233 protein-coding genes, 1 other RNA gene, 2 riboswitches and 2 other annotated features (1 of these 238 cut by a window edge) are annotated in these 230686 nt (G+C 54.7%); of the genes, 42 read left to right on the forward strand and 192 right to left on the reverse strand.

What is annotated here, in order from left to right; translation table 11 throughout:
- The first annotated feature begins 98 nt into the window (after window positions 1–98).
- The 6 genes from DZC51_RS10255 to DZC51_RS10280 all read left to right on the forward strand — a co-directional run bounded on the left by DZC51_RS10255 (window position 99) and on the right by DZC51_RS10280 (window position 8946).
- Window positions 99–1184 carry an undecaprenyldiphospho-muramoylpentapeptide beta-N-acetylglucosaminyltransferase gene (locus tag DZC51_RS10255; RefSeq protein WP_157295440.1) on the forward strand — a complete coding sequence of 362 codons (1086 nt, stop codon included), beginning with the start codon at window positions 99–101 and terminating at the stop codon, window positions 1182–1184.
- A gap of 256 nt (window positions 1185–1440) precedes the next feature.
- Complete coding sequence (locus DZC51_RS10260; RefSeq protein WP_157295442.1) at window positions 1441–4257, forward strand: 2-oxoglutarate dehydrogenase E1 component; 2817 nt, start codon at window positions 1441–1443, stop codon at window positions 4255–4257.
- Between the two features lie 30 nt (window positions 4258–4287).
- Window positions 4288–5547 (forward strand): 2-oxoglutarate dehydrogenase complex dihydrolipoyllysine-residue succinyltransferase, encoded by a 1260-nt coding sequence (gene odhB / locus DZC51_RS10265; protein ID WP_157295444.1) that lies wholly within the window; start codon window positions 4288–4290, stop codon window positions 5545–5547.
- Between the two features lie 378 nt (window positions 5548–5925).
- Entirely contained in the window at window positions 5926–6123 is a 198-nt protein-coding gene (locus DZC51_RS10270) for a DUF6501 family protein (protein WP_157295446.1), read from the forward strand.
- A 54-nt stretch (window positions 6124–6177) separates the two neighbouring features.
- A complete protein-coding gene (locus tag DZC51_RS10275) occupies window positions 6178–7041 on the forward strand; it encodes an ATP-binding protein (RefSeq protein WP_157295448.1) in 864 nt (287 codons plus the stop codon).
- 6 nt (window positions 7042–7047) lie between these two features.
- Window positions 7048–8946 (forward strand): vWA domain-containing protein, encoded by a 1899-nt coding sequence (locus DZC51_RS10280; protein WP_157295450.1) that lies wholly within the window; start codon window positions 7048–7050, stop codon window positions 8944–8946.
- 23 nt (window positions 8947–8969) lie between these two features.
- Here DZC51_RS10280 and DZC51_RS10285 read toward each other — a convergent pair whose 3' ends face one another.
- Both DZC51_RS10285 and DZC51_RS10290 read right to left on the reverse strand, forming a co-directional pair.
- Window positions 8970–10172 carry a toxic anion resistance protein gene (locus DZC51_RS10285; RefSeq protein ID WP_157295452.1) on the reverse strand — a complete coding sequence of 401 codons (1203 nt, stop codon included), beginning with the start codon at window positions 10170–10172 and terminating at the stop codon, window positions 8970–8972.
- Window positions 10159–10863, reverse strand: a complete 705-nt coding sequence (locus tag DZC51_RS10290) for a 5-bromo-4-chloroindolyl phosphate hydrolysis family protein (protein WP_157295454.1) — start codon at window positions 10861–10863, stop codon at window positions 10159–10161. Before DZC51_RS10290 ends, DZC51_RS10285 begins: the two co-directional genes overlap by 14 nt.
- Window positions 10864–11077: 214 nt before the next feature.
- Between DZC51_RS10290 and DZC51_RS10295 the strand changes: the two genes are divergently transcribed.
- From DZC51_RS10295 to DZC51_RS10305, 3 genes are all read left to right on the forward strand, one after another.
- Window positions 11078–11380: a DUF1033 family protein gene (locus DZC51_RS10295; protein ID WP_157295456.1), complete on the forward strand. Its 303-nt coding sequence runs from the start codon at window positions 11078–11080 to the stop codon at window positions 11378–11380.
- Window positions 11381–11585: 205 nt separating this feature from the next.
- On the forward strand, window positions 11586–11786 hold the full coding sequence (locus tag DZC51_RS10300; RefSeq protein ID WP_040228597.1) for a cold-shock protein: 201 nt from the start codon (window positions 11586–11588) through the stop codon (window positions 11784–11786).
- Between the two features lie 248 nt (window positions 11787–12034).
- Window positions 12035–12514 (forward strand): YkvA family protein, encoded by a 480-nt coding sequence (locus tag DZC51_RS10305; protein WP_157295457.1) that lies wholly within the window; start codon window positions 12035–12037, stop codon window positions 12512–12514.
- A 53-nt stretch (window positions 12515–12567) separates the two neighbouring features.
- Here the strand turns inward: DZC51_RS10305 and DZC51_RS10310 are convergent, their stop codons facing one another.
- From DZC51_RS10310 to msrA, 3 genes are all read right to left on the reverse strand, one after another.
- Window positions 12568–14178, reverse strand: a complete 1611-nt coding sequence (locus DZC51_RS10310; protein WP_157295459.1) for an ABC-F family ATP-binding cassette domain-containing protein — start codon at window positions 14176–14178, stop codon at window positions 12568–12570.
- 87 nt (window positions 14179–14265) lie between these two features.
- A complete protein-coding gene (locus DZC51_RS10315) occupies window positions 14266–14520 on the reverse strand; it encodes a hypothetical protein (RefSeq protein WP_157295460.1) in 255 nt (84 codons plus the stop codon).
- 142 nt (window positions 14521–14662) lie between these two features.
- Window positions 14663–15196: a peptide-methionine (S)-S-oxide reductase MsrA gene (msrA, locus tag DZC51_RS10320; RefSeq protein WP_157295461.1), complete on the reverse strand. Its 534-nt coding sequence runs from the start codon at window positions 15194–15196 to the stop codon at window positions 14663–14665.
- A gap of 125 nt (window positions 15197–15321) precedes the next feature.
- Here msrA and DZC51_RS10325 point away from each other — a divergent pair, with 125 nt between their 5' ends.
- From DZC51_RS10325 to dapB, 6 genes are all read left to right on the forward strand, one after another.
- Window positions 15322–16308, forward strand: a complete 987-nt coding sequence (locus DZC51_RS10325) for an LCP family protein (protein WP_198304101.1) — start codon at window positions 15322–15324, stop codon at window positions 16306–16308.
- Between the two features lie 21 nt (window positions 16309–16329).
- Window positions 16330–17541 carry an AI-2E family transporter gene (locus DZC51_RS10330; RefSeq protein WP_157295465.1) on the forward strand — a complete coding sequence of 404 codons (1212 nt, stop codon included), beginning with the start codon at window positions 16330–16332 and terminating at the stop codon, window positions 17539–17541.
- Window position 17542: 1 nt separating this feature from the next.
- Window positions 17543–17947, forward strand: coding sequence for a sporulation protein (locus DZC51_RS10335; RefSeq protein WP_157295467.1), 405 nt, complete (start codon window positions 17543–17545; stop codon window positions 17945–17947).
- Window positions 17948–18030: 83 nt separating this feature from the next.
- Window positions 18031–18447 carry a MarR family winged helix-turn-helix transcriptional regulator gene (locus tag DZC51_RS10340; RefSeq protein WP_157295469.1) on the forward strand — a complete coding sequence of 139 codons (417 nt, stop codon included), beginning with the start codon at window positions 18031–18033 and terminating at the stop codon, window positions 18445–18447.
- Between the two features lie 991 nt (window positions 18448–19438).
- A riboswitch (Lysine riboswitch) is annotated at window positions 19439–19617 on the forward strand.
- A gap of 160 nt (window positions 19618–19777) precedes the next feature.
- A complete protein-coding gene (gene dapA, locus DZC51_RS10345; RefSeq protein ID WP_157295471.1) occupies window positions 19778–20659 on the forward strand; it encodes a 4-hydroxy-tetrahydrodipicolinate synthase in 882 nt (293 codons plus the stop codon).
- Window position 20660: 1 nt separating this feature from the next.
- The gene (dapB, locus tag DZC51_RS10350; RefSeq protein ID WP_157295473.1) at window positions 20661–21398 is read left to right on the forward strand and encodes a 4-hydroxy-tetrahydrodipicolinate reductase; all 738 of its coding nucleotides are present in this window, start codon (window positions 20661–20663) and stop codon (window positions 21396–21398) included.
- A 278-nt stretch (window positions 21399–21676) separates the two neighbouring features.
- Here the strand turns inward: dapB and parC are convergent, their stop codons facing one another.
- Together parC and parE are read right to left on the reverse strand one after the other, a co-directional pair.
- A complete protein-coding gene (gene parC, locus DZC51_RS10355; protein WP_157295476.1) occupies window positions 21677–24127 on the reverse strand; it encodes a DNA topoisomerase IV subunit A in 2451 nt (816 codons plus the stop codon).
- Entirely contained in the window at window positions 24124–26085 is a 1962-nt protein-coding gene (gene parE, locus DZC51_RS10360; protein ID WP_157296056.1) for a DNA topoisomerase IV subunit B, read from the reverse strand. Before parE ends, parC begins: the two co-directional genes overlap by 4 nt.
- 264 nt (window positions 26086–26349) lie before the next feature.
- Here parE and plsY point away from each other — a divergent pair, with 264 nt between their 5' ends.
- Together plsY and DZC51_RS10370 are read left to right on the forward strand one after the other, a co-directional pair.
- Window positions 26350–26952 (forward strand): glycerol-3-phosphate 1-O-acyltransferase PlsY, encoded by a 603-nt coding sequence (plsY, locus tag DZC51_RS10365; protein WP_157295478.1) that lies wholly within the window; start codon window positions 26350–26352, stop codon window positions 26950–26952.
- Window positions 26953–26988: 36 nt separating this feature from the next.
- Entirely contained in the window at window positions 26989–27285 is a 297-nt protein-coding gene (locus tag DZC51_RS10370) for a HesB/YadR/YfhF family protein (RefSeq protein ID WP_157295480.1), read from the forward strand.
- 14 nt (window positions 27286–27299) lie between these two features.
- On the opposite strand, the gene DZC51_RS10375 is transcribed toward DZC51_RS10370, so the two are convergent.
- The 3 genes from DZC51_RS10375 to acnA form a co-directional block, all read right to left on the reverse strand.
- Window positions 27300–27617: a hypothetical protein gene (locus DZC51_RS10375; protein ID WP_157295483.1), complete on the reverse strand. Its 318-nt coding sequence runs from the start codon at window positions 27615–27617 to the stop codon at window positions 27300–27302.
- Window positions 27617–28042 (reverse strand): acyl-CoA thioesterase, encoded by a 426-nt coding sequence (locus DZC51_RS10380; RefSeq protein ID WP_063178543.1) that lies wholly within the window; start codon window positions 28040–28042, stop codon window positions 27617–27619. The genes DZC51_RS10375 and DZC51_RS10380 overlap by 1 nt, the downstream gene beginning before the upstream one ends.
- 147 nt (window positions 28043–28189) lie before the next feature.
- Window positions 28190–30922: an aconitate hydratase AcnA gene (acnA, locus tag DZC51_RS10385; protein ID WP_157295485.1), complete on the reverse strand. Its 2733-nt coding sequence runs from the start codon at window positions 30920–30922 to the stop codon at window positions 28190–28192.
- A gap of 567 nt (window positions 30923–31489) precedes the next feature.
- Between acnA and DZC51_RS10390 the strand changes: the two genes are divergently transcribed.
- Complete coding sequence (locus tag DZC51_RS10390) at window positions 31490–31741, forward strand: GlsB/YeaQ/YmgE family stress response membrane protein (protein WP_157295487.1); 252 nt, start codon at window positions 31490–31492, stop codon at window positions 31739–31741.
- Between the two features lie 49 nt (window positions 31742–31790).
- On the opposite strand, the gene DZC51_RS10395 is transcribed toward DZC51_RS10390, so the two are convergent.
- The 5 genes from DZC51_RS10395 to DZC51_RS10415 all read right to left on the reverse strand — a co-directional run bounded on the left by DZC51_RS10395 (window position 31791) and on the right by DZC51_RS10415 (window position 33916).
- Window positions 31791–32477: a lytic transglycosylase domain-containing protein gene (locus DZC51_RS10395; RefSeq protein ID WP_157295489.1), complete on the reverse strand. Its 687-nt coding sequence runs from the start codon at window positions 32475–32477 to the stop codon at window positions 31791–31793.
- Window positions 32478–32526: 49 nt separating this feature from the next.
- The gene (locus DZC51_RS10400; protein WP_157295491.1) at window positions 32527–33126 is read right to left on the reverse strand and encodes an SCO family protein; all 600 of its coding nucleotides are present in this window, start codon (window positions 33124–33126) and stop codon (window positions 32527–32529) included.
- A 100-nt stretch (window positions 33127–33226) separates the two neighbouring features.
- Window positions 33227–33355 (reverse strand): YvrJ family protein, encoded by a 129-nt coding sequence (locus DZC51_RS10405; RefSeq protein WP_157295493.1) that lies wholly within the window; start codon window positions 33353–33355, stop codon window positions 33227–33229.
- Window positions 33356–33436: 81 nt separating this feature from the next.
- A complete protein-coding gene (locus DZC51_RS10410; protein ID WP_157295495.1) occupies window positions 33437–33655 on the reverse strand; it encodes a DUF2922 domain-containing protein in 219 nt (72 codons plus the stop codon).
- Between the two features lie 39 nt (window positions 33656–33694).
- Window positions 33695–33916 (reverse strand): DUF1659 domain-containing protein, encoded by a 222-nt coding sequence (locus tag DZC51_RS10415; RefSeq protein WP_157295497.1) that lies wholly within the window; start codon window positions 33914–33916, stop codon window positions 33695–33697.
- Window positions 33917–34033: 117 nt separating this feature from the next.
- On the opposite strand from DZC51_RS10415, the gene DZC51_RS10420 reads away from it, so the two are divergent.
- A complete protein-coding gene (locus DZC51_RS10420) occupies window positions 34034–34474 on the forward strand; it encodes a DUF2621 domain-containing protein (RefSeq protein ID WP_198304111.1) in 441 nt (146 codons plus the stop codon).
- 226 nt (window positions 34475–34700) lie between these two features.
- Here the strand turns inward: DZC51_RS10420 and DZC51_RS10425 are convergent, their stop codons facing one another.
- The 6 genes from DZC51_RS10425 to DZC51_RS10450 all read right to left on the reverse strand — a co-directional run bounded on the left by DZC51_RS10425 (window position 34701) and on the right by DZC51_RS10450 (window position 40473).
- Complete coding sequence (locus DZC51_RS10425; RefSeq protein WP_232524121.1) at window positions 34701–35216, reverse strand: CcdC family protein; 516 nt, start codon at window positions 35214–35216, stop codon at window positions 34701–34703.
- A complete protein-coding gene (locus tag DZC51_RS10430) occupies window positions 35209–35538 on the reverse strand; it encodes a thioredoxin family protein (protein ID WP_157295499.1) in 330 nt (109 codons plus the stop codon). Before DZC51_RS10430 ends, DZC51_RS10425 begins: the two co-directional genes overlap by 8 nt.
- 46 nt (window positions 35539–35584) lie before the next feature.
- Window positions 35585–36295 carry a cytochrome c biogenesis CcdA family protein gene (locus DZC51_RS10435; protein ID WP_157295501.1) on the reverse strand — a complete coding sequence of 237 codons (711 nt, stop codon included), beginning with the start codon at window positions 36293–36295 and terminating at the stop codon, window positions 35585–35587.
- A gap of 217 nt (window positions 36296–36512) precedes the next feature.
- Complete coding sequence (locus DZC51_RS10440; protein ID WP_157295503.1) at window positions 36513–38306, reverse strand: ABC transporter ATP-binding protein; 1794 nt, start codon at window positions 38304–38306, stop codon at window positions 36513–36515.
- Window positions 38306–40060: an ABC transporter transmembrane domain-containing protein gene (locus DZC51_RS10445; protein ID WP_157295505.1), complete on the reverse strand. Its 1755-nt coding sequence runs from the start codon at window positions 40058–40060 to the stop codon at window positions 38306–38308. Before DZC51_RS10445 ends, DZC51_RS10440 begins: the two co-directional genes overlap by 1 nt.
- 80 nt (window positions 40061–40140) lie before the next feature.
- Window positions 40141–40473, reverse strand: coding sequence for a YolD-like family protein (locus tag DZC51_RS10450; RefSeq protein WP_157295507.1), 333 nt, complete (start codon window positions 40471–40473; stop codon window positions 40141–40143).
- 112 nt (window positions 40474–40585) lie between these two features.
- On the opposite strand from DZC51_RS10450, the gene DZC51_RS10455 reads away from it, so the two are divergent.
- Window positions 40586–41995: a vWA domain-containing protein gene (locus DZC51_RS10455; protein ID WP_157295510.1), complete on the forward strand. Its 1410-nt coding sequence runs from the start codon at window positions 40586–40588 to the stop codon at window positions 41993–41995.
- A gap of 258 nt (window positions 41996–42253) precedes the next feature.
- Here the strand turns inward: DZC51_RS10455 and DZC51_RS10460 are convergent, their stop codons facing one another.
- The 6 genes from DZC51_RS10460 to DZC51_RS10485 all read right to left on the reverse strand — a co-directional run bounded on the left by DZC51_RS10460 (window position 42254) and on the right by DZC51_RS10485 (window position 48719).
- A complete protein-coding gene (locus DZC51_RS10460; protein ID WP_157295512.1) occupies window positions 42254–43507 on the reverse strand; it encodes a Y-family DNA polymerase in 1254 nt (417 codons plus the stop codon).
- Window positions 43508–43752: 245 nt separating this feature from the next.
- A complete protein-coding gene (argH, locus tag DZC51_RS10465) occupies window positions 43753–45141 on the reverse strand; it encodes an argininosuccinate lyase (protein WP_157295515.1) in 1389 nt (462 codons plus the stop codon).
- Window positions 45138–46364, reverse strand: coding sequence for an argininosuccinate synthase (locus tag DZC51_RS10470; protein ID WP_157295519.1), 1227 nt, complete (start codon window positions 46362–46364; stop codon window positions 45138–45140). Before DZC51_RS10470 ends, argH begins: the two co-directional genes overlap by 4 nt.
- Before the next feature lie 180 nt (window positions 46365–46544).
- Window positions 46545–46925 (reverse strand): hypothetical protein, encoded by a 381-nt coding sequence (locus DZC51_RS10475; RefSeq protein ID WP_157295521.1) that lies wholly within the window; start codon window positions 46923–46925, stop codon window positions 46545–46547.
- Between the two features lie 107 nt (window positions 46926–47032).
- Window positions 47033–47785, reverse strand: a complete 753-nt coding sequence (locus DZC51_RS10480; RefSeq protein ID WP_157295524.1) for an SDR family NAD(P)-dependent oxidoreductase — start codon at window positions 47783–47785, stop codon at window positions 47033–47035.
- A complete protein-coding gene (locus DZC51_RS10485; protein ID WP_157295527.1) occupies window positions 47772–48719 on the reverse strand; it encodes an MBL fold metallo-hydrolase in 948 nt (315 codons plus the stop codon). Before DZC51_RS10485 ends, DZC51_RS10480 begins: the two co-directional genes overlap by 14 nt.
- 390 nt (window positions 48720–49109) lie before the next feature.
- On the opposite strand from DZC51_RS10485, the gene proC reads away from it, so the two are divergent.
- Both proC and namA read left to right on the forward strand, forming a co-directional pair.
- Window positions 49110–49919: a pyrroline-5-carboxylate reductase gene (gene proC, locus DZC51_RS10490; RefSeq protein WP_157295530.1), complete on the forward strand. Its 810-nt coding sequence runs from the start codon at window positions 49110–49112 to the stop codon at window positions 49917–49919.
- A 52-nt stretch (window positions 49920–49971) separates the two neighbouring features.
- The gene (gene namA, locus DZC51_RS10495) at window positions 49972–50988 is read left to right on the forward strand and encodes an NADPH dehydrogenase NamA (RefSeq protein WP_157295533.1); all 1017 of its coding nucleotides are present in this window, start codon (window positions 49972–49974) and stop codon (window positions 50986–50988) included.
- A gap of 104 nt (window positions 50989–51092) precedes the next feature.
- Here namA and helD read toward each other — a convergent pair whose 3' ends face one another.
- The 6 genes from helD to mce all read right to left on the reverse strand — a co-directional run bounded on the left by helD (window position 51093) and on the right by mce (window position 59492).
- The gene (gene helD / locus DZC51_RS10500; protein WP_157295536.1) at window positions 51093–53429 is read right to left on the reverse strand and encodes an RNA polymerase recycling motor HelD; all 2337 of its coding nucleotides are present in this window, start codon (window positions 53427–53429) and stop codon (window positions 51093–51095) included.
- Between the two features lie 210 nt (window positions 53430–53639).
- The gene (gene rnz / locus DZC51_RS10505) at window positions 53640–54590 is read right to left on the reverse strand and encodes a ribonuclease Z (RefSeq protein ID WP_157295539.1); all 951 of its coding nucleotides are present in this window, start codon (window positions 54588–54590) and stop codon (window positions 53640–53642) included.
- A gap of 1 nt (window position 54591) precedes the next feature.
- Entirely contained in the window at window positions 54592–55803 is a 1212-nt protein-coding gene (locus tag DZC51_RS10510; protein ID WP_157295541.1) for a DNA polymerase IV, read from the reverse strand.
- A gap of 537 nt (window positions 55804–56340) precedes the next feature.
- The gene (locus DZC51_RS10515) at window positions 56341–57462 is read right to left on the reverse strand and encodes a M20/M25/M40 family metallo-hydrolase (protein ID WP_157295544.1); all 1122 of its coding nucleotides are present in this window, start codon (window positions 57460–57462) and stop codon (window positions 56341–56343) included.
- Window positions 57463–57525: 63 nt separating this feature from the next.
- Window positions 57526–59073: an acyl-CoA carboxylase subunit beta gene (locus tag DZC51_RS10520; protein WP_157295547.1), complete on the reverse strand. Its 1548-nt coding sequence runs from the start codon at window positions 59071–59073 to the stop codon at window positions 57526–57528.
- Between the two features lie 8 nt (window positions 59074–59081).
- Window positions 59082–59492, reverse strand: coding sequence for a methylmalonyl-CoA epimerase (gene mce, locus DZC51_RS10525; protein ID WP_157295550.1), 411 nt, complete (start codon window positions 59490–59492; stop codon window positions 59082–59084).
- Between the two features lie 128 nt (window positions 59493–59620).
- Between mce and prli42 the strand changes: the two genes are divergently transcribed.
- The gene (gene prli42 / locus DZC51_RS10530) at window positions 59621–59716 is read left to right on the forward strand and encodes a stressosome-associated protein Prli42 (RefSeq protein ID WP_157295552.1); all 96 of its coding nucleotides are present in this window, start codon (window positions 59621–59623) and stop codon (window positions 59714–59716) included.
- 249 nt (window positions 59717–59965) lie between these two features.
- Here prli42 and DZC51_RS10535 read toward each other — a convergent pair whose 3' ends face one another.
- The 10 genes from DZC51_RS10535 to DZC51_RS10580 all read right to left on the reverse strand — a co-directional run bounded on the left by DZC51_RS10535 (window position 59966) and on the right by DZC51_RS10580 (window position 73578).
- Entirely contained in the window at window positions 59966–60406 is a 441-nt protein-coding gene (locus DZC51_RS10535) for a BrxA/BrxB family bacilliredoxin (protein ID WP_157295554.1), read from the reverse strand.
- A 70-nt stretch (window positions 60407–60476) separates the two neighbouring features.
- Window positions 60477–61520 carry a methylmalonyl Co-A mutase-associated GTPase MeaB gene (gene meaB / locus DZC51_RS10540; protein WP_198304112.1) on the reverse strand — a complete coding sequence of 348 codons (1044 nt, stop codon included), beginning with the start codon at window positions 61518–61520 and terminating at the stop codon, window positions 60477–60479.
- A gap of 23 nt (window positions 61521–61543) precedes the next feature.
- Window positions 61544–63700 (reverse strand): methylmalonyl-CoA mutase, encoded by a 2157-nt coding sequence (gene scpA, locus DZC51_RS10545; protein WP_157295559.1) that lies wholly within the window; start codon window positions 63698–63700, stop codon window positions 61544–61546.
- The gene (locus DZC51_RS10550; RefSeq protein ID WP_157295562.1) at window positions 63697–65388 is read right to left on the reverse strand and encodes a methylmalonyl-CoA mutase family protein; all 1692 of its coding nucleotides are present in this window, start codon (window positions 65386–65388) and stop codon (window positions 63697–63699) included. The genes scpA and DZC51_RS10550 overlap by 4 nt, the downstream gene beginning before the upstream one ends.
- Before the next feature lie 195 nt (window positions 65389–65583).
- A complete protein-coding gene (locus tag DZC51_RS10555) occupies window positions 65584–66924 on the reverse strand; it encodes a dihydrolipoamide acetyltransferase family protein (RefSeq protein WP_157295564.1) in 1341 nt (446 codons plus the stop codon).
- A 20-nt stretch (window positions 66925–66944) separates the two neighbouring features.
- A complete protein-coding gene (locus DZC51_RS10560; protein WP_157295567.1) occupies window positions 66945–67928 on the reverse strand; it encodes an alpha-ketoacid dehydrogenase subunit beta in 984 nt (327 codons plus the stop codon).
- A complete protein-coding gene (locus tag DZC51_RS10565; protein ID WP_157295570.1) occupies window positions 67928–68935 on the reverse strand; it encodes a thiamine pyrophosphate-dependent dehydrogenase E1 component subunit alpha in 1008 nt (335 codons plus the stop codon). Before DZC51_RS10565 ends, DZC51_RS10560 begins: the two co-directional genes overlap by 1 nt.
- A 20-nt stretch (window positions 68936–68955) precedes the next feature.
- The gene (gene lpdA / locus DZC51_RS10570) at window positions 68956–70383 is read right to left on the reverse strand and encodes a dihydrolipoyl dehydrogenase (RefSeq protein WP_157295587.1); all 1428 of its coding nucleotides are present in this window, start codon (window positions 70381–70383) and stop codon (window positions 68956–68958) included.
- A 45-nt stretch (window positions 70384–70428) separates the two neighbouring features.
- Window positions 70429–71532 (reverse strand): branched-chain amino acid dehydrogenase, encoded by a 1104-nt coding sequence (bcd, locus tag DZC51_RS10575; protein ID WP_157295590.1) that lies wholly within the window; start codon window positions 71530–71532, stop codon window positions 70429–70431.
- A 30-nt stretch (window positions 71533–71562) separates the two neighbouring features.
- Window positions 71563–73578, reverse strand: coding sequence for a sigma 54-interacting transcriptional regulator (locus tag DZC51_RS10580; RefSeq protein ID WP_157295593.1), 2016 nt, complete (start codon window positions 73576–73578; stop codon window positions 71563–71565).
- Window positions 73579–73708: 130 nt separating this feature from the next.
- On the opposite strand from DZC51_RS10580, the gene DZC51_RS10585 reads away from it, so the two are divergent.
- Window positions 73709–73948: a DUF2627 family protein gene (locus DZC51_RS10585; protein ID WP_157295595.1), complete on the forward strand. Its 240-nt coding sequence runs from the start codon at window positions 73709–73711 to the stop codon at window positions 73946–73948.
- A 17-nt stretch (window positions 73949–73965) separates the two neighbouring features.
- Here DZC51_RS10585 and DZC51_RS10590 read toward each other — a convergent pair whose 3' ends face one another.
- From DZC51_RS10590 to DZC51_RS10720, 27 genes are all read right to left on the reverse strand, one after another.
- A complete protein-coding gene (locus DZC51_RS10590) occupies window positions 73966–74682 on the reverse strand; it encodes a glycerophosphodiester phosphodiesterase (RefSeq protein WP_157295598.1) in 717 nt (238 codons plus the stop codon).
- A 177-nt stretch (window positions 74683–74859) separates the two neighbouring features.
- On the reverse strand, window positions 74860–75648 hold the full coding sequence (spo0A, locus tag DZC51_RS10595) for a sporulation transcription factor Spo0A (RefSeq protein WP_157295600.1): 789 nt from the start codon (window positions 75646–75648) through the stop codon (window positions 74860–74862).
- 225 nt (window positions 75649–75873) lie between these two features.
- Window positions 75874–76836 (reverse strand): SpoIVB peptidase S55 domain-containing protein, encoded by a 963-nt coding sequence (locus DZC51_RS10600; protein WP_157295602.1) that lies wholly within the window; start codon window positions 76834–76836, stop codon window positions 75874–75876.
- A gap of 426 nt (window positions 76837–77262) precedes the next feature.
- Entirely contained in the window at window positions 77263–78954 is a 1692-nt protein-coding gene (recN, locus tag DZC51_RS10605; RefSeq protein ID WP_157295604.1) for a DNA repair protein RecN, read from the reverse strand.
- Between the two features lie 19 nt (window positions 78955–78973).
- The gene (gene ahrC / locus DZC51_RS10610) at window positions 78974–79423 is read right to left on the reverse strand and encodes a transcriptional regulator AhrC/ArgR (protein ID WP_157295606.1); all 450 of its coding nucleotides are present in this window, start codon (window positions 79421–79423) and stop codon (window positions 78974–78976) included.
- Window positions 79424–79512: 89 nt separating this feature from the next.
- Complete coding sequence (locus tag DZC51_RS10615; RefSeq protein ID WP_157295607.1) at window positions 79513–80334, reverse strand: TlyA family RNA methyltransferase; 822 nt, start codon at window positions 80332–80334, stop codon at window positions 79513–79515.
- Window positions 80331–82235, reverse strand: a complete 1905-nt coding sequence (gene dxs / locus DZC51_RS10620) for a 1-deoxy-D-xylulose-5-phosphate synthase (protein WP_157295609.1) — start codon at window positions 82233–82235, stop codon at window positions 80331–80333. Before dxs ends, DZC51_RS10615 begins: the two co-directional genes overlap by 4 nt.
- A 91-nt stretch (window positions 82236–82326) precedes the next feature.
- On the reverse strand, window positions 82327–83211 hold the full coding sequence (locus DZC51_RS10625; RefSeq protein ID WP_157295610.1) for a polyprenyl synthetase family protein: 885 nt from the start codon (window positions 83209–83211) through the stop codon (window positions 82327–82329).
- A complete protein-coding gene (gene xseB / locus DZC51_RS10630; RefSeq protein WP_157295611.1) occupies window positions 83204–83461 on the reverse strand; it encodes an exodeoxyribonuclease VII small subunit in 258 nt (85 codons plus the stop codon). The genes DZC51_RS10625 and xseB overlap by 8 nt, the downstream gene beginning before the upstream one ends.
- Window positions 83462–84814, reverse strand: coding sequence for an exodeoxyribonuclease VII large subunit (gene xseA / locus DZC51_RS10635; RefSeq protein ID WP_157295613.1), 1353 nt, complete (start codon window positions 84812–84814; stop codon window positions 83462–83464).
- A 118-nt stretch (window positions 84815–84932) separates the two neighbouring features.
- Complete coding sequence (gene folD / locus DZC51_RS10640; RefSeq protein ID WP_157295614.1) at window positions 84933–85793, reverse strand: bifunctional methylenetetrahydrofolate dehydrogenase/methenyltetrahydrofolate cyclohydrolase FolD; 861 nt, start codon at window positions 85791–85793, stop codon at window positions 84933–84935.
- Window positions 85794–85819: 26 nt separating this feature from the next.
- Window positions 85820–86203 (reverse strand): transcription antitermination factor NusB, encoded by a 384-nt coding sequence (gene nusB / locus DZC51_RS10645; protein WP_157295616.1) that lies wholly within the window; start codon window positions 86201–86203, stop codon window positions 85820–85822.
- Between the two features lie 106 nt (window positions 86204–86309).
- Complete coding sequence (locus DZC51_RS10650; RefSeq protein ID WP_157295619.1) at window positions 86310–86711, reverse strand: Asp23/Gls24 family envelope stress response protein; 402 nt, start codon at window positions 86709–86711, stop codon at window positions 86310–86312.
- 16 nt (window positions 86712–86727) lie between these two features.
- On the reverse strand, window positions 86728–88104 hold the full coding sequence (accC, locus tag DZC51_RS10655) for an acetyl-CoA carboxylase biotin carboxylase subunit (RefSeq protein WP_157295621.1): 1377 nt from the start codon (window positions 88102–88104) through the stop codon (window positions 86728–86730).
- A 10-nt stretch (window positions 88105–88114) separates the two neighbouring features.
- A complete protein-coding gene (gene accB, locus DZC51_RS10660) occupies window positions 88115–88624 on the reverse strand; it encodes an acetyl-CoA carboxylase biotin carboxyl carrier protein (protein WP_157295624.1) in 510 nt (169 codons plus the stop codon).
- 170 nt (window positions 88625–88794) lie between these two features.
- Entirely contained in the window at window positions 88795–89331 is a 537-nt protein-coding gene (locus DZC51_RS10665) for a SpoIIIAH-like family protein (RefSeq protein ID WP_157295626.1), read from the reverse strand.
- Complete coding sequence (locus DZC51_RS10670; protein WP_157295628.1) at window positions 89328–89750, reverse strand: hypothetical protein; 423 nt, start codon at window positions 89748–89750, stop codon at window positions 89328–89330. The genes DZC51_RS10665 and DZC51_RS10670 overlap by 4 nt, the downstream gene beginning before the upstream one ends.
- A 164-nt stretch (window positions 89751–89914) precedes the next feature.
- Entirely contained in the window at window positions 89915–90067 is a 153-nt protein-coding gene (locus DZC51_RS10675; RefSeq protein ID WP_157295631.1) for a hypothetical protein, read from the reverse strand.
- A gap of 4 nt (window positions 90068–90071) precedes the next feature.
- Window positions 90072–90971, reverse strand: coding sequence for a stage III sporulation protein AE (locus tag DZC51_RS10680; protein ID WP_157295633.1), 900 nt, complete (start codon window positions 90969–90971; stop codon window positions 90072–90074).
- Between the two features lie 19 nt (window positions 90972–90990).
- The gene (locus tag DZC51_RS10685; protein WP_157295635.1) at window positions 90991–91365 is read right to left on the reverse strand and encodes a hypothetical protein; all 375 of its coding nucleotides are present in this window, start codon (window positions 91363–91365) and stop codon (window positions 90991–90993) included.
- Between the two features lie 9 nt (window positions 91366–91374).
- Window positions 91375–91578, reverse strand: coding sequence for a SpoIIIAC/SpoIIIAD family protein (locus DZC51_RS10690; RefSeq protein WP_008298205.1), 204 nt, complete (start codon window positions 91576–91578; stop codon window positions 91375–91377).
- Between the two features lie 588 nt (window positions 91579–92166).
- Window positions 92167–92724, reverse strand: coding sequence for an elongation factor P (gene efp / locus DZC51_RS10695; protein WP_157295638.1), 558 nt, complete (start codon window positions 92722–92724; stop codon window positions 92167–92169).
- Window positions 92725–92745: 21 nt separating this feature from the next.
- Window positions 92746–93807: a M24 family metallopeptidase gene (locus tag DZC51_RS10700; protein ID WP_157295641.1), complete on the reverse strand. Its 1062-nt coding sequence runs from the start codon at window positions 93805–93807 to the stop codon at window positions 92746–92748.
- Between the two features lie 2 nt (window positions 93808–93809).
- The gene (gene aroQ, locus DZC51_RS10705) at window positions 93810–94250 is read right to left on the reverse strand and encodes a type II 3-dehydroquinate dehydratase (protein ID WP_157296062.1); all 441 of its coding nucleotides are present in this window, start codon (window positions 94248–94250) and stop codon (window positions 93810–93812) included.
- A 65-nt stretch (window positions 94251–94315) separates the two neighbouring features.
- Window positions 94316–94738, reverse strand: coding sequence for a hypothetical protein (locus tag DZC51_RS10710; RefSeq protein WP_157295644.1), 423 nt, complete (start codon window positions 94736–94738; stop codon window positions 94316–94318).
- A 138-nt stretch (window positions 94739–94876) separates the two neighbouring features.
- A complete protein-coding gene (locus DZC51_RS10715) occupies window positions 94877–97438 on the reverse strand; it encodes a vitamin B12-dependent ribonucleotide reductase (RefSeq protein WP_370513688.1) in 2562 nt (853 codons plus the stop codon).
- A 206-nt stretch (window positions 97439–97644) separates the two neighbouring features.
- Window positions 97645–98478 (reverse strand): lipoate--protein ligase family protein, encoded by an 834-nt coding sequence (locus DZC51_RS10720; protein WP_157295650.1) that lies wholly within the window; start codon window positions 98476–98478, stop codon window positions 97645–97647.
- A 151-nt stretch (window positions 98479–98629) separates the two neighbouring features.
- Here DZC51_RS10720 and DZC51_RS10725 point away from each other — a divergent pair, with 151 nt between their 5' ends.
- Complete coding sequence (locus DZC51_RS10725) at window positions 98630–99013, forward strand: rhodanese-like domain-containing protein (RefSeq protein WP_157295653.1); 384 nt, start codon at window positions 98630–98632, stop codon at window positions 99011–99013.
- Between the two features lie 198 nt (window positions 99014–99211).
- On the opposite strand, the gene gcvPB is transcribed toward DZC51_RS10725, so the two are convergent.
- The 10 genes from gcvPB to comGA form a co-directional block, all read right to left on the reverse strand.
- Window positions 99212–100699, reverse strand: coding sequence for an aminomethyl-transferring glycine dehydrogenase subunit GcvPB (gene gcvPB / locus DZC51_RS10730; RefSeq protein ID WP_157295656.1), 1488 nt, complete (start codon window positions 100697–100699; stop codon window positions 99212–99214).
- Window positions 100692–102038 carry an aminomethyl-transferring glycine dehydrogenase subunit GcvPA gene (gcvPA, locus tag DZC51_RS10735; protein ID WP_157295659.1) on the reverse strand — a complete coding sequence of 449 codons (1347 nt, stop codon included), beginning with the start codon at window positions 102036–102038 and terminating at the stop codon, window positions 100692–100694. The genes gcvPB and gcvPA overlap by 8 nt, the downstream gene beginning before the upstream one ends.
- Before the next feature lie 21 nt (window positions 102039–102059).
- Entirely contained in the window at window positions 102060–103169 is a 1110-nt protein-coding gene (gcvT, locus tag DZC51_RS10740) for a glycine cleavage system aminomethyltransferase GcvT (protein ID WP_157295661.1), read from the reverse strand.
- 140 nt (window positions 103170–103309) lie between these two features.
- Window positions 103310–103403: riboswitch (glycine riboswitch) on the reverse strand.
- 167 nt (window positions 103404–103570) lie between these two features.
- Window positions 103571–104092, reverse strand: a complete 522-nt coding sequence (locus DZC51_RS10745; RefSeq protein ID WP_157295664.1) for a shikimate kinase — start codon at window positions 104090–104092, stop codon at window positions 103571–103573.
- A gap of 191 nt (window positions 104093–104283) precedes the next feature.
- A complete protein-coding gene (gene comGF / locus DZC51_RS10750; RefSeq protein WP_198304103.1) occupies window positions 104284–104769 on the reverse strand; it encodes a competence type IV pilus minor pilin ComGF in 486 nt (161 codons plus the stop codon).
- Window positions 104711–105019 carry a type II secretion system protein gene (locus DZC51_RS10755; protein ID WP_157295669.1) on the reverse strand — a complete coding sequence of 103 codons (309 nt, stop codon included), beginning with the start codon at window positions 105017–105019 and terminating at the stop codon, window positions 104711–104713. The genes comGF and DZC51_RS10755 overlap by 59 nt, the downstream gene beginning before the upstream one ends.
- Window positions 105009–105464 carry a hypothetical protein gene (locus tag DZC51_RS10760; RefSeq protein ID WP_157295672.1) on the reverse strand — a complete coding sequence of 152 codons (456 nt, stop codon included), beginning with the start codon at window positions 105462–105464 and terminating at the stop codon, window positions 105009–105011. Before DZC51_RS10760 ends, DZC51_RS10755 begins: the two co-directional genes overlap by 11 nt.
- A complete protein-coding gene (comGC, locus tag DZC51_RS10765; RefSeq protein WP_157295675.1) occupies window positions 105436–105753 on the reverse strand; it encodes a competence type IV pilus major pilin ComGC in 318 nt (105 codons plus the stop codon). The genes DZC51_RS10760 and comGC overlap by 29 nt, the downstream gene beginning before the upstream one ends.
- Window positions 105754–105764: 11 nt before the next feature.
- Window positions 105765–106727, reverse strand: coding sequence for a competence type IV pilus assembly protein ComGB (gene comGB, locus DZC51_RS10770; protein WP_198304104.1), 963 nt, complete (start codon window positions 106725–106727; stop codon window positions 105765–105767).
- Window positions 106720–107808, reverse strand: coding sequence for a competence type IV pilus ATPase ComGA (gene comGA, locus DZC51_RS10775; RefSeq protein WP_232524122.1), 1089 nt, complete (start codon window positions 107806–107808; stop codon window positions 106720–106722). Before comGA ends, comGB begins: the two co-directional genes overlap by 8 nt.
- 275 nt (window positions 107809–108083) lie before the next feature.
- On the opposite strand from comGA, the gene DZC51_RS10780 reads away from it, so the two are divergent.
- Window positions 108084–108317 (forward strand): DUF2626 family protein, encoded by a 234-nt coding sequence (locus DZC51_RS10780; protein ID WP_370513689.1) that lies wholly within the window; start codon window positions 108084–108086, stop codon window positions 108315–108317.
- A gap of 68 nt (window positions 108318–108385) precedes the next feature.
- On the opposite strand, the gene DZC51_RS10785 is transcribed toward DZC51_RS10780, so the two are convergent.
- Window positions 108386–109024: an MBL fold metallo-hydrolase gene (locus DZC51_RS10785; RefSeq protein WP_198304105.1), complete on the reverse strand. Its 639-nt coding sequence runs from the start codon at window positions 109022–109024 to the stop codon at window positions 108386–108388.
- Window positions 109025–109190: 166 nt separating this feature from the next.
- Between DZC51_RS10785 and DZC51_RS10790 the strand changes: the two genes are divergently transcribed.
- Window positions 109191–109370: a DUF2759 domain-containing protein gene (locus tag DZC51_RS10790; protein ID WP_157295682.1), complete on the forward strand. Its 180-nt coding sequence runs from the start codon at window positions 109191–109193 to the stop codon at window positions 109368–109370.
- Window positions 109371–109431: 61 nt separating this feature from the next.
- On the opposite strand, the gene DZC51_RS10795 is transcribed toward DZC51_RS10790, so the two are convergent.
- The 9 genes from DZC51_RS10795 to DZC51_RS10835 form a co-directional block, all read right to left on the reverse strand.
- Window positions 109432–110511, reverse strand: coding sequence for a YqgU-like beta propeller domain-containing protein (locus tag DZC51_RS10795; RefSeq protein WP_157295684.1), 1080 nt, complete (start codon window positions 110509–110511; stop codon window positions 109432–109434).
- 68 nt (window positions 110512–110579) lie between these two features.
- Window positions 110580–112487 carry an LTA synthase family protein gene (locus DZC51_RS10800; RefSeq protein ID WP_157295687.1) on the reverse strand — a complete coding sequence of 636 codons (1908 nt, stop codon included), beginning with the start codon at window positions 112485–112487 and terminating at the stop codon, window positions 110580–110582.
- A 185-nt stretch (window positions 112488–112672) separates the two neighbouring features.
- Window positions 112673–112852: a YqgQ family protein gene (locus DZC51_RS10805; RefSeq protein ID WP_157295690.1), complete on the reverse strand. Its 180-nt coding sequence runs from the start codon at window positions 112850–112852 to the stop codon at window positions 112673–112675.
- A complete protein-coding gene (locus DZC51_RS10810; protein ID WP_157295691.1) occupies window positions 112836–113426 on the reverse strand; it encodes a 5-formyltetrahydrofolate cyclo-ligase in 591 nt (196 codons plus the stop codon). The genes DZC51_RS10805 and DZC51_RS10810 overlap by 17 nt, the downstream gene beginning before the upstream one ends.
- Window positions 113427–113484: 58 nt before the next feature.
- On the reverse strand, window positions 113485–113634 hold the full coding sequence (gene rpmG, locus DZC51_RS10815; protein WP_008299952.1) for a 50S ribosomal protein L33: 150 nt from the start codon (window positions 113632–113634) through the stop codon (window positions 113485–113487).
- A gap of 184 nt (window positions 113635–113818) precedes the next feature.
- Entirely contained in the window at window positions 113819–116032 is a 2214-nt protein-coding gene (locus DZC51_RS10820) for a peptidoglycan D,D-transpeptidase FtsI family protein (RefSeq protein WP_157295695.1), read from the reverse strand.
- 131 nt (window positions 116033–116163) lie between these two features.
- Window positions 116164–116769 (reverse strand): superoxide dismutase, encoded by a 606-nt coding sequence (locus DZC51_RS10825; protein ID WP_092051193.1) that lies wholly within the window; start codon window positions 116767–116769, stop codon window positions 116164–116166.
- Between the two features lie 111 nt (window positions 116770–116880).
- A complete protein-coding gene (locus DZC51_RS10830; RefSeq protein WP_157295697.1) occupies window positions 116881–117363 on the reverse strand; it encodes a DUF456 domain-containing protein in 483 nt (160 codons plus the stop codon).
- Window positions 117364–117390: 27 nt separating this feature from the next.
- Window positions 117391–119022: a Na/Pi cotransporter family protein gene (locus tag DZC51_RS10835; protein WP_157296068.1), complete on the reverse strand. Its 1632-nt coding sequence runs from the start codon at window positions 119020–119022 to the stop codon at window positions 117391–117393.
- Between the two features lie 287 nt (window positions 119023–119309).
- Between DZC51_RS10835 and DZC51_RS10840 the strand changes: the two genes are divergently transcribed.
- The 4 genes from DZC51_RS10840 (at window position 119310) to DZC51_RS10855 (ending at window position 121935) form a co-directional block, all read left to right on the forward strand.
- Entirely contained in the window at window positions 119310–119768 is a 459-nt protein-coding gene (locus DZC51_RS10840) for a DUF1189 family protein (protein ID WP_157295700.1), read from the forward strand.
- A 23-nt stretch (window positions 119769–119791) separates the two neighbouring features.
- Window positions 119792–120124, forward strand: coding sequence for a hypothetical protein (locus DZC51_RS10845; protein ID WP_157295703.1), 333 nt, complete (start codon window positions 119792–119794; stop codon window positions 120122–120124).
- A gap of 105 nt (window positions 120125–120229) precedes the next feature.
- On the forward strand, window positions 120230–121357 hold the full coding sequence (gene ispG / locus DZC51_RS10850; RefSeq protein WP_157295705.1) for a flavodoxin-dependent (E)-4-hydroxy-3-methylbut-2-enyl-diphosphate synthase: 1128 nt from the start codon (window positions 120230–120232) through the stop codon (window positions 121355–121357).
- Window positions 121354–121935, forward strand: coding sequence for a hypothetical protein (locus tag DZC51_RS10855; RefSeq protein ID WP_157295708.1), 582 nt, complete (start codon window positions 121354–121356; stop codon window positions 121933–121935). Before ispG ends, DZC51_RS10855 begins: the two co-directional genes overlap by 4 nt.
- A gap of 40 nt (window positions 121936–121975) precedes the next feature.
- Here DZC51_RS10855 and DZC51_RS10860 read toward each other — a convergent pair whose 3' ends face one another.
- Genes DZC51_RS10860 through DZC51_RS10870 form a run of 3 tightly spaced genes read right to left on the reverse strand, consistent with a single transcriptional unit; the run spans window position 121976 to window position 124027 of the window.
- A complete protein-coding gene (locus DZC51_RS10860) occupies window positions 121976–122395 on the reverse strand; it encodes a Fur family transcriptional regulator (RefSeq protein WP_157295711.1) in 420 nt (139 codons plus the stop codon).
- Complete coding sequence (locus tag DZC51_RS10865; protein ID WP_157295713.1) at window positions 122385–123260, reverse strand: metal ABC transporter permease; 876 nt, start codon at window positions 123258–123260, stop codon at window positions 122385–122387. The genes DZC51_RS10860 and DZC51_RS10865 overlap by 11 nt, the downstream gene beginning before the upstream one ends.
- On the reverse strand, window positions 123257–124027 hold the full coding sequence (locus DZC51_RS10870; RefSeq protein ID WP_157295716.1) for a metal ABC transporter ATP-binding protein: 771 nt from the start codon (window positions 124025–124027) through the stop codon (window positions 123257–123259). The genes DZC51_RS10865 and DZC51_RS10870 overlap by 4 nt, the downstream gene beginning before the upstream one ends.
- A 100-nt stretch (window positions 124028–124127) precedes the next feature.
- On the opposite strand from DZC51_RS10870, the gene DZC51_RS10875 reads away from it, so the two are divergent.
- Window positions 124128–124364, forward strand: coding sequence for a hypothetical protein (locus tag DZC51_RS10875; protein ID WP_157295719.1), 237 nt, complete (start codon window positions 124128–124130; stop codon window positions 124362–124364).
- A 66-nt stretch (window positions 124365–124430) separates the two neighbouring features.
- Here the strand turns inward: DZC51_RS10875 and DZC51_RS10880 are convergent, their stop codons facing one another.
- Together DZC51_RS10880 and DZC51_RS10885 are read right to left on the reverse strand one after the other, a co-directional pair.
- Complete coding sequence (locus tag DZC51_RS10880) at window positions 124431–125318, reverse strand: deoxyribonuclease IV (protein ID WP_157295721.1); 888 nt, start codon at window positions 125316–125318, stop codon at window positions 124431–124433.
- 1 nt (window position 125319) lies between these two features.
- Entirely contained in the window at window positions 125320–126627 is a 1308-nt protein-coding gene (locus DZC51_RS10885) for a DEAD/DEAH box helicase (protein ID WP_157295723.1), read from the reverse strand.
- 223 nt (window positions 126628–126850) lie between these two features.
- Between DZC51_RS10885 and vrrA the strand changes: the two genes are divergently transcribed.
- Entirely contained in the window at window positions 126851–127273 is a 423-nt protein-coding gene (vrrA, locus tag DZC51_RS16395) for a VrrA/YqfQ family protein (protein ID WP_370513690.1), read from the forward strand.
- Window positions 127274–127335: 62 nt separating this feature from the next.
- Complete coding sequence (locus tag DZC51_RS10895; RefSeq protein WP_157295730.1) at window positions 127336–128310, forward strand: 4-hydroxy-3-methylbut-2-enyl diphosphate reductase; 975 nt, start codon at window positions 127336–127338, stop codon at window positions 128308–128310.
- A 167-nt stretch (window positions 128311–128477) separates the two neighbouring features.
- Here DZC51_RS10895 and DZC51_RS10900 read toward each other — a convergent pair whose 3' ends face one another.
- The 8 genes from DZC51_RS10900 to ccpN form a co-directional block, all read right to left on the reverse strand.
- The gene (locus DZC51_RS10900; protein WP_157295733.1) at window positions 128478–129599 is read right to left on the reverse strand and encodes a Nif3-like dinuclear metal center hexameric protein; all 1122 of its coding nucleotides are present in this window, start codon (window positions 129597–129599) and stop codon (window positions 128478–128480) included.
- Window positions 129574–130293, reverse strand: a complete 720-nt coding sequence (locus tag DZC51_RS10905; RefSeq protein WP_157295735.1) for a tRNA (adenine(22)-N(1))-methyltransferase — start codon at window positions 130291–130293, stop codon at window positions 129574–129576. Before DZC51_RS10905 ends, DZC51_RS10900 begins: the two co-directional genes overlap by 26 nt.
- 95 nt (window positions 130294–130388) lie before the next feature.
- Entirely contained in the window at window positions 130389–130790 is a 402-nt protein-coding gene (locus DZC51_RS10910) for a c-type cytochrome (RefSeq protein WP_157295737.1), read from the reverse strand.
- A 154-nt stretch (window positions 130791–130944) separates the two neighbouring features.
- Window positions 130945–132084: an acyl-CoA dehydrogenase family protein gene (locus DZC51_RS10915; protein WP_157295739.1), complete on the reverse strand. Its 1140-nt coding sequence runs from the start codon at window positions 132082–132084 to the stop codon at window positions 130945–130947.
- A gap of 182 nt (window positions 132085–132266) precedes the next feature.
- Complete coding sequence (gene rpoD / locus DZC51_RS10920) at window positions 132267–133379, reverse strand: RNA polymerase sigma factor RpoD (RefSeq protein WP_157295742.1); 1113 nt, start codon at window positions 133377–133379, stop codon at window positions 132267–132269.
- A 31-nt stretch (window positions 133380–133410) separates the two neighbouring features.
- Entirely contained in the window at window positions 133411–135231 is a 1821-nt protein-coding gene (dnaG, locus tag DZC51_RS10925; RefSeq protein WP_157295745.1) for a DNA primase, read from the reverse strand.
- A 256-nt stretch (window positions 135232–135487) separates the two neighbouring features.
- Window positions 135488–136303, reverse strand: coding sequence for a pyruvate, water dikinase regulatory protein (locus tag DZC51_RS10930; RefSeq protein ID WP_157295747.1), 816 nt, complete (start codon window positions 136301–136303; stop codon window positions 135488–135490).
- A 10-nt stretch (window positions 136304–136313) separates the two neighbouring features.
- Window positions 136314–136952: a transcriptional regulator CcpN gene (gene ccpN, locus DZC51_RS10935; RefSeq protein ID WP_157295750.1), complete on the reverse strand. Its 639-nt coding sequence runs from the start codon at window positions 136950–136952 to the stop codon at window positions 136314–136316.
- 376 nt (window positions 136953–137328) lie between these two features.
- Between ccpN and DZC51_RS10940 the strand changes: the two genes are divergently transcribed.
- Entirely contained in the window at window positions 137329–138699 is a 1371-nt protein-coding gene (locus DZC51_RS10940) for a glycine--tRNA ligase (protein WP_304504515.1), read from the forward strand.
- A 114-nt stretch (window positions 138700–138813) separates the two neighbouring features.
- On the opposite strand, the gene recO is transcribed toward DZC51_RS10940, so the two are convergent.
- The 25 genes from recO to gpr form a co-directional block, all read right to left on the reverse strand.
- Window positions 138814–139647, reverse strand: a complete 834-nt coding sequence (gene recO / locus DZC51_RS10945; protein WP_157295756.1) for a DNA repair protein RecO — start codon at window positions 139645–139647, stop codon at window positions 138814–138816.
- A gap of 57 nt (window positions 139648–139704) precedes the next feature.
- The gene (era, locus tag DZC51_RS10950; protein WP_157295758.1) at window positions 139705–140619 is read right to left on the reverse strand and encodes a GTPase Era; all 915 of its coding nucleotides are present in this window, start codon (window positions 140617–140619) and stop codon (window positions 139705–139707) included.
- A complete protein-coding gene (locus DZC51_RS10955; RefSeq protein ID WP_157295761.1) occupies window positions 140609–141013 on the reverse strand; it encodes a cytidine deaminase in 405 nt (134 codons plus the stop codon). Before DZC51_RS10955 ends, era begins: the two co-directional genes overlap by 11 nt.
- 13 nt (window positions 141014–141026) lie before the next feature.
- On the reverse strand, window positions 141027–141392 hold the full coding sequence (locus DZC51_RS10960) for a diacylglycerol kinase family protein (RefSeq protein ID WP_157295764.1): 366 nt from the start codon (window positions 141390–141392) through the stop codon (window positions 141027–141029).
- Window positions 141379–141867, reverse strand: coding sequence for an rRNA maturation RNase YbeY (ybeY, locus tag DZC51_RS10965; protein ID WP_157295768.1), 489 nt, complete (start codon window positions 141865–141867; stop codon window positions 141379–141381). Before ybeY ends, DZC51_RS10960 begins: the two co-directional genes overlap by 14 nt.
- A gap of 18 nt (window positions 141868–141885) precedes the next feature.
- Window positions 141886–144000, reverse strand: coding sequence for an HD family phosphohydrolase (locus tag DZC51_RS10970; protein ID WP_157295770.1), 2115 nt, complete (start codon window positions 143998–144000; stop codon window positions 141886–141888).
- Window positions 144001–144131: 131 nt separating this feature from the next.
- Window positions 144132–145043, reverse strand: a complete 912-nt coding sequence (locus DZC51_RS10975; RefSeq protein WP_157296070.1) for a PhoH family protein — start codon at window positions 145041–145043, stop codon at window positions 144132–144134.
- A gap of 55 nt (window positions 145044–145098) precedes the next feature.
- Window positions 145099–146223, reverse strand: a complete 1125-nt coding sequence (locus DZC51_RS10980; RefSeq protein WP_157295773.1) for a sporulation protein YqfD — start codon at window positions 146221–146223, stop codon at window positions 145099–145101.
- Window positions 146210–146458 (reverse strand): hypothetical protein, encoded by a 249-nt coding sequence (locus DZC51_RS10985; protein WP_157295775.1) that lies wholly within the window; start codon window positions 146456–146458, stop codon window positions 146210–146212. Before DZC51_RS10985 ends, DZC51_RS10980 begins: the two co-directional genes overlap by 14 nt.
- A 68-nt stretch (window positions 146459–146526) precedes the next feature.
- The gene (locus DZC51_RS10990) at window positions 146527–147045 is read right to left on the reverse strand and encodes a hypothetical protein (protein WP_157295778.1); all 519 of its coding nucleotides are present in this window, start codon (window positions 147043–147045) and stop codon (window positions 146527–146529) included.
- Between the two features lie 29 nt (window positions 147046–147074).
- Window positions 147075–148076 carry a flotillin-like protein FloA gene (floA, locus tag DZC51_RS10995; protein WP_157295780.1) on the reverse strand — a complete coding sequence of 334 codons (1002 nt, stop codon included), beginning with the start codon at window positions 148074–148076 and terminating at the stop codon, window positions 147075–147077.
- 12 nt (window positions 148077–148088) lie between these two features.
- The gene (locus tag DZC51_RS11000) at window positions 148089–149411 is read right to left on the reverse strand and encodes an NfeD family protein (RefSeq protein ID WP_157295783.1); all 1323 of its coding nucleotides are present in this window, start codon (window positions 149409–149411) and stop codon (window positions 148089–148091) included.
- 171 nt (window positions 149412–149582) lie between these two features.
- Window positions 149583–149756: a 30S ribosomal protein S21 gene (rpsU, locus tag DZC51_RS11005; protein WP_157295785.1), complete on the reverse strand. Its 174-nt coding sequence runs from the start codon at window positions 149754–149756 to the stop codon at window positions 149583–149585.
- Window positions 149757–149887: 131 nt separating this feature from the next.
- Window positions 149888–150559, reverse strand: coding sequence for a deoxyribose-phosphate aldolase (gene deoC / locus DZC51_RS11010; protein ID WP_157295787.1), 672 nt, complete (start codon window positions 150557–150559; stop codon window positions 149888–149890).
- 110 nt (window positions 150560–150669) lie between these two features.
- A complete protein-coding gene (mtaB, locus tag DZC51_RS11015) occupies window positions 150670–152013 on the reverse strand; it encodes a tRNA (N(6)-L-threonylcarbamoyladenosine(37)-C(2))-methylthiotransferase MtaB (protein ID WP_157295789.1) in 1344 nt (447 codons plus the stop codon).
- 5 nt (window positions 152014–152018) lie between these two features.
- Window positions 152019–152768, reverse strand: a complete 750-nt coding sequence (locus DZC51_RS11020) for a 16S rRNA (uracil(1498)-N(3))-methyltransferase (RefSeq protein WP_157295791.1) — start codon at window positions 152766–152768, stop codon at window positions 152019–152021.
- Window positions 152749–153720 carry a 50S ribosomal protein L11 methyltransferase gene (gene prmA / locus DZC51_RS11025; RefSeq protein ID WP_157295792.1) on the reverse strand — a complete coding sequence of 324 codons (972 nt, stop codon included), beginning with the start codon at window positions 153718–153720 and terminating at the stop codon, window positions 152749–152751. The genes DZC51_RS11020 and prmA overlap by 20 nt, the downstream gene beginning before the upstream one ends.
- Before the next feature lie 16 nt (window positions 153721–153736).
- Window positions 153737–154888, reverse strand: coding sequence for a molecular chaperone DnaJ (dnaJ, locus tag DZC51_RS11030; protein ID WP_157295794.1), 1152 nt, complete (start codon window positions 154886–154888; stop codon window positions 153737–153739).
- 176 nt (window positions 154889–155064) lie between these two features.
- A complete protein-coding gene (dnaK, locus tag DZC51_RS11035; RefSeq protein WP_157295796.1) occupies window positions 155065–156894 on the reverse strand; it encodes a molecular chaperone DnaK in 1830 nt (609 codons plus the stop codon).
- 49 nt (window positions 156895–156943) lie between these two features.
- On the reverse strand, window positions 156944–157564 hold the full coding sequence (gene grpE, locus DZC51_RS11040) for a nucleotide exchange factor GrpE (protein ID WP_157295798.1): 621 nt from the start codon (window positions 157562–157564) through the stop codon (window positions 156944–156946).
- Window positions 157565–157653: 89 nt separating this feature from the next.
- Window positions 157654–158679 (reverse strand): heat-inducible transcriptional repressor HrcA, encoded by a 1026-nt coding sequence (gene hrcA, locus DZC51_RS11045; protein ID WP_157295800.1) that lies wholly within the window; start codon window positions 158677–158679, stop codon window positions 157654–157656.
- A gap of 93 nt (window positions 158680–158772) precedes the next feature.
- A complete protein-coding gene (gene hemW / locus DZC51_RS11050; protein ID WP_157295803.1) occupies window positions 158773–159912 on the reverse strand; it encodes a radical SAM family heme chaperone HemW in 1140 nt (379 codons plus the stop codon).
- Between the two features lie 55 nt (window positions 159913–159967).
- Window positions 159968–161797 (reverse strand): translation elongation factor 4, encoded by a 1830-nt coding sequence (gene lepA, locus DZC51_RS11055; protein WP_157295867.1) that lies wholly within the window; start codon window positions 161795–161797, stop codon window positions 159968–159970.
- Between the two features lie 97 nt (window positions 161798–161894).
- Entirely contained in the window at window positions 161895–162713 is an 819-nt protein-coding gene (spoIIP, locus tag DZC51_RS11060) for a stage II sporulation protein P (RefSeq protein WP_157295870.1), read from the reverse strand.
- Between the two features lie 22 nt (window positions 162714–162735).
- The gene (gene gpr / locus DZC51_RS11065; protein ID WP_157295872.1) at window positions 162736–163791 is read right to left on the reverse strand and encodes a GPR endopeptidase; all 1056 of its coding nucleotides are present in this window, start codon (window positions 163789–163791) and stop codon (window positions 162736–162738) included.
- A gap of 163 nt (window positions 163792–163954) precedes the next feature.
- On the opposite strand from gpr, the gene rpsT reads away from it, so the two are divergent.
- On the forward strand, window positions 163955–164206 hold the full coding sequence (gene rpsT / locus DZC51_RS11070) for a 30S ribosomal protein S20 (protein ID WP_157295874.1): 252 nt from the start codon (window positions 163955–163957) through the stop codon (window positions 164204–164206).
- A 332-nt stretch (window positions 164207–164538) separates the two neighbouring features.
- On the opposite strand, the gene DZC51_RS11075 is transcribed toward rpsT, so the two are convergent.
- The gene (locus tag DZC51_RS11075; protein WP_157295876.1) at window positions 164539–164874 is read right to left on the reverse strand and encodes a hypothetical protein; all 336 of its coding nucleotides are present in this window, start codon (window positions 164872–164874) and stop codon (window positions 164539–164541) included.
- A 268-nt stretch (window positions 164875–165142) separates the two neighbouring features.
- The gene (gene holA / locus DZC51_RS11080; protein ID WP_157295878.1) at window positions 165143–166165 is read right to left on the reverse strand and encodes a DNA polymerase III subunit delta; all 1023 of its coding nucleotides are present in this window, start codon (window positions 166163–166165) and stop codon (window positions 165143–165145) included.
- Between the two features lie 174 nt (window positions 166166–166339).
- Between holA and DZC51_RS11085 the strand changes: the two genes are divergently transcribed.
- The gene (locus tag DZC51_RS11085; protein ID WP_008299875.1) at window positions 166340–166474 is read left to right on the forward strand and encodes a YqzM family protein; all 135 of its coding nucleotides are present in this window, start codon (window positions 166340–166342) and stop codon (window positions 166472–166474) included.
- Window positions 166475–166513: 39 nt separating this feature from the next.
- Here DZC51_RS11085 and DZC51_RS11090 read toward each other — a convergent pair whose 3' ends face one another.
- The 11 genes from DZC51_RS11090 to DZC51_RS11140 form a co-directional block, all read right to left on the reverse strand.
- Complete coding sequence (locus tag DZC51_RS11090; RefSeq protein ID WP_157295880.1) at window positions 166514–168784, reverse strand: DNA internalization-related competence protein ComEC/Rec2; 2271 nt, start codon at window positions 168782–168784, stop codon at window positions 166514–166516.
- A gap of 20 nt (window positions 168785–168804) precedes the next feature.
- Window positions 168805–169365 (reverse strand): ComE operon protein 2, encoded by a 561-nt coding sequence (locus DZC51_RS11095; RefSeq protein WP_157295882.1) that lies wholly within the window; start codon window positions 169363–169365, stop codon window positions 168805–168807.
- A gap of 70 nt (window positions 169366–169435) precedes the next feature.
- Window positions 169436–170053 (reverse strand): helix-hairpin-helix domain-containing protein, encoded by a 618-nt coding sequence (locus DZC51_RS11100; protein WP_157295884.1) that lies wholly within the window; start codon window positions 170051–170053, stop codon window positions 169436–169438.
- Window positions 170054–170129: 76 nt separating this feature from the next.
- A complete protein-coding gene (locus DZC51_RS11105) occupies window positions 170130–170873 on the reverse strand; it encodes a class I SAM-dependent DNA methyltransferase (protein WP_157295886.1) in 744 nt (247 codons plus the stop codon).
- Entirely contained in the window at window positions 170870–171217 is a 348-nt protein-coding gene (rsfS, locus tag DZC51_RS11110) for a ribosome silencing factor (RefSeq protein ID WP_157295888.1), read from the reverse strand. The genes DZC51_RS11105 and rsfS overlap by 4 nt, the downstream gene beginning before the upstream one ends.
- A 5-nt stretch (window positions 171218–171222) precedes the next feature.
- Window positions 171223–171792: a bis(5'-nucleosyl)-tetraphosphatase (symmetrical) YqeK gene (gene yqeK / locus DZC51_RS11115; RefSeq protein ID WP_157295890.1), complete on the reverse strand. Its 570-nt coding sequence runs from the start codon at window positions 171790–171792 to the stop codon at window positions 171223–171225.
- Window positions 171773–172360, reverse strand: a complete 588-nt coding sequence (locus DZC51_RS11120) for a nicotinate-nucleotide adenylyltransferase (protein WP_157295891.1) — start codon at window positions 172358–172360, stop codon at window positions 171773–171775. Before DZC51_RS11120 ends, yqeK begins: the two co-directional genes overlap by 20 nt.
- Entirely contained in the window at window positions 172353–172649 is a 297-nt protein-coding gene (yhbY, locus tag DZC51_RS11125; RefSeq protein ID WP_157295893.1) for a ribosome assembly RNA-binding protein YhbY, read from the reverse strand. Before yhbY ends, DZC51_RS11120 begins: the two co-directional genes overlap by 8 nt.
- A complete protein-coding gene (aroE, locus tag DZC51_RS11130; protein WP_157295896.1) occupies window positions 172643–173476 on the reverse strand; it encodes a shikimate dehydrogenase in 834 nt (277 codons plus the stop codon). The genes yhbY and aroE overlap by 7 nt, the downstream gene beginning before the upstream one ends.
- A 12-nt stretch (window positions 173477–173488) precedes the next feature.
- Complete coding sequence (gene yqeH / locus DZC51_RS11135) at window positions 173489–174589, reverse strand: ribosome biogenesis GTPase YqeH (RefSeq protein ID WP_157295898.1); 1101 nt, start codon at window positions 174587–174589, stop codon at window positions 173489–173491.
- Complete coding sequence (locus DZC51_RS11140; protein WP_157295900.1) at window positions 174586–175107, reverse strand: YqeG family HAD IIIA-type phosphatase; 522 nt, start codon at window positions 175105–175107, stop codon at window positions 174586–174588. Before DZC51_RS11140 ends, yqeH begins: the two co-directional genes overlap by 4 nt.
- 137 nt (window positions 175108–175244) lie before the next feature.
- Here DZC51_RS11140 and sigK point away from each other — a divergent pair, with 137 nt between their 5' ends.
- On the forward strand, window positions 175245–175976 hold the full coding sequence (gene sigK / locus DZC51_RS11145; protein ID WP_157295901.1) for an RNA polymerase sporulation sigma factor SigK: 732 nt from the start codon (window positions 175245–175247) through the stop codon (window positions 175974–175976).
- A gap of 138 nt (window positions 175977–176114) precedes the next feature.
- On the opposite strand, the gene mtnN is transcribed toward sigK, so the two are convergent.
- The 15 genes from mtnN to cymR all read right to left on the reverse strand — a co-directional run bounded on the left by mtnN (window position 176115) and on the right by cymR (window position 191113).
- Entirely contained in the window at window positions 176115–176810 is a 696-nt protein-coding gene (gene mtnN, locus DZC51_RS11150; RefSeq protein ID WP_157295903.1) for a 5'-methylthioadenosine/S-adenosylhomocysteine nucleosidase, read from the reverse strand.
- 25 nt (window positions 176811–176835) lie between these two features.
- Window positions 176836–177525 (reverse strand): YrrS family protein, encoded by a 690-nt coding sequence (locus tag DZC51_RS11155; RefSeq protein WP_157295905.1) that lies wholly within the window; start codon window positions 177523–177525, stop codon window positions 176836–176838.
- A gap of 297 nt (window positions 177526–177822) precedes the next feature.
- Complete coding sequence (gene greA / locus DZC51_RS11160) at window positions 177823–178293, reverse strand: transcription elongation factor GreA (RefSeq protein ID WP_157295907.1); 471 nt, start codon at window positions 178291–178293, stop codon at window positions 177823–177825.
- 108 nt (window positions 178294–178401) lie between these two features.
- The gene (udk, locus tag DZC51_RS11165) at window positions 178402–179040 is read right to left on the reverse strand and encodes a uridine kinase (RefSeq protein WP_157295909.1); all 639 of its coding nucleotides are present in this window, start codon (window positions 179038–179040) and stop codon (window positions 178402–178404) included.
- Window positions 179037–179702: an O-methyltransferase gene (locus DZC51_RS11170; protein WP_157295911.1), complete on the reverse strand. Its 666-nt coding sequence runs from the start codon at window positions 179700–179702 to the stop codon at window positions 179037–179039. The genes udk and DZC51_RS11170 overlap by 4 nt, the downstream gene beginning before the upstream one ends.
- Before the next feature lie 89 nt (window positions 179703–179791).
- A complete protein-coding gene (gene mltG / locus DZC51_RS11175; protein ID WP_157295913.1) occupies window positions 179792–180919 on the reverse strand; it encodes an endolytic transglycosylase MltG in 1128 nt (375 codons plus the stop codon).
- Window positions 180920–181120: 201 nt separating this feature from the next.
- Entirely contained in the window at window positions 181121–181420 is a 300-nt protein-coding gene (locus tag DZC51_RS11180) for a DUF1292 domain-containing protein (protein WP_157295915.1), read from the reverse strand.
- A 10-nt stretch (window positions 181421–181430) separates the two neighbouring features.
- On the reverse strand, window positions 181431–181850 hold the full coding sequence (ruvX, locus tag DZC51_RS11185; RefSeq protein WP_157295917.1) for a Holliday junction resolvase RuvX: 420 nt from the start codon (window positions 181848–181850) through the stop codon (window positions 181431–181433).
- Window positions 181847–182119, reverse strand: a complete 273-nt coding sequence (locus DZC51_RS11190; protein ID WP_157295919.1) for an IreB family regulatory phosphoprotein — start codon at window positions 182117–182119, stop codon at window positions 181847–181849. The genes ruvX and DZC51_RS11190 overlap by 4 nt, the downstream gene beginning before the upstream one ends.
- A gap of 69 nt (window positions 182120–182188) precedes the next feature.
- Window positions 182189–184822, reverse strand: coding sequence for an alanine--tRNA ligase (alaS, locus tag DZC51_RS11195; protein WP_157295921.1), 2634 nt, complete (start codon window positions 184820–184822; stop codon window positions 182189–182191).
- Window positions 184823–185125: 303 nt separating this feature from the next.
- On the reverse strand, window positions 185126–187642 hold the full coding sequence (gene recD2 / locus DZC51_RS11200; protein WP_157295923.1) for an SF1B family DNA helicase RecD2: 2517 nt from the start codon (window positions 187640–187642) through the stop codon (window positions 185126–185128).
- Window positions 187643–187661: 19 nt separating this feature from the next.
- Window positions 187662–188330, reverse strand: a complete 669-nt coding sequence (locus DZC51_RS11205) for a tetratricopeptide repeat protein (RefSeq protein ID WP_157295925.1) — start codon at window positions 188328–188330, stop codon at window positions 187662–187664.
- A 12-nt stretch (window positions 188331–188342) separates the two neighbouring features.
- On the reverse strand, window positions 188343–189458 hold the full coding sequence (mnmA, locus tag DZC51_RS11210) for a tRNA 2-thiouridine(34) synthase MnmA (protein ID WP_157296071.1): 1116 nt from the start codon (window positions 189456–189458) through the stop codon (window positions 188343–188345).
- A 20-nt stretch (window positions 189459–189478) separates the two neighbouring features.
- Entirely contained in the window at window positions 189479–190624 is a 1146-nt protein-coding gene (locus DZC51_RS11215; RefSeq protein WP_157295927.1) for a cysteine desulfurase family protein, read from the reverse strand.
- 69 nt (window positions 190625–190693) lie between these two features.
- Entirely contained in the window at window positions 190694–191113 is a 420-nt protein-coding gene (gene cymR / locus DZC51_RS11220) for a cysteine metabolism transcriptional regulator CymR (RefSeq protein WP_157295929.1), read from the reverse strand.
- Window positions 191114–191237: 124 nt separating this feature from the next.
- Between cymR and DZC51_RS11225 the strand changes: the two genes are divergently transcribed.
- Window positions 191238–192524 (forward strand): replication-associated recombination protein A, encoded by a 1287-nt coding sequence (locus DZC51_RS11225; protein WP_157295931.1) that lies wholly within the window; start codon window positions 191238–191240, stop codon window positions 192522–192524.
- Between the two features lie 288 nt (window positions 192525–192812).
- Here DZC51_RS11225 and DZC51_RS11230 read toward each other — a convergent pair whose 3' ends face one another.
- The 5 genes from DZC51_RS11230 to hisS all read right to left on the reverse strand — a co-directional run bounded on the left by DZC51_RS11230 (window position 192813) and on the right by hisS (window position 197905).
- Window positions 192813–193253 carry a cell wall hydrolase gene (locus tag DZC51_RS11230; RefSeq protein WP_157295933.1) on the reverse strand — a complete coding sequence of 147 codons (441 nt, stop codon included), beginning with the start codon at window positions 193251–193253 and terminating at the stop codon, window positions 192813–192815.
- 512 nt (window positions 193254–193765) lie between these two features.
- Entirely contained in the window at window positions 193766–194530 is a 765-nt protein-coding gene (locus DZC51_RS11235) for a tRNA threonylcarbamoyladenosine dehydratase (protein WP_157295935.1), read from the reverse strand.
- Window positions 194531–194601: 71 nt separating this feature from the next.
- Window positions 194602–194784, reverse strand: a non-coding RNA gene (gene ssrS / locus DZC51_RS11240) — 6S RNA.
- A 70-nt stretch (window positions 194785–194854) separates the two neighbouring features.
- Window positions 194855–196615, reverse strand: a complete 1761-nt coding sequence (aspS, locus tag DZC51_RS11245; RefSeq protein ID WP_157295937.1) for an aspartate--tRNA ligase — start codon at window positions 196613–196615, stop codon at window positions 194855–194857.
- 21 nt (window positions 196616–196636) lie between these two features.
- The gene (gene hisS / locus DZC51_RS11250; RefSeq protein WP_157295939.1) at window positions 196637–197905 is read right to left on the reverse strand and encodes a histidine--tRNA ligase; all 1269 of its coding nucleotides are present in this window, start codon (window positions 197903–197905) and stop codon (window positions 196637–196639) included.
- A 53-nt stretch (window positions 197906–197958) separates the two neighbouring features.
- Window positions 197959–198202, reverse strand: a binding site (T-box leader).
- Window positions 198203–198319: 117 nt separating this feature from the next.
- On the opposite strand from hisS, the gene DZC51_RS11255 reads away from it, so the two are divergent.
- Window positions 198320–199876: an N-acetylmuramoyl-L-alanine amidase family protein gene (locus tag DZC51_RS11255; protein WP_157295941.1), complete on the forward strand. Its 1557-nt coding sequence runs from the start codon at window positions 198320–198322 to the stop codon at window positions 199874–199876.
- Window positions 199877–200562: 686 nt separating this feature from the next.
- Here DZC51_RS11255 and dtd read toward each other — a convergent pair.
- From dtd to DZC51_RS11290, 7 genes are all read right to left on the reverse strand, one after another.
- Window positions 200563–201006 carry a D-aminoacyl-tRNA deacylase gene (gene dtd, locus DZC51_RS11260; protein ID WP_157295942.1) on the reverse strand — a complete coding sequence of 148 codons (444 nt, stop codon included), beginning with the start codon at window positions 201004–201006 and terminating at the stop codon, window positions 200563–200565.
- A gap of 18 nt (window positions 201007–201024) precedes the next feature.
- Window positions 201025–203220, reverse strand: a complete 2196-nt coding sequence (locus DZC51_RS11265; protein ID WP_157295943.1) for a RelA/SpoT family protein — start codon at window positions 203218–203220, stop codon at window positions 201025–201027.
- Window positions 203221–203339: 119 nt separating this feature from the next.
- Window positions 203340–203858, reverse strand: coding sequence for an adenine phosphoribosyltransferase (locus DZC51_RS11270; RefSeq protein ID WP_157295945.1), 519 nt, complete (start codon window positions 203856–203858; stop codon window positions 203340–203342).
- Window positions 203849–206197, reverse strand: a complete 2349-nt coding sequence (gene recJ, locus DZC51_RS11275) for a single-stranded-DNA-specific exonuclease RecJ (protein WP_157295947.1) — start codon at window positions 206195–206197, stop codon at window positions 203849–203851. The genes DZC51_RS11270 and recJ overlap by 10 nt, the downstream gene beginning before the upstream one ends.
- Before the next feature lie 126 nt (window positions 206198–206323).
- Window positions 206324–206686 (reverse strand): LapA family protein, encoded by a 363-nt coding sequence (locus DZC51_RS11280; RefSeq protein ID WP_157295949.1) that lies wholly within the window; start codon window positions 206684–206686, stop codon window positions 206324–206326.
- Between the two features lie 75 nt (window positions 206687–206761).
- Window positions 206762–209029 (reverse strand): protein translocase subunit SecDF, encoded by a 2268-nt coding sequence (secDF, locus tag DZC51_RS11285; protein ID WP_157295951.1) that lies wholly within the window; start codon window positions 209027–209029, stop codon window positions 206762–206764.
- Between the two features lie 150 nt (window positions 209030–209179).
- On the reverse strand, window positions 209180–209497 hold the full coding sequence (locus DZC51_RS11290) for a post-transcriptional regulator (protein WP_157295953.1): 318 nt from the start codon (window positions 209495–209497) through the stop codon (window positions 209180–209182).
- Between the two features lie 93 nt (window positions 209498–209590).
- Here DZC51_RS11290 and DZC51_RS11295 point away from each other — a divergent pair, with 93 nt between their 5' ends.
- Complete coding sequence (locus DZC51_RS11295) at window positions 209591–211102, forward strand: putative polysaccharide biosynthesis protein (RefSeq protein ID WP_157295955.1); 1512 nt, start codon at window positions 209591–209593, stop codon at window positions 211100–211102.
- Between the two features lie 3 nt (window positions 211103–211105).
- Here DZC51_RS11295 and DZC51_RS11300 read toward each other — a convergent pair whose 3' ends face one another.
- From DZC51_RS11300 to DZC51_RS16380, 8 genes are all read right to left on the reverse strand, one after another.
- Complete coding sequence (locus DZC51_RS11300; protein ID WP_157295957.1) at window positions 211106–211747, reverse strand: DUF421 domain-containing protein; 642 nt, start codon at window positions 211745–211747, stop codon at window positions 211106–211108.
- Window positions 211748–211888: 141 nt separating this feature from the next.
- Window positions 211889–212149: a preprotein translocase subunit YajC gene (gene yajC / locus DZC51_RS11305; protein WP_157295960.1), complete on the reverse strand. Its 261-nt coding sequence runs from the start codon at window positions 212147–212149 to the stop codon at window positions 211889–211891.
- Between the two features lie 39 nt (window positions 212150–212188).
- Window positions 212189–213331, reverse strand: a complete 1143-nt coding sequence (tgt, locus tag DZC51_RS11310) for a tRNA guanosine(34) transglycosylase Tgt (RefSeq protein WP_157295961.1) — start codon at window positions 213329–213331, stop codon at window positions 212189–212191.
- On the reverse strand, window positions 213328–214380 hold the full coding sequence (gene queA / locus DZC51_RS11315; protein ID WP_157295963.1) for a tRNA preQ1(34) S-adenosylmethionine ribosyltransferase-isomerase QueA: 1053 nt from the start codon (window positions 214378–214380) through the stop codon (window positions 213328–213330). Before queA ends, tgt begins: the two co-directional genes overlap by 4 nt.
- Window positions 214377–215396, reverse strand: a complete 1020-nt coding sequence (ruvB, locus tag DZC51_RS11320) for a Holliday junction branch migration DNA helicase RuvB (protein ID WP_157295965.1) — start codon at window positions 215394–215396, stop codon at window positions 214377–214379. The genes queA and ruvB overlap by 4 nt, the downstream gene beginning before the upstream one ends.
- Before the next feature lie 43 nt (window positions 215397–215439).
- A complete protein-coding gene (gene ruvA / locus DZC51_RS11325) occupies window positions 215440–216045 on the reverse strand; it encodes a Holliday junction branch migration protein RuvA (RefSeq protein ID WP_157295967.1) in 606 nt (201 codons plus the stop codon).
- A 173-nt stretch (window positions 216046–216218) separates the two neighbouring features.
- Window positions 216219–217091, reverse strand: a complete 873-nt coding sequence (locus DZC51_RS11330; RefSeq protein WP_157295969.1) for a phosphotransferase — start codon at window positions 217089–217091, stop codon at window positions 216219–216221.
- Window positions 217092–217097: 6 nt separating this feature from the next.
- On the reverse strand, window positions 217098–218255 hold the full coding sequence (locus tag DZC51_RS16380; protein WP_157295971.1) for a LysM peptidoglycan-binding domain-containing protein: 1158 nt from the start codon (window positions 218253–218255) through the stop codon (window positions 217098–217100).
- A gap of 139 nt (window positions 218256–218394) precedes the next feature.
- Here DZC51_RS16380 and DZC51_RS11340 point away from each other — a divergent pair, with 139 nt between their 5' ends.
- Window positions 218395–218934 (forward strand): transcription repressor NadR, encoded by a 540-nt coding sequence (locus DZC51_RS11340; RefSeq protein WP_157295973.1) that lies wholly within the window; start codon window positions 218395–218397, stop codon window positions 218932–218934.
- Between the two features lie 131 nt (window positions 218935–219065).
- On the opposite strand, the gene pheA is transcribed toward DZC51_RS11340, so the two are convergent.
- The 16 genes from pheA to radC all read right to left on the reverse strand — a co-directional run.
- Complete coding sequence (gene pheA / locus DZC51_RS11345; protein ID WP_157295975.1) at window positions 219066–219950, reverse strand: prephenate dehydratase; 885 nt, start codon at window positions 219948–219950, stop codon at window positions 219066–219068.
- Between the two features lie 14 nt (window positions 219951–219964).
- Window positions 219965–220420 (reverse strand): ACT domain-containing protein, encoded by a 456-nt coding sequence (locus DZC51_RS11350; RefSeq protein WP_157295977.1) that lies wholly within the window; start codon window positions 220418–220420, stop codon window positions 219965–219967.
- Between the two features lie 62 nt (window positions 220421–220482).
- The gene (gene obgE, locus DZC51_RS11355) at window positions 220483–221775 is read right to left on the reverse strand and encodes a GTPase ObgE (RefSeq protein ID WP_157295979.1); all 1293 of its coding nucleotides are present in this window, start codon (window positions 221773–221775) and stop codon (window positions 220483–220485) included.
- Window positions 221775–222308 (reverse strand): Spo0B domain-containing protein, encoded by a 534-nt coding sequence (locus tag DZC51_RS11360; protein WP_232524128.1) that lies wholly within the window; start codon window positions 222306–222308, stop codon window positions 221775–221777. The genes obgE and DZC51_RS11360 overlap by 1 nt, the downstream gene beginning before the upstream one ends.
- Before the next feature lie 169 nt (window positions 222309–222477).
- Window positions 222478–222762, reverse strand: coding sequence for a 50S ribosomal protein L27 (rpmA, locus tag DZC51_RS11365; RefSeq protein WP_092051364.1), 285 nt, complete (start codon window positions 222760–222762; stop codon window positions 222478–222480).
- Window positions 222763–222774: 12 nt separating this feature from the next.
- Window positions 222775–223098, reverse strand: coding sequence for a ribosomal-processing cysteine protease Prp (locus tag DZC51_RS11370; protein WP_157295983.1), 324 nt, complete (start codon window positions 223096–223098; stop codon window positions 222775–222777).
- Between the two features lie 3 nt (window positions 223099–223101).
- Window positions 223102–223410 (reverse strand): 50S ribosomal protein L21, encoded by a 309-nt coding sequence (gene rplU / locus DZC51_RS11375; protein WP_008299799.1) that lies wholly within the window; start codon window positions 223408–223410, stop codon window positions 223102–223104.
- 12 nt (window positions 223411–223422) lie between these two features.
- Window positions 223423–223495, reverse strand: a sequence feature (ribosomal protein L21 leader region).
- A 31-nt stretch (window positions 223496–223526) separates the two neighbouring features.
- Window positions 223527–224150 (reverse strand): site-2 protease family protein, encoded by a 624-nt coding sequence (locus DZC51_RS11380; protein ID WP_157295985.1) that lies wholly within the window; start codon window positions 224148–224150, stop codon window positions 223527–223529.
- A 19-nt stretch (window positions 224151–224169) separates the two neighbouring features.
- Entirely contained in the window at window positions 224170–224730 is a 561-nt protein-coding gene (locus DZC51_RS11385; protein WP_157295987.1) for a peptidoglycan DD-metalloendopeptidase family protein, read from the reverse strand.
- Between the two features lie 359 nt (window positions 224731–225089).
- Window positions 225090–226154, reverse strand: a complete 1065-nt coding sequence (locus tag DZC51_RS11390; RefSeq protein WP_157295989.1) for a nuclease-related domain-containing protein — start codon at window positions 226152–226154, stop codon at window positions 225090–225092.
- A gap of 43 nt (window positions 226155–226197) precedes the next feature.
- A complete protein-coding gene (minD, locus tag DZC51_RS11395; protein ID WP_157295991.1) occupies window positions 226198–226998 on the reverse strand; it encodes a septum site-determining protein MinD in 801 nt (266 codons plus the stop codon).
- 1 nt (window position 226999) lies between these two features.
- Entirely contained in the window at window positions 227000–227671 is a 672-nt protein-coding gene (minC, locus tag DZC51_RS11400; protein WP_157296073.1) for a septum site-determining protein MinC, read from the reverse strand.
- A 27-nt stretch (window positions 227672–227698) separates the two neighbouring features.
- The gene (gene mreD, locus DZC51_RS11405; RefSeq protein WP_157295993.1) at window positions 227699–228223 is read right to left on the reverse strand and encodes a rod shape-determining protein MreD; all 525 of its coding nucleotides are present in this window, start codon (window positions 228221–228223) and stop codon (window positions 227699–227701) included.
- Complete coding sequence (gene mreC / locus DZC51_RS11410; RefSeq protein WP_157295995.1) at window positions 228220–229137, reverse strand: rod shape-determining protein MreC; 918 nt, start codon at window positions 229135–229137, stop codon at window positions 228220–228222. The genes mreD and mreC overlap by 4 nt, the downstream gene beginning before the upstream one ends.
- Window positions 229138–229155: 18 nt before the next feature.
- Window positions 229156–230172, reverse strand: coding sequence for a rod shape-determining protein (locus tag DZC51_RS11415; RefSeq protein ID WP_157295997.1), 1017 nt, complete (start codon window positions 230170–230172; stop codon window positions 229156–229158).
- Between the two features lie 338 nt (window positions 230173–230510).
- Window positions 230511–230686: the 3' end of a RadC family protein gene (gene radC, locus DZC51_RS11420; protein WP_157295999.1), read on the reverse strand. The gene runs 520 nt beyond the window's last position; 176 of the gene's 696 nt are visible here — the last part of the coding sequence; its start codon lies beyond the right edge, outside the window; its stop codon occupies window positions 230511–230513.

Genomic DNA, 230686 nt, shown 5'->3' on the forward strand with positions numbered 1-230686 from the left:
CTGTATACCTCCAGTCTGTAAGTACTTGCATTCTGCTGTGTTAGAATGGATAATGCGTTCATATGTATGAAACATTGTAAATGAATTGAGGGAATAGTATGACACGACCGAACATCATCCTCACAGGAGGCGGTACGGCCGGGCACGTCTCTTTGAATCAGGCAATCATCCCGTCGCTGGCTGAACAAGGCTACGATGTCCATTATATCGGGTCCCGCGACGGAATAGAAAAAAATCTGATCACTGAATCATTTCCGTCAGTCCCTTATTATGAAATCTCCAGCGGAAAGTTGCGGCGGTACTTCTCGATGAAGAACTTCTCCGATCCGTTTAAGGTCGGAGCGGGTGTGCTGCAGGCCTATAAGATCATCCGGAAGCTGAAGCCGTCGCTGATCTTCTCCAAAGGAGGATTCGTCTCGGTGCCGGTTATCCTGGCCGGACGTATGGCGGGGGTCCCGGTAGTCATCCATGAATCAGACGTCACACCCGGACTTGCCAACAAGCTGGCGATGCCGTTTGCCGATCATGTGTTCACGGTCTTCCCGGAAACAGTGCCGCATGTCCGGAAAGCGGAAGCGACCTGTACGGGACCGGTCATCCGTCAGGAACTGTTCAAAGGTTCCAAAGGCGAAGGGCTCCGCATCGCCGGCTTATCGGGACGGAAGCCGGTCCTTCTCGTCATGGGCGGCAGCCAGGGATCGGCGGTCCTGAATGAAGCGGTCCGCTCAAGTTTGCCGGAACTCATGAAAACAATGGATATCATCCATTTGTGCGGCAAGGGGCATCTTGACACAGCACTGGAACAGATGGAAGGCTATTCGCAATTTGAATATGTCACGGATGAGCTGAGACATTTGCTGAAAGCTGCGGATTACGTCGTGTCCCGAGCGGGTTCGAACTCCATCTTCGAATTTCTTGCATTGCGCCTTCCGATGCTTCTTATACCTCTCTCGGCGGAAAAAAGCAGGGGAGACCAGATTCTGAACGCGAGGCTGTTTGACAAAGCCGGCTTTGCCCTTGTTCTGCAGGAAGAGGAGGTCGGCCGCCAAACGTTCCTTGAATCTGTCCGGACACTTCAGGAACGCTCTCAGGAAATCCTCCTCAGAATGGAACAGGCCGAGCCGCCGAAAACACCAGGGGAGATGGCGTCTCTCATTGTTTCACACTCCGGAAAAAACGGTTGAATCCGGCGGAAAATGTTTAAACTCACCAGGCAATCGGTATTCTACAGGCATGTATCCGCTTACAACGGACATGCCTTGTTTTTTTGTAAAAAAAGATTGTATTTTGTCGTTACAGTAGTAAGATTAGGTTGGACAAAAACGCAGGCGTCGCCTTAGATGCCGTTTGCTTTCAGTGTTATGAACGGCATGCTAAAATTGATGCGGACCATTATAATAGAAATAGACGATGCCAGCGTAAAAAGTGGAGGGTATCTACATGTCAAACAATTTTGCTGCTCCCGGTTCACCTTGGGGTTCCTTCTCCGGGCCGAACCTGGGGTATGTGATGGAGCAGTATGAACTGTTCCAGAATGATCCGGACCAGGTTGATCCAGATCTGGCGGAACTTTTCAGGAGTTTTGGTGCACCTGTATTGTCGGAAACCGGTGCCGGCACCGCTGAAGCGGCAGCAGGCGCATCTCCGGCACAGTTTGGAAAAATCGTTGCGGCGGCCCAGCTTGCGGATTCCATCCGCCAGAACGGCCATCTTGCTGCGAACATCTTCCCGCTGAAGGACCGAGAACTCGATAATTCCCGCATTGTTCCTTCTGCGTACGGACTTACAGAAGCGGACCTCGTATCGATGCCGGCTTCGATTTTCTTCCATGAGCAGGTTCCGGAAGGCGTATCGAACGGCCTCGAGGCAATCAATCATCTGACGCGTATTTACACAGGCAAGGCGGCCTATGAGTTTACACAGGTCATCGACCCGGAAGAGCGCAAATGGCTGCGATCCTACATCGAATCGGGCAAGGTGCGTCCGGGACTGGATGACAATGAGCGCCGGGAATTGCTTGACCGCCTGACGAAAGTGGAAGGCTTCGAGAAGTTTATCCACCGCACATTTGTAGGCGCGAAGCGTTTTTCCATCGAAGGCCTCGATTCTCTTGTTGTCCTCATCGATGAGCTCGTCCGCAACGCGAACGGGGAGAAGATGAAGGAAGTTCTGATCGGCATGGCTCACCGTGGCCGTCTGAACGTCCTCACTCATGTGCTCAATAAGCCATATGAAGTGATGCTTGCCCAATTCGCGGGCCTCGACGATGAGCCTTTCATTCCTGAGGACGGCTCCCTTGAATTGACGCATGGCTGGTTCGGCGATGTGAAGTATCACATGGGCGCCACTTACACGGCTCCTGACGGACTTAAAGTCAAACTGGCATATAACCCGTCACACCTTGAAGTCGTCAACCCGGTCATTACCGGCCAGACTCGGGCGGCTCAAGAAGAAACCGGCCAGCCTGGCATTCCGGAACTGAATGAGAAAGACGCATTGGCCGTTCTCGTTCACGGGGACGCCGCATTCGCCGGACAGGGTATCAATATGGAAACCATGAACTACAGCCGCACTAACGGATACAAGACGGGCGGTTCGGTCCATGTCATCGCAAACAACCGGATCGGCTTCACGACTGAATTCTTTGATTCCCGCTCGACCCGATATGCCTCCGACCCGGCCAAAGGCTACGAGGTACCGGTCATTCATGTTAATGCGGACGATCCGGAAATGGTCATTGCCATCGCGCGGTTTGCATTTGAATACCGCAACCAGTTCGGCAAGGACATCTTGATCGACCTCGTCGGTTATCGCCGCTATGGACATAACGAGATGGATGAGCCGCTGGTGACCAACCCGATGATGTATCACAAAGTACATCAGCACCCGACAGTCCGTGAGCTGTATGGCAAAGAACTGTCTGACAAGGGCATCGTCAAGCCGGAAGAAGTTGAAAAATTAGATGAAGACACGTTCACGCTGCTCCAGGAATCCTATGACAGGGTAAAGGAGACGTCCAAGAAAGAGACAATGGACAACAGCACACCGGAAGCTATCATGAACGGCTATCCGGGCGTTGAGACAGGTGTGTCCGAAGACCGTCTCCGCAAGATGAACGAAGAGCTTCTGAACTATCCGGAAGACTTCAATGTCTTTAAAAAGCTTTCCCGCATTCTGAAGCGACGGGAAGAACCATTCAACGGCAAGGGCAAGATCGACTGGGCACACGCCGAGACACTTGCATTCGGTTCGATTCTTCAGGATGGCCATCCGATCCGCCTGACCGGACAGGATTCCCAGCGTGGGACATTCGCCCATCGCCACGTCGTTCTTCACGATGAGAAGGATGGCAAGGAACTTGTTCCGCTTCACCACATCAGTGATGCCAACGCATCTTTTGCGGTCTATAACAGCCCGCTTAGCGAAGCATCGATCGTGGCTTATGAGTTCGGCTATACGCTCGAGAACAAAAACGCACTTGTTCTCTGGGAAGCCCAGTACGGCGACTTCGCCAACATGGCCCAGATGATGTTTGATCAGTTCATCTCCTCGAGCGCTTCGAAGTGGGGCCAGACTTCAGGACTTGTCATGCTTCTTCCACACGGTTACGAAGGCCAAGGACCGGAGCACTCCAGTGCGCGCCTTGAGCGTTTCCTTCAGCTTGCCGGTGAAAACAACTGGACAGTCGCAAATCTTTCGAGCGCAGCGAACTACTTCCATATTCTCCGCCGCCAGGCAGAGCATCTGGGTGAAGAATATAGCCGTCCGCTCGTCATGATGTCGCCGAAGTCTTTGCTGCGCCATCCTCTCGTAGGTGCAGATGTCGAAGATTTGACGTCCGGCAAGTTCCAGACTGTCATCGAGCAGCCAGGTCTCGGGAAAGATCCTGAGAAGGTTGAGCGAATCGCATTTGCCAGCGGCAAAATGGCGATTGACCTCGCGGAACAGATCAAAGATGGCGAAGGCTACGAGTGGCTTCATGTTATCCGTGTCGAGCAGCTTTATCCGTTCCCTTCTGACCGCATCGCAGAGATCATCGAGCGCTTCCCGAACGTGAAAGAATTCATGTGGGTACAGGAAGAGCCGAAGAATATGGGCTCCTGGTCGTTTGCAGAACCGCTTGTACGGGAACTTGCAGGAGAGAAGCCGGTGCGCTATTGCGGCCGGATCCGCCGCTCGAGCCCGTCGGAAGGCGACGGCAAGTCCCATAAGATTGAACAAGACCGCATCATCAATGAAGCACTGAGCAAATCCTAAGATTTGCCTGATCATAAGGAGGAATCCACGGTGGCAGAAATCAAAGTTCCAGAACTTGCAGAATCCATCACGGAAGGTACGGTCGCACAATGGCTGAAACAGCCTGGCGACACAGTCGACAAAGGCGAATTCATCGTCGAACTCGAGACTGACAAAGTCAACGTTGAAGTCATTTCCGAAGAAGCGGGCGTTGTCCAGGAACTGCTCGCCGAGGAAGGCGACACGGTTGAAGTTGGCCAGGTCATCGCCATCGTAGGCGAAGGTTCCGGCGCAGCCGCAGCTCCTGCTGAAAAGCCGGCAGCGGAAGCAGCTCCGGCTCCGGAAGAGAAAAAGGAAGAAAAGCAGGCGGCTCCTGCAGCTGCTGCGGAAGCAACTGAAGAAGCAGGCGCTTCTGACCGTACAATCGCAAGCCCTGCTGCACGCAAGCTTGCACGCGAAAAAGGCATCGATCTCGCTTCGATCACTCCAGTCGATCCGATGGGCCGCGTCCGCGTCCAGGATGTGGAAGCTGCAGCCGCTGCGCCTAAGCAAGCGCCTCAGCAACAGGCAGCCAAGCCTGCGGCACCAGCTGTTTCCTCGGATGAAGAATCCGGCCGCGTAACGCGCGAAAAAATGTCGCGCCGTCGCCAGACCATCGCGAAACGTCTTCTGGAAGTTCGCCAGAACACGGCGATGCTGACTACTTTCAACGAAATCGACATGACCAATGTCATGGAACTCCGCAAACGCAAAAAAGAAGAATTCGAGAAGAAATTCGGTGCGCGCCTCGGCTTCATGTCCTTCTTCACGAAGGCTGTGGTCGCTGCACTTAAGCAATACCCGTATGTGAATTCCGAGCTCGACGGAACGGATCTTCTTCTTAAAAACTACTTCGACGTGGGCATCGCGGTTTCGACCGAAGAAGGCCTTGTCGTACCGGTAGTGCGTGATGCAGACCGCAAGAACTTCGCAGAGATCGAGAAAGACATCGCGGACCTCGCGACTAAGGCACGTGACAAGAAACTTGCCCTGTCCGATCTTTCCGGCGGCTCGTTCACGATCACAAACGGCGGCGTCTTCGGATCGCTCTTCTCCACACCGATCCTGAACGGCACGCAAGTCGGTATCCTCGGCATGCACACCATCCAGAAGCGTCCTGTCGCAGTAGGCGACAACGTGGAAATCCGCCCGATGATGTATGTTGCGCTTTCGTATGACCACCGTGTCATCGACGGCAAAGACTCCGTCGGCTTCCTGAAGACTGTCAAGGAAATGATCGAGAACCCGGAAGACCTTCTCCTCGGTTCCTGATTGGATCATGATAAAAACGCCTCTTTATGAGGCGTTTTTTGTTTGGGGATATCATGGGGGACTTGGTTTAGAGGGTGGGGTTCCGGGTCAGTTATGATTTCGTCATTCGCCCTTTCAATTTCGTCATTCGTCCCTCTGATTTCGTCATTCCGCCGGATAATCTCGTCATTGGGGGTCTCCGGTCGGGCGAATGACGAAATATAGGGCTTGAATACAGAAACCGGAGCCATGAATGACGAAACTTCTCCCTCGAATGACGAAACCGCGTCACCCATAAACAGGAGCTCCTTTACTTTTCCTGATACACTCCTCCCGCATCATTGAAAACAGGGCCCGGTTTTGTCTATAATGGAACCATGATAAAGGAGGCGGCAGCCGATGGATTTTAAGCAGTGGAAAGACGCGCCGGCGATCCGCACAGTGACGTGCAAGCATACGGACGCGGAAAAGTATCTGGTGTCGAATGTCCTGACACCGGGCAAGGAATACGAAGTGAAAAACGAGACCGAGGAATTCATCTTTGTCGTGGACAACACGGGCAAAGTCGGCGGTTTCTATAAAACGTATTTTGAATGATCCGGAGGCCCGGCGGGAAAACCGCCGGGCCTTTTATTGAGGGAGGACTGTTTTATGCTGGCAATCATCGAAGAAGAGCGCAAAGAACGGAACGGGCGGACATACCCCGCTGATGAAGCGGCGCTGATCGGGCAGGGAGGCTATGTGGCTCCTGATGCGCACCTGTGGGAGGATGTCCTGACGGCGGTTGTGATCCGTCGTCCTGTGCTGCTTAAAGGCCCTTCAGGTTCCGGGAAGACGAAACTTGCGGAGTCGGTGTCTGCATTTTTCGGCCAGCCGATGCATCAGGTGAACTGCTCTGTTGACCTGGATGCCGAATCGCTGATCGGATTTAAGACGATTATCCGCCAAGACGGAGATACCGTAATTGACTTCGTCGACGGTCCCGTCGTGACGGCCATGAAGGAGGGTCATATCCTCTATATTGATGAAATCAACATGGCGAAGCCGGAAACCTTGCCGATTCTTCACAGCGTGCTGGACTACCGCAGGATGCTGACAAATCCATTCACGGGTGATGTCATCCATGCCCATCCCGACTTTACCGTCATCGCGGCGATCAATGAAGGATACGTCGGAACGGTGCCCATGAATGAAGCGCTGAAAAACCGATTTATTGCATTCCAGGTGCCTTATCTCGGACAGGAACCATCGAGGGCATTGCTGGAGCGTGAATTCCCGGATGCCCCCCGGACGCTGATCACGACGATGCTGAGCATCTCGGAAGATCTGAAAGACCAGGCGAGGAACGGGCTTCTGGCCGATGAAGCCGCATCGATCAGAAGCCTTATAGACGCCACGGAATTGGCGCTCCATATGGGGCCTGACCGCGCCGTGCGCTATGCGATCGCGGAGAAACTCGAAGACCCCGGAGAACGGCAGCTTGTCATGGATCTGGCCGCCACTTGGATCCGGTGATGCGCAATGACATCGATTAACCGGTTTATCGACTTTAATGACGAACTGATCAACGCAGGAGAACGGCTCCGGCTTGAACGACTCGCCCGAGCCCTGACCGGCATGCCTGATCTCGGCCTGACCGAAAGGCAGCATATTGAATTCCACCCCGCTTCAAATGAATTGGCGATGAGTGTCTTCTGGCGGCACAGGGATGCGGAAGTGACCGAACAGGGCCGGCTATCCGACCTGTATTTGCTGGCGGCCGGCTTCTGGTCCAAGTTCGACCTTGCTGTCTGGCGGGAATTCCGTTCTGAAACGGAAGGGCATGCGCTCCGGGAATTCCTCCGTTCGGCCGTCCTGCTGTTCGAAGAGCTCCGCATCACTGATGCCGTCATTGCCGAACGGCCCGGCACGGAAGAGGCGTTCGCGATCAGAAGGCGGCTGTACGGCGAGTTCCATATGGGCCAGCAGTCTGTCAATCTCCGCCGGGGATTCCGGGCGGATGCGTTGTTCAATCATTTGTATGCAGTGATCCACGGCATTCCGGAAACATATGCATCATCTGAAGATGAACTCGCGGGCCTCATCGAACCGGTACTCTATGGCGTGTTCGATACCCGTTCGACAGCGGATTCTGTCCGTATGGCAGAGCAGATGGCTCCGCTTCTTGATGGCCGGCTAAGAGAAGATCTGCAACATTCTTATTATGCGGTGGGTGATGGACTTGTCGGGCCGAAATCCGATTTCCATTATCACAAGGGAACCGAGGATCGTGAAAAAGGGGAGACGGGTGAGAAAGAGTCTGTCGGGGAGCTGTTCTCGACCTGGCATGCCGCCAACAAGTCCGAGAAAGGCATGCACCTGAATTACGAGCTTGAACACGGCCGGATTGGCGAAGGTGACGGTACGGGCGCCAGAGAAGGACGTGAAGGCGCGGATGCGACATCGACCGGCCGGGGACAGTCGGCGGCTGACGAACGGTCTGGGGTCGCGCGTGAAGCGGCCACTGAAGCTGCCGGCTCCGAGGCGGGTGCCTGGATCAAGGCCGAAGGTTTCGGCACGGCAAATGAATCGGTCGTTTACCGGGAGGTACTTGCAGAAGCCGACAACACAGCGGAAGCCCGTGAACGGATTCAAAAGTGGCGAGAGGAATCCATCCCGCATGTGCGTGCAATCGTCAAGGAGATGCAAAAAAGGATCGAGAGGAAGAGAGAAGAGAGGAGGGAAGGGCTGCCAAAGGGACGCCTGTCCAAAAACCCTGTGTCAGTTCTGCTTAACGAGCGTCCTCGCCCGTTTTACCGTAAGCAAAGCCCTTCAAAACGGCTTGATGCTGTGTTCGGCCTGTTGGTGGATGGCTCGGGATCGATGGCGGATAAGCTGGATGAGACGAAAAAGGCTGTCCTCCTCTTTCACGACATTCTCCGCTCCTTGGATACGTCACACGGAATTGCGGTCTACCAGGAAGATTCGGCAACCGCGACAAAAAAACGTCAGCCGAATACGTTGCAGTGGCTGCACAGGTTCCGGGATGACGGCAAGGATGACGGGGGACGGATACTGTCTCTGGAGGCGGGAGATGACAATCGGGACGGTTTTGCCGTCCGCTGGATGACATCAAGATTACTCCAGCGGACGGAAGCGCACCGTTTTCTACTGGTGTTCTCGGATGGGGAGCCTTCCGCATTCGGCTATGGACAAAACGGAATCGTCGATACGGCAGAAGCCGTCAGGGAGGCAGAAAAGCAGGGCATCACGGTCATTCATCTGTTCCTTTCATCGGAACCGGCGACCGCGCGCCAGCAGGAACTGTTCAGGATGATGTTCGGCAACCGGTCGGTGTCAGCGGATTCGATCGACCGATTTTCCGACGAGACCCTTCGGATCCTCCGCAAACTGCTTGTCCTCGCTTCGGGGAATATGTAAGAATAGCAGCAAAAAAACCGTCCTCATTGAGGACGGTTTTCCGCTTTTTCCGCGACGGCGATCAAGCGCTGCTTGAGTTCTTCTTCCATACGGGCAATCTCGATTTCTGCGGCTTTCCGCTTTGCGCGTCCGTCCGCCTGGATAGCCAGTGTCTCCTCGATTGTGGAGAGAAGGTTTTCCTGGGTTTTCTTGAGTGTGTCCACTTCCACGATACCGCGCTCGTTCTCTTTGGCCGTTTCAATGCTGTTCATCTTGAGCATTTCGGAGTTGCGGAGAAGGAGCTCGTTTGTCGTCTCGGTGACGGCACGCTGTGATTCGACCGCTTTGCGCTGGCGGTTGAGAGTCAGTGCGATGGCGATCTGATTTTTCCATAGAGGAATCGAGGTCATGATGGACGACTGGATCTTTTCTGCCAGAGTCTGGTTGGTCTGTTGGATCATCCGGATCTGCGGCGCACTCTGGATGGTGATCTGGCGGGAAAGCTGCAGGTCGTAGATGCGCTTTTCAAGCCGGTCCACAAACTGTGCCATATCATTCACTTCCTGGATCGCCATCTGGTCGTTGGACTCTTCGGCTTTTTTCCTCATCGCCGGAATGATCTCATTGACGATTTCGTCCCGTTTGAGTTCGGCCGCGGCGATATAGACATTCAGCGCCTGGAAGTAAGCCTTATTCTGATCATACAGCTGGTCGAGCATCTGTACGTCTTCTATGAGGCCCCGCTTGGCATGTTCCAGCTGAACCCCGATACGATCAATCTGGGTACTCAGTTTCTGGTACTTTGTCATGAGTTCCTGAACGGATTTTTGTACCCGTCCGAACCATTTCCGGATGCCTGTTTTTTTCTCGACAGACAAATCTTCCGGGTCGATTTCATTCAGCTTGCCCATCAGATCCTTGAGGACATCACCGACAGGCCCTATGTCCTTGGACTGGACATGGTCCAGCATCTTGTGGGAGAACGTCGACAGCTGATTTTGTGCGTTCGCCCCGTAAGTGATAATCGCTTCGTAATTGCCGGCGGGGATCTGCTTGGCAAGATCCCTCGCTTTCTGCTGTTCTTCCTCGCTCAGGCGCTCCATCAGTTTGACTCCCGGCTTGGCCGGTGCCTGGTTTGCCATCTCATCCGGAAGAAGAGAGGATTGGGGCTTAAGGTCGAACGGGTTATCGAGTAGGTCGTCCATCGTCAGATCTGCCGTTTCACGGGCGGGTTTATTTTCTGTCATCAGTGTCGTCTCCTTTCAGCGGCGCTTGCTCGGGCTGTTCCAGCTGTTTCCGCTCCTGCAGTTCAAGCTGCTTTTTTTCCTTACCCGTCAGGACCTCTGCATAGTCCAGTTCGAACCTTAATGTTTCCAGGTCGGTGGCAAGCGCACGTTTGACGTCCTTGCGAATCTCCACATTCAGGTCTTTCAAGGTTTCCCGGGTGTCTTCGAGAGCCTGTTTCATTTCCTCGTCCTTGGTCGGCTGATTCGCCAGGAGAGCATACTTGGAGGACAGCTCAACCGCGGAATCTAGATGGGCATAGAAAAACTTTTCGACGTTATAGAACTTCTTCGGGTTCTGCTGGACAATCCCGATGATGCGCTTTGACAGCTTGTTCAGGTCATTGAGCTGGCGAAATGCCTGTACTGAACGGATGCTGCCGTAATGGGAGTTCAGCTGGCGAAGCTTGGCCTTCGCTTCTCCCAGCTGATGGACGATATGTTTATATTCGGACCGGGTCATGCCGAGTTGTTTCACCGTTGAGCCAATTTGTACCTGCCTGATCGCGAAATCGCCTGCAAGGTAGATCGCGATGAGCAGGCCGGTTGCGGGGACGAATCCCATGCCGGCACCCAACAGGAAATAGAGCCAGGATCCGAAACTGACCGGCAGCATAATCGCATGCCTCGTCAAAAATTGCTGGAATGTATTCATCTGGCCGGACCTCCTAATGGAATCTAACTATTTTTACGTCCGGATCGGCCGGAAAGTTTCATTTTGTTTCCGGCGCGGCCTGTCTCCATTATAGCGCATACCCGTCAGGGAGACATCCGAATCGCCTGTTCTGAGCGTAACGCGTGGATAACGGACGCTCATTTGCTACAATGGGTCTGACGTCAGCATCACATGGAAAAGAAGGTTGATCCGTATGTATGAAATCATTTATATGAGAGCAGACTATGAACCATGGTGGCAGTTTGAGGGATGGGAAGAACACATCCGGGAACGGAAAGTTTTCGACTGCGAGAAAGATGCCGAGGCAGGCCTGTCCGAACTGATCGCCCGGTTCAGGCGGGAATGCGATCATGAAGCGCAGAAAGACGGGAAGTTCTTTGCGTTTTGGAATGTAAAAGAAGTCTGCTACTGCGAAGACTGCGCAGAGGACCTGCAGCTATACCATGGCCTCATCATCATGAAAGATGGGAAGCCCCATCCGTTTTCGAAAAAGTAAAAAATATTCTAACCATTACCGTTGACACGCTTCCTAAAGATGGTATAATGGCATTAATTGAACACGAGGACTGGAAACACGGATTCACCTATTATAAAAAGTGATCGGGTTCAGGTCGGTACTTTTTATAATATGTGAATTTTTTTGTTCCTCCAAAAAAGTTCCATATTAAAATTATTTCTTTTAAGTTGGGGGTAAAGTCAACATGAAACAAGGTACAGTGAAATGGTTCAACGCGGAAAAGGGATTCGGCTTCATCGAGGTCGAAGGCGAGGACGACGTATTCGTACACTTCTCCGCCATCCAGGGCGAAGGCTTCAAGACGCTTGACGAAGGCCAGCAAGTTGAGTTCGAAGTTGTCGATGGCAACCGCGGACCACAAGCAGCAAACGTCGTCAAGCTCTGATCGGCGGGTTCATATGGGGGCTTCCGGATTTCCGGAAGCCTCTTTTTTATATCTTTGCTCATTATGTAGAGTCTGCAGCGCTGCAAGAGGGAGAGGACGACGACCGTTTCTGTCTTGAACCCAGCTTGCCGGGAATGAACCGGAATCGGCCCGTCCATTTCGCCATGTTTTGCTTATAGCTGTTTTTCTTGCAGTTACGTTTCATTTCATCGTAATTTTGGTATAGGACGGGGAAGGGACGTGATTGAATGGATTCCGAACTGAAGCGTCCGCTGCCTTCGGGAGAAGAACAGCAGGACTTTTATGAACAGCTGAGGGGCAAGGTGGCTTCATGGCTCGGCGACAAGCCCGGTAAGCGGGGTAGGTTTGCCGACATCATCCTGTTTGCGCCGGACCTGTTCCACCTTCTTATGAAGTCGCTGACCGACAGCCGGATTGACAGGAAAAGCAAACTGCTTGTCGCAAGCGGTATTCTGTACTTTATCTCGCCGATTGATTTCCTGCCCGAGGGTATTCTTGGGCCGGGCGGCTTCCTGGATGATGTTGCGGTCGCCGCATTCATTGTAAATACACTTGTCGCGTCGGCCGGGGAAGAAGTGCTGGAGGAGCACTGGACGGGGAATGTGAAGCTTCTCCGCACGCTCGAGGGCATCAGTGCAAAAGGCGGCAAAGTGGTGAGGAAGCTTCCTGCCGGAACGCTGGCACGGAGATTCATACGAAGGCGCTGATACGGCAGACACAAAAAAGGAGACGGCAGAAGCCGTCTCCTTTTTCTATGGAATCAGTTTGCGACGCCCTGTGCGTCACGCCATTCCAGATAATCATCGTATCCCAGCTGCTTGTCGAGGATCGTTCCGTCATCCATGATCTCGATGACCCGGTTGGCGATCGTCTGGATAAACTGGTGGTCATGCGATGTGAAGATCATTGCGCCCTTGAAAGCGATTAGGCCGTTGTTCAGAGCCTGGATCGATTCGAGGTCAAGGTGGTTCGTTGGCTCATCCAAGAGAAGGACGTTTGCGTTCGTCAGCATCATCTTCGACAGCATGCAGCGAACCTTCTCGCCTCCGGATAGGACAGACGGCTTTTTCTTCACTTCTTCACCGGAGAACAGCATTCTGCCGAGGAATCCGCGGAGGAACGTCTCCGTCTGGTCCTCGGGAGAGTACTGGCGGAGCCAGTCAACGAGTGTCGGCTGGTTCGTGCCTTCAAAGAACTCGGTGTTGTCCTGAGGGAAGTATGCCTGGGAAGTCGTTACGCCCCATTTGAATGAGCCCGCATCCGGCTCGCGTTCCTCGGCAAGCACATCGAGCAGCGCTGATTTGGCAAGCGGGTTGCCGAGAAGGATGATTTTATCGTCCTTGTTCATCGTGAAGTTGATGTCCTTCACGTAGGTCTGTCCCTCTTCGTTGATTGTGAGGTCTTTTACCTGAAGGACGTCATTGCCGATCTCCCGGCCGATCTGGAAGTTGACATACGGATACCGGCGTGAAGACGGTTTGATGTCATCCAGTTCGATTTTTTCGAGCATTTTCTTACGGGAAGTGGCCTGCTTGGATTTCGAGGCGTTCGCACTGAAGCGCGCGATGAATGCCTGGAGTTCCTTGACCTTTTCTTCCTTCTTCTTGTTCTGCTCGGATGCCATTCTGGCTGCCAGCTGGCTGGACTCATACCAGAAGTCGTAGTTGCCGACGTAGACTTGGATTTTGCTGAAGTCGAGGTCCGCAATATGGGTACATACTTTGTTCAGGAAGTGGCGGTCGTGGGAAACGACGATGACAGTGTTCTCGAAGTTGATGAGGAACTCCTCAAGCCACTGGATCGCCTTCAGGTCCAGGTGGTTGGTCGGCTCGTCAAGCAGCAGGACATCCGGCTTGCCGAAGAGGGCCTGCGCCAGAAGGACCTTCACTTTGTCGGAACCGCTCAGATCCTTCATCTTGACATGGTGCATCGATTCCGGGATGCCAAGACCCTGCAGGAGGATCGAAGCGTCGGTTTCCGCTTCCCAGCCGTTCATTTCTGCGAACTCGCCTTCAAGCTCGGCGGCACGCATCCCGTCTTCATCGGAGAAGTCTTCCTTCATATAGATGGCATTCTTCTCCGTCATGACGTCAAACAGGCGTTTGTGGCCCATGATGACCGTCTCGAGCACTTCGTTTTCCTCGTACTGGAAGTGGTCCTGTTTCAGGACGGCGAGGCGCTCGTCGGGCCCCATTGATACGTTGCCCGTCTGCGGCTCCAGCTCGCCGGAAAGAATCTTGAGGAACGTGGATTTGCCGGCGCCGTTTGCGCCGATCAGTCCGTAGCAGTTCCCCGGGGTGAATTTTATATTGACGTCTTCGAACAGCTTGCGGTCGCCGAAGCGAAGACTGACGTTGCTGACCTGGATCATGCATTCTCCTCCTTGTTCACAATGCTCCGATTATACCATAAAGACGTGCCGAACTGTAACCGGGGGCATGGGGAAGAGACCGGCTGCCTATGAGGCGCCGCGAGTGTTGCTCCGGCGGTTCAGGTAATGCTCCAATGTGCCGAGCTCTTCGTTGATGAGTTCTTCCATCCGGTTATAGTCGCAGCGCTCCGGCAGGCGTGTGAATTCGCCTCCAGTGCAGGAAAAGAGAAAATAGAACTCACCGATGCGCCTGAACAAAAATACAGTCTCCGGAAAGTCATCAAAAACGGCTTTGATCTGATATTTGCGGGCATATGCCCACTGCATGAGTTTCATAGTCATCACCTACATTCCCAATATTAACCGGTGAAGTTTAGGAACGCAAGTTCGGTTAGCCCGGAATGGCAGTTTGGATCCGGAAGTGGGATATAATTGTGGGAATAGGGGAAGGGATGAAGAAAAAAGCATCCGCCTTTGCGGATGCTTAACGTTCCCAATGGGCATTGATGAATTCGTCACGGCCGGAATTGGCGCGATCCTGTTCATAATGCTCGCGTTCTTTGAGATAATAGTCCTGATGATAGTCTTCAGCCGGGTAGAAAGTCGAGGCCGGCAGGATTTCCGTAACGATCGGCTTATCGAACCGTCCGCTTTTCTCCAGGGCTTCCTTCGACCGAATGGCAGCATCCCGCTGTTCATCTGTCGTATAGAAAATTGCCGTCCGGTAAGAATCGCCGCGGTCGTGGAACTGCCCGCCGTCATCGGTCGGATCGATCTGCTGCCAGTAGACATTCAGCAGTTCCTCATAGGGGAATACCTCCGGATCGAATTCGATCTCAACAGCCTCGTAATGACCTGTATCGCCCCGCTTGACATCTTCGTAGGTGGGGTTCTGGAGCGATCCTCCCGTATAGCCGGAAACCAGATCCGCTACGCCGTCCCATTCTTTGAACGGCTTGACCATGCACCAGAAACATCCGCCGGCAAAAATTGCCTTTTCGGTTTTTTGTCCTGCCATTGCAGCACCTTCTCTTCCTATGAAATCATTCGGATTGTATTGTAGCACCCGGCATTGCGGGCGGCAAGGTGCAACCCCCACAAGGGAAGCGGCGTCCTATTCACGAATAAGAGTTTGGAGGAATCATGATGGAAACACCGCATACAAGGAGGGGCAGGAAACGGCGCCGCAGGCTCCGTCCGTTCCGGGCACTGTTCGCTCTGCTGATCGTCCTGGCGATCGCTGTCGGCCTGTACTCCGTATGGCAATATAACCAGGGCCGCGAGCTCGCTAGCGGCAAAAAGCCGGATTCCGAATCGTTCAGCGGCGATCCGATCGATCCGCAATATCCATATATCGAGAATTTCCTGCTTCTCGGCATCGATGATGACGGCTCCGGACAGTCCAGATCCGATACGATGATCCTGGCTTCTCTCGATAAAGAAAATAACCGGGTGAAGCTCGTGTCGTTCATGAGGGATATCTACGCGGATATCCCGGGCTATCAATCGTACAAGCTGAACACAGCCTATTATCTGGGTGGCGCACAGTTGGCCAAGGACACCATCTCGGGTATGTTCGGAGTCCCGATCCACCATTACGCCGTAACCGACTTCGACAACTTTGAAAAACTGATTGATATTGCCGCACCAGACGGTGTTCGGATCGATGTTGAAAAGCCGATGTCCGAGAAAATCGGCGTGACCCTGTCTCAGGGGACACATGATCTGAACGGCAAAGAACTGCTTGGTTACGCACGATTCCGTGCAGACAGCGAAGGAGACTTCGGACGTGTCAAACGCCAGCAGAAAGTGATTTCCGCCCTGAAGGACGAAGTGCTCTCTCCAAGCACGCTGCCGCGACTGCCAAAACTCGCCGGTGCCGCGACAGGTTACGTCGAAACAGATGTCGGCGGTATGGACGGGCTGCGCAAAGTTCTGAAGGCGGCCGTATCAGGTGGACTGGAAATCGATCGGATGACGATTCCGGTGGATGGGACTTACCAATTCGGCTCTTATCCGCATGCCGGATCCGTGATTGAACTTGATGTATCCGCCAACCGGGAAGCGCTAAGCGAATTTCTCGGGACGCCCGAGGCGATGAAAGGCGCATCTGCGCTGCTTATGCCATAAACAGAGAGTAGGGGGAAGACGATGGAAGGAGAAAAGGGGAATCCCGGACAAAGCCGGCTGATCCGTTTTCTGGGTGGACGCACGACGCTGTTCGTCCTGGGGATCATCCTTTTGGCCGGGCTGATTATCCTTGTGTTCAACCAGATCCAATTTGTATTCACGCCTGTGAAAGTGCTTGTCCAGAACGTTGTGCTGCCAGTCGTGCTGGCAACTGTTCTTTTTTATCTGCTCCGGCCGGTTCTCCGGCTCCTGGAGCGGGCAAGAATCCCCCGGGTCTGGGGGATTCTAATTATTTATGTCGGGGGAATCGGGCTTATCTCGCTCGCCGTTTTCCTGATTTATCCGTTCCTTAAAACACAGGTGATCAACCTGTTCAGTGAATTCCCGAATTACTTCAGGCAGCTGATTTTGAACATCGACACATATATGAGCACGTCTCTGTTCGCCAGCTATTATAATCAGCTGGATGTGAACCTGAATCTCCTGGTCGATTCGGTATTTGAAGACATCGCCGGATTCTTCCGGGATACGGCGGGCGGCATCGCTTCAGGGGTGACGAATTTCATTTCGACGCTAACGGGGATCATCATCTCGATCGTCACCGTTCCGTTCATCCTTTTTTATCTCCTGAAAGACGGGGACCAGCTCCCGGGCTATTTGATGAAACTCATGCCGCCGCGGATGAGACGGGATGCGAAGGATATCTTCCATGATGCCGACCAGCAGCTCAGCAATTATATCCAGGGACAGCTGATCGTCTCATTCTGCATCGGCCTGCTGATCTATATCGGGTTCGTGATCATCGGTATGGACTATGCACTGGCGCTCGGTGCATTGGCCGCAGTGACAAGCGTCGTCCCGTACCTCGGCCCTGTGATCGCCATTACGCCGGCTCTGATCATCGCACTTGTCACATCACCATTCATGATTTTGAAGCTTGCTGCAGTCTGGACAATCGTCCAGCTGGTGGAAGGGAAGTTTATCTCTCCCCAGGTTATGGGTAAAACACTGCATATTCATCCGATTACCATCATATTCGTGCTTCTTACTGCCGGTTCGCTGTTCGGGGTACCGGGAGTCATCCTGGGAATCCCGGGCTATGCACTCCTGAAGGTCTTCGTATCCCATCTGTTCAAGCTGTTCAAAAAGCGATACGATAAACATGAAGTCAACGTGAATATGAGATACGAAACGGACAGCAGAAGGATTATCGAAGAAACGGGGAGAGAGTGACATGTTGAAATCATTCCTATCCAAAATCGGCATCGGGGCGCTTGAAGTCGATACGGTCGTCGACAACCAGGTGCTGGAAGAAGGGGAGACTTTGAACGGCACCGTTTATATCGACGGCGGCGAAGCCGATCAGATTATTGACCATATCACACTTGAAGTATTGGTCCGGACTCACCGGGAAGATGCCATGAGCGATTTTCAGGATGTGGACCGGACGATTACCAAGCATTCCATCGAGCTGATCGGTGATTCCAAGTCGAAAGAGACCAGGATGATTCCTTTCGAAATCGTGCCGGATGACCGCTGGCTGATCAATAAGGACAGCGAAAAGCTGTTGCTGAAGACGACCGTCCATATCAACAACAGCGTCGATGCATTTGACGAAGATGAAATTCAATACGCCTGATTTTTCTGCGGAACGCGCAACCGATTCGGATGCGCGTTCCGTTTTTTTAATTTACAATTAATTTAAAGGGGAGGGGGATGGTCATGGAACAACTGTTGGCAACATTCCATTCACTGAACGGGGAACTGAACAAAATTCACAAAGAGGCCTGTACCGATGTTTCTGTGCAGCAAAGCACCATCATGCATGAAATTCAGTCGAGAAATGAGCCGTCGATGCAAGAGACGGCCAGGGGGCTCGGCATGGACATTACGACCTTTTCCCGCCAGGTCCAGACGCTCGTGAACGGCGGATATGTCAAACGGAAACCGTATCCCGGAGACCGCAGGATCCAGATTCTTTCGCTGACCGACAAAGGCAGCAAAAAGGTGAAACAGATTGATGACGAAATACAGAAACAGATGAATGAAGCCCTTGCGTCAATGGGAAAATTCGAACAAGAAATCATTGTCCGTTCACTGAGTCAATTACATCGAATTCTTGGCGGGAATGAGGAATGATTCCCGCCTGACCAATAGATGCAAAATGCAAGTTCAATCATTGCAATAAGAGAATAACGGGTAGAAACCCATGATGATCCTATACAGTATACTAATTATTGCATTCTGCAAATGTAATGCTTGTGTTGTAAATCTATTTAATTTCATTTTGCAAGCAAGTTACAAACAATGATTTACTGGACTGTGGATAGATTATTATTGATATGCATCTATTATACGATAGATAACACGAAACAGCTGTTGGCGAATCAATGATACACGATTCAATTACTGCAGCAGACATTTGTGGCGTTTTGGATAATTGCCCCTTTATAAGTGAATCAGAATGACGAGCGGATCAGCCAAAAATGCCGAATGTATTGAATCAGTCAAATGCTAATCCGTCATGACAAAAAGACGAAGCCAAAACGAGTTGCCATTGTGAACGGATTCCGGGAAACGAATCGTTTCATGTAACCATGTCGATTGTTTTTGTTGTTTGGCACGATGATGAATGTGTAGGATAGGAGAGGAGTTTATGGGCCGTGAATGTCTTCTCTTGTTTCTAGTTTACATAATTTCTATTTTCGGAAGTTACGTTTCAATAAGTAGTATACTTAAGATAGTGAGACGAAACGGAAAATTGGGTGCTGATACACCCTTAGTTTTCCCAGTGTTCACCTGTATGTATTCTATATAGGCTTTCAGCGGCATCTGCCGATATCGAAATACACGCCCAAATCTCATACTCATTTCAATCTAGTCTGTAATCCGTTGCCGTCTCATTTGTATTGAGACGCTGAAATCATCTCTTGTTTTTTCATTGAGCCGGTATTTAACCTGTCCACCGGATATTAGCCCGGGATCCTTGTTTTTCTGGTTTTTACAGCTGTTTTCCGTCTCATAGATCATGTTCCTTGATCCCTTTTGCAATGATATGCACAAAACCCTTTGCATTCTTTGCCTCTTCATGTTAACGTAGTACACAAGATTCGAAATAACAAAATTTAATATCAATGGATGAGGTGCAAAGCTCATGAGTACCCCGCTGCAACGGCTGCAGACCGGTAGCGGGTGGAAAGGGAGTTTTGCCGAAACGGGTTTCGGTTTGCAGACGGTTCCCCGTTGGACTGCATATGAATAATATGCAGGCTGTCATTATTCTCGTAATAATGGAGTGCTTCCACTTGTGACCTCACGGTCGTGCATCGTCGACTATCACAAGCCGGAAACCTACACCGTTTCCGGCTTTTATTTATGCCGATGCATGGGACATTTCATCCATTGTCCGGGCGTTTGTGCCGGAAACCGGGAAACCGGAATACATTATGGATAGAAAGAGGGATTTTACATGACACATCTATTTACAGGAGTAGCCGCAGCAGTCACCACCCCATTCACGAACCAGGAAGTCGATTACAACAGCTTCCGCCGCCACCTGGAGTTCCTGATTGAAAACAATATCCAGGCGCTCGTCATCAACGGCACGACAGGAGAAGGCTCGACGCTCACCGCCGAAGAAAGCCGCCGTCTTCTGGAAATCGCCGTTGAAACAGCAGCCGGCCGCGTTCCGATCATCGCGGGAACAGGTTCGAATTCGACTGCGGAATCGATTCGTGCTTCCCGTGAGGCCAAAGAGATCGGTGCGGACGGACTGATGCTGATCACCCCTTATTACAACAAGACGAGCCAACGCGGCCTGATCCGCCATTTCGAAGCAATCGTGAACGCTGCGGAGCTCCCTGCCCTCCTTTATAATGTCCCTTCCCGCACTGGTATGTCGATCACGCCTGAAACGGTGCTTGAGCTGAGCCGCCATCCGTATATTGTCGGCCTGAAGGATGCGACCGGTGATCTTAATTACATGTCCCAGGTACGCCTTGTGACAGATCCTTCATTCGCACTTTACAGCGGAAATGATGATACGGCGCTGCCGTTTACTTCCCTCGGGGGCCAGGGAGTCATCTCGGTCGTAGCCAACGTGGTGCCTGCCCGGTTCCAGGAGATGTACGAACAGACATTCACAAATCTGACCCGGGCTCAGGAACTTCACTATCGCCTGACTCCGCTGATCAGTGCACTGTCTGTTGATGTGAATCCTATTCCAATCAAGGTGCTGACGTCGCACCTCGGTTTCGGCGACTACGAAGTGCGCCTCCCTCTTCTGCCACTGGAAGAGGAGGAGCAAAGCCGGCTGGTCCGGCAGTTTGAATCAATGATGATGGAGGTTTGACATGAGATTGCTGCTTTGCGGGTACGGCGCGTCGAACAAACGCGTCGCTGCCCTTGCCAAGGAACGGGGACATGAGATTGTAGGTGTGCTGCTTTTGCGCGGCCAGTCTGCCGACGGCTATCCGGTTTACCGGCCGGATGAACGCCTGCCTGAAGCCGATGCCGTCATCGACTTCTCGCATCCTGTTCTCACAAAAGCTCTGCTTGCCGCGGACATCGGTCTCCCGCTGGTGATCGCGACTACAGGAGAGAAAGAAATATTGATCGAACAGATGAAGGAAAAGGCGGACCGTCAGCCGATATTCTTCAGTGCGAATATGAGCTACGGGGTGCATATTGTGACGGAGATTGTCCGGTATGCCACCTCCCTTCTCCCTGCCTTCGATATTGAAATGACTGAACGCCACCACCGCAAAAAGGTGGATGCGCCAAGCGGGACACTCATTAAACTGTATGACGCCATTGCGTCGGCCAGGCCGAATGTTCATCCTGTTCACGACCGGAGCCAGGAAGAAGGCGCCCGGACGGACGAGGAAATCGGTATTCATTCAGTGCGGGGCGGCACGATCACCGGTGAGCATGAGGTGCTGTTTGCCGGCCACGATGAAACAATCACCATTGCGCACCATGCCCAGTCCAAGGACATTTTCGCATCCGGCGCCCTTGATGTTGCGGAGCGCCTGATCCATAAGGAAAACGGCTATTATACTTACGATAACCTTGGAATCGGCGATTCCTGAGAAGAAAAAGCGGAGGGCGTACACCCTCCGCTTTTTCCTATTCCAGATGTTACCGGCCGTCTGATTACTCCATTCGCATGCCTAATCCCGTCATTCCACCCGTTAATTTCGTCATTAAATTTTCCGGCATGTCCGAATGACGAGATTAGCGCTTTGAATGCTGAAACCGAAACCGTGAATGACGAAACTGATCCCAAGAATGACGAAACCGGTGAAAAATAATAAAAGAGTCCCCCTGCCTGCAGCCGAAATGGCCTGCGGACAGGGGGACTCTTCATTTACGCCTGCTCATTTTCTTTTGCTTCCATATCAACTGCAAGATAGACCGAGGTCACATAGCCGTCTTCTTTCTGGTCGACGGCGAAGCTGCCGTTTGAGTAGCGGTCGGCCATCCGGTAGGAATGCGGCAGGACGGCCACTTCCGCCTCCTTGTCCGTCCTCAGGATGACGGTGTCTTCCTTGCCGGCGAGAACGACGCCCGCAAGACGGTGCGGATTGGATTTCAGTTCTTTCAGTGATACCAGTCCGCGCTTTGCCCGAGAACCGAGCTCATATTCGTCGACCGGCATGCGCTTGACCGCGCCGCGGTGTGTCGCAAGAATCAGTGACCGGTCGTCTTCCGGTGTACGAAGAACTGAGGACACAACATAATCCCCGTCTTTCAGATTGATGCCCTTGACGCCCGCCGTACGGACGCCTGTCGGAGCAACATCTTCCATCGGGAAGCGAATTCCGTAGGCAAGGTGGGTGAAGAGCAGCACCTGGTCCGTGGCTTTTGCCAGGTGCACTGATTGCAGGGTGTCCCCTTTCTTAAGGGAAACGGCCTTATACGCCCTGTTGTGCCGCTTGACCTGGTAGTCGGCAAGCGCAGAGCGTTTGATGAAACCGCCTTTAGTGACCGTGACGACATCGGTGTCCCCGCGGTCGAACGAATCGATGCCGAATGCGGCGATGATCTCTTCTTCCGGGCTCAACTGGATGATGCTTGAGACGTGCTGGCCAAGATCTTTCCAGCGGATATCCGGCAGCTCATGGACCGGCTGGTAGATGTAGTTGCCGGATGAAGTGAAGACGAGGAGCGTCTGCTGGGTGTTCAGCGTGCCCCCGAACAGCAGGCGGTCGGTTTCCTTCATCTCAAGGTCCCGGCCGCCTGATGCGCCGTAGGAGCGCAGACTCGTCCGCTTGGCATAGCCGTCCTTCGTGATGGTCACGACAACGTCCTCGCTCGGGATCAGAATATCGAGGTCGACTTTGATCTCCTGGATCTTCGCCTCGATGATCGAACGGCGGGGTTCCGCGAAGCGCTTTCGGATGTCTTTGAGTTCGGACTTGATGACCCGCAGCAGCTTTTTCTCGGAGCCGAGGATTTCCGTGAGTTCCTGAACGAGCGCCTTCAGCTCTCCTTCTTCCTTTTTCAGCTCGGTGATATCTGTGTTTGTCAGACGGTAGAGCTGTAGGGAGACGATCGCTTCAGCCTGCGGTTCAGTGAAGCCATACGATTCAATCAGGTTGTTTTTTGCGTCACGCTTGTCCTTGGATGCCCGGATCGTACGAATCACTTCATCAAGGATCGAGAGGGCCTTCATGAGACCTTCGACGATGTGCAGGCGGTCCTTCGCACGCAGAAGGTCGTATTCCGAACGCTTCGTGACAACTTCTCTCCGATGAGCGATATAAGCATCAAGCAGCATGCCGAGCGACATCAGCTTCGGACGCCGTTCGTCGATTGCGATCATATTGAAACTGTAGCTCACCTGAAGGTCAGTGTTCTTAAAGAAGTATTGGAGTATGGCTTCCCCGTCGATGTCTTTTTTGAGTTCCACGACAATTCGGAGACCGGTGCGGTCGGATTCGTCACGGACTTCCGAAATGCCCTCAAGCTTGCGGTCGATCCGGAGCTCATCCATCTTTTTGACGAGATGGGCTTTATTCACTTCGTACGGGATTTCGGTGATGACGATCTGCTGCTTTCCGCCGCGGATCTTTTCGATTTCGGTCTTCGAGCGGACGATGATCTTTCCGCGTCCCGTCTCGTAGGCTTTTTTGATGCCTTCCGCGCCCTGGATGATTCCGCCTGTCGGAAAATCCGGCCCCTGCAGGACGGTCATCAGTTCATCCGTCGTTACGGCCGGATTATCGATTCTCATAAGGACCGCATCGATCACTTCGTGGAGGGCATGAGGCGGAATATCTGTTGCATATCCCGCTGAAATGCCCGTCGAACCGTTGATGAGCAGATTCGGCAGCATTGCCGGGAGAACTGTCGGCTCGTTTTCGTTGTCATCGTAGTTCGGAATAAAGTCTACGGTACGCTTGCCGATATCGCGCAACATTTCTGAAGCAATCGCGGAAAGCCTGGCTTCCGTATAACGCATGGCGGCAGCCGGGTCGCCGTCCAGCGAGCCGTTGTTCCCGTGCATCTCGATGAGCGGATGCCGGAGTTTCCAGTCCTGGCTCATCCGGACCATGGCTTCGTATACGGATGAGTCACCGTGCGGGTGGTACTTACCGATGACGTTACCGACCGTTTTCGCAGATTTCCGGAATCCCTTGTCGTGTGTGTTGTTTTCTTCCATCATTGCGAACAGGATGCGCCGCTGAACCGGTTTAAGTCCGTCCCGTGCATCGGGAAGAGCGCGGTCCTGGATAATGTATTTACTGTAGCGCCCAAAGCGGTCGCCGATGACCTCTTCTAGCGGGAGGTCCTGGTATCGTGCTGTTTCCGTCATGCCTGTTCCTCCTCAGCTGTTTCGGCCGTCAGGAATTCGTTTTCCAGGATCGTCGCGCCGTCTTCCATGCCGAAGTCGACGTTGTCCTCGATCCACTTCCTCCTCGGCTCGACTTTGTCTCCCATGAGCGTAGTGACGCGCCGCTCGGATTTTGCCCCGTCCTCGATCGTGACGCGGATGAGTGTACGGGTCTCGGGATTCATTGTCGTATCCCAGAGCTGGTCGGCATTCATCTCGCCGAGCCCTTTGTAGCGCTGGAGGATATAGCCTTTTCCGACTTCCTGGATGGCCGCATCCAGTTCGCGCTCCGTCCAGGCGTAGGCAATCTTCTCTTTTTTGCCGGTGCCTTTGGACACTTTAAAGAGCGGCGGCAGTGCGAGATAGACTTTGCCGGCCTCGATGAGCGGTTTCATGTATCGGTAGAAGAAGGTCAGAAGCAGCACCTGGATGTGGGCGCCGTCGGTGTCGGCATCGGTCATGATGATGATTTTGTCATAGGCGATATCATCGACATTAAAGTCGGAGCCGACGCCCCCTCCGATCGTATGGATGATCGTCGAGATCTCTTCATTCTTCATGATGTCCTCAAGCTTCGCCTTTTCCGTGTTGATGACCTTGCCCCGAAGCGGCAGAATCGCCTGGAAAGTGCGGTCGCGTCCCTGTTTTGCCGAGCCGCCGGCAGAATCACCCTCGACGAGATACAGTTCGTTCTTCGCTGCGTTTTTCGACTGTGCCGGAGTCAGCTTGCCGGACAGCAGTATTTCGGAGCGCTTCCGCTTCTTGCCGGAACGTGCGTCTTCCCGTGCCTTGCGGGCAGCTTCTCGGGCCTGCTGGGCACGGATCCCCTTGCGGACGAGTGTCGCGGAAAGCTCTGCATGCTCCTCCAGGTAGTACATGAGTTTCTGCGATACGACGGCGTCTGCTGCCGCGCGCGCCTGGCTGGTGCCCAGCTTGCTTTTGGTCTGCCCTTCGAACTGGAGCAGCGCTTCCGGTACCCTTACGGAGATGATTGCAGAAATCCCTTCGCGGATGTCCGCGCCGTCGAGGTTCTTGTCCTTTTCTTTCAGCAGTCCCGCTTTCCGGGCATATTCGTTGAAGACCCGCGTCATCGCAGTTTTGACACCTGTCTCATGCGTCCCGCCGTCCTTTGTCCGGACGTTGTTGACGAATGACAAAATCGTCTCCGAGTAGCCGTCGGTGAACTGGAAGGCGAACTCGAGCTCGATGCCGTCCTGTTCACCTTCGATATAGGCGACGTCATGCATCGTGTCTTTTTCTTCATTTAAATATCCGACAAATTCCACGATGCCGGATTCATAGAGGAATTCATCATTCCGGCCGCTTTCTTCGTCAGACAGGGTGATTTTCATTCCTTTGAGCAGGAACGCCGATTCCCTCAGCCGTTCGCTCAGGATTTCATAGTTGTACTTCACCGTCGAGAAGATGGATGGGTCAGGCTTGAAATGGAGGAGCGTGCCCCGTTCACGTGTCTTGCCGATCTCCTCCAGTGTCGTGACGGCATGTCCACCGCTCTCGAACCGCTGGCGAAACTTCTTGCCGTCCTTGAAGACGGTCACTTCGAGCCATTCGCTGAGGGCGTTCACGACAGAGGCGCCGACGCCGTGGAGCCCGCCACTCGTCTTGTACCCTCCCTGCCCGAATTTGCCGCCTGCGTGCAGGACGGTCAGGATAACTTCCGTCGTCGGTTTGCCCGTGCTGTGGGTGCCCGTCGGCATGCCGCGTCCGTGGTCTCTTACGCTCACACTGCCGTCTTTATGGACGGTGACATTGATTTCTTCGCCGAATCCGGCCAACGCCTCATCGACCGAGTTGTCAACGATTTCATAGACAAGGTGATGAAGTCCCCGTGAATCGGTCGAGCCGATATACATGCCCGGCCGCTTGCGTACCGCTTCGAGCCCCTCGAGCACTTGGATCGAATCATCGTTGTAATTCATGTTTTCTGTAATTTTGGCCAAGAGGATTCCTCCATCAAACGTTTGTTCGTATATGTTCCTATTGTACTTGTTTTGCCGGCGTGTGTCCAACCGCCGGGTCGGGAGTCCCGCACTTCATTGTAGACTACAAAAGCCCGCCGTTGCAATGTTTCCCGGGGAATCGTGCTTTTTCGGCCCGTTGGCGGGGCATTGTGCAGGCGGCGCTGATGATGTAAACTGAGACTGACTGTTATGACCAACCCTTAAACTGAAAAGAGGTTTGCTATGGATACGGCTATCGTGCTTCTCCTCGCATATTTACTGGGCTCTCTGCCATCGGGGCTTTGGATCGGGAAGATTTTCTATAACAAAGACATCCGGGAGTCGGGCAGCGGCAACCTCGGCGCCACAAACACGTTTCGTGTACTCGGCAAAAAGGCCGGTATCGCGGTGACCCTCATGGACATCCTGAAAGGGACGGCTGCTGTTCTCCTTCTTCAGATTCCGGCATTTGCAGACTCGGGCATCCACCCTCTGACACTCGGCATCGCAGCGGTCGTCGGCCATATGTTCCCGGTGTTCGCAAAGTTCCGCGGCGGAAAGGCGGTTGCGACATCCGGAGGTGTCATCCTCGGCTACAGCTGGCCTTTCTTCCTTCTTCTGATCGCATCTTTCCTCGTTATCCTGAAGCTGACGAAGATTGTCTCCCTCACTTCGATGGCGATGGGTGTCATCGCACTGATTTATGCGGTCATCAATTATTTCAGGACGGGCGACCTGTACCTTCTGGTTGTCATCATTGTCTTATCCGCCTTCATCTTCTACCGCCACCGTGCGAACATCGGCCGCATCAAGGCGGGAACCGAGCCAAAGGTGAAGTGGCTTTAGTATACTGTAGGGAGATCACGGAAGGCGGTGTGTTCCATGGAAATCAGAGTTTCCGAAGACGCACAGAAATGGTTTCATGACGAGATGGGGCTCGGAACCGGTGATTTTGTCCGCTTTACGGTCCGCTATGGCGGATCCGGACTGCAGCCCGGCTTTTCCCTTGGACTCTCGGTCGAGAAACCAGAAAACCCGGCCGCACAGGCGGAGTCCGGCGGCATCACTTATTTTGTCGAGAATGATGATGAGTGGTACTTTGACGGACACGACCTCGTTGTCGGTTATGATGCCGCTTTGGATGAACCCAGATACACATATGAAAAAGAGAAAGCGTGAATCCCGCGGCGGATTCACGCTTTTTGTGTGCCGGTCAGCCTGAATCGGCTGATCAGGTCTTCCCTTCCCTCTTTTTTGAGGATCTCATATTCCCTATCGCCGAACAGGTCAAAATGCGGATATCGCTCCTTGTGATCGATCCATTCCGGCCGGAGACCGTACTGTCTGCCCCACTTCTCAAGTTTTGGGAGGTCGGCGCAACCGGCTTTTGTGACCGTTTTGCAGCCGGGAAAACGGTCATCCAGCCAGTAGTGAGTCAGAAATGCGATCTCTCCCCTGCTGACGGCATCTTTCCAATCAGTCACTTCCTGCCGTTTGACGCCGAATGCCATCAGGAAAGCTCCCTGGCCAGTTCCCGGTATTTTGCATCCCATTCCGGATCTGCCTTGCGCAGGCCGACCGGACGGAATGTTTCCTTATGGACAAGCGTATGGACGGACTGCCCCGTCGCGGCAACCGTGCCGTCCTCATGGAGGATCTCATAGCCGTATGTCGTCCTTAGGCGGCCGTGAGACTCGATCCACGTCCGGATAATGGCTGATTCTCCGTAGCGCATCGCATTTTTATAGCTGATGTTCAAGTCGATCACCGGTGACAGGTATCCCTCTTCCTCCAGTTTATCGTAGCGGAAACCGATGTCCTCTATGAGCGATGTCCGTCCAATCTCCATCCAGACCAAGTAATTGGCATGATAGACGACGCCCATCTGGTCGGTTTCCGAGTAGCGCACCTTGACTGATGTTTCGTTCACATACATTCCATTCACCTCACTGCCATTATACCGGAAACCACCGGGCCGCGTCCGGTGCCGGCCTGCCGGCTGCCTTCCGGTCATGCCAGTCAAATTAAGCGAAAAACAGCCTGAAGAGTTTCCTCTTCAGGCTGTCTGTCAACGAAATATGGATCAGTTGGCTTTCAGGCGGTTACGGAGAACCATCTGAAGGATGCCGCCGTGGCGGTAGTAGTCCACTTCCACTTCGGAGTCGAAGCGTGCGAGCGCCTGGAATTCCTTGACGGAACCATCTTTGGCAGTCGCGGTGACTGTCAGGATATCGCGTGGCTTCACGTTGTCCGTGAGGTTGACGCTGATTTCCTCTTCGCCTGTCAGGCCGAGGGATTCCACGCTGTCGCCCTTCATGAACTGGAGCGGAAGAACGCCCATCATGACGAGGTTCGAACGGTGGATCCGCTCGTAGCTTTCGGCGATGACTGTCTTGATGCCGAGAAGGTTCGTGCCCTTCGCAGCCCAGTCACGGGAGGAGCCCATGCCGTAGTCTTTTCCGGCAAGGATTGCGAGGCCCGTGCCGTCTTCCTGATACTTCATCGCAGCATCGTAGATCGGCATGATCTCTTTTGTAGGCCAGTAAGTCGTGTAGCCGCCTTCTGTGCCTTTTGCGATCTGGTTGCGGATCCGGATGTTCGCGAATGTACCGCGCATCATAACTTCGTGGTTACCGCGGCGGGAACCGTACGAGTTGAAGTAGCGTGGCTCAACGCCGCGCTCACGCAGGTACTTGCCGGCAGGCGTATCTTTACCGATCGCGCCTGCTGGAGAAATGTGGTCTGTCGTGATCGAGTCGCCGAACTTGCCGATGACACGGAGGTTTGCAAGCGTCTGGATCGGGCTTGCTTCCTTCGACAGTCCTTCGAAGAACGGAGGATTCTGGATGTATGTCGATTCAGGGTCGAAGTCATACAGGGAGTCATCCGTTGTTTCGATCGCGTTCCAGCGCTCGTTCTCCGTGAAGACATGCTCATACTCTTTGCGGAAGAGGTCAGGTGTGACTGTCCGCTCGATTTCAGCCTTCACTTCTTCAGTGGATGGCCAGATGTCTTTCAGGTAGACGTCCGTGCCGTCTGTTGCGCGTCCGATCGGCTCTTTCTCGAAGTCGATGTTCACTGTGCCTGCAAGGGCATATGCGACGACGAGCGGTGGCGAAGCAAGGTAGTTTGCCTTGACGAGCGGGTGGATCCGGCCTTCGAAGTTCCGGTTACCGGAAAGGACGGAGGATACGAGCAGGTCGTTGTCCATGATCGTCTTTTCGATTTCCGGAAGAAGCGGGCCGGAGTTACCGATGCACGTTGTGCAGCCGTAGCCGACTGTGTTGAAGCCGATCTGGTCAAGGTACGTGTTGAGGCCCGCGGCTTCGAGGTAGCCGGTAACGACTTTCGAACCTGGAGCGAGCGACGTCTTGACATATGCCGGCGGGCGGATGCCTTTTTCGACGGCTTTTTTCGCGACGAGTCCGGCGCCGAGCATGACATAAGGGTTCGACGTGTTCGTGCACGATGTGATCGCTGCAATCGCGAGGTCGCCGGTCTTCATTTCGACTGTGCGGCCGTCTTCGAACTCGACTGTGCCTTTTTTGTCGATTTCTTTTTCTGTAAGACCGAAGCCTTGGTTGCCCATCGGAGCCGTGATCGCCTTGTTGAACTCTTCCTTCATCTTGGACATCGGGATGAGGTCTTGAGGGCGCTTAGGTCCGGACAGGTTCGGCTCGATCGTGGACAGGTCGAGTTCGACTGTGTCCGTGTAAGTCGGTTCCACGTTGTCCGGAGTGAAGAACATGTCGTTTTCCTGGAGATACTTCTTCGTGACGGCGATATGGTCTTCGTCACGGCCTGTCAGGCGCATGTAGTTGAGGGATTCTTCGTCTACCGGGAAGAAGCCGCAAGTCGCGCCGTATTCAGGTGCCATGTTGGCGATGGTCGCGCGGTCCGCAAGCGGAAGCTGTGCAACGCCAGAGCCGAAGAATTCGACGAATTTGCCGACGACGCCTTTCTCGCGGAGAAGTTGTGTGACACGGAGCGCAAGATCGGTTGCCGTCGCGCCGTTCGGGAGTTCGCCCGTCAGCTTGACGCCGATGACTTCAGGAAGCGGGAAGTACGAAGGCTGGCCAAGCATGCCTGCTTCTGCTTCAATACCGCCGACGCCCCAGCCGAGTACGCCGATCCCGTTGATCATTGTCGTATGGGAGTCGGTTCCGACGAGTGTATCCGGATATGTTTCGAATGTGCCGTCTTCGTTTTCGATTTCGTGTACAACGCTTGCGAGGTACTCGAGGTTGACCTGGTGAACGATACCGGTTGCCGGTGGTACGGCACGGTAGTTGTCATAGGCCTTTTGCGCCCAGTTGAGGAACTGGTAACGCTCGGCGTTGCGCTCGAACTCCAGTTCCATGTTCAGGCGGAGTGCTTCTTCGCTGCCGTAGCGGTCAACCTGGACGGAGTGGTCAATTACGAGGTCGACAGGAATTTCAGGGTTGATCTCGTCAGGGTTTCCGCCGAGATCCGCCATTGCCTGGCGCATCGATGCGAGGTCGACGACGACCGGAACGCCTGTGAAGTCCTGAAGGATGACGCGGGAAGGCTTGAACGGAACTTCCGATGAAGGGTCGACATCCGTGCCCCATTTTGCAAGGTTTTCAACGTGCTCATCTTTGATAACATAGCCATCGTGCTGGCGAAGTACAGATTCCAGCAGCACTTTGATGGAGTAAGGCAGGCGCGATACATCAGCGATGCCTGCATCCTGCAGAGCCTTCAGACGGTAGTAGTTGTACGTCTTGCCGTTCAGCTCGAACGACTGGCGGCTGTTGTGCAGATTGCTTTTAACTGTTTGTGTGCTCTTAGCCATTGCTTTTCCTCCTCTGTTTCTACGTGAAAAGACGGATGGATCCACTTTTCTCTTCCTTATCTTATCGAATTACGCACGATAAGTAAATTACATAATATTGATTGAAGAGCATAAGAAAATTGAATGACCCTCACTTCCGACAAACGGCGAATGCCAGATATCCGAACTGCTCTTGCTTCACCTTAAGATCCGCTGAACCGGCAGACGCAGAAAATCCGGCAATCCATGAAGGAAGGCCGGATTTCCATGTGCGATGTCAGGCTTCAGTAAAAGCTGATGAAGTCATAGGCAAGGGAAACGACGAACAAGCTGTGGACCAAGGCAAACAGAAATGCGTGGCGGTCAAGAACTTTCATCCGTTCGATGTCCATCGTGTCCATCTCCTTCTGCTTTTTTATGATTATATAGGAAAGAGATTGATATTTCAATATTTAAATCTTTCTGATTCCATTTTTTTCTGAGGTTTTTCGACTTTGTTTTGGGCATATTAGGTTTTAGCCCGGACACTTTTGGATATATAAAGTACTGTAACGTCATAATAAAAATTTTAGAAGGAGTGAAGGCAACATGGAATTCTTAATGTATCTTATCATCGGCGGTATCATCGGATGGCTCGCAGGACTGATTCTCGGCAAGGACATCCCGGGCGGCATCATCGGTAACATCATCGCAGGTATCATCGGCGCATGGATCGGCGGCGCACTCTTCGGGAACTTTGGTCCTGACGTTGCAGGCATCGCTTTGATCCCTGCCCTGATCGGCGCACTGATTCTTGTGTTCGTCGTCAGCTTTATCCTTAAAGCCATGCGCAGAGCATAACAGAACACACAAAAAAGAGGACCAAAACGGTCCTCTTTTTTGTGTTCCTTTATTTTCCGCTGTATTCATCTGCCCTCTGTTGGTAATCCCTGTAAAATGACATGACATCCTCAACGTACTGGTCGCTGTGGTTGTACAGGAAGATTGCCTGCTCCAACTGCCCTTCTGCCGCACCGTTTTGCGCCAGGTAGCTCGCCGCACTATAAAGCGAATCGCGAAGGTTGAACGGGTCTGCCTTTCCGTCCCCGTCTGCATCCAGCCCGTACCCGCCGTATGAACGGATCGCCTCAGGGTCGGTCTTTTCAACTTCAGGAATTTCTCCTTTTCCCAGCCCTGAGCAGCTGGGATGGGACCATCCGACCCAGGTGCAAGGCATGAATTGCATATGTCCTTCCGCACCTGCCGGCGAGACAAGCGGATCCATTGTGCTGAACCGCGTCTCGACCCGGTGGTGGGCGGCCAGAAGCGTCCACGGTATTCCATATTCATCCGCCGCTTCTTTGTAGAGCGGCACGTAATTCTCAGGCACCCGGATATCAAACAGCCTGTCCGGGGTATGGTCGGCATACTCATTCAGCTCACGGATGAACGGGACATCCCGGAGCGCTGACCAAAACAGGGCGGTCATGACGTATAAAACAATCATTGAAGGGATGAGAAAGATGAATGACGCAATCAGGCAGCCGCCTTTGCGCAGCGGCTTCCTCCTGTTTTTTATGATTTTCCGCTTGGCCATCCTCATCCCCCTTCCACGGAAAAAGCCGGCATTTGCCGGCTTTTTCACATCAGGCTCCCGCTTCGATCAGAGCTTCCATGTCTTCGACGATGATTTCATGTGGGACTTCCATATATCCGTCATAGCTTTTGACAGCTTCCCCTTCCTGGTTTACGAGGAAGAACGAGGAGGCGTGTGTGACCTGATCCGAGCCTTGCGGAGGCGCGATGACCGGAACTTTGAACGATTTCACAGCCAGGTCTGCGATGTCTTCCATGTCATATCCCGTCAGCATCTCCCATTTGGACTGGTCGGCAACCTCAAAGGAATCCAAATACTCCTGGAGCTTTTCCGGCGTGTCGTATTCAGGATCGACGCTGAATGAGACGATTTTATAATCCTCGATGCCGGCTTCCGCCAGATTGTCCTGGACTTCCGCCATATTGAACATCATCGGCGGACACACCGATGTACAATTGGTAAAGACGAACTGCGCGAGCCATGGCTGGCCTTTCAGGTCTTCAAGCGAGACCTTTTCATCATGCTGGTTCGTATATTCAAACGGCTGGACCTCCCAGGAAAAGTCCCCTTGGAACTTTCCTGCGTTACAGGCGCCGAGCACCAGTGCGGCCATGATTACCATCGCCGCAGCCGAGATGAGTTTTTTCATCAGTAATACCGCCTTTACTTCTTCATTTACTTTTCATCTTATCGGATACGGGGGGTGCCTTCAACAGAGACCGCCCCCGTTTTTCCGACAATCCGATGAACTAACCCGCTTTGAGTGACACAAGTGCTTCGTGAATGGCGGTCAGTTTTGTCTCCACCCTGTGCATCAGGTAAAACGATACAAAAATCGGGAATCCGAGATCCTGGATGAACGTCATCCATTCCTGCATGATGGTGTCCTCCTTCCCATGTTGTTTCTTCCTGCATATCGGTTCAAAAAGAAGCCCCCCGGCATTGCCGGGAGGCCATGGTCAGGCTGTAATGATGTCAGTCACGCCGCGGGATACGATGCGGGCGGCCTCGGCAGATTCAAGCGGGTGTCCGTCCGTGCCGAAGACGCCGCTGTCGATCACTTCCTGCATCGCCTGGCGCACCTCCGGTTCCGTGAGCCCTTCCTTCGGCTCATCGACTGAGAAAGTCATCCGCTTGCCTCCGGCTGTCCTGAAAATGAGTTCCAGAGTCTGATCCATTTCCTACCCCTCCTTTTATGATCTTCCGGCCAAGGAAGATCAGTATTCTGTGATTTCCGCCGTTTCGATCTTCTCGGCTGCGATGTACGGGTAGCCCGATAGGCTTCCGAGTGCGCCGACAGCAGCTGCCAGAGATTCCGCATCCGCCGAACCGGACACATTCCGGTAGGTCTTCAGCTTGACGACCGGCTTGCCCTCCCCGTCCAGGCCCGCGTCAAAGTGAAGCCGGATGGATGCGTTCTTGAAGATGATGTTTGCCATGTTTTCTCCCCCCTTTCACCCGTTACATAGGGCGATTTGGTGAAAAGAATACAACGGAGGTGAAAAAAGTCGGCGCCCCCCTTATAATTGTTGGAGAATGCAAAAGAGGTGAGAGTGTTGCTGGAAGGCTGGTTTCTCTGGTTTATCCTGTTCTGGGCGGCTGTCCTGATCGGCCTGTTCGCAATCGGCGGGTATTTCATGTTCCGCAAGTTTTTGAAGGCCCTGCCGAAGGAAGATGGACGGTCAACGCTCGACTGGGAAGAATACTATGTCAATAAATCGCTTCATCTGTGGACGCCTGAGTCCAAAGAAATGCTGAATGAGCTCGTCTCGCCCGTACCGGAACTGTTCCGCCCGGTCGCCAAGCAGAAGATTGCAGGCAGGATCGGGCAACTGGCCCTGCGTGAAAAAGCGAAACGGATTGAGCTTGACCATATCATCCGCGGCTATATCCTTGCGACGCCGAAGCGTGACCATAAATTTCTCAAGAAAAAGCTGGAAGAGATGCAGATCGACGATACACCATACAAAAATCTGTATCAGTTCAGCAGGGATTGAACACAAAAGCGCAAGCGCCCGTTCTGCAACGTACAAACGGGAGTACTTCGGAACAAGATAAAGGAAACACGGTGAGGAACGGGCCGATGTTGACTTATCGCAATGAAGAGGGTGAAGTTTGCTGGTTGCTGGGCGCTGGAGCCGGACGGAGCTTGTGAGGAAATCATCATTCATCTACAGACTAAATTTAAAACCGCCATTCCAAATTGACCGGAATGGCGGTTTTTCATGCTGCTGCCCCGATGCGGGACTGCAGTTTTTTGTATTGCAGATACATGGCGATGCGCCATGGGACGATCATGCCGAATGCGAGGAGGAAGAACATCCCGGCAAGTTCCCCGACATCGATCGTGCTGCTGAGAATCAGTTTTCCTGCCACCCGCAGGATGAGCAGGCCGGCCAGGATAAAGATGAATGCCTTTGACGGCTTCAGGTAAATCTCTCCCCCGCTCTCCTCGAACCTGGATGTCCGGATAAGAAGGAATGAAAACAGGATGCCGATGGCCAGTGCCTCGAACACATGTGGCCAGGCGACGCGGAATGGTTCGAAAAGGAACATCAGTGCGCCCGTCGACATCATGATCGGCGGCAGGATGATCTTTTTGGCGCTCGCAGGCTGTTTGCTTGCCCTGGAGCGCATGATCACCGCGCCGAGTCCCGCCATGGCGAAAATCACGGTCGAAGCAATAATCAGGACCGGCGCGGGAATCTCGGTGAAAATCCGGTTGATGAATTCATTCATATTGTCCACCCGCCAGCTCGAGTTCGTCCATCCGGTGTTTCAGATCTGCCATCGGGACGAAACGGGCAAAGCGGGCGAACTCCCGGCCTTCCTTGAACAGCAGAACGACAGGTGCGGTGAAAAGTGACAATTGTCCGGCCAGCTCCGGAACCTGTGCAGCGTTGGCCAAATAAAAAGGAAATGCATAATCTTCTTCAAGGGCTGCTACCTGCGGAAGCAGGCCTTCGCAGACCGAGCAGTTGTCGGTCTTGACGAAGAGGAGCAATGTGCCTTCCTCTTCCAGCGTGCCGATCCACTCCTCAAATGAATTGATTTGCTCCATTGCCGGATCCCTCCTTTCCCGCGGCAGTGTTGATGTCTTCATGATATCAGAATCCCTGGAAATCTCCGAAGATCGGACTCAGCCAGCCGATGATCATCGTCATGCCGTCGAAGAACAAGAGGATCCCGACGAGAATCATGACCCAGCCGCCGACTTTCATGATGATGTTGCTGTATTTCCGGATGATCGAGAGCTTCGTGATAAAGAAAGACAAAACGAAGAATGGAATGGCAAAGCCCAGCACATAGGCCAGCATGTACCACATACCCGATCCCGGATTCTGCCCGGCAAGCGCGATGATGGCACCGATGATCGGGCCGCTGCACGGCGTCCATCCGGCGGCAAAAGCAAGGCCGATCACCGCGGAGCCGAAATAGCCGGCCGGCCGGTTCTTGAACTGGATCCTCCGCTCCTTCATAAGAAACTCGGGATTCAGGAGCCCGACGATCATCAGGCCGAATGCGACGATGAAGATGGCGCCGATCTGTCTGAGAAGGTCATCGTACCTGACGAAGAACGAACCGATAAATGACGTGCCGAACCCGAGGGCGATGAAGATGGCCGAGAAGCCAAGCAGGAAAAACACCGTATGCAGGATTCCGCTTTTTGACATCTTTCCCCGGTCCGACTTCAGATCATCCAGCGACATGCCGGTGATGTAGGAGATGAATGCAGGATATAGCGGCAGCGTACACGGGGAGATGAAACTGAGGAACCCCGCTCCGAATGCCAATAGGATGTTGAGGTCTGTCGACACCACAATCCCCCTTTCTCTTGCTGTCCTTATACTATCAGAATCCGATTGCGTTTTCGCCATTCCTGTCTGTGACAGTTTGTTGTCTTTACGGTATATTCCCGCAAGCTGGAAACGTGTCGGCCAGAAACATGAAGAGGCAGAAGAAATAAGCTGATGGCAGGCGAAAGGCGCTTGCCATCTGCTTATTCGTATTCTTCACGATTTCGTCAAATGCCGATCATCGGGCCTCGTTTTCTTCCAGTATGCCGTTCTGGAGACGGTACATCTTGTGGTAGAGGCCGCCTTTGGAAAGCAGCTCCCTATGGGTGCCCCGCTCCACGATCTCGCCCTGATGGAGAACGAGGATCAGGTCCGCGTCCTGGATCGTGCTGAGACGGTGCGCGATGGCGATCGTTGTCCGGCCTTTCCGCATCCTCTCCAGACCTTTCTGAATCGCCACCTCGGTCTCAGTGTCGATATTGGCCGTCGCCTCGTCAAGGATGAGGATTTTCGGTTCCTTGACCATCGTCCGGGCGAATGCAATCAGCTGGCGCTGTCCGCCCGAGAACGTGGAGCCCCGCTCCGTCACTTTCTGGCCGTAACCGTCCGGCAGGCTCCGGACAAACGGATCAGCCTGGACGAATTCGGCGGCTGCCTGTACCTCGCCGGAACCGATCGACCCGTCAAATAGCCGGATATTGCTTTCGATATCCCCGTAAAACAGGAACGGATCCTGCAGGACAAGCCCGGTCTTCTCCCGGAGCTCATCTTTAGGATAGGACCTGATCGGCTGTCCGTCGATCAGGATCTCCCCCCGCTCAAACTCATAGAATCGCATGAGCAGGTTGATGATGGAGCTTTTTCCTGAACCGGTATGGCCGACCAGTGCTACCGTCTCCCCCGGGTTGGCGGTGAAACTGATCTGTTTCAGGACATCTGTCTTTCCGTCATAGGAGAAGGAAACGTCCCTGAATTCAATTTTGCCTTCGGCGATGCGTGCGTCGCCTTGCTCAGGCTGTGCCGGTTCCATTTCCGGGTCGTCCATGAGCCGGAACACCCGGTCGGCCGCGACGATGGCCTGCTGGAAAATCGACAGGCGCTGCATCACCTGGTTGATCGGCTCGAAGAACCGGTCGATGTAGGTCACGAACGCATAGATGACCCCGATCTCCACCGGTTCGCTGAACGACGTGATTCCGAAATAGGACAGGAGCAGGATCAGCCCGAGCGCATAGACAATATCGACTGCCGGGCGCAGCAGCAGGCCATCCAGCTTGATGTTTCGCATGCCGGCCTCATAATGCTTGTCGTTGATCTCCCCGAACTCCTCCCGGAACCGCTTTTCCTGCCTGAACACCTGGATCATGCCCATGCCGTTCAGAGATTCCGCGATTTTGCCATTTAGCTGGCTGAGCCGTTCACGGAGATCCTGATAAAATTCGGAGCTGTACTTCCGGTAGATCCACATGATAAGGAAGATGAGCGGCAACAGAAGAAGCGACAGGAGGGCAAGCTGCACATCGAGCGCGAACATCGCGATGTACACGCCGATGATGAGGAACCCGCTCTGCAGGAATCCGACGAGTACGTCCACGAACATCTCGAGGATAGCTTCGGTGTCATTCGTCACCCTGGAGACGGTGCCCCCCGCCGGAGTTTTGTCAAAGTACCGCATCCCGAGTCGATGCACTTTCGTGAAGGCGTCGATCCGGATCTGGCGGACGATGCGAAGGGCGATCTCCTGGAATTTCAGGAGCTGGACATAGCCGAACACCGCATTCAGCACGAGAATCGACAGATAAGCGCCGGCAAGGAGCATGAGCGGTTGTGCCGGAAATTCCCGCGGCGTCAGATAGTCATCGATGAATGTCTTGATCAGGTACGGGCCGAGGACACTTCCGAGCACGGTAAGCCCGAGCAGAATGAGCGCAACGGTCGCCGCTCCCTTATGCGGGCGGAGATATCGGAGCAGCCGCTTGAGGACGCGCCACTGGTCGCGCCCGGTCAGTTTCTGCTGTTCAGGTGCATCCATTATGCATCCCCTCCCTGTTCGACCAGTGCTTCAAGCTGCTGCAGCCGGTACATTTCATGATAGATTCCGCCGAGTGCCATCAGTTCCTCATGCGTACCCTTCTCGGCGATCGTGCCGTCTTCCATGACGATGATCTGATGGGCGTGCTGGATGGCGCTCATCCGGTGGGAAGTGATAATCGTCGTTTCCTCCGTGCGCGTTTCCTTCAGTGCGGCAAGGATCGCCTCCTCCGTGCGGGCATCGACCGCGGACAGCGAGTCGTCCAGGATGAGGAGTTCCGGCTCCATGAGCAGGGCCCGCGCAATGGAGATGCGCTGCTTCTGGCCGCCCGACAGCGAAACGCCCCGCTCGCCGACAACGGTGTCATAGCCGTCCGCAAAGCCGAGAATATCCTCATCGATATGCGCCAGGCGCGCAGCTTCCCTCACCTTGGCGAATGGGGCATCCACATCGGTGAATGCGATGTTTTCCCGGACAGTTGCCGAGAACAGGAAATGATCCTGCGGCACGTAGCCGAACGCTTCCAAGAGCCGCTCTTTGCGGTAGCCGGTGATCGGGATCCCCCCATATGTAATCGCACCGTCATACCCCTCGAACTCGCGCAGAAGCAGCTTCAGGATGGCCGTCTTGCCGGATCCGGTTCTGCCGACGATTCCGAGTGTCTCGCCTTTTTTCAGTGTGAACCGGACATTGCGGAGTGCCGGATGTTCCGCTTCGGGGAACCGGAATTCCAGGATGTCGAAGGCGAGGTCCCCTCGGGGTGACGCATCCGCCGCTCCGTCCGCATCACCGATGTCGGGCGGGACCGCAAGAAGTTCACGGATCCTGCCGTAGGACGCCCTGCCCCGCTCGACGATATTGAAGAGGAAGCCGAACGCGAGCATCGGCCATACAAGAAGGCCGAGATAGGCGTTGAAAGCGACCAGATCCCCGAGCGTCATATCGCCGTTCAGGATAAATCGTGCCCCGAAGATGATCGAGAGGAAAAAGGACAGGCCGACGATCAGGGAGATGGTCGGGTCGAACAGGGCGTCCACCCTGGCGACGCGGACGTTCTTCCCGACGACATCCGCGGACAGCTTCCTGAAGTCATCGATGTCCTCCTCTTCCTGCCCGAACGTCTTGATGACTTTGATGCCGGCGATGCTTTCCTGGGTTTTGTCGTTCAGGTCGGAGAAAGCTTCCTGCGCCGTTCGGAAGCGCTCGTGCAGCATTTTGCCGTACCAGCTGGTCAGCACCGCCATCAATGGCATCGGGAGAAGCGCGATGAGCGTCAGCTTCCAGTCGATCGTCACGGCCATCGCGATGATGACCGCCCCGCCCGTCGTGACCGAATCGACAAGTGTCAGCACGCCATGCCCGGCCGTCTGCTGGACGGCGCGGATATCATTGGTCGCGTGCGCCATCAGGTCGCCGACCCGGCGCTGCTGGTAAAAAGAGGACGACATCTTCGTGAAATGGGCGAACAGCTCGCTGCGGAGCCTTCGCCCGAGAAGCACCGACGAACCGAAGATCATGATCCGCCAGTAGTAGCGGAGCACGTACATCGCGAGCGCCGCTCCGGCAAGGATGAGCAGCCACCTGCCGAGCCCTGCCCCCGTCAGCGTGCCGAGCCGGATCTCATCGACGACATAGCCGATGACCCTCGGCGGCAGCAGTTGGAGCCCCGCTACGACAAGCAGCATCAGGATGCCGATGAGGTACTGCTTTTTCCGCTCTTTGAAAAACCACCCCAATTGCATGAACACATTCACGGATCCTGTTCTCCCTTCTATGTTTGGCCGATATCCAGTGTAGCAAATGTTCAGAAATCCGAGAAGTGCCGGAATGCAAATTATCCGGTTGTTGAAATATCGAGGATGTCCGAAGTCCGGATGACTGCCGGCTCCCCGTCCGAACCGACCATCCGGATCGTTCCCGAAGCCGGATCGAAGTGATGGACCGCCCCCGTGCAGCACGACTCCCCGCCCGGCGTCCGGCTGGAGACGGACAGCAGGCTTCCATACTCGAGTGCCTCATGCAGCATCCGGTCCCATTCCTCCATCTGCTGGGGATCCGGCTCGAGCGGCTCCCGTCTTCCCTCCTCTTCCTGCCACTCCCTCAAAAGTTTCAGATGCTCCGGCAGCATCATCGCCGTCCATTTGATATTCCCTCTGTCGCGGATCATCCGCATCACTCTCCTTAATAAAGATGTGCTCTTTCCCTGCCTGTACGCCGGATGAAACCTTTTGCGCGCCGCTCCGTAGATAAACCCGAAGATCAGAATAGGAGGAGCAACTGTGAAACCATTGTTAATCACTTTGTTGGCCGCCGCCCTGTTGGCAGGATGCTCAGGCGGAACCGCGGATTCGCCCGAGCAGGTGCCGGATGAAGCGGCCGGGTCCGCCCCCGCTGCGGAAAATAAGAAGGAAACGGATCAGGCGGCATTCTCCCCCGTCGTTTTGCAAGCGGAGACGGCGGACGAGCTTGCCGCTTTGCCGCCAGGCGAGCTCACGGCCGATTTCACGATTGAAGGGGAAGCCTCCACATGGAACGGCCGGGAAGTGCCGGAAACCATCCGCGATGCTTTTCTCGACAGCGTGAAGCCTGCCGCCGAAGCGGCGGGAGATGACCCCGATGCCCTGTTCGGTGCAATCGCCGGCACACTCGGCACCCCGTCCTACAGTGAACTTGTCGGATGGCTGGCAGAGTACGAGCCGGCCTTTGACGAGCCGCTCCTGCCCGAACCCCATGAAGTCGAATCAGAAACGCGGCCGGCCTTCCCAGAAAAGGCCGTCATCCTCCTCGACGCCAGCTCCAGCATGCTGCTGGAAGCCGATGGGCAGCTGAAGATGGAAACCGCCAAAAGCGCGGTGAGGAGCTTCGGCCGCACAATCGGCCAGAAAAGCGACGTGGCTCTTTATGCATACGGTCATGCCGGCACACAGAACGAAGCCGACAAGGCGCTTTCCTGCGGTACCATTGAGGACATCTACCCATCCGGGAAGTATGACGCGGAAACGTTCAACGCTGCCGTCGACGGCGTGCAGGCGGCCGGATGGACACCGCTCGCCGGCGCCATCCGCCAGGCGCGGGAAGATCTCGCGCAGCATGAAGGCGACATCACGGTCTATGTCGTAAGCGACGGGGCGGAGACGTGCGGCGGCGACCCGGTCAAGGAAGCCGCGGCTTTCGTCAAAGACCATCCCGGACGCCACGTCGACATCATCGGCTTCCAGGTCGACGCAGAGGCGGAAAGCCAGCTGAAAGCCGTAGCCGATGCCGGGAACGGCAATTACCATGGGGCCGACAGCCTGGAAGAGATGACCGGCGGCATGACGGAGTACTGGCTGCCGTCCGACCTCGACCTCTCCCTCCTCGTCTACCAGTCGCCGGACGGATGGGAAAGCTCGACGGCCCTCCACCGCATATCCGAACGGGCTACACTCGCGAAGCGCGCGGCCACGAGCGAAAAGTACAGGTTCATGGGCGCTGCCGATCTGATGCTGGAAAAAGGCCTGATCGATGAAGCCATGCGGGATGCCCTGAATGACAGGAGCATTGCACGGGAAGAAGCCCACCTCCTTATCCTGGACGGGCTCGAAGAGGAAAAGCGTAACGCGATCAACTCTGAAGTCGAGCGGATCGATGCAAAGATCGATGATTACCGCACCCGGATGGAAGCGCTGAAAAAAGAACAAGGATCCTGAACCGGAACCGGTCATGCTGCGGCATGGCCGGTTTTTGGCTTCCGGGAAAGGCCGGGCGGCTTGTATCTGCTGCCCAGTTTCGTCATTCGTCCTGTCGATCTCGTCATTGGGACCGGTAATTTCATCATTGGGCCCGCCATTTCGTCATTCACCGCATGAATGGCGAAACCGGAGGCGCGAATGACTAGACTCCATCACCGAATGATGAAATCGGTGCCCTGAATGACGAAACCGCCGTCCGTGCTGCCGGCGGTGGAGTTACATCTTGTGGCCGCCGATCAGCTTCGCCCGCCCGACGGCGGTTCCGGCATCCGTATAGGAGACGGCGCGCAAAATGGCGGCCGGGCCGTACTTCGACCGGATTGCATCCATGGCGGCGCCGAGCTTGCGCTCCTCCCACTTGCGCGTCTCGAACAAGCTGAGCTGCATGGAGTGCTCCTCCTCCAGATTGGAAAGCGAAAGGGCGAGCCGACGGACCGGGCGGCCGTCGTGGAACTCATCAAGAAGCGTGGTGCATACCTGGTAGATGGCCATTGTCGAGTTGGTGGCCGTCTCAAGCGACCGGGAGCGGGAAAACCCTCCCCCGTACGCGTTCTCGCTGTAGCCGGCGGACAGGTGGATGGTGCGACCGGCGCGGCCTGCTTCCCGCGCGCGCCGTGCCACGTCTTCGCACATCTCCAGGATGACGGCGAGGATATCCTCCCGCTTCACGTAATCGCGGTAAAGCACCTGGCCCTTCCCATAGCTGACCTGCCCCGCGATAAGCGGTGCACCGAGCTCCGACAGGTCGATGCCCCATGCATGGTGGTACAGCTGGTTGCCCATGACGCCGAACTCCTTCTCCAACAGCTTGAGATCGGCATGGGCAAGGTCGCCGACGGAAAAGATGCCAAGGCTGTTCAGCCGGCGCTCCATCCGGCGGCCGTTTCCCCACATTCCCGACAGCGGGGCGACCGGCCACAGTTTTTCCGGGACATCCCCGTACGTCCATCTGGCGAATCCGGTCTTTTTTGCGTCCAGGTCGAGGGCGATCTTCGCCAATAGCATGTTCGGCCCCATACCGATGGCGGCCGGCATCTGGAACTGGGCAAGCAGCTGGTCCTGGATCCGCTTTACGGTCTCTTCCGGAGGCCCCCACAGCCGCTCCGTCCCGCCGAGATCGACAAACGCCTCGTCGATGCTGTACACGTGGATGGCTTCCTTCGGCACGTATTCGCCAAGGAGCCGGGTGATCTCCATCGACACCCGGACGTAGAAGCCCATCTTCGGTTCGATGAGCCGGATCGACGGATCGTCCGGGATCTCATACAGCCGGTGACCCGTCCGCACACCGAACTCCCGCTTGAGCCGGGGCGAGGCCGCGAGGACGACACTCCCCTTGCGGTCGCGGTCCCCGATGATGGCGATCGGCTCCTTTAAAACGTCCAGTCCCTCGTCTGCGGCCGCGCAGCTTGCATAAAAGCTCCGCATATCCAGGCAGATGATTTTCCGGTCCGGCAGTCCCTCATACATGGCGCGCATCCTCCTTTTTGATCAATATATTCGTTATAGAACAAATGTTCCCCTCCCTCAGTATAGCCAAACCGCGGGGAATCATTCAACGGCAATTTTGGGAAATGGAGGGGATGAGATGAAAGAAAGAAGGGCATGAGTATTCATCGAACCGGGGCGATTGCGCTACGGAGAGCTCCGCCCCTTGAATCAAGGGAAACAAAAAACCGGAACGCGCGATGGCGTTCCGGTCCGAATCTGAATTTTTATTTTGTTGCCACGCCGATGAGCTCTTTCGCCTTCCCGATCTGCACGCACACCTGGTCAAATCCGGTGCCGCCGTAGGAATTTCTCCTGCGGACGGCCGCAACGGGCGCAAGGACATCGTAGATATCCTCTTCAATCAGCGTGCTCTCCTCCTGCATGTCGGAAAGTGGCAGATCTTTCAGGACGCACCCTTTTTGAATGCAGGTGAAGACCAGCTTGCCGGTCACTTCATGCGCTTCGCGGAACGGCATGCCCTTGGCTGCCAGATAGTCCGCGAGTTCGGTCGCGTTGGAGAAGTCTTTGCTGACCTCCTCTTCCATGACGTCCGTGTTCACGGTCATCGTGCGGATCATGCCCGCGAAGATGCGGAGCGAGCCGGTGACGGTCTTGACCGTGTCGAACATGCCTTCCTTGTCTTCCTGCATGTCCTTGTTGTAGGCGAGCGGCAGACCTTTCAGCGTCGTGAGGAGGCCGATCAGGTTACCGTACACACGCCCGGTCTTGCCGCGGATCAGTTCCGCCATGTCGGGGTTCTTTTTCTGCGGCATGATGCTGGAGCCGGTCGAGAACGCATCATCCAGTTCGATGAAGCCGAACTCCTGGCTGGACCAGAGGATGATCTCCTCGGCAAGACGCGACAGATGGGCCATGAGAAGCGACGAGGCGGACAGGAATTCCACGATAAAGTCCCGGTCGCTCACCGCGTCCATGCTGTTTTCATACACGCCGGCAAAACCGAGCAGCTCCGCGGAGTAATGGCGGTCGATCGGGAACGTCGTCCCGGCAAGCGCGCCTGCTCCGAGCGGCGACAGGTCGATGCGCTTCAGGGAGTCCGTAAAGCGGCCCTTGTCGCGCTCAAGCATCCAGAAGTACGCCATCAGATGATGGGCGAACGATACCGGCTGCGCGCGCTGAAGATGCGTGTAGCCCGGAGCGAGCGTCTCGACATGGGCTTCCGCCTGCTCGAGGATCGCCTGTTGGAAATCTTCGGTAAGGGCGATGATCTCCTTCGTGCGCTCCTTCAGGTAAAGGTGCATATCGGTCGCGACCTGGTCGTTCCGGCTGCGTCCGGTGTGCAGCTTGCCGCCGACCGGGCCGATGTCGTCCGTCAGTTTTTTCTCCAGGTTCAGGTGGATGTCCTCGAGCTCGACTGAATATTCCAGCTCATCCGCCTTCGCCTGTTCCTTCAGCTTTTCCAGGCCGCCGAGGATCGCTTCCGTCTCTTCCTGTGTCAGGATGCCGCATTTGCCGAGCATCTTCACATGCGCGGTGCTGCCTTCAAGGTCCTCCAAGACAAGCTCCCGGTCAAAGCCGATGGATGCGCCGAACTCGTCGACCCACTCCTCGGCGGTCTTCTGGAAACGGCCGCCCCAGAGCTTTTCGGTCATGACTGCACCTTCTCCGGCTGCTTCGCAGATTCGGCAGCTTTGTTGACGGATGCGTGGACTTTTGTCGGAAGGCCCCACAGCTCGATAAATCCGACGGCGGATGCGTGGTTGAACTCGTCTTCCTTCGTGTAGGTTGCGAGCTTCTCGTCATAGAGCGAGTTGTCCGACTTGCGGCCTTCGACGATTGCATGGCCTTTGAAGAGCTTCACGCGGACAGTACCGTTGACGAACTGCTGGGTCTCTTTCAGGAATGCCTGGAGCGCCTTGGTGAGCGGCGAGAACCAGAGGCCTTCATAGATGAGTTCCGTCAGCTTCTTGCTGATGACCGGCTTGAAGTGCGCGAGTTCCTTCACGAGCGTGATGTCTTCCAGCTCTTTGTGCGCAGTCAGCAGCGTCATCGCCGCCGGGCACTCGTATACTTCGCGGGACTTGATGCCGACGAGGCGGTTCTCGACGTGGTCGATGCGGCCGACGCCGTGCTTGCCCGCCAGTTCGTTCAGCTCGAGGATCAGTTCATGCAGTTCTTTCTTCTCGCCGTTCAGCGAAACCGGAACCCCTTTGACAAACTCCAGCTCGATGACGTCCGGTGTATCCGGTGCATCTTCGATGGAAGCAGTCAGGTCGTATGCATCTTCCGGAGGCGCGATCCACGGGTTCTCGAGGATGCCGCATTCGTTCGCACGGCCCCACAGATTCTGGTCGATCGAGTATGGGCTGTCGAGGTTGATCGGAATCGGGATATTGCGCTCTTTCGCATATTCAATCTCTTCCTCACGTGACCAGCTCCATTCGCGGACCGGTGCAACCACTTCCAGGGACGGATCAAGCGCGTTGATCGATACTTCGAAGCGGACCTGATCGTTCCCTTTGCCGGTGCAGCCGTGTGCCACCGCAGTCGCGCCGGTTTCATGCGCGATTTCGACGAGCTTCTTCGAAATGAGCGGGCGCGACAGCGCGGAGACGAGCGGGTATTTGTTTTCGTACATCGTGTGACCCTGGAGCGAAGTGAGGACGAACTCCTCGGCGAACTCTTTTTTCGCGTCGATCATGTAGCTTTCGGAAGCGCCGACTTCAAGCGCCTTATTTTTGACGAAATCCAGGTCTTTCCCTTCACCGACATCGAGGCAGACCGCGACAACGTCATATCCTTTTTCCTTGAGCCACGCAATTGCAACCGATGTATCCAGACCGCCAGAGTAGGCGAGAACGACTTTCTTAGCCATAGTGAATCCCTCCGTGTATGTTTATTCATAATATACATGTTTTATTCATGAGAGAATCATAACATGGAATAAACATCGACGCAAGGAAATGTTTATGCAATTTCAAAGAAAACAAAAAGAGCTGCCCTAAGGCCGCTCCCCACAATGTTTCTCCGGTGTGCAAGGCAATGATTTGGGCGCTTAATAAAAGCCGTATCCATACGGATGGCTGTCATAAGCGGAATGCAAAGGCTGCTGATATGGATACGGTTGAGAAAATGGATATGAATAATAATCGCCGTATGGATATTGCGGATACAACGCGCTTCCGATCAGGCTGCCCGCAAACCCGAATAAAGATTCTTCGTATCCGCTCCAACGGCCCCGATTCCTCCGCCGGTTCCAATCATGATCGTCATGGTGGCGCCGGTTCCAATCCCGATGCCTATCCCTGCCGTGGTCATGGCGCCGCCATCGGTCATGATCCCAGTACCAGTCATGGTCATGGTGCCGGTGTCTGTCCTGCCAGAAATCCCTGTGATCCCAATCCCGGTCATGGTGCCGTTCATAATTTCTGGTCATCTGTCATACCCCCTATCCCGCATATCCTATTCACAAAGGGGTTCGGGTCAAAGGGCGATTGCCTACGAAGCGTTGTCTGCCGGTATGAGGAAGACAAAATCAAAGGCTTATTTTTTTTCGAAAAAATTCCGCCCGATCTTTTCGGTTAGATTGGGGGCGATCGAATGGATCCGGGTGACGGCGGCCATATACCAGGGTAGGTCCACCTCACGGATCGGCCGGCCCATCACGGTGATGATCGCTTTTGAGACTTGCTCGGGCGAGATCATATAGCCCTTCATGGATTCCCGGTACCGGGATCCCGGGGTGACGTGGTCGAGGAATGGCGTATCGACCGGGCCGGGATTGACCGTCGTCACCTCGAGTCCATGAGCGGCCATCTCAAGCCGGAGCGCGTCCGCATATCCGAGGATGGCGCCTTTGGATGCCGAATAGACGGCAGTTTTCTTTGTCGACACCTTTCCCGCCGCGGAGGCGATGAAAATGATATGGCCGCTTCCCCGCTCGATCATGCCGGGGAGAATCCGGCTGAGAAGCTTCATCGGAGAGACAGAATTAACCTCCATCGTCTGTGAGATATCTGTATCGGTAAGTTCATGTGCATGAAGGAATGTGCCGACCCCCGCGCCGAAAATGACCACGTCGGGTGCCCCTGCCGCAGCCGTGACCCGGTCCAGCCCTTCCTTCGTGGTCAGGTCCGATTCGATGACACCCGCCCCCATCTTGTACAGATGGGAAAGGATATCGGGGTTCCGGCCTGTCGCGAGTACGAGATGGCCTTCGCGTAGAAGGTCCTTTACAACAGCCCGGCCGATGCCGCCCGTCGCCCCGGTGACCAGCACCCGCTTATGCTTTTTCATAATAAAGTACACCATCCTCTTTTCTTGTTTCCGTTACCAGCCCTTCTGCGGCCAGCCAGTCGGTCTGTCCGATTGTTTCAGAAAGCGTGAGGCCGAGTTCCCGCTCATAGGCATGAGGAAACAGCCGCTTCGTCAGTTCATAGATCGTCTTCGGCCCGTCCGAGAGCATGTCCAGCACGGCGTGGGCCCGTTCCTTCTGCTGGCCGAGCCGGCTTGAGACAAGTTCCGTGATTCCCCGGACCCCTTCCCCGTGCCCCGGATGGATGAGGGTGACGGGGAGCTCCGCTACACGGCGCATTGAATCATTGTAGAGAAGAAGCGACCGCGGGCGGTCTTCTTCCGGATCGAGCGGGGGCTCGATCAGCGGATTGGAAGAAATCTTCCCGAGTATGAGATCGCCGCCGATCATCTCCCCGTCCCGTTCATTAAAGAAGACAAGGTGGCTTTGGGCATGTCCGAGTGTTTCCATCACCGTCCACCCCGGATGTCCCGGGACATCTTCCCCGTCTTCCAGCACGCCGTCAAGCGGACGTTTCCCGATGTATTCCACAGGGCGCTTCATCTTCTTCACCCAGTGATGATCAGAGTCCGGCACGCCCTCTTCCTTGAGACATTCCAGATAAAACCGGTCATGCCACCGGAAAAATGCCTCGTCACGGACCAGCCAAGGTTCGTTGTACCTGTGACCGAGCAGGCGGGCGCGTTCAAACCGTTCGACGAGCCCGCTGTGGTCGGGGTGATGATGCGTAAGGATGACTTGCTCGATATCACGGGGTGCGTAGCCTGCCGCCTTCAGTCCGTATAACAGCGCTTCAGCAGCCTCCGGGGTATTGGTCCCTGCATCAAATAGCGTGAGCGCATCCCCCTTCATCAAGTATGCATTTACATCACCGACGGCAAACGGCGTCGGCATCGTAATTTTATGGATAGTCATCGGATCCCCTCCGGAAAATGAATGGTCGTTCATCCATTTTACACAAGCGACTTCTTTACGTCACCTGTTGACTTTGCCGGTCAGGCATGCCTATAATCGCACTAATCAAATGAACGGACGCTCCGACGAAGACCAGTACGGGCGGTGATGGCGCACAGAAAATGCGGTCACCGGATGAGAGCCGCATCCCCTCTCCCGCCCCGAACCTGCTTCCGAGCCGCCATGGAAACATGGCCGTATCCCGCTGCGTTAAAGGGGAGAAGAGTTGCGCCGGCCAGTCCGGCGAACAAAGGTGGTACCGCGGAAACCGATGCGTTTTCGTCCTTTTCATGATGAACATCATGAGGGACGGAAGCGCATTTTTTATTTTACCGGAGGAGATGATCAGAAGTGAAAAACGTACTATTTATCGGCGCCGGTTCAATGGCGGAGGCGATCATCGCCGGCATCACATCAAACGGAGCTGTGGAACCGGCTTCCGTATTCGTCATGAATAAGTCGGACCAGGCCCGCCTGGAGGAACTCAGGGACAAATACGGCATCACTCCTGTCAGGACCGGCGACCCGGAAATCAAACAGGCGGAACTGGCCGTCTTCGCGACCAAGCCGAAGGATGCCCGTCAGGCGATGGATGATGTGGCGGAGCAGCTGAATCCGTCTGCGGCTGTCCTTTCCGTCATGGCCGGTATTCCGATCAGCCTGTTTGAAGAAAAACTCGGAAACCGTCCGGTCGCCCGTTCCATGCCGAACACATCGGCCACAATCGGCCTTGCCGCAACCGGGGTCGCGATGAACGAGGATGTCGGCGACATAGTACGGCGCAACATCCTCTCGCTGCTCGGCTCGATCGGTCTCGTGAAAGAAGTCGAGGAGGATGAGCTCCATCTGATTACCGCATTGGCGGGAAGCGGCCCGGCCTACGTTTATTATTTCGCCGAAGCACTTGAGGAAGCGGCCACCACGTCCGGTCTTTGCGGGACCGACGCCCGAGAGCTGATCGTACAGGTGCTCGAGGGGGCAGCCGCGATGCTGAAGAGGAAAACGGGCGAGCCTGCGGAACTCAGGGAGCATGTGACAAGCCCGGGCGGAACGACGGCAGCGGGCATCCGTGCACTCGACGATGCAGGATTCAGAGAGGCGGTCGCATCCTGCATCCAGGCAGCGGAAAATCGCTCCCGCGAGCTTGCGAACGGACAGTGAACGGCCCGGTTGATAGAATAGATAGGTATTCTATCGGAAAAGGGTGATTGTTTTGGCAAAGCTGTTTGAACCGATTGAAATCAGAGGCGTGACTCTCCGCAACCGGATCGTCATGTCGCCGATGTGCATGTATTCCTGTCCTGAACAGGACGGAAAGGTCCAGGACTGGCACCTCGTCCACTACCCGTCGCGCGCCGTCGGAGGAGCGGGGCTCCTCATCGTCGAAGCGACAGCGGTACAGCCTGAAGGACGGATTTCGAATGAAGACCTCGGCATCTGGGAGGATGGACATACCGAAGGGCTGAAGCACCTTACCCGACTCATCAGGCAGCACGGATCCGCGGCGGGCATCCAGCTTGCTCATGCGGGACGGAAATCAGAGACGGACGGGGACATTTTCGCCCCTTCCGCGATCGCCTTCAGCGACCGCTACAAGACGCCGAAGGAAATGTCGGAAGACGATATCCGGAAAACCGTCTCGGCATTCCGCGATGCGGCCGTCCGGGCCAAGGAAGCGGGCTTTGATGTGATCGAACTGCACGGTGCACACGGCTACCTGCTGAACGAATTTCTGTCCCCGCTGTCGAACAGGCGGACGGACAGGTACGGCGGGAGCGCAGAAAACCGCTACCGCATCGTACGGGAAACAGTCGATGCGGTACGCGAAGTGTGGAGCGGTCCCCTCTTCGTCCGGATCTCCGCAAGCGACTATACCGACGGCGGCATGACGCCTGAAGATTATGTGCAGATGGCAGAATGGATGAAGGAACAGGGTGTCGACCTCATCGACGTGAGTTCGGGAGCAGTCGTACCGGCGAGGATCAGCCCATACCCCGGCTATCAGGTCCCGTTCTCCGAAACGGTACGGAACGGTGCGGGCATCCTGACCGGTGCGGTCGGACTCATCGAGGAGCCGGCGCATGCGGAAGAAATCGTGCAGAACGGGCGCGCGGACCTTGTCCTTCTCGGGCGGGAGCTGCTCCGCGATCCGTATTGGCCAAGACGCGCCGCCAAGGAACTCGGCGCGGAGATCCAGGCGCCTGTCCAGTACGAGCGCGGCTGGAACTGATAAGACCATAGTTGAATAGGAAAGACGAAAAAACGTGATCCCGCTCATTAAACGGGATCACGTTTTTGGGTTAAGAACATGTTGCAGTACTTGAAGGCTTCAAATCAGACCTGCAGGGTGCCTCCCCGGACTGCATCCTCGAGAAACGGGCTCGGCTCCCCCACACTGTACAGATGGAGTGCATGCATGGCCCGTGTACATGCGGTATAAAAAAGCCTCCGAACGCTTTCGCCGCCATAGACTTCCCGGGAAGCGTTATAGATGATGACCGCATCGAATTCAATACCTTTGGATAGGTAAGACGGAATGACGACCACTCCCTGTTCATACTCCCCTGTTCCGTTCTTGATGAGCTTAAGCCCATCGATGGCGGACAATGATCCGTAAGCGTACAGGGCCTCTTCTGCAGATTGGCAGATCACCGCGATACTCTGATGCCCCTGACGCTGCAGGTCATGGACCCTACGGCCGATGCGGCTGTGCAGCTCTTTGAAATCGGAGACCTGTTCCAGGGATGGCCGCTCGCCGTCGCGGTCAAAAGGAATGATGGTTTCCCCTTGGGGGATCAGTTTCCGTGTGAATTCAATGATCGGCCTGGTGGACCGGTAGCTCCGGGTCAGATTCACCAGCTCTGTCTGATCAGGGCCGTAAAGTCCGGCGAGCATGCTGAAGTCCGTGCGGCCGTCGGCATGGGCATAGATCGCCTGGTTAAAGTCCCCCAGCACCGTCATCTTTGCAACAGGAAACAGGTGTTTCAGAAATTCAAACTGGAAAGGTGTATAGTCCTGGGCCTCGTCGATGACGACATGCCTAATTGTATTGTTTGACTGAAAGCCCATGATCAGTTCCTTTAAAAACAGGAAAGGAGTGGCATCCTCATGGCTGAGCCGGGCGTCCTCAAGCATTGCCGCTGTCATCCGGCAGATATCCCCCCATTCCCCCGGCATCTCTCCTTGTGTCCACTGCCCAATCTTGGAAGGGTCATCAAACAACTGTCCGTACAGCGCTCCGAAATCGACGAACTGATAGGTACGGACAAGTTTGCGCAGAGGTTTGAGTTTCATGTGAACGACCAGCTTGGCCAGGGCCTGCGGCTCCATTTCATAGTCGGCAACAGCTTCTCTTGTAAATCCACGTTTCCCGGCAAGATAGCGGTGAGCCTTGAGATAGGCATCTTCACTGAGGATCTCGATTTCATCCTGGACCCATTGCTTTTTCCATTCATCCTTCTGAAGGATTTTAAATTCTCCCAGCAGCCAGTCCTTCAGCTTTTCCAGACGGCTATGCAGGCGGAGTTCAGGGTCCTGACCGTAGAACTGTTCGGCCATTTGCTCAGCCGTAACAATCGGACGTCCTCTGAACGTCAACTCCCTGAAACGCATCCCCGATGATGCAAGTGACCGGCTGTACGATTTGATCGCTTCAATAAATTGGACGGACGATTTGAAGCGGATACTTTCCACCCTCGATCTTTTGGAGGCGGTGTCCGCGTCGCTCAGGACCGTCTCCAATTGACCGTAGGAAGTTTCAACTTGGAATTCATGGCCCAGCCGGTGTTCCAGATACTCCTGGAAAGTGACCTGCTGCATATTTTCTTCGCCGAGCTCCGGCAGAACGTTGGATACATAACTGCTGAACATCGTATTGGGGGAAAACAGAATGATCTGATCTGCATTCATGTGCTCCCGGTATTTATATAGTAAATAAGCGATGCGCTGCAGGGCGGCCGACGTCTTCCCGCTGCCGGCGGCGCCATGGACGATCAGCAATCTTCCCCGATCATGGCGGATGATCCGGTTCTGGTCCTGCTGGATGGTCGCGACGATGTTATGCATCTGTTTATCGGTCCTTTTGCCGAGCACTTCCTGCAGCACTTCGTCTCCGATGGTGAGACTTGTATCAAACATGGATTCAAGGATGCCATTCCGGATGAGATACTGCCACTTGCCCTCCAGCGTGCCGCGTACGGTACCTCCCGGAGTCCCGTATTCTGCAGGTCCCGGCTGGCAGTCATAGTAGACACTGGAGACCGGAGCCCTCCAGTCGTACACCAGGAATTCCTCCCCGTCCGCATCAGTAAGAGAAGAGATTCCGATATAGAAAGGTTCCGGGATGGATTCATCGTCCTCGGCAAAGTCAATCCGGCCAAAATAAGGAGATTCTTTCATTCTCTGCAGCGTCGACAACCGCCGGGACGCATGCCGGTGGGAGCCCTCGCTGACGGACAGCGCCTGAGCTTCCTGGCGCAGGCCGATGATGGTCTCAAGGTAATCATCGAATGTGTCGGTGTTCACCTTCACTTCGTCCCAGAAATGCCTCCTGATATTGACCACTTCATCTTTGCGTCTTGCCGTCTCTGCTTTCAGCCTTGCGATTTCTTTTGCAATGACGCCCATTACAAGATCCGCCCGTTGCTGTTCGTGCCTGAATTCCGGGTTCATGGCAAACCTCCCTGAAAAAATGTTGTAAAAGGCTTGACTTATTGACTGATGTTGAATTATAGTTAAGATAGGGTAAGTGTTTCTGTTAACTGATTATAAGACGACATCCATACAACCATACCATAAAGCGCCCATTCCGTTCAATCGGATATGGGCGCTTTTTCATTTTTTATTAAATTCGGACAGAGGACTTTCCCCAACTGCCCGCATTTATTTGGATGGATAAAGCCGTCTTAACACGCCGTTTTTCCATTCATACTCCGCTAGATCTTCCGCAATCTCCACTGGTGAGAATACCTGTGCCGCTTCCGCTGCCAAGTGTTCAGCGTCTTCGGGAAGGAAGCGTGCGCTGATATGATTGGCGATCAGCGTCCCCGCCCCCGCCAGGCGCGCGGTTTTAGCGGCGTCCACAATCGTGGAATGCCCGTAGGGTCCTGCCAACTGGGCCGATTCCTGGTCAAACGTCGCTTCGTGGATGACGACGTCCGCATCCTGCGCAAGCTTGACGGCGTTGGCGGTGAATCGTGTGTCGCCCAGGATTGTGACAGTGAATCCGGGCTGCGGCGGGCCAGTGACATCCCGGCTTCTGACAACTGTCCCGTCTTCAAGAGTGATGTCCCTGCCTTCTTTCAGTTCACGCAACAGCGGTCCTTTTGGAACTCCGGATGCTTTTGCGTGGTCAATGAGCAGTTTTCCCGGCAGCGGCTTCTGCTCTATGCGGTAGCCGAAGCACGGTACCACATGATCAAGCGGAAGCGCACGGACAATGAAGGAATCATCCTCGAATATGGTTCCTTCATCCACTTCATGAATGGCCAGTTCATAGTTGAGATGAGTCCGGCTGATCCGGAGTGTCACCTCAACCCATTCCCTGAGTCCCTTGGGCCCGTAAAGGTCAAGCCGCCCGGATCCTCCGAGGAACCCTCTTGAACCGAGCATGCCCGGAAGTCCGAAAATATGGTCTCCGTGCAGATGTGTGATAAAGACTTTCTCCAGCTTCCGCGGTTTTAATGTCGTGTGAAGCATCTTATGCTGGGTGGCCTCTCCGCAGTCGAATAGCCAGAAGCTCCCCCGCTCCTCCAGAAGCTTCAGTGCAAGTGCACTCGTGTTCCGCTGTTTGGACGGCATGCCCGCGCCTGTCCCCAAAAATTGTATCTGCATGTCAACCCTGCCTTCCGCCGGTTTTCGGTCCGGATATGCCTCTCGTGACGGCACCTTTTCCGAACTTCGATTCCAGCTCGCCGATCATTTTCAGGACCGGCTCTTCTTTTGCGTGTTTTTCAAAGTTGAAAATCGACAGTTGCTCTGTCGTCTCCGAACGGTCGATGACCCGGCCGACGGTGATTCCCAGAAGGCGCACAGGCTGTCCGCCGTAGTGCCGGTCAAACAGGAGTTCCGCTTCCCTGTAGATGGCATCGGCTGTGAAAATCGCATTGGTGAGCGTCCGGCTTCTTGAATGGTTCACCCAATCCGCATCACGGATCTGGATGGTCACCAGATCGCCCGCAAGCTCTCTGCGGTCCAGCCGTCCGGCCACTTTTTCAGCCAGCTTGATCAAAGTTTTCTTGAGCTCGGACGGATCGGTCTCGTCAACGGGCAGCGTCACGGACCCGCCGACGCTTTTGCGTTCATGGACGGATTCGGGGTCGACCGGCCGTGAATCCGTGCCGTTCGCCCGCCGTTTTAGATGGACGCCCCTCTTTCCGAGATGCTCTTTCAGAAAGCCTTCTTCTGCCGCGGCAAGGTCGCCGATCGTTTCGATCTTCAGTGACCGGAGTTTTTCTTCCGTGCTTTTGCCGATGCCGTGCATCTCGATGACCGGCAGTGGCCATAGGACAGTCGGCACATCACGTTTTCTCAGAATCGTGATTCCCATTGGTTTTTTCATGTCGGATGCCGTCTTGGCCAGGAACTTATTCGGTGCGATCCCGATCGAACACGGCAGGTCCAGTTCCGTCAGGATCCTGCGCTGCATCTCCTCCGCCAGTTCGACAGCGGTCCCCGGCCATTCCACATCCGACACGTCCAGATAGCCCTCGTCGATCGAAACCGGCTCGACCAATTCGGTATAAGTGCGGAGCAGGCTGAACATTGCGTCCGAAGCGTCACGGTAACGGTTATGGTCCGGCGGGATCACGATGAGTTCCGGGCATTTCCGGCGGGCCTCCCAGACCGGCATGGTGGTGTAGACCCCGTGCGCCCTGGCTTCATATGAACAGGTGACCACGATTCCCTTGCGCTCTTTCGGATTCCCGGCGACCGCCACCGGCTTCCCCTTCAGGGAAGGGTCGTGCGCCTGCTCGACAGATGCGAAAAAGCTGTTCATATCGATATGGAATATAATCCTGCCTTTTTTCGGCTTGCTCTCAATCATGTTCATCGCTCCGGTGTGAAATACTTTCTCCATTATATCAACGGCCGGACCAAAAAGGAAAAAGACGGGCGCGGGCCCGTCATGACTGTACAGTGAGTGTATAGTTCCTTTGTCTGCAATTTCCCCTAAAATTCTCCTCCGGATTTCCGCTGCGGGCCCTCGCTTACCGCGGGCGTTGCCTTAGTCTCCTCGAGCTGCGCTCTGCGGGGTCTTCGGCTAACGCTTTTCCCGCAGGTGTCTCGGACCCTCTGCTTCAATCCGCCATATATAATCCCGAACTATTCCGGTAAAACAATTAATATTTCTTATTTAATGACCATAGATGGTTTGTTGATTGGAGTGAAGGGTGGCGACTCCTGCGGAAAAGGAAGAGCGGAGAGACCCTGCAAGGGGCTCGATGCCTTCCCCGCGGAAAGCGTCCGCCCGTAACGGAAATCAACAGCGTTCTTTAATGTTTTTTATGCTAAATTATTCGCACGATCAAATTCGGAGAGGTTTTTTACAGACTATGACGGCCCGGGACCCTTCTCATCAATGTTATTGCTTCGCCGCAGTTTTCACGATTTCCACCAGCAGGTCTGCCAGCTTTTCAAGCTCTTCGACAGGCATCCGTTCGTTTGTCGTATGGATTTCTTCATATCCGACGGAAAGTGTGACAGTCGGGACACCGAAGCCGTTGAAGATGTTGCCGTCGCTTCCGCCGCCGCTTGTCATGAGCTCAGGTTCGCGGCCGATGCGCCGGATGGCATCCATCGCAGTCTGTACGACCCGGTCCTCCCCGCCAAGCGAAAAGCCCGGATACATCAGCTGGACGTCTGTTTCGGCGGAACCGCCCATCAGGCTTGCCTGGCGTTCGAATGTGCGGACCATATGGGCAGTCTGTTCGTCGAGCTTGTCTTTGTTGATGGACCGCGCCTCAGAGAGGATATGCACTTCATCGCAGACGATGTTTGTCGCCTGCCCGCCTTCGAAACGGCCGATGTTAGCGGTCGTCTCGGAGTCGATCCGCCCGAGCGACATGTTCGAGATGGCTTTTGCAGCAATCGTGATGGCCGATACTCCCTTTTCCGGAGCGACCCCGGCATGGGCGGTCTTGCCCCGGACAACCGTTTTAAGCTTTGCCTGGAACGGAGCCGCCGTCACGATTCCTCCGACTTTGCCGTCTGAATCGACCGCGTAGCCGTAGTCCGCCCGGATGGCTTTCGGATCCAGTTCTTTCGCGCCGCGCAGGCCGCTTTCTTCTCCCGCCGTGATGACGAACTGGATATCACCGTGTGGAGTTTCCTCTTCATTGATGCGGCGCATCATCTCGAACAGGGCTGCAATGCCGGCTTTGTCATCCGCGCCCAGAATGGTTGTGCCGTCCGAATAGATATAGCCGTCTTCCTTAAGGACCGGCTTGATTCCCTTGCCGGGCACGACTGTATCCATATGGCAGGTGAAGTAGATGGATTCTGCGCCTTCCACGCTGCCTTTTTTCGTTGCAATCAGGTTGCCTGCACCATGCCCGGAACGAGCGGCGGAGTCGTCTTCCTTCACATCAAATCCGAGCTTCTCCATTTTCTCTTTCAGGATGCCGACGATCTCCCCTTCGTGCTTCGTCTCCGAGTCGATCTGCACAAGTTCCATGAATTCATCGATCAGCCGTTTGTTTGTCATCCAGCATGCCTCCTGTCAAATCCGAAAGCGCACCTTAAAAATCCGGTGCGCTTCCTATATCCATTATAGCGGAATATTGCCGTGTTTTTTCTTTGGACGGTCTTCTTTCTTGTTGCGCATCATCTCGAGAGCCTGGATCAGCTTGATCCGGGTCTCGCGAGGGTCGATGACGTCGTCGACCATGCCGTGGCTTGCCGCGACATACGGGTTGGCGAATTTCTCTTTGTACTCGTCGATTTTCGCTGCGCGTGTCGCCTCAGGATCATCGCTGTTGGCAATCTCCCGGGCGAAGATGATGTTCGCGGCTCCCTGTGGGCCCATGACTGCAATCTCGGCATTCGGCCAGGCATAGACGATATCCGCGCCGATCGATTTCGAGTTGAGCGCAACGTAGGCGCCCCCATATGCTTTCCGGAGAATGACCGTCATTTTTGGAACGGTCGCCTCCGAGTAGGCGTAAAGGATCTTCGCGCCGTGGCGGATGATGCCGCCGTGCTCCTGCTTGATGCCCGGGAAGAAGCCGGTCACATCCTCGAACGTGATGATTGGAATGTTAAATGAGTCGCAGAATCGGATAAACCGTGCGGCTTTATCCGATGAGTCAATATCGAGGCCGCCGGCCATGACTTTCGGCTGGTTGCACACGAGGCCCACCGTCTCCCCCTTGATCCGGGCAAGTCCGATTACGATGTTGCGGGCAAACTCCGGCTGCACTTCCATGAACGAATCGGCATCGACGACCTGGTCAATCACTTTCCGGACATCATACGGGCGGATGGTCTCAAACGGGACAACGTCCACGAGGTCCGGACGGTCGTCATTCTCCGCATCAGCTTCCAGCCGCGGAGGCATCTCTTCGTTGCTCTGAGGCAGATAGGAGAGGAGCCTGCGTACATCTGCAAGCACTTCCTCCTCGCTTCCGGCCCGGAAATGCGCATTACCGCTGATGGCGTTATGTACTTTTGAGCCGCCGAGATCCTCGGAGGAAATCTTTTCACCCGTGACGGTTTCGATGACTTTCGGACCCGTGATGAACATCTGGCTTGTTTTGTCTGTCATGAAAACGAAGTCGGTGATGGCCGGAGAATAAACGGCACCGCCAGCACAAGGTCCGAGGATGACGGAAATCTGCGGGATGACGCCCGAATAAATGGCGTTTCGATAGAAGATATCCCCGTAGCCGTCAAGAGAGACGACACCTTCCTGGATCCGTGCGCCACCCGAGTCGTTCAGCCCGATGAAGGGCGCGCCGTTTTTAGCTGCGAGATCCATCACATTCGCGATTTTCATAGCGTGCATCTCGCCAAGCGCGCCGCCGAAGACAGTGAAATCCTGCGAGAACAGATAGACGGGACGGCCGTTCACCTTGCCGTAGCCTGTCACGACGCCGTCGCCCGGCCCTTTCATCTTGTCCATACCGAAATCCTGGTTCCGGTGTGTGACAAACGGATTCAGTTCGACGAACGTGCCCTCGTCAAGCAGCAGGTCGATCCGCTCTCGGGCGGTCAGTTTTCCCTTTTCATGCTGGCGGTCGATCTTGTCGTCCCCTCCGCCGAGCTCGATTTCGCGTTTCCTGTCATATAGTTCATTGATTTTTTCATAGATATCCATGACGATCATCACTCCTGGTTTCCGGATTTGTCGCACAGTTCGTAGAGAACACCGTATGAAGATTTCGGGTGCATGAAGGCCACCTGCGCTCCCCCGGCACCGGGCACCGGCCCGTCCGACAGCAGGCGTACGCCGTTCTCGCGCAGCTCGTCCATCCGTTCTTGGATGCCAGTCACGCCGAAAGCGATATGGTGGACGCCTTCTCCACGCTTTTCGATGAACTTGGCAACTGCGCTCGTTTCGGCAGCCGGCTCCAGCAGTTCCAGCTTCACATTCCCCGCATCCAGGAACGCGACCCTGAGTCCCTGCGTCTGAACGTCCTCGATCCCCATGAGTGGAATGCCGAGCGTGTCCGTGTAATATGGAAGGACAGCATCGAGGTCTTTTACCGCAATGCCGATGTGGTCGACCTTTTCCATTTCCCTTGCCCCCTTTTTATGTATCCGATTACAATTGTACCGTTTCAGGGCGCAAAACTCTATATATTGCGCAAACGACAAAAAATCATTAAAATGAACCCATCAGCAGTGAAGGAGCCAGAATAAAATTGAGCAATAAAAAATTTCAGAAAATCGTCATCTACACCATGGTCGCTCTGATGCTTTTGTCGACCATCGCCATGGGACTCAGCCTGTTCATCTGACTACGGAAAAGTAAATACAAAAAATCGCAGCGCCGGCAAACGGCTGCTGCGATTTTTGTTACTTAGAAAAATTTCATGATTATTCCCGTGTTGGCCACGGCCAGCTCCAGCGCCCAGCAACTGGCAAACTTCACCCTTCTCCACTACGATAAGTCAACATCGGCTCGTTCCTCGCCGTGTTTCCTTTATCTCATTGTGAAGGGCTCCAGTTTGTATGTTGCTAAGCGGGCGCCTGCGCTTTTGTTCAGATCAGACTTCCTCGCAATACTCCTCGAACAAGCCCTGAAGATTGACGACGACCGACATCGGGTCGTGCCCTTCGATTTCGTGGCGCGGCACTTCGCCCACCACTTTGCCATCCTTCACGAGGATGAAGGACGGGGACGACGGAAGGTGGTCATCGCCGAAATGCATGCGTGCCTGTGCTGTCGCTTCCTTGTCCTGGCCCGCAAATACCGTCACCAGGTTTTCGGGGCGCTTGTCGTAATGAACGGCATGCATCGCTGCTGGACGGGCGATTCCGCCTGCGCAACCGCAGACCGAGTTGACCATGAACAGCGTCGTCCCGTCCCGATTAATTGCCGAATCCACTTCTTCCGGAGTCTTCAGCTGCTCGTAGCCGGAGGCTTCCATCTCACTCCGCGCCTGGCGGATCATATCTTGCATAAACAGGTTCATATCCATGTTCATGACTGCATCCCCTTTCGGTTTATCCAAGAAAATCATAACAGGTCGGGCCCTTTCCTGCAAAACCCTAGTCTCAGCCGCGGAATAATTCCTCGACCGCAGCCGTCACGGTCAGCCGGCCGTCGAGAATCTTGCCCTCCAGGCGTTCGACTTCATTTTTCCTGCCTTCGGATGCGTAGAACGACTCGATCAGCCGGTCTTCGATCGACTGCCGGAACCAGGCCTTGAGCTGCTCCCGGCGCCTTTTGTCCCATTCACCGGAAACGGACATGCTGTCCCGAAAACCGAGAATCGTCTCCCAGACGTCTTCCAGACCGGTCCCGGCAAACGAAGATACGGGATGGACGGTTGTCTGCCATCCTGGAGTCGCAGGCTGCAGCATACGAAGGAACTGTTTGTATTCCCTTGCCGTCCGCTTCGCAGGGGTGACATTATCACCATCCGCCTTATGGACGATGATGCCATCCGCAAGCTCCATGATGCCTTTCTTGACTCCCTGCAATTCATCACCGGCACCGGTCAGTACGAGAAGGAGGAAGAAATCGGCCATCCCCCTGACCGCGGTCTCGCTCTGCCCCACCCCGACCGTTTCAATCAGGATGACATCATAGCCCGCCGCTTCGCAGAGAAGCATTGTCTCCCTCGTCTTCCGGTGGACACCTCCGAGTGTGCCGGATGAAGGTGACGGCCGAATAAATGCGTTCGGATGACGGGACAGTTCCTCCATCCTCGTTTTATCGCCAAGGATGCTGCCGCCAGTGACAGTGGAGCTGGGATCGATCGCGAGTACCGCCACCTTGTGTCCGGCTTCGGCCAGCATGAGGCCGAATGATTCGATGAACGTGCTTTTTCCGGCGCCGGGCACTCCTGTGATGCCGATCCTGACGCTATTCCCGGAATCCGGGAGCAGGCCGAGGAGGAGTTCCTGAGAGTCCTTTCGGTCTTCCGGCGACCGGCTTTCCAGCAGTGTAATGCCTTTCGCCAGCGCCAGTCTGGATCCGGTCCTGATCTCCTTTGCCAGATCTGCTGCAGAGACGGGACGCCGCTTTTTGACAAACCGCTTTCTTGGACCCGCGGACATGCCGTCATGCGGCGGAATGCCGCCTTCGGTCCGCATTTGGGTCTCTTTTTCCCGTTCCGTCAATCGACGGCTTCCTCATAGCCGAGCTTGCTGTAGATGGCTTCGATGACTTTCTGCGCGGATACCGGGATGACGGTGCCCGGCCCGAAGATGGCTGCGACGCCCGCATTGTACAGGAAGTCATAGTCTTTTGCCGGGATGACGCCGCCGGCGAACACGACGATGTCTTCTCGCCCGAGCTTCCGGAGCTCTTCGATCAGTTCGGGAATCAATGTTTTGTGTCCGGCAGCAAGCGAACTTACACCTACTGCGTGGACGTCGTTTTCCGCCGCCTGCAGGGCCGTTTCGGCCGGTGTCTGGAATAGCGGCCCGATATCGACGTCGAAGCCAAGATCGGCAAACGCGGTTGCAACTACCTTGGCACCCCGGTCATGTCCGTCCTGCCCCATTTTCGCGACCATGATCCTTGGCCTGCGGCCCTCATTTTCCAGGAACTCGCCTGTCATCTGCTTGACTTCATCGATCGCTTCGGCGTCTGAGAAATTCGTACTGTACACGCCACTGATCGAACGGATGACTGCCTTATGCCGGCCGGAGGCCTTTTCGATGGCGTCGGAGATTTCCCCGATCGAGGCGCGCGCTCGGGCCGCATCGATCGCAAGGGCAAGAAGGTTGCCTTCTCCGCTCCGGGCCGCTTCACTCAGCTTGTCCAGCGCCATCCGGACAACCGCTTCGTCGCGCTCCGCTTTCATCTTCTCCAGGCGCTCGATCTGCTTGCGCCGCACTTCTGTGTTGTCGATGTCGAGGATCTCGATCGGGTCTTCCTCTTCAGGACGGTATTTGTTCACCCCGATGATTGATTCTGAACCGGAGTCGATCTGTGCCTGGCGGCGTGCCGCGGCTTCCTCGATCTTCATCTTCGGCAGTCCCGTTTCGATGGCTTTCGCCATGCCCCCGAGTTCCTCGATCTCTTCGATCAGCTCCCATGCCTTTTGCATCAGCTCGTCGGTCAGCTTTTCGACGTAGTAGGAGCCGCCCCACGGATCGATGACGTTCGTCATCTGGGTTTCCTCCTGGAGGAACAGTTGCGTGTTGCGCGCGATCCGTGCAGAGAAGTCGGTCGGAAGTGCGATCGCCTCATCCAGCGCGTTGGTATGAAGCGACTGGGTATGGCCCATCGCTGCGGCGTTCGCCTCAATCAGTGTCCGGGTGACATTGTTGAACGGATCCTGCTCGGTCAGGCTCCAGCCCGATGTCTGTGAGTGTGTCCGGAGCGCGAGCGATTTCGGATTCTTCGGATCAAATGACTTCATCATCTGTGCCCAGATCCGCCGTGCCGCCCGCATCTTGGCGACTTCCATAAAGTAGTTCATGCCGATCGCCCAGAAAAAGCTGAGCCTGGGAGCGAATGAATCTATGCCGATGCCAGCCTGGAGGCCGGTACGGACATATTCCAGCCCGTCCGCAAGCGTATAGGCAAGCTCAATGTCCGCAGTCGCTCCGGCTTCCTGCATATGATAGCCGGAAATCGAGATCGAGTTGAACTTCGGCATGTTTTTCGATGTGTACTCAAAAATATCCGCGATAATCCGCATGGACATCTCAGGCGGGTAAATGTAAGTGTTCCGGACCATGTATTCCTTCAGGATATCGTTCTGGATCGTTCCTGCCAGCTTATCGGGCGCGACGCCCTGTTCTTCTGCCGCAACGATATAAAATGCCATGACCGGGATGACCGCACCGTTCATCGTCATCGACACAGACATCTGGTCAAGCGGGATGCCGTCAAAAAGGATTTTCATATCCTCTACCGAATCGATCGCAACCCCTGCCTTGCCGACGTCACCCGAAACCCGGGGATGATCCGAATCGTAGCCGCGGTGCGTCGCAAGGTCGAATGCAACGGAAAGGCCCTTTTGCCCCATTGCCAGATTCCGGCGGTAGAACGCGTTGCTCTCCTCGGCCGTGGAGAATCCGGCATATTGGCGGACGGTCCACGGACGGGAGACATACATCGTCGGATAAGGGCCGCGCGTATTCGGCGCAATGCCCGGCATATCGGACAGATGGCTGAGTCCGTCCAGATCTTTTCCTGTATAGGACGGAAGGATGCCGATCCCTTCATACGATTCCACAGCCGACTCTTCGGCTTGCAGGTGTGTGCTCCCTTTCAGGACTTTTTCCGGGTCGATTTTCGTAAAGTCCGGCTTGTTCATCGCTGCATTCCCCCTTCAAGAATCCCTTTTACTTCTGTCAGCTTCTCAAGAATATCCTGGCCCCTGTAGTAAAAGCCGTTGAGTCCGGCTTGCTGCAGCGATGCTGCGGTCTCTTCCGGAAAACGTCCCGCAGCATCAAGAACAGTGCCGTCAGGTTTTCCTGTCAGTACTGCCCGTATCGATTCTTCCGCCTGTTCTGAAGATGAACATAGGATGGCATATTGCGGCTGTTCCGATTGCAGATATCCAAGGGCCTCTTCCACAGTTGCAAACAGCGGGGACAGTTCCGGGCGGATTCCTCCTACAGCAAGCACGCCCGCCGCGAAATCGGCCACCGGCTTGACTGCCTTCAGAGTGCCGAAGCGGATAAGATGGACCTTGCCCCCCTGAATGGAAGACCGGAGCGTTTCAAACGGTTCGGCCAGACGGCCATCCGATTTTTCTGACGGGGTCTGATTTTGGATCTCCTCTGCAGGATCGGCATAGATGTTCGTCCCGATCAGTGACTCTTTCCTTGTGGCAAGACGGCGGATGCGCGATTCTTTTTTCTCTGCGAGCAGCCGGTCCAGTGTGCCGTCCGAGGTGATGGCCGAGATCCCTCCCCGTTGTTCGAATTCCAGGAACTGTTCCCATGCTTTCCGGTAAAGCGACTCGGTCAGCGATTCGATGTAGTAAGAACCACCGGCCGGATCCAAAACGCGGTCTGCATGGGCTTCCTCCTTGAGGATGTGCTGGACATTGCGCGCGACGCGTTCGGAGAAGCCTGTGCTTCCCGTCAGGGCATCAAGAGGCGCGACCGTGATGGCATCCGCGCCGCCGATAGCGGCCGCAAAGGCTTCATTGCCGCTCCTGAGAAGGTTGACATACGGGTCCGCCAGTGTATAGGTGCGCAGCGATGTCCGGGCAATAACCGGCACCCGCAGCGGCTCCTTCACGCCGTATGCAGCCGAAAACGACCGGAACAGCAGACGGAATGCACGCAGTTTGGCGATTTCAGTGAAAAAGTGAGTATCAATGTCAAATGTGAAGAAAAGCTTTCGGGCCATTGCTCCAAAATCATCTTCCTTCCCGGCGATATCAGCTGCCTCGGAAAGGGCCGCGGCCAGCTCGGTCACGGCATCTGCCCCTTTCATATGTACGGATCCCGTGTCCACGGCGATGGTCCGCAGTGACGGGAACCTGTGGGAAAGGTCAGCAGACGCATCCACATCGGCGTAGCCTGTAACCTGCTTCCGTTTGTCTTCCTCAACACGGCCGAATACGGCGAGAAACGGATCATCTGGCCGGCACCGCACATAAACGGGCACTTCGGTGATCAGTGATGCCAGAGCATCGAGCACCCCGGAATCTGCTTCTTTTTCCCATCCGCCTGTATAGACGACCGCGCCGTTCCCCCTGACAAGCGCAGTTTTTGTCTTTTCCAGGAATATTGCCGGGTCAGTCTCGCAGGTTTCCTGGAGCACCGTCCAGTCAGCCTTCCCCACCCCGTTCCGGATGGCGTTCAGCCGCTCTTCCTGTCCTTCCGGAATATCATCCGAGGTGTAAAGCGGCTTAAGCGTGATGCCTTCGGGTGTCGCCGTTTCAAGTGATGCAAGCGGTTTCCCTTTTAGCGAAGCTTCAGCTGCTTCGGTCCATTCCCCTGCGGTGGGCTGTGCGAACGACGTCTGTTTCATCGTATGAATTGTCATATACGTCTCCCCCAATGTGAATTTTGCCTATTTTCATTCTACCGGAGAACAGGCAGGCTTGAAAGATGGAATGCTAATCGATGGCGATGCCTGTCTGAACAAGCGAAATCCCGCCGCAATCGTAATGTTTGGCCAGGACGTTCCTGCCTGCAATAGAAAAAGGCCGGGAAGCGGAGAGCTTCCCGGCCGATGCGGTCAGTAGACCGAGGTATTCTCACTCGATATATTCTCGAGGATCTCCTTGACCCGGGCTAGGAACCGTCCTGCCACGAGGCCGTCCAGCACGCGGTGATCGAGGGAGAGGCACAGATTGACCATGTCGCGGGCTGCGAACATGCCTCCATCCATGATGACCGGGCGCTTGACGATCGATTCCACCTGGAGAATCGCAGCCTGCGGATAATTGATGATCCCCATCGACTGGACGGAACCGAACGAACCGGTGTTGTTCACCGTGAACGTTCCGCCCTGCATCTCTTCGGATTTCAGTTTTCCGCTCCGGACCTTATCGGCCAGCTCCTTGACCTCGCGCGCGATGCCTTTGATTGTCTTTTCGTCGGCATCCCTGATGACCGGAACGAACAGGGCATCTTCTGTCGCGACAGCGATTGAGATGTTGATCGCCTTTTTCTGGACGATCTTGTCGCCCGCCCACATCGAGTTCATCATCGGGAATTCCTTCAGCGCCTGGGCTACGGCCTTCACGAAAAAGGCGAAGTAAGTCAGGCCGAAGCCTTCCTTGCTCTTAAACTCGTTCTTGATGGAATCGCGGTACTGGACGAGGCCCGTCACATCGACTTCGACCATCGTCCAGGCATGCGGCGCTTCCTGTTTGGAACGCAGCATATTGTTCGCGATCGCGCGGCGTACGCCGGAGACCGGAATTTCCACGTCGCCTGCAGCTGTCTGGACGCCCGCCGGCTGGCGTCCAGGCTGTTCTGCCGGAGCAGGTGCCGCACCCGTTTTTGGCTGCTCGGCCCGGGTTTGCGCCGGCTCATGCTGTGGTCCGTCGGATTGCGTCGGGATATTCCCCGACTCGATCAGCCGCATAAGATCCTTCCTCGTGATCCTGCCTCCGCGGCCCGAACCCTCTACCTGCGAAAGATCGATGCCGTGTTCCTGGGAAAGTCGCAGCACGGCGGGTGAATACCTCGCACCTGATGGATCGGCTTTCGCCGGAGTGGAAGACCCTCCGGTCCCCGACAGCTTTTCATGCTGATCAGAGCCGGCAGCCGGCATCTCGTTCGCCGGTTCGCTTTCTGCGGGCGCGGCCTTGGCTTCTGCCGATTCTCCGCCTTCCGTCTCAATCGTGCAGACAGCCGCCCCGACTTCTAGTGTGTCGCCTTCACTGGCGATGAGTTCCTTGATTGTGCCGGAGAAGGAAGACGGGATCTCTGCCGTCACCTTATCCGTATTGACCTCGGCGAGGGGGTCGTATTTCTCGACCGTATCTCCCGGTTTCACGAGCCAGCGTTCAATGGTGCCCTCGGTGACGCTTTCGCCCAGCTGGGGCATGGTGATTGTTTGTTTCGCCACTTGGTAGCCCTCCGTCCGTATCAGAATTCCGCGAGATCGCGCATCGCTTTCTCGACCTTGTCCGGATTGATCATGAAGTATTTCTCCATTGTCGGTGCGTATGGCATGGCCGGCACGTCCGGCCCGGCCAGGCGCTGGATCGGTGCGTCCAGGTCGAACAGGCACTCTTCCGCGATGATGGCCGCCACTTCACTCATGATGCTGCCTTCCTTGTTGTCTTCCGTGACAAGAAGCACCTTGCCCGTTTTCGAGGCCGCCTCGGCAATCGCTTCACGGTCAAGCGGGTAAACCGTTCTGAGGTCAAGGACATGAACAGATATGCCGTCCTCGGCAAGCCGCTCGGCTGCCTGAAGGGCAAAGTGAACCGCGAGGCCGTAGGTGATGACGGTGATGTCCTCACCCTCGCGCTTGACGTCCGCCTTTCCGATCGGAAGGGTGTAGTCCTCATCCGGAACCTCGCCTTTGATCAGCCGGTAGGCGCGCTTATGTTCAAAGAACAGGACCGGATCGTCGTCACGGATGGCCGCTTTCAGAAGCCCCTTGGCATCATAAGGCGTCGAAGGAATGACGATCTTAAGCCCCGGCTGGTTGGCGAAAACCGCCTCCACCGACTGGGAATGGTAAAGGGCGCCATGGACGCCGCCGCCGAACGGGGCGCGCACGACGATCGGGCAGTTCCAGTCGTTGTTCGAGCGGTAGCGGATACGCGCCGCCTCGGAGATGATCTGGTTGACTGCCGGCATGATGAAGTCCGCAAACTGCATTTCCGCGATCGGGCGCATGCCGTACATGGCTGCGCCGATTCCGACTCCTGCAATCGCCGACTCGGCAAGCGGCGTGTCGATGACACGCTCTTCGCCGAACTGGTCATAGAGTCCCTGTGTCGCTTTGAAGACGCCGCCTTTTTTTCCGACGTCCTCGCCGAGGATAAAGACGTTGTCGTCACGCTCCATCTCTTCTTTCATCGCGAGCGTAATGGCATCGATATAGGACCGTACCGCCATTATTCATCCCCTCCCTGTTCCGCATAAACGTATTTCAGTGCCGCTTCCGGTTCCGCGTAAGGAGCCGCTTCCGCATAGTCCGTCGCTTCGTTGACGACCTGCTTTACACGGTCTTCCATTTCTTTCTCCGTTTCGTCATCCAGCACGCCCGCTTCCTTCAGATAGGCCGCGAAACGCGGGATCGGATCCTTTTCCCTCTCCGCCTTCAGGTCTTCCTCGGAGCGGTATGCGCGGTGGTCGTCATCAGACGAGTGCGCGGTCAGGCGATAGCAGATCGTTTCGACGAGCGTCGGGCCTTCTCCGGAACGGGCCCGGTCGGCAGCCGCCTTGACGACTTCATAGACGGCGAGCGGATCCGTGCCGTCCACCGTATGGCCCGGCATTCCGTAACCCGGCGCGCGGTCTGAAACGTATTCACACGCAAGCTGTTTTTCGAGAGGAACGGAGATTGCGTATTTATTGTTTTCCACCATGATGATGGTCGGCAGCTTGTGGACTCCCGCGAAGTTGGCACCTTCATGGAAATCACCCTGGTTGGAAGAACCTTCACCGAGTGTCACAAACGTGATAAAGTCCTTTTTCTTGATCTTGCCCGCCAACGCCACACCGACAGCATGTGGCAGCTGTGTGGTAACTGGAGAGGAACCGGTGAGGATGCGGTTCTTTTTCTGGCCGAAGTGGCCCGGCATCTGCCGGCCGCCGGAGTTGGGATCTTCAGCTTTCGCGAATGCGCTCAGCATCAGGTCTTTCGGCGTCATGCCGAAGTGGAGGACGACCCCCATATCCCGGTAGTACGGTGCAATATAGTCTTTTTCGGTATCCAGCGCGAATGCGGCGCCTACCTGTGCCGCCTCCTGTCCCTGACAGGAAATGACGAACGGGATCTTGCCGGAACGGTTCAGCAGCCACATGCGTTCATCAAGCCTGCGGGCAGTCAGCATCGTCTCGTACATGCGCAGGACCTGTTCATTCGTTAGCCCCAGCTGTTCATGACGGTTATTGGTCATCTTACGGTTTCCCCCTTTGATTACATATGGATGGCCTTGCCGTCGACGGCAAGTGCCGCTTCACCCATCACTTCGCTCAGGGAAGGATGCGGGTGGACAAGGGACGCGACTTCCCAAGGCGTTGCATCAAGGACTTTCGCCAGGCCAGCCTCGGAGATCATGTCGGTGACATGAGGGCCGATCATATGGATGCCCAGGATATCGTCAGTGGCCTTGTCGGCGATGATTTTCACGAAGCCTTCGGACTCCCCGTGGACGAGCGCCTTTCCGATGGCCTTGAATGGGAATTTGCCGATTTTGACCTCGAAGCCCCGTTCTTTGGCTTGCTGCTCCGTGATGCCGACCGAAGCCGCCTCAGGGCTCGAATAGATACATTTTGGCACCATGTCCGGGTCGACCGGATGGGCATCCGTTCTCGCGATATGCTCGACTGCGGATATCCCTTCATGGGATGCCACGTGAGCCAGCTGGAGACCGCCGATCACATCTCCGATCGCATAAATATGGGACTCTTTCGTCTGGTAGGTCTTCTTGGTCTTAATGAATCCCCGGTCAAGCTCAATATCAGTGTTTTCCAGGCCGATGCCCTCCGTGTTGGCCTGCCGGCCGACGCTTACGAGCATCTTTTCCGCGGTGAATGTTTCTGTCCCTTGGCCGATCTTCGCGTCGATGGAAACTGAATCCGCCTGCTTGTTCAGGGAGTCGGGAAGCACTTCAGCCGAAGTGGCAAACCGGATGCCGCGTTTTTTCAGCAGTTTCTCCATCTCGCGGGAAACATCCGCATCCTCTGTCGGCAGGATCCTTTCCGCATATTCGATGACGGTGACATCTACACCAAAGTCATTCAGCATCGAGGCCCACTCGATCCCGATGACACCGCCGCCTACGATCAGGATGGAAGCGGGCAGCTTATCGAGAGCGAGCGCCTCATCCGATGTGAGGACGGTCGTGCCGTCAATCTCAAGTCCGGGCAGGGTGCGCGGTCTGGAGCCGGTCGCGACGATGACGTTCTGGGGAATGAGGATGTCATTTTCCCTGCCGTCTTCATACTCGACCGAGATGGTGCCGGGCATCGGGGAGAAGATGGATGGGCCCAATATTCTGCCGATCCCCTCGTAGACGTCGATTTTCCCTTTTTTCATCAGTACACGGACACCGTTATGCAGTCCGTCGACAATCGACTGCTTGCGTTGCTGCACCCGGTCGAATGCCAGTTTGACTTCTCCGGTCATCACACCGAACGACTCTGATTCCTCTTTGGCAAGACGGTAAACTTCGGCACTGCGGAGCAGAGCCTTGGAGGGGATACAGCCGCGATGCAGGCAGGTGCCGCCCAGCTTTCCTTTTTCGACGACCGCCGTCTTGAGCCCCAGCTGTGCAGAACGGATGGCGGCTACATAGCCGCCGGTTCCGCCGCCAAGGATGACGACATCATATTCAAGAGCCATGGGGTGGCCTCCTTTATCCTTTAAGGTTGCAAGGTGTGTTTGCCGTCAGCGGCGGTGGAGTGTATCCTTGCCGTTGCGCAGAAACTGGCTGCGCGATTTCGCTACGTTTGCGATGCGCTCTTCCGCAAGGCGGTCGGCCGCTGCATAGGAAGGGATGCCGTCACGTTTCGAAATCTCGAACACCTTTTCAATCGTGTCGTAGATCTTTTCAACTTTCTTCATAGCGCGCTCACGGTTGTAGCCTTCCAGCTCATCGGCCACATTGATGACGCCGCCCGCATTGATGATGTAGTCTGGCGCATAAACGATGCCCATCTCATGGATGCGGTCCCCGTGTTCAGGTGTCTTAAGCTGATTATTCGCCGACCCAGCGATCACTTTCGCCTTCAGCTGAGGGATTGTCTCGTCATTGATGGTCGCACCAAGCGCGCAAGGCGCATAGATGTCGCATTCCACACCGTAGATGTCATTGATCCCGACCGCTTCCGCATCGAACTCCTCCACTGCGCGACGGACTGCTTCTTCGCTGATGTCAGTCACGATCAGCTTCGCGCCTTCCTCATGCAAGTGGCGGCAAAGAGTGAACGCCACGTTACCGACACCCTGGACCGCTATTGTCTTGCCTTCGAGTGAATCGGAACCAAAGGCTTCCTTGGCGGCAGCTTTCATCCCACGGTAAACACCGTAGGCAGTGACCGGGGACGGATTGCCGGAGGAACCTTCATGTGTCGGGGAAATACCGGTGACAAAATCCGTTTCCTGATGGATGACGTCCATATCCTCTTCTGTCGTGCCGACATCTTCAGCCGTGATGTAGCGGCCATTCAGGCCTTGGATATACCGTCCGAATGCACGGAACAGCTCTTCATTTTTATCGGTTTTCGGATTGCCGATGATCACGGTCTTGCCGCCGCCCAGGTTCAGGCCTGCTGCCGCGTTTTTGTAGGTCATGCCTTTTGCAAGGCGGAGTGCATCGATGACAGCTTCCTCTTCCGTCGCGTACGTCCACATCCGGGCGCCGCCAAGCGCCGGGCCGAGCGTCGTGTCGTGAATGGCGATGATCGCCTTCAGTCCGGATGTCTTGTCGTGGCAGAACACCACTTGTTCGTAATCACTTTCCTCGAGGTATTTAAACAATTCCATCATCATTCTCCTCCTTGTGGTCATGTACACGGCCTGTCACACAAGCCGGTGCTTCTCCAGTTTGTAATAAAGCGTTCGGACCGAGATTCCGAGCTGTTTGGCAGCATCGGCCTTGTTCCCTCCGCATGATGTAAGCGCTTCCTTCAAAATTGATTTTTCGTGGGCATCCAGCTGTTCTGCCAGAGTGCCCCCGGTGCCGCCTCCCTCCGCCTGGAATACGGCGGAGAGTTCAGGCTTATCGAGTAATTTATCTGCAGGCTGCATAAAAATCAGAGCCCGGCTGATGACGTTTTCCAGCTCCCGGACATTGCCGGGCCAAGTGTGCTGCCTGAGAAGGGAGGCGGCATCCTCGGAAATCTCCGTGACGGAGCGTCCGAGATCGCGATTGAGTTTAGGCAGCAGTTTTTCGGCAAGGAGCTTGATATCCCCCCTGCGCTGCCGGAGTGGCGGGATATGGACGGGCATGCGGTTCAGGCGGTGGAACAGGTCTTCACGAAACTTCCCTTCCCTCATGAGCTTCTCAAGGTTCCGGTTGGTGGCGGCGATGACCCGGACAGAAACCGGAACGGGCCGGCTGCCGCCTGATCGGTAAAATTCGTGTTCCTCCAGAATCCTCAGAAGGGCCCCCTGCACATCGGTCGGCAGTTCTCCGATCTCATCGATGAACAATGTGCCGCCATGCGCTTCTTCAAACAGGCCCTCGACAACTTCTGTTTTTCTATCCGCTGCCGGTTTCTCGGATCCGAACAGTTCACGTGACAGGCGTTCTTCGGGGATCGCCGAGCAGTTGACCCGGACAAAGTTTCCCCGTCCGGCATCGTGGTGGATCGACTGGGCGAATACTTCCTTGCCGGTTCCCGACTCCCCCCGGAGCAAGATCGGGAGAGGCAGTGTGGCAGCAAGCCTTGCCTGCTGGATCGCCAGCTGCATCTCGGGTGATTCGCCGACCAGATCCTCGAACGTGTAACGGGTCTCCAGCGAGCGGATGATACGGCGCGCATGATCGAGTTCATCGGCAAGTTCCCGCATTTCCGTCAGGTCATGGATGATCCCGATGCTTCCCTTAAGCCTCTCGCCTACAAGGATCGGCGCCACATTGACGACGACTTCCCTCGCCGCAGGTCCGACGCGCATCCTGACTCCCCGGATCGGCCGCCCGGTTTCAAGCACTTTCATGTGAATACTTTCACCCTCGTTGATATCGACCGTGGCCGGCTTCCCGATAACGTCCGCTTCGGCAAGGCCCGTAAGCCGGGTGTATGCCGGGTTGATCATGATACCGCGGCCATTTTCATCAACGACGGAAATGGCGTCATCGCTCGAGTGGATGATCGCTTCAAGCATGGACTGGATTTCTTTCAGATTAGTGATTTCCTCCGCGAGTTCGACAACACCGGAAATATCCCGGAAGACGGCGAAGGCGCCGGTGCGGTTGCCGGAAGGATCGCTGAGCGGCCGTCTGGAGGTGACGACACGCGTCCCGTTTGAAAGTGTCAGCTCACGGTTCAGCTCAGGAATACCTGTCTTCGCGACATGCGGAAGATTGCTGTCCGGGATGACGTCGAGAATATGGCGGCCGAGCGCGCTGCGTACGGGCATGCCGGTAATGAGGGATGCGCTCCGGTTAAAGAAGCGGATCATCCCATCTCTGTCAGTTCCGATCATGCCCTCATCCAGAGAATCAAAAATCATCTTGTTGCGGGCTGTTTCCGACCGGAGGCGCTCGATATACTCCCCATTCTCCTCAAGCAGACTGACAAGCAGCTTGGCGATTGTACCGGGAATCAGGACGGCATGAGCAGGCCTGGCCTTCAGAAGCTCACCGAAAATGCCCTGTTCGCCCGTGACGTCGAAAATCATATGAAGATCATTGGTGATGAAAGGGCGCCAGTCTTTGCCGTGCGGGATGCCGTTTGCATCCGCAAGCAGGATTCCGGGCGCATCCGGATTCGGATCGACGATTCCTGCGACATTCATATAATCCAGTTGCAGAAGAAGTTTTAAAATGGCGGTGCCGCCGGCTCCGGCCCCTACAACAAGTACATTCTGCAAAATCCTTCAGGCCCTTCATGAGATTTGTGCAATGCTTTGCATAATCAACATTATCATACCCGATAGCAGTCTTCTTGACAATCCTCATCTTCAAAAGGAAAATAAACTCGACAGAAAGGGAGAGATCATCATGCAGCGGCTCGCCGCCTTCATCGTTCTGCTCATTCCGGGCATCGGTGCCGCATGGGGAATCAAGCTTATGCGGGATGCGCTGTTCGGCGTTCAGGCATCCGGATTTCCCGTCTGGCTCCAATTCCTGTTCGGACTCGTGGTCCTGGTCCTATGCATCGGATTCTTCGCAGGTTTCCTGTTCAGACGGGACCAGCGGAACGGCAAAATACCTAAAGACCGGTTCAAACGCAAAAACTAAAGGTTCCTGACTTCGTGTCAGGAACCTTTTTGCATAGCTTTTTTGACTGTGTCCGGGAAGTCGGTGATCCATCCTCTGATGAGAGGTTCGGGTTTAGGGATAAATGGTTCGGTACCGTCAACGCCGTAGACCCTTGCGAATTTGCTTTCCCGCTCGATGGCACCCAGATATTTGCCTGACCAGAGACGCTTATGGATATGGAATCCGTCCGAACTCCCGTACACCCCGAGATTGTCCCAGCGGGATTTTTTTGTCAGAATCAGTGCCGTCTCCATTCCCGGATCTGTCTGCTTTACCCTCATCAGCAAAGGATAGTGAAATGAGGAGAAATGAAGATCCGGATAACCTTTTGCCGCCATCACCGTCTGTTCAACGGCTTCCGGATGGTCCAGAAACGTTTCTTTCATCTCAATATTAAGTGGCGGACAGCCAGCCGCGCGTGCCCACTGAAGAAATTCGCCGAACGTCATCACCGGTTGCCCGAAAAGCCTTTTCCACCGGTTCCTGCCGACCTTCAGTGCCCTTACTTCATCAAATGTCAGTTCTGTGACGAATTTGCGCAGTCCGGTGACGCGGTACAGATCGGCATCATGGATGATGACCGGAACACCATCTTTGGTCAGCTGCAGGTCGGTCTCGATACCCGCTCCGATCACGACCGCCTTTTCAAATGCACTAAGCGTATTTTCGAATGCATACCCGGAAGCCCCCCTGTGTGCATACACTTTTCTCATGATTTCCCTTCCTTTCGGCCTCCTATCCGCCTTTTCCCTTGAAGCAGAAATCAAAACGGATCTCGCCCAAGGACCATCATCAGATGCGGCCTCCTACTATAAAACGGAAAAAGCCGCCCGAATGTTCCGGGCGGCGTTAGTCGGCGATTGCCGGTATGAGTGCGGTTTTCATTTCGTTCAGGCGGTCATGAACTCCAGACGAAGCCGGTCAGATACCATCGCGATGAATTCCGAGTTGGTCGGCTTGCTCTTCATATGATGGACCGTGTAACCGAACATCTTAGAAATGACTTCATAATTCCCCCGGTTCCATGCGACTTCAATCGCATGCCGGATCGCCCGCTCAACGCGAGACGGTGTCGTATTGAATTTCTCTGCAATTTCCGGATATAGCACTTTGGTGACGGAGCCGAGAAGGTCGACATCATGGTACACCATCGTGATTGCTTCCCGGAGGAAGGCATATCCCTTGATATGTGCAGGAACCCCGATTTCCTTGATGATGGCCGTAATTGCAGTGTCGATCGCTTTTTTGCTGAGCGCCTGCTGTTTGCCCGGTTCAGGAGCCTGCGTGCCGGATTTTAGCTGGCGTCCGTTTTTCATCTGAAGAATCTGATGGACCAGACGGTCAAACTCAAATGGTTTCAGGATAAAGTAGGAAGCGCCGAGTTCTGCAGCCTGCTTCATGATCTCTTCCTGTCCGAACGCGGTCAGCATGATGATATTCATGTCCCCCGTGCCGCCGTTTGAATGGAGCTCCTCAAGCACCCCTATGCCATCCAGGTGAGGCATGATAATATCCAGAAGCAGTACGTCCGGCTTGTTTTCCTCGAGCATGTTCAGGCAAAGCTTGCCGTTTGAAGCCGTGCCGATCACTTCGATCTCCGGATGATTTTCAAAATAAATCAGCATAGTCCTTACAAGTTCCCGGTTGTCGTCAGCCACAGCAACTTTGATTTTTTCCAATGTAAATTTCCCCCTTTTAAAAGCGAACCCTCTTCCGAAGCCTGTTGAATATAGTTCGACATCCTACCGTTTGCACCTTCACCAAATCATAAAATGAGACCCATGAACGATTTTTCCGACATGATTCGACGGATTCCTACAATTCTTAAGATTGCAGCTCTACTTTTATTATAATGCAGAAAAAGGAAAACGCCATACCTCATAAGGTATGGCCAACATTTTTTTCTATGGTTTTCTTTTTATCATCTCTTCGACGGGAAGAGCCGCGCCTTTCAGGGGCTCCTCGACAAACATATGCGTCACGACTCCGGCGAATTTACCGTCCTGAATAATCGGGCTTCCGCTCATACCCTGCAGGATTCCTCCGGTTTTTTCGATAAGTTCCCGGTCGGTCACGGTAAATCGGAACACATCATCCGCCGCTGCCGTGATCTTAATGCTGTACTTGTCGATCTCTGTGCCTTTGATGGTTGTATAGATATCCGCTTCACCTTCGCGTATTTCCGACGGCCGCATAATCTCCAAAGGTTTCGGGAATGCTCCTGTTAACGATGATGACCATTTACCGAATATCCCATAGATCTCGTTTTCTTGGATATCGCCCAGGAGCTGATGGCCGGATTCAATCGAAGAAATCTTGTAACCCGGCTTTCCCGGTTCGCTCTTTTTGATCTGTTCAACATCTGCCAAAAAGATCGAACCTCCGGAAAATGGCGGTGCTCCGTCTAGCGTCCGGTCGATGATCTGGTGGCCAAGCGCCCCATATTCGCCAGTTTCCGGGTCCACGTACGTAAGGGTGCCAATTCCTTCAGTACGTTCACGGATAAAGGAATGAAGGTTGAGCAATTCCTTTTTCGAGGCCCCGATTTCCAGTTCTGTGCCTTCACGTTCAATTTCAATTACCGTTTTCGCTTCGCCTTGCGCTTTGGCGGCCTTTGTGATGTCCTTGAGTGTGCTGACTTCTTTGCCGTCAAGGGACTTCACGACGTCTCCGGCTTTTAGCCATTGCCCATCAGCGACCAGAACATCATCCGTGACGATGAGCATCCCCAGTTCCAGATGGATACCGATTGAGTGCCCCATCGGAATCAGGGACTTCGGTCCATTCGCTGCCGCACCCGAAGCGCCTGATAAAAACAGGACTGCAAGCAATGCGGGCAGCATCAGCTTCCGGCTAATCCATCGCATGGTTCACCTCCCCGTGCTGTTATATCGTTACTATGTGTCCGGCCGGAATTCTTATGTCCGGTATAATGTAGCATGAAAATCCGCGGATACTGAGAATGTGCCGGAATCACGCGGTTTGTCCCTTACAGCAGGCAAAATTGGTGAAATTTAAAAAGATGATGGTCCATTTCAGTTAATATGCACAAATTAAATCGAATGGCCACGGAGGCGACGGATCTTTTGCGATTTTGTGGACCATCAGCTTTTTCATAAGCATGGCCGGTTTCGTCATTCAGGCGATTTCTCAGGATGAATGACGAAATTGAAGGTCTGAATAGTGAATCCGGAAGCGGGGAAGCCGAAATCAATCATCTGCCGCTAAATAATACTCCCCCTGTCCGCAGCCTTCATGGCTTGCTGACAGGGGGAGTCTATCATTTTTGCACTTTACATTTCCTTTTTCCGATCTTCCGCCATGACGAGCAGCTCTTCTGCATGGCGCTTCGTCAGGTCGGTCATTTCAGCGCCGGTCATCATCCGGCTCAGTTCCTCGGTCCGCTCCATCCCTTCGAGTTCCTGGACGGAAGTGGTCGTGCGGTCACCCGTGACATCTTTTCGGATAAACAGGTGATGGTCCGCCATCGCCGCGACTTGTGGCAGATGGGAGATGCAGAGCACCTGTGAATGCATGGATATTGCCGCGATTTTTTCGGCGATGGCTTGTGCCACCCGGCCGCTGACACCGGTATCCACTTCGTCAAAAATAATTGAAGTGACTTCCTGGTGCTTGGAGAAGATGGTCTTGAGTGCCAGCATGATCCGAGAAAGCTCTCCTCCGGACGCCACTTTGGCAAGCGGCTTCGGCGGCTCTCCTACGTTGGCGGAGATGAGAAAAATGACATCCTCCGCCCCATGCCGGTCGAACTGGCTGCGCTCCCTGAATTCCACTGTAAACTGCGCTTTTTCCATATAAAGTTCCGATAGCTGCAGATGGATGGCTTCGGACAGGCGGACAGCCGCTTCTCTTCTGAGTTCCGCGAGCTCTCCCGCTTCTACAGCGAGATCGGCTTCGAGCGATTCTACTTCTTTCCGTTCATCCTGCAGCCGCTCGTCGCGGTTCAGCAGCTTTTCCAGCTCTTCCGCAATCTTGTCGCGGTATGCGAGGATTTCTGAGACCGTTCCGCCGTACTTGCGCTTCATCGTCTGGAGGAGCGCAAGCCGGTGCTCCACTTCGTCAAGACGGTTCGGATCGAATTCCATCCCGTCGAGCATATTTTTTAATGAAAATGCGGTATCCTGCAGCGTATAAAAGGCATCGGAAACTGAAGTCGCATATTCCCCGGCCTGAGGATCGACTTCCGCGGCGTGCTCAAGGTCACTCATGGCAGCGCCTGCCCAGTCGAGGCCTTTAGATTCTCCCTGGATAGCCTCATAGGCTGAAGATACCCGCTCAAAAATCGCGTTGAAGTTTTTCAGGCGTGTGCGCTCTTCCTCCAGCTCTTCTTCCTCACCCTCGTAGAAGCCGGCCTCATCGATTTCCGTCAACTGGAACCGATACAGGTCGATTCTGTGAGCTACCTGCTGCTCGGACTCATCATAACGCGTAAGCCTTCTTTTCAATTTGACATAACGGTCATGGAGCGATGTATAGCTTTCCTTGGCCGCTCCGATCGTATCCCAGCCGAAATGATCCAAAAGAAGCACATGTCGCTGTTCATCCATCAGTTCCTGAGTTTCATGCTGGCCGTGTATGTCGATCAGCGCCGCCCCGACTTCACGGAGGATGGCCAAGGTGACGAGCTTGCCGTTTACCCGGCAAGTACTTTTTCCCGAGGAGGAAATATCACGCCTCAGGATCACCGCACCCTCGTCATCGGACGGAATTCCGGACTCTTCAAGCTTTTTAAATACCGGATGAGACCTGTAGGAAACCTCGAACATCCCTTCAAGTTCGGCTTTCTTCTCCCCGTGGCGGATGAATTCGCTTGAGCCCCTGCCCCCGGCCAGAAGCTGGACAGCATCGATGATGATGGATTTTCCGGCACCTGTTTCGCCGGTCAGGACGGTCAGCCCGTTATCGAAGCTGATGGACAGGTCTCGGATGATGGCAAAATTCTTGATTGTCAATTCTCTCAGCACCGGGCGTTCACCTCCCTGATCAAAGCATGCCGAGCAGCTTTTCTCTCACCGTTTCCCGCTGTTCGTCATTCCGGCAAAGGATGAGACATGTGTCATCGCCACAGATGGTGCCGAGGATCTCCTCCCATTCGATCTGATCGATGAGTGAGCCGATGGCATGCGCATTGCCCGGCAGCGTCTTCATGACAAGAAAATATCCGGCCCCGTCGATGCTTACAAACGCATCTGTCAGTGCGCGGTTCAGCTTGCGCATAGGGTCGAAGCTGCGCTCGGCGGGCAGGCTGTATTTGTAGCGGCCGTCCCTGAGAGGGACTTTGACAAGGTGGAGTTCCTTGATGTCCCTCGAGATGGTGGCCTGCGTTACATTGAACCCTTCCTGTTTGAGCCGGTCGACCAGCTCGTCCTGTGTTTCAATTTCATGATGTCCGATAATTTCCCGAATCCGTATATGCCGTTGGCCCTTACTCACACTATTTCCCTCCGAAGAATGCATATTTCCTAATAAGAATGTACCATTATCCAATTTTCGCAACAACAAAAAACCCCCGCTTTCGGGGGTTAGTCCAGCGTTTTGTGGGCTTCTTTCACCAGATTGGTGAAACCGCCTTCCGGAATCCTGGATACCGGATTGTCAGCCGACCTCAGGTGGAAAAGGAATTCGATATTGCCTTCTCCGCCGGTGACCGGTGAAAACGATGCGTTGATGACCTCGAAACCGTTTGAAACCGCCATGCCGGCAGTGCGCTCCAGAACCTCGAGATGGACTGCCGGATTACGGACGATTCCTTTTTTACCGACATTTTCACGGCCGGCCTCGAACTGCGGCTTGACGAGGGCAATCACATCGCCACCCGGAGTCAGTACCGTCTTTAATGTCGGCAGGATGAGGCTGAGGGAGATGAAGGAAACGTCGATTGTCGCAAATTCCGGCATGCCCTCCGAAAACAGATCGGGTGTCGCATGACGGAAATTAACCCGTTCCATGACCGTCACTCTCGGGTCCTGCCGCAACTTGTAAGCCAGCTGGTTATAGCCGACGTCGAGTGCATAACTGTGGAGTGCGCCATTCTGAAGGGCACAGTCTGTGAAACCGCCGGTCGATGCGCCGATATCAAGAATCAGTTTCCCAGCGACATCCGCATCAAAGACCTCCAGGGCCTTCTCGAGTTTCAGGCCCCCGCGGCTCACATACTTTTGCGCTTTTCCCTTCACCCTTATTTCGGCATCGGCCGGAATCTTTTCTCCGGGCTTGTCCATCCTTCGGTCACCGGAATAGACGATTCCTGCCATGACTGCACGCTTTGCCTGTTCGCGGGTCTCAAACAGGCCGCGTTCCGTCAGGAGGACATCGATCCGCTCTTTGGGCGTCTTCTGCGTCATAGAGCATGCATGCCTTTCTGGCGGGACAATCCCACCAGTTCTTCCACTTTATCCGCGAGCGCTTCGTCAGTCATCCCGATTTCCTCAAGAAGTTCAGTGACGCTTCCGTGCTCAATGAACTTGTCCGGGATGCCCAAGCGGTCAATGATCGCTCCGTGGAAACCATGGTCATGCGCAAATTCCATGACTCCGCTTCCGAAACCTCCGGCCAGAACCGCTTCTTCAACAGTGACGAGCGGGATTTTTCTCTCGAGGAGGTTTTTCAGCATTTCCTCGTCAAACGGCTTGATGAAGCGTGCATTCACAACGGCTGCATCAATGCCTTTTTCACGGAGGCGATCCGCAGCGGAAAGCGCCATCGGGATTGTTGTCCCGAATGTCAGGATGGCCGCATCAGCGCCTTCCAAAAGTATCTCCCAGGAGCCGATCGGAATTTCCCTCAGCTCTTCATCGAGCGGCACGCCGAGACCGTTGCCGCGAGGGTACCTAAGGGCAATTGGCCCGTCCCCGTAACTGATTGCCGTCCTGACCATGTGCTGGCCTTCGTTCTCATCTTTCGGCATCATGATTGTCAGGTTTGGCATGCTTCTTAGGAATGCAATGTCGAAGACACCCTGATGAGTCTCGCCATCCGCGCCTACAAGACCCGCTCGGTCGATGCCGATGAATACATTCAGGTTCTGTCTTGCAATGTCATGGAGAACCTGATCATATGCGCGCTGGAGGAAGGTCGAGTAAATGGCAAGAAATGGCTTCATCTCTTCAACGGCAAGACCTGCAGCCATCGTTGTCGCATGCTGCTCGGCGATGCCGACATCGAACATGCGGTCAGGGAATTCCGAGGCGAAGCCCTCCAGCTTAGAGCCGACCGGCATGGCGGGAGTGATTGCGACGACCCGTTTGTCTTCGCGTGCGATCCGGCGGACCGTCTCCGCGATAAGCGCGCTCCACCCCGGAGCTTTTGCCGGAGATTTGATAAGGTCGCCCGTTTCAAGCTTATACGGCCCGGTTCCGTGCCATGTGCCAATCTTGTCTTCCTCTGCCGGGCGGAAGCCTTTCCCTTTTTTTGTCAGAACATGGATGAGGACAGGCCCTTCCATTTTCTTGGCGTAATTCAGGTTCGCTTCGAGATCCTCAAAGCTATGGCCGTCCACCGGTCCGAGATAGGTAAATCCAAGTTCTTCGAAAAAGACGCCCGTGACGAGCAGGTACTTGAGGCTGTCTTTCACGCGCTCCGCTGTTGACGCCAGTTTGCCGCCAACCGCCGGAATTTTCTTGAGCAGATACTCCAGCTCATCTTTTGCCTTGTTGTACTTGCCCGCTGTCCTAAGCCTGCCGAGCACATTATGGAGCGCGCCGACGTTCGGTGCGATCGACATCTCATTGTCGTTCAGGATGACAGTCATGTTCGTGCGCTCGGAACCGATATGGTTCAGCGCTTCAAGTGCCATCCCGCCGGTCAGTGCACCGTCCCCGATCACCGGGATGACATGGTTATCCGCACCCTTGATGTCGCGCGCAGCCGCCATGCCCATCGCTGCCGACAGGGAAGTCGAACTGTGGCCGGTTTCCCAGACATCATGCTCGCTTTCGATTCTCTTCGGGAACCCGCATAGGCCCCGGTACTTCCTGAGTGTTGAGAAATCACACGCACGGCCGGTCAGGATTTTGTGGACGTAGGCCTGATGCCCGACATCCCAAATGATCTTATCCTGCGGGCTGTCAAAAGCCCGGTGAAGGGCGATTGTCAGCTCAACGACCCCGAGGTTCGGCCCGATGTGGCCGCCGGTAGCAGACAGCTCACGGATCAGGAACGACCGGATATCCGAAGCCAGAGCCTCCAATTCCCCGTTGCCGAGTTCCTTCAGGAAGGATGGATCGGAAATCTTGGTCAAATCCATCGCCATCACTCACCTTTATCTAAAAAATAGGTAAAAATATTCTTTGTCCATTATAGCAGTGTCCCACCCGTACACAAACCAAACGCCCCCATCAGGAGACCCGGTGGATGATGTAATCCGCAAGCAGCCGGAGAATCGGTTCCGGATCTTTCAGGAACGAAACGGCTTTGACGGCTTCGGAATGGTGATGGTTCAGCTTCTGCTTTGCACCTTCCAACGTCAAAATGCCCGGGTAGGTGTTTTTCCCCTGTTCCGCATCCGCACCGGTTTTTTTGCCGGTGACTTTTTCATCCCCGACCACATCCAGGATGTCGTCCTGGATCTGGAAAGCGATACCGATATGCCTGGCATAGCGTCTCAGCTGTTCCCGCTCTGTTGATTTTGCCTTTGAAAGGACTGCGCCCGCCTCAACGGCAAAAGTCAGAAGCGCCCCGGTTTTGAGGCGGTGGACGTTCTGCAGTTCCTCTTCCGTAAGCTTCTTTTTCTCCGCAGCCATATCAAGCATCTGGCCGCCGACCATGCCTTCCGCACCGGCAGCGCGTGTCAGAAGAAGGATGAGTTCGAGTTTCTCCGAATCGGTCAGGGATGGAGCCTTGCCGATGACGGAAAAACTTTCTGTCAGCATGGCGTCCCCGGCGAGTATTGCAGTGGCCTCTCCGTAAACCTTATGGTTCGTCGGCTTGCCGCGGCGGAGGTCATCGTCATCCATCGCAGGAAGGTCATCGTGGATCAATGAGTATGTATGGACCATCTCCAGTGCCGCGCCGACATGGAGTTCTGCCGGATGGACGCGGCCGAGGTCGTGCAGTACGGCGGAAATGAGCAGCGGACGGATTTTCTTGCCGCCGGCCGTCAGGGAATAAAGCATCGATTCCTTCAGACGTGAATCGGTATCCAGCTTTCTTACGGCATCCTCAAGGACAGGAACCAGGTCATCGACACGGCTGTCCATGAAATCTTTAAGTTTTTCATTCATCCCGGTTTCCTCCTTGAGCCGGATCAAAGGCTGTCGCTTCCCCCTCTTTATCAATCAGCGTCACAAGTTGCTTTTCCGCCGACTGAAGCTTGCTGTGGCAGACAGCGGAAAGCTCCATCCCTTTTTTGTACAGGTCGATGGCATCTTCCAAAGGAACATCCCCGGATTCCAGGCGCCGTACAATCTCCTCCAGACGGCCGATCGCCTCTTCAAAACGTATATTCTTATTATCCTGTTTTTGTTCGTCCATTTATTGTTCCACGTCCTTTCGTTCTGAAGGGCTATCCACGACAGCCTCCACCTTGCCGTCGCGGAATGAAATGGAGACGCGGTCTCCATGACCGAGCTCTCCCGCAGACTTAATCACTCGGTCGCCGCTCCGGACAAGACTGTAGCCCCGCTCCATGACGGAAAGCGGGTTCAGGGCCTGGAGGGTCCTTATCGACGACGCAAGTGTCCTGCCGTGATGCCGGATCGTTTCTTCCGCCGCGCGATGAAGTTCGCGGTCAAGCCGGCCGGTCCGCTCGACTGCCTGCTCCAAGATCCGGACCGGTGATCGGGCGCCAAGACGGGCATCCAGATTGGAGACGGCCTGCCTCCGGTCGGCGTGGAGCCTGGCTGCAGCCTGTTCCAGACGTACATCCAGCCCTTCCAGCTTTTCGGCAAACGGGCGGTAAAGCCGTTCAGGGTAGCTCATCGGATAGGATGATTCCAGTCGGTCCAGCCGTTTCCGCTCGTGCCGGATCATCGTCATGAGCGATTGGTGGAGCCTTGATCTCGATTCGAGAATGCGCCTTGATACTTCGACTTGGTCAGGTACAGCCAGTTCTGCGGCGGCGGTTGGTGTGGGCGCCCGCAGGTCTGCCACGAAGTCGGCTATGACCGTGTCGGTTTCATGGCCCACCGCACTGATGACCGGAATGCGCGATGAGAATATCTCCCTGGCCACTTCCTCTTCATTGAACGCCCATAAGTCTTCGATTGATCCTCCTCCGCGCCCGACGATCAGCACATCAATATCGCCATGCCCGTTGGCCTGGCGGATTGCACTGACTATTGAGGGAACCGCATTGGGTCCCTGGACGATGGCAGGAAACAGCAGCACATCTGCCAGCGGATATCTGCGGTTCAGGGTCGTGCAGATGTCCCGCACTGCCGCGCCTGTAGGCGCCGTGATCACCCCCACCCTTCCCGGAAATGCCGGAATCGGCTGTTTCCATTCGGCGTTGAACAGCCCTTCCTTCCTGAGCCGCTCCTTGAGCTGCTCAAAAGCGACATAAAGTTCGCCGACACCGTCGGGCTGCATCGTATTCACGTAAAGCTGATATTGCCCGGCGGCCTCATAGACATTCACATCTCCACGGACGAGGACGTTCATCCCTTCTTCCGGCCGGAATTTCAGCCTGGAAGCGTTGGAGCGGAACATAGCTGCATTGATGCGCGAGCGGCTATCCTTCAATGTAAAGTAGATATGTCCCGAGGAGTGGAGCTTGACGTTCGACAGCTCCCCCTTGACGTAGACATCGCGCAGATGAAGGTCCGCATCAAATTTCCGCTTGATATATTTGGTCAGCGCGCCGACGCTAAGATAGGGATTTTGCATGCGGGCACCGCCTCTCTAATGGTTACAGTAAATAAGCGGCAGGAGCGGCAGGCTTCCCGTGGGATCTGTGCCGCCCTTGCCGCTTGCTGTAATTTTTTATCTGTGATGTTCCGTCCGGTCAGCGTGTTTCCCGGAGGGCTTTTTCCGCACTTTTCAGGGTGTTGGACATCAGCATGGCGATGGTCATCGGGCCCACTCCGCCCGGAACCGGTGTAATGGCGGAAGCAGATGGGCGTACACGTTCGAAATCAACGTCCCCATGAAGCTTCCCGTCTTCGCCCCGGTTGATGCCGACATCGATGACAACGGCCCCGTCCTTGACGTGCTCCGGGCCGATCATGCCCTCGCGCCCGACCGCCGCGACCAGGATATCGGCCTGTCGGGTGATGGACGGCAGATCCTCCGTCCTGGAATGGCAGACTGTGACGGTCGCATTTGCATGGAGAAGAAGCATGGACATCGGCTTGCCGACGATATTGCTCCGGCCGACCACGACGGCGTGCTTGCCGTTCAGATCCACTCCGGATCGCTCAAGCATCACCATGATGCCGAGAGGCGTGCACGGAACAAACCCGTCCATCCCGGCCATGAGCCTTCCGGCATTCTCAGGGTGGAAGCCGTCGACATCCTTATCTGGATGAATGGCTTCAATGACCCGCTGCTCGTCGATCTGCTCCGGCAGCGGAAGCTGGACGAGGATGCCGTGGATGGACGGATCTCCGTTCAGCCTTCTGATCTCGTCCAGAAGGGCCGACTCACTTGTATCCTTGTCCATCCTGATGACTTCGGAATGCATGCCGAGTGTCTTGGTGGTGCGTTCTTTGCTGCCGACGTACGACGCCGATGCAGGATCGTCCCCGACGAGAATGACCGCGAGCCCGGGTGTCATCCCTTCAGCCTTGAGGCGTTCCACGCCCTCTTTTATTTCTTCCTTTACCTGCCTGCTGATTTCTTTGCCGTCAATGATCTTGCCTTCCACTTGTTTCACTCCAAGCTGTATAGGTTTCAGTCTGTGTATTTGGAAAGTACGCCGTTCACGAAGCGGCTTGATTTTTCATCCCCGAATGTCTTGCTGAGCTCGATCGCTTCGTTCAGCACGACTTTGGATGGTGTTTCCTTCGCATGAAGGAGTTCGTAGACGGCCATCCGAAGCACGGTCCTCTCAACCTTCGGGAGCCGTTCCAGCTTCCAGTTTTCAAGCTTCGACTTCAATGATCCGTCGATTTCTTCCCGCTTGCCGTATGTGCCTACGACGAGGGACTCATAAAACGGGTCACGGACATCATCCTCGCCCGTGATATGCTCCATGGCCTCTTCCGGCGTCATCTCCGTGCTGTCCAGCTGGAACAGCGTCTGCATGGCTTTTTCTCGTGCTTCATGTCGTTTCATCCGGGCAATCTCCTCTTTTTGCATCGTTCTGGACTATGATAGCATATTTTAACCCCGACGTATGAATCCGGACATAAAAAGCCGCCATGAATTGGCGGCTTTCCTTTCAGGCGCGTTCTTCCGTCTGGTCGAACTGAATGCCTGTGATATGGACGTTCACTTCTTCCGGTTCGATAGCGGTCATGTTGAAAACCGACTGGCGGACATTTTTCTGGATTTCACGGGCAACGGACGGGACCGAACGGCCGTATGCGACCGAACAGTAGACATCGATGAAGAGCCCCTCATCGTTATAGTCGATCTTGACTCCTTTGCCGTGAACCTTGCGCCCCAGTTTTTCTGCTACGCCGGTTGCAAATGATCCTCTCATATCGGCAACCCCGTCCACTTCTGCAGTGGCGATGCCGACGATCACTTCAAGCACTTCGGGAGCGAGCTCCACCTTGCCGTACATCTCCTTGCCGGCTGCGGCCGCTGCCTCATGGGAGGAATTCGGTTGTTCTGCCATCCGGATCATCCCTTTCTCAATGTTGTCTGGCTTCTTCTTCAGTTTCAGCCATTACATCATATTTTTCAAGGAACTTTGTATCGAAGTCCCCTGACTTGAACACTTCATGGTCCATGAGATTGAGATGGAACGGAATGGTCGTATCGACGCCTTCCACGACGAACTCCGACAGGGCGCGCTTCATACGGGCAACAGCCTCTTCGCGCGTGTCCGCAAACGTGATGAGTTTGGCGACCATCGAATCATAAAACGGCGGAATCATGTAACCCGGATAAACCGCTGAGTCGACTCGGACCCCGTTGCCGCCCGGTACGATGTACATATTCACACGTCCGGGAGACGGCATGAAGTTGCGCGACGGATTTTCCGCATTGATGCGGCACTCAATGGACCAGCCATTGATTTTTACATCTTCCTGCTTGATTTCAAGCGGTTCGCCCGCCGCAACCTTGAGTTGCTGTGCGATCAGGTCGATGCCCGTCACCATCTCGGTGACCGGATGTTCCACCTGGATCCGTGTGTTCATCTCCATAAAGTAAAACTTGTCATTGATATGGTCATAGATGAACTCGACCGTACCGGCACTGCGATAGCCAACAGCCTGCGCAGCAAGCACTGCAGCCTGTCCCATCTTCTCACGGGTCTCCTGTGAAAGTGCCGGCGACGGCGCTTCCTCGACCAGCTTCTGCATGCGGCGCTGGATCGAGCAGTCGCGCTCGCCAAGGTGGATCGTGTTGCCGAACTGGTCAGCGAGCACCTGGATCTCGACATGGCGGAAATTCTCAATGAATTTCTCGATGTAGACTCCAGGGTTGCCAAATGCTGCAGCGGCTTCTTTCTGGGTGATCTCGACACCCTTCCTCAGCTCGGCCTCATCCCGGGCGACTCGGATCCCTTTCCCCCCGCCGCCTGCAGTTGCCTTGATGATGACCGGGAAGCCGATTTCATTTGCGACTTCCAGGGCGCCTTCGGGACCGTCGACGATTCCTTTGGAGCCCGGGACGACCGGCACGCCGGCCTGGCGCATGGTTTCGCGGGCAACATCTTTTGTGCCCATCTTGGAGATGGCCTCAGCAGAAGGCCCGATGAATGTGACATTCACTTCTTCGCAGAGTTCTGCGAAATCGGCGTTTTCCGCAAGGAATCCGTAGCCCGGATGGATCCCGTCGCAGCCGGTCATCTTCGCGACACTGATGACGTTCGTGAAGTTCAGGTAACTGTCTTTGGATTGCTTCGGGCCGATGCAGTATGCTTCATCGGCCATTTCGACGTGCAGGGCTTCCCGGTCCGCCTCGGAATAGACGGCAACCGTCTGAATGCCGAGGTCACGGCACGCACGGATGATGCGGACAGCAATTTCCCCGCGGTTGGCAATAAGGACTTTTTTCATCATGTCGGCCCCCTTATTCCGGCTTGACCAGGAACAGCGGCTGGCCGTACTCGACGAGTTGCCCGTCTTCTGCGAGAATTTGGACAATCTCTCCGTTTATTTCAGCTTCGATTTCGTTGAACAGTTTCATTGCTTCGACGATACAGACGACGCTGTCCGGCTTGACCTTGTCGCCTAAAGCGACGAATGCCGGGGCATCCGGTGATGGCGACTGATAGAATGTGCCGACCATCGGGGATTTTACTTCCAGCAGGTTTTCATCCTGGGAAGCGGGTGCAGGTGCGGCTTCCGTCTGCTTCGGCTCTTCGCTTGCTGCAGGCGCAGGCTGGGCTGCAGGTGCGGCAGGAGCAGGTGCGGATACGGGAGCAGCAGGGACCTGGGCTGCAGGAGCAGTTTCGGTCACTTGGACGGCACCGCCTTTTTTCAGCTTGATCTCCCCTTCTTCCGTCTTGTACTTGAATTCTTCAATTCCCGTTTGGTCGATCAATTTGATGATTTCGCGGATCTCTTGAATTTTAAGCATTTTGACGACTCCTCTTACTTTAAATGTGTACCCTTACATTTTAGACGTTTGTAAAGGTTTTTGAAATACTTATCACGTAAAAGCGAGGAATCTGGTACTGAAGTACGAGATTGGACATTCATTGACTGAATTTTTAACCTAAAAAGAAAAAGGCCCTGCACAGGCCTTGATCATTGTCCTGATTTAAAATCCACGGAAACGGTTGAGGAATCTTCCCACTCGCTCTTGACCATATACACGATCTGGTCTGCCTGTGCGGCTGACAATTCATCGGCGATGACGCTGACTTTCACTGTCCCGTCTTCGGTACGGACGACGGCATCTTCGTAGCCGAGGTCCTTGATCAGCATCTCGAGCATGGCTTCTGCCGTCTCCCGCTTGGTGAGTCCCTGCATCTCGTTAAATGCCTTGTCGCGCTCTTCGGCAGTAAGATCATCGGATGTGATTTTCTGTGTGAGCAATTCGCGCTGCTGGCTGCGTTCATTGCGCATTTCCATCCTCAGCTCTTCAAACAGGTAGCTTTCAGCGAATACCGGGGTCGCATCACTGCCTGCATCGCCAAGCTCCGTGTCCTTGATTGTATCGTCCGAGAAGATCGTAATACCATCAAACGGCATCGGATTGCGGTCGAACAGATAGTACACTCCGATCACGGCCACAAGGCTCAGCAACGTCAGGAACCAGACACCTTTTTTCTTCACTCTCATCCCTCTTCCCCCTCATTTTTCATTTCCACTACGACAATCCGGTGTTCGGGCAGCTGGAGGACCCCCGACAGAATGCGTACCAGCTCGGCGCGGACCCGGGGATCGCCGGCCCCTTCCGCGACAACGAGAATTCCCCCGTCAGGCGTGTCCCGCCCTTCCCCGGGCGCGTTCCCGAAGTAACTGTCAAGAGGCATCAGGATACCGCCCTGTTCCTCCCGTATCCCGCCTTGCCGATAGACTCTGACTTTACCGACTCCTGTGATATCGGACAGGACGGACTCCAGTTCCGACGGGCCCGGCACCGCGCTTTCTCCACCGCTGCCTGCAAACAGCCCGGTCAGTCCCGGCGCCAGGATGAACAGGCAGGCGGCGCCGGCGAGCAGGAGCGGCAGGGCGCTCTTCTTGAAATTTTTCTCCATGCAATCTCCACGCTTCCCGTCCTTTCTATCAGTGCTGTTTCCGGTATATGGGAGCGATCGGGACGCTCCGGCGGGCCGGGTCCGCCGTGCCGTTTTCTCCGGCTATTCATCCTGTGACATACTATGCACGGCTCGTACAGGCTATGACCCGGGCAGCAGAGAGATTAGTCTGAGGATGTAAAGAGTCTGAGGATGTAAAGAAGTACGGCAAGTTTCATAAGCGGCATGAAATTCTCCCGTTCGTCCTGTCCGAGGACCGCTCCGGTGACCGCAAGGATCCCGATCAGCCAGATCAGGCCGGCAATCCATTCCCACATTCCCTCACCCCGCTCCTGCAATGACCTTGATCAGGACGATGGATAATATGGCAGTGTAAAAAATCGCGAATGCCACGACCAGCATGATTCCGCAGAGGACGAATAGCGTCTTTCCGATATCGTCGAAAAGTCCTGCAAGATCCTCATGTGCAAATGGTTCGCACAGTGCAGCGATCCATTTGTAGAGAAATGCCGTCAGAAGCACATAGGCCACGGGGGTCAGGCTGGTCACGAGCAGCGCCACGATCAGATAACTGCCGGCGATCGGCGCCATGCCCGAGGAATACTTCCCGACAACGCCCATCGTATCCGTGATGAATGATCCGACAAGAGGCACATGCTGGCGCAGCAATGCCTTGATCGGTTCCGCAATGGCGCTCCCCGATGACCATGCCATGGCTCCGGTTGCGGTGATGAAGAGTGAGTAGCAGGCGATGATCACGGAAATTGCGCCAAGAAGGGTTACCCTGATCATTTCTGAGATCCTTGTAAACGGAATTTCCGGCACAAGCCTGGACAGGTAGTCGAGAATAAAGCTCACAATCAGAAGCGGAACCATCCATTTGCCCCCGATCACGACGGCACCCTGAACAAAAAGGAAAACGGCAGGATTCCAGTTGATGAGCGATAGCGCACCTCCCGCAGCGGCCATTCCGGCTGCCAGAACCGGGTAGATGCCGAGAAACAGCCCTGTCATTTTCCCGACGAGCCCGTCCATCATGCGCACCGCATCGATAGCCGGGCCCATGGCGGCCGCCCCCGCCGATACAAGAAGGAATAGCCTTGTCCATTCGCGGAATTGCGGGACGACGAAATCCGCCGCCAGAGCCGCAGCGGAAAGGACGATGATCAGCACAAATAGTCTTACGGGAGGTCCGGCAACGGCGGCGACCAGATCCCACATCCCACTCGCCCCCTTTCCTTCATGGCAGCAGGCCGGTAAGGACTCCCGCGGTCTCCCTGAATTCCCCCAGCCAGATTCCCAGAAGCATCAGCTGGACTGCCATATGGGAGAGACGGCCTATCGGGGCATATCCTAATTCCCCGAGCATGTCCCGGAACGAGGCCGATAGGTAAAACAGGAAAGCGGAGCCGGCGATGAGCCTGATCTGCCTGGCTCCCGGCCCGTCCCATGCCAGCGGAAGCTCCTGCAGCAGCGGAACGGCCATCCGGAAAGTCAGCTGTGCCAGAAGCAGGAAAAAGAAGATCAGAAGGAAAAACGGTGCCATCCTGGGCAAGAAAGTTTCCAGCATGATCAGCAGGAACACCATGATGACGGCGGAAAGAATGATCTCCATGAGAGCCCTCTACGCCGAAAGCCAGGAAAAGAAGGATGAGATTTCCGTAAAGAAAATCCGGAGGAAGCGAAGCATCTCTGCGGTGATATACAGATAGGCGATGAAAAATATGAAAAAAGAATACTCCTTTTTCCCCGTCTGCTCGAAAAACAGATGCAGGAAGGCGATGACGAGACCGACTCCCGCTACCCGGAGAATATCTTGAAGTTCCACATGCGGCCCTCCCGTTTTTTCGAGTGTATGCGGCTCCGGAAGGGGTTATGCGGTTCTGCAGGGGCTGGGGCCATGCGGCAAGTCAGGTGATCCATGCGGTAAGTGGCATGTCTATGTGGCAAATTGAAGACCAATGTCAATTGCGCAGCCCATGTAGCAAACGGCAAGCCCATATGGCAAATCACAGGTCTATGCGGCAAATGGCAGATCCATGCGGCAAATCACAAGCCCATATGGCAAATCGTAGGCCCATGCGGCAAATGGCAGGTCCATGGGGCAATCCACGAGCCCATGCAGCAAACGGCAAGCCCATATGGCAATTCACGAGCCCATGCGGCAAATCACAGGTCTATGCGGCAATTCCCGGATCCCGTACTGCAAATGGCAAGCCCTTATTGCATATCGCGGCGCCATGTTTCAAGTGGCAATTTCTTATTGCAAGTCAGCAGCCAAGTTTCAATTGGCGGGTTCTTGTTTCAAGTCACGAGGCTTTGTTTCAAGTCGCAAACCCCATATTTCAAAACAAAAAACTGCAGACATGCGGTTGATCCGCTTGTCTGCAGCCTGTTGGTTCGTATGGTTTCCCGTTTACGCGCGGGAAACGTATTCACCTTCGGAGGTGTTGATGATCAGGCGGTCGCCTGAGTTGACGAAGAACGGAACCTGGACGACCAGGCCGGTTTCCATCGTTGCCGGCTTGGAGCCTCCGCTTGCCGTGTCGCCCTTGATACCCGGCTCGGTTTCCGACACTTCGAGCTCGACTGTAGCCGGAAGGTCGACGCCAAGCGTTTCACCCTGGTATTGGATCACGTGGACTTCCATGTTCTCCTTAAGGAACTTCAGCTCGTATTCAATCTGGTTTTCACCCAGTTCGATCTGCTCGTAGTTGTCCGTGTCCATGAACACATGCTGGTCGCCGTTTGCATACAGGTACTGCATGCGTCGGTTGTCGATTTGTGCGCGTTCCACTTTTTCTCCGCCGCGGAAAGTCTTTTCCGTGGTGTTCCCGTTTCGCAGATTGCGGAGCTTGGAGCGGACGAATGCCGCGCCCTTGCCCGGTTTTACGTGCTGGAAGTCCAGGACACGGTAGATGTCGCCGTCCACTTCGATGGTGAGGCCGGTTTTAAAATCGTTTACAGAAATCATGTGAGATCCTCCATTTGATTGTTATAGGATAATGAGCTGCTTCGGTGATGACGTCAGCAGTTCGCAGCCGTCTTCCGTGATAAGCACGTCGTCTTCAATGCGGACGCCGCCAAGACCCGGAACGTAAATGCCCGGCTCGACCGTAACGACCATACCCGGCTCGAGAACCGTGTCGGAACGGAAGGAAAGGCCCGGTCCCTCGTGAACTTCAAGACCGATTCCGTGTCCCGTGGAATGTCCGAATGCTTCACCGTAACCATGTTCTTTGATGTAGTCCCGGGCTACGGCATCCGCCTCTTTCCCTGTCATACCCGGTTTGAGCGCGGAACATGCACGCTGCTGGGCTTCCAGGACGATATGGTAGATCTTCTTGAGCTCTTCAGACGGCTCTCCTACCGCGATGGTGCGTGTGATATCCGATACATATCCGTCATACAAAGCACCGAAGTCCAATGTGACCATGTCGCCGTTTTCGATTGTCTTATCGGTCGCGACCCCATGCGGAAGCGCCGAGCGCTTGCCTGAAGCTACAATCGTGTCAAACGATGATTCCGCGGCACCCAGGCGCCGCATGAAGAACTCCAGCTCGTTGGACACTTCCAGTTCGGTTACACCCGGTTTGATGAACGTGAGGATGTGGCTGAACGCCTCGTCGGCAATGCTGGCCGCCTTGCGGATGGTCTGGAGCTCATCGTCCGCTTTGACCATCCGAAGCTTCTCGATCACATCCGAGACGGGGATCCACTCCGCCTCCGCTGCTTTGCGGTAATGGTCGTATTCGGCATAAGGCAGCGTATCCTGTTCGAAGCCGATTTTCTGGATACCCATCGCTTCGATCTGTTCAGCGACCGCATCTTTCATCAGTCCCGACTGCTTGACGATGCGGTAGCCGGAAACTTGTTCTCCGGCCTGTTCCGTATACCGGAAATCCGTAATGAAAACAGCATCATCACGTGAAATGACCGCCGTTCCGGCAGTTCCCGTGAAGCCGGTCATGTAGCGCCGGCTGTACGGGTTCGTGACAAGAAACCCATCGATTCCGAGCCTGTCGAAAGAAGCACGGAACGCCTTTAATTTATCCATGATCATTCCCCTTTTCCCATCCGAAGGAGGGCGAGCATCGCCAGATCGTATCCATAGGTCCCCATGCCCGCAATCTGGCCGGTGCATACCGGGGCAAGATACGAATGGTGCCTGAAGGCCTCCCGCTTATGTATATTCGAGATATGCACTTCGATAGTCGGCAGCCCGGCATCAGCGACCGCGTCCCGCAGGGCGACCGATGTATGGGTATAGGCCGCCGGATTAAAGATGATGCCGTCCGTTCCATCCTCTGCAGCCTCCTGAATTCTGTCGACCAATGCACCTTCGTGATTGGACTGATCAAATTCCAGGTCGGCACCATTGTCGCGTGCCAATTGCCGGAGCCTCTCTTCAACATCGGCAAGAGTTTCGCTGCCGTAGATCTCGGGTTCCCTTTTCCCGAGCCTGTTCAGGTTCGGGCCGTTCAGACAAAGGATTTTCATCGCAAGCCCTCCTTTCAGCAGATTCATCATCATTTTATCATACGCAAGCAGACGGACAACGTTTTTCACGTGTCCGCCTGCTGTTTTTTATGGAATACCGCCGTTTCCATCACAAACCGTGTCACTATTAGGATCAGTGCCGCGTAAGGCACGGAAATGGCTTTCCTGAATTCGTCATAGCCGGCAGGCCTTACGATCAGCCATTCAGTCAGTCCCGCGATTACGAGGCCGACGACGGCAGCCGTAATGGAAACCTTCCACTTCCATGAAAGGGCGAAGAGATAATACGAAATGAGTGCAACCACACAGATGGCGACGAACAAAAGCAGCCATCTGGCCACCCAGTGTCCATCTGCAAAAATCCCGTATCGTTCCGCCCAGCCGGTCGGATTCCATTTGATGAACTTGAAATAATGAAGAAATTTCAACCCGGCTGTCAGAATGAGCGCCACTGCCCCGGCCGTCCAGAACGGCAGCTGTTTAAACATCGGACCACCTCCCCGGTCTCTTACCATGATGGGACCGGGAATCGTCATTTATTCAGGTTGTTCCGGTTATTGAAGCGAAAAAGAAAAACGGGCACCCCAAGGGATGCCCGTACATTGATTAAAAGATGTCAGGAATGATTACAGACCGCATTTCAGCTGTGCCCCGCAGTTTGTGCAGGAGTTGCAGCCGCCGATTTCTTCGACTGTCCCTTTACGGCAGACCGGGCACGTATCACCGATTTCCGATCCGATCGTGACATTGGTCGACCGGAGGGCCTGGATGGTGTCCACGAGAACGACCGGACGTTTTTCTTCGACCTTTTCCTCGATCTCTGCTTCCGGGTCGTTTTCCTCGGCCTTAAGCGTCAGCACCTGTGAATCGCGGGAACCGTCGACGTAGACCGTGCCGCCCTTTGCTCCGCCGTGGTATAGGCGCTCATAAACCGATTCGACCTGCTCGACCGTATAGCCTTTCGGCGCGTTGACGGTCTTGGAGATGGAGCTGTCGATCCATTGCTGGATAACGCATTGGACGTCCGCATGTTCTTCCGGTGTCAGGTCCATTGATGTGGCAAACCAGTCAGGCAGCTGATCCGGATCGGCATCCGGGTTGGCCGTCAGATATTCTTCCACGATCTCCGCCTTGACCTCGATGAACTTGCCGAGACGGCCGCTCCTGTAATAAGTGAATGAGAAGTAAGGCTCAAGTCCCGTGCTGACTCCGACCATGGTGCCCGTGGAACCCGTCGGCGCGACCGTCAGCAGATGAGAGTTTCGGATTCCGTGTTCAAGTACGCCCTGACGGATATCCTCCGGCATGCGCTTCATGTATCCGGTGTTGATGAACCGCTCCCTGAGTTCCTTGGTTTCTTCTTCCGTCTTGCCGACGAGGAACGGGAAGCTGCCCTTTTCTTTTGCCAGCTCGATTGATTCACGATAGGCGGTTGTGGCAATGGCTTCGAAAACTTCATCGACAAGCTGGTTGCCTTCCTCCGAGCCGTAGCGTTTGCCGCAGTAGATCAGAAGGTCAGCGAGACCCATGACGCCGAGTCCGACACGGCGTTCCCCGAGTGCCTGGCGCTCGTTTTCAGGAAGGAAGTACGGTGTGGCATCGATGACATTGTCCTGCATCCGGACACCGGTCCGAACCGTTTCCCGGAGTTTGTCATAGTCGACCTTGCGTGTTTCCTTGTCTGCCATCTCGGCGAGGTTGACCGCAGCAAGGTTGCAGACGGAGTACGGCGCGAGCGGCTGCTCTCCGCATGGGTTTGTCGCCACTACCTGCTGGCCGTAAGCTTTCGCGTTTGTCATGTCGTTGGCATTATCGATAAAGAAGATGCCGGGCTCTGCAGAGTATGTGGCGCAGATGTTGATGAGATTCCACAGTTCGCGCGCCTTCATGGAACGGTATGTGCGGATGGCGAATCCTCGCTTTTCCCATTCGCGCACATCTCCGGACTGGTGCCATTCTTCGTTGTACACGTCCATCTCTTCAGGCGAATACTGCTCCACGTAAGGGAAGCGAAGCCGGTGTTCCCCGTCTTCTTCCACAGCCTTCATGAAATCGGAAGTGAGGGTGACCGAAATGTTGGCGCCAGTCAGGAACTCAGGGTTGTGGACAGAGTACGTTCCGCCGTCACGCAGCTTATGTTCGGCATCGCGGATGATCGCATCGCTGAAGCCGCCAAGACCCGGAATGTTCTTGTAGTTCACAATGCCCTGGTACATGGCTTCTTCCTGCTGGGTGAACGGTTTGAATTTCAGCTTTTCCTTGGCAAGCTTCCGGATATGCTCGTCGTTCGTGTTCTCCACCAGGTAGCGGAGGATTCGCGGGTTCTGCATTTTCGAAATGATGAACTCGACAATGTCAGGGTGCCAGTCCGCGAGCATGATCATCTGTGCGCCCCTCCGGGATCCGCCCTGCTCGACCAGGTGGGTCAGCTTCGCGATATCATCCAGCCAGGAAACCGAGCCGGACGACTTGCCGTTAACGCCCCGCGCAAGCGTGTTGCGCGGACGAAGCGTAGATCCGTTCGTCCCGACGCCACCGCCCCGGCTCATGATTTCCATGACCTGTTTGCGGTGATCCGAAATACCTTCGCGGGAGTCTGCCACAAATGGCATGACATAGCAGTTAAAGTAGGTGACATCCGTATCTGCGCCCGCACCGTAGAGGACACGGCCCGCCGGGATGAAGTTCAGCGAAACCAGCTCCTTGTAAAAGCGCTCGAACGATGCCCGGCGGGTCTCTTCGTCCTTCTCCACGGATGATAGCCCTGTGGCATTCCGTTTGGCGATCTGCTCATAAAAGACTTCAAGCGGCTTTTCGATCACATCAACGGGACGGGTGACAATCCCCTTTTCCTGTTCTGACGGGTCGTCGATCGCGGAACGGTAATCCGGTTCGATCCAGATGTCGGCCATGTCCTTTTCCCGGTCGAGGGAAAGGATATAGCCAAGTCCCCTTGCAGGGAATTTCGGGTCTTCCTTGACTGTCAGGACGACGAAGTCCCCCTCGCCCAGTGTTTTTTTCTCGGTATCTTTAAACGAGTAACGGTCGATCATGACCAGCCGGGAGACCCCTTTGTGCCGGATCTGCATCTCTTCCGTGACCGGATGAACCTGTTGAAAACCGGCAATGTCCCTGTTCAGTTTTGAAACGTCCAGCGTCGGTTGGTTTTTGTGTGAAGCGATGACCAATACCATGACCTCCTCGAGTGTCCTTTATGATAGATACTATATCTAGTAGTATGTACTTCCCAACTCTACTACATGTTGAAACTCGGTATCAAGAACCTAAATTTCGCCTTGACATTTCCGGATAGACGCCAATGTCATGGGGCTGCTGGGTTCGACCGGTTTCGACACAAAACGGGAAAAACAAAAATGATCGGAAAGTCCCTGATTCACTTTTTGAAGTTCCATGAGTCGTTCGAATACTTCTCCTCTTCCAGCCGTCGGACAAGTTCCAGAATTTCCTTGTCGGGATCCTTTTTGATCAGCTCGACATCAAGTGCTTGCTCAAACCCGGAACGGAACGCGTCTGTCACTTCGGCCATTTCCATATGGCGGCCGGACAGTTCCTCGATCGATACCGCCTTTTTCGCCAGCTTTTCTTTCATTCTCCGCCGGTGGTCTTCAGTCGGGAAGTGGAAAACGGAGACCAGTTTATCCAAGTCCATCGATACCGGGATGGCACCGTGCTGCAAGATCACGCCTTTCTGCCGGGTCTGGGCACTGCCCGCTGCTTTCCTGCCCTCGACGACCAGTTCATACCAGCTGGGTGCATCAAAGCAGACTGCGCTTTTCGGCTGTTTCAGTGCGTCACGCTCTTCACGCGAGGCCGGAACGGCGAACTCCGCCTGAAGACCGAGATTCCGGAAGCCTTCGAGCAGTCCCGCACTGATGACCCGGTATGCTTCAGTCACCGTTTCCGGCATGTCAGGGTGGGATTCCGATACGATGATGCTATAGGTCAGTTCACGGTCATGAAGCACCGCACGTCCTCCCGTAGGCCGCCTGACAAACCCGAGGCCCATCTCCCTTACTTTCTCAAGGTCGACGGCTTCCGCCGCCTTCTGGAAATAGCCGATTGAGAGTGTCGCCGGACTCCATTCATAGAAGCGGACAACGGGCGGAATCAGGCCTTTTGAGTGAAGTTCGAGAAGCGCGTCGTCCATCGCCATATTGTAGGACGCCCTCTGCGGTCCGGAGTTGATGAACATCCATTTTTCTGTCATTCCCGACAGCCCCTTTCAAAAAAACACAATGGATTTAGTTTATCATAATCCCCTGTCCCTTATTAACGGATAAGCCGATATTTTGTCCGGCCGTGGACGAACCGCGCGAGTTCTTTTATAATCTTAGGGAGAGAGAAAGGGGAATTTGGACTTGGAATCACTTTATATTATTTCCGCGATCCTTTTCGGATTGATCATCTACATGCTCGTAACTCTGCTCCGGACCCGCAAGGCAGTGACTGCCCTCAGCCAGGAGGAGTTTATCGCAGGCTACCGGAAAGCCCAGCTGATCGATGTACGGGAGCAGAAGGACTTTGATGCGGGTCATATATTGGGCGCCCGCAACATTCCGTTCACGCAGTTCTCACAGCGATACAAGGAGATCCGCCCGGACAAGCCGGTTTATCTGTACGACCAGAACGGATCCAGGAGCGGCCGCGCCGCGCTTTACCTGAAAAAACGCGGTTACGGGCAGCTTCACATGCTGACAGGCGGGTTCCGCCAATGGACCGGCAAAGTCAAAACGAAAAAGTAACATCAATACGCCGCCATGCAGGGATGCCTGCATGGCGGCGTTTGGTTTTGTCACAGGAATGCCATGGAGTGTACCGATATCGTCATTCCCGGGATTGCCCGGCAAAAGAAAAAACTGCAGACAAAGGATCAAGCACTCCCTTTGTCCGCAGACTGAGAAAAGGCCCCCAGTCATGGCGGGCCTTTTCAATATGACTTGTCAGTTGACGGCTACTGGTTCTGAAGCTTCCGGACGGCTGAATTTCAGCACAGGCTTCCGGGCGGCCTGAGTCTCGTCAAGTCGGCTCACGACAGTCGTGTGAGGCGCTTCCTGGACGATTTCAGGATTCTCTTCCGTCTCGCGTGCAATCTGGATCATCGCATCGATGAATGCATCAAGTGTTTCCTTGGACTCTGTTTCAGTCGGCTCGATCATCATGCCTTCCTCGACGTTGAGCGGGAAGTAGATGGTCGGCGGGTGGAATCCGAAATCAAGCAGACGCTTGGCGATATCGAGCGTGCGGACGCCCAGCTGCTTCTGGCGGCGTCCGCTCAGCACGAATTCATGCTTGCAGTGGCGGTCATACGGCAGGTCGAAGTGCGGCGCAAGGCGGCGCATCATATAGTTGGCATTCAGCACTGCATATTCCGATACAAGCTTCAGGCCTTCCGCGCCCATCGAGCGGATGTACGCATACGCACGCACGTTGATTCCGAAGTTGCCATAGAACGGCTTGATCCGGCCGATCGCCTGCGGACGGTCATAGTCGAATGTGAATGCATCGTCTTTCTTCACGAGGACCGGTTTCGGCAGGAACGGAATCAGTTCCTTCTTGACGCCGACCGGGCCGGATCCCGGACCGCCGCCGCCGTGAGGCCCAGTGAACGTCTTGTGGAGGTTCAGGTGGACGGCATCGAAGCCCATGTCCCCCGGACGGACCTTGCCCATGATGGCATTCAGGTTGGCGCCGTCATAATAAAGTTTGCCGCCTACACCGTGGACGATTTCCGCCATTTCAAGAATGTTCTCCTCGAACAGGCCGAGCGTGTTCGGGTTGGTGAGCATGAGAGCAGCCGTGTCTTCCCCGGCCACACGCTTCAGGTCCTCGATGTCCACAAGTCCGTTTTCGTCGGACTTGACCGTGATTGTTTCAAGGCCGGCCACCGTCGCGGAAGCCGGGTTGGTCCCGTGGGCGGAGTCAGGAATGATGACTTTCGTGCGGTTGTGGTCTCCGTTTGCCTGGTGGAAGGCGCGGATCATCATGAGTGCCGTCCATTCGCCGTGCGCACCTGCAGCGGACTGGAGCGTCACTTCATCCATGCCGGTAATTTCGACCAAGTGTTCCTGAAGGTCGTACATGAGTCCCATTGCGCCCTGGACAGACGACTCCTCCTGAAGCGGATGGACATTTGCGAAGCCGGAAAGGCGGGCAACGGCTTCGTTGATCTTCGGGTTGTACTTCATCGTACAAGAGCCGAGCGGGTAGAAGCCTGAGTCAACGCCGTGGTTCCGCTTTGAAAGCGCCGTATAGTGACGCATGATATCCAGTTCGGATGCTTCCGGGAGTTCTGCAGGCTCTTCACGGAGAAGCCCCTCCGGAAGAAGGGCGGAAAGATCGGTCTCCGGAACATCGAGTTCCGGAAGGCTATATCCGATCCGGCCCTCTTTGCTGATTTCAAAAATGAGCGGCTGGTTCTCTTTATGCATGGATGGCCTCCATTTCCTGCACAAGTGCATCGATTTCTTGTTTCGTCCGCTGTTCGGTCACCGCGATAAGTACGTGGCCTTCCAGTTCAGGGTATGTCAGTCCGAGGTGATATCCGCCGATGATTCCGGCATCAAGCAGGCGTCGGTTCAGGTCGGCTACCGGTTCTTTGCTCTTCACGACAAACTCGTTGAAGCTAGCGCCGCCGAACAGGACCTCGTAGCCCGCTTCCTTAAATGCACGGATGGCATACTGCGTTTTCGAGATGTTCTGCAGGGCCATCTCACGGACCCCCTGCTTGCCTAGCGCCGACATGGCGACGGATGCGGCCAGTGCATTCAGCGCCTGGTTTGAGCAGATGTTCGATGTCGCCTTGTCGCGGCGGATGTGCTGTTCTCGTGCCTGAAGTGTCAGGACGTAGCCGCGGCGGCCTTCCTCGTCGTTTGTCTCGCCGACCAGACGGCCGGGAACCTTGCGCATGAGTTTATTGGTGACGGCGAAATATCCGCAGTGCGGACCGCCGAAGGCTTCAGGAATCCCGAACGGCTGTGCATCACCGACTGTGATATCGGCGCCAAGTTTGCCCGGAGGCGTCAGGACAGCAAGCGCGAGCGGATTCGAGGAAACGATGAACAGCGACTTGTTGTCATGGGCAATATCCGCTGCTTCCCGGATATTCTCGATCTGGCCGAAGAAGTTTGGATACTGGACCATGACCCCGGCAGTATCGCCGTCGATCATGCTGCGGAGTGCATCGTAATCCGTCTGGCCATCCTTCAGAGGAATCTCCTTGACCTCGATTGACTGGCCGAGTGCATAAGTTCTTACGACATCCCGGTACTCCGGATGGACTGCTTCCGAGATCAGAAGCTTTTTCCGGCGTGTATGGCCAGCCGCAAGCATGCCCGCCTCTGCAAGCGAAGTGCCCCCGTCATACATGGAAGAGTTCGCAATGTCCATTCCAGTCAGCTCGCAGATCATCGACTGGAATTCAAATATTGCCTGAAGTTCTCCCTGCGAGAATTCCGGCTGGTACGGCGTATAGGCCGTATAGAACTCAGAACGGGAAATGACATGGTCGACGATGACCGGCTTGTAATGATCATAGACGCCTGCCCCGAGGAAGGATGCATGGGAGTTGCTGTCGGCATTTTGGCCGGCAAGAGCGGAAAGCTCTTTCAGAAGATCTGTTTCGGACAGCGCGGGTTTCAGATCGTATAGGCGGTCAAAGCGGACCTTCTCAGGTATGTCACTGAACAGTTCGTCGATGGATGCGACGCCGATCTCATCAAGCATTTGTTTCTTGTCCGATTCTGTCATCGGCAAATAACGGTGCTTCATCATTCTGGACCTCTTTCTGATTTAGGATTTCGCACGCTTATAAAACGGGGTTTCGACAATTTCAGCCTTGAGGCGTTTTTTGCGGACTTCCACTTCGACTTCCTTGCCCAAAACAGCATGTTCGGAGCCGACCAGGATGTTGCCGATGTTCAGCCCAAGCGTCGGGGACTGGGTGCCGGTAGTGACTTCGCCGATTTTCTCTTCATCTTTGTAGACAGCGTATCCCGTACGCGGGATGCCCTTGTCAATCATGCGGATGCCTGCTATCTTGCGTGGGACACCAGCTTCTTTTTGGCTGACAAGTGCTTCCTTGCCGATGAAGTCGGCTTCTTTTCCGAGTTTTACAGCGAATCCGAGTCCGGCCTCGAGCGGAGAGATTTCCTCATCCATTTCCTGACCGTACAGCGGAAGGCCCGCTTCAAAGCGAAGAGTGTCACGGGCGCCGAGACCTGCAGGCACCACGCCGTCTTTTTCCCCTTCTTTCAGAATCGCTTCCCAAAGAGAACGGGCGGATTCCGGTGACGTATAAATCTCAAAGCCGTCTTCTCCGGTGTAGCCTGTGCGCGATACAAGCGCCTTATGTCCGGAAATGCTGACATCCTCTTTGAAACGGAAGAACCTGATGTCCGCAAGCGGCTCATCCGTCAGCCTGGAGAGAACTGCTTCCGCTTTCGGACCCTGCAGAGCCAGAAGTGCATAATCAGCCGATACATCTGTGACGCTGACATCACCTTCGGCATGCTGTTTCATCCACTTCACATCTTTTTCGGTGTTGGCTGCGTTGACAACAAGAAAATACTTGTCATCGGACATTTTGTAGATCAGCAAGTCATCAATCGTGCCACCCTGTTCGTTGCACATGATCGTATATTGTGCGCGCCCGTCAGTGAGCTTAGAAACATCATTTGTCATGAGTTTCTGCAGGAATGCGGTGCTGTCCTTACCTTCGACAAGAACTTCTCCCATGTGGGATACGTCGAATAGGCCAGCACTGTTTCGTACCGCTTCATGTTCCGACTTGATACCGGAAAACTGGACAGGAAGATCCCATCCCCCAAAGTCGATTGTTTTCCCACCGTGACCTGCGTAAAGGTCATAGAGCGGGGTGCGCTGCAAGGTTGTTTCCGCCATTGCACTTCTCCTCCGTTTCATCCAGATGTAAAAAAGGACAGAGAGACCCTGTTAATCGGGTCCTCTGTCCTGTCACCTGAAAGTTTTCCTGCTCGGTTTTCCTCGTTGGTGGCCGGCTGGTCCGGCGCTCTCCAGAGATGCGTCCTGTACGAGTCTTTTTGCCTGAGAGATTCATAACACCCGTTACTTGCTCCTTCGGCGACGCACTTGTGCGTTCTCTCCCCGTACATTCATCCGCCCGGCAGATGCCGGTTATTCAGCTGTAGTTCAAGCGATGACTGTGCCGCTTTGCCTATATCCTAACATTGAATTTTTAGAAAGGCAATATCTTTTCAAAATCAAATCCAAAAGCGAACAAAGCGAAAACCGGAATCCAAAAAAGTTCGGATTCCGGCACTTATTCAGCGCTTTTCTCTGCCTTTCAGCCGTCTGACCTGCCTGGCGGCATAATCAGTGGCTTGGCGGAGGCTGCGCCCCTTCGTATTGACGGTGATATGGGCGGTCTTTTTATAGACCTTTTTGCGCTCGTTGTAGAGCTTCTGCAGTTCCTCGCGTGTCGAACGCTGGACGATCGGCCGGTTTTTATCGGTCTTGATTCGTCTCCAGATTTCAAAAAACGGGGCATTGAGGAACAGGACAAGGCCGGTTTGTCGGAGAAGTTCCCGGTTTTCAGGACGCATGGGCGTCCCTCCGCCCGTCGAGATGATGCACCACTCGTCACGGAAATCCCGCAGAAAGTCCGTTTCCATCTGGCGGAAGTGCTCCTCGCCGTATTGTTCAAAAATCTGCGGAATTTTCATGCCCGCCTGCTTCTCGATCTCCCTGTCCATATCGTAATACGGGAGGCGAAGCGCGTAGCTCAGCCGCTTCCCGATCGCCGACTTCCCGGACCCCATGTAGCCGATCAGGTATACCTTTTTCATCTTCCCACCTGCCTAAGAGCGGTTCCGCTTCGCTAAAATACGACTCGATTTTTCTAATCGTATCACGAGCGTGGGAAGATTCCAATAACGTAAAAGCCTGCATTTGTGCCAAATAGGCATTTGTGACAAGAAGAACGAAGCCGGAAACAAAGAAAAGGAGCAAAAGCGCGGCGGGAAGGATTCCGCCTGCTTCATTCCCCGGCCGGAAGAAAATGGTGGATCGTCCCCCTTTCGGTCCCATCATTAAAAGCGACTCTGATGGAGAGCTGATTTCCCGATTCCGTGAAACTGACGGATCGCACGCCGGTCAGCATCGGTTCGTGCCCCTCGTCATTCACCCTCTTGCGTATCATCGAATTTTTCGCATAGTGACCGATTTCGGTCCTTTTACCGCCACTGACGACAAGTAGTTTGCTTCCCCTCTCCGTAATCTGCACGCCGTCCACGTTTTTAAGGTAATCAGCCAGCTCATATCTGAACAATTCCCATTCCACGGAGGAAGGATCGCCGACATCATGGACCAGGACAGCAGAATACCTGAAGAATCCTGCAAACAGGATAAAAAACACGGAAAGGATCAACAGCTGGAGTAATGCCTCAATGAATGTATATCCTCCCTCACTTGCCCGGCTCGTAGCATCGTGACTGCCAGCCCGAGGTTGCCTTGTATGAAACACAGATCCCCCCTCCCTGCATACGCCAGTCAAATATCACATTCCCGATCCCCCTCGATCCCTCCACTTCCCCGGTCAGGAAATGCTCATCCAAAGCATCGGATGCCACAGAAGCGGCCTGTGCTGCGAGTTTCTGTTCTTCCAGGATGATCGTCATCCGGTTGGTTAAAGGCAGCAGAGAGGTGAATATCACATAGACGATCAGCAATGCCAGGAGGGACTCCGGAAATGAAAAACCCCGCTCACCGGTCAATCGTGACTCTCCCCTTCCCGATATTGACAATCACTTTAGTGCTGCCTTCAGGTGTTTGGAAGTTCAGGGTACCAAAGGCTCTTGCCGATCCTATGCCGGTGAATTCCACCTGTTTCAGAGTGCTGTAATCCGACAAAGAAACGCCTTCGGGCAACCGGCGGGTGAACAGGACGGAAGATCCGGCCTTTGAAGCCACATAGGTGCCATCAGGAGGGAAAACGATTTTCGTGTATTCTCCATGTGCGACGGCATGCAGCTGGATTGCCTGGATATCATGTTTTAACTGCACCTCAAAAGGGATCGGCTCCTTGTCATGAAGGGCTTTTGAAGAGGATGCCGCGTATCCGACGCCAGTAACGGCCATTGCGACTGCAAGAACAAGGAGCATCTCGGTGAATGTGAACCCGCGTGACCAGTTAAGGGTTCGTAATACTGACAGCGCCATTGTTTACAACAATTGACCTCCCGTCCGAGCATTTAAGGTCATTCTCACTTTCAAGGTAGTCCGGTATCAGCGCTGCAGCCGTAGCCGGATTTTCTTTGTTTTTCAGTTTGTATGCCTGGACCTGGCCTTCGACCATTTGCTCAAGAGCTTCGCAGCCGGTTTCATCTATTTCAGCGGCCCGCTTGGTGACATTCGGGATGGCCAGAAGGATCAGGACCGAAATCACGAGAAGGACAATCATCATTTCAATCAGTGTGAAGCCCGCTTGGTTTCTGATTCGCCTAAGCATAAGTACCCCCTTTATTGTAGGTCGACCATACTGTAGACCGGCAGCATCAGGGCAAGATAGGCACCCATGATGCATACCGCAAGAATTCCGAACAATAATGGCTGAATGACGGCTATCAGCTTTTCCGATTCTTCACCGATTTTCTCATCCATCAATTCACTGTAGACAAGCATTTCCCTGGGAAGATGGCCGCCCTCTTCCCCGTGCCGGATGAAAGACGGAAAATCCGGCATGAATCCGCCGGCTTGACGGACAGCTTCATGGAGAGGATCCCCCATGAGGATCCGGTTGCCCGCTGTCCTTGTCATAAAAGCGAGCATGGAGCGCTTATCCTGTCCTGCAAGAATCCCGATAGCCTGCTGGAGCGGGATTCCTCCCCCGAGAAGCGTCCCCATTTCACGGGCAAATACCGAGGTATGTCCCATCCGGACCCATCTCGACAGGAGAGGGACTGCAAGAATGGCCCGCAGCTTCACCTCAGCGGATTTTCTCGACCACATCAGATAAGCAAAACCTGCCGCTGCCGTCAGTATGCAAACGGTTCCTGCCAGGAAATCGGGTATTCTTAGCAGGAATGCCGACAGGGCCACCGCCTCACCTTCCCCCCCCCTTCCGGCCAGCATCTTTTCCATGTTCGGCATGAACAATGTCCTGAACAGGATGAAAAGAAGTGAGACGAAACAGAAGAGCACAGCCGGATACAAAGTTGCCTTCTTAAGTTTCTCCAACGTTCTCCCCCTGCGCCTCAGGCGATCCGACACCGACCGGAGGGCAGCAGGCAGATTGCCGTGGCTGACGGCAATTCCGACCGGCAACAGGAGTGAGGACGAGAATCCGATGTTATTCAGAATGATGTCCGGACCTTCACCAGAACGGAGATTCTGATCCAGCACCTGCTCGGCCACTGCCGGATTGTCGAGATGATGGGGCAGGAGCATGCGGACGGAATCGTGGAAGGTATATCCCTCATCCATCAGTCCTGCGGCCCGCGAAAGGAATCGTTCCGGCTGATGGAGCCTGTGCTTGGCTCGCCGCCGTATAAAAGGCTGCGCCAAGTCGCATCTCCTCCTTCCGTTCAAGTGTCAGGTTCTCCGGCATGACAAACGGTTCCCCTTCCCTGATCGCCCGGAAAGCTTCCGCAAGCAGTTCTCCGTGCAGGATCTCAAAATGAGCTTTTCTGTGGCCATCTCCTTCCCAGAGCCTTTGTGCGCAGATCATGGCCACCGTCTGTCTGAGCTCTTCCAGCTGGATGCCGAATTCCGTCATCCTGAACAAACTGCCGGATGTGTCTCGGGAGTGTACAGTCGCCACGACAAGATGACCGGTCAGCGCGGCCTGTACTGCAACCTTTGCGGTATCCGAGTCCCTTATTTCTCCGATCATGATCACATCCGGCGAATGTCGCAGAATCGCTTTCAACCCTGCAGAATAGGTGATCCCTGCCCGCTCGTTCACCTGGATCTGGAGCAGGTGCGGCTGACTCCGCTCAACCGGATCCTCTAGGGAGATGACATGCCTGCCCAGTTCCTCTGCACAATGCCGGGTCACAGAATACATTGTGGTGGTCTTGCCGCTCCCTGTCGGCCCGGTAAAAAAGATCATGCCCTGTCGCATGCCGGCCGCTTCAAGCAGCAGCGAGGCCGCCTCCCGGTCATCGGTCAGCTTCCCGACCGGCAAAGCCTCCTCGTGCGGCTGGAAACGGATCGCAGCGCTTTCCCTCAGATTCACAGACGGCAGTGTCGAAATCCTGAATGAATATCGGGCTTTTCCGAAATTCAGCGAGAAAGCGCCGCTCTGGGGTTTTCTCCTCTCGCCTATATCGAGCGAAGACAGATACTTGTAAAAGGAGATGATCCGCTCCCCCAGATCCACCGGAATTTCTGCTGCCGTAATAATCCCCCTCCCTTTCCTGTGCTGGATTTCGTATGTCCGGCCGGACGGATTCAGGTGAAGGTCCGTCGCCCCCTCCCCGAGCGCCCGGCCAAGGAGTTCCACGGCTTTCTGTTCGATGAAGTTCTCTATCGTCCGCCGCCTCCCTGCCAAGTAGATTGACAAGGAAGGACCGCACTTCCCTGTCACCTCGAGTATAAGGTGGAGAAATACCCGTTGGTAGTCAACTCGCTGACTTTGCAAAATGAGCCTATTTCTGATGCTGTTTTTGAAATTTACACACGAAAACGCGCCAAATTCCGATTTTGCCGGACTAACTCGGACAACTTTTTGTCACAATCTCTATTACGGAATCAGTTTGCACCCTGCTGGCAAACACTATATAATGAATGGGAGATGATTATGGCACCGTTGTAAAGGAGGGAACACGCGTGGATAATATGTTCAAGCTTTGCGGCTTCTGGACAGGAATTTTCGCGGTCATGTTCTATGTCGGAGACATGATGACCCCATCATTGCTCATGTTGGCCAGCACCGGATTCTTCATTCTTTTCGGTTACCTGAAGTTGACTGAACGCATGTACTTATATCTTTTCGGCGCATACTTGATGGTCTTCATGGTCGGATTCAGCTACTATACCAACTTCATTCACGTACCAGGAGCAGGACATTAATTGAAAAGCGGTACATAAAAAACAGCCTCAACGGCTGTTTTTTATTTGCTCTTCTTTTCTCAGAGTCGTTACATCCCGGTCAGAAAAGGGTTCCTCCGCTTCTCATCACCGATCGTTGTCGGACCCATGTGCCCGGGCAGGACAGTGGTTTCTTCAGGCAGCGGAAGCAGTTTTTGACGGATTGAGTCCAGAAGCGTTTCATGGTCACCGCCAGGCAGATCGGTCCTGCCGATGCTCATGCGGAACAATGCATCGCCTCCGACCAGAATCCCTTCTCCTTCAAAGTAGAACGCGACGCTGCCTGGAGAGTGGCCGGGAACATGCAACGTTCTGAAACGGAAGGGACCTTCCGTTTTTTCGCCATCTTCACTGATCAGCCGGTCCGGCGCGGCAGTCCGGATATCCGGCAGGTCCGCATACCGGCCGGAGCCGTTCAGCATAGGATCGCCCAGCCAGTCCTGCTCTTCTGAATGAAGATGGACCGGTATGCCAAAGCGGGTCCGGATGGCTTCCACCGCACCGATATGGTCGAAGTGGGCATGGGTCAGCAAAATAGCAGAAGGACGCAATTGCAGTTTTTCGATTTCACCGATCAGTTTCCCGGCTTCCTCTCCGGGATCGAAAATCAGGCACTCACCGGTGTCCGCCTCGGCGATATAGCAGTTCGTCTGCAGCGGGCCAAGCGGATAACTGTGAAATTTGATCATTTGTCGAATCACCCCGTGCCCATTATAGCATGCGGCATATCAACCAGTGTTCAAAGATTCGACACGAATAACGCTCGACAAATGTGGGTACTTTCATTACAATAGAAGAGGAGTTTATACAGGATTTGAATCATTATCGGACTCATTGTCAGAAGGAGTGTCACCGATGAACTTATTGATGGTTATTTTCGGACTTATCGCGATCTTTGCGGCTATCGGAACAGTCCAGGCATTCAAGGAACGGAATATCCTGAGCATCCTTTTCAACCTGGTTGCATTCGTCGTATTTGGGGCCTTTGTCGTCCTGACGATCACTTTCCAGGGTTACCCGCCAAAACTACACTGATACCCCAAAAGGGCCGGCAGATCATGCCGGCCCTTTCTCTTTTTGAAAAGGCGATTCCGGTTTATTCTCCGGAATCGCCTTTTAGTTGTTCCATCCAGTTGACTACCGTCCCGTCAGCCGTGTCGAAAATCCTCTCACCCATCGCACCGGTCAGGCAGGCGGAGGCCTCGGGAGAACAGGTCAATACCGGTGATTCGACCACCGCCGATGCCTTTCGGATGCCCCGTGTCGATATCACTGCCGGCTGCCACGCTGTGACCCCCTCCATTGCATCCGTCTCTGCGGGCAACAGGGTGGCAAACCTTCCGGGTCCGGCAGGTTCAATTTTGGCAGGGAGAAGACCGAGCCACTGATCTCCGGCGGGAAGGTTGAACACCTGCAGCCACTCTCCACTGCCGTTTCCGATCAAATAATCGATGCCGCCACCTGTCACGGCTTTGGCTATGACGAACATCGTGCCGTCCGTTGAAAACTCCAGCACGTTCTCCGAGATTACAGATCCGCCTCCGTCCACGAGAGTACCTCCGTCTTCGAGGTTGCCGTCATCGAGAATTTCAATGACCCCGCCGGCCTCCGTCCACACCGGGAAAGGTCCGGCATCTTCTACGGCCTCAAGCGATCCGGATGATGCATCGGCCAGATATACCTCAAAGTCCCAGTTTTCATCAAATGCAGTTATGTACAGTTGGGTCCAGTCGTCGGGATTCCAGGACCACGCAATATCATGGGATTCTACGATCAAGTCTTTTTCGGCCATGTCTTCACCGACCAGCCTGAGACGTGCTTCCCCCTCTCCGGAATCAAGCCTCAGCAACAGCCGGCCGGACTTATGGCTTTCCGCCTCTGTGATCATGAGTTCAGTCCGCACAATCTCTTCTGCAGTGCCTGTTTCCGGCATGACGGCATACAAGACGGAACCCCCGGCTTCTCCGGAAGAGACGGCCAGAATCCTGCCTTCCGCGTCAAAGCCCATGACTTGCGGTTCCTCTCCGATATCAGGGCTGATCCCGGGAACTTCTTCAGGCTGATCTGAACCAGCAGGAGCTTCATCCTGTTCCGGTTGCGTCTCTTCTCCGGGAGCACAGCCGGCTGCTGCCAACACCATTGCGAGCACAGCTGCAAGCATCCAGGTTTTCTTCACCCCAAGCCCCCCGTTCCTATCATTATGTAAAAAAGCCTGTGCGGCTTTGGTTCCGCACAGGCTTCCGGTCATTCGGCTTCGCGCAGTTCTACTTCCTGCCCGGAAACCGGCTGGTTTCTATAAAATCTCAGCAAGTCGCCGTTGATGATCATATCCGAATACTTCAGCTCCTGCTGTACTTTCTGCATTTCCTCTTCGCAGGCAGCCGGATCCTCTGCCTCTTCCCTGGTGGAAAGGTCATAACACACTTCTCCGGCATAGATGTTGTCCGGAGTGATAAAGCGGCCATCACGGAAGATGACGAATTCATCGTGCTCCGGCGAGAATATGTCTGTGCCGAATTGCAGGTCTTCCTTCGTATCGATTCCCATCAGATGCAGTAGGGTCGGCCGGAGATCGATCTGTCCCGCAAGGGTTTCAAGGGTCTCCCCTTCCCCATATCCGGGGATATGGATGAACATCGGCACTTTCTGAAGTTCTGCAGAAACAAGCGGTGTTACCTCTTCACCGAGATACGTGCTCATTGCCTTGTTATGGTTTTCTGAGATGCCATAGTGGTCCCCGTACATGACGATGATGGAGTTGTCATAGAGCCCTTTTTCCTTCAGGTCGTCAAAGAAGCTCTTAAGGGCTTCGTCCATGTAGCGGACCGTCTGGAAATAGCGGTTCAGCGTTTTCGAGTTCGAGTCATATTCCGGAATGATCTTGTCCTCTTCATCAAGTGTGAATGGATAGTGGTTCGTGAGTGTGATCATCCGGGAATAGAACGGCTGCGGCATTTCCGTCATCAGGTCTGCAGACTGTTCGAAGAATGGAACGTCTTTCATTCCCCAGTTGACCGAATCTCCTTCACCGATCGTATAGCTCTCGATGTCGTAGAAATGATCCACCTCAAGCGCCTGATACATCATGTCGCGGTTCCAGAAGCTTTTGCCGTTCGGGTGCATGACGTTTGTATAGTAGCCGTTGTCCCCGAGTTTTTCAGCCATCGAGTTGAATGTGTTTCCGCCGTTTGTAAAGAACACCGCTCCGCCGCTCAGCGGATATAATGAGTTCTCCACGATGAACTCGGAATCAGATGTCTTTCCCAGACCGGTCTGATGGTAGAAGTTCGGGAAATAGAAGGTATCCTTGTCTTGGGTCAGGCTGTTCAGGAATGGCGTGACCTCATGTCCGTTCATATCGTTGTTGATCACGAACGACTGCAGAGACTCCATCGAGATGACGATGACATTTCTGCCTTCTGCCACACCGAACATTTCGGGATCCGGTGCAGCGTGGTTGGCGGATGTATAGTTTTCAATCTCGGTCAGTTCGGTGCCATCAGCCAGCGCCCGCTGTGCATGGGACTTGGTCTGAATGTAAATGTCATAGAGGTGATAATTGTACATCCCCAGGTTCTTCACGAGCAGTTCCCGGTCAAAGCTGCGAGTGAGAAGCTGCGGGCGTTCTGTCTCGGCAAGACCGAGGTTCAGTACAAGCAGTGCCGCGGTGCCCACAAAGTAAAGTCTGCGGAACATCGGACGGACCGCCGACTTGACTGCAGGTTCGCCCAGCTTTTTCGCGGCGTACCAGATGATCAGGATATCCGCGAAATAAAGCGGGTCATGGATTCTCAGGCTTGACAGCACGGAAGATCCGAGGTCTCCGAAGTTATTTGTCTGGAACAGTACCGGAAGTGTGATGAAATCACTGTAGAATCTGTAGAATACAACGTTCGCATACAAAACGATCGTCATGATCGTGCTTGAAATCAGAAGATATCTAACGGTCCCTTTCCATGTCCTCATGTACATGGAGAAACCGTAAATGAAGAGCAGGAAGCAGAGCGGATTGATGAACAGGATAAATTCCTGCATCACGTTGTCGATTGCCATGTTAAAGCTGGTTTTGTAAGTGATGTATGTTTTAAGCCACGATGCCGCTACTGCAATCGCAAGCAGCAACAGGAGTTTTGGCCTTTTCGTATTTGCCACGTCTGGCTAACCCCTTTCTGGTCGGATTCCCGGTTTGGCAGGAAAAATAATGGAATGAGGACAAAATCATGACTGCCCAAATCCGGGTACCCTATTTATGACGAATGTAAACGTCATATGGTTTCATTGTAAACCGAAGTTCATAAATTCTTAATACTTCCATAGACCCGGTTATCGGACCGGGATTATTTTCCTTTTCGCAGAATCAGCCGGGACTGTATGAATTGCTGCTGCGTGATCAGGCCATTGTCATACAGTTGGCGGACTTCCATCTCCATGAGGATGAGGTCTGCATTTCTGTCTCCGGTATAAACGAATGTCCCGAAACGCTTTAGCAGCTGCATCACATCATAGACGGTTTCCATTCGCCGTCCCTCCCCGGCAGTCAATCATGCGCCGGTCCGTGAAGATACTTTCGACAGGGATATCATGCGATTCCACCGGCACTTCCGAACAAAACTGCTCCTCGAACGCGAGGGAGACCCTGTCGCCGGCAAAGCTCAACAGATATCTGTCATAATAGCCGCCGCCAAAACCGACACGGTAGCCGGACTCCGAATAGGCGACTCCCGGAACGATCAGAAGATCGATTTCTTCTTTGCCGGCGGGCAACGTTTTGTCTTCTGCTGGTTCCAGCAGATCCATGTAGACGGTTTCCAGCTCATTATAGGATTGAATATAACGAAACTGCATAGATCGGTCCGACGGCGTACATTTTGGTGCGGCCACCCGCTTGCCGTCTTTCCAGGCCGCCTCTACCAGCGGCCTGGTATCAAGCTCGGGAAACCTTGAGATGGTCACGCCGATCGTGCCGGCTTCCTTATATCTGGAATCTTCCCTCAAAAGCCGGATGGCTTCCCGGCTCCGGGCTGCATGGTCTGCCGGCTCTATTGAACCCAACGTAGCGAGTATGTTCTTTCGGACTGCCTTTTTATCCATGATAAAAACCCCCTTCAATGAAAAAACCAAAACCGGTACCGGTTTTGGCAGGATCCGCTTACTTCGTTTCGCGGTGCAGAGTCTGTTTGTTATCACGTGAGCAATACTTTTTCATTTCAATGCGTTCCGGATTGGTCCGCTTGTTTTTAGTCGTGATATAGTTGCGCTCGCCGCATTCGGTGCAAGCAAGAGTTACATTAACGCGCATTCGGTTCCCCTCCCACTCATACAGGATAGAAATGTTTGAGCATGTAAAGTGAGCATGATTTATACGACTGTTCCATTATAGCACAAGGCGCGGTGATGTCCACTAAAGAATATGCGGTCAACCCACTTTTTTTCAGCGGCAAAAACAGGGACCGGGCGCCTGCTCGGCAATCCCGGCCCATAGCTCATTCCCCTTCTTCTTCGCCTTCCCGGATGACGGTTCCGTCAGAGGATTCTTTTAGTGTGCCCTCTGTGTTGGGGCCGGCTTCCCCGCTTTTGATCCGCTCTTTTTTAAGTTCGAAGTAGAAGTCGGTCATTTCGCGGGCAATCTCATTGTTCGGGTGCGGGATGACGGATGGGTTTGTCGAGATATTGGGTGCCAGCACCGCATAGGCAATCTCCGGATCATCGTACGGGGCAAATCCGACATGCGAGACGTTGACGGTCGCCTTGCCGAACCAAGGATCTTTCCGGTCCGCCTCATAGTAATATCGCTGGGCGGTGCCCGTCTTACCGGCCGCCTTATAGCCTTTTGTATCCTTGAATGTCGAATACGCCGTACCGCGGGGATTGTAGTAGACGGAATACATCGCCTCTTTCATCCGGTCGATCTGGCCATCCGAGTTATCGACCCGGTTCAGGTACTTTGCCGGAACTTCCGTTGCGATCGGACCGAGGGTTTTGCCATCGGGTGACGGCTCCCGGATTTCTTTCACGACACGCGGCGCTACCCGGTAACCTCCATTGGCGATCGTTGCGACGTACTGGGCAAGTTGCATCGTCGTATACGTATCATACTGCCCGATGGCGAAATCGAGGATTTTGTTGGCATCCGGATTAGGCGGGCTCTGCCCTGTGGCTTCGCTCGGAAGGTCGATTCCGGTTTTCACGCCAAGACCGAAGCCGGCAAACGAATCCCGGAAGAGGTTGATGGCCTTGGTGTCGATTGCAAGGGGACCGTTCCGCACATAAGTACCGCCGCCAAGTGCGATGGCAATCTTCCACATGTAGACGTTGGAAGACCTTGTGATGGCGGTCAGATCATTGACGGGTACACGCCCATACTGGTTAAACAGGGTCCGCTTGGGCTTCGTTCCCCGGAAATAAAGGGGTTCATCGATCATCGTCTGGCCGACAGTTGCGGCCCCGTGCTCATAGCCCGCAAGTATGGTCGCCATCTTGACGGTCGAACCGGCCTCATACACATCCTGGAAAGTACCGAATGTCCGGTCATACACTTCATACTTTCCGGTTTCCTTGTCACGGTACACTTGCTTGCCGACCATCGACAGGATTTCTCCATTGTTCGGGTCCATCATTACGAAGAAGATCCGGTCGAAAGCCTGGGAATTCGGTCCGTTTTTGATGGAAAGCACATGACGGCTCACGACTTCTTCGGCTTTTTTCTGGAGCTCGCTGTCGATGCTCAGGACCAGGTCCTTCCCAGGCTGCCCTTCCTGGACCGGCACCGTCTCAATGACGTTCCCCGACTTATCGGTAATATTTTTGGCAATCGTCTTTTGTCCCTGTAGGACGGATTCATATTGTTCCTCTATGAAACTTCTGCCAACACGGTCATTCCGGGAATAACCGCGGGCAAGATAATAATTCAGCTTTTCACTCGGAATGCCAGTTTTTGGTGTCGTGGTGCTGCCGAGGATGGCCATCTCGGAGTTTTTCACCCGCTCCCAGTCCGTCGTCGTGTTAACACCCGGCAGCTCATGGAGCCGTTCGGAAACCCTGGCGTATTCTTCCGGAGTCACATCTCCGCTCTTGATGATCTGCGGCGAATAATTATAACCGGAGGTCATTTCCCGGTAGATGGCAAGAACCTCAAGCTCTTCCCCGGTCAACGAGTTCAAGTCCTCTTCCGTGATTTTTTCACGTACCAGGGTGTCCAGTTCCCGCTGGCGTTCGGTTTTTGTTTTCGTATCATCCGAATTGATCGCCTTTTTCTCCTTGTCGGAAACACGGTCATATGCCTCGTCTTTGTTGAGGAGGATCCAGAAGTCCTTTTTGTCGCGCATGGTGACATCCTCCGGATCCTTCTTGATCAGCGCGGCGAGCCCTCGGGCGACGTCAAGCATTTCATCCGTCTTCGTAGACTGTTTTTTTGTATAGGTGATGGCCCTCTTCGGGTCATTCCCGACAAGAATTTCTCCATTGCGGTCATAGATCCTGCCCCTGGGAACACTTGTATTGACGGAGATTTCCTCTGTTCGCTCAATCACCCGCTTGTAGTCTTCTCCTTTGACGATCTGGAGATATCCCAGACGGAGGACAAGCGCGGAAAACAGGAGGAAAATGGTGAAAAACAGGACATTCATCCTGAAGGCGGTGTTCTTGCGAAGTTTCTGTTTTGGTGTCTCCTGCTTAGAGGATCGCCTGCGGCGGTTCACGCGGCTTCCCCCTTTCCTTGCAATTTTCTATGAGAATTGTAACCTAAACCAACAAAAAAAGCACACACCAACGGGACGCCCGAGGTGTGTGCGGGGTTTCCGGCATAGCCGGAATGAGGCTGAGCCTATGATTACTTCGCTTCTTCGTAACGCTTGGAAACTTCTTCCCAGTTTACAACGTTCCAGAATGCCGATGCATATTCAGGACGGCGGTTCTGGTACTTCAGGTAGTACGCGTGCTCCCAGACATCAAGACCGAGAACTGGCGTCTTGCCTTCCATGAGAGGAGAGTCCTGGTTTGGAGTCGACGTGACTTCGACTTCACCGTTGTTCACGACAAGCCAAGCCCAGCCGGAACCGAAGCGGCCCTTCGCAGCTGTTTCGAACTCTTCCTTGAATTTGTCGAAGCTGCCGAACTTTTTGTCGATTGCTTCGGCAAGTGCTCCGGATGGCTGGCCGCCGCCGTTTGGCGAAAGGATCTGCCAGAAAAGCGAGTGGTTGGCATGGCCGCCGCCATTGTTGCGGACTGCGGTTTTCTTTTCTTCCGGTACGGAATCGAAGTTACGGAGAACATCTTCGATCGATTTTTCAGCGAGATCCGTTCCTTCAACTGCTGCGTTGAGGTTTGTCACATACGTGTTGTGGTGCTTCGTATGGTGGATCTCCATCGTTTCTTTGTCGATGCTTGGCTCCAACGCGTCGTATGCGTATGGAAGTTCCGGCAATTTAAAAGCCATTTCACATTCCTCCCGGGTTCAATTGATTGACTACAACCTTCACATTATCAAACTTGTTGCACAGCTTCAAATAAAAAGCACCGCCGAAATTGCGGTGCAAGAAAGTATTTGTCAGGACACCACAATGACAAACAGCAAAATCATGATAATCTGGATAGCACCCTTCACGCCGACCGATGTAAGGAATCCGATCAGCGAGCCCAGGCCGCTTCTCATGGCCTGCCTGAGACCCTTCCGGTTCACCAGCAGTTCCCCGAGAACTGCACCGATAAACGGTCCGGCAAGAATACCGACAACCGGAATGATGAACGGCCCGACAAGGATGCCGATGGTGCTCCCCCACATCCCAGCCTTTGTGCCGCCAAACTTTTTGACGCCTACTGCGTTGGCCAGAAAGTCCGCCCCGAACAGCAGAATGACAAAAAGGATTTCGGCCAGCCAGAACCACCAGGGAAGTTCGGCAAACGAGTAGAACAGGCCGTACAGGACAAATCCCAGAAAGACAAAAAGAGAAGCGGGGATCACCGGATAGACCAGCCCTATGAACGCGATGATGAAACTCAGGATAATCAGCGTCCAGGCAATGATGGCCATTTGGTTCTCCCCCCTTCTCTTATTTCATTATACGTTGCGGCCCAGAATGGATTCCGCGATATTGACAGCATGGTCGCCGATCCGCTCGAGATTGCTCACGATATCGACGAACACGATACCTGCCTGCGCCGAACATTGTCCGTCATTCAGACGCTGGATGTGCTTTTTGCGGAACTTCCGCTCCATCTTGTCGATGAGGTCTTCTTTTTCCGCAACCTCACGAGCGATTTCCGCATCATGATGATTAAGTGCTTCCAGCGATCGGCTGACCGTATCGATGGTCAGGCTGAACATTTCATCAAGGTCCGCCATCGCACCTTCCGTCAGCAGCACACGATTTGCTTCACGATAGTCGATCAGTTCGATGATGTTCTCGAAATGATCGCCGATCCGCTCGATGTCGCGAACCGTCTCCATCAGAATAACGTGGCGCTCGGATTCGATCGCACTGATCGGCTCCGCGGAGATCTTGACGAGGTAATCGGTAATACCCCGATCCAGGTTATTGATCGCATCTTCCAGTTGGTATGCCGTTTCTGAATGTTTCTTTTCACTTGTTTTCAGATACGTGTAAGTCTCATTCAGGCCGCGGACAGCATACTCGCCCATGCGAAGAATCTCTTCCTTTGCCTGGCCGATTGCAATGGACGGCGACTGCGAGATAAAGGATGGGTCCAGATGTTTCGGCTTGAACTCGATAGAAACATCCTCGCCCGGAATCAGCTTTGTCACCACGTATGCCCAAGCTCCGATTAGCGGGAACTGGATGATCGTGTTGGCCACGTTAAAGGATCCGTGGGCAAAGGCGATCTGCATCTTCGGCTCGAGTCCGAGAGTGGCTGACAGCCAGCTGACATATGCGGTAAACGGCGCCAGGAAAATCATGAAGATGATTGTTCCCACCACATTAAAGAGAACGTGTGTCGCAGCTGCGCGGCGCGCCGCGACGGATGCACCTAGAGATGCAAGCACGGCGGTGATCGTTGTACCGATGTTGTCACCGAACAGGATCGGCAGTGCAGCCTTCAGGTCGACAAGCTGCTCGGCATACAAGCCCTGCAGAATCCCGACTGTCGCACTTGAGCTCTGGACGATGAGTGTGAAGACCGTTCCGACGACGACACCGAGAGCCGAATGCTCACTCATGGAGACCGTCAAGTCGATAAACGACGGAAGCTCGCGAAGCGGCTTCATGCCTCCGCTCATCAGCTCAAGGCCAAGGAAAAGGCCACCGAAGCCGAATACGACTTCACCCAGGTTCTTGACCTTGTCCTTCTTGAAGAAGAACAGAAGAAAGGCTCCGACACCCATGATCGGAAGCGCATAGGCACCGACGTCGATGCCGATGATAAAGGCCGTGACAGTCGTCCCGATATTGGCCCCCATGATGACGCCGATTGCCTGGCGCAGTTTCATGAAACCTGCACTGACGAGGCCGACGACAATGACCGTCGTCCCGGAACTGGATTGGATCAGGACCGTGACGGCAACCCCGACCAGCACACCCATGAACGGGTTTGTCGTGAACCGGTCCAGAATGTCCCTTAACCGGTCACCTGCCGCTTTTTGAAGGGCATTACCCATAAAGTTGATGGCGAAAAGGAAAATTCCCAATCCACCGATAAACTGGAATATCATTTCTGTCCAGTTGATTTCCACGAGTTCATTCAACCCCATTCGACAAAAATTGATGCTTGTCCATTATGTGTAGTTGACCCCTCGATTGTAAAGAGGTGCTTAAAAGAATTTACAATACGTTAACAATCGGGCAACTCCTGTGTCATAGAACTGTCGTTTTCTTCATTCAGAACTACCCTAATGCATGATAAACTAAACAGGTTAGGGAGGCGATCGATCTGAATCTGAAGTTCCGGCAACTCTTCCTTTCGGCTTTTTATGAGCCAAAGAAACTGGCCGCCTACAGGCTTCTGCCATTCGGCAAAGTCGTGAAGTATATTTTTGTATTCGTGTTTATCACAGCTGTCCTGTCGTTCATCAGTTTTTCGATCTCTTCCGGAGATATCCTGAAGGAGACTGAGCTTCCGGCAGAAGATCTGAAGGGTATTGGTCCCCTCCTGTACCCGGCTGCCTTTGTTCTGCAGTTTCTAATCTCCACATTCTATTTCTACATCAAGGCGAGCATCGCTGCACTTGCGGGTATGGGCATCATCCGGATCCGCGGACGGCGAGGCGAGTACCGGCATCTCTGGCGCACCTCGGCCGTCGCGCTCACCGTACCGACGCTTCTGCTTCTGGCTGATGACCTGCTCGGCGGAATCATCCCGTTTGCCACAGCCCTGTCGTGGGCAGCCGCACTCGTTTATATCTGGCTGGCAGCCGGATATTATCCCAAAAAAGCACCGGCTAAGAGAGCAGTCACGCATAAACCCCCGGCACGTTCATAGAATGTGAAAAAGGGGGTTTTTTCTTGCGGATTTTCCTTGCGGCCATCGCGATCCTGATCATCTCCTATTTCATCAGAACTGACCTGCAGGAAGGGACGATTTCCAAAGCTGCCTTCTATTCAGAGGACACCCCCACCGGCTGCACGGAAACTGCAGAGCCCGATGTGATACCCGTGACTGTCGTTGAAGGTGACACAGTCCGTTCATTATTTGCGCTTTACCCGGATGAAATGGATCTCCTCACCCGTCTGAGCGAGTTTTACAAACTGAATCCCCATCTGAAAAACCAACAGCCGGCAATAGGAGAGACGGTCTTTCTTCCCCTGTCTCCAGACACCGGCAATTCCTGCGGATGACCACGGTTTCCATGGCCGTTTGCATCCGGATTACTTGTCTAAGCCGGCATGCATTGATAGAATAATCCAAGTGAAGGCACCGGCCTGAAAAGGAGAGAATTAACCATGGGTGAAATTACACACCGTTCAAAAACCCGTCCGGTCCGAGTCGGCAATCTGACGATCGGCGGCAGCAATGAACTATTCATACAGAGTATGACCACGACCAAGACGCACGATGTGGAGGCGACTGTCGCCCAGATCAAGCAACTGACGGAAGCAGGCTGCCAGGTTGTCCGGGTAGCGTGCCCGGACGAACGCGCAGCATATGCGATCGGTGATATCAAGAAGCAGATCGATATTCCTCTTGTTGTTGACATCCACTTCGACTATCGTCTTGCACTGATTGCAATCGAACAGGGTGCAGACAAGATCCGGATCAACCCGGGCAATATCGGGAAGCGTGAGCGCGTAGAGCAAGTCGTCAAGGCTGCAAAGGAAAAAGGCATCCCGATCCGGATCGGCGTCAACGCCGGTTCACTCGAGCGCCACATCCTCCAGAAATACGGCTACCCGACGGCTGATGGAATGGTTGAAAGTGCCCTGCACCACATTAAGATCCTTGAAGATCTCGACTTCCATGACATCATCGTGTCGCTGAAGGCCTCTGATGTCCAGCTGGCCATCGAAGCCTACCGCAAGGCCTCCGAGGCGTTCGATTATCCGCTCCACCTCGGTATCACGGAGTCCGGAACCAAATTTGCCGGCTCGATCAAGAGTGCGGCAGGCCTCGGCACCCTGCTCAGCATGGGCATCGGGAATACGTTGCGCGTTTCCCTCAGTGCCGACCCGGTCGAAGAAATCAAGGTTGCGCGTGAACTGCTGAAGGTCTTCGGACTGTCGTCCAACGCGGCGACACTCATTTCCTGCCCGACATGCGGCCGTATAGAGATCGACCTGATCTCCATCGCGAATGAAGTGGAAGAATACATCTCCCACATCAAGGCCCCGATCAAGGTTGCCGTTCTCGGCTGCGCTGTCAACGGACCGGGTGAGGCCCGCGAGGCGGATATCGGCATAGCCGGTGCACGCGGGGAAGGCCTTCTCTTCATGAAAGGTGAAACCGTCCGGAAAGTGCCGGAGGAAACGATGGTCGATGAACTCAAGAAGGAAATCGACAAGCTGGCTGAAGAATACTTCGAGAACAAACGCCGTGAAGAAGAGCTGGCGCTCCAGGGAGAAAGCGCAGAGTGACTCCACTCCGCCTCGGAATCGACATTGACGGAACAGTGACCAGTCCCTCTTCCCTCCTGCCGCACATCAATAATCGGTTCGGCAGCGAGTTCAAGCTGGACGACATCACCGATTATAGCCTGACCGCCTCCTTCCCGATGCTTGATCCGAAAGAGTTCGCCGCTTGGTTCAAGGAAGCGGAACCGGAAATCTACCGGACCTCTCCTGCTCATGACTTTGCCAAGGAAATACTGAACAAGTGGAACCGACTGCATGAACTGTATTATATTTCAGCCCGCGGCCTTGAGGTCAGGGATGTAACATTCGGCTGGTTCAGGGAGCACGGCATCCCCTACAGTCATATTGAACTGACGGGAAGCCACCGAAAGATCGAGGCAGCCAAAAAACATGGGGTCGAAATCTTTTTCGAGGACAAGCACGACAATGCCGTAGATATCCATGAGGAAGTCGGCATACCTGTTCTTCTCTTTGATGCACCCTACAACCGGCTCCCTGCCCCGCCCGGCGTCGTCCGTGTGCGCGACTGGCGCGAAGCGGACAACTGGATCCAAAAGGAATTCGGCACAGAAAAAGCGTGAGGATGTAAAATCCTCACGCTTTTTTCATGTCTGAAAATGATTATCCTGCCGTTCTGCAATCAGGGCACTGGCCATACACTTCGAACTTGTGGTCATCAATGACAAATGACGGAAGCGCACGGGATACCTGTTCCATCGGACAGACATCCAATTCCTCTGTCCTCCCGCATTCCATGCAGATGAAGTGGTGGTGATGGCCATGCCGGTTACAATGCATGCGGAATTTCCGTTCTCCTCCCAGCTCGGTCTCTTCGAGGATCTTCATTTCTGAAAAAGATGACAGGTTGCGGTAGACCGTATCCTGGCTCATCTTCGGATGCTGGTCGGCCAATGCCTTTCTGACATCCCCGGCAGACAAATACCGGTCTTCCCTTTCAAGCAGCCTGAGAATCGCTTCTCTGCTCGGCGTCCGCTTGAAACCTTCTGACTTCAGCCTCTCCATGGCGATATCAAAGTTCACCGGTTCCCACCTCCTCATTCCTAACAGCGCTTCGTGACGCGGCCAGCTTTTTGCCGCCGAGCACCAGCAGCAGGATCATGATTGAAATGACGACTATGGTACCTCCCGGTGCCAGATTCAGATAAAAGGCGGCGACAAGGCCACCGAGTACAGACAGTTCGCCGAAAATAACGGCATAGAACATGGCCTGTCGGAATCCCTTTGCGATCTGCATCGCGGCTGCCACCGGAACTGTCATCAGGGAAGAAACGAGCAGGATGCCTACGATTCTCATCGACCCGGCAACTACAAGGGCCGTGACAATCATGAACCAGATGTTCAATGCCCTGGACGAAATACCCTGTGCCCTGGAATATTCGGGATCGAACGACAATGAGAAAAGTTCTTTGTAAGTCAGAACGATAAAGATGAGTGTAATTACGGCGATTGCCATGATTGTATACAGATCCTCGCGCCCCACGGCCGATACAGATCCGAACAGGTATCCGACCAGGTCGGTGCTGAAGCCCTGTGCAAGCGAAATGAAAATGGCGCCCAGTGCAATTCCGCCTGACATGATGATCGGTATGGCCAGTTCCTCATAGCTTTTGTACACTTCCCTCAGCCGGTCGATCAGCAGCGATCCGGCAACAGAGGAGCCGATTCCCAGATATAGCGGGTTTAGTGCTGCCAGTGTGGTGACATTCTGGCTCAGAAAAAGACTGCCGGCAATCCCTGCAAGCGCGACATGGCTCAGCGCATCCGCGATAAGCGCCAGTCTTCTGACCACGATGAACAGGCCCAGTGCCGGTGCGATGAGTCCGATGATCAGGCCGGAGGCAAAGGCATTCTGGAGAAATTCATAATCGAATATGGCAGAAATCATGCGTCCGCCGCCTTCTTTCCGTGATGGACTCGCCGGACCGCATGGCCATACCATTCACTGCGGATCCTGCTTTCCTGCCTGCTGTATTCTTCGTGGGGACCGTGAAAATGGATTGACCGGTTCACGCAAGCCACATGCGTCACCAGTTCCGATACTGTATCCACGTCGTGCGTGACCAATACAATGGCAATCCCCTTCTCACGGTTCAGCCGGCCCAGCATATTATAAAACGACTGCATATGCTTGCGGTCGATGCCGACGGTCGGCTCGTCAAGAACGAGAAGTTCCGGTTTGCTGATGAGCGCACGGGCGATGAACACCCGCTGCTGCTGTCCCCCCGACAGGTCGCCGATGCTCCGGTCGGCAAACTCTTCCATCCCGACTGCCGCAAGCGCGCTGTCCACTTTTTCGTCTGCATCCGCAGGAAACCGCCTGAACAGACCGGTCTTTTTGACCAGCCCGCTGCGGACAACTTCCCTGACCGTCGCGGGAAAGGCACGGTTGAATGCATTTGATTTCTGGGACACATAACCGATCTTTTCCTTTTCACGGAAATCGGATGCATCCCGGCCGAACAGACGAATCTGCCCCGACAGTGGCTTGATCAGGCCCAGGATGAGTTTGATCAGTGTCGATTTACCCGATCCGTTCGGCCCGATGACCGCCCAGAATTCCCCCTGTTCCACGGTGAGGAAAATATGTTCGAGTGCGGCTGTGTCTCCGTACCGGTATGACACATCTTCGAGCTCTATCAATGGTTCTGTCATGTTGCCGTCCTCTTTTCCAATTCGGAATGACTACGATTTACTCAATGAAGTATAGTACAGTTCACCCGTGTTGTAAATGATTTGAGAATGGAGGCTCAGGATGAATCTGAATGGAATGATTGCGGATCTGAAGAGAATGTCCGATCGGGAGCTCAGGGAACTGGCTGCCGAATATGGTGTTGCTCTGTCGCCGGAAGAAGTCAAAAAGCTGCGTCCGCTTCTTGACGAAGTATCTTTTTCCTTTCTATGGGCCGGCGTGCCGGAACCCTTTATCCGGAAGGTGGAAGCCGTAATCGGTCCGGAACGGACACGTCAGATCATGGAACAGTATCTGTAATACCGGTAATCAAAAAACAGGCTTCCCTCGCGTCCCACTGGACGTTCAGGCAGCCTGTTTTGTTTTTCAGATCATGAGGGCTTCAATCGGCTCGCGGCTGAACGACTGTTCCCGCAGCATGGCGATCTCGTCCCGGTAAGGGGCTTTCCGGCTTGCTTTGTCCGGTCCTACCCAAGGGGTTTCAAGGATTTTCGGAAGTTCTCCGAATTCAGGGAGATGGACGATTCTGGCGAGCGCTTCAAAACCGATATAGCCAAAGCCGATATTCTCGTGACGGTCTTTTCTTGCTCCCCGTTCGTTTTTACTGTCATTTACGTGGATAACGGATATCCTGTCAAGTCCGATTGTCTGATCAAACTCTGTCAGCACCTGATCGAGATTGTTGACGATGTCATATCCGGAATCATGAACGTGGCAGGTGTCAAAGCAGACTGTCAGCCGATCGTTCCGTTCCACTCCATCAATGATCCTGGCCAGTTCATCAAACGAGCAGCCGCATTCCGATCCCTTGCCTGCCATCGTCTCAAGTGCGATCCTGACCGGCGCTTCGACCTGAAGGACCTCGTTGAGCCCTTCGATGATTTTGGCAATTCCTTTGTCCGTTCCCTCTCCGACATGGGCACCCGGGTGAAGGACAATCTGGTCCGCACCGAGTGCCGCCGTCCGTTCAATCTCGCTTTGCAGGAAGTTCACACCGAGTTCGAACGTTTCCGGCTTGACCGCATTCCCGATATTGATGATATAAGGAGCATGGACAACGATATTTGAAAGTCCGTTCTCATCCATATGAAGGCGGCCGGCCGCGATATTCAGATCTTCAATTGCCTTGCGTCTTGTGTTCTGAGGAGCACCGGTATAGATCATGAACGTCGATGCTCCATACGAAGCAGCTTCCTCACTGGCCCCGAGCAGCATTTTTTTGCCGCTCATGGATACATGCGAACCAATCAGCATCTTACTTTCTCCTTCCCTGCCGTGACTCCTTGCGCTTTTCCTTGCGCCGGATGTCAGCCACTTGCTTTTCTATCTTTTTCTTATATCCCGGCTTCACTTTGGTTGGTTTCCGGACCTGCCGGCGGATTTTTTCATCCAGATCCCGATCGGTTTTTTGCCGTGTGGAACGCGAATGCCGCTCTTTCAGATCAGACCATTCCCCGTTCTTCACATCACGGTGGACAAACGGCACGCCCATTTTCTCGATCCGCACGAGTGCGTCTTCATCCGACGGATCGTAGAGCGTGATGACCGTTCCCTGCAGACCGGCTCTGGCCGTCCGACCTGAACGGTGGATGAAGAATTCCAGATCCTCGGGGAGGTTATAGTTGATGACATGGCTGACACCCGGAATATCGATTCCCCGGGAAGCCAGGTCAGTTGCGACGATGTACTCGAATTCAAGGTCGCGGACCCTGTTCATCATCTTCCGGCGCTCGCGGGGTGTCAGGTCACCATGGATGCGGCCGGTCTTGATGCCGTTCGAGGACAGGAATTCACCAACCTCTTCCGCTTCCTTGCGCGTGTTCGTGAAAATGATCGCCAGGTAAGGGTTCAGCCCAGACATGACATGAAGCAATTTCTTTTTCCGGTCCATGCTCCTCACCGGGACAAGCGGAAATTCGATCCCTTCCGCTACAGGGCGGCGCTCTCCGATCCGGACATGCTCCGGCGATTCCATATATTTATTCAGGAACGGCTTGAGCTTTTCCGGAATGGTCGCCGAGAAGACATACATCTCGAGATCCTTCGGCATACGGGAGGCCACTTGGTCGATGTCCTCGATATATCCCATATCAAACGCCAGGTCGGCTTCATCAATGACAAGGATCTTGGCCGTATGGGCCAGTAAAGCATCCTCCCGGACAAGATCCCGCAACCTGCCCGGGGTTCCTACAGCGATATGCGGCTGTGTCTTCAGCTTATCGATGGAGCGCTGTTTGTCCGTGCCGCCTATGAATAGCCCGGAGCGGATGTCTGTCCCTTCGGTCAGTTTCTGCAGTTCCGAATGGATCTGCTCGGCCAGTTCCCTGGTCGGGGCGGCAATGACGGCCTGCACCGTATCGGATTCCTGATTGGTGCGCTCTGCAATCGGGATGAGGAAGCTGTGCGTCTTCCCTGTACCGGTATGGGCCTGCCCGATCGCGCTTTTACCGGCCAGCATCAGCGGGATGACCGCTTCCTGCACCGGGGTCGGGGCTTCAAATTCTATTCTGCGGATTGCATCCTGCAGAAACGGACTGAGTTTCATTTCTGTGAATTTCGGCATTCGTTTTCCTCCTCAACTGTCCTTCATTTTAACACAGGCGGCACGGATTCTCCCGTATCTTGTGAATGCGGAATCGGTGGCAATGCGGAAGACTCCGCATATGATTAAGGGAGAGCGTATTTTAAAGAAAGGAGTCCGCCGGATGCGATATCAATCATTTTACCCGTTTTCAGGCGGCGGAAGCGCGCCTCGGATGCCGTTCGGTCCGCCTCCGCAAAGCGGGATGTTCAATGGTCCTGCTGCCGGCTTCGGCAGAAATCCCGGATTTGGTCCGGGCGGGTTCGGCAGAAGAGGATTTGGCGCAGGAGGAGGGCCCGCAGGCGGCGGGGGATCGTTCGGTATGCCGGGAGGTCAGGGAGGCCAGGGAGGCCAGGGAGGCCAAGGGATGTCTCGTCTCGAGTCCTATATGAGGACAGCTGATAGGTTCCTGTCAACCGCCCAACAGCTTTCCCCGTTGATCAACCAGCTCAGCCCCATGATGCAGAACATCCCGGCCCTGATGCAAATCTACCGCGGTTTTTCCGGGGCACCTTCGGCAGGCGGCGGGAATAGTGCAGCCGCAAACACATCCCAACCGAATTCCGAAGCCGCCCCTCCGCGGTCCGACGGCAATTCAGTGCCCCGGATTTTCCAGCCTCCTTTTTGAATCTTTGAATCCGCGGCCCGGCTCCGCTATAATAGGAGCAGTGACCTGAAGGAGTGAAATCCATGAATGTAATCAAGATTTCGCCGAGGGGCTACTGCTATGGAGTCGTGGACGCGATGGTTATCGCCCAGAACGCCGCCATGGACAAGACGCTACCTAGGCCGATTTTTATATTGGGAATGATCGTTCATAATAAGCATGTGACCGATGCTTTCGAACAGGACGGCATCATTACGCTCGACGGGCCGAACCGCAAGGAGATCCTTGAAAAGGTCGATAGCGGAACGGTCATCTTCACCGCGCATGGTGTCTCACCCGAAGTCCGTGAGATTGCCCGCCGCAAAGGTCTTGTCGCAATTGATGCGACTTGCCCTGACGTGACGACCACCCATGTTCTGATCGAAGAGAAAACCGCCGAAGGCTATGACATCATTTACATCGGAAAGAAAGGCCACCCGGAACCGGAAGGCGCCATCGGAGTCGCACCGGACAAAGTCCACCTGATCCAGACGCTGGCGGAGGCCGACGCCCTCGACATCAGCGCGGAAAAGCTGCTGGTCACCAACCAGACCACGATGAGCCAGTGGGACGTCGCAGAGATCATGGAACGCCTGCAGGAACGTTTCCCGCATCTGGAAGTGCACCGGGAGATCTGCATGGCAACGCAGGTACGGCAGGAAGCCGTTGCAGAACAGGCGGGTGAAGCAGATCTGCTGATTGTCGTAGGAGACCCGATGAGCAACAACTCCAACCGGCTTACCCAGGTGTCCATCGAAATCGCCGGCACCCCGTCGTACCGGGTTGAAGATGTATCCGGAATCGACCTTGCCTGGCTGAAGGATGTAAAGACAGTCGCTGTTACGGCTGGTGCATCCACGCCGACACCGATCGTCAAGGAAGTCATCAATTTCTTCGATCAGTACGATCCGAATGATCCGTCGACGCATGACACCACTTCCAAGGTGAAACTTGAAAAAATCCTTCCTCGAATCAAAAATCCGAAACCGGTCAAACGGATTGATCCTTATCCGATTTGACAAATAAAACGGGACTGTCCATCATGGACAGTCCCGTTCAAACTGTAGACAAAGTGAGTGTATAGCTCCTTTGTCTGCAGTTTTATTCTTTCCCTTGAAATCCTCCGGATTTCCGCTGCGGGCCCTTGCTTCAATCCGCCATAAGGCTTATTGAGGCAAACGGCATCTCACATAAACTTGAATGGTTCGGTGATGATCGCCGATTCGATGAATTCGCAGTTGATGCCGGCTTTTTGGGCTTCCTGTTCCAGATGCTCCCGGACACCGCCGACCATGATCCGTTCGATATGGTGGCCGGGATCGACAATGGAGAGGCCGAGGTTTGCGGCATCCTGTGCAGTATGGAAGTCGATGTCCCCTGTCACGAGCACGTCTGCCTTTTTCCCGACTGCTGCACCGACATACTTGGCGCCGGATCCCCCCAGCACAGCCACGTTCCGGATTTCTTCATTTCCTCCATCCACAACGCGTAACGCCGGTACGCCCATCCGTTCCTTGACATGGTCGGCGAAGGTTTCCAAAGTCATTGGTTCAGGCAGGCTGCCGACCCGCCCGATTCCATACTCCTCGAGTCTTTGGTCAAGTACGAAAAAGTCATAGGCCGGCTCTTCATACGGGTGCGCTTCGATCATGGCCTGCTCGACACGCTCACGGATCGATCCCGTCAGCACCACCTCAATTTTCGTTTCAGGGACAGCCTCTTCCTTCCCGACGCTGCCGATGTACGGGTCGGCCCCATCCGTCGGGGTAAAGCGTCCCGTCCCTTCCAGTTCATAGCTGCAGTGTGTGTAATCCCCGATAGCGCCAGCGCCTGCATCACCTAGCGCCTTGCGGACTTTTTCAACACTATCGTGCGGTGTGAAGACAGCCAGCTTGAACAGCGGCTCCCTGTAGGTCTCTTCCAAGATTGTGATGCCTGAGAGGCCGAGTTTTCGTGCAAGCATATCGTTTACGCCGCCAGGCGCCACATCGAGATTCGTATGGGCGACATATACCGAAATCCCCAGGCGGAGACTCAGTTCCACGATTCTTCCATGAGGTGTATCGGTCCGGACCGATTTCAGCGGGCGGAACAGCGGCGGGTGATGGGCGATGATTAACCCCGCGCCGGCTTCAGCGGCCTCCCTGATCACATCTTCCGTCACATCCAGGGTGACGAGGACTTTTTCTGCAGGGGCATCGGGCCTTCCGATCTGCAGCCCGACCGGATCCCAGTCATAGGCGAATTTCTTCGGGGCCCATTCTTCCATCAGCCGGATAATGTCATTGACGGTCGTTTTCTTCTCCATTTCCGAGCACCTCCAAGATTTCGTAAAGTGAGCGCTTCAGTTTCGCTTCTTTGATGTCACGCTCTTCGGAAGGGGATGCTTCCTGCATCCTATCAATGATTTTCCGTAGCGAAGCGGCTTCACGTTCCCACTTTTTCCTGAATGCAGGCGGTTGCCTCTCTGACAGGTACGGGCCGAATCTGAGCTGCAAATCATCATAGATCGCCTTACCCCGTTCAAGCACAATCACCTCATAGATCTTTCCGTCTTCCTCAAGGATGTCCTCCTCAATGATGTGCCATCCATTGGCAACCGCCCACGATCGGATTGCACCCGCATGGATGTTCGGCTGGAGTACCAGCCGCCTGACGCCTGAAAGGCGTTCTTTGCCGTTCTCAAGGATCGAGGCGATCAGCGGCCCCCCCATTCCTGCTATGGAAACCGTATCCACTCCGTCCTCTTCACGGATGGCTTCAAGTCCGTCCGCCAGCCGGGCTATCACTTTACCTTCGAGACCGGTCTCCCGAATGGTCGCTTCGGCAGATTCAAAAGGCCCCCTGGCCACCTCTCCTGCTATTCCCCTGCGGATCCGGTCCGTGAGAACCAGATGGGCAGGAAGGTAAGCATGATCGCTTCCGATGTCCGCCAGTACGGCATCATTTCCGATGCGCGAAGCGACCGCCTGCAGCCGCTTGGAAAGCTTATTCACATTCATCTGCCGACACCTCCTTCTGCAATTGTAAACAACAATCTGTAAAAAGATAAAACCCTTATCCGGATGTCCGGATAAGGGCTTCAAGAGCGAATTCATTATTGAAGCGAAAGCACCCATTCAGCCATCGCATCGAGGTTCTCGTCCGGGACGAGACCGCCAGGCATTGCGCCTTTACCGTTCTTCAGGACGTCTTTAACTTCATCCTGGCTGAGGTCAAGGCCGACCAGGCTAGGTCCGACCGAACCTTCATAGTTCTGGCCGTGGCAGGAAACACATTTCCCTTGAGCAAGTGCCTCCGGATCAAAGTCACCGGAAGAAGCTTCGTCTCCGCCTTCTCCGCCGGCTTCACCTTCAGCGGTAGCGCCGCCTTCCTCGGATTGCTCCTGGTCGGCTGCGATTTCTTCCTGGTTATCCAGTCCATACAGAGACATGAAGAAAATAAGGCCGATTCCGAGGGCCATGATCAGGATATAAGGTACGACAGGATTTCTGTTCATCGACTAAAACCCCCTTTTCCGTGAGATAGCTGTACAGTTATATACAGTGAACAATACATATTGTACTGCATTCCCCCGAAAACTGAAAGCATTAGCCGGGAAAGATTTGCGACTTTGTGACAAATTCGGCAAATGTCCGACGTGCCCTGATTACTTACACACCGATCTGGCGTGCGATAACCATATGCTGGACTTCAGATGTCCCTTCACCGATTTCCAAAAGTTTCGCATCGCGCATATAGCGTTCCACCTCATACTCTTTCATGTAACCGTATCCCCCATGCAGCTGGATGGCCTCATCAGCCACTTCCATGGCGATTTCGGATGCGTAGAGTTTGCACATCGCGGCTTCTTTGGAAAATGGGCGTCCTTGGTCTTTCAGCCAGGCTGCCTTATAAACCATGGTTCTCGCCAGCTCAATTTTGAGTGCCATGTCCGCCAGCTTAAACTGGTTCACCTGGAAATCTGCGATGGCGCGGCCGAACTGTTTGCGTTCCTTGGCATATTGGAGAGACCTGTCAAAGGCAGCCTGGGCGATTCCGACTGCCATGGCTCCGATTCCGATCCTGCCGCCGTCAAGTGTGACAAGGAATTGGCGGAATCCGTTGCCCCGTTTGCCTAGCAGATTTTCTTGAGGAACACGGACATTTTCAAGCACGAGTTCCGTCGTATTGGATGCGTTCAGTCCCATCTTTTCATAATTGTCGATCACCTTGAACCCATTCGCATCTGTGGGAACAATGATGGCGGAAATCTCCTTTTTGCCGCCTTCCATACCGGTGATGGCGGTGAGTGCGAGATGCTTGGCATGGCTTGCATTCGTAATGAACACCTTGCTGCCATTGATGACAAAGTCGTCCCCATCCGACTTTGCCGTCGTCTGCGTTCCGCCTGCATCAGAGCCTGCATTCGGTTCTGTCAGACCAAATGCCCCCAGGGATTCACCCGTACAGATCGGCACAAGATATTTTTGCTTTTGTTCTTCCGTCCCGAAAAGATTCAGAGGCGCTCCCCCGAGTGAAATGTGGGCCGAGTATGTGATCCCCGTTGAAGCGCACGCCCGGCTCAGCTCCTCCGTCACGATGGCGAAGCTGACGGTATCGGCACCTGCTCCACCGTATTCCTCACCGAATGGAAGTCCCATCATTCCCATTTCTCCAAGCTGGCGGAAGATTTCCTTCGGGAATTCCTTCGTCCTGTCGCGCTCTATAGCCCCCGGCGCCACGACTTCGTCTGCAAATTCCCTGATCGTCTTCCGGATCATCTGCTGCTCATCAGTCAGATCAAAGTTCACGTTGCATCCCCCTTTGTGAATACGCTTTCAAAGACAGTATAACTGAACGAGCGCTCGCTTAACAACCTTCATTGCCTGTTTCGGATAAACATTGATATTGTATTGTTTTAGCAGTTGGTTAATTGCCAGTTTCGAAACATAAAAAAACCGCGGTTTCAGTTGAAACCGCGGCTGGCTGTTCATTATTCGAGAAAATCTTTGAGCCTCTTCGAACGGGATGGATGGCGCAGCTTGCGCAATGCTTTCGCTTCGATCTGTCGGATCCGTTCGCGGGTGACACCGAAAACCTTGCCGACTTCTTCAAGTGTCCTTGTCCTTCCGTCATCAAGACCGAAGCGGAGACGGAGCACATTCTCTTCGCGGTCAGTCAGTGTGTCCAAGACGTCTTCCAACTGCTCTTTGAGCAGTTCGTACGCGGCATGGTCAGACGGTGACTGAGCCTCGGAATCTTCAATGAAATCTCCCAGATGCGAGTCATCTTCTTCCCCGATCGGCGTCTCGAGCGAAACCGGCTCCTGTGCGATTTTCAGGATCTCCCGAACCTTCTCCGCAGGCAAGTCCATTTCTTCGCCGATCTCTTCCGGAGTCGGTTCGCGGCCGAGATCCTGAAGCAGCTGGCGCTGGACACGGATCAGTTTATTGATTGTCTCAACCATGTGGACAGGAATCCGGATGGTCCTTGCCTGGTCGGCAATCGCGCGTGTGATGGCCTGGCGGATCCACCATGTTGCATAGGTACTGAACTTGAACCCTTTACGGTAGTCGAATTTCTCTACCGCTTTGATCAGGCCCATGTTCCCTTCCTGAATGAGGTCGAGGAAGAGCATGCCCCGCCCTACGTAACGCTTGGCAATCGATACGACGAGGCGAAGGTTGGCTTCCGCCAGGCGTTTTTTCGCTTCCTCATCCCCGTCCTCAATGCGTTTGGCCAGTGAGATTTCCTCTTCCGCAGAAAGGAGGTCGACACGGCCGATCTCTTTCAGATACATTCTGACAGGGTCATTGATCTTGACGCCGGGCGGGACGCTCAGGTCATTGAGGTCAAATTCCTCTTCTTCACCTTCTTCGCCTTTCTGGCCCTTTCCTTTGCGCTCGATTTCGATTCCCTGTTCCTCGAGTTGATCGAGGAATTCCTCGAAATGATCCGGTTCCATATCAAAAGCGGATAATTTCTCCGTTACATAGTCAAACGACAACTCGCCTGCTTTCTTGCCCTGTTCAAGCAGTTGCGTCTTCATTTCCTCAATTGTCATTTCGTGTTCATGCTCATTAGACTGCCCTGAAAGGTCTGCCATTTTACTCCTCCTCCTGCAAAAGCCGGCACACTCAGATTGCCGACAAGGACTTCCTCAATGCGATAATTTCCCTGGATAGTTCAAGGGCACGGCTCAGATTGCTCATCTTTTCCGCTTCCTTCGATTGTTGCAGTTTTTCGCTGATTTCCATCTCGATCCTGTATTTCGTAATATGGCGCATGCTGTCCCGAATCTCTTCTTCGGCGTGTTCGCCCGAAAACTCGTTCATCGCTGTTTCCATGACGATTTTCCTCAGTTCAGGATCGTCCAGCGTTTCACAGAAGCGATGTACATCCGGTTCGCCATATTCCTCATAAAATCCTGCAAGTCTGACGAAAATCGCTGTATATTCATCATGGAAGAACGGGCTGCCTTCCCCTGAATCCCTGAACCTGGCGAAAAGTGCTCCGTCACGGAGCATGTGGGATAAAATAATCCGCTCTGCCCTCGCAATAGGGGATTTCCGGGTTTTCCCGCGCGGAATGGCCGGCTCTGAAGGCGGGTTTTCCGGCGGCGGAGCGTTCCTTTCCTTCCGGGTATGGCGGGCTTCCGATTTCCTGAACTGCGCAGTGAGCGCCTCCACAGAGACGCCCGTTTCCTCTGCAAGCTGCTTCAGGTAAAGGTCACGCTCGACAGGGGTAGTCTTCCCGGCCAGTTCCTCCAGAACTTCGTGGATATACTGAAGGAGATCATTTTCATTCTTCAGGTTTTTATCACGTTTGGCATACATCATCGAGAACGACAAAAGTGTATGCGGCTGGCCGATGATTGTTTCCCTGAATGCCTCTCCTCCGTACTTTTTAAGGTAATCATCCGGATCCATGCCTTCGGGCACGATGGCCACCTTGGCGTCCAGGCGGTTTGAGGGGAACATCCGGCTGAACCTTCTTGCCGCTTCCCATCCCGCGTTATCGCCATCGGTACAGATGATGACCTCGTTGGTCACACGCCCCAGCATCGAAAGATGCTTGTCCGACATCGATGTGCCCATCAGGGCGACACCGGACTGGATCCCTGCGGCATCCGCCGAAATGACATCCATGAATCCTTCAAACAATATTACATTACCCGATTTGCGGGCTGCGAGACGTGCATTGTGGTAATTATAGAGAATTTCGCTCTTGTTGAAGATCGGTGACTCGGGGCTGTTCAGGTACTTTGGTTCGTTTCCGGTCTTTTCGATGACTCGTCCGGAGAACCCCACCGTTTTCCCGTTCATATCGAGGAGAGGAAACATGACACGGTTCCGGAATCGGTCAAACGCACCATTTCCGTTTTCGGGCAGGATGGCCAATCCGGCTTCCGCCATCTCTTCCTCGCTGAAGCCTTTTCGCCTCAGAAGGGTGACAAGCGATTCCCGGCTGCCCAGCGACCAGCCGATACCGAACTTATCGATGATTTCTTTCGTGAAGCCGCGTCCGCGCAGATATTCGAGCGCTACCTCCCCTTCCACCGTATTCAGAAGCAGATGACGGTAAAATTCTGCCGCGTACCTGTGCGCATCCAGAAGCCGTCGGTGGCCTGAGGGAATCTGCCGTTCACTGCCGGCACCCTCACCCGTCTCCACCTCGACTCCAGTACGTGCTCCCAGTTTGGCCACTGCCTCAACGAACGACAGGTTTTCGACATCCATGACGAACGTGATGGCATTCCCGCCTGCCCCGCAACCGAAGCAGTGGAACATCTGCTTGTCCTCGGACACCGAGAAAGATGGAGAATTTTCATCATGGAACGGGCACAGCCCGAACCAGTTCCTTCCCCTCTTCGTCAACTGGACATACTCACCGATCAGTCCGACAATATCTGTCTGGGAACGGATTGTTTCGATCTTCTCCTCAGGAATCCGTTTCATCCTTCACACCACACTTTCGGTCGTACGGTCGTACTCTCGAATTCGAGATTCAAGAAGAGAATCCTTCATTCTTCGACAAAAAAGTGCGCAGGAGGGAAGAAAACTGCCCACTACGCGCATTTTATTCACAATATACAATTATAATACGCTTCACCGTACATTTCCACCATTAAAGAACATTTTCTTGAACTTCAGCGATACTTTCTGAAACGGCTGCAAAAAAAGAACCGGCCTTCCGAAGAGGCGGTTCTGCCGTTCATCGTTCACGCTTCTGCTTGATATTCAGAATAATGTTGGCGGTCTCTTCGACTGCCCGGTCGGTCACATCAATGACCCTGCAGCCGATCTTGTCCGCCACCGAGTAGAAATGATCGATTTCTGCTTTGATTCTCTCGATTTTCGCATAATTCGCATCATCTTTCAATCCGAGCGCCTTCAGCCGCTCTTTGCGTATCGAGTTCAGTTTCTCCGGCGAAATCACGAGCCCGAAGCACTTATCCGGGTCAATTTTGAACAGCTCTTCGGGAGGGTTCACTTCCGGAACGAGCGGCACGTTTGCGACCTTATAGCGCTTATGTGCAAGGTATTGGGACAATGGGGTCTTGGATGTGCGTGACACCCCGATGAGGACAATGTCCGCCAGCAGCAGGCCCCGGGGATCCCTGCCGTCATCGTACTTGACGGCAAATTCGATTGCCTCGATTTTCTGGAAATAGTCTTCATCCAGCATGCGGACGCGTCCGGGCTCCTCAGAGGCCCGCTCGTTCAGCGTATTGCCGATTACATCGATGATCGGGCCAAGAAGGTCGATTGATGGGATATTTCTTCGCTCACACTCCCGCCGGATATAGGTCCTCATCTCTTCCTTTACCAAAGTGTAGAGGATGATGGCATGCTGCTCGGCGGCGATTTCCGTGATTTCATGGAGCTGGTCGGTCGATTCCACATGCGGAATCCGCTTGACGGCGGTTGATTCAAAGTCCTTGCGGAACTGGCTGATTGCCGCTTTTGCCACCAGATCTCCGGTCTCGCCGATCGAATCGGATACGATATACATTTTCAGTTGATTCATTGGGCACCTCTCACAAATCGTGATTTTCCGCCAGCGACAGGAACGCCGAGGTGATGTTTGTCTTGGTGATGCGGCCGATGACTGAAAGTCCTTTATCGGTTTCTTCGACAACAGGCAGCGCATCAATCTGCCGTTCAATCAGCACCTTGGCCACATGGACAAGCGCCTCGTTTTTCCTGCAATAAGCGATGTTCGGCATCCTCGTCATGATCATATGCACGGGGATCTTCTCCAGGTCGGTGCTGCCGATTGCTGTTCTGAGGAGATCCTTCCTTGAAAGGATGCCGGTCAGCTTGGACTGGTCATCCACGACAATCAGCGTTCCGACGTCTTCGAGGAACATCTGCGTGATCGCATCATAGACGGAAAGCGATTCCTGGACAACAACCGGAATCGACTGAAAATCCCGCACCTTCATGTTCATCATGTTTTCTGTCAGATGCTGATCCTTTTTCTTGCCCGAATAAAAGTAGCCTACTCGCGGACGGGCGTCGAGAAAGCCTGCCATTGTCAGGATGGCAAGGTCGGGCCGGATCGTGGCACGGGTCAGGCTGAGCCGTTCGGCAATCTGTTCGCCTGTGATCGGCCCGTCGGCCTTCACGATCTCCAGGATCTCATCCTGACGCTTATTGAGTTCCATACGACTCACATCCTGTACTTGATGGGTAATAGCCTAGTTCATTATATCCGAATCTCCCGCCGATTGCGAAACGATTCATCCCATGCTACAATATTGACAAAGTTCATACGGCGATGATGGGACAATCAAGTAGTATCCGGCAAAAGCGAGCAGGGATGGTGAAAGCCTGCATGGATATGAAGCGGCACCCCTGAGCTGAACTCTCTGAAAGAGGGCCGGTAAACCCGGCCAATCGGGGTGGAACCGCGGGTCATCAGGCACCCGTCCCCGGACGCAATGTCCGGGGACGGGTGCTTTTTGTATGGGTTGCTGATTCAACCCGGTCCGGCAACGTCCCGGACATCGCCTGTATGAAAATTACGAGGAGGAAACAGACATGACTTCAATGGAAACGATCGTCAATCTGGCCAAGCACCGTGGATTTGTCTTCCCGGGCTCCGACATCTACGGCGGCCTTGCCAACACATGGGATTACGGCCCGCTGGGAGTGGAACTGAAGAACAACATCAAAAAGGCCTGGTGGAAGAAATTCGTACAGGAGTCCCCTTACAATGTCGGCCTCGATGCCGCCATCCTCATGAATCCGAAGGTCTGGCAGGCATCGGGCCATGTCGGCAACTTCAACGACCCGATGATCGACTGCAAAAGCTGTAAAGCCCGCCACCGCGCGGATAAGCTGATTGAAAATAAACTCGAGGCCGAAGGAAATGAACTGGTCGTCGACGGCATGCCGTTTGAGAAAATGCAGGAGCTCATCCGTGAGCATGACATCAGCTGCCCGGACTGTGGAGCTCAGGACTTCACGGAGATCCGCCAGTTCAACCTGATGTTCAAGACCTCCCAGGGTGTGACGGATTCTTCCTCTAACGACATCTACCTCCGTCCCGAGACGGCACAGGGTATCTTCGTCAACTTCAAAAACGTCCAGCGGTCCATGCGCAAAAAGTTGCCGTTCGGAATCGCGCAGGTCGGCAAGAGCTTCAGGAACGAAATCACGCCGGGCAACTTCACTTTCCGTACACGCGAGTTTGAACAGATGGAGCTGGAATTCTTCTGCAAGCCGGGTGAAGACCTCGAGTGGTATGCATACTGGCGCGATTTCTGCAAAAACTGGCTTGACCAGCTGAACATGACGGATGAAAACGTCCGCCTGCGGGAGCACGATAAAGAAGAGCTTTCCCATTACTCAAATGCAACGGTCGACATCGAATACAAATTCCCGTTCGGCTGGGGCGAACTTTGGGGCATCGCAGACCGGACCGACTTTGACCTGAAGCGTCACATGGAGCATTCCGGCGAAGACTTCACCATGACGGATGCGGAAACAGGAGAAAAGTACGTCCCTTACTGCATTGAGCCTTCCCTCGGCGCAGACCGCGTCACGCTGGCTTTCATATGCGATGCATATGAAGAGGAGAAAATCGGCGAGGATGACCGGCGCACGGTCCTCCGCTTCCACCCGGCGCTCGCGCCTTTCAAGGCTGCTGTCCTTCCGCTTTCCAAGAAACTTTCGGATGAAGCACAGGATGTCTGGGCTGAACTGCGCAAGTCATTCCCGGTGGATTACGATGAATCCCAGTCGATCGGGAAACGCTACCGTCGCCAGGATGAAATCGGCACACCATTCTGCATCACCTACGACTTCGATTCCAAGGAAGACGGACAAGTCACGGTCCGCCATCGCGACACGATGGAGCAGGAACGCATGCCGATCAGCGAAGTCCGTGCATTCATCGAACAGCGCCTTGAATTCTGATAGTTATATGAAAAAGGCAGTCCGCAGTTGCGGACTGCCTTTTCCGTGCGCGAGGACAGTCGGTAAAGTGATAGACTCGGTATTTCCGCCCGGTAATTTCCCGGGAAACCGAGGTTATTCATCCTCGCCCGGTGCAGTCTCTTCTGAACTATTTTCACCCTGTCCGTCCCGGTCTCCTGCCGGTTTACGGTCTTCCCTCCCGAATGCCGGCATCCGGTCAAGCTGATCAAGGAAGGAAGCTGATTTCAGTCGGAGGCCCACCTGTTCATCATAGATGGTTCTTATAATCTTCCGCATGAACTTTTTTGTCGCGGGTTTCAGCGTCAGCTTGCCGACCTGCTCAATCGGTACCGTGTAAAACGTCCGGATCAGGCGGAGATGTGCCGGTGACAGCCGGATCAGGTAAGGATCGACATGAAAACAGCGGTGGCAGAGGAAGCCGATTTCCTGGAAGGAAAACGCGAACTCCCCCTCTGTCGCCCCGCAGCTTGCACACTGATGAAGGACGGGATGTATTCCGGCTACAGGAAGCATTTTCCATTCTACAAACAGGGTGATCGCTTCCGAATCGTACTCCTCATCGATGGCGTGGAACGCTTGTCTGAGCAGTTCAAACTGGGCAGGGGACGGCTGATTATCCTCGATCAGACGGTCCATCAGCTCGGCGATGTAACTTGCATAGGCCGTTGCGGTGATGTCCTGATGAAGATGGCGCATCGGGTCCAGCGGATCCCCGGACTGCAGCGTTCCCATGCCCCTCCCTTTGTAAACCATGAAGATACCGTGTGTGAACGGCTGTGTGACGGCAGCAAGACGGCTTGCCGGCTTTCTTGCCCCCCTTGCCATAGCAGTCACTTTGCCGGCCTCTCTGGTCAGGAGTGTCACTATTTTATTCGTTTCGCCATATGGGCCGGTGCGAAGGACAATCCCTTCCCATTTGTTCAGCATTCGCTCCCCTCCCTCCCCGGATGTGAAGAAAAGCGCGGGCACCCGGCCCGCGCCTTGTCAGTATTCATCTTCCCGGAAACCGTACTCTCTAAGCTGATTGGCCCGGTTCCGCCAATCTTTTTGGACCTTTACCCAAAGCTCAAGATACACTTTGCTGCCGAGCAGCATCTCAATATCCTGGCGGGCACGGGTGCCGACCTCCTTGAGCAGCGCCCCCCGTTTGCCGATGACGATCCCTTTCTGTGAGTCTCGCTCAACGATGATCGTCGCACTGACATCTACGGTTTCCTGATCTTCGCGCTTTGCGATCCGTTCGATAACAACTGCGACAGAATGCGGGATTTCCTCACGTGTCAGGTGGAGGACTTTTTCACGGATCAGCTCAGAAATGATGAACCGCTCCGGGTGGTCCGTTACCTGGTCGGCCGGATAATACTGCGGACCTTCCGGCAGATAATCTTTGATAACGTTCATCAGGCGATCCACATTATTTCCCTGCAGGGCGGAAATCGGGACAATCTCTGCAAATTCCATCCGGTTCCGATACGACTCGATGACCCCGATCAGCTCGTCGGGATGGATCAGATCGATCTTGTTCAGGACAAGGACGACCGGTGTTCCGCTATCGCCGAGCATCTCCATGATGAATTCATCACCCTTGCCGAGCGATTCATCGGCATTTGCCATAAAGAGAACAAGGTCCACTTCCTTGAGCGTGTTCTTCGCCACCTTCATCATAAAGTCCCCGAGCTTGTGTTTCGGCTTGTGGATGCCGGGAGTATCGATGAAGATCATCTGGCTTTCGTCCGTCGTGACAACGCCCTGTACCTTGTTTCGTGTGGTCTGGGGCTTGTCGCTCATGATCGCGATTTTCTGCCCGACCACCCGGTTGAGGAAAGTCGATTTACCGACATTCGGACGCCCGATGATCGAGATGAAACCTGACTTGAAGCCTTCACGGTTATTCAGCATGGTCCATGTCCTCCGCCTTGAAAGCGCCCGGCAGGAGTTCGCTGACTGTCGTTTCCAGGACGTCTCCCTTGAGGTTTGTCAGGTACACGGGCATGTCACCGTCACAGAATTCCGCCATGACCTGCCTGCAGGCCCCGCATGGGGATACGGGGCCGGGAGTATCGGCAACAACTGCAAGCGCCGCAAAGTCGCGGCTGCCTTCAGATATGGCCTTGAAAAAAGCTGTCCGCTCAGCACAATTCGTCATGCTGTAACCGGAATTCTCGATGTTGCATCCGCCAAAAACTTCCCCGTCACGGGTAAGGAGTGCGGCCCCGACCTGAAATTTCGAGTACGGGACGTATGCGAGTTCCCGGGCTGTCCTGGCCCGCTCCATCAATTGTTTTTTATCCATTGATTAACCACCTTTAAAATAAGAGATTCATCCATTTGGGTATGAAGATGATGCATCCGATAACGGCGCTTGCCACGGCAAAGGCCAGGACTGCGCCTGCGGCAACATCCTTCGCCTGTCCGGCAAGCGGATGATGTTCGCGGGATACCAGGTCCACGACCCGTTCAATGGCAGTGTTCACCAGTTCCAGGGCAAAGACGCCGCCGAACAGCAGGATGACAATCAGCCATTCCGAAGTGGATAGTCCGGTCACCCATCCTGCGGCGGTCACGATCAGTGCGGCAAGGACATGAAATCTGAAATTCTGCTCTCTCCCAAATGCATGTACGATTCCCCTCCAGGCATAACGGAATGACCGGAAAAGCTTACGGACGTCCATCCGTGTCACGTCCGAGACCGAATGACTCCAGGATTTCATCCTGTCGGCCGAACATCGTGCGTTCGTCCTCTTCGTTCATGTGGTCATACCCAAGCAGATGGAGAAAACCGTGAAGTGCCAGGAAGCCGATTTCCCGCTCCCGGCTATGCCCGTATTCTCCGGCCTGACGGTCCGCCGTCTCCGTTGAGATAAGGATGTCTCCGAGAAGCCGCGGCATGCCTTCCGGACCGTTTATGGCCATCTCCCCTTCGACCGACTCTTCAAGGGCGAATGAGATGACATCGGTCGCCCGGTCCTTGTCACGGTAATCCCTGTTGATCGTCCTGATGGATTCATCGTCCATGAACGTGACTGAGACCTCAGCCTCGCCGACTTTCTCCATCTCTGCGGCATGTTCAAGCAGGCGCAAGACCAGTTGCTGATCTTTTTCCCCAACTGTACCGGTTTCATCCAACATATCGATAGTAAGTGTCATAGCATGTCCTCCAGTCGGTCACTTCGGATACTCGATCCGATTATGGAACACTCCGTTGAGCGTCGTGCAGATCACTTCCCCCACTATTTTCAATTCCCTGAAGCTGAGGTCGCATTCCGAAAATTGTCCGTCATTCATTTTATCCCTAATGATGGAACGGACCAGTTCCTCGATTTTCTCCGGAGTCGGCTCTTTCATCGAGCGCACAGCCGCCTCGCAGCTGTCGGCGATCGAAATGACTGCTATCTCTTTGGTCTGCGGTTTCGGCCCGGGATAACGGTATGCCTCTTCGTCCACTTCTTCCCCCGACTCCCTCGCTTTCACGAGAAAGTATTTGAGCAGGGTCGTCCCGTGATGCTGCCGGGCGATATCCACCAGTTCCTTCGGCATGCCGTGTTTTTTCAACATTTCTGCTCCGTCAGTCGAGTGGGCGATGATGATATCACGGCTTTTACCAGGCGGCAGCGAGTCATGCGGATTCGTGCCGGCCATCTGGTTCTCGATGAAAAATGCCGGCCTCCGGGTTTTCCCGATATCATGGTAATAGCTTCCGACCCGGGCAAGAAGCCCGTTCGCGCCGATTGCCTCGCATGCCGCATCGGACAGGTTGGCGACCATGACACTGTGGTGGTATGTACCAGGCGTCTCTGTCAGGATCCTCCTCAGAAGGGGATGGTTCGGGTTGGACAGTTCTACAAGCTTCAGGTCGGACAGGATGCCGAACACGGTTTCAAAAAACGGCATTAGCCCGATGGTGAGGGCGCCGGACAACAGACCTGAGCCGACGGCGGCCATGATAAAGATCAACCATTCCTGCAGGCCGAAGTGCGACTGGGTCATAAGCAGGTAAAACGTGATAAAAAGCGCATTTACAAGAGCAACGCCGAAACTGGCCGTAAGGATTGACGATCTTCTGCCGTCCCCCTGGATCAGGTAATGGCCGGCAAATCCGCCGAACAGGACATACAGTACGATCTCCATATTGGCGACTGGAGAATACCCTTCCTGAAGCAGGAGGCCGCCTGTTGCGGCAGTCAGCACCGTCAGGAGGATAGCCATCCTTCCGTCCGTCAGAAGCCGGAGGAGAAACGGTACTAGCGCCGTCGGGTAGACATAGATAAGTGCCATATTGAAGTCAATCTCCGTTGCGGCAAGCAGCTTCATTGCAAGGATGGTCAGGAAATATACGACCAGCGTGATGGAGAGCCATTTCTTTTTCACGTATCCCGGCTGATCCAACTGCCTGAAATGACGGTGGATGAACCAGAAAATCAGCAGCGTAAACAGTCCGAGTGCCAATACCGGCCGGAGCGAGGCACTTTCGTTCAGGAGTCCTGCAAGTTCAAGCTGCCGGTGAACTTCCCTGTCTATGATCTGTCCTTCCTGCACGATGACCTGCCCCTGGAGAATACGGGTCGGCTCAACCTCGGCCCTTGCATGTTCGATCCTTGCCTCCGTCTGCTGCACATCCACTTTCTCGTTCATGAAGATGCTGGAACGGCCGATCTCAACCGCTGCGGGCATGAGCCCCTGTGCTACGGCAGAGCTCCGGATCCGATCTTCCGTTTTGTTCCTTGCATCCGCAAGGCCCGTGTCCCGTATCGGCTCTTCCATCACTTCGGACACGATTGAACTGACGGTGTCACGGGCTTTCTCAAGCTCTGCATTGGCGGCGCGGACGAGCATCCCGAGCAGATCGTCGGAAAGACGGAACCCGCCTCCCGAATCCTCGAGATCCTCCAGTTTTTTTCGGAGGTCCGAAATCTGCAAGGCGGTGTCAGGTGGTTCTTCCCCGTCGTCTTCGGCTGCTTCTGCTTTGGCTTCCAGGGCATAGTCGAAGACGGAGCGGACAACGGCCGCGCTGTTTTGTGAGGCTTCCTCGTCATAATTATAGACCGGGGTGACCTCGGCCGCTGCGCGCTGCCGTTCCTGCTCTGTCTTGATAGGGTCTTCCACCGTCTTGGTCGCACGGATGGTTTCGTTGGCGAGGTGGAACATCCTGATATCATATGTTTCGTCTTTCACGCTCCCGAGCATGATGCCAAAGGCAAGGAAGGCAGAAAGCACAAGAAGCACGATGGAGAAAACAGAAAATGAAATCCTTTCAACAAATGATTGCAAACCCTTGAACATAACAGTTTCCCCCTAGTGGCGGGCCGATACGCCCGATCCCCGTCCATGACGGCCGACACGCGGCCAGAAGGATGACAAAACCGGCCGGACTCCAGCTGAGGCAGGAGTACTCGGCCGGTGAACCGTTTCGGTCACTCCCGGTGACTGCTTGCTTCGTATGCTTCGATGATCCGCGCTACGAGCGGATGACGTACGACATCCGCCTGCTCGAAGTGCAGGAAGCGGATCCCCTGGACCTCTTTCAGGATCCGCTGGGCGACTATCAATCCTGATTCCGTCCCACGGGGCAAGTCGATCTGGGTCTGGTCACCCGTGATCACCATCTTCGAACCGAAACCGAGCCGTGTCATGAACATCTTCATCTGTGCCTTTGTCGTGTTCTGCGCCTCATCGAGAATGACAAAAGCATCATCCAGCGTCCGTCCGCGCATATAGGCGAGCGGCGCGATTTCAATGGTGCCCCGCTCGATCAGCCGCTCTGTCTGTTCCGGCCCGAGCACATCATGGAGGGAGTCATACAGCGGCCTCAGATACGGATCAACCTTTTCTTTAAGGTCACCTGGCAGAAAGCCGAGGTTTTCCCCTGCTTCCACCGCCGGGCGGGTCAGGATGATCCGCTTGACCTGTCCATTTTTCAATGCCTGCACGGCCATGACGACCGCAAGATAAGTTTTCCCGGTACCGGCCGGGCCGATTCCGAACACCATATCTTCGGCACGGATGGCATGGACATATTCCCGCTGCCCGATCGTCTTTGCACGGATGGCCTTGCCTTTGGCATTCCTTGCGATCTCTTCGTCGTATAGCTCTGCGAAGTATTCGATCGTGCCGTTCTTGGCCATCTCCAGGGCGGTCGACACATCACGAAGGTTAATGTTGATCCCTTTGCGAATGACCCGCAGCAGCTGGCTGAGGAGCTCCTGGGCGGTTCCACGCGGCTCCTCATCACCCTGAATCACGATGACGCCCCCTCGCGTGAGCACCCGCACACCGAGTTCTTCCTCGATCAGTTTCATGTTCTGGTCGGAGATGCCGAGCAGCATCACCGCCTCATTTGGATCTTCCACATGCAGTTGTACCGTGTTTTCTTCCAATCGATCAATCTCCTTGGGAAATCTGTTTTCTTACGGCAATATTTTCATTTATGAGAAATAATACGGTCCCCTTTACTTTATCATTATCATAATGCACTCGCAAAACTTTTTCATCCTTTACAGTCGCATCGGGATCAAGTGTTCCCAGCAATTTTTCCTTCAGGACGCCAAGGATGACCCTTTCCCCGTTTTCCTCTGTGATCCTCACCTCTCTCGCCGTGCCGTCACGGCTTTCCGACAGCTTCAGGAAGGAATCGAAAACAGCGGGAAGCGGGACCTCGCGCCAGGCGTCCCCTTCAGGCACATTGTTGCCGACCGACAGCCGGTATGCCCGTTCCCCGGGTGCTGAATACCTGATGACTGCCGGCATCTCAAAGCGGGTTTCGACATAATAGTCTCCGTACACTTTCCCTTCCGCGCCGGTCACATAGCTGTCTTCCCTCTGTGTGACAATTCCGGAGGCGACGATGTCCCCCTTTTCCACAGTCGTATTCGGGAGGACATTCCGGACACCGCTGGAAAGTTCAAAGCGGGTGATGACCGCGCGCTTTGATGCTGCAAGATGTGCCGGAGGCAGTTTTTTCTCCGCGTCTACACCAGTCTCAGGAGCCTCGATCGGATGGACGGTCAGGCGGCCACCTTCACGACTGACGCGGACCCAGCTAAGACCCGGGTCGGCGACCATCAAATCATTGCGGATTTGGGACTCGTCAGGAACAGCGCCGATTGGAATAAACGGCCTGATCCCGTTTTTTTCGAGATAGGCACTGATCCGTTCCTGTCGCTCAGGCTTGCCGCCTTCCACCCCAACCGACCAGATCAGTCCGGAGCAGGCCAGGGGCGCAAGCAGGAAAAGCAGGACGGCAATCACGCGGACGGGGGACAGATCCAGGATCACCCCGTCCCGTCCTGCCTGCAGTCCGAGGCGCACACGATATTTCCGTCTCATTTTCCGCAGCGCGGGCATGTCCTTCCGCATCACGGAGAACCTGAGCTGTTCCCCGTCACGCCCGGCATTTCTCAGGCGGATGCCGGATGCGGCGCAAGCCGAGAAAAAGGCATCAGCCCCGCTTCCGGTTACCGTGAGCCAGACAGTTTCCCGCCCGCGCAGCCGCTTACCCGTCTGCATGGTCCCTCGTACGGATCAATGTCAGCCGGTCCAACCGGTCAAATGTGATCAGTGCCGCCTCGTCGCCGATCTCCTCGACCTTTACCTCTTCTCCCTCAAGAGTCATCGCATAGGGCGCAAGGCGAAGACTGACTGCACGCTCGCCGATCTTTCCGATAGTGAATTTTCCATTGAGCCGCAATGTCTGATGATCCTCGATTTCTAGAAAAGGGACCATCCTGAAAAATCTGCGCATACAAAAACCCCCCTTGGCCTTCAGTTTATGACAGGCCGAGGGGGGTCATTCACACCGGCTGTAGCCGGTTATCTTCTCTTCGCTTTTGGCGGGCCGAGAATTTCCGCAAACACGATTGCACGTGCAAGTTCTTCTTCGGATTCCGGGAATAGAGAATCAGGATCTGCCGGTTCAGGTTTTCTTGAAACCGGAACTGGCGCTGCGGTCGGACGCATGCGTTCACGCGTGCGTTCCTGGCGCTCCTGACGCTCTCCTCGCTTGGCTGCGGGAGCCGATTCACGGGCCCTGCCGGCGTCGTTTTCCGCATTCCGCCGTGTGCTCCGCACGGGCTCGGGCTTCGCCGTGTTTGAATCCGCTTCGCGAGGGTCCGTGCGGAATTCCTTTGCCTCTTTCTGAATCTCTTTTTGAAGATCTTCATATAGCTGCTTTGTCAGGTCCTTCAGATTTCCTCCCTGCGCAGCGGGCCGCTTGGGAACTTCCTGACGGGGAGCCTGATTCGGCTTTTGTGCCGGAGGCTTCTGGTTTTCCTTGCCCTTGAACAGGGTGCCGATTATCAGTGAGATGATCAGCAGGATGATCGGTTCCATCAGCTCATCCCCTTTCCATCATCCGCGGGTCATTCCTGGCCGTCGGGGCGTTTGTCCTGCTCCTTGCCCATCTTGCCGAGAGTTTCACGCATGGAGGTATCTGCCTGGATGTTCTTGTAATTCACGTAATCCATGATGCCGATGTTGCCCGTCCGGAGCGCTTCTGCCATGGCAAGCGGTACTTCCGCCTCTGCCTCGACAACCTTGGCGCGCATTTCGCCGACTTTCGCGCGCATTTCCTGCTCGCTGGCGACTGCCATCGCGCGGCGCTCTTCGGCTTTCGCCTGAGCAATCTTCTTGTCTGCTTCCGCCTGCTCTGTCTGAAGCTCGGCACCGATGTTCTTGCCGATATCCACATCTGCGATATCGATCGACAGGATCTCAAATGCCGTGCCGGCATCCAGTCCTTTTGATAGGACGGTCTGGGAGATCATATCCGGATTCTCAAGAACGACAGTATGGTGCTTGGAGGAACCGATGGTCGAAACGATCCCTTCGCCGACACGGGCAACGATCGTCTCTTCGCCGGCACCCCCTACTAGCCGGTCGATGTTGGCACGTACCGTGATGCGGGATTTTGCCTTGACTTCAATCCCGTTCATTGCCACACCGGCGATAAACGGCGTTTCAATGACTTTCGGGTTGACGGACATGCTGACAGCTTCAAGCACATCACGGCCTGCCAGATCGATCGCAGCCGCACGTTCGAAAGTTAGTGGGATATTCGCGCGGTGAGCCGCGATCAGGGCATTGACAACGCGGTCAACGTTACCGCCGGCGAGATAATGGCTCTCCAGCTGGTTGATACCCACTTCGAGCCCCGCCTTGTGGGCCTTGATGAGCGGGTTGACGATCCTGCTCGGAATTACCCGGCGGAGACGCATCCCGATCAGTGTGAAGATGCTGACTTTAACACCGGCTGCAAGCGCGGAAATCCACAGCGTGACCGGCACAAATGTAAAGAAGACAGACAGGGCGACGATCACCAGAAATGCGACGATAATCAGCCCGATTGTTCCCAATCCAAGCATTCTGTTTCCTCCTTATTCTTCGGAAGCTTCCCGGACAACGATCCTGGATCCTTCCACTTTCGTAATCTTAACATTTTGGTCTTTCCCGATGAATCTGCCTTCCGAGACGACATCCAGGTATTCCCCGTCAATTTCTGCCGTTCCGGAAGGACGGAGCGGTGTCACTGTTCTGGCCGTCCGGCCAATCAGTTCAAGCCGGTTGGCATTTGATACATAGCCGCTTTCGGTGTCAGTGGCGTCCCTCAGGACGATGCGGTTAAGCAGATGGAGCCGTTTGCCAAAGAATTTCATCATGATCACCATTCCTAATATCGTGATGACCAGTGCCGTGATGACGGAAATGGCCATCCAGGCCGGGTCGGCCCCTGCCAAGATGATGCCCGCTACCATCGCCACAGCACCAAGGATGCCCAGGATGCCCCCCGGTACGAACAGCTCGGCAATAAGCAGCCCTATGCCTGCCAGGAACAGCAGCAGCGATTCATAGCCGGCAAGTCCCGCTACAAGATGTCCGTAGAAGAACAGGAGCAGTGCCCCGGCACCCATCGACCCCGGTATTCCGAATCCCGGTGAATACAATTCCACGACAAGCCCAAGCCCCGCAATCGACAGCAGAATCGGAACGACGACCGGATTCGTGATGAACCGCGCCAGTTTTTCACTGAACGTCTCATTCATCTTAACGACTTCCGCACCTTCAAGCCCTGTGGTTGCCAGCAGTTCGGCAAAGGATGACACGGTTCCTTCGCTATAATTGACTTTCATTGCTTCGTCGGCAGAAAGTGTCAGAAGTTTTCCTTCCCCCGCGCGGTACTCCGGCAAATCGATTGATGCATCAGCCATGGCAAGTGCATAAATCGGATCCCGATCCTGGTCAGACGATTCTGCTGCAGCCTTCATGGAAGCGAGCCATGCGCTGTTGGCTTTGTCATCGGCAGCGTTTCCGGACTGGTCAATCACCTGTGCCGCGCCGATCCGGCCGTTCGGATGCATATAGATTTCGTCCGCATGCAGCGCAAGGAATGCACCCGCAGACAGGGCATCGCGGTTGATATACGCAATCGTACGGAGTTCGGTCTCATCCATCAGCTTGGCGATCCGGCCTGCGGCATCCACGAATCCTCCCGGTGTATTGATCTCCAGGATAATCGTATCGGCACCGGCCTTTTCGGCTTCGCCGAATGAGCGGTCAAGGAACTCATACAATCCCCGTTCGACTTCATTTTCCAATGGCACGTGGTAAACTTTGCCGCTATCCGCTCCGGCATGTGGAATCGCCATGAGGAACAGGGCGGCAAACAGAAGGAGGCCGCGGATCAAGCGGATTCCTTTCAAGTCTTCACCCCCATTCGTCTCTCGTCCATTATAGGTGATTATACGGATGAACGAAGCAAAAAGTTTCATTTAAAATGAAATAAACCGGAAAACCCCTACGGGATTTTCCGGTTTTGCATACATATTCTGATTCAGGCCATTCCTGTTATGGACGAGGGATGGTGAGGGGGATTAGTATTTGCGCTTGCGGGCAGCTTCGGACTTTTTCTTCCGCTTAATGCTTGGCTTCTCATAGAACTCGCGTTTACGGGCCTCTTGGATTGTGCCCGATTTGGAAACACCACGTTTGAAGCGGCGAAGAGCATCTTCAAGCGATTCGTTTTTACGAACGACAGTTTTTGTCATGACTTTTCCCCTCCCTCCGTACGCACTTCCATACATGAAAAACACATCATGTACTCAGAAATTATAGCCTAATTCCTGGTGCGGGTCAATATATATCTTTTAATTTCGCATATGTGGTTTTCAGAAAATGATCAGTAATCTTCAGATGAAGTGAGTCCTTGCATGATTTTGACGCCGGAGCTGGCCCCGATCCTTGTAGCCCCGGCTTTAACCATTGCCTGCACGTCCTCCAGGCTGCGGACGCCGCCGGAAGCCTTCACGCCCATCTCTTCGCCGACTGTCAGGCGCATCAGCGCGACATCTTCGACTGTGGCCCCTCCCGTCGAGAATCCTGTAGATGTCTTCACGAAGTCTGCGCCAGCCTGCTTGGCCAGGCGGCAAGCGATGATTTTCTCATCATCTGTCAGCAGGCAGGTCTCGATGATGACTTTGACGATTGCCTTTCCCGCGGCCGCCTCCACGACTGCGCGGATGTCCGCTTCGACGGTTTCTTCATCGCCGCTTTTCAGTGCGCCGATATTGACCACCATATCGATTTCCTGCGCGCCTTTTTCGATGGCATCTTTTGTTTCGAAAGCTTTTGTCTCTTTCGTGCCGGCGCCGAGCGGGAAGCCGATGACGGTGCAGACTTTCACTTCAGATCCCGACAGTTCGGATGCCGCAGTCTCAACCCAGTATGGATTCACGCAGACCGAGGCGAACCGGTACTCTCTCGCCTCGCTGCAAAGTTTCACGATCTGTTCTTTCGTAACTTCCGGCTTCAGAAGTGTATGGTCGATCATTGATGCGACATTGATGCTCATGGCTGATCCTCCTAAAATGACCTTGAGGTCTGTTGACTGATTTCTCCGAGAACTTCCCGCCCAGACACAATACGCCCGGAAGCCGTAAACCGGCTCCGGGCGATGCCGGTTCAGGCGACCGGTTCCGGATTGTCCTCGACCACACGGACAAATACACCTTCGTTGTAAGGGTACCCGGCCTTTGTGATCTTGACACGGACAATTTTGCCGACCATAGATTCGTCGGCAGGTATGACGACTTTCATGTAGTTATCTGTATAGCCTTCGTAAAGCCCGCTTTCCGGATCCTCTTTGAATGGCTCTTCCGGGATCATTTCAAGCACTTGGCCCTCATAGGCCGATGCGTATTCCTTCGCGAGCTGTTTGTTGAGCTCCAGCAGTCGGTGGACGCGTTCGTTTTTCACTTCTTCATCGATCTGGTTATCCATCCGGGCAGCAGGTGTTCCGATCCTCATCGAATAAGGGAATACGTGCAGCTCTGCAAAGCGGTGGTCACGGATGAATGTGAAAGTCTCCATGAACTCTTCTTCCGTTTCGCCCGGGAATCCGACGATGACGTCAGAGGTCAGTGCAAAATCGGGCAGCGCTTCACGCAGCCGCACCAGACGGTCCGCAAAGAATTCCATCGTGTACTTCCTGCGCATTCTCTTCAGCACAGTGTCCGAACCGGACTGGATCGGGATATGAAGATGGCGAACGACAATGTTGGATTCTTTCAGCACGCCGATCACTTCATCGGTCAGCTGGCTGGCCTCGATCGAGGAAATCCGGAGGCGCTTGAGCCCCGGCACCTTCGCCTCGATATCGCGGAGCAGCTGTGCGAGGTTATAGTCCTTCAGGTCTTCTCCGTAGCCGCCGGTATGGATGCCTGTAAGCACAATCTCTTTGTATCCTGCTTCGACAAGCTGACTGGCCTGATGGATGACCTCTTCCGGATTGCGGGAACGCATCAGGCCGCGGGCCCATGGAATGATGCAGAATGTGCAGAAGTTATTGCAGCCCTCCTGGATTTTAAGGGACGCACGGGTCCTGTCGGTGAATGACGGGACATCCAGTTCTTCATAGACACGGTTTTTCATGATGTTTCCGACTGCGTTGATCGGCTGGCGCTCCTGCCTGTACTGTTCGATGTAGCCGAGCAGCTTTGTCCGGTCCTGGGTACCGACGACGATATCCACGCCCGGAATCTCCATGATTTCGGCCGATGATGTCTGGGCATAGCAGCCCGTTACACAGACGACGGCATCCGGATTCGTCCGGATGGCACGCCGGATCACCTGCCGGCTTTTCTTGTCACTTGTATTGGTGACGGTACATGTATTGACGACATAGACATCTGCCCGGCCTTCAAATTCCGCCCGCTCGTAGCCGGCGTCCTTGAAAAGCTGCCAGATGGCCTCTGTCTCATAATGGTTCACTTTGCAGCCCAATGTGTGAAAGGCAACTGTCGACAAGGGGCTCACCTCTTTCCTTCTATTTCGCTTGAAATGGCGGACAGCGCATAAAGCGGTGCCGTCTCTGCCCTGAGGATGCGCGGCCCCAGCGCAATGGGCCTGAAGCCCTCTTCACGGAACCGCTCCGCTTCCGCACGGCTGATGCCGCCTTCGGGTCCGAAGACAGCCAGTACCTTCTGTCCATGATACACGTTTTCAAGCAGGGCGGCAATCGAGCCCCCGCTCCGGTCCTTGGCGGCTTCTTCATCGGCGATGAGAAGCAGGTCGAATGATTCGGCAAGACGGATCAGCCCATCCAGTCCGGTCACATCCGAGATTTCGGGAATGACGCTCCGGTGTGACTGCTCTGCCGCTTCTTTCGCAATCTTCCTGAGCCGTTCGATCTTTTTGCCGCTTTTTTTGCTGTCCCACTTCACGATGGAGCGCTCCGCCTCGAAAGGAATCAGGCCGGACATTCCCAGCTCGGTTCCCTTCTGGACGATCAGGTCCAGTTTGTCGCCCTTGGGAAGGCCCGCCGCGACCGTCACACGGACCGGCATCTCATTGGACGGGAGTTCTTCTCCGTCCCTGAGGATCGTGACCGCGCCGTCAGCAAGCGACACGATTTCACACTCGAAAGCCTCTCCGCCGGACACCGCGATCAGCCTTCCGCCTTCGGACATCCGCATCACCTTCGTGATATGCCTCGCATCGTCCCCGGAAATCACCGCCCGGCCGCCCGCGTCATATGGCCCATCAAGAAAGTATCTCTGCATCCGTCCCACCTGCTTCCGGTTTGCGCGCAATAATGGCAGTCCAGTCTTCCATCACCATCACTTCCTCGATCACGAAACCGGAGGCTGCAATCGCATCCTTCACTTCATCCTTTTTCTGGGCGATGATGCCGGATGTGATAAAGAGGCCTCCCGGCTTCAGGACCCGGTAGGCGTCATCTGTAAAGGTGACAATCACTTCCGCCAGGATATTGGCGACGGCAACATCCGGACGGCCATCATACGCATCCAGAAGGTTGCCCTGCCGGACATCAATCTGTCCGGTGAGCCCGTTGAGCTCCGCGTTTTGGCGGGCGGACTCCACAGCCACCTCATCCAGGTCGAGTGCCGTGATCCGGCCGGCGCCGAGAAGTGCGGCACCGATCGACAGGACGCCCGAGCCGGTACCGATGTCGACCACTTCGTCGCCCTCCTGCACAGTCTTTTCGAGCGCCTGCAGGCACATGACCGTGGTCGGGTGTGTTCCGGTGCCGAATGCCATGCCCGGATCCAGCTCGATGATCAGCTCATCCGTGCTGAGCCGCTCATAGTCTTCCCAAGTCGGCACGATCGTGAACCGCTTTGAAATCTTGACCGGATGGTAATAATCCTTCCAGGCGGTCGACCAGTCCTCTTCGTCCACTTCCGACTGGGTAACTGAGTTCGGTCCGATATCAAGTCCGTAGGATACCAGATTGGAAATTTCGTTTTTCAGCTCGTTCACCGTTTCGGAAAGGAAACTGTTCACCGGAAGGTATGCCTTGACGATGGCCCCCTCTGCCGGGTAATCCGCCCTGTCCAGTTCGTACAGTTCCCCGAATCGTGTATCGTGCTCGAGGTCGGGTTCCCGGGAGTCTTCGATCACCACTCCGCTCGCTCCCGCTTCATAAAGAAGGTTCGAGACGGCCTCCACAGCCTCTGTGGAAGTGTGTACTGCGATTTCCGCCCATTTCATGTAACAATCAGCCCTTTCAGTCGCCCTTGAATGTACGCTTCAGACGATCAAACAGCGAACTTTGATATTCGTCCGGAACATCTCCGCTGACAGCGGCGAAGTCCCGCATCAGCTGTTTCTGCTTTTCGGTCATCTTCGTCGGGGTGACGAGCTTGATGATGACGTGCTGGTCGCCCGTGCCATATCCATGAACGTTTGGAACCCCTTTGTCCTTCAGACGGAATGTGGTGCCTGTCTGGGTTCCGGCGGGAATCTTCAGCTTGACCTTGCCGTGTACAGTCGGGACCTCGACTTCATCCCCAAGAGCTGCCTGTGCAAAGTTCACGCGCAGTTCCAGCAGGATATCGTCCCCTTCACGTACAAAACGCTCATGTGGCCTTACACGGAATTCCACATACAGGTCTCCGGCAGGACCGCCGTTTACGCCTGGTTCACCCTGGCCGGAAACGCGCAGCTGCTGTCCGTCCTCGACACCGGCAGGAATGGTCACCTTGATGCGCTTGCGCTTGGTGACGCGTCCCGCACCATGACATTCAGGGCACTTTTCCGGGATGATCTTGCCGGTTCCCTGGCAATTCGGGCAAGGACGGCGGTTGACCATCTGTCCGAACGGAGTCGTCTGTGTGACGCTGACCTGTCCGGAGCCGCCGCACTCTGAGCAGGTGCTGACGCTCGTGCCAGGCTTGGCTCCGTCACCATCACAAGTTTCACAGGTTTCTTCCTTGTTGACATCGATTTCCGTTTCTTTGCCGAAAACGGCATCCATAAAGTCGATCGTCATCGTATAGGATAGGTCTGCTCCCTGACGGGGTGCATTCGGATCGCGGCGTCTGCCGCCGCCTCCTCCGAAGAAAGTGTTCAGAATGTCGTCAAAGTCGAATCCTGCGGCACCGCCGCTGAATCCTCCACCGCCGAATCCGCCAAATCCTCCGCCCCCGAAGCCGCCCGCCGCATCGGCATGGCCGAACTGATCGTAGCGGGCACGCTTGTCATCATCGCTGAGAACCTCATAGGCTTCGGCGATTTCCTTGAACTTCTCATCGGAACCTTCTTCCTTGTTCAGGTCCGGGTGATATTTCTTGGATAGTTTCCTGTAAGCTTTCTTGATTTCATCTTTACTTGCAGATTTCGTGACACCAAGCACTTCATAGTAATCACGCTTGCTCATAATCTCACTCCTGACTCGCTTGCATGAGAATCATTGTACCATGCGGAAAATGGTCTTTCAAAAACGATATGGCCCCTGCAGTTCCGATACTCCGGAAACCGCAGATCCCACCGTCCGGTTTTGGACAGTAGAAAAGCCAAAGCCGAAATACCGACTTTGGCTTTTCCGAGGGCGGATTATTTGTTGTTCTTGTCATCGTCGACTTCTTCAAAGTCTGCGTCAACGACGCCGTCATCGGAAGATCCGCCGTCCTGCTGGGCTTGCTGGGCCTGAGCCGCAGCCTGTTCATACATCTTCACCGACATCTGCTGGACAATCTCCATGAGTTTGTCTTTCTTCGTGCGGATGTCTTCGATGTCATCTTTCTCGAGAGCGGCTTTCAGCTCATCTTTAGCTTCTTCAGCCTGTTTCTTTTCCTCTTCGGAAACGTTGTCGCCGAGATCAGAAATCGTCTTTTCAGTCATGAATACGGCCTGGTCCGCTTCGTTGCGGAGCTCTGCCTCTTCCTGACGCTTTTTGTCGGCTTCGGCATTTGCCTCCGCGTCCTTGATCATTTGTTCGATCTCTTCGTCGGACAGTGTATTATCGGACTGGATCGTGATGCGCTGCTCCTTGTTCGTGCCCAGATCCTTCGCTTTGACGTTGACGATCCCGTTTTTGTCGATGTCGAAAGTGACTTCGATCTGAGGGATGCCGCGCGGTGCCGGCGGGATATCGGTCAGCTGGAAGCGTCCGAGTGTCTTGTTGTCGGCAGCCATCGGGCGCTCCCCTTGGAGAACGTGGATGTCAACGGCCGGCTGATTGTCCGCAGCAGTCGAGAATACCTGAGACTTCGATGTCGGAATCGTCGTATTGCGGTCGATCAGTTTGGTCATCACGCCGCCCATCGTTTCGATGCCGAGGGAAAGAGGCGTCACGTCAAGAAGAACAACGTCCTGCACGTCGCCCGACAGGACGCCGCCCTGGATGGCCGCACCCATTGCCACCACTTCGTCCGGGTTGACGCCGCGGTGAGGTTCCTTGCCTGTCGCTTTTTTGATCGCTTCCTGTACGGCAGGGATCCGTGTGGAGCCGCCGACGAGGATGACCTGGTCGAGTTCACTTGCAGAGAGGCCGGCGTCTTTGAGGGCCTGGCGTGTAGGAACCATCGTGCGCTCAACGAGATTTGCCGTGAGTTCATCAAACTTCGCACGGGAAAGCGTCGTCTCAAGGTGCAGCGGGCCTGCTTCCCCTGCAGTGATGAACGGAAGCGAGATTTGTGCGGATGTTACGCCGGACAGGTCTTTCTTCGCTTTTTCCGCAGCGTCTTTGAGTCGCTGCATCGCCATTTTGTCCTTGGACAGGTCGATGCCATTGTCTTTCCTGAACTCTTCCACGAGCCAGTCCATGATCGCCTGGTCGAAATCGTCGCCGCCCAGCTGGTTGTCTCCGGCAGTCGCGCGGACTTCGAACACACCGTCGCCGAGTTCGAGGATCGATACGTCGAACGTACCGCCGCCAAGGTCATAAACGAGGATCGTCTGCTCGCTGTCCGTCTTGTCGAGTCCGTAGGCAAGTGCAGCGGCCGTCGGCTCGTTGATGATCCGTTCGACTTCGAGGCCCGCGATGCGTCCGGCGTCTTTTGTCGCCTGGCGTGCGGCGTCATTAAAGTAAGCCGGAACCGTGATGACTGCTTTGCTGACCTTTTCACCGAGGTAATCTTCCGCATACCCTTTCAGGTACTGGAGGATCATCGCAGAAACTTCCTGCGGAGAGTAGTCCCGGTCTTCAGCTGACACTTTTTCGTTCGTGCCCATCATTCGTTTGACCGACATGATTGTATTCGGATTGGTGATCGACTGGCGTTTCGCCACTTCACCGACCTGGCGTTCCCCGTTCTTGAACGATACGACGGAAGGGGTTGTCCGGTTGCCTTCCGGGTTAGGTACGACTTTCGGCTCGCCGCCTTCCAGTACCGCTACTACAGAGTTTGTCGTTCCAAGGTCGATCCCGATGATTTTGCTCATTGTCCATTCCTCCTAAAATCAATGCATCCTGAAGCATTATGCAAATTGTTTATTCGTTGACTTTCACCATTGAAGGACGCAGAATCCGATCCTTCAGCATATACCCTTTCTGGAGTTCCTCCAAAACGGTATTGGACGGCTGCGAGTCGTCCTGACCCTGCATGACGGCGTGATGGAAGTTCGGATCGAACTCCTTGCCCTCCGCCTCGATTTCCTCAAGACCTTCCTTCTCCATTGCGGATCGGAAAGACTGATAAATCATCTCCATGCCTTTTTTGAGGGCAAGCGCATCTTCGGACTTAACTTCAGCATCAAATGCACGTCCGAAGTTGTCCAGAACCGGCAGCAGTTCTAGCATAAGCCGCTGCGAACGGTACTTTTCGGAAGCCTGCATGTCGGCAGCCGACCGGCGCTTGAAGTTTTCGAAGTCCGAAAGCAGACGAAGGTACTTGTCTTCCTTCCCCTCCAGTTCTTCCTCCAGTTCAGCGATCCGAGCATCAAGGGCATCTGTCTCCCCTTCGTTTTTATCCGGTGTTTCAGCGGTCGCGTCAACCCCCTCAGCTGCTGCCTCCGTAACGGAGGTGTCTGCTTCTTGGGTCAGATTGTCTCCCTCAACCGCGGCCGTCTTGACGGCCTCATCATTCAACTCTTTGTTTTCATTGTTGGACACGAAAAACTCTCCTCCAAACTCTCATACTAACCGTTTTGATTTGAGCACTCCCGGAAACAGGAGGCTCAAGTTTATGAAACGGGAAGGCGTCACTTGAGATGCCTTCCCAATTCACGGGAAAGGCCACGGCTCATGTAGTCGAGCACGGATACGACCCGCGCATAGTCCATCCTCGTCGGACCGACGATGGCGATCGCACCCTTTCTGCCCTCTCCCGCTGTATAAGAAGCAGTGATAACACTGCAATCTTCCATGGCAAGGTGGCCGTTCTCAGAGCCGATGCGGATATGGATTCCGTCATCACCCAGGCCAAAGAGCAGCGCGGCAAGCGGTGCATCTTCCATATAATGCATGACCTGTCGGGCTTTTTCGGGATCATTGAATTCCGGCTGGGTCAGCATATTCATGCGTCCGCCGAAGAACAGGCGCTCTTCGTTCGTTGCGCTCAGCGACTCGCGGAACGATTTGAACAGATCCCCGTAACGGCCCACATGGCGACGGAAAATTCCGGAGATCTCCGTCTGCATCCGCAGATCGATCTCATGAAGAGGAATTCCGACAAGATGCTCGTTGAGGATGTTCACCATCCGCTCGATATCGGACGGATGGATGTCCTCCGGAATGTGGAAGTTCCGGTGTTCGACGTGGCCGCCGTCCGTAACGATGATCGCTACCGCATAATCATCGGAAAGCGGAATGATCTGGAATCGCTTCACCTTGTGCTGGCCAACGTCCGGCCCGAGCAGAATCGACGTATAGTTGGTCAGCTCGGACAATATGCCGGCCGTCTTCCGGATAATCAGTTCAGTCTCAAGCAGCCGCTCGTCGAAGATGGAACGGATCCGCTCCAGGTCAGCCCTTTCCAGGCTCCTCGTTCTGAGCAGATGGTCGACGTAAAAGCGGTAGCCCTTCTCGGAAGGAACCCTTCCCGAGGACGTATGCGTCTTCTCGAGAAAGCCCAGTTCCTCAAGGTCCGCCATGTCGTTCCGGATGGTCGCAGCACTGAACGGCACCGTTTCAAGTTTGGATAGTTGGCGCGATCCGACAGGCTGGGCCGACCGGATGAACCCGTCGACGATCGCTTGCAGAATATGCAATTGACGCTCTGTCAGCATGATCATCACCTCTGTTAGCACTCCGATATGTTGAGTGCTAATTTCTATATCCAATTTATCAAATGCCATTCCGTCCGTCAAACAAACAATACGTTATCCGAGAAACTGCTGAAACACTTCATTGCCGAGGAAAATGCCCTTTTTGGTCAGGCGTACCGATTCCCCGTCCGATGTCAGCAAATCCTGATTTGTAAGTTCACGGATCTGGCTGCCGTAGACATCTTCCAGCTCCCTGCCGAACCGCTCCCTGAACATGTCGAACCGCACCCCTTCGGTCATCCGGAGTCCGAGGAACATTTCCTCTTCCATCTCTTCGCCTGCGGTTACCCGGTGTTCCTCGAAAACCGGCCGGCGGCCCTCCAAGACCGCATTCATATATTTCTTCAGCGGCCCATGATTGGAGTAGCGGACGCCGCCTGCATACCCATGCGCCCCCGCTCCGGCTCCGGCGTAGGAACGGTTTTGCCAATAGAGCTTGTTATGGACCGATTCATATCCCTCTTTGGCGAAATTGCTGATTTCATACTGCCGGAGACCCGAATGCGCCATCCGTTCCATCAGCAAGTTGAACATGTCCGCTTCCAGGTCTTCGCCGGGCAGCGGCAACAGATTCTTGTTCATCAGATTATAGAAAACCGTCTTGGGTTCCACGATCAGAGAATAAGCGGAGTAATGCGGAAGTCCGAGCGAAAGAGCACGGTCGAGTGTGTCTTCCCACTGCGCCATTGTCTGTTCGGGCAGACCGTACATCAGGTCGATGCTGATGTTTTCAAAACCGGTGTCCCGGGCCTGCCGTACGACACGTTCAGCGTCATTCGGGCTGTGCGTGCGGCCAAGCCGCTCCAGAAGGCCTGCGTCGAATGACTGTACACCGATGCTCAGCCTTCTGACCCCGTTATCCCAGAGAATGGCGAGCTTGTCCGGGGTGAGTTCATCCGGATTGGCTTCTGTGGAGAACTCGATCAGGCGGCCTTTCGGAACGGCACTGTCAATATAAGCAAACAGCTTTTCGAGCTGCCGGTCTTCGAGTGCAGTCGGTGTCCCGCCACCCAAAAAGATGGTGAGCGGCCCGTCGCTTCCGAACATCCCTTCCCCGCGCATCCTCCTTAATTCTTCGCCAAGGCAGTCGATGTATTCATCAACGGGCTGGTTTTTGAAAAACACTTTGTTGAAATCACAGTAAAAGCAGATCTGGTGGCAGAATGGAATATGGATATAAAGACCGTCTGTCATGTTGTGTTTCCTTCTTTCATGCGAAAAAAGGAGGCGGCCGCCTCCTTTTCCGGTGTTAGGATTTGTCCTCGTCCATGCTGAGGACGGCCATGAAGGCTTCCTGCGGTACTTCCACTGAGCCGACTTGCTTCATCCGCTTTTTCCCGGCTTTCTGCTTCTCCAGAAGCTTACGTTTCCGGGAGATGTCTCCGCCGTAACATTTTGCGAGGACGTTCTTGCCCATGGACTTGATGGTCGAGCGGGCAACGATCTTGTTTCCGATGGCTGCCTGGACGGGCACTTCAAACTGTTGCCTCGGGATGAGTTCCTTGAGCTTTTCCACGATTGCCTTGCCCCGTTCATAGGCAAAGTCCCGGTGGACGATAAAGCTGAGCGCATCCACTTTCTCGGCGTTCAGGAGGATATCCATCTTCACGAGCTTGCTCGTGCGGTAGCCGATCAGTTCGTAGTCGAACGATGCGTACCCTTTTGTATGGGATTTTAGCTGGTCAAAGAAGTCATAGACGATCTCGGAAAGCGGAATCTCATAGATGATGTTGACACGCGTGGAATCCAAATAATCCATCGTCATAAAGTGGCCGCGCTTCCGCTGGCAAAGTTCCATGACAGCCCCGACATAATCGTTCGGCACCATGATGGAAGCCTTGACATACGGCTCCCGGACCTCTTCGATTTTCTGAGGGTCCGGCATCAGCGACGGGTTGTCCACCTTAAGGACAGATTCATCGGTCATAATCACATCATAGATTACGCTCGGCGCAGTCGTGATGAGATCAATGTTGAATTCACGTTCGATCCGCTCCTGGATAATCTCCATATGAAGGAGTCCGAGGAATCCGCAGCGGAAGCCGAAGCCGAGTGCCTGGGAAGTTTCCGCCTCATAAGTCAGCGCGGAATCATTCAGCTCCAGCTTTTCCAGAGCTTCGCGGAGGTCATTGTACTTGGCCGTATCGATTGGGTAAAGACCGCAGAACACCATCGGATTCAGCTTCCGGTAACCAGGAAGGGGCTCATCCGCCGGGTTGGCGGCAAGTGTAATGGTATCCCCCACGCGGGTATCTCCGACGTTCTTGATAGCCGCAGTAAGATATCCGACATCACCAACAGTCAGTTCATCGCGTTTCGTGGCTTTTGGCGTGAAAACGCCTGCCTCCACGACGTCGAATTCCTTTCCGGTCGCCATCATGCGGATCTTGTCTCCGGGTTTTACTGTACCTTCGACAATCCGGATATAAGCGACGACGCCCCGGTACTGATCATAAAGAGAGTCGAAAATAAGCGCCTTCAATGGTGCTTCGGGGTCTCCGGTCGGTGCCGGCACTTTTTCTACCACTTGTTCAATGATCTCTTCGATGCCGATCCCGGCCTTCGCAGATGCATGAACGGCTTCGGAAGCATCCAGGCCGATCACATCCTCGATTTCCTGCTTGACCCGCTCGGGGTCTGCAGCAGGAAGGTCGATCTTGTTAATGACCGGAAGGATCTCCAGGTCGTTGTCGAGCGCCAGATACACGTTCGCCAGCGTCTGGGCCTCGATCCCCTGCGCCGCATCCACGACGAGGATGGCGCCTTCACATGCAGCCAGGCTCCGGGAAACTTCGTAGGTGAAGTCGACGTGCCCGGGTGTATCAATCAGGTGAAGAATATACTCTTCACCGTTTTTAGCCTTGTAGTTCAGCTGGATGGCATTCAGTTTGATTGTAATTCCCCGCTCACGCTCCAGGTCCATCGAATCGAGGAGCTGATCTTTCATCTCCCGTGAGGTCAGGGTTTCAGTTTTTTCCAATATCCTGTCGGCCAATGTGGATTTCCCGTGATCGATATGGGCGATGATCGAGAAATTCCGGATGTGGTCCCGACGTGCAAGTCGTTCTTCGCGATTCATGTTGTCCACTCCTCTGTAAACTAGTTGAATTATAACAGTGGACAAAACATGATTCAATCGGGGCCTAAAGGAAAGCCATTGTTTTTTCCCGTTCGGGTCAACCTCCGGCGATCACTTCGGCTGCAGCTTTTGCGACAATGGCCGCTGTCCGGTTCAGTTCTTCCTCTGTATTTTCCGTTCCGCCCATCTCAATCAGGAGCACGTTCGGGCCGAGGTCCTGGTTATAGATGCCGTCGACACCATGTCCGCTTTTCCTGAAAATCCCCTTTGAAATGCCGGGTACCAGTTCGTTCATCTTTCCCGAGATCTTCTCTGCCAATTGCCTGTTTGCCTCGTGGCCCCCATGATCTTCCCCGATGACGAAGTACACTTTGGCATACGGCCCGTCCGTATGCTCCAGTGTCGTCTTGTTCCTCCCGAGGGAATCCCTATGCACATCCAGTACAAGGTCATAGGCACCTGCCTGCATCTGTTTTTGGACCTGGGGACGGATTGCCTTATAGGCACGGCTATGCGGCACGCCATTCTGGCTCATCTTGCCGGCATTGTCGTAGTTCAGAACATCAAGCTGGATGCCATTCATTCCGAAATGGGAACTGAATGCTTCACCGAGGTTCATAATATTCTCCTTGCTATGCGAGACGGCGGCCTTCCCTTCTTTTGCACGCAGAATCGGTGCAAACGCCTCATGGGAATGGGTGAAGTACATCAGTGCCCGTCCTGCCCCCCCCGTTTCCGCCGGTTTCCCGTCCTCCTCCACCTCAAAGTCGAACAGATTGGCGGCATAGACCAGTCTGCCCGATTCCGTGGCGGCCTCTCGGACATCCGTTTGCAGGCCGGGGATCTTGACCGTGATGAACGGCATGAGGAACAGGAATAGGATCAGCCACGTATAGAACTGCCATTTTTTCTTCATCAAAAGAATCCCCCCTCCCGCACTATATGGCGGGAGCAGGGGATTCAGAACCCGGCGTTGCGGGCGACAGCCATTTTACAACGCCGGACGATACGAGAGTTGCATACTGCAGGATCCACGTATCCGTCTCCTTAGGCGTGACAAACATGCTCTGCTCATCCGACGAAAGCACTTCCTCAAACAGCTTCTGCTTGTCTTCCTTCGACCATTGGGACCACTCACCGAAAATCGGCTTCAGAACCTTTTTGTCGGTTTCTTTTGTTTTGTCATGAAGCCATGGCGTGACTGCCAGTGCCGAGGAGGGAGAGTTTTTTTCTTCTATTTTTGCGGCGATATAGTTGAACACCGATTCGATTGCGTCGGACACCATGACCGGACCGTCCACAACCGTCGGGACACCGATTGCAGTCACCGGGATTCCAAGCACTTCCTTTGAAATCTCTTTCCGTTCATTGCCGACACCGGATCCCGGATGGATTCCCGTGTCCGTCAGCTGGATGGTCCGGCAAAGACGCGTGCTGTCTCTTGCTGCCAGTGCATCAATGACAATGATCAGGTCGGGACTGATTTTAGATGCCAGTGCATTCACAAAATCACTGGTCTCGAATCCTGTCTGGCCGGTTACTCCCGCCGCGTAGGCGATCAGCCCGGGGTCTTCCGAATAAAATGCCGGGACGGCCTCCTGGAGGCGGTCGATCGCATACGGGCCGACTGCGTCAGGCGTGACTGAGCGGTTGCCGAGACCGACGACAAGAACTTTTGGATTTTCCGGCAGGCCGAGAGGTGCATGCATCTCCCGCAATTTGTCGGCCAGCAGCTGTTCCAATTCCACGAAGCCTTCTGAATCATCTGCAGTCAGACCCGGTGCGGTAAGGGTAATGTAGGTGCCCGACTTTCTGCCGATTTTCTCGGCACCCTGATCATCCACCCGAATTTCTGTAACGATAAATCGTCCTTTTCGCTTTTCCCGAAAGTCAATGCCACTGGATTCTTTTAGTTTTTCCTTGTCCTTTTCGGTACGGTGCCTGACCATTTCATCTGTTTCGTCAAGCAGGTCCGTCCTGCCGAATTGCATCATGTCACTCACCTCCAAATCAGTATGTCCATGTGTCAAGGGAATATTCTTTGCGTTTCATGATTGCAATCAACCTTCAGTTTTGATAGAATATTGTCTGTTGCATAAAGGCAGGCTCCGATAAGCGGGCCGCTTCATGATCCGACCTTGAATGGAGGTGAATCCATTGGCAAACAGCAAACAAGCGATTAAACGAATCCGCCAGAACGAAGCAGTCAACGCACAAAACGTAACGCAGAAATCTGCGATGCGTACGGCGATGAAAAAAGCGGAAACGGCGATTGCCAACAACGACGAGAATGCAAACGCGCTTCTGAAAGACGCGATCCAAAAACTCGACAAAGCGGCGAACAAAGGGCTGATCCACAGGAACACGGCTGCCCGCCAGAAATCCCGCCTTACGAAAAAAGCCCAGTAATTGTTACTCGGCTTTCAGACCGTCCTGATCCGGCCAACGGAACAGGGCGTTTTTTTGTCTTAAAATAAGATACACTCCTTCCTATCTTCGTCTTCAACCTGCCGACCATGAGTGTGAAAATGGCATAAACTTTTGATGACTTTATATAAGTAACTGATTGGCGTAACCATCTAAAATGCATAAGAAGGGTTTCAACAAATCTTAATGATTCCGGATTTAGATGTATGATTTCTTCCTTTGAACAGAAAAACTCCCCAAGCCTGCGTAAGCAAGTTTGGGGAGTTTTTGTTGGCTTAGTTATTGGAAATTATTTTACGACGTGAATCATTGAATTAAAGAACCTGAGAAAACTGCAGTTGCATCTTTTCTGCAGGTGTCAGATAGCGCCAGTAGACGACCTTTTCAGTTTCATCAAAACAGACGGCAATGGTTGCATGGATGAACTTCTTGGAAAAGAGGGTCTTGAAGCCGACCGGCCGGTATTGCCACTGATCCAGCTCTTCTTCCCATTTCTCATATTCGTATTTCGGCAGCATGCCGGCCACACGTTTTTTCAGCCCGGTTTTTCTTTTACGATTAATAAGAATTGCGATTGTTTCCGATCCGACCTTGATGACTGCACATTTGTTTTCTTTCCTGAGCAAGCCGTGGATTTCATCATCCATCATTTCAATCACCTCATGGGTTGTTGTGGGTGAAGCTCGGGCAGTGGCTTGGGCAATAACACGACTTTTTTTCTTGAGGCTCAGGGTGTTGCAGACCCTAATTCACCCGTACTATACCCCGATTCAAACATGGGTGCAACCTTTTAGAAGTAATCTTTTAATTGAGAGTTGATGAACTTTGTAACCCCCCTGCAAAAGCCGCATTTCCCTGTTTGCCCAGGCATAAAAAAAGACTGCAGGCCGGGCCTTTGGGCACAGTCCTGCAGTCTTCTCATTTCGTTCCGCTCACCTTCTGCATCAGCACCAGTTCGAGAACCCGTTCCCTGTTGCCCGAGACTGTTTTAAGACGGAGATCAGCATCCGCCAGACGGGACAGGGTCACGAGCAGGCGGGCTTCATCGGCCAGTTTCCTGTTCTCCAGGATGAGCTTGACCCGGTATGGGTGCACTTTAAGCTGCTTGGCGATCTGGTGTTGCTGGTACCCTTTTTTCTTCAGGGCATTCACCTGAATCATGAGCCGCACCTGATTGGCCAGAAGTGCGTTCAGCCGGATCGGCTCCTCCTTGTTTTGCAGAAGGTCCCTGTAGATCTGCAGTGCCCTTGCCGAATCTCCCTGCATATAGGCGTCGAGCAGTTTAAACGCATCGTCTTCCGGCGTCTTTGCCACGAGAAGGCTGACGGCGTTTTCACCGATCTCTAATCCCTCGCCGGTATAAAGCGCGAGCTTCTCCAGCTCCGAGCGCAGACGGACAAGATCCTCCCCGGCCGTTTCGATCAGCAGACGGACGGCATTGTCGGAGACGCTGCTTCCGAGACGCGCCGCCTCCTGCTTCACCCATGTTTCGACATCATGGGTTTTCAGCGGTTCCGCATCCAGGCAGACCGCATGCTTGCGGAACGCCTTGACCACTTTTTTCCGGGCATCCAGCTTTTCGTAGGGCGCAAGAAAAAGGACGACTGCACTATCCGGAGGATGGGCAAGCCATTCCATGAGCCTGTCCAGGTCATGTTCCACTTTTTCCTTCCCCTTGTCGGCAGCTTTCAGGAATGATGCGTTTCTCGCAATGATCAGTTTCCTGTCGCAGAAAAACGGGAAAGTGTCCGCTTCCTCGATCAGTGCTTCAACCGGTGTTTCATCCAGATCGAATGTGGTCAGTTCAGATCTGGCTGCATCGGGCATGGCATCCTTCAGCCGTTTCTCGGTTTCATCAAAGAAATACATTTCCGGTCCGCTGATCAGGTAGACCGGTGCAATGTCCCCTTTGGCAATGTTTCTCCAACTATCCGTAAACATCGTGAACACTCCGTTTCCCTTGAGCCTGTTCATCTATTATACATGAAGCCGGACCGCTCCATAGATTGTGAAAGTTTCATGAACCTCTCCTGAACGCGCAAGGATTGCCTTGTACGTTATAGCTTTTTTCTACATCATCCCTTATAATATGGGGGAACCATAGGAGGGGTAGCAATGAACGAATTCGAACAGAACCCGCAGACGAAGCGCAACGACGTCATCGACTCGGGCGTGGGCTTCATCGTATCCTTTGTATTCTTTTCGCTGATCTTCGTCATTGCGACAGTTATCGAACTCGTTGCAGGCTGATCAGGGCGGAGGCTTCCGGTAAACCGGAGCCTCCGTTTTTTATTGTCCGTTTGTGCGTCTGTGGGTTACTGCAAGGCCTTTTCCGGGACGGAAAGAGAACGTCATCGTCCCGTAATCCGCAGTGGAAAGGGCGGGAAGACCGGCCTCGCTGAACCGCTCCGTAACTTCGGGGTGCGGATGTCCGTATCGGTTATCCCGGCCTGCGGAAAAAATGGTGACCGACGGGCTGGTGGAACCGATAAACGACGCACTGCTGGAGGTCCTGCTTCCATGGTGGCCTGCCTTGAGGATCGTCACCGGCAATAGGTCCTCATATTCCCCGATAATCTGCTGTTCCCCTTCTTCCTCCAGGTCCCCGGTGAACAGAACCCGAAACCCGTCATGTTCCAGATGCAGTACAAGTGAGTCATTGTTTCCGCGGTATTCGCTCTCCATGGGATTAAGATAGCGGAAAAGCGTCCCTTCTTCCTTCCAGCCCGCACCCGCAATCATTTCCCTGACCGGGATACCCTCCTCTTTTGCAACCGCGATCACGTCCGCAAATCCTTCCTCCCCATATGTTCCGGGTCCGATATGAATTTCACCTGCCCTGATCTCCCTCAATACTTCGTCTGCGGCTTCCGCATGATCCGCGTCCGGGTGCGATAAAACCAGCTTGTCCACTTTTGTAATTCCCCGGCCCTTCAAATAAGGGACGACCACCCGCCCGCCGATACCTGAACCGCTTTTCTCCTCCATTTCCTCTCCGTCAAAAAGGAGTCTTCCTCCCGTATCGATCAGAATGACGCTTCTCCTATAGGGTAACTCCACTAAAGCGGAATCCCCCTGGCCCACATCTATGAACGTGACCTGAAGGGACGGATTGGCATATGGAACGGCATGTATGATACTGCACACAGCGACAAGGACCGCTCCAGCCGACCTGGCTTTGCGTCTTTCCAGAAGCCAAAAGAATAGGAACACAGCGGCGATCAGCAGAAGCAGCGACGGGAGGTCCGGCCTTCCCGGAGTCCAGACACTCAGCGGCAGTTCTGCACAAAGCAGGATGAACCCTGCCAACGCTTCCCGTAACGGGACATACAGGGTAAACAAAAGGCCGGCCACTTGGGGCAGTATGAAAGTAAGCAAGAGCAAAATCAGGTTGGCAGGAAGGATGATGGCCGAAAACAGCGGGACGAACAGCAGATTGGCGGCAAATGAGGAAAGGGATGTCTCGAAGAAATGATAGAGGAGCACCGGTGTGACCGCCACCTGGCAGATGACCGTGACCAGCCATGCCTGGTGAATGGAACCGCGTGCCGATGAAAGAATGGCGGAAGAATGGATCAGCGCAAACGCTGCAAGGTAGCTCATCTGGAAGCCGGGTTTGGATACGGCGTGGGGGTCGACGAGCAAAAATAAAATCATCCCGGCGGAAAGAAGAAGATCCAGACGGGGCTTTCCGGACTTGGATTCCGGAACGAGCAGCATCATAGAGATGAGAACAGCCCGCCACACGGGCGGTGCCCCGCCGGCCAGCATCGCATAGACGGGAAGGAACAGCATCAGGCCGGTCCTCACAATATGGGTCCTGATTCCAAGCCTGAGCAGTCCCTCCCTGAGCAGATAAATCAGGATTCCTACATGAAGACCGGAAATCGCGAACAGATGGGTGATGCCAAGTCTCCTGTAGGCCCGTTCATCATCCGGTTCTGTCGCCGAGCGCTCGCCGATAAGGAGTGCTTCCGCCTCGGCAGCAACAGTTTCGGGGAAGTGTGTCCGGATGTGGCTGCCGAGCGCCGCACGCCACCTTCTGAACGCAGAGGAAATTCCCGGAGCCGCCCCTGCGGGCTCGGCATCCTGCAGAGTCAGGATGCCGGCTGCCCCTTCGGAACGCAGCCATGCTGCCATATCAAAGGCATACGGATGCGCGGGAGGATCGGGTACTTCCCTTTCAGACCGGGCCAGGTAACGGTGCCCGGCAATGCCTTCGTGCAAAAACCGGTCCCGTTCTTTTTCAGAGCGGAACCGGTAGTTGACATACCACTTGTTTCCTGCCGGATCTTCTGCAAATCCCCTCAGCAGGCCGCCAGATTCGGACACTTTGTCCGTCCAGACAATTTCTTCGGGTACGGACGGAAAATGATCCTGTCCGTCATTTGAGCTGAACCAGGCAAATGACGCCGCCGCGATTCCCATGAACGCCAGCCAGACAGCCGGGGGTTCTTTCTTCACGGCTGCGGCAACGGCTGCCGGAATCAGCAGTGCCATAAACAGCGGAGAAACCTTGCTGGCGGCAGCCGCTGCCAGGACAGGCAGAGCCAGATACATAATAGGGTTTTCGATCAGCCTCAGCCGAATAACGATTTCACCTTCCTGCCATATGCTTCAAGCTCTTCTTCAGGCGTTCCGGCATCCTTCAGCCTGCCCAGCAGTTCTTCATAGAGCCCGATTTTCTCCTCGGCGAGAAAATCGACTTCGCGCTCCTCGAAAGGAACTTTGAGCACCCGTACTCCGGCCTGCTGCAGAAGCTGCTGTGCATACTCGTTATTTTTATAATCCTCCGCGTAGACCAGCTTGGAAATTCCGGCCTGGATGATCGCTTTCGTGCATTGGAGACACGGGAAATGGGTGACATAGATTTCCGCACCCGAAACCGGCGCACCATATTTTGCGCACTGCAGCAGCGCGTTCATCTCGGCATGGATCGTCCTGACACAATGACCGTCCACGACATAGCATCCTTTATCGATGCAGTGGTCGCCTCCGGATATCGACCCGTTGTAGCCGCCGGCAACGATCCGGTTGTCACGGACTATCGTCGCACCGACCGACAGTCTCGTGCATGTGCTCCTCAGTGCCAGCAAATGACTTTGCGCCATGAAAAATTGATCCCAACTAATCCGCTCCATGATGTCCGCCTCCTGTAACTGTAACAAATCATTATCCTCAGTTTATCGGTGAATCCAACCGGATTCAATGTCATTTTGCGGTGATAAGCTCCTCAAGGGCAGCGAATGTCTTTTCACCGATTCCGCTGACATCCATTAGGCCTGCCGGATCGGCAAACGGGCCATGCTCGGTGCGATGGGCAATGATCGCTTCCGCTTTCGCAGGACCGATCCCTGGAAGGGTCATGAGTTCTTCAGCTTCCGCCGTATTGAGGTTTACTTTCCCGTCGTCCGCACCGTAGACGGGCGGAGGGGCCGAGCCGGTCTGCCCGCCATCTTCCGGCATGATGAATGGCACATATATAACCATCTCATCCCGCAGCCGTTCCGCATGGTTGATCGCGTCCGGCACGGCATCCGGAAGAAAACCGCCCGCCCTGGCAACAGCGTCGATGACACGGTCGCCTTCTTCCGCCTTATAGACACCAGGCTTTTCGACCGCCCCCTTCACATCAACAAAAATGACCGCTGCGGAAAGGTCCGCACGGTCATCGGCACTGATCGGGTCCGGCCCGTCAGAAACTGGTATGAATGAATCCGCAGGCACGCCCGCGGTATGGCTTTTCGTGTACAGGATAAACGTAAGGATCAGGGCGGAAGCTGCAATCGGGGGGATCAGCTTCCTCCAGTTCATCTTCAGCCATTCCAAGAAAAAATTCCCTCCCGGCGATGGCGGATCATGGAGTCTCCTCCACTATACCCGAAGCCCGAATATTTTGGAAGCTTCATTTTACCGCATGGAAAAAGATGCGCTCACTGTTTTCGGCAGGCGGCTCCCCCGTCCAGTCGGCTGTGACCGACCGGACGGCAAAGCCGGACTCTTCCAAAAGCCGGATATAAGTATCCGGCGTGAACGTCCGCTGCAGATGAAACTCTTCCTTCCGCACATATAGTCCATCCTGCCTGCGAAGGAAAAAGCTGATTTCCGATTCTACTGAAAGCGGCTCTTCGCCGGGATAGGTATGCCAGATATACGAAACATCTTCCAGATCGGCGGTGAACGGCCCGTCAAGGAACAGTTCGGTCATCTTATAGGGGGAGTGGACATCAAACAGCAGGCGCCCTCCCGGATGCAGTGCGCCAAAAACATGTCTGAACACAGCGGCCACCTCTCTGGCATCGGTCACATAGTTCAACGAGTCGATGGCAATCACCGCCAGGTCATAACCGGTATGCCCTTCCATCTCCTGCATCGGCTGTTCAAAAAACATCCCCTCTAGACCTGCTTCTTCAAAGCGTTCCTTTGCCACCGAGAGCATGTCACCGGACAGGTCGATTCCCGTCACCCGGAAGCCTTCCCGGGCAAACTGTTCCGTCAGCGTCCCCGTACCGCATCCGATATCCAGGAGGGTTTTGCCTTCTGCGGGTCCGGATACTTTCCGGACCCATTCGGCATATTCCCGGTAGGGAATATCTTCCATGAGCAGGTCATAAACGTGAGCAAATGCATGGTAGGATTCTCCGCTCATTGCCCTTCCATTTCCAGTTCCGGCGCATCTCCCCACAAACGCTCGAGGTTATAGTAGGACCGCTCGTCTTTGTGGAAGACATGGGCAACCACGTCACCGAGATCGACCAGGATCCAGCGTGCGGAGTCGAAGCCTTCGAGCCGCTTTACGGCAAAGCCGGCTTCTATCGCCTTGTCTTTGATTTCACGTGCGATCGACTGCACCTGCCGGTCGGAATTTCCGTGGCAGATCAGGAAATAATCAGCAAGGAGCGAGACGCCCTGCATGTTCAGGACGACCATGTCGGCCGCCTTTTTATCATCTGCGGCATTGTATACCGTTTCAAGCAATGTCTGGTTTGTCATCGGTTCTAAGCACCCTTTCCTTGCGAGAGACTGTCGTTGTAGCACCGGAGCGTGTCCGGATGGATGGCGGCGCGGACGGAAGCCAGGTACTGCAGGTTGTGCGCACTGCACGCTGTCAGCGCCGAGTCAAGCGACCTCTTGGCCTCAGCCCGGAGCAGGTCCGCTCCGGGAAAATCCCTGCCCGGCTCGATCATGTCCGCAACAAAAACGATTTTTTCAAGGCGGGACATGCCGGCGCGGCCCGTTGTGTGGAAGCGGACGGCAGCCAGGATATCTGCATCCAGGATTCCGAATTCATTCCGGGCGATGACCGCTCCCGCCGGGCCATGCCACAATTCATGATGGAATCCGAGTACAGCGGAAGGATCACCCTCTGACACTACGATCCGCTTCAGCTCCTCCTTCGGCATGGCCTTGGCCACGTCATGCAGGAGCGATGCTGTCTCCGCTTTTTCTTTATCTTCCCCAAAACGGCCCGCAAGAATCACCGCCGTTTCCGTAACTCTCAGAACATGTTCGTATCTTCCCGCCGGCAGGCGCCGTGCCACCTCGGATTTAAGATGTTCGGCCTTCATACAATCCCTCCTCGCGGATAAAGCGGATCACCGGGTCCGGAACCAGATATCTGACCGAACGCCCCGCTTCAAGCTTTTGTCTCAGGATGGTCGAGGACAGATCGATCTGCGGGATACTGACCATTCTGACCGGGTACCTGCCGGAAGCGCTGCTGCCGGGACGGGGAACACCGATAAACGCCACTTTCTCCACGAGCGCATCGATGTCATGCCAGGTATGCAGCTGTTCGATGCTGTCACCGCCGATGATGAATGAAAAATCTGATCCTGGTTCCCGTTCAAGGAGCAGATCCATTGTCCTGGACGTATAGGAAACGCCTCCCGACTCCACTTCGATGGGCTCGACCGTGAAAGAAGGATTGCCGCCGACTGCCAGCTTTGTCATCTCCAGCCGCTGCCAAGGTTCCGCATCGCCTTCCTTCACCTTGTGAGGAGGGATGGCGTTTGGCATAAAGCGGATTTCATCGAGGCCTGCAGCGTCACGGACGCCTTCGGCAATCATCAGATGGCCGATATGGGGCGGATTGAACGTCCCGCCCAGTATGCCGACCTTCTTTCGCTCACTCACCAGGAAGCACGAGACGCTTATTGTCCCTCGACTCCCGGTAGAGCACGATCGTCTTGCCGATCACTTGAACGAGCTCAGCACGGGTCCTTTTGGAAAGCATCTGTGCGACTTCCTCTTTTTCCTCCGGCGCATTCTGAAGAATGGCCACCTTGATCAGCTCGCGTTTTTCCAGTGCTTCGGAAATGCCGCTGATCAGTTCATCATTGACACCCTGTTTTCCCACCTGGAAGACGGGCTGCAGATGATGCGCCTCGCTTCTCAGGAATCTTTTTTGTTTTCCGGTCAGCATGTTGATTCCTCCATTTCTGCTATCAGCCGTTGTCTTGTTCCAAGCGTGTCCGGCATCAGGCCTGTCCATTCATTGAAGGCAAGCGCACCCTGCCAGATGAACATGCCGAGTCCGTCCACGATTTCATTTCCGTTCTTCATCGCCGCTTTCAGGAATTCCGTATGGAGGGGGCTGTAGACAATATCCGCCACTACTGCCCCCGGATCCAGGTTGCCGATGGCGATAGGCAGGCCGTCTGTTGCGGTCGACATACCGACAGGCGTCGTCTGGATGATGATTCCGAAATCGCCCAGCCTCTCTGCCGCTTCATCAAGGCCGAGAGCCTCACCGCCAATACGGCTGCAGAGTTTCTCGGCCTTTTCCACGGTGCGGTTGCATACCGAAATTTGTCCATACCCGCCCTGGCTCATGGAAAGGGCAATTCCGTTTGCCGCACCGCCTGCCCCGATGATCAGCACGCGGTCATTTCTCCGGGCGGTGCCGATCCGCTCCTCGAGCGAACGGACAAAACCGGGCCCGTCAGTATTCATTCCGAGCAGACGGCCATCCGGCAATACCTTGACCGTATTCACCGCCTGCATCTCAGAGGCGAGCGGGTCCACTTCGTCCAGGTACGGAATGATCGTCTGCTTATGCGGCACCGTCACATTCCATCCTGAGGCACCCAGGCGGCGCAATGCGGCAACAGCGTCGCCCACCGTCCCCGCCGGAACATGGACCGGGATATAGGAGGCATCGATGCGATTTTCCCTAAACCACGTCTCATGCATGGCCGGCGACTTTGAATGGGATACCGGGTCACCGATGACTGCATACCATTTTTTCATTTGTTATCCCCCTCAGATCAGGGAAGGCCGGAGTATGACCGCAACCCCAACGGGCGCATGGACCGCCACGACTTTCCCTGCCTGCTGGACCGTGATCCAGCCGAGACCAGAGATGACGATGTCCGTCCTCTCTTCCCTGATTGAAAATTCATGCCGCACAAGTTCCGGAAATGCATCCGCATCCGCCGACGGAGGCGTCAGAAGCTCGCCTTTTTGACGGGCATACAAGTCGTCTGCCTTCTCCAGCTTTGTCCGGTGGATATCAAGCGCATTGGAAACATGGACGGTGAACGCCGTGCGCCCGCCCTTCAGATAATCGAACCGTGCCAGCCCACCGAGGAATAGAGTCTGCTCCTCATTCAGCTGGAACACCTTTGGCTTGATCTCCTTTTTCGGCGTGATCACTTTCAGGTCCTTTGCATCCAGAAGATGCGCCATCTGATGATGGTTGATGATGCCCGGAGTGTCATACATGGATTTTCCGTCATCAAGCGGAATATCAATCATATCCAGCGTGGTCCCCGGGAAGTGGGATGTCGTGATGACGTCTTCGCCGCCCGCGACCTGCTTGATGATCCGGTTGATGAAAGTCGACTTTCCGACATTCGTACAGCCGACCACATAAACATCACGGCCGGACCGAAGCTCTTCGATGCGCCGCATTGCACTGTCGATGCCGGTCCCTTTGTCGGCGCTCACTAGCAGGACATCCTCCGGCTGCAGTCCGAGTTTCCTGGATTCGGAAGTCATCCAGTGGATGAGTTTGTTTTCTTTCACCGATTTTGGCAGCAGGTCCACTTTGTTGCCGACGAGGAGCACAGGGTTGGAACCGGCGAAACGGTGCATGCCCGGAATCCAGCTTCCGTTAAAGTCGAAGATGTCGACGACGTAGACAACAAGTGCATCCTTGGAGCCGATCGTATTCAGGATCTTCAGGAAATCATCGTCCGTCAGCGGCACCGGCTCCAATTCGTTGTAGTTCCGCAGCCGGAAACAACGCCGGCAGAGAGGCATTTCTTTTTCAAGGGTGGCCGCCGGCGCATATCCCGGAGCTTTTTCATCTTCGGTCTGCAGGATGGCCCCGCATCCGATACAGGTTTTCTCCTCGGTCACTTGATCTCCTCCCAATCGATGAGCCCACGTTTTTTGAGCTTTTTCATGATGAAACGTTCGACCTTCCGGTTGAACCGTGTGGCCAATCCGTCCGAGCTGGCGACCGGAACGACGAGCACTGTCTGCAGCCCGCTGCGGTTCCCGCCGAAGATATCCGTCAGCAGCTGGTCGCCGATCACGACAACCTGTTCTTTAGGAATACCCATCTGGCGGACCGCCTGGCGGAACGCTCTGCCCATCGGCTTGCGCGCCTGGTGGATGAACGGGATGCCAAGCGGGTCAGCGAATGCCTTGACGCGGGCTTCGTTATTGTTCGACACGATGGTCACATGGATGCCCGCCTCGCGCATATCCTTCATCCAGTCGATGATTTCCGCGGTCGCGTCGGGCCTGTCCCATTCGACGAGCGTATTGTCCAGGTCGGTGATGATTCCCCGGATCCCGTTGTTTTTAAGTTTTTCCGGAGTTACCCGGAAAACATTCTTCACATATTCATTCGGCAAGAAAAGACGATACACCCAATTCACTCCATTGACTCTGAATTCTTTCCCGATTATACCACAGCGCCGCTCTGTCCCACATCCCGGGACCGGTCATTCTCATGATTCCTCACATTGTGACATATGGTGGCAGAAACAATAATGGAGGTGTTGGCGTGAGCGGGATCTTCACTGCACTGCTTCAGCTGTGGGCGGATATCCCCGCACTGGTCGGCTACCTGAAAGGCCAGGCGTTCCAGAAGCCGATGAATGCGGAGGAAGAGGCAGACTGCCTCAGGCGGGTGGCCGAGGGTGACGACAGCGCAAGGGATGAACTGATCGAGCGCAATATGCGTCTCGTCGCCCATATCGTGAAGAAGTTCCATCCGAGGCACGAACAGCTGGACGACTACATCTCAATCGGCACAATCGGCCTCATGAAAGCTGTAGGCAGCTTTACCCCGGACAAGAAAACCAAGTTCTCCACATTCGCCGCACGCTGCATCGAGAATGAAATCCTCATGCATCTCCGTGCCCAGAAAAAGGTCCAGAAAGATGTATCCCTATATGAGCCGATCGGCATCGACAAGGACGGTTACTCCCTGCAGATCACCGATGTCCTAAAAGTCGATGAATCAACAGCCGATGACCGGCTGGAGCGGAAGGAACGCTTTGACCGGTTGTACCGGCACCTGACCAAGCTTGATGAACGCGAGCTGGAAATCATCCAGAGACGCTACGGCCTGCTGGATGATCATCCGATGACCCAGAAAGAGATCGCCGCGCAGCTGAACATATCGCGCAGTTACGTCTCACGGATCGAGAAAAGGGCCCTCGTCAAGCTTTATCAGCAGTTCAAGCATGAAAAAAGCCCCTCTCCCGCTGAGCGCGGGGGAAGGACCGACTAAATCACTTTTCGGAACCGAGCTGGAACATCATGACTCCAGCGAGGATACCGGTCACAATCAAAGAACCTGCCATTAGATAAAGCACATTGTTCACTCCCTGTCCAAGTAGTGATTCACTTATTCGATTATACCATGCGATCACTGAAGATTCGAGACCGTACGAATGACCGCTTCCGCCGAATGTTTCGCCGCCTTCGGCAGAAACTCGTCAAACGACACGGCTGACTCCTTGCCCGCAATATCCGAAAGGGCCCGGACGACAACAAAAGGCACATTGAACTGGTGACACACCTGCGCAACGGCAGCCGCCTCCATCTCAGAAGCAAGCGCATCGGGGAACAGTTCACGCACGCCGGCGACGCGTTCAGCATCGGACATGAAGGAATCCCCGGTGACGATCAGCCCTTCCGCTGAAGCGTGTTCACCGATGTCTGCCACTGCTTTGTGTGCTGCTTCCATGAGCCTGCCGTCTGCAACGAATGCAGGGGGAAGCTGCGGAACCTGACCGTATTCGTAGCCGAACGCCGTCACATCCACATCGTGATGCCGCACTTCCGACGAAATGACGACCGTACCGATTTCATGATTGCTGTTGAAGCCGCCGGCAGATCCTGTATTGATCACGGCATCAGGCTTGAACCGGTCGAGCAATACAGCCGTAGACATCGCTGCATTTACTTTTCCGATCCCGCTCTTTAGCAGGATGACGTCCGCACCATTCAGCTTTCCGGACGTGTACTCGCTGTTTCCGGCAATCGTCGTCTCTTTTTCTTCGATCCGGCTGCGCAGAAGCTCAACCTCTTCTTCCATCGCGCCGATAATGGCTATTTTCATACCAGAATCCTCCGTTCAGCTCCGGTCAATAGGCCCCTTCAAGCGTTTTCAGCTTATCGAGCCGTACCGGCATCCAGCCTTCGCCGTCCACCCATTCCAGGTGGACATTATATTTTTCACCTTTATCTCCGGTCGATACGGTCCCGATTGATTTCTGCGGGCCGCCGCCGTTTTTCACATACCATACGATCATGTCGCTTTCAGGGATTCCCGTGGCATATGACATGGCCCGGACTTTTTCCTTCCAATCGACATGGCCTTTCTCGTAAACCGAGACGTGTTCGCCGGACTGCTCGGTACCGATCGGTTTCCAGGAAGTGTCGACGATTGTTTCTTCGACAATGCCTTCGTCCGAAGGGGTCCGGATCACTTTGCCTGGCTGGTCGGATTCCTGGGCTTCCTCCCCGCTGTTCTCAGCGTCGGGATCCTCTTCTTCGGAGGCTTTTTCCCGATTATCGGAATCCTTCTCCCCGGTTTCATCCGTTTCACCGTCAGCATCATCGGCCGGCGCGTTTCCGCCATCCGGTCCGCCGTTGCCTTCGGACTGTTCTGCTCCTGCCCCACGGCCGCTGTCGGCCGCCTGATCATCGCCGCCGGTGAATATGCCCACTGCAGTGATGGCGATCAGGACAAAGACGACACCGATCAGGATATTCAGGAGCCGGTTTGACTTCTGGCGGTTTCGGGCCACCCTGGAAAAATTCTTTTCTTCCATGCCATCTCCTCCCCCGGTTACTCTATCATAAACGATTTCCGCTTATTTGACGAAATCATTACCGGATTGTTTCAGTTTGATTAAGAGGAATTTTCATTTCCAAAAAATGCTTGGTCATCCCGGATGTTATGCAACATGTCCCGCTGGTTCATCAGACCGTCAGTGATTTTTATCAATGCAATAAAAAAGCTGATTTCCGCGGAAGGTCCCCCGCTTGCCTGCGGTTGCGGAACCTTCTGCTTGAATCAGCCGTTTTGATTTATGCAACTGCCTGAGGCAAAAAGCCGGCAGGGGCAATCAGCTGATGGACGTGATTTCTACATCCATCTCGCCGCCCGGCGTCATGATCTTGACACGGTCGCCGACGGTGCGGCCGAGGAGTCCCCTGGCGATCGGCGAGTCGTTCGAGATGCGGCCTTCGAACGGATCCGCCTCTGCCGAACCGACGATGGTATACGATTCCTCATCGCCGTCCGCTTCCTTGAACGTCACGGTTTTGCCAAGCTGCACGCGGTCATCATCACCGTTGTCTTCGATGATTTCGGCATTGCGGATCATCGATTCGAGTGTGGAGATGCGGCCTTCGATGAACGCCTGGTCCTCTTTGGCCGAATCGTACTCGGAGTTCTCGGACAGGTCGCCGAAACTGCGCGCGACTTTGATGCGCTCAACAACTTCTTTTCGTTTAACCGTTTTCAAATAGTCGAGTTCTTCAATGAGCTTCTCTTTTCCCGCCTGTGTCATTGGAAATTTTTTCTCTGTGGACATAAATAATCTCTCCTTCGCGTCTTTCCTTCATAAAAAGAATACTATGCCGCCCCGTGGCCGGGAATGCGACATAGCGGAAATGTGATGGTTTTAACTGACAAGAGTATATTACAGATTTTGTGGAGATTCAAGAATTGTTTTTATTTTCGTCACCATCAGATCGATTGCGACTTTGTTTTCCCCGCCTTCGGGGATGATCAGATCCGCATATCGTTTTGTCGGCTCGATGAACTGGTTGTGCATCGGCCTGACGACCGACAGATACTGGCCGATCACCGAACTGATCGAACGGCCGCGCTCTTCGATATCCCGCTGGATGCGGCGGATGATGCGGAGGTCCGCATCGGTATCGACAAAGAGCTTGATGTCCATCAGTTCACGCAGCCTGGCATCATCCAGCACCAGGATCCCCTCGATGATGATGACGTCCTTTGGCTCGATCTCCACGGTCTTGTCAGAGCGCGTATGTAGCGCATAATCATACACCGGGCGATTGACCGGACGCCCGACAAGCAGTTCCTTGATGTGCTCGATGAGGAGGTCCGTATCAAATGCGAGCGGATGGTCATAGTTCGTCTTGAGACGTTCTTCGAATGCCAGATCGGACTGGTCTTTGTAGTAATAGTCATGTTCAATCACGACGACGGAATGTTCCTTCACGACGTCATAGATTGCACGGGTGACGCTCGTCTTGCCGGACCCGGAGCCTCCGGCAATTCCGATGATGAGCGGCCGTTTTTTCGTCATAATGCTGCACCTTCTTCGGTTGTTTCTTTTTTCGTGCTGATCATGAGGCCGTCGCCGACCGGCAAAAGAGCCGAATCATAGCCGGGATGCGACATCAGCCATTCCGTGAACTCCTTGAGCTTGCGGATCATCGTCCGATTTTTCCTGGGGATGTCCTTCGGATCTTCGGCGGCCAGGCCATGCATGAACATGTTGTCACAATAAATCACGCCGCGGCTGGACAGCAGCGGCTCATAAATGTCAAAAAACCTTCTGTACTGCCCTTTGGCGGCATCGATGAACAGGGCATCGAACGGCCCCTCCGGAAGGTTGTCCCCTAGCTCCAGTGCATCTCCCCGGACTAGCCGGATCCGACCCGAAGCCGCGGAAAGGGCGATATTTTCCTCAGCCTTTTCCTGCATGGCCTGATCACGCTCGATTGTCACCACTTCGGTACCCGGAAGCGCCTCGGCCATCCTGATTGCGGAATATCCGATTGCCGTCCCGATCTCCAGGATCCTTTCGGGCCGCTGCACACGGAGGATCTGGAGCAGCGCCTCCATCCCCTCCAGCTGCATGATCGGCACCCGTTGATCACGGGCATATTGTTCAATCTCCAAGATCCGCTCCGGTCGGGGAGAGATCAGTTTTTCCGAATATCGGCTATATTCGTGTTCCATCATTCACACCTGCTTATCCCAAAAAAATACCCGTTCATCATAGCATTATTCACATGAAAAGAGAAGGAAAGCGGAAGCTCTCCTTCTCCTGATCATTCCCCGCTCTTCAGAAACTTGTCCCGGTTCTTAAGATGTTCTTCATACGTTTTCGCAAAATGGTTGACGCCGGACGGATCCGCGAGGAAATAAAGATAATCGGTATCAGACGGGTTAAGTGCGGCATCGATGGATGAGCTGCCCGCATTCGAGATCGGCCCCGGAGGGAGTCCCTCGTTCTGATAGGTGTTGTAGGCGTCATCTATCTCAAGATCGCTGTACATCGTCCGTTCCAGGTGCTTGCCGTGAGCATAGGCTACCGTCGGGTCCGTCTGGAGCGGCATGCCCTCCTCGAGGCGGTTTTCAAAGACACTGGCGATCGACTTGCGGTCTTCCGGTGTGCGTGCCTCTTCTTCGACGAGCGATGCCATCGTCAGGACCTGATGGATGGTTCGTTCCTCTTCGGCAATCGCGTCCCGGTAAGGCGAAATGTTTTCATCTGTGGCCCCGACCATCTGCTCGACCAGCATTTTCAGAGTCGGCTTCTCTTCGAACACCGGGTAGGTTGCAGGGAAAAGATAGCCTTCCAGCGGAAACTTGATCTGTTCGTCCAGGATCTCTTCGGTGAGAAGATTCGGGAATTTCGAAATCAGCTCATTGATATAAGCTTCATCCGTCACAAGCTCCATGAATTCATCGGCTGTGAATTCCGTGTTTTTCTCGATCACTTCGGAAATCTGGGCAAGATTGAGGCCTTCAGGGATCGTGTACTGGAATTCCGGTTCTCTATACACCTTGCCCGTCTTCAGGCTCTTAAGCAGTTCGTCCGGAGTCATGGCCCGGCTCATTTCGTAGGTTCCTGCCTGGAAGTCGCTTTCATTGTTGAATTTGGCGTAATACTTAAAGATACGGTCATTTTTGATGACGCCGGCTTCCTCGAGCTTCAGGGCGATCGTATCCAGGTTGGAACCGATCGGAATCTCTACCGTAACGGTACCCTCTGCATCCGGATCAACCGGTTTAAGCGCTCCGTTCACGTAGGAATATAGGATTGCGCCCCCGACGATCAGAAGGAGCAGTGCCGCGAGGAAGACGATCATGACGATTCGTCGGACGGTCTTCACTTCCTTCTTTTTTTCATTCATGCGTTCAAGCATGACCTGTTTTTTGGATCGGTCACTCATAAACCGCGTTCCCCCTCTGCATTCCGAGGCTATTATACATGAAACGACAACAACAGGAAAGGAGTTGCAGAATGGATGCTATCCATAGTGCCTTGCATGCGGGAGAAGGCATGCGAAAAAGCCCCCGTTTCCGCACCGCACGGAATGTGTGGTGCTCGGGGAGCTTGTCCGGCCGGCACAGGCCGGCTTATTGCATGCCTCTTACTCTTCTTCCTCTTCGTCTTCGTCTTCAGCGAGGAACGTATTGAGCATTTCTTCGATCATGTCCCACTCTTCGTCGGTCTCGATCGGCTTCAGTTCTCCCTGTTCGCCTTCTTCACCAGGTATGAAAGAGGAAGCCATGATCTCGATTTCCTCGTTCTCGTCTTCTTCCGCTCCTACCGGGTAGTAAAGAACATACGATTTGCCGAACTGCTCTGCCTCAAATGTGAACAGCACCTCGCAAAGCTGCTCGTTGCCTTCTTCATCTACAACCGTGATGTGCGCATCTCCGTGTTCCATTCAAATCACCTCATCCGTTTTTTCTGTCCAGCCAACCCTGCAGAATCATGACGGCAGCCATCTTGTCGATGACGCTCTTGCGCTTTTTCCGGCTGACATCAGCACTGATGAGCATCTTTTCTGCCGCCATCGTCGTAAGGCGCTCGTCATATAGTTCCACAGGAAGGGAAAATTCATCCCTCAGCAGGTCTGCAAAACGCTCGGATGCTTCCGCGCGCGGACCCACTGTGTTGTTCATATTCTTTGGGTACCCGACAACGAATGAAGTTACACCATACTCCGCGGCCAATTCGCGGATCCGGCCGATGCCGAACTCGCCTGCCTCTTCGTCGATCTTGATCGTCTCGACGCCCTGGGCCGTCCAGCCGAGACCGTCACTCACGGCGACACCAATCGTCTTCGTGCCGACGTCGAATCCCATCGCCCTCATGAACGTCCTCCGTCATTTCCGGCAATATAAAACTTCACAAGTTCCTCGATGATCTCATCCCGCTCAAGCTTCCGGATCATATTGCGTGCATCGGCATGCCGCGGGATGTATGCCGGGTCTCCTGATAGAAGGTATCCAACGATCTGATTGATGGGGCTGTACCCCTTTTCTTTCAGCGCGGTATGAACCTTCAGCAGAACCGTCCGTACCTCATCTTCCATCGGCTCTTCCGGAAAGTTGAACTTCATCGTCTTGTCGAATGAATCCATGGTCAGCACCCCGCTTTCCCTCAGGATGCCAGGAACCTCGCATCCCATTTTAAACGTACAGATCCGCAATTAAACGGATTTGACTAAATCATACACGGATTGGAGAGCTTCATCAAGTTTGGCTGGGTATTTCCCGCCGGCCATCGCCATATCCGGCCGGCCGCCTCCCTTGCCTCCGCAGATTTCCGCGACATGGCGGACAATGTTCCCGGCATGGTATTCCTTGCCGGCAATGTTTTTTGTCACGCCGGCAGCAAGTGTCACTTTGCCGCCCTCAGCGGATCCGAGTACAATCACTCCGCTTTCCAGCTTTTGCTTGAGCTCGTCCATCATTGTGCGGAGCTGGTTGCCGTCCGCGCCTTCGACTCGTGCGGCCACAACCGATACGCCGCCGATTTCCTGGGCGGACTCCAGGATCGCTCCGAGCTGTCCCTGTGCTTTTTGTGCAGAAAGCGACTCAAGCTCACGCTTCAGTTCTTTCTGGTCGGCCTGCAGGGCTGCAAGCTTTTTCAGGAGGTCCTTCGGATTTGCCTTGAGCATCGAAGCGGCCTCGTCAAGGAGTTCTTCCTCCTCCTTCATGTGAAGGAAGGCTTCCTTGCCTGTCAGCGCCTCAATCCTCCTTGTGCCGGCCCCGATGCCGCCTTCGGATACAATTTTGAAGAGGCCGATCTCCGACGTGTCACGGACGTGGCAGCCGCCGCAGAGCTCAAGCGAGTAATCGCCGATTGAAACGACCCGCACGACATTGCCGTATTTTTCTCCGAACAGGGCCATGGCCCCCATTTTCTTTGCTTCATCGATCGGGTGGTATGCGGTCCCTACGCCGATGCCGTCCCAGATGCGTTCATTGACGATCCGTTCGACTTTGGCGACCTCTTCCTCCGTCATCGCGCCAAAATGGCTGAAGTCGAAACGGAGGCGGTCAGGACCGACATAGGAGCCCGCCTGGTTGACATGCCCGCCGAGGACATCCTTGAGGGCCTGATGGAGCAGGTGTGTCGCCGTGTGGTTTTTCACGGTCAGGCGCCGCTGTGCTGCATCCACTTCTGCTTTGAGCGTATCGCCTTTTGTGATCGTGCCGGCCTCCACTTTAACCGAGTGGAGATTTTGTCCGTTCGGCGCTTTGCGGACGTCCTGAACGGAGGCCCGGAAAGCATCACCCGTCATCGATCCCCGGTCCGCAATCTGGCCGCCGCTCTCCGCGTAGAACGGAGTGCGGTCAAGGATGACTTGCACTTCCTCGCCCTCTTCCGCGGATTCCACCATCTCTCCGCCGCTGACGATTGCGATGACCTTCGCTCCGGCAACCAGATGGTCATAGCCGATGAATTCACTTTCCTCGTGGAAGCCGCCGAGCGCGCCGGACTGGACCTGCATCGAGCCGATATCCTGACGGGCTGCACGGGCACGCTGACGCTGCGCTTCCATCTCCCGGCGGAACCCTTCCTCGTCAATTCCGAGACCCTGTTCTTCCGCGTATTCTGCAGTCAGCTCTTCAGGGAAACCGAATGTATCATACAGTCTGAATGCATCCTCGCCCGAAATGACGCTTCCGCCTTCCTCTTTCACCCGCCCGATGATGCCGGACAGGATCGACAGGCCTTCATTCAGCGTTTCGTGGAACCGGTCTTCCTCGTTTTTGATGACCCGCTGTATGAAATCGGCTTTTTCGGTGACTTCCGGATAGTAGCTTTCCATGATGCTGCCGACAACCGGAACGAGGCGGTACATGAACGGCTCGTCAATTCCGAGCTGTTTGGCATAACGGACCGCGCGCCGCAGCAGGCGCCGGAGTACATAGCCGCGGCCCTCATTGGACGGGAATGCCCCGTCGCCGACAGCAAAGGCCACGGTGCGGGTATGGTCCGCAATTACTTTGAACGCTGTGTCCTTTTCCTGGTCCTTGCCGTACGATGCTCCGGAAATCTGTTCGATTTCGCGGATGATCGGGATGAACAGGTCGGTATCAAAGTTTGTCGGGACATCCTGGACGACGGATGCAATCCGCTCCAGCCCCATGCCGGTATCAATGTTCTTGTTCGGCAGCGGGGTATAAGTGTGATCCGGGTTATGGTTGAACTGGGAAAAGACCAGGTTCCAGATTTCCAGATAACGCTCGTTTTCCCCGCCCGGGTAGAGTTCAGGATCGGAAAAATCGTCGCCGTACGAAGGTCCGCGATCATAGAAGATCTCGGAGTTCGGTCCGGATGGCCCTTCCCCGATGTCCCAATAGTTCCCTTCGAGACGGATGATTCGTTCTTCCGGAACGCCGACCTCATCACGCCAGATCAGGAGCGCTTCCTCGTCTTCCGGATGGACCGTAACGGACAGTTTCTCGGGATCGAATCCGATCCAGTCCGGATGGGTCAGGAATTCCCATGCCCAGTGGATCGAGTCGCGCTTAAAGTAATCACCGATCGAGAAGTTTCCGAGCATCTCGAAAAACGTATGGTGCCTTGCCGTCTTGCCGACGTTTTCGATGTCATTTGTACGGATCGCCTTTTGGGCGTTGACGATGCGGGGGTTTTCCGGCACCACGCGGCCGTCAAAGTATTTCTTGAGTGTCGCGACACCGCTGTTGATCCAGAGCAGGGACGCGTCGTCGACCGGGACGAGCGAGGCGCTCGGTTCGACTGAGTGGCCCTTTTCCTCGAAGAACTTCAGGTACATCGCTCTCAGTTCTGCAGAAGTAAATGATTTCATGCTTGTTCTCCTCCTCGTTGTGTCGGCGGTACGGCAATAAAAAAATCCTCCATCCCCTATGCAAAGGGACGAAGGATCTGTTCGCGGTACCACCCTGATTACAGCAGCATCCGCCGCTGTCTCTCAAAATGCCTTAACGCGGCGGACGGCAGGGATGAGCTGCACTCTGGAGTAGCTTTCCGCATCCTTGCCTGCGGGATCCCTTTCAGTCGTGGGAATCCTTCCTGTACCGGCGCAGTGCGTACTTTCTCCGTCATCGAATTGTCTTATATCCCGCATTATAGTGAAAGTGGGCGCATTTTGTCAACGCCCATCCATGAAGTCGTATGGCGTCATCCCGTCCATGCCGACCATCGGATCGATGGCCTGGTGGTTGGACAAGGTCAGGGACGGCGGAGCGGAAGATTCCGCGGCCGGTGACTCCTCCTGCCCCGAGGCGGTTACGGTTTCCGGGGATCCGGCCGCGGAAGCCGCTTCAGCTTCCTGTTCAGTGGAGGTCGCTTCCTTTTCCGCCGATTCCGCTGATTGTTCTGCCGTTTCAGCGGCAGCCGCTTCGCCACCAGTCACACGATCCATGAGCGTCGTCCTCCTGCTCAGATCATCTGCCCGGGCGATGCCTTCCCTGAAGACATCCGGTTCGCCGATGAGGATCAGGAAGTTTTTCGCGCGTGTCAGCCCGGTGTACAGAAGATTCCTGCGCAGCATCCGGCGATAGGTCCGGACGACGGGCATGATGACCGTCCCGAATTCACTGCCCTGAGATTTATGGATCGAAATGCAATAGGCCAATGTCAGCTGGCTGAGATCTTTCCGCTCGTAGTTCACTTCAAGGCCGTCGAAGGAGACCACGATCATCTCTTTTTTGTCGACGGTCTCGTTCGGCTTCATGATAGCGACCACTTCGCCGATGTCACCGTTGAACACATTGCTTTCGGGCTGATTGACAAGTTGCAGGACTTTGTCACCGATCCGGTAGGTGATGTCGCCGAACACGGTTTCTTTCCGGCCTTCTTTTGCCGGATTGACGATTTCCTGAATCAGTTTGTTGAGGTTGTCGATGCCGGCAGGGCCCTTGTACATCGGAGCCAGCACCTGGACATCCTGGATCGACTGTCCTTTCGTCATGGCGCTTTTCAGCACTTTCTCGACCGCTTCCGGAATCTGCGGCGTGCCGGCTTTGATAAAGGACCGGTCGGATGTCTTTTTCCCGATATCGTCTGTGACACCGCCCTTTTTCACCTTATGGGCGAGCTCGATGATCGATGAACCGCTGCTCTGGCGGTAAATATCGGTCAGCTCGACCGCGGGCACCTGTTTCGAGGCAAGCAGGTCTTTCAGAACCTGCCCCGGGCCAACAGGCGGGAGCTGATCCTGGTCTCCGACGAAGATGACCTGGGCCCCGTCCGGTATCGCCTTCATCAGCTGATGCGCGAGCCACGTATCGACCATCGACACTTCATCGATGATGAAAAGCCTGCCGTCCAGTTCCCGCTCAGTTTCCTCTTCCCGCTCCATTCCATTAAAGCCCAGAAGCCGGTGGATGGTCATCGCAGGCAGCTCGGTCGACTCGCTCATCCGCTTTGCCGCGCGTCCTGTCGGTGCGGCGAGCACGATCGGGAAAGCTTCTTCCTTTTTCGCATAATCCTTCGGTTCGAGCGATAGCCCGTGCAGCTCGGCGTACAGTTCGACAAGCCCCCTGATGACGGTCGTCTTGCCAGTCCCCGGCCCGCCCGTCAGAATCATGAACGACGAATGGAGCGCAAGCTCGATCGCTTCCACCTGGGTTTTGGCGTAGGTGACCCCGAGCCGTTCCTCAATGCCGCCGAGTGCCTTCCGGATTTCAGACTGGGGAAAAGCATCCTTGTGCGACTCGTCCTCAAGCAACGAAACCACTTTCGAGGCGATGCCGATCTCGGAAAAATAAAGCGATGGCAGATAGCAGCGCTGCTGCTCGACGACAATCTTGCTTTCTTCACCGAGCTCGATGATCGCCTGCGTGATGGCTTCGAAACTGATCTTGTGGGGCTGGCTCGCTTCAAGCATCCTCTTGGCTTCCGGCAGGAGCGCCTCCGCTTGCGTAAACACATGGCCTTCCGACAGTGCCGCCATGTTCAGGAGGTGAAGCACTGCCGCCTTCACCCGGTCCCTGTGATCTCCTGTGATTCCGAGCCGTGCCCCGAGTTCATCCGCCCGCTGGAAGCCGACTCCCTCGATCTCCCCGATCAGCCGGTACGGATTCGTCTGCAGTACGCTGACAGTCTCCTCCCGGTATGTCTGGTAAATCCGCATTGCGAGCTGAGGGCCGAACCCCCATTCATTCAGCGCGATCATGATCCTTTCCAATCCCATATTCTCCTGCAGGACGGAAACGATCGTCTCTTTCCGCTCGTCTGACAGCCTCGGCACCCTGTCGAGGGCGGACGGGTCATTCAGGATGAGACTGATCGTATCTTTTCCAAGTTCCTTGACGACCGCCTGGGCAGTTTTCTGGCCGATTCCGGGAAACAGGTCGGACGACAGGTAATGGACAAGCCCCGTCTCGGTGTCCGGAAGGTCTTTCGTGAACACGGAAGCCTTGAACTGGGTTCCATATTTCGGATGCTCCACAAGGCTTCCCTGGAACTTATATGTATCCTCCCCCTCAAGGGGAGGGAAATATCCGGTCACGACAATCTCCTTGCCGTCATATCCGGAGTCGGTCGCAGTGACTTTGACACGGAGGATTGAAAACAGGTTCTGCGGATTGTGGAAGACCGTGGAAACCGGCCGGCCGGATAGATATTTTTCATCTTCTTTAAACAGGTCCATCTGCCCGGCCATTCCGTTTACCTCCTTTGCCTTACTGTTCCGACTGACTGATCATGTTATAGACTTCACGCGCCTGGATATGGTCCGGACTGACCGTGAATGCCTTCTTAAGATGGCTGAGCGCATGCTCGCGCTGCTGTGTGGAGACTGCATACAGCACACCGAGATTGTAGTGGGCGTCCGCATTTTCCGGGTCGTGTTCCGCCACATGCTGCAACTCTTCCATCGCCTCGCCGAACATTTCCATCGACGCAAGGAGAATACCGTAGGACAGCCGGATCTGCAGATCATCGGGCGCCAGTTCCCGCGCGCGCTGCATGTACGGAAGAGCCAGTTTCAGCTTGCCGGTGCGTTCGAGTGACTTTGCCAGCATGTAAGGGGCATCGGCACCTTCAATCCCGCCCCTGATCGCCTTTTCGTATAGCCTGGACGCTTCCTCATAACGCTCGAGGTTATAGTAAAGGCCGGCAAGACCATAGATGGCCGTCATGGATCCGGGATCTAGAGTCAGCGCCTTCTGGAAGAATTTCTCCGCTTTCAGCGCTTCCTCCTCCCGCCCGATCGATGCAAGCAGGTTCCCGAAATTGATATAGCCGATCGGATCGTCGGGATTGGCATCGATCGCTTCCGTGAATGCTTTCACAGCCTCTTCATAGTCTTCGTTTCGGATCGCTTTGATCCCTTCAGTATTATAATCCATACTTATCACTCCTCAGCCGACATAATCAAGCCGGCTGCCGTTTTTGTACACTTCATCGATAGTCCCGCCGCCAAGGCACACATCGCCGTCATAAAACACGACAGCCTGGCCCGGTGTGATCGCACGGACCGGTTCGTCGAATGTCACCGTCGCGGTTCCGTCGTCATGAAGCTTCACTTCGACACCGGTGTCCGGCTGCCGATAACGGAATTTCGCTGTGCACCGGAAAGATTCCGGCTTTGGCGCATCCGATGTAAATCCGACCTGGACCGCCTTCAGGCTGTCGGAATACAGGGCGTCATTGTGGAAGTTCTGCCCGACAAGAAGCACATTGCGCTTCAGATCCTTACCGATCACGAACCACGGGTCGCCCGCTCCGCCGATGCCGAGACCGTGGCGCTGGCCGATGGTGTAATACATAAGGCCATCATGTGTGCCCATGCGCTTTCCGTCCATCGTCTCCATCGCACCTGGCTGGGCAGGAAGGTAGCCGGACAGGAACTCCTTGAAGTTCCGTTCTCCGATAAAGCAGATGCCGGTCGAGTCTTTTTTCGTTGCCGTCGCAAGCCCTGCCTCAAGGGCGATCTTGCGGACTTCGGACTTTTCCAGATGGCCGAGCGGGAACATGACCTTCGACAGCTGGTCCTGTGACAGCTGGTTGAGGAAATACGTCTGATCCTTGTTTTCGTCGACGCCGCGCAGCATGACGGAACCGTCTTCGCCGTGTTCCACGCGCGCATAATGCCCTGTAGCAAGGTAATCGGCGCCAAGGCTCATCGCATGGTCCAGGAATGCCCGGAATTTGATCTCCTTATTGCACATCACGTCCGGGTTTGGCGTGCGGCCTGCTTTGTATTCATCCAGGAAGTACGTAAATACTTTGTCCCAGTATTGTTTTTCGAAATTGACCGCGTAATAGGGGATGCCGATCTGGTTCGCGACCCGGATGACATCCTCATAGTCCTCCGTCGCCGTGCAGACGCCGTTTTCATCGGTATCGTCCCAGTTTTTCATGAAGATGCCGATGACGTCGTAGCCCTGCTGTTTCAGCAGCAGCGCGGTCACAGAGGAGTCGACGCCGCCGGACATGCCGACGACGACGCGTGTATCTTCTGGTTTTTTATTAATTGCCATGATTGTTCACCTTTCTATTGTCCGGCGAGTCTCCGGACGACTGATGCCGTCTTTTCCGCGGCGGTCCGGATGTCTTCTTCCGATATGCCATAACCGAAGCTGAAGCGGACGGAATTGCGCAACTGCTCCGCCCCATCCCCGTACATCGAGACGAGCACGTGTGACGGATCGATCGATCCCGCCGTGCAGGCCGAGCCGCTCGAAACATAAACGCCCGCCAGATCCAGATTTACGAGCAGGGATTCGATATCCGTGCCCGGAAAGCTGAGATTCAGGATGTTCGGTAGTGTCTTTGCCCGACCCGCATTCACGCTGAATGCGATGCCGGAATCTTCAAGGGCACCGGTCATCATCTGCTTGAATACCTCATGCCGTTCGTCTCGTTCAGACAGAGATTCATGAGCGATTTCTGCCGCTTTTGCAAATGCCGCGATGCCCGGCACGTTTTCGGTCCCGGCGCGGCGTTTCCGCTCCTGTTCGCCGCCTGCTGTCGGCGGCACGAGCTTCGTGCCGTTTTTCTGGTAAAGGAAACCAATTCCCTTGGGGCCGTTGATTTTATGCGCGGAAGCACTGAGCAGATCAATTCCGATTTCCCCGACATTGACCGGTATCTCTCCGAACGCCTGAACCGCATCGGTGTGGAAGGTCGCGCTGTGCCCCTTCAGGATTTCTCCGATCTCCCTGATCGGCTGGATCGTGCCGACTTCATTGTTTGCCGCCATGATCGTTACAAGAATCGTATCATCGCGAAGTGCCTTTCTGACATCATCAGGCGACACTCGGCCTTCTTGGTCGACCGGGAGCCATGTCACTTCAAAGCCACGCTTTTCAAGCCTTTTGCATGCGTTGAGAACCGCATGGTGCTCGATGCCGGTCGTGATGATATGGCGGCCTTCATCCGCTCTTGCTTCGGCTGTGCCAAAGATGGCGAAATTGTCGCTTTCCGTACCGCCGCCCGTGAAGATGATCTCTTCCGGCCGTGCGCCGATCAGGCCGGCGACAGATGCCCGGCTGTCATCCAGGAGTTTTCTTGCGGCACGTCCGGCGCCATGGATACTCGAAGCATTGCCGTACATGCTCGTAAGAAGTTCTGCGTATACTCTCGCCACTTCCGGGTGGACCGGAGTGGTGGCGGCGTGGTCCAGATAAATTCCGTTCATCTTCAAAATCCTTTCCCAGAGCGCTGCCGGCTCATCGGCCGATTGTCCGGTCCGGCAGCTGGCAGTCTGTCAGATATAAAACATATAGCCTTCGTCATCGCTGTCAGATTTCATATTGATGAGGTCCTCGATTGTGACTGTGTCAAGCACGTCCTTGACCGCATCGCGGATGCGTCCCCACAGCTGACGCTGAGGCTGCGGTTCTTCTTCGATCCCCTCGACCGGCTGGATCGGCCCTTCCAGGACACGGATCACATCGCCGGCAGAGATCTGATGAGGCGGCTTGGCCAATTTATAACCGCCATGGGCCCCCCGGACACTTTTCACAAGCCCCGAGTTGCGGAGCGGCGGAACGAGCTGTTCGAGGTAAGCCTCGGACAGATTATTGATTTCTGCGATTTTCCGGAGCGGAACAGGCCCGCTCCCGTATTGCCGGCCGAGCTCAATCATGATTGCGAGCCCGTAGCGGCCTCTGGTCGAAATTTTCATCGATACACCTCTACCCTGCGCTTTTCTATCCGCCATTATAGCACATCAATTCCCGGCCCTGCGCATGAAGAGTCCCGGGATAAGCTGTATAATGGAAGGATGGACGAAAGAAAGGGCTGATTTCATGCAGAACGAACCGCTCGCCTACAGGATGAGGCCGAAAACGATCGACGAGATCGCCGGCCAGCAGCATATCATCGGTGAAGGGACCGCTCTGTACCGGATGATCAAGAACGGTCACGTGCCATCGATGCTCCTGTATGGCCGCCCCGGCGTCGGCAAGACGTCCCTCGCGCATGCGATTGCGGGGACCAGCGGCCTGCCGTTCATCGCTCTGAACGCCACCGTGTCCGGCAAAAAAGATGTGGAACGGGTCGTTGACGAAGCCCGGGTTACCGGAAAGGTCATTCTCTTCCTCGACGAGATCCACCGTTTCAACAAGCTCCAGCAGGACGCCCTTCTCCCGCATGTGGAGAATGGATCGATCGTCCTGATCGGTGCCACTACCGAAAACCCGTTCCATGATGTGAACCCCGCAATCCGTTCAAGATGCGGCGAAATACTCCAGCTGAAAGGTCTGGAAACCGGGGATATCGAGGCGCTGATCCGCCGGGCGCTCTCGGACGGAGACCGAGGGCTCGGACGGATGGAGATCCGGATCACCGATGATCAGATCGTCCGTCTGGCTGAAGGCGCGGGCGGCGATGCCCGAAAGGCACTGACACTGCTTGAATCGGCAGTGCTGGCCTCTGATGAGGAAGACGGCACGACAACTGTTGAAGATGCAGTGATCAAGAGCCTGATCGGGCGAACCGGTGTATTCGGGGACAAGAACGGTTCCCATTTCTATAATCTCCTGTCCGCCCTCCAAAAATCCGTGCGCGGCAGTGACACGGATGCGGCCGTCTTCTACTTGGCTCATCTGCTGGAATCGGGTGACCTGACGGCCGTGTGCAGAAGGCTCCTCGTCATGGCCTATGAGGATATCGGTCTCGCCAATCCCCAGGTCGGCGCACATGTGCTGGCAGCGACACAGTCTGCTGAGCGCCTCGGCATGCCGGAGGCCCGGATTCCCCTAAGCGTTGCAGTCATCGAGATGTGCCTCTCCGAAAAATCCAACTCAGCATACCGGGCATTTGACGCGGCGGCCTCCAGGATCCATGCCGGAGACACAGGGGAGATTCCCCAGCACCTCAAGGATGCGCACTACGCCGGCGCCGCGGCTCTCGGACATACCGGATACAAGTATCCCCACGACACCCCGCTCGGGGAATTCGGCGGCTGGACCAGCCAGCAGTACCTCCCCGACAAAGTGGCTGATGAGCGGTTCTATGAACCTGTCATCGCCGGCAAGGAGAAAAAGATGGCCGGCATCTATAAAAAGCTGAAACAATTTGTGAAGCAAACATAAAGAAGCCGTCCGGCCGGAACGGCTTCTTTTAATTGGATGGCGGAGAGGGATTGGTACTATATATGTAACAAAAGACAAATCGGACTCAGAAGTAATACCTTTGTATCCGATTTATCTATGTTTGGTATGTACACTGGCATAAATATTTTGCAAACGGAACTAAAGAAAATCAGGAGAAGCAAAAATTGTTTTTCTATCATAAGTAGAAATTATGAATACGGCCAAAAATCATACTACATATAACTTCTCGTTAATGTGAAGAACAAGTAACAACCTCACCAAGCTTTTTTAGTACGAATAAACACTTTCGCATGTATTAGCCTGTGGCTCATAATAACAATGTTGTTTAAATTGTCCTGAAAATGGTTGACCATACCATGTAGGTGGACACGGAGCATACGGATTAAAATACCAAAGAGAATACTTAGAAGGATGTTGTCCCCAATAATTTACTACTTGTCGTGCCAATCTTCTTTCTACCTCTCTTGCTGGACTATAAAATAAATTACCTTTTTGTACTGCTTCAAAGGAATAATTTCCACCTTGAACCTGAAAAATTACATCCTCTATGGTTCTTACATCCCTAAAATCCAAACAATCAGCTACTGCTCGATTTACAATGACATTCCCAACCATAAGCATCCCAAGTTGCCCTTCACCCTCAGCCTCTGCCCGCATCATTCGTGCAATTAAATCAATGTCCTTATCCCTATATTTCACTCTCGCCACTTTACATCACCTCTATCAAGAATTGTATTCAAAACAGCCTACAAAGATGTCAAGCGGTTACATCAACTTCGCAATCCTCGTTTCAACTTCGGGGGCCATGTTGCAGTTTCACATTCCGTATTTCAACTCACCAGTCCTTGTTTCCGGTTAACATAAAAAAACTATTTATTGCTCTTCCCGAATAACAAATTGAAAAATCCGTTCCCGGATGGGAACGGATTTCAGACTGTAGACAAAGTGAGTGTATGGCTCCTTTGTCTGCAGTTTTTTCTTTTCCTTGAAACCCTTCGGATTTCCGCTGCGGGCCCTCGCTTACCGCGGGCGTTGCCGGCGCCAATGCGCAGTTTGGCGTCTGCGCTCAAAAGCGAAAGCGTTGAGCAGCATTAGCTGCACTCCTGAAGCTGCGCTCTGCGGGGTCTTCGGCTAACGCTTTTCCCGCAGGTGTCTCGGGCCCTCCGCTTCAATCCGCCATAAAGCTTATTGAGGCAATCGGAATGGGAAAGGATTTAATTTTATTCGCCTTTCACTCGCTTGATCTCAATGTCTTTTACGATGTCATTCAGTACCCAGGAAGCGCAGAATAATCCTGCGGTTGATGGGACGAATGCATTGGATGCAGGAGGCATTTTGGCCTTGCGGATCTTGGCATCCGGCTTCCCCACCACCTCGTTCACTTCTTCTTTCGAGATGATCGGGCTTTCGTCGGAGAAAACGACCGGGACGCCTTTGCGGATACCTTCCTTGCGCAGGGTCGTCCGGATGACTTTGGCCAGGGGATCGGTGTGGGTCTTCGAGATGTCCGTGATCGTCAGCCGCGTCGGATCGGTTTTGCGTGCTACCCCCATGCAGGAGATGACTTTCACGCCGCGCTTCACACACTCTTTGATCAGGTGGATCTTATAGGCGATTGTGTCGGACGCATCGATCACATAGTCAGGATTCAGATCGAACAGCTGGTCCGCTGTTTCTTCTGTATAGAACATATTGAGTGTGATCACATCGCAGTCCGGATTGATGTCCGCAATCCGATCTTTCATAATATCGGCTTTTTTCTTCCCGATCGTAGACATGTAGGCGACAAGCTGCCGGTTGACATTCGTGATGTCGACTTCGTCCTTGTCTATCAGGATGATGCGGCCGATTCCCGTCCGCGCGCAGGCTTCTGCCGCGAATGAGCCGACTCCTCCAACGCCGAGAATGGCGACAGTCGTCTGCCTGTAACGGTCCAGACCCTCTTTGCCGACTGAGAGTTCATTTCTGGAAAACTGGTGCAGCATGGGAGTTCCTTCCTTTCACAATCGAAAATAAAAGCCTCCCGCTCATGCGGGAGGCGGTCAGTCAAAATGGGACAGATCCCGATCGTGCCGTCTTTGGGTAATCGTTTTGAACCCGCACAAGGCAGGTGGGTGTCCTCACCGCCACGTTTGACTTCCCCCTAGGGGGCATGCCAGCAATGCCGGTATTCGGACTCCCTTACGATTTAAATGTTCGGTCAAAACTGATAGACAAATAACGAACACATCAGGATCTGTATTGGAATTAATAGTAACATATCTTCATCTTCGAATCAACGCTGAACGAATGCGGCTTCTGCCTTATTTTTACTTCCGGAGCTTTATACCCAGTTCCTCGAGTTGCGCGTCGGATACTCCTGACGGCGCCTCCACCATGAGGTCGCTGGCGCTTGCTGTTTTAGGGAAAGCGATGACATCGCGCAGGCTGGATGCGCCAGAAAGGAGCATGGCTAGCCGGTCGAGCCCGAATGCGATTCCGCCGTGCGGCGGCGTGCCATAGTCAAAGGCATCCAGCAAAAATCCGAACTGGGCCTTTGCTTCTTCCTCGGAGAACCCGAGCGCGGTGAACATTTTTTCCTGGATATCACGCTCATAGATCCGGAGAGAGCCTCCGCCGAGTTCAAAGCCGTTCAGCACCATATCGTAGGCCATTGCGCGGACTTTCTGAGGTTCCGTTCCGAGCTTTTCGATGTCTTCCCGGACAGGCATCGTGAACGGGTGGTGTGCGGCATAGAAGCGCCCGTCTCCTTCGTCGTACTCAAACAGCGGCCAGTCGGTCACCCACAAAAAGGCGTAGCGGGATTCGTCGATCAGGCCACGCTCCTTGCCGAGTTTCAGCCGGAGAGCGCCGAGTGCGTCTGCGACGACCTGCTTTTTGTCGGCAACGAAGAGCAGAAGGTCTCCCGACTCCGCTTCAAGTGCAGATTTCAGCTGTTCTGCCGTCTCGCCTTCAAAGAATTTGGCAATCGGGCCCTTTAATCCGTCATCCTCGACTTTCATCCAGGCAAGTCCCTTGGCACCGTATCGTCCCGCGAACTCGCCGAGAGCGTCAATGTCTTTACGGGAATAATCTCCGGCAGCACCTTTGACATTGATCGCCTTGACCTGTCCGCCGGAGGACACCGCACCTGCGAACACCTTGAAAGCGGAGTCGGAAACCACTTCGGAAACATCCTGCAGTTCAAGTCCGAAACGCACGTCCGGCTTGTCGGAACCATAACGGGACATAGCTTCGTCATAAGTCATGCGCTGGAACGGCACAGGTACATCTGCGCCTTTGACGTCCTTCAAGACTTTTTGGATCAGCGCTTCGTTCAGTTCGATGACGTCCTCCATTTCGACAAAGCTCATCTCCATGTCGATCTGGGTGAATTCCGGCTGCCGGTCAGCCCGCAGGTCTTCGTCACGGAAGCATCGGACAATCTGGTAATACTTGTCGAACCCTGACACCATGAGCAGCTGCTTGAAAAGTTGCGGAGACTGCGGAAGCGCATAAAACTCCCCATCGTGGACCCGGCTCGGAACGAGGTAGTCGCGGGCGCCTTCCGGAGTCGACTTTGTGAGGTAAGGGGTCTCGACTTCCATGAAGCCGTTGTCGTCCAGGAAATTCCGCACGGTCTTCATGATGTCGGAGCGCATCTTGAACGTCCGGTACATTTCAGGGCGGCGCAGGTCCAGATAACGGTATTTGAGCCGCGTTTCCTCGCCTACATTAGCTGCATCATCAATGACGAACGGCGGATTCTTCGCTTCGTTGATGATGTCGATTTCTTCAGCCTGGACCTCGATCATACCGGTCTTGAGGTTCGGGTTCACCTGATTCTCCTGCCGGCCGATCACAGTTCCCCGCACTTCAACGACGAATTCGTTGCGCAGGCGGTCGCCCGCCTGCATGGCCTCTCCCGAAAAGTCCGGATTAAATACGACCTGGACGATTCCCGTACGGTCGCGGAGATCGACGAAAATCAGACCACCAAGGTCCCGCCGCCGCTGCACCCATCCTTTCAGAACGACTTTTTGACCGATCTGTGTCTCGGTGACTTCACCGCAATAGTTGGTTCTCTTCATGTCTGCTCTTCCTTCCTCCACTCAAGATCTGCTTTTCAGGGCTTCTGCCAGACGGGCAAATTCCACCGTCTCCTGTGTGCCGTCCGCCATATTTTTGACACCGGCAGCTCCATTTTTCAGTTCATCTTCACCGATGACGATGACATGTCCGGCTTTCTGCCGGTCTGCCGCCTTCATTTGGGCCTTCATCTTCCTGCCCATATAATCCATGTCGGCCGCGATTCCTTCCCGGCGCAGGTTTCCAAGAATTTTTACCGCTTCTTTCCTCGACTCTTCATCAAGGGCTACGATGAATGCATCCAGCTTGCTCTCGGTCTCAGGCATCTTGCCTTCCGCCTCAAGCGCCATCAGGAAACGTTCGATGCTCATGGCAAACCCGATGCCGGGTGCTTCAGGACCGCCGATTTCTTCCGATAGTCCGTTGTAGCGTCCTCCCCCGCAGAGCGTCGTGATGGCACCGAATCCATCTGAAGTGCTCATGATTTCAAATGCGGTGTGGTTGTAGTAGTCCAGTCCCCTGACAAGGTTCGGATCGACCACATACTCGATTCCGAGTGCATCAAGAGAAGTTTTCACCTCTTCGAAGTAAGCCGCGGACTCTTCGTTCAGGTAGTCGGTTAGAGCCGGTGCGGTTTTCATCAGCGGGTGATCCCGGTCCACCTTGCAGTCCAAAATCCGGAGCGGGTTTTTCTGGAGCCGGTTTTGGCAGTCGCTGCAGAACTCTCCGATCGACGGCTCAAAATGGCGAATCAGTGCTTCGCGGTGTGCATTCCGGCTTTCCTTATCGCCGAGCGAATTGATCACGAGACGAAGGTCTTTGAGCCCCGCACGCTGATACACATCCATCGCGAGAGAGATGACTTCCGCATCAATCGCGGGCGAATCGCTTCCGATCGCCTCCACGCCGAACTGCACAAACTGGCGATAGCGTCCTGCCTGCTGGCGTTCATAGCGGAACATCGGTCCCATGTAGTAGAGCTTCACCGGCTGATCCGGCGAACCGAACAGTTTGTTTTCGACAAATGCCCGGACGACCGGCGCAGTGCCTTCCGGACGGAGTGTCAGTGAGCGCCCGCCACGGTCTTCGAATGTATACATTTCCTTCTGGACGATATCGGTCGTGTCCCCGACACTTCTTGTGAACAGCTCAGTCTGTTCGAAAACCGGTGTCCTGATCTCTTCGTACCTGTAGAGCCGGCACGTTTCCCGGATCAGTGACTCGACGGCCTGCCAGCTTCCCGTTTCAACCGGAAGCAGATCCTTTGTTCCTCTAGGCACTTTGAACATCATTGATTTCCCATCCTTCCCAGGAATGAAAAAAAGCCCTCGTCCCCTGCATCTCTGCAAGGGACGAAGGCTTGTTTTCTGCCACCGCGGTTCCACCCTGATTGGCACAGCACGGCTGCACCCACTCGGTCCGGGTAACGGCCGGTTCCGTCTTCTCCTACGCGGGGATATCCTCCCTTTTCGAAGAAGAGCCTCTCGGATGTTGTTCACGGTCCTTGTCCTGCGGACGGGATTTCAGCCTAGGTCCCACCCTCTCTTTACAGGACAATGGGCCGCTACTTTTCCGGTCAGTGGCATCCATTCCAGTTCAATTAACCATTATCTTAATGACTTAAGAATCAACTGTCAACCGTTTTAGAAAAAGGTATAGAATTCTCCGTGTCTTCAACGTAAACTTAGCTTAAAGGAGGTGGATGAATGAGATACAAACGAAAAATCGGATTATCCATCCTGCTGGTCTGCGGACTGCTGCTCGGATTCCAGTGGACATCCGGCATCGCCCGGGCGGCGGGCACTGTAACCGTCGACACAGAGTCAATCAATATCCGCTCGGGCCCGGGGCTCACCCACAGCGTAACCGGCTCTCTGAAACGGGGAGATACCGTCAAAATCCTCGGATCCGAGGGGGATTGGCTTTATGTGGATGCAGGTTCATCCAAAGGGTACATCGCCGCCTACCTTACTAAGACGTCGGCTGCACCGGCTTCCGGATCGGACAATGTCATCTCGCAGGTGGACAGGCTGAATGTGCGCGCAGAGCCGACCACTTCCTCGGCAGTTCTGCTGAAGATGAACCGCGGCGAGCAGGCCATTTCCCACGGATCCTCGGGCGGATGGACGGAAGTGACCGTAAACGGGACTCGCGGCTGGGTGTCAAGCCAATACATAACCGCCTCCTCGGCCAAGCCCGAGACCAAAAAGGCGAAAGCGGAAAACGAATCGTTCACGGTCTCCGTATCTGCGCTTAACGTCAGGGAAAAACCGGACCTCACCTCAGGTAAAGTTGCGGTGGTCCGCCAAGGAGAGTCCTATCCGATCACCGAAACCGACGGCAACTGGATCAGACTCTCAATTGGAGGCAAGGACGGCTGGGTATATTCCTTCCATGGGGTCCGTTCTTCCGGCAGTGCTGTCGCAGGCACTTCCACCGGCGGATCAGGATCGGTTTCCGATAATCAATCCGCATCCGTCACAATCCTCTATGACGGAACGAATCTCCGCAGCAGCGCCTCAACTTCCTCCAATGTGGTAGACCGTGCCGCTGCCGGTCAGACATACACCGGTGTACTGGAAGGCGACTGGTATCGGATTTCACTGAGTGACGGCACGGAAGCTTATGTGGCAAGCTGGGTCGTATCAGTCGGCAGCGAGGCTGCCGAACAGCAGAAAGAAAAAAAGGAAAAAGCAGATCGCAAAGCGGGAACGCTGAGCGGACTGACACTTGTGATCGACCCGGGTCACGGCGGCTATGACGGCGGAACGACCGGCATGAGGGGGACAAATGAAAAAGATCTCACCCTTCCCACTGCCGAACTTCTGTCATCCAAGCTGAGGGCGGCAGGCGCCGAGGTCATCCTGACCCGGGAAACTGATGAATACGTGGGCTTGAGAAAGCGGGTGTCGCTCAGCAACCAATCTGGTGCCGATGCGTTCATCAGCCTCCATTACGACGCCACGACCGATCACTCGGTCCGCGGGTTCACCACCTATTATCAGAAGTCGGTTGAGGAATCCCTGGCGGAGTATGTCAATAATTCTCTCGGGAAATCAGTGAATCTGAAGGACCGCGGAGTCCAGAAAGGCAATTATCTCGTGCTGCGCGAAAACCGGCAGCCCGCTATCCTTATCGAACTCGGATTCCTCAGCAACCTATCCGAAGAACGCCGAGTGAAAAACCCGGAATACCGGGAACAGGCCACAGACGGCATCTACAAAGGCATCATCAAATACTTTGATTCCCAGTTGGGAGAATAATTAAAAGCTTCAGACCAAGGAGCCATGGCCCCTTGGTCTGCAGTTTTTTTATAGGGCTTTGTATAAGGCATGTTGATTTCCGTTACGGGCGAACGCTTTCCGCGGGGAAGGCATCGAGCCTTCTGAGAAGTCTCTCCGCGCTTCCTTCTCCGCAGGAGTCGTCGCCCTCCACTCCAATCAACGCATCGATAAAACCATCCCGATCACAAAAGTAACGGGATACCCCGGGTTCAGCAGATTGGATGAGTGGTTACCCGGCTTCTCCAAATCGCAACCAACCCACTTCTGAATCCTACGCCCAGTTGAATCATAACAAACACCGCCCGTCAGCAATGGCAGGACTTACGAGTTTCCCTTCCCTCTGAATAGTACTTTGAAATTGAGATTTATTCTATCCGATACGGCATCGCTTATTGTTTGAACTGCTAACTTAATAAAACAGGAACCGTTTGCCTAATACGCTCCATGGAGGATTGAAGCGGAGGGCCCGAGACTCCTGCGGGAAAAGCGTTAGCCGAAGACCCCGCAGGACGCAGGTCCGAGGAGGCTAAGGCAACGCCCGCGGAAAGCGAGGGCCCGAAGCGGAAATCCGAAGGATTTTCATAACATAAAAAGAGACAAAGGAGCAATACACTCACTTTGTCTGCAGTCTGTTATATAGCTATATCGGTTCTGCTGTTAATAGATCATTTCTTCGATTCAACAATGACCGTAACAGGTCCGTCATTAATGAGACTGACGTCCATCATGGCGCCGAATATGCCGGTTTCCACGCGGAGTCCGAGGTGACGGAGCTTTTCGTTGAAACGCTCGTACAGCGGCTGGGCCTGTTCGGGCCTTGCCGCCTCGGAGAAACCCGGACGGCGTCCCCTTGTCGTGTCCGCGTACAGCGTAAACTGCGAGACGGACAAAATGGCGCCTCCTGCTTCCAGGATCGACAGGTTCATCTTACCGTCTTCATCTTCAAACAGACGCAGGTTGGCGACCTTGTTGGCCACGTATCGGACATCTTCCTCCGTGTCGGAGTGTGTGATGCCGACGAGGAGCACATAGCCGCTGTCGATGGCTCCGGTCACATCCCCGTCAACGGTCACGGATGCCTCCCCGCTCCGCTGGATGACCACTCTCATTCCCGACTCCCCCTTTTCTCAGTTCGTAACCCGCTGGACATAATAAATGTCGCGGATCTGCTTGATCCGTTCCACGATCCGGTGGAGGTGGGTGATGTTCGTGATCAGAAGCGTCATATTGATGGTCGCAATCTTGTTTTTGTCGCTTTTCGCGCTGACTGCCGTGATCACCGTCTTCAGATCGTTGACGATATGCATCACTTCATTCAGAAGGCCGGGACGATCGTAGCCGGACACTTCGATATCCACCTGGTATTCCTTCTGTTTCCCGGCGGGACTGTTTGCCCATTCCACGTCGATCAGCCGGCTTTCCGTATCGTCAGGTGAAACATTCGGGCAGTCTTCCCTGTGCACGGACACGCCGCGGCCTTTTGTAATGTAGCCGACGATTTCGTCGCCCGGCACCGGACTGCAGCATCTGGACAGCCGGATGAGCAGGTTGTCGATGCCCGGGACGATGACACCCGATTCCGTTACTTTTTTAGGTGCGGGCGCTGCCATCTCTTTGGTGATCTTCTCAAGCTGCAGCTCGGCCTCTTTCTCTTTGCGGAGCTTGTCCGTCAGCCGGTTGACCACCTGCTGGACGGTGATGCCGTTGAATCCGACCGCGGCATGCATGTCCTCTTCATTCGCGAAGTTGAACTTGTCGCACACCCGCTTGATATTATCCTCGGTGAGGACCTCTTTTTTCGAAAGGCCCCGCTCTTTGAGTTCCTGTTCGATCATCTCTCGGCCCTTGATGATGTTTTCATCCCGCAGCTGCTTTTTGTAAAACTGCTTGATCTTGTTTTTCGCCTGGGATGTGTTCGCTATCTTGAGCCAGTCGCGGCTGGGGCCAAAGGATGACTTGGACGTTAGAATTTCCACGATGTCCCCCGTACTGAGCTCCGTGTCCAGCGGGACGATCTTGCCGTTGACTTTGGCACCGATCATCTTGTTGCCGACTTCGGAGTGGACGCGGTAGGCAAAGTCGATCGGAACCGAGCCCGAGCGAAGCTCCAGGACATCGCCGTTTGGCGTGAAGACATACACCATGTCGGAGAACAGGTCATATTTCAGTGATTCCATGAATTCTTCCGCGTTCGACGACTCATTCTGGAAGTCGAGGATCTCGCGGAACCAGGTCAGTTTGGAATCGAGGCTGTCCTGCTTTTCCTGAAGGTTCTTGCCTTCCTTATACGCCCAGTGGGCCGCGACCCCGTACTCTGCGATGCGGTGCATCTCGTCCGTACGAATCTGCACCTCGAGCGGCTCGCCGTGCGGGCCGACAACCGTCGTATGGATTGACTGGTACAGGTTCTGCTTCGGCATGGCGATGTAGTCCTTGAAGCGGCCCGGCATCGGCTTCCAGAGCGTATGGATGATTCCAAGAACGGCATAGCAGTCCTTGATGCTTGAGACCTGGACACGGATTGCGAGCAGGTCATAGATTTCGTTGAACTGTTTGTTCTGCAACACCATCTTGCGGTAGATGCTGTAGATGTGTTTGGGGCGGCCGGACAATTCGCACTTGATGTTCACCTGTGCCAGTTCGTCGCGGATCTGGTCCATGACTTTCCTGAGGTAATTTTCCCGCTCCGTCCGCTTCCGTTTCATCAGGTTGACGATCCGGTAGTACTGCTGGGGATTCAGATAGCGCAGTGCCGTGTCTTCCAGTTCCCACTTGATCGTCGAAATTCCGAGGCGGTGTGCAAGAGGCGCGAAAATTTCCAGTGTTTCCGCCGATACCCGCCGCTGCTTCTCGGGGCTTGTATACTTTAGTGTGCGCATATTATGGAGGCGGTCGGCCAGCTTGATGAGGATGACCCGAATGTCCTGAGCCATCGCAAGGAACATCTTCCGGTGGTTTTCCGCCTGCTTTTCTTCCTTGGACTTATACTTCAGCTTGTCGAGCTTGGTGACGCCGTCGACCAGCCTGGCCACTTCTTCACCGAAGCGGGAAACCAGCGCTTCCCTCGTGACTTCGGTGTCCTCGACGACGTCATGCAGGAAGCCCGCTGCCACCGTCTCCGGATCCATCTGAAGTTCGGCAAGGATTCCCGCTACCTGTATGGGGTGCGTAATATACGGTTCGCCGGAGCTCCGGGTCTGCCCCTCATGTGCCTGTTCTGCCACTTCGTAGGCATCCTTCACGAACTGGACGTGTTCCTCATTCATATAGGAGGAGACGGATGCGAAAACATCTTCCACCGTCATCACCGTATTTTTCGCCATTCCGTCCACCGCCTTTCCATTGCTTTTCTGATATAAAGTTAAAACTATTTTATCAAAAAAGCGCGTTTTTGCAAAAACGCGCTCTCGAATCAGACCCCCGGCTTCCGCCGGGGGCCGAATCAGTCTTCGTAATTCATCAGTGCATGGACATCGTAGCCTTTCAGGCGTTCACGGCCATCCAGGTAGGAAAGCTCAATGAGGAAAGCGCATCCGGCCACTTTGCCGCCGAGCTCCTCGACGAGCTTGACCGTCGCCTCGACTGTGCCCCCCGTTGCCAGAAGGTCGTCGACGATCAGGACTTTTTGTCCCGGTTTGATCGCATCGCGGTGGATGGTCAGGACATCCTTGCCATACTCGAGGCCGTACTCGACCCTGATCGTTTCGCGCGGAAGCTTGCCTTCCTTGCGGACAGGCGCAAAGCCGATGCCGAGTGCATAGGCGACCGGGCAACCGATGATGAACCCGCGTGCTTCCGGTCCGACAATGATCTCTGCCCCGACTTGTTTTGCGTACTCGACGATTTGCTCGGTCGCGTATTTATAGACAGGACCATTGTCCATGATTGTTGAAATATCCTTGAAGCTGATGCCCTCCTTCGGATAGTTCTCGACAATCGTCACATATTGCTTTAAATCCATAGTTGCTGCTCCTCCCGGGCGGTTTCAGGCGCATCAAGAATGCTGCCGATGACCCGCCGTAATTCCTGATAGGGCGAATAAAGTAAAGTCTGCTCTATATTGATCCGCCGCTCCAGCCCCGAATATGTTTCGGATTCGGACAGATCCCGCTTGGGCGGGCTGTCCACGACTGCGGCGAGTCCATTCTCCATTGTAACAAACCCGAGCTCGAAAAACACCTTTGTCATGAAAATAACCGTATCCCGGCTCCAGCCTTTATGTTTGGCAAGCCGTTCCCCTTCACGCATGACATGGAAGCTGCCCTGCTGCTTGAGGAACGAGTAGTACCAGCCGAACTGCTTCCGGTCGGGTATCCCCATGAAATAACGGGATTCCGGCACATGGAAATGCGCGTATATCCGGGATGGCCCGCACGAGCTGAGCAGCCCTTCAAGTGCCTCCAGCGATTCGGGCAGATCCAGCAGAACGACCGCTGACGAACGTGACGGATTCAGTTCCTCCGGCTGAACGATCTCCTTCCCGGTATCCGCGCGGAATTTGCGGACGCTTTCCTTTTTGAAGGCCACGAATACGGCTTCTTCCGGAATGGAAGGAAGCCATCTGGACAACAGGCGCTCCCCGCGCACGTCAAACAGCTGCCAGCCGTCCGACTTCATGTCGGTCAGCATAAGCTGCGGCTTTTTCCTGCCGTTCCACTCGTTGATCTGCAGGTCACCCGCAAGGCTCACCCGCGCATCCGGCGTCAGCTCATCCTCCAGGTGACCAAGCCCGAAGCCGACGACATCAAGTGTGTTGACGCCGTCCGATACACTGAGCTTGAGATGGTTTTTCATCGATCCGATTTTCCGGCTCGACTCCACGCTCAGGTCAGGCAGGCAGTACACCGGCTTGGCGAAGCCGACACCGTACGGGCCAAGTTCGGACAGTGATTCGATGGAGCCGATATCAACTTCATCGAGAGTCAGCTGCACATCGACGTCCAGCGTCGGGATCAGGTCCTCTTTCGTCAGTACTTCACTGCCCTGCGCGATGAGGTTTTCCCTAAGCTTTTCGAGATTCTCAATCGGCAGTGTCAGTCCCGCAGCCATCGGGTGTCCGCCAAAATGAGGGACCAGGTCCGCATTTTTCTTGAGTTCCCTGTACATGTGGAAGCCTTCGATGCTTCTTGCGGATCCTTTCGCGATTCCCTTTTCCGGGTCGAGTGCGAGCACGATCGAAGGACGGTAATACTTTTCCGTGATCCTGGACGCGACGATCCCGACGACTCCGGGATTCCAGCCTTCTCCTGCAACCGTCAGCACATGTGGGACGGCGTCGCCATATGTATCCTCGATCTGGGCGATCGCTTCATCGGCGATGGAGGCGACCATCTTCTGGCGTTCCTTGTTCCGGTCATTCAGCTGTGAGGCAAGCATCGATGCTTCTGCAGCATCTTCGGTCAGGAACATTCGGACGGCCGGCGCCGCGTCACCCAGCCGGCCGAGCGCATTGATCCTCGGCCCGAATGCGAAACCGATCGTTTCTTCATTGATTTCCTGCTGGCGCACGTCCGACACACTGCTGAGCGCCCGGATGGCAGGATTGGCTGTGTTCCTCAGCTTCTCGATACCCATCTTAACGATAAGCCGGTTTTCATCGTGAAGCGGAACAAGGTCGGCAACCGTTCCGATCGCACCGAAAATAAGGGAATCAGCCGGAAAGTCACCTGTCAGTGCATGGGCGACCTTGAGAGCCACACCTACGCCGGCAAGCTCATCGAACGGATAGTCCCCTTCCGGATGGCGCGGATGAATGATGGCATCCGCTTCCGGCAGAACCTCTCCCGGTTCGTGGTGATCCGTGATGATCACATCCATGCCCATCTCCTTGGCAGCAGCTACCTGCTCATTGCCGGAGATGCCGTTGTCGACCGTCACAATCAGCGAAGCGCCTTGCTCGTAGACTTCACGGAACAGATCGGTATTCGGGCCGTATCCGTGCCTGAAGCGGTTCGGGATGACATAAAAGGCATCTGCGCCAAGTGAAAGCAGTGCCTTCATAAGGACGGTCGTGCTCGTTACACCGTCAGCATCATAGTCACCGTAGACGGCGATGCGCCGTCCGGTACGGATATGCTTATGGATCAGTTCGACCGCTTTGTCCATATCTTTCATGAGAAATGGATCATGCCAGCTGTCCAGGCCGACCCGGATGAAGGCGGACGCTTCATCAGCATCCGTAAATCCCCTGGAGGCCAGAACCTTCGCCGCTATCGGCGACAGTCCGAGGGCAAGCCGGAGTTTTTCCGTGGCGGCATCATCATTTTCCTGCGTCCGCCATCGCTTCATCGATTCTATCATTGCCATCACTTCCTTGAAGTCTATTATACATGAGAATGTCCCATCCTTTCTATTGGCGGAAATCCCCACAAGTGTAAGAATCGTTATGGGTGAATACGAAAAAACTCCTGACGGAATGTCAGGAGGTCACCGGCTGTCGCCGCCAAGGTTATTGTCACGCGGTTCCGCTTCCAAATCTGATGCAAATGCAGAAGCGGCATGCTGAAGCGTTGCAATTTCATTTTGCTGATCGGCGATTTTGAGTTCCTTATCGTTCACTTCCCTTTCCAGCCGTTTGATTTTCCTCTGCTGCATGATGGAGCGGAACATCGAAACGAATCCGCTCACCGCCGCTCCGAGAAGGGCCGATCCAAGGATGACGATGATGAGCGGCCACTCAGCGGTTCCGAATACATAATTCACCGGCACCGGATCCACATTGACGATTGCAAACCAGGCGACAACGATCGCAAGGATGAGTCCCAAGAGCAGTGTCCACTGGAATTTCATTGCGGTCCTCCTTTCAGCCAAAAAAAGACAGGGCATACAGATGTATACCCTGTCCATTCCGGAGCGGAAACCTGATCAGACGACCGGTTCGTCGGAGCCCCAGTTCTTTTCTTTTTTCTGGACGTCGATCGTCCCTTTCTTGTTGATCTCCCGCTTTTTGAGAACGAGCCACAGCTGTGCGGCGATGAAGATCGACGAGTAAGTACCCGCGATCAGGCCGAACAGGAGTGCAAGCGAGAAGTTCCGGATCGATTCGGACCCAAAGAAGATCAGGGCGACAACGACCAGGATGACCGTCAGAACGGTGTTGATTGACCGGCTGAGCGTCTGACGGAGCGACTTGTTGACAACCTTGGCCAGGTCTTCCTCCGTCTCGATCTTCTTCATCTTGTGCAGATTCTCACGGATCCGGTCGAAAGTGACGATCGTATCGTTGATCGAGTACCCGACAATTGTCAGGACGGCTGCGATGAAGGTGATGTCCACTTCAAGCCTCAACAGGCTGAAGAGAGCGACCATGAAGAATGCGTCATGCAGAAGGCTGACGATTGAGGCAACACCCATCCGCCATTCAAATCGGAAAGCCACATAGATGATGATCCCGATCATGGCAATGGTCAGCGCTTTGACCGCATTTTCCGCCAGTTCCCGTCCGACAGTAGGAGAAACGGTGCTGATATTCGGCTCGTGACCGTAAAGATCACCGAGTTCCGCTTTCAGCTGGTTGATCTCGCCCTGATTCAGATCTTCCTTGTAACGGAAGACGGCGATCTCCTTGTTTTCGCCCGAAATCAGAATGTCTTCGGTCGGGTGGCCGGCTTCTTCAAGAGTAGCGGATACTTCTTCCTGGGTAAGAGGCTCATTGGACAGCACTTCCACCCGTGTTCCGCTCGAGAAGTCGATTCCGAGGTTCAGCCTGAACATACCAAGTACAACTGCGCCGGCAATCAGGAAGATGATGGAGGCCGTAAAGAACTTTCTCCTGTTCCCCGCAAAGTCGAAACGGTCGAATCTCGTTGTCAGTTCAAGCACATCCAACTCTTCTTCTTTGGAATGGATGTACTTTCGGGAAAGGCCGAAAGCACCCGGCTTGCCATCGAGCATTCCGCTGTGGACAAGCAGTCCCAGAAGCAGGCGCGATCCCCAGACAGCGGTGACGAAGCTGAGCAGGATCGACAGGATGAGCATTGTCGCAAACCCTTTGACAGAGCTTGTCCCGAAGACGAACAGGACGCCTGCCGCGATCAAGGTGGTGATGTTGGCGTCAAGAATCGCCGTGAAGGACGATTTGGCACCTGCCTTGAATGCTTCTTTCACCGTGGCGCCGATCCGGAGTTCCTCGCGAATCCGCTCATAAGTCAGGATATTGGCATCGACGGCCATCCCGACACCGAGCACGATCGCGGCAATCCCCGGAAGTGTCAGCACACCGTTTAATAGGTTAAAGACAAGAATCAGCAGATAGACGTATACAGATAGCGTGACCAAAGCCACAAAGCCCGCTACCCGGTAATAAACGAGCATGAAGAGAAGGACCAGCGCGATACCGATCGCTGCAGCGATGACCGTCTCATCGAGTGCCTGCTCACCGAACTGTGCACCAACCGAGGTCGAGTAGATTTCATCCAGGTTGACCGGAAGCGCACCGGCGTTCAGGATACCCGCCAGGTGCTTCGTTTCATCGACGGTGAACGAACCTGAAATCTCTACATCGGACGAAAGGATCGGCTTGGAGACGTTCGGAGAAGAGATGAACTTGGGCTCCGGCTTTGTCACTTCCTCCGCAAAGCTGTCCTCGCCTTCTATAAAGTCGAGCCAGATGACAAGCTGGTTGTTCGGCGCCATCGAGGCGATTTCGGAGGTGACCTCCCCGAACTTTTCCGCGCTCTTCAGCTGGAGCGTGACAATCGGCTGCCCCTGGTCATTAAACGTCGACTTGGCGCCGCCCTCGACCAGGTCATCCCCGTCAAGCATGAGGCGGTCATTCGTGTCGCGGAATGTCAGGTTGGCCTGCGTGGATAAAAGTTCACGCGCCGATTCCTGATCTTCGACTCCTGCCAGCTGGACGCGGATCCGGTTGCCGGACTCGATCTGGATGCTCGGCTCGCTCACACCGAGAACGTCTATCCGGTCGGTCAGCGCCCTTGCCGTATCGGCAACCACCTCTTCAGTGATCTTCTGGCCGTCACGGAGCGGTTCCACCTGGTAGAGCACTTCGAACCCGCCCTGAAGGTCCAGTCCGAGATTGACGTCCTGGGCAATCTGCTTGCCGGTTCCGCCGATCATTGAGGCAAACAGTACCAGCAGCAATAGAAAAGCGACTATGCGCCCTCGAGTTTTCATTGTTGTTCCCCCTATTCAATTGGCAGCAAAAGACAGTGTCCTAACCGCCGGACACCTTATATTAGACGCACAAAAAAAGCAACAGTTCCATTATGAAACACGTTGCCTGTCGTGTCAATTCGGCCTTTTGCCTTCATTCTGGTCCCCTTTTCATCCTTTCGGAGCAAGGAGCGCACGGAATTCTTCCTCGTCCAGCCCTCCAAAACCGCTGCTTTTGGCAGCTTTCTTGAATCCCTCCACTTGTGTGTGGGTCATATAACGGGAAGGGGAAATGGACAGAATGTCCCCCACGGCTTCATGGACAGGGATTTCCTGAAGATCTTTTTTTCTCCAAAGTTTTCCGCGGCAGTATGTCCACAGGGCCTCTTCCGTGACAGAGCCGTAACCGTAGAAACTGAATTCTTCCGCTTTGTTCGAAAGAGCAGGCCGGACCACCTCAAAAAGATCCTCCAAACCTTCCTTCACCATGTTGCACATCCTCTCCGTGAGTCGTACGGGCCCTTGCTCCCGCATACGGATATTGTATAAGATTTCGGCTAACATGAGAAGGAAGTGTTCAATGTGTCGACATTTTTCCGGGGCACCATCATTCTGATGGGCGCGGTCTTCCTGTCCAAGTTTTTCGGATTCATCTACCGGATGCAGTTTATGCGGGTTGCGGGGGAAGAAGCGGTCGGCACTTACATGACCGCCTATCCGGCGTTCATCTTTTTCCTTGCCCTGATCCAGCTCGGCCTGCCGATCGGTGTTGCCAAAGTGGTCGCCGAACTGCACGCAAAAGGTGAGAGGAACGGCCTCCAGCAAGTCATGCGAACATCGGTCATATTATCCGTCGCTGCATCCGTCGTCCTCCTCCCGCTGCTCATCCTGGGCGTTCCTTATTTGTCAGGGACGCTTCTCGGAAATCCGGAGACTTCTGTCGTCCTGTACATCTCGATGGCCGCTTTGCCGATAGCGACCGCATCAGGACTGATCAGAGGGTATTTCCAGGGTATTGCCCGGATTGAGGAGACAGCCTGGTCACAAATTCTGGAGCAGACGGTCCGGATCGCCCTCATCAGCTTTCTTCTTCCGATATTCGCTGACCCGTCCCGCCCTGCTTTGACTGCAGGTTATGCAATGGCCATCACCGGCGCAGCCGAAGTCGCGACATTGCTTTACCTGTACATCAAGTACCGTCAGGTCAAGCGGACCAAAAACGAAAAGCCGAAAGGGCTGTATCCCCTCCGGCCGATCCTTTCCGTCTCCCTCCCGTCCTCAGGAAGCCGTCTTTTCGGTTCGTTCACCTGGTTCCTCGAGCCGATCGTCTTTATCCGTGCACTTGGCATGGCCGGAATCGGCGTGACGGCAGCAACATCGCTGTATGGGGTCATCTCGGGTGTCTTGATCCCATTGCTGCTGTTCCCCGCTTTTATCTCTCATGCACTCTCTGTCGTCCTCGTGCCCGCCGTGTCCAGTGCCGCGGCACTGAACGACATCCGTCTTCTTCGGGAGAGGATTCATCTGTCGCTCCGGATTTCCGCAATCACGGGAAGCGTAGCCGCCGCCGTGTTTTTCCTTCACGGAGAGGAAATGGCGGTCAAGCTGTTCCACATCTCGGACGGCGGTGCATACATGCTGATGCTTGCACCGATTTTCTTCTTCTATTATATCCAGGGCCCGCTCCACTCCATCCTGCAGGCGATGCAGGAAGCAAAGGCCGCCATGATGAACTCCGTGTACGGAGGAATCGGCAAACTTCTCGTCATGTTCGTCCTGGCCTCGCAGCCGGGTCTTCAGGAAGCGGGAGCTGTCATGGCCATCGGTTTTGGTGTGCTCGTGACATCGTTCCTCCATATCGCGACACTGCGCAAAAAGCGGGAGGCCTCCACCGGCTTCACAATGTTCATCATTCCATATTTGACCTTTATCCTGACAGTCGTCGCCCGGCCGCTCCTGATCGAGGAAGTGCCGTTCGGGATGCTCGGCGACATCGTCGTCACTTCTGCCTTCCTTCTGGTATTGCTCGTACTTTTCCGGTATTTCCGGCTGTCTGATCTCCGGACTGTCCGCAAGCTTGCCAAGCGCTTCTGACGGCTAGCCATTCCTGCCCTTTTCCTGGATATGGATCCCGTCCTTGTCAAGGGCGCAGAAAAAGATTTGTTCAGGACCGCTGTACCCGGCATCCGATAGTTCGTTCATCAGCCAGTCCAGGTCCTTGCCGATCAGGGGAAGATGTTCAATCTGGATCACGCCGTCCGAGATCAGCGGGAGGATCGGCTTGTCACTGCCTTTTTCAAATACCGCCAGATTTCCGCTTGGCTCAAGAAAGGCATAAGCCACATTGCGTACAGAAGCCACCTGCTGCTCCCGAAGTTGCTGGAGCAGGTCATCGATATTGTATCGCTGCTTTCTCATATTCTGTTCCTCGATCACTCCGTTCCGGATGATGACCGCCGGGTCTCCCTCGACGACATCCCGGAACTTTTTGCTTTTGAGGGAGAAATAGGACGCAGTGACCTGAATGATCAGCAAAACGATTATCGGCAGGATGGCGAGAAAGATGGGGCTGTCCGGATCATCCAGTGCAAAGGCGGCCACTTCGGCCATGAGGACGGAGATTACAAGGTCGACTACGCTAAGTTCCCCGAGCTCCCGCTTTCCCATCAGCCGAAGCACGACGATGAGCATCACATACAGGAAAACTGTCCGCCATACCACTGTCAGAAAATCTTCCATGATGCACCTCTTTTCCTGCTCAGTATGGACAACGTCATGCGAAACATTCACCGGTCTTCGGACATTAAAACGAAGCTAACGGCACACAAAAACCGCAGGCACGGCGGAAAAACCCGCTGTGCCTGCGGTCATTTAAACGGATCAGTTGTCGAGCACACGGCCGACTGCCGCACGTTCGAACTGGAGACGGGATCCGTCGGAGCATTTCAGGAATACGGTCGCGTCATCAACTGCATCGATCGTGCCGTGGAGGCCGCCGATCGTGACGACTTTGTCGCCGCGCTGGAGTTCATTTTGCATTTGCTGTGTTGCTTTCTGCCGCTTCTGCGCCGGGCGGATCAGGAAGAACCACATAACAGCGAACATAAGGATCAGCGGCAACAGGGCTACTAATGTTTCCATTTATTTTCCCCCTTTCTGTATGGTACAAGTATACAAGCTTCAGAAGTTTTTTGCATTTGGTTTGTTGTATCCATACTGTTCAAAGAACTCTTCACGGAAATCGCCGAGCCGGTCTTCGCGGATCGACTGCCGGACCTGTTCCATAAGATTCATGAGGAAGTACAGATTGTGGTAAGACGTCAGCCGGATGCCGAACGATTCTTCCGCCTTGATCAGATGGCGGATGTAGGCGCGGCTGTAATTTTGGCATACATAGCAGTCGCAATTCTCGTCCAGCGGCCGAAAATCGCGAGCAAACTTCGCATTCTTGACAACGAGACGCCCTTCACTCGTCATGAGTGTTCCGTTGCGGGCGATCCGGGTCGGCAGCACACAGTCGAACATGTCGATGCCGCGGATCGATCCGTCGATAAGCGCATCCGGTGAACCGACGCCCATCAGATAGCGAGGCTTGTTTTCCGGAAGAAGCGGCGTCGTGAAGTCGAGCACCCGGTTCATAACGTCCTTGGGCTCTCCGACTGAGAGTCCGCCGACTGCGTAACCCGGGAAATCGAGCGAGGTGAGGTCCTGAACGCTCTGACGGCGCAGGTCTTCATACTCGCCGCCCTGCACAATGCCGAACAGCCCCTGGTCTTCCGGTCGTGTGTGGGCCTCCAGGCAACGCTCCGCCCAGCGGGATGTCCGCTCGACACTGGCCTTCATGTACTCATGGGATGCCGGGTACGGCGGGCACTCATCGAATGCCATCATGATATCCGAGCCGAGCGCATTCTGGATCTCCATCGCTTTTTCGGGGCTCAGGAACAGCTTGCTTCCATCGAGATGGTGGCGGAAATGGACGCCCTCCTCCTCGATCTTGCGCATGTCGCTCAGCGAGAAAACCTGGAACCCGCCGGAATCGGTCAGGATAGCCCGGTCCCAGTTCATGAACTTGTGGAGGCCGCCCGCCTCTCTGATGATGTCATGGCCCGGCCGGAGCCACAGATGGTACGTGTTGCTCAGGATGATGCCTGCTTTCATTTCTTTAAGTTCTTCCGGAGACATCGTCTTGACGGTCGCCTGCGTGCCGACCGGCATGAACGCCGGTGTCTCGAACGAACCGTGCGGCGTATGCACGATGCCGAGCCGCGCGCCCGTCTGCTTGTCTTTTTTGATCAGTTCATAGGTGATCGCTGGAGTCATTCGTTTCTCCCTTTCTTTGGAGGCTTCAGGAACATCGCGTCACCGAAGCTGAAGAACCGGTAACGCTCGTCCACCGCATGCCTGTATGCATTCAGGATGATCTCACGGGACGAAAAGGCGGACACGAGCATGATCAGGGTCGATTTCGGCAGGTGGAAGTTGGTGATGAGCCCGTCGATCGCCTTGTATTCATAGCCCGGATAAATGAAAATCGATGTCCAGCCGCCGGCGGCGACGACATCGCCGCCATGTTCGGAGGCGATTGTTTCAAGCGTGCGTGTCGATGTTGTACCGACGGCGATGACCCGGCCGCCTGACTCCTTCGTCTTCCGGATTGCAGCGGCAGCTTCTTCAGAAACACAGTAATACTCCGAATGCATCTCGTGGTTTTCGATTGTATCGACGCTCACCGGGCGGAACGTGCCAAGCCCGACGTGGAGTGTGATGAAGACGATCTCGACTCCTTTTTCCCGGATCTTGTCCAGCAGTTCCTCCGTGAAGTGGAGACCTGCAGTAGGCGCAGCCGCCGAGCCGCGTTCCTTTGCAAAAACAGTCTGGTAGCGGTCCCGGTCATCCAGTTTTTCGTGGATATAAGGGGGCAGCGGCATTTCGCCCAGCCGGTCGAGCACTTCATAGAAGATACCCTCATAGCTGAACTTGAACGTCCGTCCGCCATGGTCGCCTGTTCCGGTGCACTCCGCCTTGAGCAGCCCGTCACCAAATGTGATGACTGTGCCGAGCTTCACGCGTTTGGCCGGCTTGACGAGTGTTTCCCACTCGTCTCCGCCCTTGTCTGTCAGAAGCAGCACTTCGATCGCTGCCCCGGTTTCTTCCTTCGTACCCAGAAGACGTGCGGGCAGAACTTTTGTATCGTTGAGAACAAGGCAGTCGCCCGGTTCAAAGTACTCAAGTATATCGGAAAACTTCCTATCCTCGAATCCGCCGGTTTCGCGATCCACGACGAGCAGCCGGGATGCCGTCCGCTCTTTAAGCGGAGTTTGCGCGATCAATTCCTCCGGCAGACGAAAATCAAAATCTTCTACATTCATGATGGGTTCCTTCTTCCGTCGTCCGGCATGTCCATGCCGAAATGTTCATAGGCACGCGGCGTGACCACACGCCCGCGTGGTGTCCGCTGCAGGAAACCGACCTGCAGCAGGTAGGGTTCATAAACATCTTCAATCGTGGCCGATTCTTCACCGATGCTCGCGGCGATTGTGTCGAGGCCGACAGGGCCGCCGCGGAACCGCTCGATCATGGAAAGGAGCAGCTTGTGGTCAATGCTGTCCAGGCCGTGAGAATCGACCTGAAGCAGTTCCAGCGCTTCCTGTGCGGTCGGGAGCGTAATCTCCCCGTTGCCCCGCACCTGGGCGAAATCCCTTACGCGCCGGAGCAGGCGGTTGGCAATCCGGGGAGTGCCGCGTGATCGCATCGCCATCTCTTCCGCCGCATCACGTGTGATCGGGGCACCGAAAATGTCAGCACTCCTCACAACAATTTCCGCCAGCGCCGCACGGTCGTAATAGTCGAGCCGGAGCGGCACACCAAACCGGTCACGCAGCGGGGCCGACAGGGAGCCGGCCCTCGTAGTGGCACCGATCAGCGTGAAGGGAGGCAAGTCGAAGCGGATCGACCTTGCCTCAGGCCCCTTGCCGACGACAATGTCGAGGCAAAAGTCTTCCATTGCCGGATACAGCACTTCCTCGACAGCGCGGCTCAGCCGGTGGATTTCATCGATGAACAGCACATCCCCCGGCTCAAGCGAGCTGACAATGGCTGCAAGGTCACCGGGTCGCTCGATTGCGGGACCGCTCGTCGTCCGGAAATTGACACCCATCTCATTTGCGATGACCGAGGCGAGCGTCGTCTTGCCGAGACCCGGAGGCCCGTATAGGAGCACATGGTCCAGGCTTTCTTCCCGCTGCTTGGCCGCCTCGATGAAAATGCCGAGGTTGTGCTTGACCCTTTCCTGGCCAATATACTGGACGAGACGCTGTGGCCGCAGCGTCTGCTCAAATCCGTCGTCAAATGTCGAGGCTTCACTTGAAATGACCCGCTCTTCCATAGTCCCCCTCCTTTCCTTTATGTTGTTCAAAGCGGTTCATCATTTAACCCTGCTTCAGGAGAAGCGCCAGCGCCCGCTTCATATAAGCTTCCGTATGATCCAGTGTCTCTTTGTCGAGCTTGGGACGGATCTTGCTGAGCTCCCGCTCCGAATAGCCGAGCGCGGTCAGTGCAAGCATCGCTTCCTCAAGATCGTGATTGGAGTCCAGTGACGGTTCAGGATCCGTTTCCGTCATGAAGACGACTTCATCCGTCACTCCGTCCAGTTTCCCCTTCAGATCCAGGATGATCTGCCGGGCGGTCTTTTTCCCGACACCGGGGAATCTGACGAGGAACTTCTCATCTTCCGCCTCGATGGCGGCGACAACCTGTGCGGTCATCCCGCCGGCAAGGATTGCCAGTGCCCCTTTGGGCCCGATGCCGGATACGGTGATCAGCTTCCTGAACAGTTCCCGCTGCTCCGGGGCCTGGAAACCGATCAGCTGCATCACATCTTCCCTTACATGGAGATGTGTGAAAACCTGCTTTTCTTCATCTGCATGGAATGCATACGGATTGGGCGTGATCACCTGATAGCCGATGCCGCCTTGTTCAACCGTTATATACTCGGGCGTCACCCTTGTGATGCGCCCTTTTATGTAATCGTACAAGCCGTCTTCCCCCTCTGCCGCAATGAGTAGATTATAGCATACATGTTCGCATCCCCGCATCAGGAGGGGTGCCATGGTTGTTTACATAATAAAAATATTTGTTTTCTATGGTTCCAGTACGCAAAGATGCCGCAGATCTCCCTTTAGTTTGGGAGATCCGCGGCAATGACCGATCAATGATTGGCTCGTTTTGATACCTGATAGCAGAGCGGGATCCAGGCGGACAGTGCTTTGTCCGTGAACCGGTCCAGCTTCACTTTCAGTTGGTTTTGTTTGTCTTCTTCCAGGGACAGCAAGTAGAGCCATTCCCTGAGCAGTTCATTCGGATAAAGCAGCAGATTGAACGAAGAGGCGGAAAGTGAGGCGAGTTCCGGCTGCTCGCCGCACAGATAGTCCAGGTTAAAGTCCACATGCGGCAGAACGCGGTGGATCCAAAGGGCAGTTTCCGTGCCGGCGGGACCGGTGCAGGCCAGGTCAAAATCGATCATGACGTACTTTCCGTCCGGACCCTTCAGGAAGTTGTGGTGGACCACGTCTCCATGAAGAAGCGTGCAATCCTCTTCCGGATCATACGTTTTCCGGATGCTCCTGAGTGCTTCCTCGGCGTGAAAGATAATGCTGTCATAGTGCGGGTTGCCGATCAGCGGGACCAGTTTCTTTTTCTGGTTGCGGAATTTTGCCAGCCGATCTTCCCATTTGGCAATCAGCGGATATCGGTAGAGCACACCGGTGCTTTCCCAGTTCACCTTTTCTGATGTCTCATGCAGCGTACGGAGAACGGAGAGCGTCCGTTCCCTCCCTGTCCTGCTTGAATAGTCGGCAGGCCTGGCGCGGTCAAGCCAAGGCTGGATGACCGCCCGTTCATCTGCAGAACCGATGATCGGCAGGATATGCGGGAATCCGATATTCTCAAGCTCATCATGGATTCGCCGCACCTTGCGTGCCTGATGGGCGGAATCATATTTCTTCAGCGAATACCGCTTTCCGCCCACATCCCATTTCCAGACGTTCTGCTTGATCTGTCGGATGTTGCCCCCGGCAGTCATGGATTATCAGTAGCCGCCGTATCCGAACGGTGACCCGCATACGTGGCAGGAATGTCCGTGATGGTGGCCCTGGCCCGGATAAGGTTGGAAACCTGGCTGCGGCCAATATGGCCAGGCTGCGGCCTGAACAGCGTACGGCACGGCAGACCCGCCACCGCATCCGCAGTCACCCTGAGACTCCGCCGGATACATATGCATCGGTGCCTGAGGCACGTGCAGCTCTTCGTCCATTGGAGATTCCTGTTCCTGCCGGCTGCCCATGTACACATCCAGTGAGGACGAACAAGAACTTGATTCTTCCATCTTCCAGCCGCGTTCAGGCGATTCTTGTTCCGCCGGCATGGCGTATTCCGGCATCCCTTCCGCTATCGGCAGTGTGTAGCCAGGTGCTGCCGGCATCTGCGGCATCGCAGGATACGGCTGTGCCTGCGGATAATGTTCCATCTGAGGATACGGCTGCATCATGTGAGGGTGATGCATCATGTGAGGGTGATGCATCATGTGAGGGTGATGCATCATGTGATGATGAGTCGGCATATGGCCGCACATCTGGCAACACATATCAAACACCGGCATGCAGCAGAATGGCATCATCATTGGAATGGCCGCCTCCTTCTCGGGTGGACATGGTTGCTGCATCGGCGGCATTTCCATTTCCGGCATGACCGGAGGCGGTGCCATCGGCGACTCTTCTTTCATTGGAGGTGGCGGCGGTGGCGGTGGCGGTGCCATCGGTGATTCTTCGATAGGCATCATTGGCGGCGGTGCTGGCATCGGGGCCGGTTTCGGTTTCGGCGCTGGCTTTGGAACCGGTTTTGGAGCAGGCTTTGGCGGCGCCGGCTTTGGTGCCGGTTTTGGAGGTGCCGGTTTTGGCGCAGGCTTCTTCATCGGCGGCGGTGGCGGAGCAGGCGTCAGTTCCGACGATTCCATTTCCTTCTTTTCCCTCACCGGCTTTTTCGGGCGACCATCTTTGTACGGGTGTTCTGCCGGCGGCTGGCCCTTGCCCTTCTTCGCGTGATCAGGCAGGAAGATCTTCATCCCCGGCACGATGTAGTCCGGATTTGCCAGATGGGCATTGAGCCGTTTTACTTCTTCGAAGGGAACCCCGTACTGCCTGGAGATTTTCCAGAGGGTATCCCCTTTCTGCACAATGTGCACGTGCATTGCTTCTCCCCCTTCCATCGGTATAGCGTATGAACCCGCACTGGGCGATGACACTGAAACTTTGACAGACTCCGAGGACGTCTTCACAATAAGCTATGAGAAAACGAACAGCAGTTATGACGGGAAGGAGTCGAAGCCCATGGAAAAGTTGAAGGGGGACGAGCGGAGGGATCTGATCCTCAAGAAACTGAAAGACAGCGGACGCCCGATCAAAGGCGCAGAACTGGCGAAAATATGCGGTGTGAGCCGACAGGTCATCGTAGGGGATATCACCCTACTCAAGGCGCATGGGGAATCCATTATGGCGACGAGTTCCGGATATGTCCACCTCGGAAGCGAAGCGCCGGAGCGACAGGGGCTCCTGTCGAGAAAAATTGCCTGCACCCACACGCCGGATCAGACGGAAAAAGAGCTGAATCTGATTGTGGATGCGGGTGCTTCGGTCCGTGATGTCACAGTGGAGCATCCGGTTTACGGAGAACTCAATGCTGCCATCATGGTCAATAACCGGCATGACGTGGGACAGTTCGTCACCCGGCTGAATGAGACGGGCTCGCCGCTCCTGCTTGAGCTGACCGGCGGCCCTCACCTTCACACCATCACCGCGGACAGCGAGGAAATCCTCGACCGCGCGGAGCAGGCGCTCAGGGAGCACGGCTTTTTGACGGATGAAGCGTGAGAGCGGAATCGTCAATCGGCTTTTATTTTCGGAGTATGCTCGGGATTTCGCACAATGGATCGTGTTTTCGGAGTAACCGTTCAAATTCGTATGATGGACCGCCATCCAACAACAAAAAACCGGCATCGCGCTTAAATTTCGCGCGGTGCCGGTTTTATTTCGTATGTCCTATAGGTGCCCAGCGGCTTGACGACGCATCCGAGCGCGGACAGTTCTTCCATGGCGCCCTTCATCATCGGGTCTTCTTTTCCCGCGTCCACATCGACGATGAAAAAGTAGTCGCCGAGTCCCGTCTTCATCGGGCGGGATTCGATCTTGGTCAGGTTCAGCCGTCTCCAGGAGAATACCGACAGCACCTGATGAAGCGCACCGGAGCGGTTGTCCTTCGGCAGGTTGATCATGAGGGTCGACTTGACCTTGTCCCCGCAGCCGGGCTTGCCGATCTCCCCTTCCCTCTTTGACAGGACCACAAATCGCGTCCGGTTAAAGTGGAAATCGTTGATGCTGTCCTGCACGATTTTCAAGCCGTATTTCTCTGCCGCAAACCGGTTGCCGATGGCTGCGATCCGCAGCTCCGGGTTCTCCGAAGCGTATTTCGCCGCACCCGATGTGGAGGTCGCCTGGATCAGCGGCACGCCGCGGAACCGGTAGTGCAGGAATTTGTGGCACTGGGCCAGTGCCTGCGGATGGGAATGGATCGACTCCACCTCTTCCCAACTGTCCGCCTGCTCCGGATGGACCATGAGATGCTGGTCGATCGGCTGCAGGATCTCGGCTGTGATATAAAGCTCCACTTCATGGTAAAGGTAATCCACCGTCAGGGAGACGGCGCCTTCCAATGCATTTTCAATCGGGACGACCGCATAGTCCGCACGGTCTTCCGATACGGCTTCAATCGCTTCCGGAATCGTCGTATAGGGCATGAGCCAGTCCCCGTGGAACAGCCCGTCCGCTGCCAGATGGGTAAACGACGCCTCCGGTCCGAGATAAGCCACCCGTGTCACTGTTTCTTCCAAACCTGTTCTCCCCCTCAATAAGCGCCCGAGCTGACGACATCCGCCGATTCGATGAACGCCAGCCGCTTGAGCGTCTGCAGGAACGTGTTCAGTTCCATCGTCATCGCGGTCACGTCCAGGGACAGCGTCACATTGGCACGGCCCTGGATCGGGATTGTCTGGTGGATCGTCAGCACATTGCACTGCGCCTCCGCCACGGTCCGCAGCAGTTCCGCCAGTGCTCCTTCCCGGTCCTCCAGCTGAAGGAAGATCGTCAGGATCCTCTCCTGGACAACCGAATGGAACGGGAAGACCGTATCGCGGTATTTATAAAACGCACTCCTTGAAAGGCCGACCCGCTTGACCGCATCCCAGATGGTCGACTCCTCGCCGTTCTGCAGGAGGCGCTTCGCTTCGAGCGTTTTCTGCATTGATTCCGTCAGGACGTCTTCCCTGACGAGAAAATAATTCTCATCCGAAACGTCTTTCATTGTTTCAGTCCTCTTTTCTTTGCCCGCCGGCTTTGCCGGCAAGCCCCCCTTACGGGCAGGTCTCAGTCAACGAACTCGAATTCGTAGTCCATGATGCGGACCGTGTCTCCGTCCTTGACGCCCCGCTCGCGCAGCGCGTCGTCGATGCCCATGCCTCGGAGCTGCCGGCCGAACCGGCGGACCGATTCCTCATGCGAGAAGTTGGTCATCTTGAACAGCCGCTCGATTGCAGGCCCGCCCACGGTAAATGCCCCGTCGTCGTCCCGGCCGATGATGAATTCATCTTTCTTCTCCGCTTCAAACTTATAAAGGACGTGGCGTGATTCTTCCACTTCCTCAGGTGCATAAAGCGGGAATTCCGGCGTCTCTTCAAGTAGGTCCGCAACGGCGTAAAGCAGGTCCGACAGCCCCTGGCGGGTGATGGCGGAAATCGGATACACCTTGACATCGGACGGGATCTGTTCCTTGAATTCGGCAAGGTTCATTTCCGCCTCTGGCATGTCCATCTTGTTGGCCACGACAATCTGCGGGCGTTCCGTAAGACGGAGGTTGTACTGCTCCAGTTCTTCATTGATCGTCACGTAATCCTCATACGGATCCCGGCCTTCCATGCCGGACATGTCGATGACGTGCACGATGACGCGCGTCCGCTCGATATGGCGGAGGAACTGATGACCGAGCCCGACACCTTCGTGGGCCCCCTCGATCAGTCCGGGAAGATCTGCCATCACGAAACTGCGCCCTTCACCTACATCCACGACTCCGAGATTCGGCACGATCGTCGTGAAGTGATAGTCGCCGATTTTAGGCTTGGCGGCGGAGACGACGGACAGCAGCGTCGATTTCCCGACACTCGGGAAGCCGACCAGGCCGACATCCGCCAGCACTTTCAGCTCGAGAACGACCTCAAGCTCATAGCCCGGCTCTCCCTTCTCGGAAATTTCGGGTGCCGGATTTGCAGGGGTCGCAAAACGGATGTTGCCCCGCCCGCCGCGGCCGCCTTTTGCGATGACCGAACGCTGGCCGTGCTCGGTCAGGTCAGCGATGATTGCGCCGGATTCCGCGTCTGTCACCGTCGTACCCGGCGGCACCTTGACGACCATGTCCTTCGCGTTTTTGCCGTGCATGCTCTTGCTCATCCCGTGCTCGCCGCGCTGGGCCTTGAAATGCCGCTGATAGCGGAAATCCATCAGCGTGCGCAGGCCTTCGTCCACCTCAAAGATGACATCTGCGCCCTTGCCGCCGTCGCCGCCAGCGGGACCGCCCATCGGCTCATACTTTTCCCGGCGGAACGCGACCATGCCATTGCCGCCGTCCCCGCCTTTTACATAGATCTTTACGTGATCGACAAACATCACCGATCCACCTTCCTTCCAGCTACTGTCATCTTCAATTGTCCATCTTCTTCGGAATGATGGAATGTAAACCGTGCATCGGGTGACGCCTCCGGCAGACCTTGCTGCAGTTCGTGCGGACCTGTCAGCGTAAATGTGACCGACCATGCCCCGGATTCCGTCTTTACCCGGATCTGTGCACCGTACTCCGCATAGGGGCTCAGGCCGTCCTGAAGTTCTGCGAACAGCTCTTCGAGAAAAGCCTCCGCCTCCGTGTCCGCCTCCCTGTCACCAGGGCCGTCAGCGGACACGTCCAGCGTCGCCTCATATTCCGGGAAGCGCCAGCCGAAGGTAAGAAGCCATACTGCCAGGCGCGGCATGCCGGCGGCACCCAGTGCGGATTCGTGCCGTGCCCGTTCCACGGCATCGTCAATCGCTTTCTGCACCCCATCCTCTTTGCCGAGATCGAGAAGCATCCGGATCAGATGAAGGGTGTTCATATGATCGTGCCTCGAGTATTTCAACAGTTCCTGTGCCGACAGCCGTTCTTCCATCTCGGTCACTTCCCGTCTTCCAAAAGTTCGTGTTCATCCCGTACGTACAGTATACCACTACAGGACACGCCTGTTTCAATGCAAGCGGTTAAAAATCGGAGGTCTTTTCGGGAAAAGAAAAAAGCGGGCCGCATGAGAATCATGCAGCCCGCCGTCATCCATCTGTTGCTTATTGAGCAGCCGGATAGACGCTAACTTTTTTCTTGTCGCGGCCGAGACGCTCGAAGCGTACGACGCCGTCAACCTTTGCGAACAGCGTATCATCGCCGCCGCGGCCAACGTTTTCACCAGGGTGGATTTTCGTCCCGCGCTGGCGGTACAGAATGGAGCCGCCGGTTACGAATTGGCCGTCCGCGCGCTTCGCACCAAGGCGTTTCGCTTCGGAGTCACGGCCGTTCTTCGTGGAACCTACCCCTTTCTTCGACGCGAAGAATTGGAGATCCAAACGTAGCATGTAGTCCACCTCCTATCGGTTAATAGTCACTTTAATATGTTCACCATAGTCCCGCTCAATGGTCTGCAATGAAACAATCATGGACTTCAGGATCAGCTGGACAGACTCATCTTCGGGATCCGGCACCCGGACGGACAAATAGCCGCCATCGTCGCCAAGATCCACTTCCGGCTCCGTTTCCGTCAGTACGTACACTGAGTTCACGGCGCCGAACGACACGGCCGAAGCCGCGGCGCAGACAAGATCCTTTCCGTGTTCCGCGAAGTCCGCATGGCCGGTCATCTCAAATGAGATGATGCGGCCATCTGATGTTTCATCCACAATTACCCGGATCACGGCTTACAGGTTGATGCCGTCGATGACGACTTTCGTGTAAGGCTGACGGTGACCTTGCTTCTTGCGGTAGTTTTTACGGCGCTTGTATTTGAAGACAACGATTTTCTTGCCGCGGCCGTGCTTGGCGATCTTACCTGTAACGGTAGCGCCTTCCACGAATGGAGCTCCGACTTTCACGTCGTCTCCGCCGACGAACAGTACTTTATCGAATGTGATCGTCTCGTCGACGTCACCTGCGAGCTTTTCGATGTAGATCTCCTGGCCCGCTTCAACTTTAACTTGCTTGCCGCCTGTTTCAATGATTGCGTACATGCTTGCACCTCCTCTTAGACTAAGACTCGCCCTTCAAGGTGACCAAGTGGTGCTTAAGACCTTGTCGGCGCGGTTGTAGTAGCACGGGTGCGCTACAAACCAACATGAAAATACTATCACAGACCGGACTTCCGGTCAACTGCCGGCTTCGGGAAACTTCCGGCATAAACTCGCTCCAGCACCCGCTCATATTTTCTGTACCGCCAGTGAAGGATATTTTGCAGCAGCAGGAACAGTGCAAGGAACAGATAAGGCGCAGACTGCGGAAGATAAAGGATCAAAAAGACAGCCGCGGCTACCGACACGAAAATAGAAAGCAGGATGAGAGCGATTTTTTGATCCGGAAAGAAAACAAGCGCTGCCCGACCGCCATCCAGCGGCAAAAACGGCAGCAGATTCAGGCCAAGCAGGGCAAGCTGTGTCGTGATCAGCTGGTCCCGGCCGGGGATTTGGATGAATAATGAAACAGCCAGCAATAGTGTGGTCGCAGCAGGCCCGCCGGCGACGATCAGAAGCCTGTCCGTTTTGGGCAAACGAGAAAAACGGGGAATCACGATTTCCCCGCCGTATGGCATGATGACGCATTGCCTGACGGGAGCGCCCGTCCATTTCGCGGCCAGCAGATGGCCGGCCTCATGAAACAGGAGCGAGCTGAGGACGATGGCATAGAACGAGACATTCCCGCTCGCAATGATTGCAAGCAGGAACGGGATCATGACCGGATGCATCCGGTACTTCATTTGCAAAGGGCTCCGGCTGTCATTCCCCCGTCCCCCTCAGTGAAGCCAGCCAGTTTTTCACACCTTCCGCATCCATCGTATCCCCGTCCCGCTCCACTCCGAGGAACATCGCCCCAGTCTCCAGCTCCGCGATCGCTTCCCCCGGGCCGACCGTCGTATACGGAAGCGTCAGGAACTTTCCGATGAAACCGTATGTCACGGTATCCCCGTCATCATACTGGACTGTCACCGTCTTCCCCGTCTGGCGCGTATGTCCGGTATAGATCACCAGCCCGTCCCCCTTCGCCGTCACCGGAATGGTCGCGCCATAAGACAGCACCACCCCTTCGCGAAACGGCTGAAGAGTGGAAAACTCCGCCATCGCCGGAGTCGCCCCGTCCGCCGACACCGGCAATGCGGTCTCCGGCCGCCCCTGGTCCACGAACGACATCACCCACTTCTTGAGTACCGTGAGCTCCTCACCCGACCGGACCAGGTGCGTGATCTGCGTCTTCATCACCTGATGCTCCTCCAGCTTCGCCACCCCAAACAGCACCACCGTCACAAGCAGCGCCGCCACCCACTTGTCCCTCCACCTCATCAGCACCACACCCCTGCGAAATGTTTTCTCTATCATATGTAGGAGGGAGCGGGGTGATGATAAATTGTTGAGAGATTTGGAGAGTGTCATGGGGGCGGTTACTCCAAATTAGGTAGCCTTACTCCAAATGCTGGAGGCTTACTCCAAATACGGGCGCCTTACTCCAAATACGAGCGCCTTACTCCAAATACGGGCGCCTTACTCCAAATACGGGCGCCTTACTCCAAATACGGGCGCCTTACTCCAAATACGGGCGCCTTACTCCAAATACGGGCGCCTTACTCCAAATACGGGCGCCTTACTCCAAATACGAGTGCCTTACTCTAAATCCAGCGATCTTACTCCAAATCAGGAGATACTCATGATTTCTTTTTGTACATTAGGTGATTGACAAGTTGATCTAAACGATATTTCTCATTTGGTATCGTCCATTTTCTATTTCGTTTTTGATTCCCGGTATATTGGCTTGATGAAGACAATAGTCTTATTGCGCTTTGAATATTGATCAATCCCAGAAACCGTTGTGCATCGTTGCTGGTAATTTGTCCTCCAAACAAAATTCGATATTCCTGCAGTGCCGTAAGATGGGCATCGTTCGATGAAGCATCGCAATCCTTACATATCCACTTCCCGTGACCTCGCTCCATACCAGCCCCAAAGCAGCCCGGACATCTCACTCCTGACCTAATATCGCCAACTGTAAGACTGTACCATTTTAAATATTGATCCTGTTTTCCCCGGTCAAGCAGGTTAAGCGCATCAATGACATATTGCATATCCGCCCTCTTTAATATCGCCCGATTCTCCTCCTCCAATTTCTCGACATGCCCCGGCAGCCGGTCGACGGGGAAAATTGGCCGGCTAACGGGACCCTTGGCAACGAGTCCGTTGTAGCTTGCCAGGACAATCGCTCCGTGTACCCGGACCGGCAGATCGATGGATGCGAGAAAGCGCTCGGTCGCGGCTATTGCGCGGTTAATCTGGTCTTCGGGGTTCCTCATGCCTTCCCGCACACCGTTTATGAACCGATAAAACTGTCCGGTGGCGTCGTCGAAGTAGAGTTCTCCGGTCATGTTCTTGACTTCCAGCACCAATACAAATGCGGGATGGAGCACGAGTGTATCCACCTGCACCTGTTTTCCGCCTGACGGAATCATCACATCCTTCAGCACCACCGGTTTTTGCTTCAACCTTGCCTCTTCCAAATAGAAGTCCGCTTTTTTCTCTCCCGCATAGCCGGCTAGCCTCATTTCCAAATCGGCCCGGATCCGCTCATACGCGGGATGCCTGTCCGAAACCCTCGATTCCAGTACAGCCAGTGCGGCAAGCCGCTCCGGAATACTCCGTTTTCCCATCACCCTTCCTCCTTTCCAAAATGAAAAACCCCCATCGGCACGCCTGATTAGGCATGTGATGGGGGTCACATTGTCGAATATCCTTATATCCTCCCGATTTCCCGGGAAACGATTATTTCGAGAAAAGGGATTTCAATTTACCGAGGAAGCCCTTTTTCTGCTCTTCCATGGACATGAGCGGCACCGATTCGCCGAGGATCCGGCGGGCGATGTTGCGGTATCCTGTGGCAGCACGGTTGGCCGGATTGAGGACGACCGGCTCGCCTTTATTGGATGAAGAAATGACGTTTTCGTCATCCATGACGATGCCGAGGAGATCGATCGACAGGTGGGTCGTGATCTCGTTGACGTCGAGCGCTTCGCCGGACTCCATCAGATGGCGTTTAATCCGGTTGATGATGAGCTTCGGCGGCTCGATGCCTTCTTCCTGCTCGAGCAATCCGATGATCCGGTCTGCGTCGCGGACCGCGGAAATTTCCGGGGTCGTCACGACGATGGCGCGGTCGGCACCGGCGACTGCGTTCTGGTAGCCCTGCTCGATCCCGGCCGGGCAGTCGATCAGGATGTAATCATATTCCCGCTTCAGTTCGGTGACGAGTTCCTTCATCTGCTCAGGCGAAACAGCCAGCTTGTCCGCTGTCTGTGCCGCCGGCAGCAGGAACAGCCGGTCCTCGAAGCGTTTGTCTTTCACGAGCGCCTGGTTAACACGGCAACGTCCTTCCACCACATCGACGAGGTCGTAGATGATCCGGTTTTCAAGGCCGAGCACGACGTCCAGGTTCCGGAGGCCGATGTCCGTGTCAATCAGGCAGACTTTCTTGCCTTGAAGGGCCAATGCAGTTCCCAGGTTGGCGGTCGTCGTCGTTTTGCCGACGCCTCCCTTCCCTGATGTCACAACGATGGCTTCTCCCACATTAGCTTCCTCCCTTGAATGTAGATAGATACGGCCTCAGGATACGGAGCTCCTGAAGTCGGTCGATGGCGATGAAGCCGCTCCGGTGGATGTAGGCACATTCCATTTCCGGACGTTCGGACAGAATTGTCAGTTCGTCCGTCATCGTCTCCACTTTATCGGCGATCATCAGATGAGTCGCTTCCAGCCAGGAAGCTGCGATGACCGCGTCCCGATTGCCTCCTGCACCGGCGTGGGCGATGCCCTTCAGCCGGCCGAGGACAAAGATGTTCCCGTTCGCGATGGCCTTCCCGTTCGGGTTGACGTCACCGATGATGACGAGGTCGCCCTCCGCCTGCACGACCTGTCCGGAGCGCACGATACCGACAAACGTTTCGGACTGGCTCTCCTTGATGAGGCGGTTGCACTCTTCCACACGGATGACGTCACTCTGCACTTTGGATACTCGGAGATGGGGAGATTTCTGTACACAGTTGATGAGCTCCTTTACTTGCTCATCGGTGCAGTACCGGTTGCCGAGGTGTAGCTGGATCTCCGTCGTCCCCTCGAGCGCCTCCTCCCGGACTTTCTGCTCAAGTTCCGACATCAGTTCGGAATAGGAGCATTGGTCGTCAAGGCGCAACACGAGGCCCGACTTCGTTCCTTTGATCATGACAAGCTGTTTTCTAGTCACTTGCGTCACCCCAATTCTCCTCCATGCTTACAACATTCCTTCCCTCTTCTGGATGCTCCGCCGGTTGGCAAGCGATTTGAACACCCAGCCCAACAGGACGAGGAACACCGAGTTGGCAATCATCGTCGGCACGAGTCGTGTCGTGATGAATTCTCCAAATGGCATCCCGATAAACCCGATCAGTGTGAAGAATCCGTAAAGCGCCGTCTCAAGGACCGCCACGAGAAGCAGCGTAATGAGCGTGACGACGATTATATGTTTATGGATGTGCTTCACGGCCCAGATTGCCAGCAGGCAGACGGCCGGGTACAGGAAGGCGTATAGTCCAATAATATCAATGTGAAATAAATCGTACAAGAGTCCGAAAATGATTGCGTACACGAGGGCACGCTGCCGGCTGTAGTAGACTCCGACAAAGATCAGGAACATGATCAGAAACCTGGGGATGAGATAGCGGAGTTCCCCGCCGACCTCAATCGGCGAAAACAGGCCGAACACCGGCTCCACATAGAATAAAACGACGGCGACAAGAGGAATGAGGAGCCGGATCATGAGCCGTCCCCGTCTTTCCCGCCATCCGCCGTTTTATCCATTGCCTCTCCCGTGTTGCCGGCATCCGAGCCGTCGACCGCAGTCGATGTCCGCTTGGTGACGATTACATGCTCCAGCATCGCGAAGTCGGCAGCCGGCTTGATATGAGCCTGCTTCGTCAGCCCGAAGTCATCGGTCGTCACTTCCGTGATTTCCCCGATCAGGAGGCCTTTCGGGAAGATGCCACCGAGACCCGAGGAAATGACCTTTTGGCCTTCCTTGATCTCATGCGCGGAATCGATCCTCTTGAGGATCAGCTCCCGCCGCTCGGTGTCATATCCTTCGATGAGGCCGAACGCTTCCGTCTTGCCCGTGACAAGCGCGGACACCCGGTAATCCGGATCCTGTGTCGCGAGCAGCTGGACGGTAGACGTGAACGGCGTCGTCAATATGACTTTCCCGATGAGCCCGTCGGCGGTCATGACCGCCATGTTCTTTTTGATGCCGTGCGTCTCACCCCGGTCAATGACAATCTTCTCTTCCCATTGGTCCGGGTTCCTTGCCAGGACCGAGGCATGGATCGGCTCATAGTCCCGAAGGTCATCCTTCTTGCCGACAATGTCCTTCAGCCGCTTGTTCTCATTGCGGACATCACTGAGCTCTGCCTGTACGGCCGCATATTCGACGAGCCGCTTGCGCAGGCGCTGATTCTCCTCATAGGTGTTCAGGAGTGAATCCACATCATCGACCAGGTCCGTTATGTAGTGCGCCGGCTTCGAGAACAGTTGCTGTCCGAAGCCGACAACATCTTTTACGATCTGTTCGGGCAAGTTCGCGTGGTCGCGGTCCCTGAGCGAGAAGAAGATCAGGGCGACCAGCACGATGACACCGACGAGGAGGAGGATCAGCCGTTTGTTCGAGAAAAACTGCGGCATGCTGCCTTCACTCCCGTATTATCTGGCTTGCTGTTTCTTGATGACATCGAAGTTGTCGAGCGCTTTCCCAGTGCCGATTGCGACACAGTCCAGCGGATCTTCCGCGATGGATACAGGCATATTCGTTTCTTCCGCGATGACCTTGTCGAGGTTGGCGAGAAGCGCGCCGCCGCCCGTGAGCACGATGCCGCGCTCCATGACGTCCGCGGAGAGCTCAGGCGGTGTATGCTCGAGGGTCTTCTTCACGCCGTCGATGATCGCAGTGATGGATTCCTTGAGGGCTTCCGCGATTTCTTCGGAAGAGATTTCGATCGTCTTCGGCAGGCCTGTCAGCAGGTCGCGTCCACGGATCTCCATCTTTTCCGGCTTGTCGGTGACTTTGGCGGAGCCGATTTCAATCTTGATCTGCTCAGACGTGCGGTCGCCGATCGTCAGGTTATACGTCTTGCGGATATACGAGATAATTGCCTGGTCCATGGCGTCGCCGCCTACGCGGATGGATTCGCTCGTCACGATGCCTCCGAGCGAGATGACTGCCACTTCCGTCGTCCCGCCACCAATATCGACGACCATGCTGCCTGTTGGTTCCCATACCGGCAGATTCGCGCCGATTGCAGCCGCAAACGGCTCTTCAATGGTGAAGGCGTCTTTTGCCCCCGCCTGGCGGGATGCGTCAATCACGGCACGCTGTTCAACCGATGTGATGCCGTATGGCACACAGATCATGACGTTCGGCTTTTTCCAAGTTCCGCCGGATGCTTTCTGTGCTTCGCGCAGGTAATACTCGATCATGGCTGTTGTTGTGTCGAAGTCCGCGATGACACCATCTTTCATCGGACGAGTTGCGATGATCGAGCCCGGTGTACGGCCGATCATGTTTTTCGCGTCATTGCCGACTGCGACAATCTCCCCGGTCTTGACGTTCTTCGCGACGACTGACGGTTCGCGGAGAACAATCCCCTTACCTTTAATGAAAACCAATGTATTTGCTGTGCCGAGGTCAATCCCGACATCTTTTGATCCGAGTCCAAACACGCTATTAATCTCCCTTTCTGCGCGGCCGTTAGTGTTGCCGGTTTGAAATCATACACATCATTATAACGGATTCCGCGAGAAAGTGACAATCTTATATGAAGCTATATCGCATAATAGACTAAAGTAAGTATATTCTTGCTTTGATCGATAGAGTGTGGGGTTGATTTTCACTCCAGGCCCTCGCTTACCGCGGGCCGGCGCCGAGCCCCGCGACTGCGTCCTGCGGGTCTCGCCTGTCCGGCTTTTCCCGCAGGTGTCTCGGGCCTTCCGCTGCAATCAACGATAGAGCATCATTTAATCATCAACACCTGCGTACAAGGCCATTTCATCTAAAAGATTCAAATAAAGTCGCCTTCCTTGAGACTGAGGAATTTGTGGTCGCCGATGATGATGTGGTCGAGGAGGTCGATGCCGACGATTTTTCCGGCTTCGGCAAGGCGTTTGGTGACTTCGATGTCTTCCGGGCTCGGGGCCGGGTTGCCGCTCGGGTGGTTGTGGGCGCAGATGATGGAGG

This window comes from Bhargavaea sp. CC-171006 (genome assembly GCF_009761675.1).
GTDB classification, from domain to species: Bacteria; Bacillota; Bacilli; order Bacillales_A; family Planococcaceae; genus Bhargavaea; species Bhargavaea changchunensis.

What these genes read in the sequence shown, in the direction of transcription:
- DZC51_RS10520 (WP_157295547.1), bottom strand. Translation starts at nt 59,073, where the DNA reads ATGGATATCTATGAAAAAATCAATGAACTATATGACAGGAAACGCGAA.
- DZC51_RS10330 (WP_157295465.1), top strand. Translation starts at nt 16,330, where the DNA reads ATGGAAGGAGAAAAGGGGAATCCCGGACAAAGCCGGCTGATCCGTTTT.
- DZC51_RS11075 (WP_157295876.1), bottom strand. Translation starts at nt 164,874, where the DNA reads ATGATGGATGATGAAATCCACGGCTTGCTCAGGAAAGAAAACAAATGT.
- DZC51_RS10975 (WP_157296070.1), bottom strand. Translation starts at nt 145,043, where the DNA reads ATGCTGCTCGGCATCTCCGACCAGAACATGAAACTGATCGAGGAAGAA.
- gpr (WP_157295872.1), bottom strand. Translation starts at nt 163,791, where the DNA reads ATGATGCAATTCGGCAGGACGGACCTGCTTGACGAAACAGATGAAATG.
- hemW (WP_157295803.1), bottom strand. Translation starts at nt 159,912, where the DNA reads ATGACAGACGGTCTTTATATCCATATTCCATTCTGCCACCAGATCTGC.
- plsY (WP_157295478.1), top strand. Translation starts at nt 26,350, where the DNA reads ATGGATACGGCTATCGTGCTTCTCCTCGCATATTTACTGGGCTCTCTG.
- DZC51_RS10650 (WP_157295619.1), bottom strand. Translation starts at nt 86,711, where the DNA reads ATGGCAGAACAACCGAATTCCTCCCATGAGGCAGCGGCCGCAGCCGGC.
- vrrA (WP_370513690.1), top strand. Translation starts at nt 126,851, where the DNA reads ATGTTCAATGGTCCTGCTGCCGGCTTCGGCAGAAATCCCGGATTTGGT.
- DZC51_RS10485 (WP_157295527.1), bottom strand. Translation starts at nt 48,719, where the DNA reads ATGACTATCCATAAAATTACGATGCCGACGCCGTTTGCCGTCGGTGAT.
- deoC (WP_157295787.1), bottom strand. Translation starts at nt 150,559, where the DNA reads ATGAGCATCAATGTCGCATCAATGATCGACCATACACTTCTGAAGCCG.
- DZC51_RS10720 (WP_157295650.1), bottom strand. Translation starts at nt 98,478, where the DNA reads ATGACAGAAAAATGGATGTTCATCAACTCCGGACCGCAGAGGGCGTCC.
- mce (WP_157295550.1), bottom strand. Translation starts at nt 59,492, where the DNA reads ATGGAAAAGGTCGACCACATCGGCATTGCGGTAAAAGACCTCGATGCT.
- DZC51_RS11360 (WP_232524128.1), bottom strand. Translation starts at nt 222,308, where the DNA reads ATGGAAGAACGGCTGTCGGCACAGGAACTGTTGAAATACTCGAGGCAC.
- DZC51_RS10480 (WP_157295524.1), bottom strand. Translation starts at nt 47,785, where the DNA reads ATGAAAAAGCATAAGCGGGTGCTGGTCACCGGGGCGACGGGCGGCATC.
- dnaJ (WP_157295794.1), bottom strand. Translation starts at nt 154,888, where the DNA reads ATGAGCAAGCGTGATTACTATGAAGTGCTTGGTGTCACGAAATCTGCA.
- recJ (WP_157295947.1), bottom strand. Translation starts at nt 206,197, where the DNA reads ATGATAGAATCGATGAAGCGATGGCGGACGCAGGAAAATGATGATGCC.
- DZC51_RS11155 (WP_157295905.1), bottom strand. Translation starts at nt 177,525, where the DNA reads ATGGAAGAAAAGAATTTTTCCAGGGTGGCCCGAAACCGCCAGAAGTCA.
- DZC51_RS10335 (WP_157295467.1), top strand. Translation starts at nt 17,543, where the DNA reads ATGTTGAAATCATTCCTATCCAAAATCGGCATCGGGGCGCTTGAAGTC.
- era (WP_157295758.1), bottom strand. Translation starts at nt 140,619, where the DNA reads ATGCTGAATAACCGTGAAGGCTTCAAGTCAGGTTTCATCTCGATCATC.
- DZC51_RS11280 (WP_157295949.1), bottom strand. Translation starts at nt 206,686, where the DNA reads ATGAAATTCCAGTGGACACTGCTCTTGGGACTCATCCTTGCGATCGTT.
- DZC51_RS10510 (WP_157295541.1), bottom strand. Translation starts at nt 55,803, where the DNA reads ATGATTGAGAGCAAGCCGAAAAAAGGCAGGATTATATTCCATATCGAT.
- accB (WP_157295624.1), bottom strand. Translation starts at nt 88,624, where the DNA reads ATGCTTAAAATTCAAGAGATCCGCGAAATCATCAAATTGATCGACCAA.
- DZC51_RS10400 (WP_157295491.1), bottom strand. Translation starts at nt 33,126, where the DNA reads ATGAAAAAACTCATCTCGGCTGCGGCGATGGTAATCATGGCCGCACTG.
- DZC51_RS10930 (WP_157295747.1), bottom strand. Translation starts at nt 136,303, where the DNA reads ATGAATCAACTGAAAATGTATATCGTATCCGATTCGATCGGCGAGACC.
- xseA (WP_157295613.1), bottom strand. Translation starts at nt 84,814, where the DNA reads ATGCAAAATCCCTATCTTAGCGTCGGCGCGCTGACCAAATATATCAAG.
- DZC51_RS10585 (WP_157295595.1), top strand. Translation starts at nt 73,709, where the DNA reads ATGCAGCGGCTCGCCGCCTTCATCGTTCTGCTCATTCCGGGCATCGGT.
- gcvPB (WP_157295656.1), bottom strand. Translation starts at nt 100,699, where the DNA reads ATGCATAAAGAGAACCAGCCGCTCATTTTTGAAATCAGCAAAGAGGGC.
- DZC51_RS11380 (WP_157295985.1), bottom strand. Translation starts at nt 224,150, where the DNA reads ATGAAGTACCGGATGCATCCGGTCATGATCCCGTTCCTGCTTGCAATC.
- DZC51_RS10885 (WP_157295723.1), bottom strand. Translation starts at nt 126,627, where the DNA reads ATGCCGAAATTCACAGAAATGAAACTCAGTCCGTTTCTGCAGGATGCA.
- aroQ (WP_157296062.1), bottom strand. Translation starts at nt 94,250, where the DNA reads ATGAAAATCCTTTGTCTGAACGGCCCGAACCTGAACAGGCTCGGGAAA.
- DZC51_RS11105 (WP_157295886.1), bottom strand. Translation starts at nt 170,873, where the DNA reads ATGAGCGGAGAATCCTACCATGCATTTGCTCACGTTTATGACCTGCTC.
- DZC51_RS11020 (WP_157295791.1), bottom strand. Translation starts at nt 152,768, where the DNA reads ATGCAGAGATACTTTCTTGATGGGCCATATGACGCGGGCGGCCGGGCG.
- DZC51_RS10625 (WP_157295610.1), bottom strand. Translation starts at nt 83,211, where the DNA reads ATGAATGAAAAACTTAAAGATTTCATGGACAGCCGTGTCGATGACCTG.
- DZC51_RS11205 (WP_157295925.1), bottom strand. Translation starts at nt 188,330, where the DNA reads ATGGATTATAATACTGAAGGGATCAAAGCGATCCGAAACGAAGACTAT.
- DZC51_RS11170 (WP_157295911.1), bottom strand. Translation starts at nt 179,702, where the DNA reads ATGATGGAACACGAATATAGCCGATATTCGGAAAAACTGATCTCTCCC.
- DZC51_RS10410 (WP_157295495.1), bottom strand. Translation starts at nt 33,655, where the DNA reads ATGGATCAGACTCTGGAACTCATTTTCAGGACAGCCGGAGGCAAGCGG.
- DZC51_RS10565 (WP_157295570.1), bottom strand. Translation starts at nt 68,935, where the DNA reads ATGACCAATAACCGTCATGAACAGCTGGGGCTAACGAATGAACAGGTC.
- DZC51_RS10825 (WP_092051193.1), bottom strand. Translation starts at nt 116,769, where the DNA reads ATGGCTTTTAAATTGCCGGAACTTCCATACGCATACGACGCGTTGGAG.
- DZC51_RS11300 (WP_157295957.1), bottom strand. Translation starts at nt 211,747, where the DNA reads ATGGAAGATTTTCTGACAGTGGTATGGCGGACAGTTTTCCTGTATGTG.
- DZC51_RS10870 (WP_157295716.1), bottom strand. Translation starts at nt 124,027, where the DNA reads ATGACAGAACCATTGATAGAGCTCGAAGATGTGTCATACCGGTACGGA.
- DZC51_RS10745 (WP_157295664.1), bottom strand. Translation starts at nt 104,092, where the DNA reads ATGAAAAAGGTATACCTGATCGGCTACATGGGGTCCGGGAAGTCGGCG.
- aroE (WP_157295896.1), bottom strand. Translation starts at nt 173,476, where the DNA reads ATGAAAAAATGGTATGCAGTCATCGGTGACCCGGTATCCCATTCAAAG.
- DZC51_RS10615 (WP_157295607.1), bottom strand. Translation starts at nt 80,334, where the DNA reads ATGACGCAGAAGACGCCCAAAGAGCGGATCGATGTCCTCCTGACGGAA.
- DZC51_RS10270 (WP_157295446.1), top strand. Translation starts at nt 5,926, where the DNA reads ATGGATTTTAAGCAGTGGAAAGACGCGCCGGCGATCCGCACAGTGACG.
- obgE (WP_157295979.1), bottom strand. Translation starts at nt 221,775, where the DNA reads ATGTTTGTCGATCACGTAAAGATCTATGTAAAAGGCGGGGACGGCGGC.
- holA (WP_157295878.1), bottom strand. Translation starts at nt 166,165, where the DNA reads ATGTTTACGGATAGTTGGAGAAACATTGCCAAAGGGGACATTGCACCG.
- xseB (WP_157295611.1), bottom strand. Translation starts at nt 83,461, where the DNA reads ATGGACGAACAAAAACAGGATAATAAGAATATACGTTTTGAAGAGGCG.
- DZC51_RS11215 (WP_157295927.1), bottom strand. Translation starts at nt 190,624, where the DNA reads ATGAACGGAATTTATCTGGACCACGCCGCCACCACTCCGGTCCACCCG.
- rnz (WP_157295539.1), bottom strand. Translation starts at nt 54,590, where the DNA reads ATGCAGATACAATTTTTGGGGACAGGCGCGGGCATGCCGTCCAAACAG.
- DZC51_RS11330 (WP_157295969.1), bottom strand. Translation starts at nt 217,091, where the DNA reads ATGACTGCCGGGGGCAACATCCGACAGATCAAGCAGAACGTCTGGAAA.
- argH (WP_157295515.1), bottom strand. Translation starts at nt 45,141, where the DNA reads ATGACCGAAAAGCTCTGGGGCGGCCGTTTCCAGAAGACCGCCGAGGAG.
- mreC (WP_157295995.1), bottom strand. Translation starts at nt 229,137, where the DNA reads ATGCCGCAGTTTTTCTCGAACAAACGGCTGATCCTCCTCCTCGTCGGT.
- DZC51_RS10560 (WP_157295567.1), bottom strand. Translation starts at nt 67,928, where the DNA reads ATGGCGGTACGGTCCTATATCGATGCCATTACGCTCGCGATGAAAGAA.
- DZC51_RS10260 (WP_157295442.1), top strand. Translation starts at nt 1,441, where the DNA reads ATGTCAAACAATTTTGCTGCTCCCGGTTCACCTTGGGGTTCCTTCTCC.
- DZC51_RS10955 (WP_157295761.1), bottom strand. Translation starts at nt 141,013, where the DNA reads ATGGATAAAAAACAATTGATGGAGCGGGCCAGGACAGCCCGGGAACTC.
- tgt (WP_157295961.1), bottom strand. Translation starts at nt 213,331, where the DNA reads ATGACTCCAGCGATCACCTATGAACTGATCAAAAAAGACAAGCAGACG.
- DZC51_RS10450 (WP_157295507.1), bottom strand. Translation starts at nt 40,473, where the DNA reads ATGATCCGCGACAGAGGGAATATCAAATGGACGGCGATGATGCTGCCG.
- bcd (WP_157295590.1), bottom strand. Translation starts at nt 71,532, where the DNA reads ATGATGATGGAATTGTTTAAATACCTCGAGGAAAGTGATTACGAACAA.
- DZC51_RS10790 (WP_157295682.1), top strand. Translation starts at nt 109,191, where the DNA reads ATGAACTTATTGATGGTTATTTTCGGACTTATCGCGATCTTTGCGGCT.
- DZC51_RS10310 (WP_157295459.1), bottom strand. Translation starts at nt 14,178, where the DNA reads ATGATCCAGGTCAGCAACGTCAGTCTTCGCTTCGGCGACCGCAAGCTG.
- DZC51_RS11350 (WP_157295977.1), bottom strand. Translation starts at nt 220,420, where the DNA reads ATGAAAGACGTTTCGGATGAGAATTATTTTCTCGTCAGGGAAGACGTC.
- DZC51_RS10275 (WP_157295448.1), top strand. Translation starts at nt 6,178, where the DNA reads ATGCTGGCAATCATCGAAGAAGAGCGCAAAGAACGGAACGGGCGGACA.
- DZC51_RS10295 (WP_157295456.1), top strand. Translation starts at nt 11,078, where the DNA reads ATGTATGAAATCATTTATATGAGAGCAGACTATGAACCATGGTGGCAG.
- DZC51_RS10910 (WP_157295737.1), bottom strand. Translation starts at nt 130,790, where the DNA reads ATGAACAGAAATCCTGTCGTACCTTATATCCTGATCATGGCCCTCGGA.
- lpdA (WP_157295587.1), bottom strand. Translation starts at nt 70,383, where the DNA reads ATGGCTCTTGAATATGATGTCGTCATCCTTGGCGGCGGAACCGGCGGC.
- greA (WP_157295907.1), bottom strand. Translation starts at nt 178,293, where the DNA reads ATGTCCACAGAGAAAAAATTTCCAATGACACAGGCGGGAAAAGAGAAG.
- hisS (WP_157295939.1), bottom strand. Translation starts at nt 197,905, where the DNA reads ATGATGTTCAAAGTGCCTAGAGGAACAAAGGATCTGCTTCCGGTTGAA.
- rpsU (WP_157295785.1), bottom strand. Translation starts at nt 149,756, where the DNA reads ATGACAAAAACTGTCGTTCGTAAAAACGAATCGCTTGAAGATGCTCTT.
- DZC51_RS10550 (WP_157295562.1), bottom strand. Translation starts at nt 65,388, where the DNA reads ATGACAATTCATACGATGAAACAGACGTCGTTCGCACAGCCCACCGCA.
- DZC51_RS10280 (WP_157295450.1), top strand. Translation starts at nt 7,048, where the DNA reads ATGACATCGATTAACCGGTTTATCGACTTTAATGACGAACTGATCAAC.
- dtd (WP_157295942.1), bottom strand. Translation starts at nt 201,006, where the DNA reads ATGAGAGTGGTCATCCAGCGGAGCGGGGAGGCATCCGTGACCGTTGAC.
- rplU (WP_008299799.1), bottom strand. Translation starts at nt 223,410, where the DNA reads ATGTACGCAATCATTGAAACAGGCGGCAAGCAAGTTAAAGTTGAAGCG.
- dapB (WP_157295473.1), top strand. Translation starts at nt 20,661, where the DNA reads ATGAGATTGCTGCTTTGCGGGTACGGCGCGTCGAACAAACGCGTCGCT.
- DZC51_RS10415 (WP_157295497.1), bottom strand. Translation starts at nt 33,916, where the DNA reads ATGGCAAACATCATCTTCAAGAACGCATCCATCCGGCTTCACTTTGAC.
- DZC51_RS11225 (WP_157295931.1), top strand. Translation starts at nt 191,238, where the DNA reads ATGCAGAACGAACCGCTCGCCTACAGGATGAGGCCGAAAACGATCGAC.
- DZC51_RS10675 (WP_157295631.1), bottom strand. Translation starts at nt 90,067, where the DNA reads ATGTGGGAATGGATTGCCGGCCTGATCTGGCTGATCGGGATCCTTGCG.
- DZC51_RS10325 (WP_198304101.1), top strand. Translation starts at nt 15,322, where the DNA reads ATGATGGAAACACCGCATACAAGGAGGGGCAGGAAACGGCGCCGCAGG.
- DZC51_RS10315 (WP_157295460.1), bottom strand. Translation starts at nt 14,520, where the DNA reads ATGACTATGAAACTCATGCAGTGGGCATATGCCCGCAAATATCAGATC.
- parE (WP_157296056.1), bottom strand. Translation starts at nt 26,085, where the DNA reads ATGAATTACAACGATGATTCGATCCAAGTGCTCGAGGGGCTCGAAGCG.
- DZC51_RS10430 (WP_157295499.1), bottom strand. Translation starts at nt 35,538, where the DNA reads ATGGAGCAAATCAATTCATTTGAGGAGTGGATCGGCACGCTGGAAGAG.
- DZC51_RS11255 (WP_157295941.1), top strand. Translation starts at nt 198,320, where the DNA reads ATGAGATACAAACGAAAAATCGGATTATCCATCCTGCTGGTCTGCGGA.
- lepA (WP_157295867.1), bottom strand. Translation starts at nt 161,797, where the DNA reads ATGAATCGCGAAGAACGACTTGCACGTCGGGACCACATCCGGAATTTC.
- DZC51_RS10460 (WP_157295512.1), bottom strand. Translation starts at nt 43,507, where the DNA reads ATGTATGAGGGACTGCCGGACCGGAAAATCATCTGCCTGGATATGCGG.
- gcvPA (WP_157295659.1), bottom strand. Translation starts at nt 102,038, where the DNA reads ATGAAGCACCGTTATTTGCCGATGACAGAATCGGACAAGAAACAAATG.
- DZC51_RS11270 (WP_157295945.1), bottom strand. Translation starts at nt 203,858, where the DNA reads ATGGATTTAAAGCAATATGTGACGATTGTCGAGAACTATCCGAAGGAG.
- spoIIP (WP_157295870.1), bottom strand. Translation starts at nt 162,713, where the DNA reads ATGAAGAAAAAATGGCAGTTCTATACGTGGCTGATCCTATTCCTGTTC.
- DZC51_RS10405 (WP_157295493.1), bottom strand. Translation starts at nt 33,355, where the DNA reads ATGCAGGAATGGATGACGTTCATCCAGGATCTCGGATTCCCGATTTTT.
- gcvT (WP_157295661.1), bottom strand. Translation starts at nt 103,169, where the DNA reads ATGGCGGAAACAACCTTGCAGCGCACCCCGCTCTATGACCTTTACGCA.
- DZC51_RS10900 (WP_157295733.1), bottom strand. Translation starts at nt 129,599, where the DNA reads ATGGAGAAGAAAACGACCGTCAATGACATTATCCGGCTGATGGAAGAA.
- dxs (WP_157295609.1), bottom strand. Translation starts at nt 82,235, where the DNA reads ATGGATTTGACCAAGATTTCCGATCCATCCTTCCTGAAGGAACTCGGC.
- DZC51_RS11290 (WP_157295953.1), bottom strand. Translation starts at nt 209,497, where the DNA reads ATGGTGAAGGAAGGTTTGGAGGATCTTTTTGAGGTGGTCCGGCCTGCT.
- rsfS (WP_157295888.1), bottom strand. Translation starts at nt 171,217, where the DNA reads ATGACAAACCAGACATTGCTTGAAACGGTATACAATGCCGCAGATGAT.
- rpmA (WP_092051364.1), bottom strand. Translation starts at nt 222,762, where the DNA reads ATGCTACGTTTGGATCTCCAATTCTTCGCGTCGAAGAAAGGGGTAGGT.
- DZC51_RS11180 (WP_157295915.1), bottom strand. Translation starts at nt 181,420, where the DNA reads ATGGAACACGGAGATGCGCACATCACGGTTGTAGATGAAGAAGGCAAC.
- cymR (WP_157295929.1), bottom strand. Translation starts at nt 191,113, where the DNA reads ATGAAAATTTCGACCAGAGGCCGCTACGGGCTCGCAATCATGATTGAG.
- DZC51_RS10380 (WP_063178543.1), bottom strand. Translation starts at nt 28,042, where the DNA reads ATGTATGTGAACGAAACATCAGTCAAGGTGCGCTACTCGGAAACCGAC.
- DZC51_RS10805 (WP_157295690.1), bottom strand. Translation starts at nt 112,852, where the DNA reads ATGGAAACCGTCTATGATGTGATGCAGCTGCTAAAGCGTTTCGGGACA.
- DZC51_RS10865 (WP_157295713.1), bottom strand. Translation starts at nt 123,260, where the DNA reads ATGATTTCTGCCATATTCGATTATGAATTTCTCCAGAATGCCTTTGCC.
- meaB (WP_198304112.1), bottom strand. Translation starts at nt 61,520, where the DNA reads ATGCGGACCGAAGGCGGCATTCCGCCGCATGACGGCATGTCCGCGGGT.
- DZC51_RS10895 (WP_157295730.1), top strand. Translation starts at nt 127,336, where the DNA reads ATGAATGTAATCAAGATTTCGCCGAGGGGCTACTGCTATGGAGTCGTG.
- prmA (WP_157295792.1), bottom strand. Translation starts at nt 153,720, where the DNA reads ATGAAATGGGCGGAAATCGCAGTACACACTTCCACAGAGGCTGTGGAG.
- DZC51_RS11095 (WP_157295882.1), bottom strand. Translation starts at nt 169,365, where the DNA reads ATGGAGCGGATTAGTTGGGATCAATTTTTCATGGCGCAAAGTCATTTG.
- DZC51_RS10290 (WP_157295454.1), bottom strand. Translation starts at nt 10,863, where the DNA reads ATGAATACATTCCAGCAATTTTTGACGAGGCATGCGATTATGCTGCCG.
- DZC51_RS10340 (WP_157295469.1), top strand. Translation starts at nt 18,031, where the DNA reads ATGGAACAACTGTTGGCAACATTCCATTCACTGAACGGGGAACTGAAC.
- DZC51_RS10760 (WP_157295672.1), bottom strand. Translation starts at nt 105,464, where the DNA reads ATGGCGCTGTCAGTATTACGAACCCTTAACTGGTCACGCGGGTTCACA.
- comGC (WP_157295675.1), bottom strand. Translation starts at nt 105,753, where the DNA reads ATGCTTAGGCGAATCAGAAACCAAGCGGGCTTCACACTGATTGAAATG.
- DZC51_RS10810 (WP_157295691.1), bottom strand. Translation starts at nt 113,426, where the DNA reads ATGGATAAAAAGGCAGTCCGAAAGAACATACTCGCTACGTTGGGTTCA.
- efp (WP_157295638.1), bottom strand. Translation starts at nt 92,724, where the DNA reads ATGATTTCTGTAAACGATTTTAAAACCGGCCTCACCATCGAAGTGGAC.
- DZC51_RS10970 (WP_157295770.1), bottom strand. Translation starts at nt 144,000, where the DNA reads ATGTTCAAGGGTTTGCAATCATTTGTTGAAAGGATTTCATTTTCTGTT.
- DZC51_RS10590 (WP_157295598.1), bottom strand. Translation starts at nt 74,682, where the DNA reads ATGAGAAAAGTGTATGCACACAGGGGGGCTTCCGGGTATGCATTCGAA.
- dnaK (WP_157295796.1), bottom strand. Translation starts at nt 156,894, where the DNA reads ATGAGCAAAATCATCGGGATCGACCTTGGAACGACAAACTCTGTAGTA.
- msrA (WP_157295461.1), bottom strand. Translation starts at nt 15,196, where the DNA reads ATGGCAGGACAAAAAACCGAAAAGGCAATTTTTGCCGGCGGATGTTTC.
- ruvX (WP_157295917.1), bottom strand. Translation starts at nt 181,850, where the DNA reads ATGAGGGCGATGGGATTCGACGTCGGCACGAAGACGATTGGTGTCGCC.
- floA (WP_157295780.1), bottom strand. Translation starts at nt 148,076, where the DNA reads ATGCTTGGATTGGGAACAATCGGGCTGATTATCGTCGCATTTCTGGTG.
- DZC51_RS10390 (WP_157295487.1), top strand. Translation starts at nt 31,490, where the DNA reads ATGGAATTCTTAATGTATCTTATCATCGGCGGTATCATCGGATGGCTC.
- mltG (WP_157295913.1), bottom strand. Translation starts at nt 180,919, where the DNA reads ATGAGTGACCGATCCAAAAAACAGGTCATGCTTGAACGCATGAATGAA.
- ruvB (WP_157295965.1), bottom strand. Translation starts at nt 215,396, where the DNA reads ATGGAAGAGCGGGTCATTTCAAGTGAAGCCTCGACATTTGACGACGGA.
- queA (WP_157295963.1), bottom strand. Translation starts at nt 214,380, where the DNA reads ATGAATGTAGAAGATTTTGATTTTCGTCTGCCGGAGGAATTGATCGCG.
- DZC51_RS10990 (WP_157295778.1), bottom strand. Translation starts at nt 147,045, where the DNA reads ATGGAACCGATCATCCTGCTGATCATCTCACTGATAATCGGCACCCTG.
- yqeK (WP_157295890.1), bottom strand. Translation starts at nt 171,792, where the DNA reads ATGAAGGCCGAACATCTTAAATCCGAGGTGGCACGGCGCCTGCCGGCG.
- parC (WP_157295476.1), bottom strand. Translation starts at nt 24,127, where the DNA reads ATGACGGAAACAGCACGATACCAGGACCTCCCGCTAGAAGAGGTCATC.
- hrcA (WP_157295800.1), bottom strand. Translation starts at nt 158,679, where the DNA reads ATGCTGACAGAGCGTCAATTGCATATTCTGCAAGCGATCGTCGACGGG.
- secDF (WP_157295951.1), bottom strand. Translation starts at nt 209,029, where the DNA reads ATGAAAACTCGAGGGCGCATAGTCGCTTTTCTATTGCTGCTGGTACTG.
- DZC51_RS10670 (WP_157295628.1), bottom strand. Translation starts at nt 89,750, where the DNA reads ATGGAGAAAAATTTCAAGAAGAGCGCCCTGCCGCTCCTGCTCGCCGGC.
- DZC51_RS11085 (WP_008299875.1), top strand. Translation starts at nt 166,340, where the DNA reads ATGAACGAATTCGAACAGAACCCGCAGACGAAGCGCAACGACGTCATC.
- DZC51_RS10370 (WP_157295480.1), top strand. Translation starts at nt 26,989, where the DNA reads ATGGAAATCAGAGTTTCCGAAGACGCACAGAAATGGTTTCATGACGAG.
- recD2 (WP_157295923.1), bottom strand. Translation starts at nt 187,642, where the DNA reads ATGGCCGGGCAGATGGACCTGTTTAAAGAAGATGAAAAATATCTATCC.
- udk (WP_157295909.1), bottom strand. Translation starts at nt 179,040, where the DNA reads ATGACGAAAAAACGGCCGCTCATCATCGGAATTGCCGGAGGCTCCGGG.
- DZC51_RS10475 (WP_157295521.1), bottom strand. Translation starts at nt 46,925, where the DNA reads ATGACCAGAAATTATGAACGGCACCATGACCGGGATTGGGATCACAGG.
- dnaG (WP_157295745.1), bottom strand. Translation starts at nt 135,231, where the DNA reads ATGAAACGGATTCCTGAGGAGAAGATCGAAACAATCCGTTCCCAGACA.
- DZC51_RS10680 (WP_157295633.1), bottom strand. Translation starts at nt 90,971, where the DNA reads ATGTGGGATCTGGTCGCCGCCGTTGCCGGACCTCCCGTAAGACTATTT.
- scpA (WP_157295559.1), bottom strand. Translation starts at nt 63,700, where the DNA reads ATGAACAAGCCGGACTTTACGAAAATCGACCCGGAAAAAGTCCTGAAA.
- DZC51_RS10395 (WP_157295489.1), bottom strand. Translation starts at nt 32,477, where the DNA reads ATGGCCAAGCGGAAAATCATAAAAAACAGGAGGAAGCCGCTGCGCAAA.
- DZC51_RS10375 (WP_157295483.1), bottom strand. Translation starts at nt 27,617, where the DNA reads ATGGCATTCGGCGTCAAACGGCAGGAAGTGACTGATTGGAAAGATGCC.
- DZC51_RS11190 (WP_157295919.1), bottom strand. Translation starts at nt 182,119, where the DNA reads ATGGATTCATTCGACAAGACGATGAAGTTCAACTTTCCGGAAGAGCCG.
- DZC51_RS16380 (WP_157295971.1), bottom strand. Translation starts at nt 218,255, where the DNA reads ATGCACGTGCACATTGTGCAGAAAGGGGATACCCTCTGGAAAATCTCC.
- recO (WP_157295756.1), bottom strand. Translation starts at nt 139,647, where the DNA reads ATGCTGAACAAATGGGAAGGGATTGTCCTTCGCACCGGCCCATATGGC.
- DZC51_RS11090 (WP_157295880.1), bottom strand. Translation starts at nt 168,784, where the DNA reads ATGTATCTGGCTCTGCCTGTCCTGGCAGCGGCTGCCGCCAGCAAGGTT.
- DZC51_RS10440 (WP_157295503.1), bottom strand. Translation starts at nt 38,306, where the DNA reads ATGGATGCACCTGAACAGCAGAAACTGACCGGGCGCGACCAGTGGCGC.
- DZC51_RS10285 (WP_157295452.1), bottom strand. Translation starts at nt 10,172, where the DNA reads ATGACAGAAAATAAACCCGCCCGTGAAACGGCAGATCTGACGATGGAC.
- DZC51_RS10685 (WP_157295635.1), bottom strand. Translation starts at nt 91,365, where the DNA reads ATGGAGATCATTCTTTCCGCCGTCATCATGGTGTTCCTGCTGATCATG.
- dapA (WP_157295471.1), top strand. Translation starts at nt 19,778, where the DNA reads ATGACACATCTATTTACAGGAGTAGCCGCAGCAGTCACCACCCCATTC.
- DZC51_RS10305 (WP_157295457.1), top strand. Translation starts at nt 12,035, where the DNA reads ATGGATTCCGAACTGAAGCGTCCGCTGCCTTCGGGAGAAGAACAGCAG.
- mtnN (WP_157295903.1), bottom strand. Translation starts at nt 176,810, where the DNA reads ATGAAAATAGCCATTATCGGCGCGATGGAAGAAGAGGTTGAGCTTCTG.
- DZC51_RS11385 (WP_157295987.1), bottom strand. Translation starts at nt 224,730, where the DNA reads ATGAGGTGGAGGGACAAGTGGGTGGCGGCGCTGCTTGTGACGGTGGTG.
- aspS (WP_157295937.1), bottom strand. Translation starts at nt 196,615, where the DNA reads ATGAAGAGAACCAACTATTGCGGTGAAGTCACCGAGACACAGATCGGT.
- helD (WP_157295536.1), bottom strand. Translation starts at nt 53,429, where the DNA reads ATGAACCCGGAATTCAGGCACGAACAGCAACGGGCGGATCTTGTAATG.
- alaS (WP_157295921.1), bottom strand. Translation starts at nt 184,822, where the DNA reads ATGAAATCATTTACTTCTGCAGAACTGAGAGCGATGTACCTGAAGTTC.
- DZC51_RS11235 (WP_157295935.1), bottom strand. Translation starts at nt 194,530, where the DNA reads ATGCTGCACCAGTTTTCCAGAAATGAACTCTCAGTCGGCAAAGAGGGT.
- acnA (WP_157295485.1), bottom strand. Translation starts at nt 30,922, where the DNA reads ATGGCTAAGAGCACACAAACAGTTAAAAGCAATCTGCACAACAGCCGC.
- DZC51_RS10785 (WP_198304105.1), bottom strand. Translation starts at nt 109,024, where the DNA reads ATGATCAAATTTCACAGTTATCCGCTTGGCCCGCTGCAGACGAACTGC.
- DZC51_RS11265 (WP_157295943.1), bottom strand. Translation starts at nt 203,220, where the DNA reads ATGGCGAAAAATACGGTGATGACGGTGGAAGATGTTTTCGCATCCGTC.
- DZC51_RS10535 (WP_157295554.1), bottom strand. Translation starts at nt 60,406, where the DNA reads ATGAACATGGATATGAACCTGTTTATGCAAGATATGATCCGCCAGGCG.
- DZC51_RS10940 (WP_304504515.1), top strand. Translation starts at nt 137,329, where the DNA reads ATGGAAACGATCGTCAATCTGGCCAAGCACCGTGGATTTGTCTTCCCG.
- DZC51_RS10830 (WP_157295697.1), bottom strand. Translation starts at nt 117,363, where the DNA reads ATGGCCATCATTGCCTGGACGCTGATTATCCTGAGTTTCATCATCGCG.
- accC (WP_157295621.1), bottom strand. Translation starts at nt 88,104, where the DNA reads ATGATGAAAAAAGTCCTTATTGCCAACCGCGGGGAAATTGCTGTCCGC.
- DZC51_RS10985 (WP_157295775.1), bottom strand. Translation starts at nt 146,458, where the DNA reads ATGCGCAGATTTTTCAGGATGGTCCCTTTTCTAGAAATCGAGGATCAT.
- DZC51_RS10470 (WP_157295519.1), bottom strand. Translation starts at nt 46,364, where the DNA reads ATGGCTAAGAAAGTCGTTCTCGCCTACTCTGGCGGTCTGGATACATCG.
- ybeY (WP_157295768.1), bottom strand. Translation starts at nt 141,867, where the DNA reads ATGACACTTACTATCGATATGTTGGATGAAACCGGTACAGTTGGGGAA.
- ispG (WP_157295705.1), top strand. Translation starts at nt 120,230, where the DNA reads ATGGGTGAAATTACACACCGTTCAAAAACCCGTCCGGTCCGAGTCGGC.
- DZC51_RS10255 (WP_157295440.1), top strand. Translation starts at nt 99, where the DNA reads ATGACACGACCGAACATCATCCTCACAGGAGGCGGTACGGCCGGGCAC.
- DZC51_RS10425 (WP_232524121.1), bottom strand. Translation starts at nt 35,216, where the DNA reads ATGAATGAATTCATCAACCGGATTTTCACCGAGATTCCCGCGCCGGTC.
- DZC51_RS10600 (WP_157295602.1), bottom strand. Translation starts at nt 76,836, where the DNA reads ATGCGATGGATTAGCCGGAAGCTGATGCTGCCCGCATTGCTTGCAGTC.
- DZC51_RS10700 (WP_157295641.1), bottom strand. Translation starts at nt 93,807, where the DNA reads ATGGATAAATTAAAGGCGTTCCGTGCTTCTTTCGACAGGCTCGGAATC.
- DZC51_RS10980 (WP_157295773.1), bottom strand. Translation starts at nt 146,223, where the DNA reads ATGCAGACGGGTAAGCGGCTGCGCGGGCGGGAAACTGTCTGGCTCACG.
- DZC51_RS10710 (WP_157295644.1), bottom strand. Translation starts at nt 94,738, where the DNA reads ATGTTTAAACAGCTGCCGTTCTGGACGGCCGGGGCAGTGGCGCTCATT.
- DZC51_RS11340 (WP_157295973.1), top strand. Translation starts at nt 218,395, where the DNA reads ATGGAAAAGTTGAAGGGGGACGAGCGGAGGGATCTGATCCTCAAGAAA.
- DZC51_RS10665 (WP_157295626.1), bottom strand. Translation starts at nt 89,331, where the DNA reads ATGAGAGTGAAGAAAAAAGGTGTCTGGTTCCTGACGTTGCTGAGCCTT.
- DZC51_RS10780 (WP_370513689.1), top strand. Translation starts at nt 108,084, where the DNA reads ATGTTCAAGCTTTGCGGCTTCTGGACAGGAATTTTCGCGGTCATGTTC.
- DZC51_RS10300 (WP_040228597.1), top strand. Translation starts at nt 11,586, where the DNA reads ATGAAACAAGGTACAGTGAAATGGTTCAACGCGGAAAAGGGATTCGGC.
- DZC51_RS10880 (WP_157295721.1), bottom strand. Translation starts at nt 125,318, where the DNA reads ATGCTGATTGGTTCGCATGTATCCATGAGCGGCAAAAAAATGCTGCTC.
- comGB (WP_198304104.1), bottom strand. Translation starts at nt 106,727, where the DNA reads ATGGATGAGGGATATACCTTCCACGATTCCGTCCGCATGCTCCTGCCC.
- nusB (WP_157295616.1), bottom strand. Translation starts at nt 86,203, where the DNA reads ATGAAACGACATGAAGCACGAGAAAAAGCCATGCAGACGCTGTTCCAG.
- mreD (WP_157295993.1), bottom strand. Translation starts at nt 228,223, where the DNA reads ATGATCCGGCTCCTCATTCCTCTTGTCGCCGTCGTTTTATTCTATGTG.
- rpoD (WP_157295742.1), bottom strand. Translation starts at nt 133,379, where the DNA reads ATGGCAGACCTTTCAGGGCAGTCTAATGAGCATGAACACGAAATGACA.
- yajC (WP_157295960.1), bottom strand. Translation starts at nt 212,149, where the DNA reads ATGGAAACATTAGTAGCCCTGTTGCCGCTGATCCTTATGTTCGCTGTT.
- yhbY (WP_157295893.1), bottom strand. Translation starts at nt 172,649, where the DNA reads ATGCTGACCGGAAAACAAAAAAGATTCCTGAGAAGCGAGGCGCATCAT.
- DZC51_RS10515 (WP_157295544.1), bottom strand. Translation starts at nt 57,462, where the DNA reads ATGACAAACAAACGGCTGATCGATGAATTCATGGAACTTGTGCAGATC.
- rpmG (WP_008299952.1), bottom strand. Translation starts at nt 113,634, where the DNA reads ATGCGCGTTAATGTAACTCTTGCTTGCACCGAATGCGGCGAGCGCAAC.
- DZC51_RS10905 (WP_157295735.1), bottom strand. Translation starts at nt 130,293, where the DNA reads ATGAATGTGAATAAGCTTTCCAAGCGGCTGCAGGCGGTCGCTTCGCGC.
- DZC51_RS10960 (WP_157295764.1), bottom strand. Translation starts at nt 141,392, where the DNA reads ATGGACGTCCGTAAGCTTTTCCGGTCATTCCGTTATGCCTGGAGGGGA.
- DZC51_RS10875 (WP_157295719.1), top strand. Translation starts at nt 124,128, where the DNA reads ATGAATCTGAATGGAATGATTGCGGATCTGAAGAGAATGTCCGATCGG.